The following is a 225,218-nucleotide window of genomic DNA, read 5'->3' on the forward strand; positions in this document are numbered from 1 at the left end:
CGGTCGATCCGCATCCTCTGCGCCAGGTCAGGACCTTCGGAAAACGCGGCCTCTGACGTCATATCCGGCCAAAAGGACGCCATATCAGGCTTTGCCACAATATTGCCGCAATAAATGCTGCGGAACGCCAGAATTCGGTCTCCAAGCCGTCCATTTCGAAGCCTCTTTTATCCTTTAAGAACAGGGACAAGAGGCGACAGCCATGTTTACCAACGATCGGACTTCCGTTGAAAGGTTAAGGGCGCAGAGAACGCTGTTTTCCCTCTGGATGGCCGTTGCGGCTTTTCTTGTCATCGTCACCATGGCCGCCGGCATCGCAACCTCGGCCAATGCGGCTGCTCAGGCGATCGACACCCTGCACACCTCCGCCATCCCTCAGGTAGCGGCAACCACGAAGGCCGGCCCTCACATCCTGCTCATCGTCCTGTCAGCCGCAGCCTTCATCGGCCTCGGCATTGGCGGCCTGACGCTCACCCGGCGCAGCCTGAAGGACGAGGCCCGCCGCTACAAATAAGCGGCCTCCCCCCCTCGACTTGCGGCCTCGGCATGTTGCTGCTAAAGCACCCGGGAACAGTCGTCCGCGTCGCCGGATCGACATTCCAGAAATCCCCTGTTTGCCACGGCCGTGACTGAATGATCTCTCGGCCCTGCTCTGCTGGTGCCAACAATGACGCGTATTCAGGCCAATATGCTGCTTCTGCTCGCCGCAGCAATCTGGGGAGGCGGCTTTGTCGCGCAATCCTCCGCCATGGCCTCGATCGGCCCGTTCTGGTTCGTCGGTCTGCGTTTCGCCATTGCCGCCATCGCCGTGCTGCCCTTCGCGCTCATGGAAACACGGTCGCTGAAATCGCCGCCGCGCCGGCGCGAAATCGGCAGTTTCATTCTCGTGGGCCTCGCCCTGTTCGGCGGCGCCACCACCCAGCAGGTCGGGCTCCTGACCACGACCGTCACCAATTCCAGCTTCCTGACCGGGCTCTACGTCATCTTCGTGCCCGTGATTGCCGTCGTGCTTTACCGGCGTCATCCCCACTGGATCGTCTGGCCATGCGCGCTGATGATGCTGGGCGGCATATTCCTGCTCTCCGGCGGCGCCTTCGAGACGCTGACAACGGGTGATATTCTCAGCATCATCTGCGCCTTCTTCTGGGCGATCCAGATCACGCTGGCCGGACGCTTCGTTTCCGAAAGCGGAAGGCCGCTGGCGCTTTCCTGCACCCAGTTCGCCGTTTGCTCCCTTCTTAGTTGCATGATCGGTGTCGTGTTCGAACCGATCAGCATGGCCTCCATCGAGGCTTCGCTCGCGGAAATCCTCTATGTCGGCCTCGTCTCCTCCGGCCTCGCCTTCGTGCTGCAGGTCATCGGCCAGCGTTACACCACGGCCCCGCAGGCTGCGATATTCCTGTCTTCGGAGGCGCTTTTCGGCGCTTTGCTGGCCTCGATTTTCCTCAAAGAAACCATTTCGGGCGCCGGCTACATCGGCTGCCTGATCATATTCGTCGCGATCCTGATCGTCGAACTGGTGCCGGAACTGACGCGCAAACGGCAAAAACCCATGGCCGGAGCGGCCTGACGCAAAAAGAACTTATTTTTCTTATTCCGCCATAAATGCGGGGTACGGCATTCAAATTTTGCCGTGAAATCCTGCGGCAAACGGCAATTATTTCATCAATTGTCGCCCCTGCAGAAAAAATATGCGATTGCGCGATGTTATTCTACCGCAGGTTTTTTATCTGACAAAAAGCCCGTGAAAACTTTTGCTTGCCAATTTTTGATAAACGCATCACTCTACCGCGGTTCGGGCAATTTGCGAGCATGGGAAGGCCTATAAATTTGCGCACTGGGGACGCTATAAACCTCGGGCGGTGGGACGAAAAACGTTGGATGAGAACGCCATTACTTCCTGCTGCGAAGGTCCATTTTCTCAATAGTCAAAAACTGCCTGCCAACGCCCACGCGGGGCAAAACTGTAATGCTGCCTGTAGCTGAACGCGGGCAGAGCGAAAAGGACCTGATGCATGGCCGAAACTGGCACCGTAAAATTCTTCAATACAGACAAAGGCTTCGGCTTCATCAAGCCAGACAATGGTGGCGCTGATATCTTTGTTCACATCTCTGCTGTACAGGCTTCCGGCCTGTCCGGACTTTCAGAAAATCAGAAAGTGAGCTTCGACACGGAACCGGATCGTCGCGGCAAGGGCCCGAAGGCAGTCAATCTGCAGATTGCTGGCTGACCCTAAAACGGCTTTCTTTTCTAGTTGAAGCCCGGCAGGAATGCCGGGTTTTTTTGTGCCGTCCATAGGCGTAAATCGCCGGGACCTCAGATACCCTTGAGATAGGGATTGTTACGCCGCTCGTCGCCCAGCCGCCCACCGGGGCCATGGCCGCAGATGAAGCCGACATCATCGCCGAGCGGCAGCAGCTTGTCGCGAATGGACGCCATCAATTGTTCGTGGTTTCCGCCCGGCAGGTCCGTGCGCCCAACCGATCCCGAAAACAAGACGTCGCCGACATGGGCGAATTGCTGGTCGCGGTTGTAGTAAATGACATGGCCGGGTGCGTGGCCCGGGCAATGATAGACCTCGAAGACGTGGTCTCCGAAGGATACCTTGTCGCCATCCTTCAGCCATTTGTCGGGCACGACATTCTTCAAACCGCTGATACCGTATTTTTCGGCCTGCACCTCGATCCTCTCCAGCAGCGGCCGGTCGTCCTCATGCGGCCCGATGACTGGCAAAGAGAGCTTCTCGCGCAGTTCGTCGGCACCGCCGGCGTGGTCGAGATGCCCGTGCGTCAGCCAGATTTCCTTGAGCGTGATGCCGTTTTCAGCAACGACCTGAAGAATGATGTCCACATCCCCGCCGGGATCAACGACGACGCCCTCCTTGGTGTCCTGATCGAACAGGATGGTGCAATTCTGCTCGAATGGCGTGACCGGAATAATGCCCGCCTGCAACTTTCCCATATCCTGCATCTCCTGTCTGAAAGGTTGCGCCTCCTATAGCCCGCGACCGCCTTCGGCACAATGGCAGCGGAAATGACACCCGCTTTCAGTGACCGCCCACTCTAAAAATAACCATGAAATACAGCAAGATAACAAGAAATCCTCCGCATATCTCGGGAATTGCCGGCGAAAAATGTGGAACGCCCTGATGGCTGCGACGTTCTAGCTACAGTCTTGAAAAGGAGTGAGACACATGGACAAGACGCTTAAAATGCTCATAGCTGGCGGCGCCTTCGCCCTGATGGCAGGTTACGCGAACGCCGCCATGGTCGCCACGACAGCATCGGATATTTCCGTTCGCTCGGGCCCCGGTGAAGACTATCCCGAAGTGGGGCTGGCCACCCGCGGCAGCAATGCGGTTCTGGATGGCTGCATGGAAGGCAGCAGCTGGTGCCGCATCGAAGTCAACGGTCTGCGCGGCTGGGCTCATGCGGATTATCTGAATGTCATGTATGAGGGCTCTCCCGTCATTCTCGAACAGCGCCGCTCGGACCTCAGCGTGCCGGTGGTCACCTATGAAAAGACCTCGAGCGTGCAGGCCGAACCCAATCCCGGCGATCCAAACCTCGGTCGCGTTGGCGAGGTGGACCCGCCGCAATCGGTGATGACCTATATTGACGAGCATCCAGCGGATACCGTCACTTATGACGGCGACATAGCTGTCGGTAGTGTATTGCCGTCAGATACACGTCTCGTCGAAATCCCCGACTACCAGTATCGTTATGTCCGGGTGAACGATGTGCCGGTTCTCGTCGAACCTTCGACGCGGCGGATCGTCTACGTTTATCAGTAGAGGTTTCTGCCGGGCAAATCGCCCATCGGGCGACATGAAACAAATGAAGAGCGCGGGCTTTCCGCGCTCTTTTCTATTTCCGGTAAAGGCCACTCAGGATTCCAGTTGCACCGGCACCCGCAGCATATTATCCACCGCAACAGAAAATGATCGCGGCATTCTCCCGAGCGGACGCATTTTCGGCTATGTTTACAGAATATTGGCGCATCGACGTATGTCAGCCGCAGAATATGAAGGAACCGCAGTGCCACCGCAATCGCTCAAAACCGCAGCCGCCAGACAGACACCGGCACTTCCGAAGGTGGATGACGGCAAGATCGACTTCGACACGATCGAGGCGCTGTTTTTCGCCTATCGCGATTTCGTCTCCGATCCCGATGTCATTCTGTCGAAGCTGGAATATGGCCGGGCGCATCATCGGGTGGTCTATTTCGTCAGCCGGCAGCCGGGCATGACGGTGGCGGATTTGCTCGACACGTTGCAGATCACCAAGCAGAGCCTTGCCCGCGTGCTCAAGCAACTGATCGACGACGGTTACATCCGTCAGATGGCAGGCCCGGAAGACCGTCGCCAGCGCAGGCTTTATCCGACGCTGACGGGCCGCGAACTGGCGCTGGCGCTGAGCGAGCCGCAATCGCGCCGCATCGACCGGGCGCTGGAAGGGCTCGGGCCTGACGCCCGCGCCTGCGTGCGCAAATTCCTGGCGCAGATGCGCAGCCCGACAACCGTGGAAGGCGAGTGACGATGGCGCAAGCTCCGACAAAACGACCGCCGGCGGATGACGATGCGGCCCATCTCCTGATCGTCGACGACGACGCCCGTATTCGCGATCTCCTGCAGCGCTTCCTTGGCGACAAGGGTTACCGCATCTCCGTGGCAGCCGATGCGGCCGAAGCACGGCGTAAAATGATAGGCATCCGCTTCGATCTGCTCATCCTCGACGTGATGATGCCGGGCGAAAACGGGCTTTCACTGACCCGCTCGCTGAACGAGGACAAATCCGTGCCGGTCATTCTTCTGACCGCCCGTTCGGAGGCGGATTCGCGCATTGCCGGGCTGGAAGCGGGCGCGGACGACTATCTCGCCAAGCCCTTCGATCCGCGCGAACTCGTCCTGCGCATCAACAACATCCTGCGGCGCAACACCTCGCCAGATACGCCCAAGATCGAACAGATCATGTTTGGTCCCTACAGCTTCTCCATTCCGAAGAAGGAATTGCGGCGCGGCCCAGAAACGATCCGCCTGACAGATCGCGAACAGGAGATCATGCTGCTTTTCGCACTGCGCGCCGGCGACACCATTCCACGCCACGAACTGGTGGAAGCGGAATCGGAAGTGGGCGAAAGAACCATCGACGTGCAGATCAACCGTCTTCGCCGCAAGATCGAGGACGACCCTGCCAATCCTGTCTATCTGCAAACGGTGCGCGGCATCGGTTACCGCCTGAGCGTGGACTGACGAGCACCAAAGGAAAGGCGAACGCACGGCCATGGCGAGCCTCGATTTTCTGAGCACGGTCAAAAAAAGCGGCGTGGCCAAGGCCTGGCGCCTTTCCGGCAGATGGTTGCGCCACTGGCTGCCCACCGGCCTTTACACCCGATCCCTGCTCATCATCATCCTGCCGATGATTTTGCTTCAGGGCGTGGTCGCGGCAGTCTTCATGGAACGCCATTGGCAATTGGTGACCGAACGCCTCTCCTCTGCCGTGACGCGCGATATCGCCGCAATCATCGAGCTTCTGCAGACGGACCCCGAGGAAGACGACTATCAGCGCGTCATCCGCATTGCGCGCGACAAGCTCGGTCTGAGCGTCTATATCGAACCAAAGGCGGATCTGCCTGCTCCGAGACCTGAGCCGCTGTTTTCGATCCTCGACAGAATTCTGGCGGATCAGTTGACGCAGCAGATCGGCAGGCCGTTCTGGATCGATACCTATGGCAACGGCTCGCTGGTCGAAATCCGCGTCCAGCTGGAAGACAAGACCCTGCGCGTCTTTACCAGCCGCAGCGCGGCCTATGCCTCCAACACTCATATCTTCCTTGTCTGGATGGTGGGTGCATCGCTGGTGCTGATCGCCATCTCCATTCTGTTCCTGCGCGGCCAGATCAAGCCCATCGAAGCGCTTGCCAAGGCTGCCGAGAACTTTGGCAGAGGCCAGAAGATCACCGCCTATTCCCCGCGCGGCGCGGACGAAGTGCGGCGTGCGGGCCTCGCCTTCATATTGATGCGCGAGCGTATCGAGCGGCAGATGGAGCAACGCACCGCGATGCTGAACGGCGTCAGCCATGACCTGCGCACCATCCTCACCCGCTTCAAGCTGCAACTGGCGCTCGCCGGCGACAATCCCGACCTTGAGGGGCTCGACAAGGATGTCGAGGACATGCAGTCAATGCTGGAGGCCTATCTGACCTTTGCCCGTACTGATGTCGAAGAGGATGTCGGCACGCTGGAGCTTCCAGCCCTTCTCGAAAAAATCGGCCATGATTTCGAGCTGCACGGCAAGAAATTCAGCTACGAACTCTATAATATCGAGCGGATCATCGCGCGGCCAAATGCGCTTTCACGGCTCGTCGCCAATCTCGCCGAAAATGCGCGGCGCTATGCCAGCAACCTCCACGTCGATATCCGCAAGGCGCCACGCTCCATCATCATGACCTTTGACGATGATGGCCCGGGCATTCCGGAAATCTCACGCGAGGATGTGTTCAAGCCGTTCTTCCGGCTGGACGAGGCGCGCAACCTCAATGCCTCGGGCACGGGCCTTGGCCTCTCCATCGTCCGCGACATCGCCCGCAGCCATGGCGGCGACGTATCGCTGGATGAAAGCCCGATGGGCGGATTGCGGGTAATCGTCAAAATTCCGGCTTAGCGGCATAGCGCCGGTCAGCACATCTTCTCGCCGTTCGGCACCGGCCGCTCAACCGCGGCAAGCACGATATCGCCATTGGCATCGGCAAAACCTAGCGTCAGCACTTCGGACCGGAAAGGGCCGATCTGGCGCGGCGGAAAATTCACTACGCCCAGAACCTGCCGCCCGACAAGACTTTCCGGCGTATAATGCACCGTGATCTGCGCCGAGGATTTCTTGATGCCGATGTCCGGCCCGAAATCGATCTTCACCTTGAAGGCCGGCTTGCGCGCTTCGGGAAAAGGTTCTGCTTCGACAATGGTGCCGACGCGGATATCGACCTTCTCGAAATCGGCATAGGAAATTTCACCGCTCATCGCTCGCCCCTTCAGCCCGCCAGCTCTTCGGCGCGCGTTTTCGCGGCAGCGACCGCCCTGTCGAACAGGGGCTGCATGCCGTCCTCAGCCATCAGCACGGACAGCGCCGCAGCTGTTGTGCCGCCCGGCGAGGTCACATTCTGGCGCAGGCGCGCCGCCTCGTCGGAAGACTGGTGCAGGAGTTCGCCAGCACCGGCCACGGTTTCACGCGCCAGACGCATGGCGACATCCGCCGGCAGGCCGGCCTTGCGCCCAGCCTCGGCCATGCATTCCACGAGATAAAAGACATAGGCAGGGCCACTACCCGAAACCGCAGTCACCGCGTCGATATCGCTTTCGGCATCCACCCATTCAACCGGACCGCTGACCTTCAGCAACCCGTCCACAACGGTTTTAAGCTCGGGCGTCACCAGGTCGTTGGCATAGGCCCCCGTCACGCCGCGGCCGACCATGGCCGGCGTGTTGGGCATGGCCCGCACAGCGGCAACCGAACCGAAATGCGAAACGAAGGTGGCAATGGTGGTGCCCGCCGCGATGGAGACCACAACCGTTTCCGGGCCCAGCAGAGGCTTCAGCGACGGCAGCACGGCTTCCATCATCTGCGGCTTCACCGCCACGAAAAGAATGCCGGCCTTCACGCCCCCAGGCACGCTTTCGGCGTGGGTGGCGCCGGCTTCCGCAATCGTCGTGCGCATGGCGTCGGAAGGGCGCGGGTCGATGACGATGACCTGCGATCCCGGCACACCCTTTTTCAGCCAGCCTGAAAGCATGGCGCCGCCCATATTGCCGGCGCCAACGAGGACGAGAGGCCCGGAAGCCTTGTACACCATGTTACGCTTCTCCCACGGTCTCAAACATGACCGCTTCGATTGCACTTTTCGCATCCAGCCCCGACCAGACGACGAACTGGAATGCCTGGTAATATTGCTCGCAGGCCTCAAGCGCGCTGGAAAGCAGCACTTCAACCTGCTGGTTGTTCGGTTCGGCGCCGCCGGCCAGAAGCAGGGACTGGCGGAAGATCACCACGTCTTCCTGCCGCCACAGATCGAAATGACCCATCAGCACCTGACCATTGACCTGCGAGAGCAGACGAATGACTTCGTTGACGCGCTGGTCCGGCACCTTGATATCGAAGGCGCAGGCCAGATGCAGCGCCTCGAATTCTTCCATCCATGAAAAGGAGACGTGATAGTCCGCCCAGTGACCAGCGACAGTCATGGCGATCTCGTCTTCACCGGAGCGCTCGAAAGACCAGTCGTTCGAGGCAGCGACAATCTCGATCATGTCCACGGGATTGGACTGACGCTCAATTTCAAATTCTATCAGACTCATGCGGCACCTTCTCAGCCGGTAGGGATGTCCTGTTTTGAACGCCGGGCACAAAACGCACATACAAACCGGGATAAACATTTGAGACGATTGCCCGACACCACCAGAATTACGCATTCACCCTGTCTGGAGCTTACCAGGTCTTTTCGAATCATCATTTAAAATCAGTGTATAATGGCCGAGTCCTGCTGCCACCCCTTCCCCGCCATTTTTGCTTTTTGAACAGTGGATATCTTCTCCCCCATCACCTCAGGCGAGATACATAAGCGACTCTGCCGACTGCGTTTTTTGGAAGTGTCCACAGGCCCAAAAAATTCGCGTCCGAGGCCCGTTTTTTAACAACCGGGAGTCATTTCGGGCGCTATGAGCCGCAAATAAAAAGTCCCGGAATCGCAAGCGATCCGGGACCCGTCAGAAAAGGCGCTAAAAAAATCAGTCCTTGGCGGCGGAAAGCTTCGCTTCCAGAGCCTCGATACGGGCGCGCAGCGCGTCGTTTTCATCACGCGCCTGAATGGCCATTTCGCGAACCGCATCGAATTCCTCGCGGCGGACAACGTCCAGACTGTTCAGCCAGCGATCCGCCTGGGCATGAAAAGCCGCTTCGGCTTCCTTGCGCACGCCCTGCGCCGCGCCGGCCGCGTCGGTCATCAGCTTGGCGAATTCATCCAGAAAACGATTGGTGCCTGTCGTGCTCATGGCGCTTGTCCTTCGTCGGTTCAGGGGCATCGTCTTGCCCGCTGTTGATAGTCTTCAGGTAGGCACTCCACCGCCGCCTTGCAAGCGAAATCGAAAAATCGCAAGAGCTTGCGTGGCCTTCGGTATCTTAAGCAGCAGCTTGAAGAATCACCTTGACCGCCGCCACCGCAATCGCCATTTTCCTTGGCGTCAGGGAGACCGGTGAGCATCATCGCCCGGCCCCTCTTGAGGCAATGGATCGTTCCGTTGTCCGCCCAGCAACGATGACGGAATATACGGATTGTTAGCCGCTCCCACCCAACTCGCCATCATGCCCTTCCCCAATATCGATCCGGTGGCGCTGTCCCTCGGCCCGCTCTCGATCCACTGGTACGGCATTGCCTATGTTGCCGGCATCATGCTCGGCTGGTTTTACGCCCGCCGCCTCGCCCGCACGGATCGCCTGTGGCCGAACGATGTGTCGCCCGTCTCGGCGCAGCATCTTGATGATTTCATCCTCTGGGCAGCCGGCGGCATCGTACTCGGCGGGCGCATCGGTTACATCCTGTTTTACGATATGGCAGCCGTGGCCGCCAACCCCATCAGGGCGATCGAGATCTGGAACGGCGGCATGTCGTTCCATGGCGGCCTGATCGGCACGACCATCGCCATGATCCTCTTCGCCCGCAAGAACGGCATTCCGGTCTGGAGCATGTTCGACGTCGTCGCCGCCGTCGCGCCCATCGGCCTGCTGTTCGGGCGCATCGCCAATTTCATCAATGGTGAATTGTGGGGCCGCATTGCCGACGTGCCATGGGCGGTCGTGTTCCCGACGGGCGGCCCCTTTGCGCGGCACCCGAGCCAGCTTTATGAAGCGGGCCTCGAAGGGCTCGTGCTCATCATCATCCTGGCAATCGCCATCTACGCCTTCAGGGCGCTGAAGACGCCCGGCACCGTCACCGGCATCTTCGTCTGCGGTTACGCGCTGTCACGCATCTTCGTGGAATTTTTCCGCGAGCCAGACGCCCAGATCGGTTATCTCGCCGGCAACTGGCTGACAATGGGCATGGTGCTCTCCACCCCGATGTTCGCTCTCGGCCTCTGGGCGGTCCTGCGGGCGCGCAGCGCGACAAAAAGCGCCTAAGCGGTATGATTGCCCATGACGACACCGCTTGCGCAACGTATCAAATCACTTATCCGGCTCAACGGTCCGCTCAGCGTTACCGACTACTTTTCACTCTGCCTCGCCGACCCTGAACACGGTTATTACAAGAGTCGCGACCCCTTCGGCCGTTCGGGTGATTTCATCACCGCGCCAGAGGTCAGCCAGCTTTTCGGCGAAATGCTCGGGGTCTTCGTGGTGCATGCCTGGCAACGGCATGGCGCGCCCGCACAAACGCAACTAGTGGAAATCGGCCCCGGTCGTGGCACCATGATGTCGGATATGCTGCGCGTCATCCGCCGCATCGCGCCGCCGCTTTATGAGACGATGCGGGTGCATCTGGTCGAAACCAGCCCCCGCCTTTCCACTATCCAGAAGGAAACGCTGGCCGAACATGCGGACAGGCTGACATGGCATGACAGTTTCGACGACGTGCCGGATGGTTTCCTGCTGCTTGTCGCCAACGAACTCTTTGATGCCATTCCGATCCGGCAATTCGTCAGGACGCCGCAGGGTTTCCGCGAGCGCGTGGTCAGCCTCGATGCCAATGACGAACTCGTCTTCTCGACGGGTCTTGCCAGCATAGACCCATCCCTGCTGCCGCCGCAGCCCGAACAGCAGCCGCTCGGCGCCATATTCGAGATTGCACCGGCCCGCGAAGCCGTGATGACCGCAATCTGCCAGCGCCTGTCCGCCCATGGCGGCACGGCGCTCGCCATTGATTACGGCCATCTGGTCGCCGGTTATGGCGACACGCTGCAGGCCATGCGCAACCACGCCTTCGACCCGGCGCTTGCGCATCCCGGCGAAGCCGATCTCACCAGCCATGTCGATTTCGAAAGCCTTGTGAAAACAGCCGAAGCGACCGGCGTGCATGTCAACGGCGCGCTGCGACAGGGCGATTTTCTGTATGGCCTCGGCCTCAAGGAAAGAGCAGGCGCGCTTGCGGCGAAGGCGACGCCCGACCAGACGCTTGAAATTGCCGAAGCGGTCAATCGCCTCGCCGGTGAAGGCGCCGGCAAGATGGGGGAACTTTTCAAGGTCATCGCCGTTTCAAGTCCCGCGCTTCATCTTCTGCCGTTTCGCGCGGTGGATTGACAGCGCAACAACCTCTGGGCCAACATCGCCGCGACACACGAAGCAGGCACACTGCATCACACGCGCCGCGCAACGCCGCGGCAACCGGAAACATCTCGCTTAACCGTAGCTCACTGGCCAACAGCGATATTCTCCAAGGAACTCCCGCACCATGCAGAACGCAACGCTGCCGCTCCCGCTCCAGTCCCCCCTGCTCGCCGCGTCAGGTGAAAACCGTGTCCGCCACGGTTTCTTCACACGGCAGGGCGGCGTCTCGGAAGGGCTCTATCAGGGCCTCAATGTCGGCCTCGGCTCCCAGGATGAACCCGAAAAGGTGCAGGAAAACCGCCGGCGCGTGACGCAATGGTTCGGCCTGCCCTCAGGCCGCCTCGCCACCGTGCATCAGGTCCATTCCCCCGATGTCCTCGTGGTCGATGACACCTATGACGGCAGCCGCCCGCAGGCGGACGCCATGGTGACGGCAACGCCGGGTTTCGTGCTGGGCGTGCTGAGCGCCGATTGCGGCCCGATCCTGTTTGCCGACGTGGAAGCGGGTGTCGTGGGTGCCGCCCATGCCGGCTGGAAGGGCGCGCTCTTCGGCGTGCTTGAAAATACCATCGAGACCATGACGAAGCTCGGCGCCAGCCGCGAGCGCATCGCTGCCTCGCTCGGGCCTTCCATCAGCCAGAGCAATTATGAGGTCGGGCCGGAATATGTGGCGCGCTTCACCGATATCGATCCGGCCTATGCGGATTATTTCGCCGAGACGGAGAAACAGGGCCACGCCCTGTTCGACCTCAAGCAATTCACCATAGACCGCCTGACCAACGCCGGCGTGAAGGCGGAAAATCTCGGCCTCTGCACTTATCCGGACGAAGAGCGGTTCTATTCCTATCGCCGCACGACCCACCGCGCCGAACCCGATTATGGCCGGCAGATTTCCGCAATCGCAATTCTGGAGGACTGATATGGCCCTGCATTTCGAGCTTTCGGAATTCGATGCCCGTCGCGAGCGGCTGCTCGCGAAAATGGCCGACGAGAAGCTGGACGCGCTGCTGCTTTTCGCGCAGGAAAGCATGTATTGGCTGACCGGCTATGACACTTTCGGCTACTGCTTCTTCCAGACGCTGGTGGTCAAGTCGGACGGCTCCATGACGCTGCTGACCCGTTCAGCGGATCTGCGGCAGGCCCGCAATACCTCCATCGTCGAAAATATCCTCATCTGGGTCGATCGGCCAAATGCCGACCCGACACTCGACCTGAAGAACCTGCTGAGCGATCTCGACCTGCTCGGCGCAAAGATCGGGGTGGAGTACGACACCCATGGCATGACCGGCCGTGTCGCCCGGCTGCTGGACAACCAGCTCGCCAGCTTCTGCCAGATGAGCGACGCCTCCTATCTCGTCAGCACGCTCAGGCTCGTCAAAAGCCCCGCCGAGATCGCCTATGCGCGCAAGGCAGGCCAACTGGCCGACGATGCGCTGGACGCGGCTTTACCGCTGATCAAGCCCGGCGCGGACGAAGCCGCGATCCTGGCGGCGATGCAGGGCGCGGTGCTGGCCGGCGGCGGCGATTATCCCGCCAATGAATTCATCATCGGCTCCGGCGCGGATGCGCTGCTGTGCCGTTACAAGGCAGGCCGTCGCAGGCTCGACGCCAAGGATCAGCTGACGCTCGAATGGGCTGGCGTCAGCGCCCACTACCATGCCGCCATGATGCGCACGGTGGTGATCGGCGAACAGGATTTCCGCCAGAAGGAGCTTTACAGCGCCTGCTTGCAAAACCTCACCGCCATCGAAGAAGTGCTCCACCCCGGCAAGACTTTTGGCGATGTCTTCGACGTCCATGCCCGCGTCATGGACGAACGCGGATTGACCCGCCACCGGCTGAACTCCTGCGGTTATTCGCTGGGTGCGCGTTTCTCGCCCTCCTGGATGGAGCATCAGATGTTCCACGCCGGCAATCCGCAGGAAATCACCGCCGACATGACGCTGTTCGTGCATATGATCGTGATGGATTCCGATTCCGGCACGGCCATGACACTTGGCCAGACCTATCTGACCACCGACGGCGCGCCGGAGCCACTCTCGCGACACAACCTCGATCTTCTCACAGCTTAAATCGCCACCGGGTTTGACAGAGCGGGAAAACCGCCCTTACATTGCGCCACCTTGGGCAAGAAGGAGCGGAACATGAGAGGGAAAATCGCATGAGCCGGACGGGGTACCCCCCCCTTTGTCTGGCCGTCATTGTTCCAGCGCTTGTCCTGGCCCTGTCAGGCTGCAACACGACGGAAGCGCTGACACCGCAGGTGGATGTCGGCCATAACGCTTCGCAATCGACGCCGGTAACGCAGGGCGATCTCGATCAGATGGCGGCCGCAGCCGACCGCGCCCCCACCGGCACCCCGGCAACCGCGACATCCGTTCCCGCCTATGCACCGCAAAACTCGTTGCAGGCGCAGGCACAGGCGCTGTCCAATGGCAGCCAGTATGGCGAACCGCTTCGCCAGAACCAGACCGCAGCCCAGCCCGCCGCAACCGCGCAATCCGCCCCCTCGCAGCAGACGGCGTCACTTGCGCCCGCCTCCTCGGCAAACTCGATCCGCTTCCTGCCCATCATCGGCGCACCCGTTCAGGCGGTGACGCCGCTATCGCGTCAGCTCGGGGCCGAAGCGCGGGCGAAGGGGTTGACCATCCGCGCCTCAAACGACAATTCGGCCGAAAATATCCTGAAGGGATATTTCTCCGCCTTTGCCGATGGCGGCAAGGTCAATATCGTGTACGTCTGGGACATTCTCGACGCCAATGGCGTGCGGCTGCATCGCCTGCAGGGACAGGAGGCGGTGGCGGCAAAAGGCAGCGATCCATGGGCCGCCGTGACCGACAGGGTCATGCAGGATATCGCTGCAAAAACACTCAACGATTATTCGTCATGGAAGCAATCTCAACGCGGATGAGGTGAATCGACGGGAGAAGTCACAGAGATTTCACGAAAATCATTGCGAAAGCGCGGAGTCCTCTTGCAATCGGAAGCAACAGCGCTATTAAGGCGCGCATGGCAACAAGGCGTATCCGGCAAAGGCTTTTCAGCCGGATGTTCCTCCCCTTGAACGACGCTTGGTTACGGTGGATTGAGCCCCGTGGCGCAAGGCGATGGCATGGAAACAGGCGGCCGCAATGAAGGTTTTCGCAGGCAATTCGAACCGGCACCTTGCCGAAGCGATCTGCAAGTATCTTAATGTTCCTCTCGGAAATGCCACTGTAAAGCGGTTTGCTGACCAGGAAATATTCGTAGAAATCAGCGAAAATGTGCGTGGTGAGGACGTTTTTATCGTCCAGTCCACCTCTTTCCCGGCAAATGATCACCTGATGGAACTTCTCATCATGATCGATGCCATGCGCCGCTCCTCGGCCAAGCGCATCACGGCGGTGCTACCCTATTTCGGTTACGCCCGCCAGGACCGCAAGGCCGGGCCCCGCACCCCGATTTCCGCCAAGCTCGTTGCCAATCTGATTACCGAAGCCGGCGCCGACCGCGTTCTCACCCTCGATCTTCATGCCGGCCAGATTCAGGGCTTCTTCGATATCCCCACCGACAATCTCTTCGCAGCACCAATTCTCGCCCGCGACGTGAAGGACCATTACGACACCAACAATGTCATGGTCGTTTCACCAGACGTCGGCGGCGTGGTCCGCGCCCGCGCACTCGCCAAACGTCTCGACTGTCTTCTGGCCATCGTCGACAAGCGCCGTGACCGTCCGGGCGAATCCGAAGTCATGAACGTCATCGGCGATGTCTCCAGCAAGGACTGCATCCTCATCGACGATATCGTCGATTCCGGCGGCACGCTCTGTAACGCCGCGGAAGCATTGCTGAAAAAGGGCGCGACCAGCGTCACCGCCTATATCACCCACGGTGTGCTTTCCGGCGGCGCGGTTGCGCGTGTGGCTTCCTCGAAGCTGCGCGAACTCGTCATCACCGACAGCATCCAGCCGACCACCGGTGTCCAGTCCGCGCATAATATCCGCGTGGTCAGCACCGCAGGCCTGCTCGGCGAGGCAATCAACCGCACCGCACAGGAACAGTCGGTTTCCGGCCTGTTCGACTAAAGAACTTCGCCAATCGCCCTTAGCGCTGCCAACTGCTGTCCGGTTTAATTTCCGGGCAGGCTGCCGATCGGGCTAACATTCTCTCGGCGTCATCCTCAGCCCTGTGCCGAGGTTTCAGTCACGTTGAATAAAATCATTAGGTCGCAAATCCTCGGGACAAGCCCGAGGGTGACGCAGGAGCGTCTGGCGTTCGTCGCCATTCATCGCATGGATGCAGCGCCCGACCTTCCGCTTAAGACGAGGCCGCACCCGCATCCGGCGGCCGCTGCAGACGGGAGGCGGCGGCCTTGATTTTCGGCCACCAGCGCCGAACCCGGGTCAGGACGGCATGGCGACCATTGCGCCAGATGCTGACCGTATCGGCCGAGACGGCATTACCCGTGAACAGGTGACGGTGGCGGTTTACCGCCAGCACCCGGTAGAGAAACAGGGTCGTCAGGGCGGAAAACAGGATGGACATCACCACATCGCTGAGGAAATGCCCACCGGCCGCGATGCGCAAGCCGGACATGAGGATGATCATGCCGGCGGCAGTGCTTCCCATCACGAACCGTCCGCGCCATTGCAGCCGGGGCCAGACGAGCACGCAGAGCGGCAGGAAGAAACTGGCGATCAGGGCGGTTTCACCTGAGGAAAACGAGCAGTTTGAATAACATTGCGTGCTGAACTGGAAAGGCGGCGTGAAAAGCTGCTGCCCGCCGAACTCGGTAATGCTGAACGGGCGGGCGCGACCGATGGTCGCCTTCAGCACGCCATTGACGAAAAGACCGGCACAGAGGATCACGGGCCCGCACAGGAAGGCCCAGACGCGCCATCCGGTTCTCTGTAGAGTACCCAGCCGCAGATTGCCGACAAGGATCACGAAAACCAGAAGAGTGGCAAGCTCCGTACCTTCACGCAGCGTATCCCGCAGCCATTCGGGAAACGGTTCACGGCCGGACCATGGCTGCTCGACGGGAGAGAAAAACAGCGCGGAGAACCTGAGATCGATGGAGGGAAAAGTCGCAAACAGGATGACGATCGCCAATGTGGCGAGTGTCAGCCAGATCGTGATCCGCATATGCGAAAGATCATTGTCCATTGCTGCCCTCCGGCATGCATTTCGGTAGCAGGCGCCAGAGGCCGATTTCCCTGCCCTCGAGGAAACCCGGCCCGGCGGTCCAGCGCGCAACCGGCGCTTCGCCGACAAGGCAGGCCGGCAGGCCATCCGCGCTTGCCAGGAACAGGGGATTTTTCGCCTCGCCAGCTTTCAGCGGATAAAGAAGAGCATAGTGACTGGAGGGCACGCCGGTTTCGGGCAATGCCCGCGTCAGCACCTGTTTTTCGTCCCGCAATTGATAAAAAAGCTCGGCCAGTATCGAACGATCATTGGCGACGATGGCATCCGCCCCCGCCTCACGCGCCCGTGACAGGCCGGTCGACACCAGCTCGGCGCGCCCGAGATACCGCGCCATCGCCAGTTCACCTTTCGGCAGGCGCAATTGCGTTCCGGCAATGGTCATCAGCGGCAGCACGACGGCCACGATGCCACCAAGCACGAGGGTGGACACGGTGAGCCAGCGCCGCGACGCCAGCACCGGCACCGCCAGAAGCACGCCGGCCGCATAGGCTCCGACCGCCCAGTTGGCGAGCGCCCGCGACATCAAACCCTGCGCGGTGATCAGCAGAACGATCGGCACCGAAAGCGCGACCAGCGCCCGGGCTTCACCGGTCCTGGCGCGGATTGTCGCGACGATCATGCCAGCGAAAACGAATGGTCCGACCACGCCCGCCTGCGAGAAGAAGAACTCCAGCGCGGAGCCGATCTTCAACTGGACGCCATGCCAGTTCGCATTGTCGGCCGTGTGGCGTGCGGTCATGAAATCATGCGCAGCGTTCCACCACAGATTGGGCGCGATGACGGCAACGCAGACCAGTGCCGCAATCGCCGCGTCACGCAGCCGGATGCGCCATGCCTCGCAAAGCCAGCCGGCGGCGATGAAGCAGGGCAGAAAATAGATCATCGCATATTTCGACATCAGCCCGAGGCCGAAAGAGAGACCGAGAGCGATGCTCCAGCCCAACGCCGGCCTGCCCTCGCCGCGGACGAGCGCAAGCTTGCGCACGGAGATCATCGACAACGCGATGAACAGCATCATCGGCGTATCGGTCGAGATCAGCAGGCTGCCGAGCGTCACGGCCGGCAAGGTCAGATAGATCACCGCAGCCAGCGAGCCCAGCCTGACATCGTAGATCATACGCCCCAGCACAAGGATCGCCGCCGCCGCCACGCCGTGCACCACGGGTGCGGCCAGCCGCACCTGAAAAGTGCCCTCGCCGCCGCCCAGAATGGTTGCCGCGCGAATGAGCCAGCCGATCAGCGGCGGCTTGGAATAGGCGCCGAGCGCCATCTCGCGGCCCCAGAGCCAATATTGCGCCTCATCGACAAAAAGGTCGGTGCGGTTGAAGGCCAGACCAAGGACGCGCAGGGCGGTTACGAGGACAATCGCTGAAAACGCAAATGTCAGCCATCGGCGCTCATCGCCTGCCTGCGCATAAGGCATCGTCGCCGCCTCATGCATGCTGGCGGCGTTCTGCATGAATCAACCAGAGATTTCGGGCATAGATGAAAAGGCCGGAGGCCTGCCCGATGATAAAGACCGGATCGCGCCGCCAGATGGCGTAGGACAAAAGCACCAGACCGCCAATAACGGAAAAATACCAGAACGCCACGGGAATGACCGAGCGGTTGGCCCGTTCCGAGGAAATCCATTGAACCAGAAAACGCATGGTAAACAGCATCTGGCCCATGAAGCCGGTGCAGACCCACAGAAATTCCTTCCAGCTGTTCACATGCAGCATGGACCATAAAGCCGGTGCATTCACGGCAATGTCTCCGTTTTGAAAGTTTCAGCCCAGCTTGACCGCTTGCGCCGGCGCAAAAGCCAGGCGACACCGATCAGATCGTGGATGCCGACAAGCGCGCGGCCGATATTGGTGTAATGGGAATTTCCATGTAGCCGCGCCCGGTGCGTGACGTCGACATGGGCAACCTGCCAGCCGTCGCGACTGAACAGCGCCGGAAAATAGCGGTGGTGATGATCGAAATAGGGCAAGGCGAGATAGGCGTCGCGGCGGAAGGCCTTGAGACCGCAGCCTGTATCGCGCGTGCCATCCTTCAATATCCGCGCCCGAAGCCCGTTGGCGAAGCGGGAGGAAAGGCGTTTTCCAAGCGTATCACGCCGGCCGACACGCTGGCCGGCGACGAGGCCGAGCCGGCTCGAGGCGCTGGCGGAGAGAAGCGGCGCAAGAAGTGCCGGCAGATTGTCCGGCGGGTTTTGCCCGTCTCCATCAAGCATGCAGATGACAGCCGCTCGCGCCGCCTGCACGCCGCTATGGATCGCCGCCGATTGCCCGCCCTGGCGGTCATGCCGGACGAGCCGCAACATCGGATAACGGTCACCGAGCGCAAGCACCGCCTGAACCGTGCCGTCGGCAGATGCGTCGTCCACCACCACGATCTCGAAGGCGCCAACCGGCTGGCAGGCAGCAACGATCTCAGCCACGAGCGTTTCGACGCTCGCTTCCTCATTGTGCATCGGCACGACAACGGCGAAATCCGGCCTCGGTCTCACGCTGGCTCCGTTATATCCGTCTGCATTCAGTCCGCAGACATCATTGATAGTGGCGAGAGAAGGAGCGCGAAAAGCTTGCATGAACATGAACAGCCGTTGAACTTCACCCGATATGCGCCCGTTCTATTGCAGTTTTATTACGGGAAACGCCTCAGTGGCGGCCGGTTATTTTTTCACGGTATGCGGGAAATAATCGTACAATTCGCAGTGCTTTTAACGCGGCCGTAAGCAATTTTTGTCACCGTGCGCTCACGTTTTTTTGGGGGAGGAAACAGGATGCCGGGTGGGAATCCGACTGCTGTAAAAGCTAAATCATTGTCGATAAAAGCTAAATTTGCTGCGCTCGTCACGGGTGCAACGCTGGTTTCATGCCTGTCCGTGGGGTTATTGTCCTACGAGATGGGCAAGTCGGGCCTGATCGACGCCAGCGAAATCAGGCTCGAAACGGTTGCAAGCAACCAGTCCAAACAGCTTGACGCCTATACTTTGCGTGTCGAACAGAGCATTTCCGAACTGTCGCAAAATGCCGCGGTCGCGCAGGCGCTGGAGACGATGACCACGGTCGTGCCGACGGAAAGGGATGCGATCCTTCAGGCGTTCCGTCGCGAGGGCGTCTCCGAGGAGGAGCGCGCCTCCTTCAACGGCGAAGGTCTGCGACTGCTTTACGCCATTCGCCATGCCACCATCAACTCCACCATCGCCAGCGTCTGGCGCAACACCCGCGTCAGCGACATCTATGTGATCGACAAGAGCGGTCTCATTATCTACACCGTGACCAAGGGGAAAAACTTCCTGACCAGCGTGACGGAACCGCAGAACGCCGCGATCAAGGAGCTGTTCGACCGCATCGAGGCCGGCAAGGACGGTGTCGTCAGCACCACCGGCTTCAGCGGCGGGGAAAATGATTCGGCCATGATCGGCATGCCGCTCGCCGTCTCCAACTGGGGCCAGCTGCAGCGCAAGGGCGCCGTCATCATGCGCATCGCCGCCGATCGCATCGGTGCGGTCGTGACGCCTGAGGAAACCGGCAAGACCATCGATGACGCCGTTCTTCTGAATGCCGACGGCAAACGACGGGCTGGCGTTCTTTCGGGCGGCGCGGATGCCGCCGTTTCCGAAAGCCTCGCGGCTCTTTCCAACGCAAACGACGCCGGAACGGTGATGGCGCAGACACCTGCGGGCAACATCTTCTATGCCTATCGCCCGGTCTCCGTCTTCGGACAGAAACATCTTCTGGCCATCGGTCAGCAGGAGAGCAAGGTTCTCGCCGCCGCCAACGATCTCGCCTTCTGGGCGACGCTTGCGACACTGGCCGTGCTTGCGATCATGACGCTGATCGGCATTTTCGTTTCCGCTGGTCTCACAAAACCGCTGACCGGCCTTGCCGGGCTGATGGAGCGCCTGAACGGCGGCGAGAACAATATCGAGATCAAGGCCGTTACGCGCGGCGATGAGATCGGCACCATGGCGCGCGCGCTGGAATCCTTCCGCCAGGGCATTCTGGACAAGCAGCGCATGGAAACGGAAGCCCATCGCAAAGGCGAGGAACTGGATGAGGAACGCGCCCAGCGGGAGATGGAAAAAGCAAGAAGCGCCAGGGAACTGGAAGAAGCCGTCGATGCCCTTGCCACCGGCCTTGCCAATCTTGCCGCCGGCAGGCTCGATCTTCGCATCGAGAAATCCTTTGTGCCGTCACTCGATCACCTGCGCGTCGACTTCAACAACTCCATGGCGGGCCTGGAAGCGACGATCTCCAATATTGGCGAAAGCGCAAACGCCATCCGCTCTGGCTCCGGCGAACTGAAAAGCGCATCGGAAGACCTGTCGCGGCGCACGGAACGCCAGGCCGCAGCCCTTGAGGAAGCGGCCGCCGCACTGGGAGACATGACGCAGGCTGTCAATGTGTCCTTGTCGCGCTGCAATGTCGCCGTCGAGGCGACGGCGGGCACGATGCAGGACGCCCATAAATCCACGGCTGTCGTGAAAGAAGCGATCGTCGCGATGGAACGCATCGAGACCTCGTCGGCAAAGATCCGCCAGATCATCGACGTCATCGACCAGATCGCCTTCCAGACCAATCTGCTGGCGCTGAATGCCGGCGTGGAAGCCGCCCGCGCCGGCGAAGCCGGAAAGGGCTTTGCCGTTGTGGCGCAGGAGGTTCGTGAGCTTGCCCAGAAATCGGCAGCCGCCGCCCGTGACATCACGACGCTGATCGCCACATCTGCGGGTGACGTGGAAAGCGGCGTGGCGCTGGTGCTGAAGACCGGTGAAAGCCTGGAGCAGATCCAGAAGCGCATCCAGTCGGTCAATGACCAGATCGGTGAAATCGCCACCGCATCACGCGAACAGTCCGGCCGCCTCAGCGAAATCAATGCTTCCGTCAACGAACTCGACCATGTGACGCAGCAGAATGCGGCCATGGTGGAAGAAACGACGGCCGCAGCCTTCTCGCTATCCAGCGAGGCGGACGGCCTGACGGAACAGGTGGGGCAATTCTCCGTCGCCGCCATACGGCAGCGGGACCAGCGTTACGCGGCATAAACCGCAACGAAAAAGGCCGGAGGCAAAACCTCCGGCCTTTTATTTTGCCTGACAACCCGATCCGGGCTCCCAGGGGCCGGAGCCCCTGGGAACACGCCGGCTTGATCGTGATGATCCGTCGCCGGCTTCCGGGGAGGAACTCAGAAGAAGCCGACCTTGTTCGGGCTATAGGACACGAGCAGGTTCTTGGTCTGCTGATAGTGATCGAGCATCATCTTGTGGGTCTCGCGACCGATGCCCGACTGCTTGTAACCGCCGAAGGCGGCACCTGCCGGATAGACGTGATAGCAGTTCGTCCACACACGGCCCGCCTCGATGCCCCGGCCGGCCCGGTAGGCAATGTTCGTATCGCGGCTCCACACGCCCGCGCCCAAACCGTAAACCGTGTCATTGGCGATTTCGAGCGCTTCTTCCACCGTCTTGAAGGTGGTGACGGAGACAACGGGACCGAAGATTTCCTCCTGGAAAATCCGCATCTTGTTGTTGCCTTCAAAGACGGTTGGCTGAATGTAATAGCCATCCTTCAGATCACCCGTGAGCGTCTTGCGGTCGCCGCCGGTCAGAACCTTGGCGCCTTCCTTCTTGCCGATCTCCAGATAGCTCATGATCTTGTCGAACTGTTCCTGCGACGCCTGCGCGCCCAGCATGGTCGACGGATTGAGCGGATCGTCCTGGCTGATGGCCTGAACTCGCTTGATCGCCTTTTCCATGAAGCGGTCATAAATCGATTCATGAACCAGCGCTCGTGAGGGGCATGTGCAGACCTCACCCTGGTTAAGCGCAAAGAAAGCGAAACCTTCGAGCGCCTTGTCGAGGAAGGCGTCGTCCTCGTTCATCACGTCGGCAAAGAAGATGTTCGGCGACTTGCCGCCAAGCTCCAGCGTGATGTTGGTGACGTTATCGGCTGCATAGCGCATGATTTCCTTACCGACCGAGGTGGAGCCGGTAAACGCGATCTTGGCGATGCGGTTGCTCTGCGCCAGCGGCTTTCCGGCTTCCAGGCCCGTGCCGTTGACGATGTTGAGGACGCCGGGCGGCAACAGATCTTCGATCAGTTCCATCACGACAAGAATGGAGGCCGGCGTCTGTTCGGCCGGCTTCAGCACCACGCAATTGCCGGCGGCAAGCGCCGGCGCAAGTTTCCACGCGGCCATCAGGATCGGGAAGTTCCACGGAATGATCTGGCCGACGACACCCAGCGGCTCATGGAAGTGATAGGCGACCGTGTCATTGTCGATTTCGCCGATCGTGCCTTCCTGTGCACGAATGCAGCCCGCGAAATAACGGAAATGGTCGATCGTCAGCGGAATATCCGCATTGGTCGTCTCGCGCAGCGGCTTGCCATTATCCCAGGTTTCGGCCCGTGCGATGAGATCGAGATTGTCCTCGATACGCTGGGCGATCCTGAGCAGGATGTTGGAGCGTTCGGTTACGCTGGTCTTGCCCCACTTCTCTCTTGCCTTGTGGGCGGCATCCAGTGCGAACTCGATATCAGCCGCATCCGAGCGGGGAACTTCGCAGATCTTGTGGCCGGTGACCGGCGAAAGATTATCCATGTAGCGGCCGGATTTCGGCTCCACCCATTTGCCGCCGATGTAATTGCCGTATTTCAGCTTGAAGGGCGCTTCGCCCGCTTTCTGCTGAACCTGAATATTCATGATTTCATCCTCCCTGATGAAAACGATCCGCGACGGACCGCATGGGAGAAAGGTGGGCCTAGATGGCGCTGTTCGGTAGAGGGGCGGCGCTGTTCCGCAGCGCACATTGTCTCACATCTGCGACAAAGGCGCTCCGATCCGGCATGATTGGCCGGATCGCAACCGCCTGGACCTCAATGCACGTCGAATTTCTTCATCTTGCGATGAAGCGTGGCGCGGCTGATGCCGAGCAGCGAGGCGGCCTGCGTGACGTTGCCGTTGGTGCGAGACAACACACGCCGAAGCGCCGAGCGTTCCGCTTCCGCAAGGTCGGAACCGCTGTCGTGGCGCTGCTCCTGCAGAATATCCGCAGCGGGCAGGCCCTGCGCGATCAGGGTATCATCGAGCTTCAGCGCAAGGCGTGCGGCGCGGGTTGCACCCAGCACAAGATCGTCCTGATCCACCGCAAGCAAAGAAAGCGCCGCGCCAAAACCACTCGGCACCACAACGATGCGCGCGCCCGGAAAGGCGCGACGGAAAAGATTGCCCTCGATGCGCTGCGCCGCATCCTTCACCGCCTGGGTGACGAAAGAGAAGGTCATCTCGTTGATGTCATCGCGGCAGGTGGAAATATCGAGTGCGCCCGTCACCCGGCCGGTATGGTCACGAATGGGCGCCGTGGTGCAGCAGAGTTCGGTATTCGACGTGAAGAAATGCTGGTCGCGATAAACCACCACCGAACGCTCATCGACGAGCGCCGTGCCGATGCCGTTGGTGCCCACGCTCGCCTCGCTCCAGACAGCGCCGGACCAGAGACCAAGCGCTCGGAACTCTCGGTCATCGCCGGCCGCACCGCGTCTTTCCAGGGCAACACCATGCGCATCGGTCAAAAGCAGGCAGCAGCCGGATTTGCCGACACTTTGGAAAATGCGGTCAAGTTCATCCGTGCTTTCGGCAATCAGGCCGGCCGCACTTTCACGGGCGCGGCGGAATTCATACTCGCTGAGAAAGATCGGCTTGCGGTTTTCCTCCGGTGCAAGATGATGTTTGACCATGCAGCGACGCCAGGAGGCGACAATCGGAGAACTTGCGGCGGCGGAACGGTGGCGCGCAGTTTCATACACGCGTTCCGCATGGGCGATGTCTGTCGGCATACGCTCCTCCCAAAGCTTTTCGGCGATGGTGCGCTGGAAGCGTTCACGTTTCAACAAAAAATTTCGCGACCACCATTGCCGGGCGCAACCGCGGGCTGCGCCAGACTATCGGACCGCCTTGAAATAACGCCGGCCGGCGCTCGCTTCCGTTTCATCCTCGGTCGAGAGAAACGTATCGTCCACGAGATTGGCGATGGAGGTCAGCGGTCCGGGCTTGCCGAAGAAGAAGCCCTGAACCTGCAGGCAGCCTTCGCGCCGCAGGAACTCGATATGGGCCTTCGTCTCTACCCCTTCCGCAAGCACCGGAATATTGAGGCTGTGCGCCAGAATGAGCGTCGAGCGAACGATCGCCTCCGACTGCACGTTGGTCGACAGGCCATCAATGAAGGCGCGGTCGATCTTGATCTTGTCGAAGGGGAAACTCTGCAGGGTCGAAAGCGAGGAATAACCCGTGCCGTAGTCGTCCATCGCGATCTTGACGCCGAGCGACTTGAGTTTGCGGATGGTAAGGAGCGCGTGGCGATGGTCGGCGATAATGCTGCCTTCGGTGATTTCCAGCTCGAGCCTTTCCGGCGCAAGCCCCGTCTCGACAATAATTTTCTCAACCTTGTCAGGGAAATCATTATCCGCAAGCTGCTGCGGCGCGACGTTTACGGCGATGGCAAGCGATTTTTTCCACTGAGCGGCCTGCACGCAGGCTTCTCGCAGAACCCATTCGCCCAGTTCGACGATAAAGCCGGTCTGTTCCGCGATCGGAATGAATTCGGTCGGGGAGACCATGCCGCGTTCCGGATGGTTCCAGCGCAAAAGCGCTTCGAAACCAACAATGCTGCCGCTTTTGGTGTCGTTCTGCTGCTGGTAATAAAGCTCGAACTCGTTATTGGCGAGGCCGCTGCGCATGGCGACGGCAAGCACGTTACGCTCACGCGCGGCCTCGTCCATGGATTTGTCGTAAAAGCAGATCGTATCGGAAGTACCGCTTTTTGCCCGGTACATGGCGACGTCAGCCTGGGCCATCAGCGTATCGGCATCGATGGAGCCGGTATTGCGAACCGATATGCCGACACTTGCGCCGACCGAAAATGTCTGCCCGTTCCATTCCACCGGCTTGCTGATCTGCTCGATCAATCGCTGGGCGAACTCCGCACCGTCGGCGCGGGTATAATAGGAATGGGTCATCGCCACGAATTCATCGCCGCCCATGCGGGCCAGGAACTCCCCGGCTTTCAGCACGGAACTCGCACGGTCGGCGATGGCGCGCAGCACCGCGTCGCCCGCCGCATGGCCATGCACGTCATTGATTTCCTTGAAACGGTCGAGATCGATGGACAGAAGCGCGGTATGCGCGCCCAGCGAGACATGGCGCGTGCGACGATTGAGATGCTCGATGAATGCCGCCCGGTTGGGAATGCCCGTCAGCGGATCGTGCAGCGAAAGATGACGATAGCGGGCAACCGCCTGCTGGGTGGACTGGGCGTCGATGACATAGGTGGAAAGCCCGAGCGCCAGAAGCAGCAGCGTCACCGCAATGGCGCCTCCGCCCATGATGGCCGGCGGCAGCAGATTTTCCGGAATGATGATGCGCGGGTCAAACGCGAAGGACATCGAGGCCATGCCGGTATAATGCATCGAGGCAATGGCGAGGATGAGAAACGCCACCGCGCTATATTGGCAGAAACGGTTGAGAGGCCGGGCAATGCGATTGACCGCAATGGCGCCGAACACCGCCCCTAGCACCAGCGAGGCGATGACATAGGCCTGATCCCAGAAAATCATGCCCTGAACATTATAGGCCGCCATGCCGGTGTAATGCATGGCCGCAATGCCGAGGCCGAGGATCATGCCGCCAGCTTCCACCAGCACGCTGCGCCCGCCATAGGCGGAAATGCCGAAGCCGGCAGTCGTTGTGGTAATGGCGATCAGAAGCGATAGCCCGGTCAAATAGGGATCGTATCCTACATCACCCGCGGCGACATAGCCCAGCATCGCCACGAAATGGGTGGTCCATATCGCCGCCCCGCCGTTGACGCCCGCCAGAAACAGCCAGTTGACCTTCTGCACCCCCGTTGCCAGACGTGCTTTCGAAAAAAGGCGCATCGAAACGAAACTACCCAGCATGCAGACGAAGACCGCTGCGACGGTGTATCGATAGTCGTGATCGATGGTGAGGCACTGGAGAACTTTGAGCATTGTCATCTACGCAATTGGAATTCTGCGCAGCCATATCATTCGCCAAGTTTTCACCCGGTTTATGTGGATGGATAAGCATATATTAAAAGTTGCAACACACGGATGAATTAGTGAATACTAATAAAATTATAAAGCGGCACCCGTGAAAACGGGGCCACTCTTGTCTTTGGCTTCCGTTTGTATTATAGCGCCCGCACCCGTGTAGACACCCTTGGAGGCAACGCGGGCGGGATGGCCCTTGGCCTCTCCGGTTCAGGCCGCTTCGTTCGGCATGAACTCTCCATATAACCTCGAAAGGAATTGCCATGAGCAAAGAATCGTATGAGCTCAAGGCCGAGGCGCGCGAACGAGTTGGTAAGGGGTCCTCTCGTGAACTTCGCCGCAACGGTTTGATTCCCGCTGTCATCTATGGTGACAAGCAGGCCCCCATTTCCATCGCCCTGTCGACCAACGAAGTCACCAAGCGTATCCATGCTGGCGGTTTCATGACGACGGTTGCGATCATCGACGTCGACGGCAAGAAGATCAAGGTTCTCCCGAAGGATTACCAGCTTGATCCGGTCCGCGACTTCACCATGCACGTCGACTTCCTGCGCGTTTCGGGCAACACGCTCGTCAACGTTGAAGTTCCGGTTCACTTCGTCAACGAAGAAAAGTCGGACATCAAGATCGGCGGCGTTCTGAACATCGTTCGTCACACGGTGGAATTCCACTGCCCGGCCAACGACATTCCGGAATTCATCACTGTTGATCTCGCTGGTCTGAAGATCGGCGACAACGTTCACATTTCGAATGTGAAGCTGCCGAAGAACATCACGCCGGTTATTGCCGACCGTGACTTCACGATCGCAACGATCGTTGCTCCGGCTGGCGGCGTCGCAGAAGAAACGACTGAAGAAGCTTCCGAGGAATAATCGGCGGCCGCAAGGCCCGATAGCTTTGAAGAATGAGGCCCGTTCCGTTTTCGGAACGGGCCTTTTAGTTTTTATGAACTTTAAAACCAGAAAGCTTGCCGCCCACGCATGATACGGAACCCGTTTCAGCGTCGATTAACACTTCCATGAAACGATACCCTTGCGCTGTCGTGGAACACCGGCCGGGCTGAGGAAATGGGATGGGAAAACAGGCTCTTGCCGAAAACCTTCGCAAAACCTCTCCGGACAGACGAAACGGGCGCAGCAAGTCTGGGGCAAAGGGTAGCTGCAATCGAACATGGCTCATTCCGTCGAAAGTCGCTTTATCGCGATTGTTTCCGGCGCACTTCTTACAGTGGTCGCCCCGCTCTTCACGCTTTTGCTGACGCTTTCCTACCACGAAGCCATTCGCAGCCAGCGTAACCACCTTGAAATTCTGCTGTCGACCAATGCACAGGCGCTTGCCCGCCCCCTGTGGGACCTTGATGACGACACCATAAACCAGATTACCGGCACCCTCGTTTCCGACCCCGTGATCCGCATGGTCGAGGTCAAGGACACATCCGGCCAGCTCGATATCGTCCAGACCGCCGGCAGCGACATCATTCAGGATGCCGCCTCGACGACGCGTGAGGTGACCTACAAGACCACGAAAGGCTCCGTCACGGTCGGGCAACTCACGGTCTATTATGACGATATCAGCCTTCTGACCTCTCTCAGCCGCAACGAACTGGCCTTCATCACGATTTTCATCCTCGCCGTCCTCGCCATCGTTCTTGCCGCCATCGCCGGCAACCGCTTCATGGTCATCCGCCCGCTGATGCGGCTGGCGGCCGCGATAGAGGCAACGCGGCGTCTCGGTTCGCGCCATCACGTCGACTGGCGCTCGAAGGACGAAATCGGCCGGCTGGCGAAAAGCTTCAACGAAATGCAGACACAGCTCGAAAAGGAAGAGCTGGAGATCAAGAACGCGCACGAGCGAAAGACGGAAATCTACAACCGTACACCCGCCATGCTGTTCTCACTCGACAGGCACGACCGCATCGCCGCCGTCAGTGACTATTGGGTACAGGCGACCGGCTACGACCGCACCCGGATACTCGGGCTGAATTTTGCCGATCTCATCCATCCCGATGACCGGCTTCTGTTTCAGCAGCGCAAGATGGCGCCCCCCTTGCCCGATACTTCGCATAGCGGCATCACCGTGCGTTTCCATTGCATGGATGGCAGCGTCATGGACGCACTCATCCTCGAAAAGGCCCTTGATTCCGGCGATGCGGCGCATCAGAGCACATGCCTCTGCGTCATGACCGACGTGACCGAACTGCGCCAGTCGGAAAAGCGCAATCGCCAGCAGGCCATTTCCGACCATCTGACCGGCCTCTTCAACCGTCAGGGCTTCGAGGCCATTCTCGATCTGCAGATCCGCGATGCGGACCGCAACGGCAGCGAACTCGCCTGCCTCTTCATCGACCTCGACCGGTTCAAGGCGATCAACGACAATCTTGGCCATGCCGCAGGCGACGCTGTTCTCAAACAATTCACGCTGAAGCTCGAGCCGCTGCTGACGCCGCTGGACAGCGCATCGCGTCTTGGCGGTGACGAATTTGCCATTCTTCTGGCCGGCGACAAGGTGGAAGAGCGCGCCCTGCAATTCTGCGAGCGTATCTGCACCATGCTGGATACGCCCTTCGAGATCGAGAACAACAGCATACGTCTCAGTGCCAGCATCGGCATGGCGGTCTATCCCCTGCACGCCTCCAGCGCGTCAGAGCTTTTGCAGAATGCCGACATGGCGATGTATACCCGCAAGCGGACGGGCAAGAACGGCTCGCAGGTCTTCGACAGCTCGATCATGGACCGGGCCCGGGAACATGCAGAACTGGAGCGGGATATCGCACAGGCGCTTTCCGAGGACTGGTTCGAGGCCTATTTCCAGCCGATTCAAGATCTTTCAACCGGCCAGACGGCTGGTTTCGAGGCGCTGCTGCGCCTCAACCACCCGGACAAGGGCCTGCTTTCTCCGGCCGCCATTGTCAGCCTCGCGGAAGAAAACGGCACCATCCAGCGCATCGGCAATGTCATTCTCGATCAGTCGATCGCCAATCTCGCCAGACTGTCGCGCCTGCCGGGCATGGAACAGACCTATGTAGCCGTGAATTTTTCGCCGCTGCAGTTCGAGCCGGGATTGCCGACGCGCATCGCCGGTGTTCTGCACCGCCACGGCATTCTTCCCAGACGACTGGTCATCGAGATCACCGAAGCCGTCATCATGAAAGACGATCCGCAAATCCGGGCGATCCTCAATGCCATCCATCAGCTCGGTTGCCGCATCGCGCTGGATGACTTCGGCACGGGTTATTCCTCGCTCAGCTATCTCAGCCGTTTCCCGGTCGATATCGTCAAGATCGACCAGTCCTTCACCCGCTCGATCTGTGATGACACGATGGAAATCAGGCAGCGAAACCGCATGCTGGTCGAAGGCATCGCGGCCATCTCGCACAAGATGAATTGTGTCGTCATTGCAGAGGGCGTCGAGACGGAAGAGCAGAAGGAACTTCTGACCGATATAGGCGCGGATTTCGGGCAGGGTTATTTCTTCGCACGCCCGCAGCCGGTCGAAAGGCTGATCACCTCCCTCGACATCGCGTCCGGGAAAAGCCGCATTGCGGCGCGGCAAGCGTGAACCGGCAGGGGGCCGCAATGGGATTGATCCGCTTTTGTCTGATCTTTCTTGCTCTCGCCGCTCCGGCCAGCGCGGCCAAGCTCTTCCTGACGACCGAGGTCTACCCACCCTATAATCTGCAGGCGAGCGACGGCAGCGTGCGCGGCGTCTATTTCGACCAGCTCAAGATCGTGCTCGAGGATACCGGCACCAGTTACGAGGTCGCCGTCATGCCCTGGGCGCGAGCCATTGCGTTGGCCAGCACACAGGCCATGCATTGCGTCTTTGCCGCTGCGAGAACACCGGAGCGGGAAAAGCAGTTCAAATGGGTCACGCCGATCCATATCGACCGCAATATCCTCGTGGCGCGCCGCAAGGCGAATGTCGAAGCCTCCAGTCTTGATGAGGCCAGGAAATATCGGGTGGGAACCCAGCGTGGCGACTACACTGAAGCGCTGCTGCAAAAGCTCGGTTTCCCGCAGGTGGATGTCGGTGCGGATTTCGAGATCACGCTTCACAAGCTGGAAGCCGGCCGCATCGACCTGATGCCCATGTCTGAAAGCACTTTCAAAAGCCTGCCCGCCGATACGTTCAGGGAGGTGATAACGTTTACGCGGCAACAGCTTGGGCTTGCCTGCAACAAAAGCGTGCCCGACGAGGTCATCGCAAAATTACAGGCCCGGCTGGATCGGCTGATCGCCGATGGAACGCAGCAGCGGATATTCGACCGCTACAATCTCGTCAGCCCCTGACCCATCCAAACTGCATAAAAAGCCCTAAATCCATAAAAAGATTGACAGCCGGCGGATTTCGGGGTGGTGACAACAGCATCATCTGGCAACATGCGGACATGCCCCATGAAGATCATCGCAGGACTCGGCAATCCCGGCGCGCAATATGCGGGAAACCGCCACAATATCGGCTTCATGGCCGTTGATGCGCTGCAGCGCTTGCCCTCCTTTGCGCCCTGGTCGAAGAAATTCAAGGCGGAGATTTCCGAAGGCGAGATCGGCGGCGAAAAGGTCCTGTTGATGAAGCCGCTGACCTACATGAACCTTTCGGGTGAATCCGTCGGCGAAGCCATGCGCTTTTTCAAGCTTGCACCCGCAGACATCATCGCCATTCATGACGAGCTGGATTTGCCGGCCGGCCGCGCCCGCATCAAGACCGGCGGCGGTCATGGCGGCCACAACGGCCTGAAATCGCTCGACGCCCATTGCGGCAAGGAATACCGCCGCCTGCGCCTCGGCGTCGGCCATCCCGGCGACAAGGAGCGGGTGCACGGTCACGTCCTCGGGGACTTCGCCAAGGCCGACCGCGTCTGGCTCGATCCGCTTCTGGACGCCATTACCGACAATGCCGCCATGCTGGTGAAAGCAGAGGATTCACAGCTGATGAACAAGCTGGCGCTGGCCACGGGCAGCAAGCCGGAAGCCGAGAAGCCGGCCAAGGCAGCCAAACCCGCCGCGCAATCCCATATCCATCAGGCACGCAACAGCGCCCAGCCGAAAAAACTGCCGGAAACCGGCCCGATGGCCGAAATGTTGAAGCGTATGTTCGGCAAGAAGGACTAGATCCCCAATGTCTTCGGAGACCATCGTCCTGCGCGAAGCCCAAGCCGGCGATCTGGCTGGACTGCTTGAACTTTACCGGGCGCTCAATCCGTCCGATCCGGAAATGACGACAGAAGAAGCAGATACCGCTTTCGCGACCATGCTCGCCCAGCCGGGCCTGACCGTGTTTCTTGCGACCGAAGGCGGAGAAGCGGTCGCCACCGCCACGCTGCAGATTGTTCCGAACCTGACGCGCGCCGCACGTCCCTATGCCCTTATCGAAAACGTGGTGACGCTGGAAACCCGTCGCGGCCTCGGATATGGCCGGGCGGTCGTGCGCCATGCCGTCGAGGTCGCTTTTGCGGCGAATTGCTACAAGGTGATGCTGCTGACCGGCCGGCAGCGCCCGGAGGTCCATGCATTTTACGAAAGCTGCGGCTTCGTGCAGAACAAGACGGGTTTCCAGATAAGGCAGGATTAACGCTCACTCCTCGGGCTCGGTGGTGAACATCAGCGGAAATCCCGCTTCCTTGCCGAGATCGGTCGCTTCCTTGGCCTTGGTCTCGGCAATATCGCGTTCGCAGACGACGACAACCGCGCTGCCGAAGCGATGCGCCGTCATCATCACCCGGTGGCCGGTCTCCTCGCTCATACGGAAGATGGCCTTCAGGACCACGGTTACGAAATCGCGCGGCGTATAGTCGTCATTCAGCAGAATGACCTTGTAGAGCTTCGGCCGCTCCAGCTTTGGTTTGACTTTCGGTTTTGGCTTGAGATCGACAGGACTGTCACTCATCACGGCCGCTCGTGCCTGTCGCTCATCGCGGTTGTTCATGGGAAACCCCGTTGATGACGAAAGATCGATCGCTTGACCCGCTTATATTGCGCCGCAACCACGCCATCGGCAAGCCTGCCCGAAATTCCTCACCATTAAAGGAGCTTTGCCCACCCAAATCGGCCCGCGGGCTTGACCTTGCCCTGCCCTTTCCGCAAAAGGCTCCTCAACGAATTCTTTCAAACGGACAGGTTTCAAGCCATGGGCTTCAAATGCGGTATCGTTGGATTGCCAAATGTCGGCAAGTCCACTCTCTTCAACGCGCTGACGAAAACGGCAGCGGCACAAGCCGCCAACTATCCCTTCTGCACCATCGAGCCGAATACCGGCGAAGTGGCGGTTCCGGATGCGCGCATGAAAATCCTCGCCGACATTGCCGGCTCGAAGGAAATCATCCCTACCCGCATCTCCTTCGTCGACATCGCCGGTCTGGTGCGTGGTGCATCGAAGGGCGAAGGCCTCGGCAACCAGTTCCTCGCCAATATCCGTGAAGTGGACGCCGTGGTTCACGTTCTGCGCTGCTTCGAGGATGATGACATCACCCACGTCGAAGGCCGCATCAACCCCGTGGCCGATGCCGAAACCATCGAGACCGAGCTGATGCTCTCCGATCTCGAAAGCCTTGAGCGCCGCACGGAACAGACCCGCAAGCGCGCCACCGGCAAGGACAAGGAATCGCTGGCGCAGCTGCCGCTGATGGAAGCTTCGCTGAAGCTTCTGAACGAAGGCAAGCCGGTCCGCACCCTGCTCTCCACGCTCGATGCCGAAGAACTGCGCATCCTTCAGGGCCTCAACCTCCTGACTGCGCACCCGGTTCTCTACGTCTGTAACGTCGCGGAAAGCGACGCCGTCGACGGCAACGAACACACCAAGGCCGTTGCCGAAATGGCGAAAGCCCAGGGCGCAGAATCCGTCGTCATCTCCGCGGCGATCGAATCCGAAGTCGCACAGCTTCCCGATGAAGAGTCGAAGGAATTCCTCTCCGCCCTCGGCCTCGAAGAAGCGGGCCTCGACCGCCTGATCCGCGCCGGCTACAAGCTGCTCGACCTCATTACCTATTTCACCGTTGGCCCGAAGGAATGCCGCGCCTGGACCATCGAGCGCGGCACCAAGGCCCCGCAGGCCGCCGGCGTCATCCACTCCGATTTCGAACGCGGCTTCATCCGCGCCAACACCATCGCTTACAACGACTATGTCGCCTTCAAGGGCGAAGTCGGCGCGAAGGAAGCCGGCAAGGCCCGCGATGAAGGCAAGGAATATGTGGTTCAGGATGGCGACGTCATCCACTTCCGCTTTAATACCTGATCTGGGTTGAAATGGGGGACGGTCGGGGCGTAGTCGCCCGGACATCGCGGCTTGTTTCTTCTTCCCGCCGGGGAGAAGGTGGCCCGGAGGGTCCGATGAGGGGGCTAGCTCTCCTGATTATCACGACCCTTGCCCCCTCATCCCGCTGCCGCGACCTTCTCCCCCTCGGGGAGAAGGCGAAAGGCGCACCCGCTCGCCCAAACGCCTCTTCACGAATATGACCGCACCCTAGATTTGACCTTTACGTAAAAGGAAAAATCATCTTAGATGCGCCGACCTTGACTGTGCGAAGGGAGGACGCCATGACGCCGGTCGCGACTTATGCCTATGAGGATTTTCCCGTAGGGCAGGAATTTCCCCTTGGACCGCAATCGATTTCCGCAGAGCAGATCGTTGCTTTCGCCAGTGAATTCGATCCCCAACCCATGCACCCGTCCGAAGAGGCCGGGCGCCAGAGCATTCTCGGCGGGCTCGCCGCTTCCGGCTGGCACACCTGCAGCCTGCTGATGCGGATGATGGCCGACAGCTATATCTCGGACTCGACCTCACAGGGCAGCCCCGGCATCGACTACGTCGACTGGAAGAAACCGGTTCTGGCTGGTGATACGCTTTCGGGAAAATCCATCGTGCTGGAGCAGCGCCCTTCCGCTTCGCGCCCCGGCATCGGCCTCGTGAAATTACGCCACGAGCTTTATAACCAGCGCGGCGTTCTGGTGTCGCACGGGGAAAACACCGTCATGTTCCTGATGCGCGGTAATGGAGGCGTTACGGCATGAAACTGGCAGAACTTTCCCCGATCGGCGAACGCGTCACCCTCGATACGCTGCATTTTTCCGCCGAAGACATTATTCGCTTCGCCCGCGATTTCGATCCGCAGCCTTTTCACCTCGATGCCGAAGCAGCCAAGAACAGCGTTTTCGGTGGGCTTTGTGCTTCCGGCTGGCACACCGGTGCAGGCTGGATGAAATGTTTTCTCTCTCACTGGATGAAAGAGGTAAAAAGGTTGAAGCAACAGGGCCTGGAGCCGCCAAAACTCGGCCCCTCCCCCGGCTTTCGCGAACTCAAATGGAAAAAACCGGTCTTCGCCGGAGACGATGTCACCTACTTCGTCACCCTGCTCGACACCCGCCCATTGGAATCAAGGGCCGGCATCTGGTTGAACACGACCTTCAATGAGGGCGTGAACCAGTCTGGAGACACGGTGCTGACCTTCCGCAGCGGCGTGCTGGAGTTCGAATAGGGGCTGGCCCATATCACCCCGCCGCGATAGCTTCAAAGCAGGCATCACGGCGGGCAGGTCAATATGGATGATATTCTCAAGGGTTATGCCGAGGCGGCAACGCCGGAGCTGATTTCCAGATTCGATAATCTCGACTGCCGGGAGATTTACACGCCCGTCATCGACCTGCTGCCGTCGACACCGTGCCGGATCGCAGATATCGGCAGCGGCACCGGCCGCGACGCCGCATGGTTCGCAGCGCAGGGTCACGATGTTCTGGCAGTCGAGCCGGTCAGCGAGCTTCGCGAACCCGGCATGCAATTACATCCATCGGATAAGATTACGTGGCTGGACGACAGTTTACCCGGCCTCGCGAAAGCCCGTCTGCACGGCGTCTTCGATCTGGTCGTCCTGTGCGGCGTCTGGCACCACGTCGACTACGAGGCAAGGCAAGCCGCGATGGAGAGCCTTGCGGAAATGACGGCGACGGGCGGCTCGCTGATCATGTCGCTGCGCCACGGCCCCGCCCCCGAAGGTCGCCGCGCCTTTGCCATTTCACCGGCGGAAACGACAGGCGAAGCCACCCGTCTCGGTTTCACGCTGATCCGCCAGGCAGAAGTCGCCTCCATTCAGGCAGGAAACCGCGCTCTGGGCGTCCGCTGGACTTGGATTGCCTTACGGAAGACGGGATGAAAAGAGCGGGCTGCCGCAGCAGCCCTGATCAGTCTTTCAGCCTTAATGGCCGGAAAATTCCACCAGCGTCCGGACCTCGACACCAAGGTCTTCCAGCTTCTTGCGGCCGCCGAGATCAGGCAGATCAATGACGAAGCAGGCGGAAACGATCTCCGCACCCATCTGCCGCAAAAGCTTGACCGCGCCTTCAGCGGTGCCGCCGGTGGCAATCAGGTCGTCAACCAGAATGACCTTTTCGCCCGGCTGTACCGCGTCCACATGCATTTCCATTTCGTCGACGCCGTATTCAAGGCTGTAGGCGACACGGACGGTGGTGTGCGGCAGCTTGCCCTTCTTGCGGATCGGCACGAAACCGGCCGACAGCTGATGCGCCACCGCCCCGCCCAGAATGAAGCCGCGTGCTTCCATGCCGGCAATCTTGTCGATCTTCGTTCCCGCATAGGGCTGCACGAGTTCGTCCACCGCGCGGCGGAAAGCCCGTGGATTACCGAGCAGTGTCGTGATGTCCCTGAAGATGATGCCCGGCTTCGGATAGTCGGGAATGGAACGGATGGCAGCGGAAAGCTCCGAAGCGATAACGGTCATGGTATTTCCAGTTAAGACAAGGGAAGTGGATCAGAAGGTTCGGACTACCCTATCAACTTGACGGCTGCGGACCAACTAAAAAGGACCGGCGCTCAATCCGCGGGTGACATTCCCTTGATCCGCGCCCAGGCCGGGCAGACATCCTCGAAGGAATGCGACAGGGGCCGCAACGCCTCATCATCCCTGTCATCGAAGCTTCCCGAGACCAGCGCGACGGTCGGTGCGTCATCAATGGCGCCGAGCGTGCTGCCGCAGACCGGACAGAAAGCCCGGCTGGAATAATCGGAGGATCGGAAAGTCGAGGGCGCGCCGCCCTCTCCCGTCCATGTCACCGCATCCCTCTCGAACTCCACCCAGGCAAGGCTGGGGGCGCCGGAATGCCGCTGGCAGATATCGCAGGAGCAGGTGTGTGGATTGCCGGGCTCGCCCGTCACTTCAAAACGGATGGAGCCACACAGGCAACCGCCGCTGCGAATTTTCGTCATTTCCACCATCTCCCCCTGAACACATGAAAAGGCCCCCGCGGAAGACCGTGGGGGCCGATGATTGGCAGGCATCTGAATGCCGATCAATGTTCCTTGTTGGCGTAGACCGATTTCTTGGTGAGATAGATCAGCGCCGTGAAGATGAACAGGAACACCATGACCATGAAACCGGTGCGCTTGCGCTGTTCCAGATGCGGCTCTGCGGCCCACATCAGGAAGGCGGAGACATCCTTGGAATATTGGTCCACGGTCTGCGGCGCGCCATCGTCATAGGTCACCTGATCGGCACTGATCGGCGGCGCCATCTTCAGCGACGCCGCGCTGACGAAATACGGGTTGAAATGCGTGCCTTCCGACACTTCAACACCGGCCGGCGGGTCCTGATATCCGGTCAGCAGCGCGTGGATATAGTCCGGGCCGCCTTCCTGATAACCACCGATGATCGGGATCATGTCGATGACGAATTGCGGGAAGCCGCGCTCCACGCCGCGCGCCTTGGCGAGCAGCGACATGTCGGGCGGCGCAGCGCCACCATTGGCGGCAGCGGCCGCCTCATGGTTCGGGAACGGCGAAGGGAAATGATCTGATGGCACGGCCTTGCGATTATACATTTCGCCGTCGGCGTTCGGACCGTCCTGGACTTCATATTCCGCGGCGAAAGCCTTCACCTGCTCGTCCGAATAACCGAGATCCCCCAGCGTGCGGAAGGAAACGAGGCTCATGGAATGGCAGGCGGAGCAGACTTCCTTATAGACCTTCAGGCCGCGCTGCAGCTGGCCCTTGTCATATTTGCCGAAGGGTCCGGCAAAGGACCAGCTCTGCTCTTCGGGCTTGATCACCGGGAAGTGGCCCCCGGCAATCGCATGTTCCGTCTTGGTGGCGAGATCATGGCTCTCCTCCGCCGCCGAGGCGACGGTGACGGAACAGCCGATGGCGGCGAAAAGCGCGATGCTTGTTACAAGCTTCTTCATTGTCGTCATCCTTCCTTCGCGCTCAGACTTCTGTGGCCGCAGGCGCGGCACCCGTCTTGGCGGCGTTCTTTGCAAGAACGGCCTCGGTAATCGAATTCGGAATACGCCGCGGCGTTTCGACCAGACCGAGGATCGGCATGATGACGAGGAAGAAACCGAAGTAATAAAGCGTGCCGATCTGCGACATGATGACGTAGATGCCTTCCGCCGGGCGCGAGCCCAGCCAGCCGAGCATGATGGCATTCACCACGAACAGCCAGAAGAACATCTTGTACCAGGGACGATAGACGGCGGAACGAACCTTCGACGTATCGAGCCAGGGCAGGAAGAACAGCACGATGATCGCGCCGAACATGACGAGAACGCCGCCGAGCTTGGAATCGATGATCCAGATGTTGAAGGTGATGGCGCGCAGCATGGCGTAGAACGGCAGATAATACCATTCCGGCACGATATGCGCCGGCGTCTTCAGCGGGTCCGCCATGATGTAGTTATCAGGGTGGCCGAGGAAGTTCGGCATATAGAAGATGAACCACGCATAAGCGATGAGGAACACCGAAACGCCGAGCGCATCCTTCAGCGTCGCATAGGGCGTGAAGGGAACCGTGTCGGTCTTGCTCTTCACTTCCACACCGGTCGGGTTGGTCTGGCCGGTCACATGCAGCGCCCAGATGTGCAGGACGACGACACCCGCGATCATGAAGGGCAGCAGGTAATGCAGCGCGAAGAAGCGGTTCAGCGTCGGATTATCCACGGCAAAGCCGCCGAGCAGGAACTGCTGGATCCATTCACCCACGAGCGGGAAAGCCGTGAAGAAGCCGGTGATGACGGTCGCGCCCCAGAAGGACATCTGACCCCAGGGCAGAACGTAGCCCATGAAGCCCGTCGCCATCATCAGGAGATAGATCACACAGCCGAGAATCCAGAGGATTTCGCGCGGCGCCTTGTAGGAGCCGTAATAAAGGCCGCGGGCAATGTGCAGGTAAACCGCGATGAAGAAGAACGACGCGCCATTGGCATGCATGTAGCGCAGCAGCCAGCCGTGGTTGACGTCACGCATGATCTTTTCGACGGAATTGAAGGCAACCGTCGTTTCGGCCGCATAATGCATGGCCAGCACGACACCGGTGAGGATCTGAACGATCAGCATCACGGAAAGCATCGCGCCGAAGGTGTAGGCGTAGTTCAGGTTACGCGGGACAGGATAGGCAACGAAGCTGTCATAGATCAAGCGCGGCAAGGGAAGCCGCGAATCGATCCACCTTTCGATGCCGGTGGACGGCTGATAACTGGAATGACCACTCATGAATAACTGTCCCCTTATCCGATCTTGATCACGGTATCGGATGTGAATGCAAATGTCGGGATGGCGAGGTTTTCCGGCGCCGGACCCTTACGTATGCGGCCCGCCGTATCGTAGTGCGAGCCATGGCAGGGACAGAACCACCCGCCGAAATCGCCGGCCTGGCCGAGCGGAACGCAACCGAGATGGGTGCAGGAACCGATCATGACGATCCAGTTTTCCTTACCCTCGCCGGCGGAACGGTCGATATCCGTCGCCTGCGCATCGGGGGCAACATTGGCATTGCGCGCCACGGGATCCTTCAGATCGCCGAGAGCGACGGCCTTGGCTTCCTCGATTTCCTTTTCCGTGCGGTTGCGGATGAAAATCGGCTTGCCGCGCCACTTGACGGTGAGCGACATGCCCGGCTCGACCGCCGTGACATCCACCTCGATGGAGGCGAGCGCCAGCGTCGATGCATCGGGACGCATCTGGTCAATAAAAGGCCATGCAACTGCGGCGGCACCGACGGCGCCCGCCATTCCCGTCACTAGGTAAAGAAAATCGCGACGGGTCGGTTCACCCGAAGCGTCGTGATTGGTTACGTGCTCGCTCACCGCTACACCATCCTCTGCGCTGTTTTTGCCGTAAATCGCATGAGTCCTCCCGCTATGATTTGATCCAGGACAAACTCCGTCCCATCGTCCTGGACACAACTGCGGCATTAAGAAACCGCGTCACTCTGTTTGATCGCAAAATATTGACCGACTTGGCAAGAGCAAAGCACACAAAGCCGCCGTAATTCTGCCGGAGGGGGCCGATTTGGCTCGCATTTTTTCGCCGCCCTTGGCAGGCGGGCAACATTGTGCGCATCCATGCCCCATGTTAGGAGACTTCAAGGGAGAGCTCGGAAAGCAGGGATTCGGATGACGGCGAAGCTCTCTTGCATGGTCTCCACGGCAGTGGCTGCCGTTCTGTTTATCGCCAGCCTGCGCTACGTCACCGATTTCTGGCTTCTCGCCTTCGTCACCAGCTTCCAGCTTCACATCGCGCTCGCCTGTATCCTGCTGTCATGCCTCGTCTTCTGGCTGACGCGCGATGCGGTTTCGGCTCTGCTTGTGGTCTGGTCGCTGGCGCTCGCCATCCATGCCGTGGCGATGCTGATGGAATTTTCCACATCCGCCACCGCTGCGCCTGATGCAAAGCCGTTTCGGCTGCTATCCTTCAACGTCTTGATGGACAATGCCGCCAATGCGGATGCGATTGCCGACAAAATTCTCGAATCGGGCGCGGATGCCGTCTATCTCTTCGAGGCGGCGGCATTGCAATCGGTTCTGCCCCGTCTGCAGCAAACCTACCCGCACAGGCTGGGCTGTTACACAGGCACATCCGGATGCGATCTGGTCATCCTGTCAAAAAGACCATTGCAGGAAGGCCGTTTCCACAGTCTCAGCGATCTGCGTCGCGACCGGTTTGCCATCGCCCATATCGACCTCGACGGCACGGAACTGACGCTTGCCGCCGGGCATATCACCAAGCCTTATTTCGACGATTATCATCGCGATGAACTGGATGAAGTCAGCGAAATCCTCTTTCGCGTCACCGGCCCGCTCATTCTCGCCGGAGATTTCAACTCGTCCAGCATAGCGCCCGATATGCGCGCCTTTCTCGCCGCCAACGACCTGAAGAAAGCCACCTTCGAACCCGCCACATGGCCGACGGAGGCCGGTCGTTTCGGCATCGCCATCGACCATATCTTCGCCCGCGAACCGGCAACGCTCATGAAAATCACCCGCCTGCCCGATAGCCTCGGTTCCAATCATTATGGCCTGATGGCGGATTTCATGATCGGGAAATAGTCGAAGGCCTTACTGCGCCGCCTCGTCCGCAGCGAGGAAGCCGCCCGACTGCCGCGCCCAGAGTTCCGAATAAAGACCGCCCTGCGCGACCAGATCGGAATGGCTGCCCTGTTCCACGATGCGCCCCTGATCCATCACGATCAGTCGGTCGAGAGCCGCGATGGTCGACAGGCGGTGGGCGATGGCCAGAACCGTCTTGCCCTGCATCAGCTCATCCAGATTGCTCTGGATCGCCGCTTCCACCTCCGAATCGAGGGCCGACGTCGCCTCATCGAGCACGAGGATCGGCGCGTCCTTCAGCATCACGCGGGCAATGGCGATGCGCTGGCGCTGGCCGCCGGAAAGTTTCACGCCGCGTTCGCCCACATGCGCGTCGAACCCTTTGCGCCCACGTTGATCCTCGAGCCTTGCGATGAAGTCGTCCGCCTTGGCGCGGCGCGTCGCCTCCTGCAATTGCGCTTCGGTCGCGTCGGTGCGGCCGAACATGATGTTGTCTCTGATAGAACGGTGCAGCAGCGACGTATCCTGCGTGACCATGCCGATATGGGCGCGCAGCGATTCCTGTGTCACCCCGGCGATATCCTGACCGTCGATCAGGATACGGCCTTTTTCGACATCGTAGAAACGCAGGATGAGATTGACGAGGGTGGATTTTCCAGCGCCGGAGCGCCCGACGATGCCCACCTTTTCACCCGCCCTGATATCGAGATTAAGATGGTCGATGACGCCGTTCGCCCGCCCGTAATGGAAACTGACATTTTCGAAACGGATGCTCGGCTTCTTGACCTCCAGCGCCTTCGCGTCAGGCCCATCGACGAGACCGATCGGCTGCGAAATCAGCTCGGCGGCATTCTGCACCGTGCCGAAATTGCGCATGATGCCGTTGAACTGCGTCATCAACCGTCCGAGCAGGAAGTTGAGGCGCAGCACCAGCGCCAGCGTGAAGGCGACCGCACCCGAACTGATCCTGCCGGAAAGCCACAGATCGATGCAGAGCGCCGCCATGGAAGTGATCATCACGCCAGACAGCAGCGCCATGGAAGCGCGCACGCCGGTGATGAAGCGCGTGAACGTCATGGTCGCATGCTGGAAAATATCGAAGCCCTGCCGCATGTAGCGGTCATTGGCATCATCGCGCCCGAACAGCCGGAGCGTCTGGATATTGCTATAGGCATCCACCATGCGACCGGAAAGCATGGAGGCGGCTTCCGCCGTTTCTTTGGAATGGTAGCGGATGCGTGGCACGAAATAACGCGCCAGCAGCGAGAAGATCGCCACCCAGACGAGGACGACGACCGCAAGCCGCCAGTCCAGCCCACCGATCAGGAACAGCATGGAGACCGAATAAATGCCGACGAACCAGACGCTTTCCATCAGCGAAGTGACGAGATCGCCCGCCGCCTGCCCGCCCGACCAGACCTTGGTGACGATGCGGCCTGAAAAATCATTCTGGAAGAAGGTCAGCGATTGCCGCGCCACGTGCATATAGGATTGCCAGCGCACCAGATTGTAAAAGCCGGGCGTGATGATCTGCTGGTCCACCAACGCCGTCACCATGGTGACGATAAAACGCACGATGCCGATCAGCACCAGCATGCCGACCAGCTCGCCGCCGTGGGCCGCAAGCAGCCCTGCCCAGCCCTCTTCCGGCTTCACGGTGGCGAGAATATCGACGAGACGTCCGACGAACCAGAAAAGCGCCGCCTCGATGGCCGCCGTCAGCCCGCCCAGCACCAGCATGGCGAAAAAGGGCGCCTTGGCCTGCGAGATATAGAACCAGATGAAGGCGAACGTGCTTTCAGGCGGCCGCAAATCGTCCTTGCGGGCGAAGGGCTTTATCCAGTTCTCGAAAAACTCGAAGATGCGGGTAATAACCATGATCCGGATATAGGAGGATTCCCGGAGCGGGAACAGCCGCCGAGGCTGCGGGAAGAGATTATATTTCGGTAACATTGCCCAAATGAAAAAGAGCGGGGAATGTTCCCCGCCCTTTCGCTTTTCCTCACTCAGCGGCCACTTCCGCCTCATGGTCGGCGATGAAGCCGCCGGACTGGCGCCGCCACAGGTCGGCATAAATGCCGCCCATTGCCGCCAGTTCCGCATGGCTGCCCGCTTCCACGATCCGGCCCTTGTCGAGAATGATGAGCCGGTCCATCTCGGTCAGCGTCGAAAGGCGGTGGGCGATCGCAATCACCGTCTTGCCTTCCATCAGCGAGAACAGGTTCTCCTGGATCGCCGCCTCGACTTCGGAGTCGAGCGCCGATGTCGCCTCGTCCAGCACCAGGATCGGGGCATTCTTGAGGAAGACGCGGGCGATCGCGATACGCTGGCGCTGACCGCCGGAGAGCTTGACACCACGTTCACCCACCTGGGCATCGAGGCCCTGACGACCGTGCATGTCGACAAGCGTCTCGATGAAGTCCCAGGCATTTGCCCGCTTCGCCGCCGCAATCACCTGTTCGTCGGTGGCCTCGGGGTGGCCGTAGGCGATGTTGTCGCGGATCGAGCGGTGCAGCAGCGAGGTATCCTGCGTCACCACCCCGATCAGCTCGCGCAGGCTGTCCTGCGACACCTTCGAGATGTCCTGGCCGTCGATGGTGATCCTGCCGCCTTCCAGATCGTAGAAGCGCAGAAGCAGGTTCATCAGCGTCGTCTTGCCCGCACCCGAGCGCCCGACCAGACCGACCTTCTCGCCCGGCTTGATATCGAGCGTCAGCCCGTCGATCACGCCCTTGTTCTTGCCGTAGTGGAAGCGGACGTTGTCGTAACGGATGGCGCCCTGCGGGGCGGCAAGCTCAGGCGCCTTGGGAACATCTACGATATCGTGCGGCTTCGTCATCATCGACATGCCGTCATAGACCGTGCCGATATTTTCGAACAGCGAGGTGACTTCCCACATGATCCATTGCGACATGCCGTTGACGCGCATGGCAAGGCTGATGGCGATGGCGACCGAACCGGCCGTGACCGAACCCTGCATCCAGAAATAAAGACCGAGCGTTGCAGTGGAAAACAGCACGACCGCATTGTTGAGGTCGATCAGGATGTTGAAGCCGGAAATCTTGCGCATCTGGCGGTGAACGGTCCCGAGAAACACGTTCATGCCCTCGCGCGCATATCTTTCCTCGCGGCCCGCATGGGAAAACAGCTTTATCGTCGAGATGTTGGTGTAGCTGTCGACGATCCGCCCCGTCATCATCGAGCGCGCATCGGCCTGTTCCTGCGCCAGCCGGCCGAGTTTCGGCACGAAATAAGCAAGAATTCCCATATAGATGCCGAGCCAGACCAGCAGCGGAATGACCAGCCGCCAGTCCGCCGCCGCAACCATGAACAGCATCGAAACGACGAAGCTGATCGCGTAGACGAACACGTCGATCACCTTCAGCGCCACTTCGCGGATCGCCAGCGCCGTCTGCATCACCTTGGTCGAAACCCGGCCGGCAAACTCGTTGGCGAAGAAGTTCATGGAGTGGCGTAGCAGGAAACGATGCATCTTCCAGCGCGCGATCATGCCGAAATTGCCGGCAAGCGTCTGGTGCATCGTCATGGTATGGATCGCGCCCATCAGCGGCAGCAGGAATAGCACCAGCCCGGCCATGACGATCAGATGCCACCCCTCGTCGGCAAAAAACGTCTCGCGATTGGCCGTGGAAAGCCAGTCGACGATATTGCCGAGGAATTTATAGAGCATGGCTTCGGCAATGGCGATGCCCATGGACATCAGGCCAAGCAGCAGCAGCCATGGCCATGCGGGCTTCACATAGTGCCACAGGAACGGCAAAAGCTTCTTTGGCGCCACGGAGGGCGCCGAAGCGGGAAAGGGATCGAGGCGTTTTTCAAACCAGCCAAACATAGGCCAAGCTCCGGCAATCAATCGCTCCATCGTGACATGGTGAGCGGACACAAATATGGCTCACGACGGAACGGAAAAGTCTTTGAACATGGCCGCAACAGCCACATGGTGAGTCGAAATATGGGAAACGCGGCCGGGCCGCAGAGTAACACCTAGGCCAGCAGCGGAACTACTGGGGCCGGGAGGCGAATACGAATGTCATTTGGCATGAGAACCTCCCTTGGCTGGTGTTGAAGACATGGCCTTGTAGCGCAAAAATTAAGCAATGACCAGCCGGAAAGACACCGAATACGCGAGAAAACACGCAAGTGCATCCTATATGGCGAACGGACGGAGATGACCCGCAAGGTCTCCGCCCGTTAAACGATGCCGACATCGCCTTATTCGGCTGCGTCCTGCGCTTCGCCGCTTTCATAGTCCGCAATCAACTCGGCCATTCCGGCCTGCGTATGACGCTTCAATTCCCGACGATCGCTGGGCTGGGGCGCAAAAGTCACGGTCAGGCCCGTATCCCTTATCGTGCCGATGGCGAAAGACGCGCCGGACACCATGCGCACGCCCTCATGCAGCCATAGCGGGTCAGTGGCGAAATGCTGGCCGATGCCGACCACGACGGGAATACCCTGCCAGTGCGACATGCGGTCGTAATGGATGTGGCCCGCCAGAATGCCGACGACATCATGCTCGAACAGCAGCTCGTCCAGAATCTCGGTATCGTCAAAGGAGAGGGATTCCCACTCCGCATCGGGACGGTCGAAATCAAGCGCCGGCGCATGGTGCATCACCAGCAGCTTCGGCAGTTCGGGGTGGTTTTCCAGCTCATCCTCGAGCCATTCGATCTGCCCGGGCTCGAAAGCCCCGCCGACCTTGCCGGGAATGCTTGTATCCATGACGATGATGTGGATGCCGGCAATGACTTCGGCATGATCATAGGGCTCATCCAGATCCTCATGGCGACCGAGCATCACCGGATAAAAACCATCGCGACGATCGTGATTGCCGAGCGCGAAGAGCACCGGCACATCCAGTTCGGCTTGCGCCATCAGGCGCTTGAGTTCTTCATAGCTGCCGGCATCGCCCCTATTGGTCAAATCGCCGCTGACGACGATGAATTCAGGCGGCGGCACGAGCGCCTTGATCTGCGCGAGCGTCGCGGAAAGCGTGGCCGAGGTCTCGGAATAAAGATCATCATCCTGCACCTGCGGATTGCCAATATGCAGATCGGTCAGATGGACGAAATTCACCCGTTCGGACATGGAATCCTCCTGTTGTCGCGTGCAGAAAATCCGACTCGAAATGGCCTGTCCCGACCATTCATGATCGTCCGGACAGACCTGACAATGTGTTGGTGAATGGGTAGCTGCGCTGTGTGTCACGCGAATGAATATCCGCTCGGGAACAACGCCTGGGAGGGACTTTTCCCAACGCACCTGTCGCTCGCCCCGCGCCCGTGATAATCGGACGGACGCTCCAACCGCAGTGAGAAGTCCATGCCCGACATCAGGATTGCCCTTTACCAGCCCGATATTCCCGGCAATACCGGCACCATCCTGCGGCTGGCCGCGTGTCTAGGCCTCGGCGTGGACATCATCGAGCCGGCCGGTTTCGATATTTCCGACCGCAATCTGAAACGGGCGGGCATGGATTATATTGCAGCGGCGGCGCTCACGCGCCATGTCAGCTGGGACCGTTTCGAGCAATGGCGGGCAACCACCGGCCGCCGGCTCGTTCTCGCCTCCACCAAGGCCGCCCTGCCCTATACTGACATCACTTACCGCACGGATGATATCCTGCTTTTCGGCCGTGAAAGTGCTGGCGTACCGGACCATGTGCATGAAAAGGCGGATGAGCGAATCATCATCCCGATGGTCGAGGGCCAGCGCTCCATCAACGTCGCCATGTCGGCGGCGATGATCACCGGCGAGGCTTTGCGCCAGACGGCATGGGCGTAAGCGCCATCTTTAACGCCAATTTTTCGGGCAAATACAAAATTTGACCGTTTTTACTTCAAAACTGTCGCAACCCGGCCTGTACCGGGGGCGTTGAGGCTCCTATACTCTTTAGCCGGACAATAAAAATCGCCCTCGCCGGAACCATGCCCCGGCGGGTGTGAGGAGACGTCGCATGCAATCCACCATTGTCATCGTCAACCTTCTCGGCGCAGTCGCACTGCTGCTGTTCGGTCTGTCCCAGGTCAAGGACGGCGTTACCCGCGCTTTCGGCATGAAACTGCGAAGCGTGCTGGCCACCGGCACCCAGAACGGTCCACGTTCCTTCTTTTCCGGATTTTTTGCGACGGTAGCGCTGCAAAGCTCGACGGCGACCGCGCTCACCGTCGCCTCCTTTGCCGAGCGTGACCTCATCAAGCCGCGCATGGCGCAGGTGGTGCTGCTCGGCGCCAATGTCGGCACCGCCGTTACCGCATGGATCGTGGCGGCCGGGGTGGAATGGCTGTCGCCGTTGCTGATCCTTGCCGGCATCGTACTGAAAAAGGGCAGTTCCAACGCCAGACAGGGCGGCGGGACAGCGCTGATCGGCATCGGCCTGATGCTTCTGTCGCTGCATCTTCTGAGCGGCGCGACCGAGCCGATGCGGGCCTCGCCGGCGCTCGGCGTCTTTATCGGGCTCCTTGATGGAGCATGGCCCGTCGCGCTGATCTTCTCCGCCGTGCTCGCCTTCGTCTCCTCTTCCAGCCTCGCGGTCGTGGTGCTCATCCTGTCGCTGGCCGCCACCGGCACGCTTTCCACCGGCCTCATCATCGTTCTCATTCTCGGCGCCAATCTCGGCGGCGCCATTCCGCCTGTTATCGCCACGCTTTCCGGCCCCGCCTCGGCGCGGCGCATCACCATCGGCAATCTTGTCGTGCGCACCATCGGCTGCCTCATTGCCATGCCGCTCGCCTCCTATGGCGCGGAACTCCTGCAGCAATTGCCGCTTTCGCCCACGAAATTGCCTGTTGATGCCCACCTCATCTTCAACGTCATTCTGGCGGCGCTGGCCTGGCCCTTCTCTGGCCTGATATCCGACCTGATGGCGAAACTGGTGCCGGGCGATCCCAAGGCTGAAGACGGCCCGAATTTCCTCGACCAGCAGGCGCTGGATATGCCGGTTGTCGCGCTTGCCAATGCTACCCGTGAGGTCCTGAGCGTCGGCGACAGCATCGAGCGGATGCTGATCCGCGCCGAAAACGCCTTCAAGCACAATGATCTGGCGCCGCTTCAGGAAGTCTCCCTGCTCGAAAAAAAGGTCGACCGCCGTCAGCAGGAGGTGAAGGTCTATCTGTCGCAACTGGGGCGCAAGGGGCTTTCCGACGAGGAAGCCCGCCGTTCGATCGCCATCATCGATTACGCGATCAATCTCGAACATATCGGCGATATCATCGAAAAGGGCATCTGCGAGCAGATCCGCAAGAAGGTGCTGAACAGCTTCAAATTTTCCGACGACGGTTATGAGGAGCTGAAGACGCTGTTCGACATGACCATCGAAAATCTGCGCGCTGCCCAGAGTATTCTGGTGACTGGTGATTTCGATCTCGCCCGCCGGCTGATGGAAAGCAAGGTGGATATACGCCGCCTCGAAAAGCTGTCCTCAAACCGCCATCTGGAGCGGCTGCGCGACGGACTGACGGAAAGCATGCAGACCAGTTCGCTGCATCTAGACATGCTGCGGGATTTGAAGCGCATCAACGCCCATATTGTTTCGGTGGCGCATCCCATTCTGGATGAAAGCGGCGTGCTGATCGAAAGCCGCCTGCGTTACGCCGAACCTCACTCCTGAAGGAAAATCTCAGTCAGCCGAGGGAAGCCGCCGCATGGTGAATTCTATGCGGTCGCCTTCCAGCTGCCGCCAGCTTTCCACTTCCGTCCAATAGGCCGCTTTGGGAAAGCTGTCGAACCATTCGCGCGCCTTGGCGCGGGCTTCCTCGCGGCCGAGACAGAAGGTCTGGCGCACGAACATGCCGTCACGCTTTTGTTCACCGCCGGCGCTTTCGCGTTCCTTGCGATGATTGGCGATCCTGCGCCTCAGCCCATCAAGGGGCGGCGGTCCGGCAAATTTCGTCATGATATTCACCTCTGGCACCTACATCGATAAAGATAGTGTCGGCGCGCCGCCTTGGCGAGTCGTATTTGTGCGCGGCGCAAACACCTGCTAGAGGCGGCGGGAGCAGACTTCACCGCAGGAGAAAGAAGATATGGAACGGCCAATCTTGCCGAAGGGCTTGCCCGAGGACATCGAAGACAAGAAGGCCACAGCCGAAGCCTGGTTCCAGCATCTGCGCGACACCATCGTCGCCTCCTTCGAGACCCTGGAAAACGATCTTACCGGCCCTCTTTCCGATCAGGAGCCCGGCCGTTTCGTGCAGAAAGACTGGCTGCGCGACAATGGCGAAGGCGGCGGCGGCAAGATGTCGATGATGGAAGGCCGCGTCTTCGAGAAGGTCGGCGTGCACACCTCCACCGTCCATGGCGAGTTTTCGCCCGAGTTCCGCAAGCAGATACCGGGTGCGGAAGAAGACCCGCGCTTCTGGGCCTCCGGCCTTTCGCTCATCGCCCATCCGGTCAATCCCAATGTGCCCGCGGTACATATGAATACCCGCATGGTCGTCACCACCAGCCACTGGTTCGGCGGCGGCGCGGACCTGACGCCGGTTCTCGGTCGTCGGCGGACGGAACAGGACCCGGACACCCAGCTTTTCCATCGCGCCTTCGAAATCACCTGCAACCGCCATCCGGTTGCCGATTACCCGCGATACAAGACGTGGTGCGACGAGTATTTCTTCCTGAAGCACCGCAATGAACCACGCGGCACCGGCGGCATCTTTTTCGACTGGCTGCACGCTGATGAGGAAAAAGGCGGCTGGGACGCCAATTTCACCTTCGTGCAGGATGTCGGCCGCGCCTTCAATCTCGTTTATCCGAAAATCGTCCGCGCCAATTTCAACCAGAACTGGACGGAAGAGGACCGCGACGAGCAGCTTATCCGCCGCGGTCGCTATGTGGAATTCAACCTGCTTTATGACCGCGGCACGATCTTCGGCCTGAAGACGGGCGGCAACGTTGAATCGATTCTGTCCTCGCTGCCGCCGGTGGTGCGCTGGCCTTAAAAAATCTCACGCAAATTTGACGCTCATCAGCCATTTTGTCGCAAATAGCGCAAATTAGGACTTATGGAAAAATCAAGGCAGTGGTAGTCTCCTCCCGCAGACGTACTGGAGGAGCTATCGTCATGATTACTTCGAACAGCATGCCTATCTCTGCTTCCGTCGAGGAAGCGCCGCAATCCATCGATACCCCTGATCTGATCGACCGTCTGGCAGCGGAAATGCGCGCCACGGGTGATCGTGAACTGCCGCATTCCTTTTATGTCGAACAGGTGAAACGCTCCCTTGCCGGACAAAAAACGGCACGGCGGGCAGCCAATGACGAAATGCCTCGTACAAAAATTCCGGCAGCTGGCACATCCTCTGTGTTCCAGTGCTGGGCAATGCCCGAATAGGGGGCCCGAATAGGGGCCCGAACAGGGTTGAAGGACGCCGCTCTGGAACATAAGCGGCGAACTTTCGTTTCATGACCGAAGGACAGCATGTCACTTCAATGCTGTCCTTCGCTGAAACAGGGAGGCAAGACCATGAGACTTTTTGAATGCGGAACGCTCGTGCCCGGCTGTGCCTGGCATACGCGCGCAGATGACGACGCTGAAGTCGTCCGCCGCACGGTGGAGCACATGCGCTCGGCCCACGGCGAAACCGTCATCCGCGAAAACATGATCGAGAACATCAAATCCCGCATCCGCGACGAAGCGAATGCGGCGTAAGCCGCAACGCCTTCGTTGCTGCGACTTCAATTCTCCAGCATATCCTTCAGCCGGGCGGTCAGCGCTGCCCGGTCAAGGGAGAAATTGACGTCGATCCACTTTTCCTCAAGGCTTTTCAGCACTTCGCCCACCTTCGGGCCAGCCTCGACGCCTGCCGCCATCACATCCACGCCGCTCAGGGGGAATCCGGGCTTGTGGAATTTTTCCGCCCGCGCCAGCAGGGTCGAAAGCCGCGCCACCTTCTGCATGGCCGTGTCGCCAGCCGAAACATCTGCACGGGCGGCGGCAAGCGCAAGCTTCAGCCGTGTCTTCACCCCTTCTACACCCTGACGGTAAAGCAGCCGGTCAAGCGCCGTCTCCTTCAGTTCGGGGTCAGCCGCCGGTGCCGAAGCCCAATGGGTAAGATAGGCAGCTTCGGCCTTTGACAGCCGGAGGCGCGCGGCAAGGGCGACCAGCCTGTCCCTATCGGGCGGCAGGATGGCGGAAAGCCGCAGCATCGGGTCCACCGCCCAGCCAAGAGCCTGTTCCGTCGCCACCAGCCCGTGAATGGCGTCGATACCCCATTTCTCGGTCTCGGGAAGAATTTCCGTCAGCACACCCGATTGCCGCATCCATAAAAGAGCGCGGGAGGGATCGCGCGCGGAAAGCAGCTTTTTCAGCTCGCTCCAGACCCGCTCGGCCGAAAGGGTGCCCAGCTTGTCCTTGGCCCGCGCGCTGGCCCGCAAGCCATCGGCATCAGGACGGCCGGAGCCGTAGTGGGCGAAAAAGCGGAAAAAGCGCAGAATCCGCAGGTAATCTTCCGAAATCCGCATCGCCGCATCGCCGATGAAGCGCACGGTTCCGGTTTCGATATCGGGTAGCCCATTGATAAGATCGATGATCTCGCCCTTTTCATCGGCATAAAGAGCATTGATGGTGAGATCGCGCCGCTCGGCGTCGGTCTGCCAGTCGGTGCCGAAAGCCACCTGTGCATGACGCCCATTGGTCTCGACATCACGGCGCAGCGTCGTTACCTCGAAACCTTCGCCATCGATCACCAGCGTTACCGTGCCGTGCTCTATGCCTGTTGGAACCGCCTTGATGCCCGCAGCCTTCGCCCGCGCCACCACCACATCGGGGGTGAGCGTCGTCGCCAGGTCGACATCGACGACCGGCAGGTCCATCAGCGCATTGCGCACCGCGCCGCCGACGATCCGCACCTCGCCGCCATCGGCATTCAGAAGCGCAAAGATGCGCTTCAGCGCCGGTTTTTCGAACCAGTCCCGCCCGGCAAGGCTGCTCATGAATAAAACCTCTCGTAAATCGTCCTGACGATGCCCGCCGTAATGCCCCAAATGTAGCGTTCGCCATAGGGCATTTCATAGAAAAACCGCTCCTTCCCCTGAAAGATGCGGCTGCCGCGCCCGTGATTGGCCGGGTCCATCAGGAAGGACAGCGGCACCTCGAAAACCTCATCCACTTCCGTTGGATTAAGCGTCAGGTCAAAACCGGGACGGACGACCGACAGTACCGGCTTGATGCGAAAACCCGTCCCGGAAATATAGTCCGGCAGGCGCCCCACCGTTTCCACGAAAGACCTGGAAAGGCCGATTTCCTCTTCCGTTTCGCGCAGGGCCGCCTCCTCCGGCGTGCGGTCTTCGGCATCGATGCCGCCGCCCGGAAAGGAAATCTGGCCGGAATGTTTGCGCAAAGTGGAGGTGCGCTGGGTGAAGATCACCCGCGCATCGTTGCCGTCATCGATAACGGGCACCAGCACGGCGGCATCCTTCAGCCTGATGCCGTTCCCAGAGAGAACCACGCCCGGATTGAGCACATGGTCGCCATTTTCGCGCTCGGCCACGCCCTCGCCTTCCTGCAACACCCGGCGGCGGAAATCGCTAGCGGTAAAAGCCTTGAGGCCCGTTGTCGTCATAGTCATTGCGAAAGCCGTTCCAATTCATTGGCGGGCATCACCGGAAAGACGACCCCGCCCGAGCGTACGGCGAACATGTCGATACCATCAACGTCGATCACTTCACCGAGCGCAACGAGATCATACATCACCGCCCGCGAGATCAGTGCCTCCAGCCGGCCGCGCACCAGAAGATAGGGTTTCAATTCGCGGTTCTCACCGAAAATTTCAAACCGCAGCGGATACTCCGGCCCCGCCTCCACCACATCACCGACATTGGTGCGGAAGGTGAGCAGCGGCTCGCCATCCTTCTCACCCGCGGTCACCTTCATTTCGACGGCGACGAAAGGCGCATCGACGACCCGGATGCCGACTTTTTCCACAGGAGTTACGAGATAGGTTTTGCCGTCCTCATCCTTGCGCAGAACGGTGGAAAACAGCCGCACCAGCGGCGCCCTACCAATGGGCGTGCCGAGGTAGAACCATGTGCCGTCGGCGCGGATTTCCATGTCGAGATCGCCGCAAAAGGGCGGATTCCAGCGTTCCACCGGGGCCGGCCCGCGTTTGGCATCGCCAGTCTGTTCGGCGGCGCGGGAAATCATCGCCGCCAGCCCCGCCGCATCACCTGCCGAATTTATCGTCTCCGCTGCCATATTCGAGTCTCGCTTTGCCGATAAGGAAATACTAAGTCACGACATAGTCATTCGAATGGCGCTTGTCAGCGGCCAAGAGAGCAATAAGCTATATGCAGCGCAAAATCCGTCCCGGCCAGCGGCCAGCAAAACCGGGATGCGACTGTGACAGCGGCGAAGGTATGAGGAGAGCGACATGGGCGTGATGAATACCGGCGAAACCCTCGATGAAAAGGCCATCGTCGCCTCGGCCGAAAAGGCGCTTTCCGACATTGCGGCCATCCGCACGGAAGTCTCCAAGGTCATTTTCGGCCAGGAAAAAGTGGTGCAGAACACGCTTCTCGCCATCCTCTCGGGCGGCCACGCATTGCTCGTCGGTGTTCCCGGCCTTGCCAAGACCAAGCTCGTCACCACGCTCGGCACCGTGCTCGGCCTCGATGCCAACCGCATCCAGTTCACGCCTGATCTCATGCCGTCGGATATTCTCGGCTCCGAAGTCATGGATCAGGACGAAAACGGCCGCCGTTCCTTCCGTTTCATCAAGGGCCCGGTTTTCGCGCAATTGCTGATGGCCGATGAAATCAACCGCGCCAGCCCGCGCACGCAGTCCGCTCTTCTGCAGGCCATGCAGGAATATCACATCACCATGGCCGGCCAGACCTATGAGCTGCCGAAGCCGTTCCACGTCCTGGCCACCCAGAACCCGCTGGAACAGGAAGGCACCTATCCGCTGCCCGAAGCCCAGCTCGACCGCTTCCTGCTTCAGGTGGATGTCGGTTATCCCGAACTTGCCGCGGAGCGCCAGATCCTGCTCGATACGACAGGCACCGCCTCTGGCGAAGCACGCGGCGTGATCGATGCCGAACGCCTGATGGAAGTTCAGGCCCTCATCCGCCAGATGCCGGTCAGCGACAAGGTCGTGGACGCGATCCTTTCGCTCGTCCGTTCCGCCCGCCCCGGCCATGGCAACAAATTGACCGACAAACACGTTGTCTGGGGCCCGGGCCCGCGCGCAGGACAGTCGCTGATGCTGACCGCCCGCGCCCGTGCGCTCTATGAAGGCAGGCTCGCACCGTCGCTGGACGATGTCTATGCGCTCGCCGAGCCGGTGCTGGAACACCGCATGGCGCTGACGTTTGCGGCCCGCGCCGAAGGCATGTCGGTGCGCGATGTCATCGCAGCCCTCGTGGAGCAGGCGAAGAACTGAACGCACGTTCGCGAAAGGACTGCATGTGGCATCCATCGGCCAGATCGTAGACAAGACGCCGGGTAGCGAAGTTCTGGCGCGTGCGCGCCAGCGCGCCGCACTGGTGCCGGACTGCATGGTCGAGGCAAAACGCATCGCCAACACCGTCACCGCCGGCTGGCACGGCCGCCGCAAGCGCGGCACCGGTGAGAATTTCTGGCAATTCCGCCCCTATGCCGAAGGCGAGAGCCTGTCGCGCATCGACTGGCGGCGCTCGGCCCGCGACGATCATACCTATGTGCGTGACCGGGAATGGGAAGCCGCCCACACCATCTGGCTCTGGGCCGACATGTCGCCGTCGATGATGTTCAAATCCACCCTCGGCTCCGTTTCCAAGGAAAGCCGGGCGCTGGTGCTGATGCTGGCGCTGGCGGAAATCCTTGCGCGCTCGGGCGAGCGCATCGGCTGCCCCGGCATCATGGAGCCGGTCTCGGCCAGAAATGCCGCCGAACGGCTGGCCACCGCCATCATGCATGCGCCGCTGACAACAGGCATGCCGGAAACGGGCATGATCCGCGGCGCGAGCGATATCGTCCTCATCGGCGATTTTCTCGATGATGCGAAAAATGTGATGGAGCGGATTTCGCCGCTCGCGCGGCGGGGCTTACGTGGCCATGTGGTGGAAATCGCCGATCCGGCCGAGGAAACCTTCCCTTATTCCGGCCGCACCGAATTCACTGATCCGGAAACCGGCGAAAAACTCGTGTCCGGCCGCGCCGAAACCATTCGCGAGGACTACACTCGCGCCTATCTCGCAAGGCGCGAGGCCTTGTCCTCATCGCTGCGCCGTCTCGGCTGGAACTTCGTGTTCCACCGCACCGATCACCTCGCTTCCGAGGCGCTCGTCGCTGTTCACATGTATCTTTCCGGCGCGCCCGCGCAAGGCGGTGGCCATCGATGAGCGCGTTGCCTTTCGTGTTTACCAGCCCCTACATCCTCTTCGGCCTTCTGGCGCTGCCCGCCATCTGGTGGCTGCTGCGGCTCACGCCGCCGCGCCCCAAGGCGGAAGTCTTTCCGCCGCTGAAGATTCTGGCGACGGTGCTGAAACGCGAGGAAACGCCGTCGAAAAGCCCGTGGTGGCTGACCCTTCTGCGCATGGCGCTCGCCGCCGCCGTGATTTTTGCCTTGGCGGACCCGGTCGTGAACCCGCGCAACAGCAGCATCGCCGGCAGCGGTCCGCTGGTGCTCGTGGTCGATAATAGCTGGGCCTCCGCGCCCGACTGGGAGCGGCGCGTGGCAACCGCGCAAGCTCTGATCGGAGATGCCGAACGGGCTGAACGCCCGGTTTCCATCGTTTTCACCGCCGACGCCGAACATGACGCCGTGCCGGGAACGACAGCCGTGGCGCTGGACAAGCTCGCCGCAGCAAAACCGAAGCCGCTGGTTCCCGATCGTATCCGCACGGCAGAGGCCATCACCGAAGCGCTGAACGGTACGCCCCCCGGCACGCTCGCCTATATCACCGATGGCGTGCAGAGTGCGCAGGATGAAAGCGCGATGAGAACGCTTGCCAGCCTCTCGCCCGCCGAATTCCGCATCGTGAAGGGCGATGGCAAGGCGATCACCGCCATATCAGGCGCCACCAACAATGCCGACGCCATGAGCGTCACGCTTTCACGGCTGGATACCGCCGAAGCCGCGCGGCTGACCGTGAATGCGCAGGACAGCCAGGGCCGCATCCTCGCCAATGGCACCGCCAGCTTCGCGCCCGGCGAGGCCGAGACGACGGCGACGGTGGAAGCGCCCTTCGAACTGCGCAACGATTTCGCCCGCCTTTCCCTCGAAGGTGTCTCGACGGCGGGTGCGGTGCATCTTCTCGATGACGGCTTCCGCCGCCGCCGCGTGGCGCTGCTGGCCGGCGAAACCGGCAATGATTTCCAGCCGCTGCTGCAGCCGCTTTATTATATCAGCCGCGCCCTGCAGCCTTTTGCCGATCTCATTCCGCAGCGGCAGGCCGATCTGGCGCAGGCGATCCCGGAAATCCTGCAATCCAACCCCTCCGTCATCGTCATGGCTGATATCGGCCGCCTGCCGCAGGAAACCTATGAGCCGATGCAACGGTGGCTGGCCGGCGGCGGCACGCTGATCCGTTTTGCCGGACCGCGCCTTGCCGCGGCCCCAGCCGACGATCCGCTGGTGCCGGTAACACTCAGGCAGGGCGAGCGTGCGCTCGGCGGCGCGCTCTCCTGGGCCGAGCCGCAGCCGCTTGCCGATTTCCCGAGTTTTGGCGCCTTCGCCGGCATGCCGAAGGCCGATGGCATTCTCGTCAAACGCCAGGTTCTGGCCGAACCGACACCGGATCTGGCTGAGCGCACCTGGGCCAGCCTTGCCGATGGCACGCCGCTCGTCACCACCCGTAACGTCGAGGCAGGCCGCATCGTGCTCTTCCATGTCAGCGCCGAAGCAAGCTGGTCCGACCTGCCGATCTCAGGCCATTTCGTCGATATGCTGCGCCGTATCGTGCAATTGTCGAAGGCGGGCGGCGCTTCCGCCAACGCCAATGCCCCGGCGGCCGCCCTGCCGCCCTTCCGGCTGCTCACGGCCGAAGGCGCACTGTCGGCCGAAATCGGCACTGCCCGGCCGCTCGAAATGCGCGCCGGCCAGCCGCCCCGCACCGGTTTCGACAATCCCCCCGGCCTTTACGGCACAGAGGATGGTTTCGTGGCTCTCAATCTCTTAGCCGCTGGTGCGACGCTGCGCCCCCTCGACACGTCGGCCGCCGGTATCAGCACGTCAAACGAAGCGCTGATCGGCGAAACGGCAAAATCCCTGCGCCCCGCCCTCTTCATCGCCGCCTTCCTGATGCTGATTGCCGATAGCCTGATCGTGCTCTTCATGAACGGCGCATTCGCCCGCCTGCCAAAAGCCCGCAGCGCCACCGCCGCCACCCTGCTTCTGGCGCTTGGCGCCTTTGCCACCATGTCGCCAACGGACGCGCGCGCCGACGATCCGAAACCCGGCGACGAGCAGATATTCGAGCGGCTGGACACTACGCATCTCGCCTATGTCCACACCGGTGAAGACGATGTCGACCGCATTTCCGAGCAGGGCCTGCAGGGTCTCAGCGAATTCCTGACCTGGCGCACGACGCTGGAGCCCGGCCAGCCGGTCGGTCTCGATATTTCCAAGGATGAATTGTCCTTCTATCCCATCATCTACTGGCCGGTTTCCGCCACGGCACCGATGCCGTCAAGCGCCGCCATCTCGCGTATCGACGCCTACATGCGCGCCGGCGGCACGGTACTGTTCGATACGCGCGACCAGTTCTCTTCGCTCGACACCGGCGCGACCAGCCCTAACGGCGAACGCCTGCAAGCGATCCTCGCCAATATCGACATTCCGCCCTTGGAGCCCGTGCCGGAAGACCATGTTCTGACGCGCTCTTTCTACCTGCTCACCAATTTCCCCGGTCGTTACAACGGCTCGCCGCTCTGGGTGGAATCGCGGCAGGGCGCGGCCAAGACCACGTCGGGCCTTTCCTCCTCCGGTGATGGCGTGACGCCGATCATGATCACGGGCAATGATTTTGCCGGTGCATGGGCCGTCGATGCGCAGGGCGCGCCGGTTCTGCCCACCGTGCCGCCGGACGAGATGCAGCGCGAACACGCCTTCCGCTCCGGCGTCAACATCATGATGTATATGCTGACCGGCAACTACAAGGCCGATCAGGTCCACGTTCCCGCACTTCTCGAACGGTTGGGGCAGTGACATGACATTGACCTTCGCCCCCTTCCTGCCGTGGATCGTAATCGCCGTTCTGGCAGTCGCAGCCCTCGCCCTTTCCTTCATCGGCCTGTGGCGCGGCGTGCGCGGTGCATGGCTGCGCGGGCTGGCGCTTGCCGCGCTGCTTGCCGCCATCGCCAATCCGCTCCTGACACAGGAGGAGCGCGAGCCGCTCTCCACCATCGTCCCCGTCATCGTCGACCGCTCGCAGAGCCAGGACGTGCAGGACCGGCCGCAGATGACCGATACGGCGCTGGAGACGCTGAAAGACCGGCTCTCGCGCTTCCCGCGCATCGAACCGCGCATTGTTGAAGTCCGCGACAATGGTGAGAGCGATTCCCCCTCGACACAGCTTTTCTCGGCGCTTTCCTCTGCCGTCTCGGATGTCTCACCATCCCGCGTCGGCGGCGCGATCTTCCTCAGCGACGGCCAGATTCACGATATTCCCAACGCCTTGCCCAATGCCGAACAGGCGCTGGGCTTCCGCGCGCCGGTCCATGGGCTGATCACCGGCAAGGCCGATGAATTCGACCGCCGTATCGAGATTGTCCGCGCCCCGCGCTTCGGCATCGTCAATGAAGAACAGCAGCTGACACTGCGCGTCTTCGATGACGGCCGCCCCGCCGGCGGCGGTTCCGCGGAAGTGACCGTGAAGATGAATGGCGAAGAAATCGCCACGCTGCAGGCCACGCCCGGCCAGCCGACGCCGTTCAGCTTCAAGGTTCCGCGTGGCGGCAACAATGTCATGGAGTTTTCCGTCGCCGAGCTTCCGGGCGAAGTGACGGCCGCCAATAACCGTGCCGTTCACCTCATCGAAGGCATACGACAGAACCTGCGCGTGCTGCTCGTTTCCGGCGAACCCCATGCCGGTGAACGCGCCTGGCGCAACCTCCTGAAATCCGACGCCTCGGTCGATCTGGTGCATTTCACCATTCTGCGCCCGCCCGAAAAACAGGACGGCACGCCCATCAACGAACTCTCGCTGATCGCCTTCCCGACCCGCGAACTGTTCGTTGAGAAGATCAATGATTTCGACCTCATCATCTTCGACCGCTACCAGCATCGCGGCGTGCTGCCGATCCTTTATTACGATTACATCGCCCAATATGTCGAAAAGGGCGGCGCGCTTTTGATCGCCGCCGGGCCGGAACATGCCGGTCAGGATTCGATCGCCATGACGCCTTTAGCCTCCGTGCTGCCGGCGCAGCCGACGGGTCAGGTGCATCAGGCCGCTTTTTACCCCCGTCTTTCGGAGGCGGGCAAGAAACACCCCGTCACTCGCGGGCTGGAAGGCTCCGGCAACGAGCCGCCGCAATGGGGCCGCTGGTTCCGCACCATCAGTGTCGACCCGCCGCAGGGCCAGACCGTGATGCTGGGCGACGGACAGGACCCGCTGCTGGTGCTGAACCGGCAGGGCGAAGGCCGTGTCGCCATGCTGCTGTCGGATCAGGGCTGGCTGTGGGCGCGCGGTTACGAAGGTGGTGGCCCGCATGTGGCGCTTTACCGCCGCATCGCCCACTGGCTGATGAAGGAGCCGGAGCTTGAAGAAGAGGCGCTGACGGCGCGCGCCAACGGCCGCACCCTGCAGATCACCCGCCAGACCATTGGCGACGATCCCGGTCAGGCGAGCGTGCGTTTCCCTTCCGGCAAAACGGAAAATATGGCCTTCACCAGCGCCGAGCCCGGTCTTTACAGGATCGAGCGCCGCATGGATGAAACCGGCCTGTTCGAAATCAAGAACGGCGATTTCACCACCCTCGTCCATGTCGGCGCGGTGGATGCACCGGAATTCAAGGCGATGATTTCGACGACCGAAACCCTGAAACCGCTGGCAGACGCCACCAAGGGCAGCGTGCACCGTGTCGCCGATAGTTCCGGCCGTATCGCGCTGCCCGATATATTGCCCGTCCGCGGCGATATCAGGGTTGCCGATGAGGATCGCATGCTGATACGCATGACCGACGAGACGGTGCTGAAAGGCGTCAACACCCTGCCGCTCTTTGCCGGTTTTGCCGGGCTTGCCGCCCTGCTGCTCGCCTTCTCCGCGCTCTGGTGGCGTGAGGGCCGGTAAGGGCGTTTCGGCCCGGCGGCAGCGCCGGGCTTTCCCGTCTCCGATTGGAAATCGAAAGCGGTCGCCACCCCGGCGTCTGGAGAGAAACCATGAATTTCATTTTGAGCGACGTCGCGGATCCAGAAGCCGAAAAGGCCATCCGCGATCCGCTGGTGGCCTATAATCTCGCCCGTTTCGGCGAAAGCGACAAACGCGAACTCATCATCACCATCCGTGACGACGAAAACATTGTTACCGGCGGTCTGGTTGGCCATACCGCCCGCGGCTGGCTTTACGTGCAGCTTCTTTTCATACCGGAAACCATGCGCGGTCGGGGCACGGCCCCCAAGCTGCTTGCAATGGCCGAGGAAGAAGCCAGAAAACGCGGCTGCATGGGCGCCTATATCGACACGATGAACCCGGATGCCCTGAGAACCTATGAACGCTACGGCTTCACCAAAATCGGCTCGCTTGGCCCCCTTTCCAGCGGCCAGTCGATCACCTGGCTGGAGAAGCGGTTCTAAATTGCATAAAGCTGCTAAGCCGCGATCCCCGATACCTCACCATCCACCGTCCGGCCCATAGCCTCGCGAATCTGCTGGCGAAGCCACACGGCCCCGGCATCCGCGTCGGTCTGCAGGGCCCAGACCATGGCGACGGGTGGGAAATTCAACGCCACCGGCACCGGGCTTATTTCCAGCCCCAGCAACGGCGCATAACGCAGCGCGATACGCGAGGACACGGTGGCCAGCACCGCCGAAGATCGCGCCGTTGCCAGTACCGAAAGAAAATCCGGCGCGGCGGCAACGACGTCGATCTCCAATCCGCTCAGCTCCAGCGCGTCCTTGATGCAGCCGTGCAGGCTGTCCGTCTGCGATATGACCGCATGTTTGGCCGCCACATAGGCGTCCAGTCCCACGGGATTGGGCAGATCAAGGAGAGCCGGGTTGAAACAGCAGAATACGCTGGAAGAATAGAGCGGTTCGCAATGGTGGCGCTGCTCTTTCGAATAGGTGCATCCGACAGCCATGTCGATCACACCCGTATCCAGCATCGCCGTGATTTCCTGCTCCTGCCCGTTGCGGGCGAGAATACGGATACCGGGCGCAATCTCCCGCAGCCGCGCCGTCAAATCCGGCAAAAGCAACAGTTCCACCTCGCTCGACATGCCCAGCCGGAATGTGCGGCGCTCCGTTGCCGGATCGAACACATCCGCCGTCAGCACCGCCGCCTGCGCCTGCCTGAGCGCCTGTCTCACCGGCCCGGCCAGATTGAGCGCCCGCGCCGTCGGCTTCATCTCCTGCCCCACGCGGATGAAAAGCTCGTCTTGAAACAGGGTCCGCAGGGTGGAGAGATTATGGCTCATGGCCGGCTGCTGGATTTTCAGCCGCCGCGCGGCGCGCGTGACATTCATTTCCTCCATCATCGCATCGAAGGCGATGAGAAGGTTGAGGTCGAAAGAACGAAGATTGAAATGATCGATAGTTTGCATAAGTCACATCGATTTGATTGCTGACCTCTCTACACTTAGCTGGAGTACGGAAAGTTTCAAGACGTTCCCCAACCCAGGAGCCCTCAATGCCGTCACGTCGCTCACTTCTCAAAGGCGCCGCCAGCGCCATCATCGCCGCCCCCTTCGTTGCACCCTCCCTCGCCTTCGCCAAGGCGCCGCTCGCCGCCACACAGGCACCCGGCTTTTACCGGCTGATGGTCGGCAAGGTGGAAGTCACCGCGCTTTCGGACGGCGTCATCGCGCTGCCGCTTGCCAAAATCTACACCAACACCACGCCGGAACATGCGACAAAGGTGCTGCAGGATGCCTTCCTGCCGGAAGAAACGCCCACCTCGGTCAACGCGTTTCTCGTCAACACCGGCGACAGGCTGGTGCTGATTGATGCCGGCACCGGCACCTATCTCGGCCCAAGCCTCGGCCGGCTCGTCGCCAATATCGAGGCCTCAGGCTACAAGGCGGGGGAGATAGACGATGTTATCCTCACCCATATCCATACCGACCACTCCGGCGGGCTGTCTGCGGATGGCAAACGCGTCTTTGCCAATGCGACCCTGCACGTCAACAAGCGCGAAGCCGCTTTCTGGCTTGATGAGGCAAAGGCCAAGGCGGCGCCCGAAGCGCTGAAGAAGGGTTATGCCGAAGCGAAGGAAAGCATCCAGCCCTATATCGATGCCGGCAAGTTCGAGACATTCGGTGATAGTGCCGCGCCGGTTCCCGGCCTCGGCTCTATCCTTTATGCCGGCCATACGCCGGGCCACAGCGGCATCGTTCTGGAAAGCGACGGCCAGAAAATCGTCTTCTGGGGCGATATCACCCATGGCGATATCCTCCAGTTCGATGAACCTGATGTCGCGATCGAATTCGACGTCGACCAAGAGGCTGCCGTCGCCGCCCGCGATCTGGCATTCCGGCAGGCGGTGGAAGGCAAATATCTGGTGGCAGGCGCCCATATCGCCTTCCCCGGCATAGGCCATGTGCGCACCGACAGCACCAATTACGATTGGCTTCCGGTCAATTACACGACGCTTTAACTGCAGAGCGGAATGGCCTGATCGTGGATCGGATCAGGCCATCACCCCTGAGCGGCAATCAGGTCAGCGCTACCTGCCGCGTTTCCGCATTGATCATCGTGGCCGCAATGGCGGCCAGCACCAGCAGCCCGGCAAATATGCCGATTGCGACACCAAAACCCTGCGCAATGGCATAACCAAGCAGAGACGGCGCAAGCAGGCCGCCAAGCCGCGCCATGGCGCCCGCGGCCCCCATGCCGGTCGCCCGGGATTCGGTTGGATAAAGCTCCGGCGTATAGGCATAAAGCGCTCCCCAGGTGCCGAGCAGCGCAAAGCTCATAATAAGCAGTGAGGCGGCAATCATTGCGCCGGCCGAAGCGAGCGTGAAGAGCAGGCATCCGAGCGCGGAGAGCAGGCAGAAGCCGATCAGTGTCGGCTTGCGGCCCCATTTTTCAACGCCATAGGCGGCAAGCGCATAACCGGGGATCTGCGCCAGCGCCACCAGCACTAGAAAACCATAACCACGCACGAAGCCGAAACCATCACCCGCCAGTTTCGCCGGCATCCAGGTGAAGACACCGTAATAGGAGACCGAAACGAGGAACCAGATGGCAAGGATCATGATGCTGCGCTGCCGGAGTGCGGGTGAAAATATCCCCTGCCCCTTGGCCACGTCAGGCTGGAAAAGCCCGGTTCCGGCATCGAGCGGCGCGCGGCCATTCGTCACCAGCATGCGGTTGACGACAGCCTTTGCTTCCTCTGACCGACCGCTGCGCAAGAGGTAAAGCGGCGATTCCGGCACCAGAAAGCGCAGGCCGAGACCGAGGACGGCCGGAAAGGCCGTCACGGCAAAAATATAACGCCATGCATCGGCGACACCGGCAAGGCTGGCGCCCCAGGCCGCAAGCGCCACGATCAGCGTTCCGACAGCCCAGAAGCCTTCCAGAAAGACCAGCCAGCGCCCGCGATTTTTGGCGGGCAGGAATTCCGCCATCATCGCATAATCCACCGGCAGCGTGCCGCCCACGGCAGCCCCGGTAAGAAAGCGCAGAACGAGCAGAATGGTGAAATCAGGCGAGAATATCGAAAGCACACCGAACAGCGCATCACAGGCCACGGTGACGATCAGCACCCGGCGACGCCCGTAACGATCCGCCAGCCGCCCGAAACCGGCAGCGCCGAGAAGCATGCCGAAAAAGAACGCCGTGCCGGTCTGCAGCGCCTGCGGCACCGTCAGGCCGAAGGTTGCGGCAATCGAGGCGGCGGTGAAGCCGACGGCCAGAACCTGCATGGCATCCGCCGCCCAGACGAGACCGAAAATGCCCATCAGCCTGCGCTGATAGGCGCCTGCGCCCGCGCGCTCCAGCGCCTCATTCATGGTGATTGCCGTCATGCCCCGCCCCTCTGCAGAAATCGACTTTCACTTGCTATCGCATGGGGGGAGGAAACGGAATTGAATTCTGTGGAGGGGTGCGCACGGTTGGAACGAAATGCTCGGCGCAACGATAGGCGAACCCCTGCGCCTCCGCCCTCATCCCTGTGCTTGTCACAGGGATCCCGCCAGCCCAAGTCCTTGGGCTGAAAAGAGTCCTCTCGCCGCGCAGATGCGCGTCGGCTGGATTCCTGTGACAAGCACAGGAATGAGGGAAGACAGAAGCGCTGGCGAGAAAAGGCAAAGCTGCCTTGCAGAAAGACCCTCAGCCGTAAACCCGAAGAGGCTCCTCAAAACCCTCATCTTCCGCAGCTGCGGCAGGCATCACGGCCTCGCAGTTGCGCCAGCCGATCTTGCCCTTCAACCGCTGATGAACGTCATTGCCAAGCGGCGCCACCAGCACCCGGTTCGGATCAACCGGTCCCGGAAAATCGAGCGCCGCATAAGCGACCTTCTCAAAACCGAGCGGCATGTAATAGGGCGGATCGCCGATCAGGATCACGGCCTCGGAGCCCTTCCGCCTTGCGGCCGCAATGGCGATCCGGACGAGTTCCCGGCCTATGCCCTTGTTTTTGTGCGAAGGCCGAACCGCAAGCGGGCCAAGCATATGGCCCTTCACCCCGCCGGCCAGGACGGGCGTCATGCGCACCGAAGCGATCGTCTCACCATCATCAGCGCAGACGAAGGACAGCGACCGGTCATGCGGACCCTGCTCACGGATGCGCGCCGCCGCACGGGTGTGCCGGCCGGGACCAAATGCTTCTTCGTTGATGACTTCGATGATGGCGTCGTGCGACGCGTCCTCGGTGAGGTAGACAAGATCGTGCTTGGACATAAAGAGACCGAAACTTCCAGAATGCGGATGCGACAATAGATGACGGCTGCGCCGGTAAGGGCGTTCAGGAGCGTCAGCGTCGTCGGAGCATCCGTGGTTCGATCATAGCCTGCAATTTCCTCAGATTTGTGAAAATCGCAATTATCAGGAAAATCACCCCCCGTCCAGAACAAATCTCGACGCTCCTCCTTTCAGCCTGTGCGGGACCGGAAACGCATTGTTCAATGCCTTGCGGGTTCGCGGGATTGAGCGAAACGGGTAGTATCGCCGTCAAGGAAACAATCAAGGAGATCATCATGGGCATGCTGGTGGAAGGTGTGTGGAAGGACGTCTGGTACGACACCAAGGAAACCAAGGGGCATTTCAAGCGCAGCGCCTCGCAATTCCGCAACTGGATCACAGTGGATGGCGCACCCGGCCCTTCCGGAGAAGGCGGTTTCGAGGCGGAGAAAGATCATTACCACCTCTATGTCTCCTTCGCCTGCCCCTGGGCGCACCGCACCCTGATCTTTCGCAAGCTGAAAAAGCTGGACGACCTGATCTCGGTCTCCGTCGTTGATCCGCTGATGCTGGAAAACGGCTGGGAATTCAAGCCGCCGGGCGAACGCACGCCGGGCGCGACCGAGGATCACCTGTTCGGCTCCTCCACGCTCTGGCAGGTCTATACCAAAGCGGACCCCAAATATTCCGGGCGCGTCACCGTGCCGGTGCTCTGGGACAAAAAGCGGGGCACCATCGTTTCCAATGAATCCGCGGAAATCATCCGCATGTTCAATACCGCCTTCAATGACCTCACCGGCTCGCAGGAGGATTATTATCCCGAAGCGTTGCGCGCCGAGATCGATGCGCTGAACGACGTGATCTATGACACCGTCAATAACGGCGTCTACAAGGCCGGCTTCGCCACGACACAGGACGCCTATCAGCAGAATGCCGTGAAGGTCTTCGAAACGCTCGATATGCTGGAAGATCGCCTGAAGGACCGCCGTTTCCTGTTCGGCGCGGAGCAGACGGAAGCGGACTGGCGTCTGTTCACCACTCTGGTGCGGTTCGATCCCGTTTATGTCGGCCATTTCAAGTGCAATATCCGCCGCATCCACGACTATCCGCACCTGACGGGTTACCTGCGCGATCTTTACCAGACACCGGGCGTGCCTGACACGGTCGACATGCGCCACATCAAGGAACATTATTACCGCAGCCACCGCACCATCAACCCGACCGGCATCGTGCCCGTCGGTCCGGAGCTGGACCTGACCATGGCGCATGGACGCGAGACGCTGGTCTGACGAAATACGCCGCTACCAGTAGTCGGCAATCGCCGCTTCGCCGGCAAGTTCGGCAAGGCGGCGGCGGGTTGCCGCCGTCACCCCTTCGGGCAGATTTGAAAGATCGAAAAAGCCGCTCTCGGCAATCTCATGATCCGGCTTTTTCGGTTTGGTCTGGGTGACATCAAGCCGATAAAGCGCGACATGGTCGCGATTGCTGCCTTCCAGATTAAGGTAAACGTGGAAAAGCTCCGGCTTTGAGGCAGCTTCGAGATTGCCTTCCTCGCGGATTTCCTTGTGCAGCGCCGCGAGCAGGGTTTCGCCGCGCTCCACCCCGCCGCCCGGCAGATACCAGCCCGGAAGATAGGTGTGCCGCACGAGAAAAATCCTGCCCTTTTCATCGAAGCAAGCCGCACGCACACCAAGAGTTGCGCCGCGCGTGAACAGAAAAACGAAATGCAGAAAGCGGATGAAGACACGCATATGGAACGGACGGGCCTGCCGCCCGGTTGTTTCGTCATTCACCCTGGTTTCTCCCCGCCTGCCGGCTTTTATTGGACGCGCGGCATATCATAGGTTATCTCTGCCGCCATGTTCAAACTTGCCCATATTTCAGACGTCCATTTAGGGCCACTGCCAAAACTCACTTTCCGGGAACTTGCATCGAAACGGATTACCGGTTTCGTCAACTGGCACCGCAACCGCCGCAAGCATCTCTTTACCGATACACTGGAAAAGCTGCTCGACGATCTCGAGGCAAAATCACCCGATCATCTGGCTATTACCGGCGATCTCGTCAATCTTGCGACGGGCATCGAAATCCGCGCCGCCGCCGACTGGCTTGAGGAAGTGGGCGACCCTGAGAGAACCTCGGTGGTCCCAGGCAATCACGACGCCTATGTTTCCGGCGCGCACGACAAGGCCATGCAGGCCTGGTATCCATACGTGCGTGGCGATGGCGACCCAGCGGAATGGGACGACGACCGCAAGATTTTCCCCTATATGCGCGTGCGCGGCCCCGTGGCGCTGATCGGCTGCTCCACCTCGATTGCGACACCACCCTTTTCGGCCACCGGCTATTTCGGCAACCGGCAGGCGCGTGCCACGGCGGAACTCTTAAAAAAAGCCGGTGAACAGGGGCTGTTCCGCGTGGTGATGATCCATCATCCGCCCATCCGGGGCGCTTCCCCCACCCACAAACGCATGATCGGCATTCGCCGTTTCGCGGCCGCACTCGGCGTCGGCGGTGCGGAACTCGTGCTGCACGGTCATACCCATCTCAACACGGTTTACTGGTTGAATACCCACCACGGGGAAGACCACATCCCGGTCGTCGGCATTTCCTCGGCCAGCCAGGGGCCGGGCGGTGAAAAACCGCGCGCGGCCTATAATCTCTTCCATATTTCCGGTGGGCCCGGCACATGGAATGTCGCCTGCGAACGCCATAGCCTCGATGAGACGGCGACGGGTGTGGCGCTGGAAGATGTGCGGGTGTTTTATGAAAACGGGCGACCGCTGGGGTTTTCTCTACCGAGGGAATAAAACCCGCGTGCGTGGAGCGGAGGAGGGCTTTACCCCCCTCTGCCCTGCCGGGCATCTCCCCCTCAAGGGGGGAGATCGACCTGAGGCTAGGTCTTGCCCATATCAAAGCCCGAGAATGAAGCTGCGGGAAAGCGTCTTGCCGATCTCCCCCCTTGAGGGGGAGATGTCCGGCAGGACAGAGGGGGGCCTCCCCCACCCTCAAAGCAAGCTTACTTAGCCCGCTCTTCCAGCACCCGGTTGGCCGCCGAAACAATCGCTTCCAGCGACGCACCGACGATATTCGTGTTAACCCCGGCGCCAAACAGCTTGCCGCCCGGATGCTCCATCTCGACATAGGCAATGGCCGAAGCATTCGAGCCATGCTGCAGCGAATGCTCGGAATAATCGTTCACCGACAGGTCGATGCCGAGATAGACCGACAACGCATTGATGAACCCGTCGATCGGACCGGTGCCCTTGCCCTCGATACGCTTCACCTCGCCATTATCGGTGATCTCGGCGGCAACGATGCGCACGCCCTTGAAATCGCCGGCCGGATAGGTGTGGTGATCGACGAACTTGATGCGCGCATTCGGCTGCGTCACATAACGCTCCATAAAGCGCTCATAGATGCGCTTGGCCGGCAGTTCGACGCCCTCTTCATCGGTAATGCGCTGGATGTCCTCGCGGAATTCCACCTGCAGGTTGCGCGGCAGGTTGATGCCGTAATCCTGCTGGAGAATATAGGCGATGCCGCCCTTGCCGGATTGCGAGTTGATGCGGATGATCGCCTCATAGGAGCGGCCGACATCCTTCGGGTCGATCGGCAGATAAGGCACTTCCCAGACGGGGTGATTGGCGACCTTGATCGCCTTCATGCCCTTGTTGATCGCATCCTGATGCGAGCCGGAAAACGCCGTGTAGACCAGTTCGCCGACATAAGGATGGCGCTCGGGGATCGTCATCTCGTTGGAATATTCATAGACCGCCTTGATGCGTTCGATATCGCGGCAATCCAGCTCGGGGTCGACGCCCTGCGTATACATGTTCAGCGCCAACGTCACGACGTCGACGTTGCCGGTGCGCTCGCCGTTGCCGAACAGCGTGCCTTCGACGCGGTCCGCACCGGCCATCAGAGCCAGCTCGGTCGCGGCAATGCCCGTGCCGCGGTCGTTATGCGGATGCAGCGAAATGATGACGTTTTCGCGGTTGTCGATATTGCGGCACATCCATTCGATCTGGTCGGCATAGATGTTCGGTGTCGCCATTTCCACCGTCGACGGCAGGTTCAGGATCAGCTTGTTGTCGGCCGTCGGCTTTACGACCTCGACCACGGCGTTGCAGATTTCCAGCGCCACTTCCAGCTCGGTGCCGGTAAAGCTCTCAGGCGAATATTCGAAGCGGAAACCTCCGCCGGCCTTGGCGGCCATGTCGGTGATCATCTTGGCGGCATCAACGGCAATCTGCTTGATGCCATGCACATCCTTGCCGAACACCACGCGGCGCTGCAATTCCGAGGTGGAATTGTAGAAATGGATGATCGGCTTGTTGGCGCCTTCCAGCGCTTCAAACGTGCGGGTAATCAGCTCCGGGCGGCACTGCACCAGCACCTGCAGGGAGACATCGTCAGGCACATTGCCTTCCTCCACGCACCAGCGGGCGAAATCGAAGTCCGTCTGCGAGGCGGAAGGAAAACCGATCTCGATTTCCTTGAAGCCCATTTCGAGCAGCAGCTTGAACATGCGGGCCTTGCGGTCGTGCCCCATGGGGTTGACCAGCGACTGGTTGCCGTCGCGCAGGTCCACCGAACACCAGATCGGCGCCTTGTCGATGGTCTTGCCCGGCCATGTACGGTCAGGAATATTGATGGTCGGGTAAGGGCGATACTTCACGCTCGCGTCCGACATGCCCTTGGAAATATTGGTGATCTTGCCGTCCATTTCGCTTCCTCCTTGCGCAGTCCGCGGGCTTCTCGAGCCATCGGCGGATGCGCGGCCCTCAAGGGCCTAAATCCAGTATAAAATGAGATTTCGAGATGAGGAGCGTTTGCGCCAGCGGGCTTTCGGCCGCCGGGCGCTCCTCACTGGACCCGGCAACCGCGTGTAAGGTCGAGGCTAAGAAGCGAGAGTGCACCGCGCGGAGAGGCGTTCGCAGAAATCTGCGCGCTCATGCCGGAAATGGTTGCGATGCTGTTGCTCATGGCGATGTGTATAAACAGCGGCTGGCGGTCTGACAAGTGATCTTGTGCCGTGCGCCGGTTATTTTCCCTGCCTGCCGCTCTCAAGCCTTTCTGCCTAACCGCGCTTCACCACCCGCTGCAACGCCATCATCAGCCCCCCGCCGATCAACCCCCAGAAGGCCCCGGAAACGCCGCCGAAGGAGAGGCCGGAGGCTGTGATGAGGAAAGTGATGGCCGCCGCCTCGCGGGTTTCCGGCTCCTTGAAGGCTGCCACTGCGGAGCCGGAAAAGGCGCCGACCAGCGCCAACCCCGCCACCGCCTGAATGAGGATGGGCGGCGCCAGCGCCACGAAGGCCGTGACCACGCCGGCCAGCAGGCCGAAGATGATATAGCCGACGCCTGCGATGATCGCCGCCCAGTAACGCCGTCTCGCATCAGGATGGGCATCCTCGCCCGCGCACATGGCCGCCGTGATGGCGGCAAGATTGACCGCATGGCCGCCAAAGGGCGCGGAAAGCAGGGAGAAAAAGCCGGTCGCCGCGAAAAGCGGGCCGGGCTGCGGGTCGTAGTGATTGACCTTCAGCACCGCGATACCGGGAATATTCTGCGAAGCCATGGTGACGATGAAGAGCGGCAGCGCGATGGAAACGACGGCGTGCAGGCTGAAGACGGGCGTTACCCACTCAATCGGCGGTGTCAGCGATTGCGCCACGCTATCGAGCGCGCCCTCGGGAATATCGACACCGAAGATCATGACAAGCACGAAGGCGGCAAGGGCCGCGGGCACGGCGAACAGCCGTTTAAAGGCACCAACAACGATCCAGGCGAGAATGATGGGTAATCCGAGCGCCGGGTTGAAGCCGATTGCCTTGATCGGCGCGAAACACAGGCCGATGATGACGCCTGACAGCATGGCATTGGCAAGCGGCGCGGGAATGGAGGCGACCGCCTTTCCAAGTGGCCTGAACAGGCCTGCGATGATGATCAAAATGGCGCAGATGACGAACCCGCCAACGGCTGCCGGGAAGCCACCCTCAATGACGCCGGTGGTGGCAAGCAGCGCGGCGCCCGGCGTCGACCACGCGATGCTGATGGGAAGCCGGGTTGTGACGGAAAGAGCTATGGCGCAAAGCCCCATCGCCACCGAAAGCGCCATCAGCGCCGACGCCGCTTCGAAATCCGTCGCACCGACGGCTTTCAGCCCCTGCAACACAACGGCGAAGGAGCTGGCGAAACCGACAAAGGCGGTAAGGCAGCCCATGAACAGGCTCTGGACGGAAAAATCTTTCAGCATGAAGCACTCTGCGGCCTGCGGCCTGTCGCAAACAACCGCAGCGGTCTGCATTGGCGACAGGCAGAAAAATTGAAGCGTGATGCGCGAATCCGGGGATGGCGACACGCCTTGGATGAAGCGTGGTTATATTCAGGATCAAAAAAGACGCGACTTGGCAAGATGGGCCACCAGACTTCAGGTACGGCGGCATGGAAAACGTCATCAAAGTTTAGCGGCGAGGCGCTAATCCTGCCCGCATCACAACAGGTCATCCGCCACGAGAGGGACCCTCGCCATGCTCCGCATCGTCACCATTGCCGCCTGCTGTTTTGCGGCTCTTCCCGCCACTGCCCAGACCCCGCCTGCGCCGGCCTTCCTCGGCCAGATCGTCATTCCCTCGGGCCTCTCCATCAATGGCGTTACCTTCGGCGGCATTTCCGATCTCGCCTTTGACAGCGAAACGGGCCGTTATTTCGCAATTTCCGATGATCGCGTGGAAAAAGGTCCGGCCCGCTATTACGAGCTGGAGCTGGCCGTAACGGAAGGCGCCGCCACGCTCAACATCGCCGCCATCCATGAATTGAAAGACGAGACCGGCGCGGCCTTTGCGCCGAAGAGCATCGATGCGGAAGGCATCGCGCTCGACCGCAAGGGCGGCAAGCTCTATTGGTCCTCCGAACGCGACCTGAAGAACCAGCCGGCGCTTTACGTCTCGGACATCGACGGCGGCAATGTGAAGCGGCTGGAACTGCCGGACGCCTATCTCGTCGACGACGCGAAGACCAAGGGCGTACAGAACAACCTCGCTTTTGAAGGCCTGGCCCTGATGCCCGGCCGGCTGATCGCCGCCACCGAAAACGCTCTCATCCAGGACGGCCCCAAGGCAACGCCGCAGGCGGGCAGCCCGGCCCGTATCCTCGTCATCGACACGGCGACGCTGAAACCGGTCGCCGAGCATGTCTATGTCACCGAGGCGATCTCCAAGACCCCAACCGCCGCCGAGCCGAAATATAACGACAACGGCCTTTCCGCCATTGCAGCCCTGCCGGATGGCCGTTTTGTCGCCGTCGAGCGCAATTTCGCCTCCGGCGTCGGCAACCACATCCGCTTCTTCATCGTCGACATGTCCCGCGCCGACAATATTCTCGGCAAGGACAAGATCGATCCGGCTTCCGTGGCTACCGTATCGAAATCACCCTGGTTTGAAATCAACGAAGGCGATTTCGGCCTCGATATCGACAATATCGAGAGCTTCGCCTTCGGCCCTGTGGTGGATGGCAAGCAGCTTTTTGTCATCGCCTCCGACGACAATTTCAACACAGGCAAGCAGTTCACCCAGTTTGCGGCATTCGCAATTCCCGCCAATCTGGGTCAGTGAAATCCACCGAAACAGAATGCCGGCTCTGGACAATGTCCGGGCCGGCATCGGCAACCGAGACGGATGCCTGCCTTACCAGCGGAGCAGACGTGAACCGGCGAAAGCGCCGATGATACCGGTCAAGAGAATGCCCAGGGAATACCAGATCAACACGAAAGCCATGCCGTTTTCGGTGCAGAACCACGAATAGACCCACGCCCCGGCCGCACCTGCGGCGATGCCAGCGGCAAAACCCGCAAGCGTGGGATCAGCGGGGGCCGACCGCCTGAGAACCGCGAAATTCGCCAGAAACAGCGGCAGCGCGAAAGCAACGATCAAAAACGGGCAATGCAGCGCCGACGATCCGAGAATGAGGGTGCTGTAGGTGCTGGGCACGGCAAATCCAAGCTGGACGAGCGCGATCAGCGCCATGGCGGCAAAAATCAGCGCAAGCCACACAAACAGGCAACCCCTCTCGCCTTCCGGCCGCGCAAGACGCATGACGGCAAAAAATGCAATGAGGGCCAGTAGGGCATTATAGGCGGATTTGACCCAGAAACCCGGCTCGGTCATGGCCTCGCTCATGTCGACGCGAAGCCCCAGAATGACGACCATCAGCACGAGCGAAAGGCCGAGCGCGGGCAATGCCGCGAATGCCAGCCTGCGCTCCAGCGCGAAAGCGGGGACAGGTTTCAGATCACCCGCCAGTTGTTCGATGATGTCTTCCGTTTTCCTCACCTGTCCCCCCGCAACTTCGCCGCCAGGACTTTCAGCGTTCTGTGAATGCCGACCCTTGCCGCAAGCTCGGTCTGGCCGGATTTTTCCGCCGCTTCGGCAATTGACTGGCCTTCGAGTTTCACTCTTCGAATGAGATCGCGTTGCCGCTCCGGCAGGTCGTCGAGCAGCCGCTCCACATCCATGCGGGCCATGACCGCATCGACGGAGGGTTCCGCCTCCAGCGTCTCATCGAGTTCGACTTCCGCCAGCATTCGGGCGCCCCTGCCCCGATAATGATCGATGAGCTTGTAGCGCGCTATCGAGAAGAACCACGCCGTGAAAGGTCTTGCACGGTCATAGGTCTCCCGCTTGGCGTGAAGCGACAACAGGGTTTCCTGCACAAGATCTTCGACATCGCCTCTGGAGGCGGCCGCCATGCGCCGGCTGAAATAGGCGATCAGCAGCCGCCTCAGGGCATGAAGCAAATGCCGGTAGGCGCCTTCGTCCCCATCGAGGGAACGCAGCATCAGCATTTTTAATGTCTCTTCCGAAAGGCTGCCTGTCATCGTCACTATCGGGTTATTCGCAGTCGGCAGGATATTGTTACATAGTGGCTTTAAAAAAATCTCGCCCGAACTTGTCGTCACAAGCGCGTGAAGATGTAACGGGCGGCGGGTCGCGCCCGAATGGACAATCGTGAGCCCCGGCACAATGCCGGCGGACATGCAACGACGTCCAGAGGAGACCCTTCATGACCCGCATTCTTACCGCCATTGCCGCCGCTTCCCTGTTCTCCGCTCTTTCCTTCGCAGGCATCGCCCATGCCGACAGCATGAAAACCGATACGATGAAGAAGGACACCATGCATAGCGACGCCATGAAGGCCGAGACCATGAAAAAGGATGGCATGTCCATGGCCAGCAAGAAGGACTGCATGGACAAGGCCGGTATGGAAATGGACAAGATGAAAAAGGCCGACATGATGAAGGCCTGCGACATGATGAAGTAAGGCCGGCCTGAACGAAAAAAGCCCGCACCGGTTTTGACCGATGCGGGCTTTCTCAAATGAAAATCGAAAACTCAGAGTTCCGACTGGCTTTCGACGATCTTGCCGACGAGGCCGTAATCCTTGGCCTCTTCCGCTCCGAGCCAGTAATCGCGATCGATGTCCTTGGCGATCTTTTCTTCGCTCTGGCCGGTGGCCTTGGAGAAGATCTTGATCAGGCGCTGGTTCATCTTGATGATTTCGCGGGCCTGGATTTCGATGTCGGATGCCATGCCGCGCGTGCCGCCGGAGGGTTGATGCAGCAGGAAGCGGGTGTTCGGCAGGCAAAGGCGGCGTTCCTTCGGTACCGAAACGTAAATCAGCGCACCGGCGGAGGCGACCCAGCCCGTGCCGATGATGTAGACCTTCGGCTTGATGAACTTGATCATGTCGTGGATGGAATCACCCGATTCGACATGGCCGCCCGGCGAATTGACGTAAACGCGAATGTCGTCGTCACTGGCGGCGGCAAGAGCCACGAGCTGCGTGCAGACCTTCTGCGCCAGTTCCTGCGTGATGCCGCCATAGATGAAGATCGAACGCGACTTGAAAAGATTCGCTTCCGTTTCCTTGCCGATCGGCAGTTCCTTGCTCTTGTCGTCTTCGTCTTCGTTCATCAACGGCTCTCCAGCGTAATTCATGCATGCCCTTCGGACATAGTGCGACTTGTTACGTAAGGCAATGAGCGAAAAAGGCAAGGTTTGCCCGCCAACAATAAACACCACCCCCGGCAGATGACGCATGGACAGCCTCTTGGCCTTCGCGATATCGTCAGCGCCTCATTGCAGCGCCGCCCGCCGCGGGAAGCCCAAGATCCCGCCGCTGACGGCAACAATTTCAAGAGGGAACCATGCTGAAAAGACTAAGCCTCGCCGCCGCCGCGCTCGGCCTCACCACCCTGCCCGCTTTCGCCCATCTGAACCCGGAAGAACACGGTTCCTTCATGGCCGGTGTCTCCCACCCCTTCTTCGGTGCGGACCATATTCTGGCGATGGTGGCCGTCGGCATCTGGGCCTCGCAGATCGCCTTTGCCCGAAACGACCGCAAGGCGCTGTGGATCGTGCCCGCCGCTTTCGTCGGCACCATGGCCGCAGGCTTCCTGATGGCGGTTTACGGCATTGACCTTCCCTTCGTCGAACCCGCCATTCTCGCCTCCGTCATCGGCCTTGGCCTGCTGGTTGCGATGGCGGCAAGGCTTCCCACGGCAGCGGCAGCGGCCGTTGTCGGCGCTTTCGCGCTTTTCCACGGCCATGCCCATGGCGGTGAACTCGGCAGCGCGGGCACACTTCAATTCGGCATCGGCTTCATGATCGCCACCGCCATCCTGCATGCGGCCGGCATCGCGCTCGGCCTCGGCATTGCCCGTTTCGGCTCGGCCGCAAGCCGCACCGTCGGCGCGCTGACGGCGATTGCGGGTCTCTCGCTCGCCTTTGGCGGCTGAGGATCATTACCGAAATTTAAAATTTGGACCGCTTTGAAAAGCCTGAATTCTGGCCTACCTCCTTATCGTGGATTTACGCTTCACGGTAAGGAGGCAGCATATGTCACCGGAAGAAAGCCAGCTTCTCAAGGCCCTGTTCGACAGGACCAAAACCGCATCCGCCACCCCGCGTGACCGCGAGGCGGAAACTTTGATCGCAGACGCCGTGCGCGATCAACCCGCAGCCCCCTATTATCTCGCCCAGGCGGTGATCGTTCAGGAAAAAGGTCTGGAAGCGGCAGCAGCCCATATCAAACAGCTCGAAGACCGCATCCACGCACTGGAAAGCGGTAATAGCGCCCCTCAGGCGGCGGCGCAGGGCGGTTTCCTCAGCTCCATCTTCGGCACCGGCCAGCCGCAACCACCCGCACCGGCACCAGCCCCTGCGGCCGCGCCGAGCTCATGGCGCAACGATACCGCCGGCCAGACGGCCGGCCCTTGGGGAGCGGCAGCCAATCAGCAGCAGCCCGGTGGCCCATGGAGCCAGGCCGCCGCAGGTGGACGTTCAGGCGGTGGTTTTCTGCAAGGCGCGCTCGGCACCGCTGCCGGTGTTGCGGGCGGCATGCTGCTGGCCAATTCGCTGAGCGGCATTTTCGGCAGCCACATGTCGTCGCTCGGCCTTGGCTCGCCCTTCAGCGGCGGCAATGCCGCTGGCAACGCACCCGTCGAGGAAACCGTCGTCAACAACTATTACGGCGACAGCGCAAGCCCGCAGAATAACGACGATGACGATATCCAGCAGGCCGATTACGACGACAGCGCCGATGATGCGGATGCTGATTCAGGCGACGACGGTTCGTTCGCCTGAACCTTGCATCACATAAACAGCCGGATCAGCCGCGGCCGCGATAGGTGGCAACGCCCTGATCCGGCAGCCACACGCCTTCAGGCGCCGGTCCGGTCTGCCAGAACACGTCAATCGGAATGCCGCCGCGCGGATACCAGTAAGCACCAATGCGCAGCCATTTCGGCTGCAGCAGTTCTACCAGCCGCTTGGCGATATAGACCGAGCAATCCTCGTGGAATGCGCCGTGGTTGCGGAAGGACTGCAAAAACAGCTTCAGCGACTTCGACTCCACCAGGAAATCGCCCGGAATGTAATCGATGACGATATGGGCGAAATCCGGCTGGCCGGTCATCGGGCAAAGCGAGGTGAATTCGGGCGCGGTGAAGCGCACGACATAATCGGTGCCGGCATTGCCGTTCGGCACTTTTTCGAGAACAGCCTTCTCCGGGCTCTCTGGCGTATCGACCTTCGTGCCCAGCTGCGACAGGCCGGAAACATCCGTCACGGACATGGAAAACTCCTGTTTATTTAAACAATCACTTTGACGCCATGCGCCTTTTCGCCTTCCGGCTCGACGTGAATGGCAAGGCTGGCGCCCGGTATGACGTCCCTTATGGCATCTTCAAGGCGGTCGCAAATATCATGCGCCTCCCGCACCGTCATGACGGCGGGAACGACGACGTGAAAATCGATGAAAGCGGCCGAACCGGCGCGGCGGGTTCTAAGATCATGCACGCCGATGACGCCGCCGGAATTTTCCGCGATCGCCTTCTTGATCGCCTCGTCCTCCTCCGGCTCCACCGCACGGTCCATCAAGCCGCCAAGCGAATGCAGAATGACTTTCGAGCCCTGGAAGAGGATGTTGACGGCCACCAGAATGGCGAGCAGCGGATCGAGAATGGCGTAACCCGTAAAAAGCGCCAGAACGAGGCCGACGAGAACGCCTGCCGAGGTCACGACGTCAGACATGATGTGATGGCCGTCAGCCGCGAGCGCCGGTGAGGCATATTTCTTGCCGACGCGAATGAGGATCGTAGCCCAGACAGCATTGATCGCACCCGCCGCCGCATTGATGACCAGACCGAGAACCGGCGCTTCCGGCAGCCTCGGATTGAAAAGAGCACCCCAGGCCTCCTGTACGATCAGGAGCGCGGCAACCACGATCAGCACACCCTCCACGACGGCAGAAATATACTCTGCCTTGTGGTGGCCGAACTGGTGGTCGTCATCGGCGGGCTTCTGCGCATAGCGAATGACGAAATAGGCGATGAAGGCCGCGACCACATTGACGGTCGATTCCAGACCGTCAGATAAAAGCGCGACCGAGCCCGTGACCCACCAGGCCACGAGTTTGAGGCCCAGCACACCGAAAGAAAGCGGAATGCTCCAGAATGCGAGCTTCCTTACCAGCGCATTGCCTTCACTGTTCATTTTTGCCCCCGTGCGGATGCGAACGAATTGCATGACCGACTGCCAAAACGCACGAACCGCGCGCACGGGGTCTCCGTGCGCGCGGTTCGCTATTTGAGCGTTCTATCGTTCAAACGGAGCACAAGGTCAAGGGCATTGCGCTCACGCCAAAAGCATCACTCTTCGCTCTTCTGCTCGCAGAAACGAATGCGGTTGCCGAATGGATCGGTCACTTCCATCACATCGCCCCAGGGCAGTTCTTCAACACCCGGTTTCAGGAAGCGATAATCCTTCGCCGCCAGTTCCTGTTGATAGGTGTGAACGCCGCGCATGGTAGCGAAAATGTTGGAGCCCGGCGTCGCATCACCGTGATGACCGCTGAGATGAAGGCCCATTCCGGCCCGTGAAACCTGCATGTAGAGCGGGAAATTATCGCCGAAGCGGTGTTCCCAATCGACCTCGAAACCGAGAAAATCGACATAGAACTCCCGCGCCTTGGCTTCGTCGAATATCCTGACGATCGGGAATATCCGCTCGAAGCTGATGTCTCCAGCGTTTTGTGTCCCGGCATCACCCATGCTGCCTCAACCTCTTTTCGGACCCATAAAATGAAACCGGCCGCAACAGGTGCGGCCGGTACAGTCAGCTTATTCGGCTGCGACGATCTTGCCGTCCTGCCACTTGAACAGCGAGAAGGCCTGCGACGTCAGGTCGCCGTTTTCGCCATAGGTGACCTTGCCGATTGCCGTCGGGAAAGCGTCGCCGCTCTTCAGGGCCGTGGCGACCGCTTCGGAATCCTTGGCGCTTCCGGCTTTCTCGATGCCGGCCTTCAGGACTTCAACGGCAGCGTAAGCGTTGAGCGTGAAGGCTTCCGCCGGAATGTTGGCGGCCTTCAGCGCTTCGGCAGCAGCCTTGGAGTCGTCGTTCTTCAGCGCGTCGGAAGCGTTGGTGAAGATCGTGCCTTCGCCAGCCTGCGAACCGATGTTCCAGAACTCGCTGTTGGACAGGCCGTCACCGCCGATAACGGCAGCCTTGGAACCAATGTCCTTCAGCTGGCGCACCAGAAGACCTGCTTCCGGGTGGTAACCGCCGAAATAGACGATGTCGGCATTGTCGGACTTCAGACGAGCCGTCAGCGCGCCGAGATCCTTTTCGCCTGGTGTCAGCGCATCATAGAGAACTTCGGTCACGCCACCGGCATTCAGCGTCGCCTTGAAGGAGTCTGCCAGACCTTTGCCGTAAGCGCCCTTGTCGTGAATGATGGCGATCTTCTTGTCCTTGAGGTTGGAAAGAACATATTTCGCCGCAACCTCGGCCTGCTGGTCGTCACGGCCGCAGGTGCGGAAGACGTTGGCAAGGCCGCGGTTGGTCAGGCCCGGCGCGGTCGCCGTCGGCGTCACCATCAGGACGCCATTTTCGGCAAAGACATCCGATGCCGGAATGGCGACGCCCGACGTCACCGGACCGACGACGAAGTGGATGCCTTCGGCAACAAGCTGGTTGGCAGCGGAAACGCCCTGCTTGGGCTCGCCGCCATCATCAGCGAGCTTCAGCACGACCTGTTCGCCGAGGATGCCGCCCTTTTTGTTGATTTCATTGACTGCCGTCTGGGCGCCGTTCTTGACCTGGTCGCCATAGGCGGCGACAGGACCGGTGAGCGGCGCAATCAGGCCGATGATGATTTCGGCATGAGCAAGGGGTGCGAATGCGAAGGACGCTGCGAGCGTCACGCTGGTCAATGTCTTCAGTTTCATCCTGGTGTCTCCTTAAAGGGGGTCGCGGACCCGGTGAGCGCCATGGGCGCCGACCGAATGAAACTATCGGACGCCTCCCGGCGAAAACTCGTTCCATTTTTGAATTCCGAGCCTTCCACTCAACTCATACGGAAGGTTTGATGATTTATGCAAGTCACTTTGCTGGATTAGGTCTATTAGCGGTAAATCATTCGCCGGATCGGCCGTGATTGCGCCGTCTGAACGGACAAATCGACCTTCCGTAAACGCTTGGCGTTTGGCCGCCGCTGGAGGATAATACGCCATGATCGCAGCAGATGAAGAATTTCTGGCGGGCCTTCCCGTCTTCCGGCATTTTGAAGACGTGGCCGACCCGGCGCTTTATCGCGCCCTGCCGCCGGGATGGGGGCTGGCCATCGCCGATATCGTTGATTCGACCGCGGCGATCGGTACTGGCCGATACAAGGCCGTCAACATGGCTGGTGCGGCGGTCATTTCAGGCGTTTCGAACAGTCTCGGACGTCACGACCTGCCCTTCGTTTTCGGCGGCGACGGCGCCGCCGTTGCCGTACCGCCCCAGGGGCTGCCTGTGGCGCGTGCAGCACTTTCGAATGTGCAGCGCTGGGTGAAGGATGACCTCGATCTTGCAATGCGCGTGGCCCTGGTCCCCGTCGAAGATATCCGCAAGAATGGTTTCGATATTCGCGTCGCCCGCTTTCAGGCAAGCGAGGATGTTTCCTACGCCATGTTTTCGGGCGGCGGTAACAGCTGGGCGGAAGCCCGGATGAAGGAGGGACAATATGCCCTGCCCGCAGCCGAAGCAGGCGAGCGCCCGGACCTGACGGGACTTTCCTGTCGCTGGAACCCCATTCCCGCCACCCGCGGCAAGGTGGTATCGATCATTGCCGTGCCGGGGCCGTCGCGGGACATGCCTGCATTCCGCCAGCTGGTCATCGATCTCGTCGATCTCGCCGAGCAGGACGCAAGACACGGCCATCCCGTGCCGGAGGATGGCCCAAAACTCGGTTTCGTGGGTGAGGGTCTCGGTCTGGAAGCCCGGGCCGGGGCTGCCTATCACGATGTCTGGGGCAAGATGCGCCGCTCGTTTCGCATTCTCGGCGAGTCCCTGCTCGTCAATCTTCTCAGCGTGACGGGGCTGTCGTTCGGACCGTTCAATGCGGTGCGCTATCGGCGCTCGGTCGCAAGCAATACTGATTTCAGAAAATTTGATGACGGACTGAAGATGACGGTGGATATCGACGCCTCACGGCTCGAAAAAATCCGCACGCGGCTCGAACAGGGTCGCCTATCGGGAAGCTGTTATTACGGCCTGCACGAACAGGATGCCGCCTTGATGACCTGTATCGTGCCGTCCCCGCTTTCCAGGGACCATATGCATTTCGTGGATGGCGCGGACGGCGGATATGCGGCTGCGGCAAGCCGCCTCAAGCAGCAGATACAATCTGCTGCGACGGGCTGAATACCACGCCGATACCAGCCCTCAATCTCTGTGCCTGGATGCACTACAGCGAAAGCCGACGAAAAGAAAAAACCGGCGTCGTGCGCCGGTTTCAATGGAGTGATGCTGCCGGACCTTAACACGGCCGTGGGATCAGGCTGCGGTCTTGCTGCTCTTCTGCGCCTGGCAGTAAATTTCCTCGAGGGAGGCGAGGATTTTTTTCACGGATTCGGAGTTGCTGGAATAGTAGATGGTCTGCGCATCGCGTCGTGTCTTCACTAGTCGCTGGGCACGCAACTTCGAAAGATGCTGCGAGAGAGCGGACTGGCTGAGACCAACCTGTGAAGCGAGAACACCAACCGGCACTTCCGTATCCACCAGCGTGCACAAGATCATCAGGCGCTTTGGATTCGCCATAGCTGAGAGCAAGTCTGCAGCGGCGATGCTATGTTCCGACAGAGATTGGTTATCCATACGCTCAAGTCTCCTGATGACAGTCGAAAAAGACGGTCATGGTGGCTATTATAGGTGTTCCAAAAGGTGTTTTTATAATTCAGTTGATACGTTGTATATACCTAAATCTTGCTTATATCGTGTCCCTTTCAAAGACTATTCTTCATCGGTTATTTACTTAAGATATTGTGATAAAATTATCAGCTTTTTGCTCGTTTTTTCACAGTCTAAGGATAAAAACATGTATTAGCAGCAGTATTTATAAGCAATAAACGATCAAAATTTGAGCGCTTCAATCTTAACACCCGGCGCCGGATTTTGGGGTGACAATCTATTACCACCTTAAATTTAGCAGCGAGCTAAAGAATCTAGATTAACTTTGCGCAATTTTCTCTAAGTTTGCAATATGATTTTTATTAGTAATTATTTTCATGCATAACTTGTGATATCAAAAATATTCTTTGCTACCGTGGGAAGGTATAACTTGCGCTGCAAAGATCTTGTAGAAACAGAAAAAGGGCCCTCCATGAAGGCCCTTTCTTTTTTCAGACGGGCGAATCACTATTTTTTGCGGTGACGCGTCAGCCCTGCCACGACTTCATCTGCGGAAATCGTGCCTATGATCGCGCCATTGTCGACGACGCCGATCGCTCCGGAGTTTTTTGACAGCGCATCGAGAATATCGATCAGCGGCGATGATGGACGGGCGGTGGCGGCGACGTTCATCTGGCCGTTGCGTTCGTCCACGCCCCGCTTCATCACATCGGCAGCAGTCAGCATGGAAATCGGGTTCATGTTCTGCACGAAATCCGCGACATATTGCGTGGCCGGCTGCTTGACGATCTGCTGCGGCGTTCCGCACTGGATGATGCGTCCGCCTTCCATCATGGCGATACGGTTGCCGATACGGAAGGCCTCGTCCAGATCGTGGCTGACGAAGAGGATAGTTTTCTTCAGCCTGCTCTGGAATTCCAGAAGCTCGTCCTGCAGGCGGCTTCTGATGAGGGGGTCAAGCGCCGAGAACGGCTCGTCCATCAACAGGATCGGCGCGCCGGTGGCAAACGCTCTCGCCAGCCCCACACGCTGCTGCATGCCGCCGGAAAGCTCTCCCACCTTGCGGTCGGCCCATGCGGAGAGATTGACCAGTTCCAGCTGCTCGGCCACCATGCGCTTGCGCTCGGCTTCCGGCACGCCGGAAAGCTCAAGCCCGAAGCCGACATTGTCGGCCACATTGCGCCAGGGCAGAAGACCGAACTGCTGGAAGACCATGGAAACCGTGTGCATGCGCAGATCGCGGAGCGATTTCGCCGGGCAGCGATAGGGATCGACATAGCCGGACTTGGTCTTCACGCCGACATTGCCGCGCACCACGGGCGCAAGCCCGTTGACGGCCCTGAGCAGGGTCGATTTGCCGGAGCCGGAAAGCCCCATCAGCACGAGTATCTCGCCTTCGCTGACCGAGAGCGAGGCATTGGCGACACCGAGAACCAGTCCGGTTTCGGTATTGATCTCGTCCCGCGTGCTGCCCTTGTCGATCAGCGGCAGCGCCGCATCGGGCCGGTCGCCGAAAACGATATCGACATTTCCGAAGATGATGGCGTCACTCATAGATCATCCTCCGCGCCGGGAAGGCGGAAAAGCCGGTCGAGAACGATCGCCAGGATGACGATGCACAGTCCCGCTTCGAAGCCCATGGCGATATTGACGGTGTTCAAGGCGCGCACGACAGGCACCCCGAGACCATTGGCGCCCACCAGCGCGGAAATGACCACCATCGACAGCGACAGCATGATCGTCTGGGTGAGGCCGGCCATGATCTGCGGTGCGGCGAAGGGAAGCTCCACCTTGCGCAATACTTGCGAAGGCGTCGCACCAAAGGCGACGGCCGCCTCGACCAGCGACGGCGGCGTCGAGACGATGCCGAGGCGGGTGAGGCGCACGGGAGCCGGAATGGCGAAGATGACGGTGGCGATGAGGCCCGGAACCATGCCGAGACCGAACAGCACCAGCGCCGGAATGAGATAGACGAAAGTGGGGATGGTCTGCATCAGATCCAGCGCCGGGCGCATGCCGGCATAGATCCACTTGCGTCGGGCCGCCAATATGCCGAGCGGTATACCGATGATCATGCACACGGCGCTGGCGGCGATGACCAGCGCCAGCGTTTCCGTCGTCGCTTTCCAGTAGCCGAGATTGATGATGAGCAGCAGCCCGAGCGCGGTAAAGATGGGCATGCCGACGGAGCGGCGCGTCCAGGCCGAAAGCGCCGTCAAGATCACGACGATGACCAGCGGATGCGGCGCCTGCAGCACATAAAGCAGGGCGTTGATGACGCTTTGGAAAATGAAGGAAAGCCAATCGAAGAAAAAAGCGAGATTGCCGGTCAGCCAGTCAATGGCCTCCTTGGCATATCGGCCGACGGGCAGGCGGTTTTCAGGAGCGCTGAGCCATTCCACGGTAAGAAAAGACCTTTCGTGAATTAAAACAATTCCAGCAAAAATGCGTAGCGGTTTTGCGTCCGGAATTGCGCAGACAACAAAGGAATGGAGCATCGTCATCCCGTTTTACCGGAATTGCTCCAATGCAGAAATGACGGCCGGCAATAAAACTGCCGGACGCGGTGCTGGCGCATGACCTTCAATGTCTGAAAATTCACAGGCAAGGTCATGCATGGGCATCGTTATTTCCCGCTGATCCGGCCTGCCATGCAGGCCGGATGCAGTCATGCATAGTCTTGCGGTTTAAAGGCCGAGAGCCTTCTTTACGGTGGGCAGGGCGTCGGCGCTGCCGTCCTTGGTCTTGACGTTGGCGAGCCAGGGTTCGATCGCCGCCGGGTTGGCCTTCAGCCAGGCGGTTGCAGCCGCCTCGCCCTCAAGGCCGTCATTCAGGATCTTGCCCATGATCTCGTTTTCCATGGGCAGGGAAAATTGCAGGTTCTTGAGGAAAGCGCCGACATTCGGGCATTCCTCGACGTAACCCTTGCGGACATTGGTATGGATCGTCGCGCCGCCGAGGTTGGGGCCGAAGACCTCGTCGCCGCCGGTCAGATAGGTCAGCTTGAAATTCGCATTCATCGGATGCGGTTCCCAGCCGAGAAAGACGATCGGCTCGCCGGATTTTTCCGCGCGGGCCACCTGGGAGAGCATGCCCTGCTCGGACGATTCGACCACCTCGAATGATTTCAGTCCGAAACTGTCCTTGGTCACCATGTCGAGAATCAGGCGGTTGCCGTCATTGCCGGGTTCGATGCCATAGATCTTACCGCCAAGATCAGCACTGTGGGCGGCGATATCCTTGAAATCCTTGATGCCGAGTTCGGCGCCCTTGGCGTTGGTCGCCAGCGTGTATTTGGCGCCGGTCAGGTTTTCCCGAAGCGTCTCGACAGACTTGTCTTCGCGATAAGGCGCAATATCGCCTTCCATGGTCGGCATCCAGTTGCCGAGGAAGACGTCAATGTCCTTGTTTTTGAGGGACGTGTAGGTAACGGGGACGGAGAGAAGCTTGACGTCCGTTTCATAGCCAAGGCTTTTCAGAAGGACGGTGGCTGTCGCCGTTGTGGCGGTGATGTCGGTCCAGCCCACATCGGAAAAACGCACCGTGCCGCAACTTGCCGGTTCGGCGGCGCTGGCCGCGCTGAACGTCATGGAGGAGATTGCTGCGGCCAAGACCAGACAGCGACTTCTATTTGCAAACATCGCTTGCTCCCTGTTTTTTCGTTCCCTTGCCATTATCAATATCTGCCGGACACAATCAACTCGCGTGCATTTGCGTGCTTTGGCCCACCGTTTGCGACAAAATGGTGAAAATGTCGGTATTCAGCGGTGCAATGTCGAAAAAGGGCAGGCCGTAGAAATCTGTGTTTTTCCCACGGCCATACTTTTCAATCCGCGTCTTCCTCGTCAAAAGACGCTGTATGCAACATCGGCTGGAGAACCGGAACCGGTTTGTGAGGCGCGGTGTGCCGATTGAAGAGGTTGGAGCATTCAAACGCGGGTGCTCCGGGAGTGGATAATGGCAAAACTCTATTTCAATTATTCGACGATGAATGCCGGCAAATCGACCATGCTGCTGCAAGCGTCCTATAATTATCACGAACGCGGCATGCGCACGCTGATCTTCACGGCGGCCTTTGACGACCGGGCGGGCGTCGGTCGCGTTGCCTCGCGCATCGGCCTCTCCTCCGACGCCCTGACCTTCGATGAAAATACCGACCTGTTCGCCGAGGTATCGGCCCACAATGCCGAAGGGCCGGTCGCCTGCGTTTTTGTCGATGAGGCCAATTTCCTCTCCGAACACCATGTCTGGCAGCTTGCCGAGATTGTCGACCAACTGAACATTCCGGTCATGACCTACGGCCTGCGCACGGATTTCCAGGGAAAGCTTTTTCCTGCCTCGAAAGAACTCCTCGCCATTGCCGACGAGCTTCGCGAAATCCGCACCATCTGCCATTGCGGCCGCAAGGCAACGATGGTGGCCCGCTTCGACAATGAAGGAAAGGTCGTGACCGAAGGCGCGCAGATCGATGTCGGCGGCAACGAGAAATATGTTTCCTTCTGCCGCCGCCACTGGGTGGAGACGTTCAAGGGCGAGTGAGCATCTGCGTCCGGTTGCCGCATTTGATTTTCCGCAAAGATGGCTGCCCTGCTCCCGGGCTAAGACGACAGCGACACATTCGCGTGGATGTGCTTTCTCTCAGGAGCAAAATTATGCAGAACAGAACTGCCAAATTCGCCGGCCTCGCCATTCTCGCAGGTCTTTTCGCCTTTCCCGCCCTTTCTGCCGAAATCGAAGTGAAGATGCTCAACAAGGGCAGCGACGGCCAGGCGATGGTTTTCGAACCCGCGACCGTCAAGGCCGCCATCGGCGACGTCATCACCTTCGTCCCGGTCGACAAGGGTCATGATGCGGCAGCCGTGAAGGACATGATCCCTGAGGGTGTCGCCGACTTCAAGGGCAAGATGAACGAGACGGTGAAGGTGACTGTCGAGAAGGAAGGCGCCTACGTCGTCAAATGCACACCGCATCTCGGCATGGGCATGATCGCGCTCGTCGTCGTTGGCGATGCGGCACCGGCCAATCTGGACGCCGTCAAGAACGGCAAACTGCCGAAAAAGGCGCGCGACCGGCTGAATGACGAGATCGCCAAGCTCGGCCTCTAACCGCATATCCCTTCGGTTCCGCGGCGGCCGTTGTTCCACAATCGGTGTGGAAAGCCATAACGGCCGGCGCGGACCGCAGGTTGAGAAAAGTTTCGCAATCATGTTGTATCCCGGTTGACCGGGACATATCTGGAAGACAGTAAATGACCGCGGTTTATACGAAGCGCCGAAGGGTGCGGCCGGACCGAGGTTCTTTCTTCCGGCGTCCAGCCCCACGGGCAGAGGAGACTATGACGACATGATCGACCGGATCACCGCCTGGATTCAGGCAGCCTTCAGCGCCATCGGCAGGGCCGCCGGTCTTCTCGTCGCCTGGCTTTTGTGGCCCTTCATGGCTGCCCATGGCTGGTATCAAGGCCGCAACTGGATCATCAAGGGCCCGATCGCTCTGGTTCTCATCCTGCTTGCCGGCTTTTACGGATATTTCGTCTGGCAAACGCAGGTCTGGAGCAATTTCGATCCGGATTACATTTCCCGCTACAAGCTTGCCGAACGTACCGTGCCGCCCGGACAGGAATTGCCGGCCGCCAGCCCGACTTCGCCCGCCGGCGCAACGGGTGCCGCCGCCAACACATCCGCGCCTGTTTGCCAGCGTTCGGCCATCGTCGACGCCGCCGCGGATCTCACCGATTTCAACGTCAACCAGAACGCCTGGATTTCCTCCATGCTGCTCTATCGTCTCGGCCTCTTCGGCATGGACTGGGACAGCACGCCGTTTCTGGACAACAAGGCCTCGTTCCAGCGCGGTGTAAACCAGGCCGTGCGCCGCACCTCTGTTGAACTGGTGGATACGCTCGGCCGCGTGCGCGGAACCTCCGGCATCAATAACAATCTCCAGGAAGCGCGCGGCAACATGCAGTTCAGCGAATATTCCTGGTATTTCGGTCTCGATCCCTTCGGCCCGAAGACGCCGACCCCCAGCTATTACCGCGCCGCCATCCGCAGCTTCCAGGCCTTCAACGGCGAACTCACGGCCTGCAAGGCGGTCTTCGATACCCGCGCCGACAACCTGATCCAGTTCATCGACCGTATCGCCGGCGACATCGGTTCGACATCGGCGATCCTGCGCGAGCGTTCGGAAAACTATAATGGCGGCTGGTTTGACACCCGCGCCGATGACCGTTTCTGGTTCGCTTATGGCCAGCTCTACGGCTATTATGGCGTGCTTTCCGCCGCTGGATCGGACTTCGCACAGGTCATCCGCGAGCGTAACCTGACCAACCTGTGGAACGACACGCTGTTGCAAACCCGCGCGGCGCTGCGCATCCAGCCGGCGATCATTTCCAATGGTGAGGAAAGCGGCTGGATCATGCCGTCGCACCTCGCCACCATGGGATTTTACGTTTTGCGGGTGCGCTCTAATCTCGTCGAGCTTCGCTCGGTTCTCGACCGGTAGGGCAGAGGCCTCCCCCGGACGACAGGATCGATCAGTCTATCAGGCCAAGGCGTATGGCCTTGGCCACGAGCTGGGTGCGGTTGACGCAGTCGAGCTTGCGGATGGCGTTGTTCATATAGGCATTGACGGTATGTTCCGAGATGGAGAGAAGCTCGGCGATCTCCACGGAGGTCTTTCCCTGCGCCGTCCAGCGCACGACGTCGAGTTCCCGTTTCGTCAGTGGCGAGGGACCCCTGGAATTGGCGCGACAAAGGCGGTCATAAACCTCCAGCGCATGCAGCACGATCATGCTCAGCTCGTTCAGCGAGGCTTGCGGCAGGACATCGCGATCGCCTGCGAAATTCATCAGATGCCGGTTGCCGTACATGCCGTGCACCGGCACCATGAGACCGGAGGTAATGCCCATGCTGCTTAGCGAGGCCGCCGCATGCAGCAGCGGTCCACCGGCAATATCCGGGTCCTGCAGCGACCAATATTGCGGCATCATCGATGACGCGCCGCGCTTGATGACGGGACAATCCCCAAGTGCGCCATCCTTGGTCATCGCATTCACAACCCAGATCGGCAGGCTGCTTTCAACGACCGTGGGCAAGGCATAAACATTTTGGCCGCCGGGTAACCGCAGCAGGGTCACATAGGCGTAACCGAAGGCGCGCATCACCTCCCGCAGCGCCTCCAGCCATTGGGATTTGTCGGCCGCAGCCGACAGATCGTCACAAAGTCTGGCCTGGCGCTCCGTCTTCGCCATTCACGCGCCCTCGCCGCGCCGGGACGCGCTGCCCGGAGCGAGAAACATGCAGCATGGCCAGGACGGGATTGCGACCTTCATATCGGCTGGACCATCCTGATCAAAGCACCGGCTTTTCGGATTTGTCCTTCGGCTTTGCCATCAGTTTTTCGAGGAAACCGAGCATGACCGCCGAGACGACAAAAGCCAGATGAATGATGGTGAACCACATCAGCTGGCTGTCCGTATACTGGCTGGCGTTGAGGAATATCTGCAGCAGGTGGATCGATGAAATCGCCACGATCGACGACGCGACCTTGATTTTGAGGCTGCCCGAGTCGAGCTTGCCCAGAAACGAAACCTCGGCATCCGACTCGTCGAAGCGGCTGACGAAGTTCTCGTAACCGGAGATCATCACCATGACGATCAGGCTGGCGACCAGCGCCGCATCGATCAGCCCGAGCATGGCAAGGATCATATCCGCTTCGTCGTAAGTGAAGACGTTTTTTGCAACCTTCAGAAACTTGAGCATGAAGGAAAATGCATAAACCGCGAGCGCCGCGACGAGCCCGAGATAAAAGACCACAAGCAGCCAGCGGCTGGAGAGAATGATCCGCTCGACGAGCAGTTCAAGAGACTTCATTTCCGTATCCGATTAATAATCTGTTTATTGTTTCGCCATGTAAACTGGCTGCGAATATCCTAGCAAGCGGCAATGTCGGGACTTTGACCGTATCGCGGCGTTTTCGCACCCATTCACCAGCCGGACTCCGCCGAGGATAGGCGTCGTATTTTTGCAACATACCGTTATGCTTTAAAACATGATGTAAAAAGTCATATATAATATGTTGACAGTTATCATCATGTTTTTTAGTCCTCGCTTATCGGCTCGCCCGTAACAATCAAAACAGTTTCAGCCGCGGCGGCAAACGCGGCGTGCTTTCGCACGCCGTGGCCCATTCGCGCGCCTACCTGGGGGTACTTCATGTCCATTTCGCGCACGCAGTCTGCGTTGCTTCTGTGCACTGCCATCTCTCTCCTGCCGCTTGCCGGCCCCGCACGGGCACAGGATGCCGCTTCGCAGGCGGACGGCACCACCACGCTTGAAAAGATCGTGGTCAAGGGCAAGCGTGTCAAAAGCGCCAATGCCGTCGCCGACACGCCGCTGGCAAGCCAGACCACAGCGGAAGACATCCGCAAGAAGGACATCGCCAGCATCAAGGACCTCGGCAACAGCACGGAACCGGGCGTCGATTACGTGGATGCCAAGCCCGGCAGGCCCGGCGGATTGTTCATTCGCGGCCTCGGCGGCGCGCGCGTCGTCACTTTGATCGATAATATTCCTGTTCCCTACTTCAACAATTTCGCCCGTCAGGGCCAGGCCACCACCACTCTCAGTGATACGAATTCGAGCTTCGATTTTTCCTCGCTTTCGACTGTTGATGTGGTGCGCGGCGCCGATTCCAGCCGCATCGGCTCCGGTGCTCTCGGCGGCGCGCTCGTGCTGCGCACGCTCGAGCCGGAAAACCTGATCGGCGAAGGCAGGGACTGGGGTGGTGTGGCCAAGACCACCTATGACAGCGAAGACAGAAGTGTCGGCGGATCGATCGCCGTCGCCAAGAAGATCGAGAACACCTCGGTCCTGTTCCAGGGTTCCTACAAGCGCGGCAACGAGACGGACAACAAGGGTACGGCCGACGTCTACGGAACGCGCCGCACCAAGCCCAACCCCGCCGATACCTATGAAAGCAACCTGATGTTCAAGATCCGCCAGGATCTTGAAGGCGGTCACCGCATCGGGCTGACGGCCGAGCGTTATTCGCTGAGAGACCGCAGCGACATGAGGACCCTGCAGGGCGTCAGCGTATCGGGATCGACCTACCGGATCGGCGACTACCGGGGCTACGAGGACACCGAGCGTGACCGCGTATCGCTCGATTATGAATACGAGGCGCCCTCGACCGACGGCGTGATCGACGCCGCCAATCTCTCGCTTTACTGGACGCGCCTTTCCAAGGAGTCCGGCGCGGGCGACCGCCTGACCAACAATTCGCTCTATATTCGCGAAGACAGCATGCGCAATAGCGCATTCGGCATCGTCGGCGGCCTCGAATCCGGTTTCGAGCTTGGCGGCGTGCAGCACACAGTCCGCTTCGGCGGCAACGCCATGACGACCGATTTCAGCCAGGAACTGTTCGCCAATACGGCCGGATCGACCTCGTCTTCGCAATCGGACATGCCTGACGTGAGCGGCAAGAGCCTCGGCCTTTATCTCGATGACGAAATCGCCTTCGGCAACGGCTTCCGTCTTACCCCTGGCCTGCGCTTCGATTCCTACGACTACGACCCTGACGGTTCGGTTTCCAGCAATGGCGGCTACAGAACCTTCGGCCTGCCGAGCGGCAACAGCGGCTCGCGCTTCTCGCCGAAGCTTCTTGCAACTTACGACGTCACCCCGGAACTGCAGCTCTTCGCACAATGGTCGATGGCCTATCGTGCCCCGACGATCAACGAACTGTACCTGAACTTCTCCAACATCAGCTCCGGTTACGCTGTTGTCGGCAATTCCGCCCTCAACCCCGAGACCAGCAATGGTTTCGAAATCGGCGCGAACTATGCCTCCGGCGACCTTACCGGAAGCCTGACGCTGTTCCACAACAAGTACAAGAACTTCATCGAGCAATACACGACCTCGACCACCCTGTTCCCCGGCTTCGGCGGCAGGGGCAACGGATCGCTCTTCACCTATCGCAACCGCAACAATGTCGAAATCTCCGGTGTCGAAGCCAAGGTCCGCAAGGATCTCGCAAACGGCTTCTTCGCCCATGCCTCGCTTGCCTACGCCTATGGCAAGGACACCGATACCAACGAGTTCATTCGCACGGTCGCGCCGTTCAAGTCCGTCCTCGGCGTCGGTTATGCGCAGGATGTCTGGGGTACGGAACTGACCGGCGTCTTCTCGTCCGGCGTGCGTGACGACAGGGTGGCCAACACCTTCGATGCCCCCGGCTACGGCGTCTTCAACCTGACCGGCTGGTGGGAGCCGGAACAGACCAAGGGCCTGCGCATCCAGGCCGGCATCTACAACCTGTTCGACAGGAAATACTGGAATGGGGTCGGCGTCCGCGACGTGAACCCGAATTCCGTCAGCACCGTCAACCAGCCGGTCGATTTCTATACGGAAGCAGGCCGCACCTTCAAAATCTCCCTGACCCAGAAATTCTAAATCCGGGCGGAAATATCATCTCCAGTCGGGGCGGCCTTCGGGTCGCCCCTTTTTTGTCAGCGGCAATAGAGATAGCTGCCCTTGCGTTCCAGCACGTCGAGATGCAGGTGATCCTGATGGGTCGCGTCGCTGCCGGGCGAAAGAACCGTGCGGAAGAACAGGCAGGCGGCGGCCGTAATCGTGCGCTGGAAAGCGCCTTCCGGCGTCCCGTCCTCGACCCGCGGCTTCATCACCAGCGGCTCGCCCTTGTCGAAGGAAATGGTGGAAATATCCACGGCATTGCCCTTGGCATGTTCGGAAATCTTGCCGTTTTCCGCGCTGTTGCGGTTGCGGCAGATATAGGTCGAGGCATTGGCGATGGCCGTCACCTTTTTCTCCGGCAAAGCGAGAGCCGCCGCCGGCAACATCATCTCCTTGGTCCAGCGGGAAAGCGCAAGCGCGGTTTCGCAACGCATGGTGCCCGATGGTTCCAGCTTGATACCGGGCAGAACCACGGAAAGCTCGACAGGCGCTTCGATGCCGCAGCCCTGCTCGGCATCGCGGATCGGCTCAAGCTGCTTGAACTCAGCGCCGATCTCCTTCAACGCGCCAAGGCATGCCTGAAGTGCGGCCGGATCTTCCGGTTTCACCGGCTCCGGTGGTTTCTCGTCGGGTTTGGCCGCCTCGTCACCGGGCTTCTTACGCTCCCCGTCGTCCTTGCCCTCGCCTTCCTTTCTGGCGTCATCGGAACCTTTATCAGCGGGTGTCTTTTCATCATCCGATTTCTGCTCCTCCGAAGCCTGCGGCTTCGCGTCCGGTTTCTGCTCTTCCGGGCGCTGCGGTTTAGGGGCCGGTTTCGGCGCTTCCGCCGGGCTTTGCGGCATCTCGTCCGATGGTTTTTCAGAGGGGGTGGAGGATTGCCCCTCGCCCGGTTTTGGCTGCGGCACCGGTACCTGCGCCGGCGGTTCAGAGGCGGAAATCAATGCGAGGGTGGCTACCAGAAGACACAGACGATGAAGCATTTTTCGGGGCACTCCTGACCGTTTCGGCAGGAGAGCAACGCAGCGGCGGCCGGTAAGGTTCACTCCCTTGCCGAAATCCGCTTGCCAAGGCGGATCGTGCACGCTAACAATTTTCCCATGAATATCGTGTCTAAGAACATTGCTAACTGGTGGTGGGGCAGCTTTTCGCGGCCTTGACCAGTCATGTCTTCAGACAAAGTCCAAGCCGCCCGAATTTTCAGGCGGCTTTTTTGTTATTTTGCCGCCTGTCATCGGGCCTGAACAACAGGAAGTACGAAAGAAATGGTAACGATCATTCAGGATGACGGAGCGGAAACCTACGAGACGAAAGGCGGCATCAAGGTCAGCCGAAAACGCCGGCCCGCCGACTATGCCAACGCCATCGATAATTATATCGAAAAGCTCGATTCCCATCGCGGCGCGGTATTCTCGTCCAACTATGAATATCCCGGCCGTTACACCCGCTGGGATACGGCCATCATCGATCCGCCGCTCGGTATCTCCTGTTTTGGCCGCAAGATGTGGATCGAGGCCTATAATGGCCGTGGCGAAGTGCTGCTTGGCTTCATCACCGAAAAGCTGAAGGCGACGCCCGATCTCACGCTTGGCGCTTCCACCACACGCCGCCTCGATCTCACCGTCAACGAGCCGGACCGCGTCTTCACCGAAGAAGAACGCTCGAAGATCCCGACCGTCTTCACCGCACTGCGCGCCATCGTCGACCTCTTCTATTCGAATGCGGATTCGGCCATCGGCCTGTTCGGCGCTTTCGGTTACGATCTCGCTTTCCAGTTCGACGCGATCAAGCTGTCGCTGGCGCGGCCGGAAGACCAGCGCGACATGGTGCTGTTCCTGCCCGATGAAATCCTCGTCGTTGACCACTATTCCGCCAAGGCCTGGATCGACCGCTACGATTTCGAAAAGGCCGGCGTGACGACGGACGGCAAGTCCTCCGAAATCACACCCGAGCCGTTCAAGACCACCGACACGATCCCGCCCAAGGGCGATCACCGTCCCGGCGAATATTCCGAACTTGTCGTGAAGGCCAAGGAAAGCTTCCGCCGCGGCGATCTGTTCGAGGTCGTTCCCGGCCAGAAGTTCATGGAACGCTGCGAAAGCAATCCATCAGCGATTTCGCGCCGCCTGAAGGCGATCAATCCCTCGCCCTATTCCTTCTTCATCAATCTCGGCCATCAGGAATACCTGGTCGGCGCGTCGCCGGAAATGTTCGTGCGCGTCTCCGGCCGCCGCATCGAGACCTGCCCGATCTCAGGCACCATCAAGCGCGGTGACGATCCGATTGCTGATAGCGAGCAGATCCTGAAACTGCTCAACTCGAAAAAGGACGAATCCGAGCTGACCATGTGCTCGGATGTGGACCGCAACGACAAGAGCCGCGTCTGCGAGCCAGGTTCGGTGAAGGTCATCGGCCGCCGCCAGATCGAGATGTATTCGCGCCTCATCCACACGGTCGACCACATCGAGGGTCGCCTGCGCGACGATATGGACGCCTTTGACGGCTTCCTCAGCCACGCATGGGCCGTCACCGTCACCGGTGCGCCCAAGCTGTGGGCCATGCGCTTCATCGAAGGCCATGAAAAGAGCCCGCGCGCCTGGTATGGCGGCGCGATCGGCATGGTCGGCTTCAACGGCGACATGAATACCGGCCTGACGCTGCGCACCATCCGCATCAAGGACGGCATCGCAGAAGTGCGCGCCGGTGCGACGCTGCTCAACGATTCCAACCCGCAGGAAGAAGAAGCCGAAACCGAACTGAAGGCATCCGCCATGATATCAGCCATTCGCGATGCAAAGGGCACCAACTCGGCCGCCACCAAGCGCGATGCGGCCAAGGTGGGCAACGGCGTCAAGATCCTGCTCGTCGATCACGAGGACAGTTTCGTGCACACGCTGGCGAATTATTTCCGCCAGACGGGTGCCACGGTTTCCACTGTCAGATCGCCGGTCGCAGCTGATGTGTTCGATCGCTTCCAGCCCGATCTGGTCGTGCTCTCGCCCGGACCGGGCAGCCCGACGGATTTCGACTGCAAGGCGACGATCAAGGCCGCCCGCGCCCGTGACCTGCCGATCTTCGGCGTCTGCCTCGGCCTTCAGGCGCTGGCGGAAGCCTATGGCGGCGAGCTTCGCCAGCTTGCGGTGCCGATGCACGGCAAGCCCTCGCGCATCCGCGTGCTGGAACCCGGCCTCGTCTTCTCCGGTCTCGGCAAGGAAGTGACCGTCGGCCGTTACCACTCGATCTTCGCCGACCCCGCCACCCTGCCGCGTGATTTCATCATCACAGCGGAAAGCGAGGACGGCACGATCATGGGCATCGAACACGCCAAGGAACCCGTTGCCGCCGTTCAGTTCCACCCGGAATCGATCATGACGCTCGGCCAGGACGCCGGCATGCGCATGATCGAGAATGTCGTGGTGCATCTGACCCGCAAGGCGAAAACCAAGGCGGCATGATGGTGGCTACCGACGCCATCAGCATCGAACCCATCCGGGCGGAGCACGTTGAAAGCTTTCACCGTGCTCTCGATGCGGTATCGCGCGAGCGGAAATATCTGAGCTTCCTGGAGGCGCCGCCGCTCGATTCGGTTCGCGCCTTCGTTCTCGACATGATCGAAAACGACCATCCGCAATTCGTGGCGATTGCGGATGGGGAGGTGGCCGGCTGGTGCGATATTCGCCGCCAGAGCAGAGCAACCCGCGCCCATTGCGGCACGCTCGGCATGGGCATCCTGCCCGCCTATCGTGACAAGGGACTTGGCGCGCGGCTGATGCGGCGGACACTCGATGCCGCCCGTCAATGCGGGCTGCATCGTGTCGAGCTAAGCGTACATGCGGACAATGCGAGAGCAATTGCGCTTTATGAAAAGATCGGTTTTGTGCATGAAGGCCGAGCGCGCGACGCCGTCCTGATCGACGGGCGTCACATCGACAGCCTCAACATGGCGATCATCTTCGGCAGCTAACCCCTCGGCAGCGAGGCCGAAATACACAGGGCAAACTTTTTCAGAAGCTGCATGTCGAAATGCCCCTCCCGGCGCAGCATCCATGTCAGCGCTTCATTCGCCGTCCACGGCTTCTTGTAGGGCCTGACCGAGGTCACGGCGTCATAGACGTCGCAGACCGCCGCGATACGGGCGTAAAGGCTGATCTCGCCACCCGCACGGCCACTCGGATAACCGCCGCCATCCATCCGCTCATGATGATTGAAGCAGACATCAAGCACCATTGATGGCATCTGCGCGTTGCGCGACAATATATCCCGGCCGAATGCCGGGTGAAGATTGATGATCTCCCGCTCGCTGGCGCTCAATCCTTCCGCCTTGTTGAGGATCGATGAGGGGATTTCCACCTTGCCGATATCATGCAGCAACCCGCTGATGCCGAGCAGATTGACTGTTCCCCTGTCGAGCCCGAGATAATTACCGAAAAGAATCATCAGGCCGCTGACGGAGACCGAGTGCACAAAGGTCGTTTCGTCTTTCGATTTCAGGCGGGTGACGCCGATGAAAATCGCCGGGTTCGACTGCACGGCATCGGAAATCTTGCCCGCCGCCGCAGCCATGCCCTTCAGCGAGACACTGCCGCCGGCTTCAGCGGAGGCAAAGGTTTCGGCAATGGTATCGGCGGCCGAGCGTACGGCATGAGTAACGGCAGCCACGGTTTCCGGGCAATTGCACAATGGCGGTGAAACGGCTGCAGAACGCTTGCTGCCTTCGGTGTCGTGCCCCTTGGCCGTGTTGATGACGATGCTTTCGGCGCCGCTCAATTTCAATTGACGCATTAATTCCTCATGCCGCAAAAGAAAGCGGTGCCGCTTTAAAAATCCCTGGTTCGAAAGCGTTCCTTCGACCGCTTCGATAAACATGCCAAGCGTCAGTTGCTGGGTGGAAATTCGTTTGAGCATCAGATGCTTTTATTTTCCTTCCCGGGAATGATAGCCTGAAACCGTAATTCGTAAAAATGCCGGCGTGTAACCGGTTAAACTACAAAGGTGAAGTCAAGCCTTCCCAATTTGCCTAAACTTGAACCTCGAAAGATTAGATAACACAAATATGAAAATTTTTTACTCCGGATATATTTAAAACCCAAAGAATCAATCCAAATAGACCAAGAAACAACCTTAGAATGTAAATAGTGAAAACTATCGCATACGACGCAAACCAGGAGCCGAAGAAACCCGCATGAATTCCAGACTTGAAACGCGCATCGACCAGGGTACGGGCCGTGAACCGGCGGACATGGTTCTCAAGGGCGGACGCTTCTTCGACCTCGTTACCGGAGAACTCGTCGCGTCGGATATCGCCATATGTGGCGACACCATCGTCGGCACCTGCGAGAACTACAAGGGCCGACAGGAAATCGACATTTCCGGAAAAATCGTCGTTCCGGGTTTCATCGATACGCATCTCCACATCGAATCGTCACTGGTGACACCGCACGAATTCGACCGCTGCGTTCTGCCCTATGGCGTTACCACCGCCATCTGCGACCCGCACGAGATCGCCAATGTTCTCGGTGTTGAGGGGCTTCAGTTCTTCCTCGACAGCGCCATGGAAACCATCATGGACATTCGCGTGCAGCTCTCCTCCTGCGTGCCCGCGACCCATCTGGAAACATCAGGCGCCGATCTGCCGATCGAAAAGCTGCTGCCGTTCCGCGATCATCCGAAGGTCATCGGCCTTGCCGAATTCATGAATTTTCCCGGCGTCATCCACAAGGACCCGGTGTGCATGGCAAAGCTCGAGGCCTTCCAGGGCCAGCATATCGACGGGCACGCGCCACTTCTGTCCGGAACGGCGCTGAACGGTTATCTCGCCGCCGGCATCCGCACCGAACATGAATGCACCAGCGCCCCGGAGGCGCTGGAGAAAATCCGCAAGGGCATGCATATTCTGGTGCGCGAAGGCTCGGTCTCGAAGGACCTGCACGCCCTGATGCCAATCATAACCGAGCGACTGTCGCCCTATCTGGCGCTCTGCACCGATGACCGCAACCCGCTCGATATCGCCGAACAGGGCCATCTCGACTATATGATCCGCACGGCGATCGCCAGCGGCGTCGAGCCGCTCGCCATCTACCGCGCCGCCTCGATTTCCGCCGCCAAGGCCTTCGGTCTACGCGATCGTGGTCTCGTTGCACCGGGCTGGCGCGCCGATCTCGTGGTCGTCGACAGCCTGCAGAACTGCAAGGCCAGCATGGTGCTTTCCGGCGGCCGGATCGTCGATGACGCCCTGTTTGCCACGCGCAAACCAGTTGCACCCGTCGGTCTCGACAGCGTCAAGGCAAGGCCGGTGCTGGCGGCCCATTTCGGCGTGCCGGTCACGGAGGGCGAAAGCCCGGTCATGGGCGTGCTTCCCGGCAAGATCATTACCGAGCACCGCCGCTACAAGCTGCCGACGGATGGCAACCAGACCACCGTCGATCTTGAGAACGACATCATCAAGGTTGCCGTCATCGAACGCCATGGCAGGAACGGCAACCACGCCAATGGTTTCGTTCAGGGCTTCGGCCTGAAGAAGGGCGCGATCGCCTCAACCGTCGGCCATGACAGCCACAATATCTGCGTCGTCGGTGTCAACGAGGACGACATGGCGCTGGCCGCCAACCGGCTCGGCGAAATCAAGGGCGGTTTCGTGGTGGTGGAAGACGGCAGGGTCACCGGCGAGATCGCTTTGCCCGTGGCCGGGCTGATGAGCCTCGAACCCTATGAGACCGTTCGCGATACGCTGCACACACTCAGAAAAGCAGCCTATGCGCTCGGCACGACGCTGGAAGAACCCTTCCTGCAAGTGGCCTTCCTGCCGCTACCCGTCATTCCGCATTTGAAGATTTCGGATATGGGCATGGTGGATGTGGATCGGTTTGCGCTGATCTGATTGGCGGAAAATGCCTCGGCGGAAGACGGGAAACACGCATGAAACGCCAGCCTCATTCCTGTGCTTGTCGCAGGAATCCAGTCGACGCGCGTCTGCGCGGCGAGAGAGTCTTTTCAGCCCAACGACTTGGGCTGGCTAGATTCCTGTGACAAGCACAGGAATGAGGGAAGCATCTGCTGTGCCTCTGCCCCTCAATCCGAAGGCAGAAGCTTGCGGAAATAAACCACCCGCTCCGTTTCCTCAAATCCCAGCGCCGCATGCATGCGATGGGAATCGACATTTGCAATATCGGCATCGGATGCGAGTTCGGTGACGCCCTGGCTGATGGCCCAGCGGGTTACTTCGACCACGAGCGCTGCGGCAACGCCCTGTCTGCGAAACGTCTCCTCGACATAAATTCCCTCGAGAAACGCCACGGGCGACGTGTCGCAGCCGTTGACGTAATCCCGCCGCAGACTGACCTCGGCAAAACCAATGGCCGCTCCCGCCGGATCGTGGACAATAAATCCAGCCCCGGCGTCGGAGACGTCCTGCAACTCCGCCCTATGTTCGTCAGGCGTGGTATCCGGCCACAGGCGGTGTCGCAAAAGACACCAGTCATCCCGATAGTCGGCAGCGTTTCCGATGACGAATGGACCGCTCATACAACTGTCCCGCAAAACACATCCAGCCCATCGAGCTTGACAATCCCCGCATCGAACAGCGGCGCGAAACCCGGCATCGGCAGGATATCCGTGACCCGCATGCCTTTCGGTATCGGAAATTCCAGGGCGTCGCGCGTCAGGTTGAAAACGAACAGCAGTTTTTCGTCGCCCTTCTGGCGCGTGAAGGCCAGCACATCGAGATTGGTCTTGATGAAGTGCATGTCCCCATCGCGCAGCGCGCCGTGACCTTTGCGGAAAGACAAAACCGCACGATAGTGGTTCAGAACCGAATCCGGCTTGCGCTCCTGCGCATCCACGGCCTGCATGGCATGGACATAGGGCACCGGCAACCAGGGCTTTTCAGCGCTTGAAAAGCCGGCATTCGGCTTGCCGGTCTCCCACACCATCGGCGTGCGGCACCCGTCACGGCCCTTAAAGGCGGGCCAGAAGCGGATGCCGTAGGGATCGCGCAAATCCTCGAAGGCAAGTTCGGCCTCGGTCAAACCCAGCTCCTCGCCCTGATAAAGGCAGATGGAGCCGCGCAGGCTGGCGAGGACACAGATGGCGAGCTTCGCAACCCGTGTCTGTTCTTCAGTACCTTCAGAAAACCGGCTGAGGTGTCGCACCACGTCATGGTTGGAAAAGGCCCAGCAGACCCAGCCATCCGTTACCACCTTGCCGAAGGTCTCGACCGAACCGCGTAAGTGTTTGGCGCTGAAATCCGGTCCCAGCAGATCGAAGGTGTAGCACATGTTAAGCTTGTCGTTGCCGGACGTATAGGCCGCAACCGTCTTCAGCGACCGAGCCCCGTCACCCACCTCGCCCACCGTGGCGCGGCCTTCATATTCATCGAGCAGCGCGCGGAAACGCTTCAGGAAAGCCACGTTTTCCGGCCGGGTCTTGTCGTAGAGATGATCCTGCATGCCATAGGGATTGACGTCGGACGCATCGAGACCAAAACTTTCCTCGTCGAAAAGCGGCGGGTTGTCGCGCAAAAGCTTGTCGTGGAAATAGTGGTTGACGGTATCGAGCCGGAAACCGTCCACGCCGCGATCCAGCCAGAAGCGCACGGTTTCGAGAAGAGCATCCTGAACCTCGGGATTGTGAAAATTCAGGTCCGGCTGCGAGGCGAGGAAGCTGTGCATGTAATATTGCTTGCGCACGCCGTCCCATTCCCAGGCCGGTCCGCCGAACACGGAAAGCCAGTTTGTCGGCGCCGTGCCATCCGGCTTGGGATTGGCCCAGACATACCAGTCGGCCTTGCTGTTGGTGCGGCTGGCACGGCTGTCCACGAACCAGGGATGCTGATCTGAGGTGTGCGAAATGACCTGATCGATGATGACCTTCAAGCCCAGCCGGTGCGCCTCGGCCATCAGGGCGTCGAAATCGGCAAGCGTGCCGAACATCGGATCGACATTGCAATAATCGGAAACGTCATAACCCATATCGGCCATGGGCGAGGTGAAGAAGGGCGAGAGCCAGATGGCATCGACACCGAGCGAGGCGATATAGGGCAGACGTTTCGTCACCCCGGCAAGATCGCCATATCCGTCACCGGTCGTATCCTGAAACGAGCGCGGATAAACCTGATAGATCACCGCTCCCTTCCACCAGTCCGATTGCGCTTGGGGTTTGTGGACCGGGGCATGGGTTAGCGGCATGGGCGATCTCCTGATGGTTTGAGCGGAGAATATAAAGCCGACGCGGCCGCGTAAACCGGAACTTCGCACATGCACAAACGGCCAAAACCGCCCTTGTCAGCGGCACGCACTCGTCGTAAGCCGCATGGCTGGAAAAAACGGGAGGATGACAGCGTGGGCGGACGGTTTCTGTCGATTGGCGAATGCATGGTGGAACTGTCGCAGGCCGGCGACGGGCTGCTGCGCAAGGGTTTTGCGGGCGATACGTTCAATACCGCCTGGTATGCCCGCGCCTGCCTGCCGGAAGACTGGTCGGTCGATTATTTCACCGCACTCGGCGACGATCCGCTTTCGGAAGACATGCTGGCCTTCATTGCCGATGCCGGCATCGGCACCGAAAAAATCCGCCGTATCAAGGGCGGCACACCCGGCCTTTACCTCATCAACCTGAAGGATGGCGAGCGCACCTTCAGCTACTGGCGCAACGCCGCCGCGGCAAGACAGCTGGCCGCGGACGCGGATCATCTGCGCAAAACGGTCGAAAGCGCCGATGTTGTCTATTTCTCCGGCATCACGCTCGCCATTCTCGCCTCCGCGCATGATGTCGATACGTTTCTGGCGGAACTGCGCCGCGCCAAGGCGGCGGGCAAGCTCGTGGTGTTCGACCCCAACATCCGCCCGCGCCTGTGGGCGGACAAGGACAACATGCTCGAGACCATTTCCAACGGTGCGCGCGCCGCCAAGCTTGTCATGCCGAGCTTCGATGACGAGGCGAGCCATTTCGGCGATGCTTCCGTTGAAGCGACCATCGACCGCTATCGTTCACTCGGCGTCGAAAACATCGTGGTCAAGGACGGCGCCAAGGGTGCGACGCTCGATTTCGGCGGCAGCCGCAGCCACGCCCCGGCGGAAAAGGCCGTGGACGTGGTGGATACGACAAGCGCCGGTGACAGCTTCAACGGCGCGTTCCTCGCCCGTTATGTGACCGGCAGTTCCCCGGAGGAAGCGGCCACCTTCGCCGCAAGGGCGGCGGCAACCGTCATCGGTCACCACGGCGCGCTGATCAGCCCCGAGCTGCTTCCGCTGGTGGGATAGCCCCCTATCTGCCCCTCATTCCTGTGCTTGTCACCGGAAACCGGCCGACGTGCGTCTACGCGGCGGAGAGCCTCCTCTCAGCCGCTTCCCCGCTGTCAAAAGCCCTGACATGATCCTGTAACACGCACGCCGCATATACGGACAGAAGCCGGGCAATGGGGATTCGCCCGCGCGCAGATGAGCAGGATCAGTGTTTCATGACGAGAATCACGATTGTCACAGATGCCTGGCACCCGCAGGTCAACGGCGTGGTTCGCTCGATAGAAAATACCAACACCGAACTGGCGCGGCTGGGTGTGGATGTGCGCATGGTCACGCCGCAGAGTTTTTACAGCATCCCCTGCCCCACCTATCCGGAAATTCGCCTCTCCGTCGCCGGCTATCGCCGTGTGGCGGCGGAGATCGAAAAAAGCCAGCCCTCCTTCGTGCATATCGCGACGGAAGGGCCGCTGGGCTTCATGGCGCGGCGCTGGTGCGTGAAGAACCGCATGCGTTTTTCCACCAGCTATCACACACGCTTTCCCGAATATGTGGCGGCGCGTTTCCCCGTCCCGGAAAGCTGGCTTTATGCCTTCGTGCGCTGGTTCCACAATGGCGGCAACACCTGCATGGTGGCCACCCCGAGCCTTGAGACCGAGCTGGAAGCGCGCGGCGTGCGCAACCTGAAGCGCTGGAGCCGCGGCATCGACGCCGAGCTTTTCCATCCCCGCCCGAAGGCAAAGCTGCCTTTCGACCTGCCGAGGCCGATCTTCATGACGGTGGGACGTGTGGCGGTGGAGAAGAACCTGCCGGAATTTCTCGACCTCGACCTGCCGGGCTCGAAGATCGTCATCGGTGACGGCCCGGCCCGCCATGAATTGCAGGAAAAATATCCTGATGTGCTGTTCACTGGCGTCAAGACCGGTGAGGACCTCGCCGATGCCTATGCGCAGGCCGATGTCTTCGTTTTCCCCTCGAAGACCGACACATTCGGCAACACCATTCTGGAAGCGCTGGCAAGCGGCGTGCCCGTGGCCGCCTTCCCCGTTACCGGACCGATCGACATTCTTGGCGGCAACCCCGCCGCCGGCGCGCTGGACGACAATCTTCGCGATGCCTGCCTGGCGGCGCTTCATTGTTCGCCACAGGCGGCGCTGGCGCTCTCCAAAAGCTACAGCTGGGAAAAGGCCTCAAGGCAATTTCTCGACAATGTCATCCACGCCGCCGGGAAATCGCTGCCGCTGTTATCCCGTTCCCAACTTGCATGAAGGCAATCCCCGAGATTTTCTTTGGGAACAGTGGACGAAACCGAGCGGGAATGTCACAAGGCGATCAGGACGCGACTGCCGTTATCTTTAGAACGGGGTCGGGCTGCTGATTGACGTCAGGCGGCTGCCGCGAGAACACGCTGGCCGTCCTTTTTGCGGATGATACCCCGCCACATCCCTCGAGATGCCGCTTCAGGATAAGGGCAGAAGCTCTTTTTGCTGGGCAGCGCACCAGTGATTGATCTTCTCGACAACATCCTTTGGCGCGATCGGCAAGGCACTGCTGGGTATCACGACCACCGTCCCATGGAAAACCAGCACCAGACTATCCGGTGGCGTGATTGCGAGATGATAGCGCGCCCAGCTCAGTTGCACGGTGTCCAGCCGTGTGACCTGCTTGTAGCCCTGAGGCCCGATCTCGATCTGCGTTTGAGGTGAATACATTCGCTCGTGGGCGATATTCCAGTGAGCGAGAACCTCATAATAGGATTTCGCCTCCCGTCTCGCGCCCTGCCAGATAATAAACCAGATGGCGAGAGCCACGATCGGTGCGGGGGCGAACACCCAATAACCGACCACCGGCCAGACGCCCGGAAACCACGGCAGGCTTATGGAATAGATGAAAGCCGCAGCCAGCCCCGCAAATATCGACAGCTTGACTCGCGCTGAGGAAAAATGGCGAGCCCAGGACTTGTCGAAAATCATGCTGTAATTTTCATAAGCCTGATTTTGATAGCCGTAGACATAGGAAGGGACATGTTTCGGGTCGGGCGTGAAGCTTATTGAAATGGTGTCATCGGCCATAGGAGCACGTCGATCCCGTTCCTGTTGCAGCTCAGTCTGCGTAGCACCGGCGCCCTTATAAATCAAAAGGCCTTTCCCTACCAAACCTTCGGGATCGACGCCGTACCGCGTAACCTGCCTTCACCATGCTCCGGCAAGCGTTTGGCCGGACAGCGGCACGGTCCGCGCCTTGCCATCCCGATCCGTTACCGAGAGCGACGCCGCCATCTGTTTGGGCGATTTGCGGAACCAGTTGGCGGCAACGCTCGCCATATCGCCGATCATCGCCTGTTTGTGCCAGTCGGCGAAGCGCTTGGCCGTGGCTTCCGGCTCGGAGCGGTAAAAGAAATCGCCGGATTGCCCGAGATCGTTGATGGAGGCCGCCATGGCCGAGAGCGGCCGCTGGAACATCTTTGCCGGTACCGCAAGCGTATCGGCCCCTTGCGAAAAAGCGGGCGCCATGAAATCGATCGCCCATCCATCCGCCTCCACCCAGCAGTGGAAATTCTCGCCCGCGCCAGTCACATAACCGTCTTCGCGATGATCGGCGAACAGCAAAACCGTTCCGCCGAGATTATAGGCCGCGAGCCCGCCCTTCGGCACCGCCTTCACCTTGTAATGCTGCTGCAGGATGAACGCGCCGAAGGTGCTGAAATACATGGAGGCCGAAGCAGGATCGGCATTCTGGCTGAGGAGCAGGCTGTTGATGACCCGGTAAATCCTGAAATAGTCGGTCTGCTTGATCAACATGGTTTTTACTCTTCAAAACCGGACAGTGAAATTGGAGCGAGCTGGTGCCCCTTGTTTCTTCTCCCCGCCGGGGAGAAGGTCGCCGCAGTGGGATGAGGGGGCGACGGTCGTGATATACGGAGAGGTTGCCCCCTCATCTGACCCTTCGGGCCATCTTCTCCCCACGGGGAGAAGAAATACGCCGCAGCGCCGAGCTTCAAAAGCGGCGGCCGATTACCGCCTCTTCTTCGCCTTGCTCTCAAACGGATTGTCCGACCCGCGATAATGCACCCGGATCGGCACGCCCGGCATGTCGAAATCCTTGCGCAGACCGTTGACGAGGTAACGCGTATAGCTCTCGGGAATGGCTTCCGGCCTCGTGCAGGAAATCATGAAGGCCGGCGGGCGGGCCTTTACCTGCGTCATATATTTCAGCTTCAGGCGGCGGCCGGAAACGGCCGGCGGCGGATGCTGCGTCGTCTGCGAATCCAGCCAGCGGTTCAGCTTGGCGGTCGAGATGCGGCGGTTCCAGATCTTGTCGGTATCGATGATATTCTGCATCAGCCGGTCGAGGCCATAGCCCGTCTGGCCGGAAATCGGCACGGCGCGGATGCCGCGCGCCTGCGGCAGAAGCCGCTCGGTCTTTTCGCGCAGATCGGCAAGATAGGCCTGCGGGTCTTCGACCAGATCCCACTTGTTGAAGGCGAGCACGGCGGCGCGGCCTTCGCGGATGACGAGGTCAACCAGCTGCAGATCCTGCTTTTCGAACGGGATGGTGCTGTCGAACACGATGACGACGGTTTCCGCAAAGCGGATGGAACGCAGCGAATCCGCGACCGAGAGCTTTTCCAGTTTCTCCGTCACCTTGGCCTTGCGGCGCATGCCCGCAGTATCGAACATCTTGATGGTGCGGCCGCGCCAGTCCCATTCGACCGAGATGCTGTCGCGGGTAATGCCGGCTTCCGGGCCGGTCAACAGGCGGTCTTCACCGAGGAAACGGTTGATGAGCGTCGACTTGCCTGCATTTGGCCGGCCAATGATGGCGACGCGCAGCGGCTTGGTCTCGTCATAAACCGGCTCTTCGTCTTCTTCGTCCTCGCTGCCCGGCTCGCCGCGTGGCAGAACGATATCCGTCTCCGCCTCATCCACCTCAGGCGGGAAAGCGGCGTCTTCGCCGATTGCCCCGACAATGGCGTCACGCAGGTCGATCATGCCCTGGCCATGTTCGGCCGAAATCGGGCAAGGGTCACCGAGACCCAGCGTGAAGGCATCGTAGAAACCGGCGTCGGAACCGCGCGCTTCCGACTTGTTGGCCACCAGCACCACCGGCTTGCCGCGACGGCGCAGCATTTCGGCCAGCGTCTCATCGGCCGGTGTCAGGCCCGCCTTGGCGTCCACGACAAACAGCGTCACATCGGCTTCGTCAATCGCCGCTTCGGTCTGTGCCCACATGCGGCCCTGAAGCGTTTCCGGCCCGGATTGCTCCAGACCGGCGGTATCGATGATGGTGAAACGCAGGTCGACCAGCTTCGCCTCGCCGGGGCGGCGGTCACGGGTGACACCCGGCGTGTCGTCCACCAACGCCAGTTTCTTTCCGACCAGACGGTTGAAAAGTGTGGACTTGCCGACATTGGGGCGCCCGACTATGGCGACGGTGAAGCTCATTGATCTTGGTTCCCTAGAGCAAGTCTGCCCAAAACGTTACCTGTTTTGGGCAAAAGACATGCGTAAAATAAAGAGTTGGATCGCTTTGGCAATGCGAAGAAATGCCGGAGCGATCTTACGTGGCGAAGCGGCTTTAAGCAGCCTTGCCCGAAGCGGTGATGTTGTCGAGCATGATCTGCGCGCGGTTCGTCACGTTGCGCGGCGCCTGCGTGTCGCTGATGATCTGCTCGAACCATTGTTTGGCCTTGGCGAAATCGCCAGCCTTATAGGCGGCAAGACCCAGAGCCTCACGGGCAGACGCCCGCATGGTCTGGCCGTCGGTGCTCAAGGGCTCCGCAAGGGCGACGACCTGGTCATAGGTGCCGTTGTCCACCAGCAGCCATGCCGCACGCACCTTGGCGGTATCGCGGAAGACCTGCGGTGCGGAGGTGTCGTTGCCGATGGCGGTGAAGGCGGCGATGGCGCCGGCCGCATCGCCCTTCTGCGAAAGCAGCGTGGCCGAGCGGAACTTCGCCAGAACAGGGTAATTGCCGTGACCGGAGGTTTCGAGATCGGCGAAGGCCTTCAGCGCCTCATCCGTCTTGTTTTCCGAGGCAAGTTTCAGCGCCACGAGGAACTGGTCGCCGGAGTTGGAAGCGCGGCTGGTGTTCCAGTATTCGTAGATACCGGCGCCGGCGGCGCCCACAACCACGAGAATGGCGGCGCCGACGACCACGATACCGTAACGGCCCCAGAAGCGCGACAGCTGCTCGGAACGGATCTGCTCGTTCACTTCGCGGATAAAGGTATCATTTTCGTTTGCCATCAAATTCTCCGTTACCCGCGCGGAGATCGTCGCCGATCCATCCGTTCGCGGACATACCAAGCCGCTTACCCGGGTCAACGAAAGTCAGGCCAACCGGGTCATGGTCGGCCTTCTAGCCTATTTTGCCTGATATGTAAGGGGGAAACGTTGATTTCCTACATGGCGATGGGCTGAACGCCGATCAACCATTCGTGCAGTTTCAGGATGAAAGCACCCCACAGAACGATGCCGCCGACAACGGCCACCAGATCATAGCGGCTTGAAACGAAGTCGCGGACCACTTTTTCACCCGCGCGTTCCCGGCGCTTCAGCGAAATCCGCATCACCACGCCCCAGGCGAGAAACGATGCGAAGAGGAGGATCGAAGACGTCTCGCCATTCGCCAGAAGATGGGCGAGCGCCCAGATCTTGACGGAAAGGACCATCGGATGCTTGGTCTTCGTCGCAATATGGCCAGCCGGTATGAGGCTGGCGATAAGACAGATCATCGCGGGCAGCATCAGGGTCACGGCGATATGGCTCATCCAGACCGGCGGATACCACAACATGCCCGTCTCCTGCCTTGCTTCGCCGAAGGCATAGATGACAAGCCCGAGCGTGACGAGGCTGACGACGGAATAAACGCCCTTGAAAGGGCCTTCGCCCATCGTCGCGATCATGCGGGCGCGAAATTGCGGCGCGACCACCTTCAAAAGATGCGTCAGCAAAAACAAGGCAAGACAGAGTGCGAGAAAAAGCATGGAACACGGTCCCCCGGTGGAACGAAGCGGCCCTATCACCGCAGTTGAGAACAGGAATTAGGCCGAAAGTCATGAAAACGCCAGACTATTCAAAGCTTCGCCTTATTCCACCCGCAAAAGGCCACGGTGTTTCATATGACGGATAACTGATGTTTCGCCCATTTACCGCTTTTTCCCTGTCGCTTCTCGCCGCCCTTCCCGCATTTGCCGAAGAGGCGCAGAAGCCGAAGCAGCTCGTCATCGTGTCCTTCGACGGTGCGGGCGACAATACGCTGTGGGAAAGAAGCCGGGCGACGGCGAAGGAGGTCGGCGCGCATTTCACCTATTTCCTCGCCTGCACGCTGGTGATGGACAGGAAGACCAGCGCCAAGACCTATCAGGGTCCCGGCCAGAAGGCCGGCCGTTCCAATGTCGGTTTCGGCCAGTCGCCGGAAGAGGTGGAGACAAGGCTTAGAAACATCTGGGCCGCCTATCGCGAAGGTCACGAGATCGGCAACCACACCTGCGGCCATTTCGATGGCGGCCAGTGGACCGCGGAACAATGGGATGGCGAATTCACCACCTTCACAAGCACGCTGGAAAACGCCTGGCAGATGATCGGCAAGAAGGGCGAAGAGCCCGAAGGCTGGCGCGAGATGGTCAAGAACATCAACGGTTTCCGTGCGCCCTATCTCTCACAGGGCCCGGCGCTGACCGCCGCGCAGAAAAAACACGGCTTCGTTTATGACGCCACCAGCATCACCAAGGGACCGGAATGGCCGGTGGAGCGCGAAGGCATCGAACATTTCGGCCTGCCCCTCGTTCCCGAAGGACCGGGCAACCGCCCGATCATCGCCATGGACTACAATCTCTTCATCCGCCACTCCATCGGCATCGAGACGCCGGATCGTTCGAAGGAATTCGAGGAACGCGCCTATGCCGCCTTCCGCACCGCTTTTGACAGGCAGTATAATGGCGAGCGCATTCCCCTGCAGATGGGCTTTCACTTCGTGAAGATGAATGGCGGCGCCTATTGGAATGCCTATGAGCGGCTGCTGCGCGAGGTCTGCCACAAGACCGATGTCGCCTGTGTGAGCTATGCCGAAGCCATGCCGATGATCGAGGCGCGCAAGAAGCAGAAGACCGAAGGTTAAACCCGACCGCGGATCATCCTCGGGCTTCTTCCTTGGACCGAAGCAACAGGTGCAAAAGGCGGCCGAGGGGCCGCCTTTTCTTACTCAGGGCTTGTTGGCCGCCAGTTCACCGGCTTCCGCTTCCCGCTTCAGATAACGCTCATCAATATCCGGCAGGGGCTTGTCGTCAATCGCAGCCTCAAAGGCCACAAGACGCTTGTGGATTGAAAGCAGCTCGATGATCGTCGTCCAGGAATTGACGAGATACTGGAACGAATTGCTGACCTGACCGAAGGCCGTGGCGATCTGCTGGTAGATACCATAGGTGATCTTGCCCGCCACGATGGTCGGAACGAGCATCAGAAGCAGGAACACCGCATCGGCCTGAATGTAGAAATATCGTGCGACGTTGAAATAGAGATAGTGCCAGTACATGCGGAAATAATTCTTCCGCACATTGGAGTAGAGTTCCTTGACTGTCGGCGGCTGAGCGCGGTCGGCGTGGTCCTCGCCATAGACGAGCTCCTTGCGGTAAGCCGCTTCCACACGCTGGTTGCGGAAGTTCAGGCCGGGCAGTTTGATGCCGACCGTCGCCAGAAGCACCGTACCGAACACCGACCAGACAATCGCCAGCCAGAACAGCGCATGCGGCACTTCGCCGAGGATCGGCAATTCAGAGACATAGGACGACAGCGCAAACAGGATCGGCAGGAACACAACGAGCGTCATCACCGAATTGATCAGCGTGATGCCCAACCCTTCGAGCGTCGAGGAGAACCGCATCGTATCTTCCTGAACGCGCTGGGACGCACCTTCGATGTGACGCAGCTTTTCCCATTTCGACATGTAGAAGTCGTTCATCGCGGTTCGCCAGCGGAAGATATAATGGCTGGTGAAGAAATCCGTCAGGATCGAAACGGCCATGCTGAGAAAGGCGATCTTGGCGAAGACGATTTGAAGACTGTAGAAATCCCAGACCTCGATACCCGGCTGTTTCGAAAGGGCATTTTGCAGAAGATCGCCGAAAGGCCGCCGGAAATTGTTGATCACGACGGAAATCTGAACGCCGAAATAGGTCACCGCGATAATCAGCAACGATCCCCAGATGGACCAGTATTTCCAGGGATGATCCTTGGCGATAACGGTCCACACGCCGCCGAACGCCGCCAGGCACAAGGCGAGATAGCCGTAAAAGAACAGATTCGCCGGGACCAGGAAGTAGCTGAGATCGTAGGGTTCCTGTTCAGGCATTACATAGCCCCAAGACCGACCTAACCCTTCAACGATGAAGTACCATCCAAGAATGGCGAAAAAAGCCCAGATAATGGCCGACGTGAAGAAGATTTTCGGTTTGGGAAAGAAGGAATGAAACACGTTTCGAACTCACGCGCGTTTGAAATCAGCCATTATTGGCGAAGCACTAGATGGCCCGAACCTAGGGCAGAAATTTGTGCACAGCAATGAAGAAGCGCTGACCTTAACAAGATGTAAGGCGTGCGCGGCGGACAATCCCCAAGGGAAACACCAGATTAAAGGCAGGAAAAGACGACCCGTGGCCTAGCTCCGCCGCTCCGTGGCGAGCACCGGCAGCATCAGGAGAATGCTGACGACGAGCACGGCCGAAGCGAGAATGCTGGGCGCGGTAAAACTTCCCGTCACCTCAGCAATCCAGCCGGCGGCAAGCGGCCCGACAATCTGGCCCGTGCCGAAAGCGGCCGTCATCAGCGCAAAGGCGCGGCGCGGGCTCGGCCCGGCAAATTCCCGGCCGAGCTGCAGGCCATAGGCGGTGATGACCATGAAGGTCAGTCCGAGAAGCAGGCCGCCGGCGAGAACACCCGGCACGGGCGGCAGCATCACCGAAGCGAAGACGCCGACGGCTTCCAGCGCCAGCACGATCACGAAAGCACGTTTCAGCCCCTGCGATTTCAGCACCGGTTTCCAGAGGAAAAGCGAAATGGCGGCGGCGCAACCGGTGATGAACCAGGCGAGAAACTCAACGAAAGCACCGGCGGCGGCCATGCGCGCTATCGCCACGATGAAAGTGGCGGTGATGACGTAACCGAAGCCGAAAAGCCCGTAGGCGAGCGTCGTCAGAACCAGCGGCCGTGTCCAGCGAAGCGGCGGCTCCGCCACCGCGGATGCATGTCGCGGCGGGCCAGCGGGAAGCACGCGAAAGACGAGAAGAAATGTGACGAAGGAAAAGACCGCGCCCGCAATCCATTCCTCTCTCCACGAGGAACCACCGCCGTCAAAAACGACGCCGATCAGATAGACCGCAAGCGAAGAAATCGCGATACCCGCGCCGACGCCGCCATAATGCAGCGCCTGGATCGTGTCCCTGCCCGCCTTCATGGCGTGGCCGATAACGATTTGCGAGGTGAAGATCATGGTCATTGCACTGGCGACACCGGCAAGAAACCGGATGACGGTGAAAGCCGCGACGGAACTGAAAGCGGCCATGGCAAGAAGCAGCGCAGCGGTGGAAAAGAGGCCGCAAAGGGCCACCAGCCGCTCCCGCCCCGACCCCCATGAATAGGCGGCCAGAACCGCACCCGCCAGATAACCGGCGAAGTTGCCAGCAGCCACGATCCCCGCATCCCCCGCCGAGAGCGGAACATCCGCCATCATGCCGGGCAGGATGGGCGTGAAGGAAAAACGGCCGAAACCCATGGCGGAGGCCATCATCAGCGCCCCGGAAAATCCGAGTGCGGTCAGATGTTTGGCGGAAAGTGGCTTGTCGATGCTCATGCATGGCTTATCGCAACGGGGCAGATAAGGGACAAGCGAGTTATTTTGATCGGCGTCATAAGCGGTCGTTATCGGTGCGAGACCTCAGGTGAAGGATACGGCACCGCGCCCTCCAACCCTCATTCCTGCGCTTGTCACAGGAATCCAGCCGACGCGCGTCGGCGCGACGAGAGGGCTCTTTTCAGCCCAAGGACTTGGGCTGGCTGGATCCCTGTGACAAGCACAGGGATGAGGAGATGGAAACCCGACAGCCCCACCCTCACTCGGCCAGCGTCAGCACCAGCGGCCCGTTCTTCGTCGCCACAACCGTGTGCTCATACTGCACCGTCGGCGCACTCGGATCGCTATAGAGCGTCCATGGATCGTCATCACCGTCCTCGGCCCAATAAGCTCCCGTCGACAGAAATGGCTCGACGGTGAACACCATGCCTTCCTGCATGATGCGGCGCTCGTCCTTGTCCGGCCAGGTCGCCAGCTCCTTCGGCTCCTCATGCAGCGAGCGGCCGATGCCGTGGCTCGCCAGATTGGTGATCAGCGTATAGCGGTTCTTTTTCGCGAAAGCGCCGATGGCATTGCCGATATCGGCAAACGGCCTGCCGGTCTTCACCTGCTGAAGACCCGTCCACATGGCGCGTTTGCCATCGCGGCAGAGGCGCTCGATTTCCTTCTTCACCGGCGGCACGGCAAAAGACGAACCGGTATCGCCGAAGAAACCGTTCTTCACGGCCGAGACATCGATATTGACGAGGTCACCCGCCTTGATGATACGCGGTCCCGGAATGCCGTGGGCCACTTCCTCGTTAACGCTGATGCAGGTTGCCCCGGGGAACTTGTAGCAGAACTCCGGCGCCGATTGCGCGCCATTATCCTCCAGCACCTTGCGGCCGATAGCATCCAGCTCGGCCGTGGTGATGCCGGGTTCCAGCGCGTCCGCCATGGTCTGCATGGCAACGGCGCAAAGGCGACCGATATCCTTGAGCAGAACCAGTTCTTCTTCGGTGGAAATGACCATGTCTCTGTCCGTCGTTCTGTCTGGCGGGTCTGAAAGCGCCCGCCTTGTAATAATCAGGCCGTGGCTTTCACCGGATCGGCGCTCCCCGTCAATTCTTTTCTGACGATCGGGGCGACTTTCGTACCATAAAGCTCGATGCCGCGCATGATCTGGTCGTGCGGCATCAGGCCGATGGCCATCTGCAGCAGGAAGCGATCATTCCTGAACACGCCATGCGCCTTGATGATCTTTTCCGCCACCAGCTCCGGTTCGCCGAGGAAGAGATTGCCCTCCGGTCCGCGCGCCGCATCGAAATGGGCACGGTTCGTCGGCCCCCAGCCGCGTTCGCGACCGATGCGGTTCATCACCTCCGCCTGCGGGCCGTAAAACTGGTCGGCCGCCTTGTCGGTGGTGTCGGCAATGAAACCATGCACGTTGATGCTGGTGCGCAGCTTGGTCTTTTCCTGACCCGCCCTGCGCGCAGCCTCATGGTAAAGATCGAACAGCGGCGCAAAGCGACGATATTCACCGCCGATGATGGCAAGCGCCACCGGCAGCCCCATCGCGCCAGCCCGCGCCACCGATTGCGGCGTGCCGCCGACGGCGATCCACACCGGCAGACGCTCCTGCAACGGACGCGGATAAACCCCACGCCCATTGATGGCCGGGTGCTTGGTGCCGGACCAGGTGATGATTTCCTGTTCGCGCAGCGCCAAGAGCAGATCGAGCTTTTCAGCGAAGAGCACGTCGTAATCTTCGAGATCGTAACCGAACAGCGGATAGGATTCGATGAAGGAACCACGCCCGGCCATAATCTCGGCCCGGCCGTTCGACAGGAGATCGACGGTTGAGAATTGTTGGAACACCCGCACCGGATCATCCGAACTCAGCACCGAAACGGCGCTCGTCAGGCGAATGTTCTTCGTCTTCACGGCGGCTGCCGCCAGCACAGTTGAGGGCGAGGACACGACATAATCCGGACGGTGATGCTCACCGAGGCCAAAAACATCGAGCCCGACCTGATCGGCAAGCTCGATTTCCTCCAGCAGATGTTTGAGACGGCGCGCGCCTTCCGGCCCGCGACCATCGGCGGGGTTGGGATTGACATCCGCGAATGTGTAAAGACCGAGTTCCATAAACGATACCTCTGTTTGCTTGCCTCAGAGATAGGGGCCGACGCCCCCGCAGGCAAATGCAAAATCTGGCGCAAAATCTGGATGCTTAGCTTCGAAAAAATGGATGGGCGTGGCCGGATTCACCCCTCTGTCACCCTCACCCGAAATCGCGATTGCCAGCCCGCCCCCTTTGGGCATACGCTGCTTAAACATGTGCGAAGTAATGCAAAAAGGGGAAAGCATGCATCGGACAGTTATCGTGACAGGCTCTACAAGCGGTATCGGTCTTGCCATCGCGCAGAGATTTGCGCGGGAGGGCGCCAATATCGTACTGAACGGCTTCGGCGACGAAGACGAGATCGAAAAACTGCGGCTGTTGCTGGAAGCCGAAAGCGGCGGGCGTGTGCTTTACCACCCCGCGGATATGACGAAACCGGACGAGATCGCCGACCTCATCCAGTCCTCGCACGAAAAACTCGGCTCGGTGGATGTGCTCGTCAACAATGCCGGCATCCAGCATATCGCGCCCATCGAGGAGTTTCCGACGGAAAAATGGGACTGGATCATCGCCATCAATCTGACCAGTTCCTTCCATACCATGCGCGCCGCGATACCGCTGATGAAGAAGGCCGGCAAGGGCCGCATCATCAACATTTCCTCGGCCCACGGTCTCGTCGCCTCACCGTTCAAATCGGCCTATGTGGCGGCCAAACACGGTATCATGGGCCTGACGAAGACGGCAGCGCTTGAGCTTGCCCAGACCGGGGTTACCGTCAACGCCATCTGTCCCGGTTATGTACTCACGCCGCTCGTCGAAAAGCAGATACCTGAGATGGCCAAGGTGCGCGGCATCAGCGAAGAAGCGGTGAAGAACGACGTGATGCTGGAGCTGCAGGCGACCAAGCAGTTCGTCACCGTCGATGACGTGGCCGCCGCCGCCATATTTCTGGCCAGCGACGCCGCAAGCAACATCACCGGCACCCATATTTCCGTGGATGGCGGCTGGACGGCGCAATAATTGCCAGATTTTCTTTCCGTTATGGAAACAATGAATTGCCAAAACGGAAATCGATATGCGCGCAAGAGCGTGCATAGATACGTCAAGATAATCACAAGAAACCGGCTCGGCAGCTGGTCAAAACAGCAGGGCATTGCATGAAGGACGCGATCAGCTTCATCCTCAACAACGAAACGGTTTCGTTGAAGGATTTCGGACCGACGGACACGCTTCTCGATTACCTCCGCATCAGCAAGCGGTTGACCGGGACCAAGGAAGGCTGCGCGGAAGGTGACTGCGGCGCCTGCACGGTGCTGGTCGGGCGGCTGCTTGATGGTTCTCTGCGTTATGAAAGCGTCAACGCCTGCATCCGCTTTCTGGGCTCGCTGCACGGCACCCATATCGTGACCGTTGAGCATCTGGCCGCCCGCGACGGCACGCTGCACCCCGTGCAGCAGGCCATGGTGGATTTTCACGGCTCGCAATGCGGTTTCTGCACGCCGGGTTTCATCATGTCGCTTTATGGCCTGTGGCTTACCAGCGAAAACCCCGGCCGCGCTGATATCGAAAAGGCGCTGCAAGGCAATCTCTGTCGATGCACGGGCTATGAGCCGATCGTGAAGGCCGCCGAAAAGATCGCCACTGCGCGCCCAAGCGCGCTGTTCGACCCGCTGCAGCGCGACCGCACCGACATCATGGCAAGGCTCTGGGCGATCCGCGAAAACGAGACGATCACCGTCGTCAGAGGCGAGGATCGCACCATCATTCCGGCAACGCTTTCCGATCTGACCGAGATTTACGCTGCCGAGCCGAAGGCGACCATCGTTGCCGGCTGCACCGATGTCGGCCTATGGGTGACGAAGCAGATGCGGGCGCTGAACCCTGTCATCTTCATCAACAATCTCGGGGATCTGCAGACCATCGCTGTGGATGAGAACGGCATCACGCTCGGTGCCGGCGTTACGTACAGCCAGGCCTTCAAGACCATTGCAGAACATTTTCCGCCGCTTGCCCGGCTGTTTGACCGGCTCGGCGGCGAGCAGGTGCGCAATATGGGCACGATCGGCGGCAATATCGCCAACGGTTCGCCCATTGGCGACACGCCCCCCGCCTTGATCGCACTCGGCACGACGCTCACCCTGCGCTCGTCTTCCGGCAACCGCAGCCTGCCGCTGGAAAGCTATTTCGTCGATTACGGCAAACAGGACCGGCTGAGCGGCGAATTCGTCGAAAAACTCTTCATTCCGTTCCGGAAGCCGGAAAGCCGTTACGCCGTCTACAAGATTTCCAAGCGGCGCGACGAGGATATTTCCGCGCTGTGCGCCGCCTTCAACCTGACGCTTGACGCCGATGGCGCGGTCGAAGATATCCGCATCGCCTTCGGCGGCATGGCCGGCACGCCGAAACGGGCCGCGCATCTGGAGGCAGCGCTTCTCGGCAAAGAGTGGTCGCAGGAAACGATCGATGCGGCGCGCGATGCGCTGGATGAGGATTTCACGCCACTGACGGACTGGCGTGCGACGGCCGAATATCGGCAACTGACGGCCAAGAACCTGCTGACGCGGTTTTTCCTTGAGACTTCAGGGGAGAAGCAGGAACTAACACGCTTCACTTTGGAGGAGGCTTGAACCATGGACACCACAAGCTTCGACAAGACGAAGACCGAAATCGACGGCCCGATGCATGCCTCGCTCCGGCACGATTCCGCGCATAAGCATGTGACCGGCAGCGCCGAATATATCGATGATATTCCCGAACCCGCCGGCCTCGTTCACGGCGCGCTCGGCCTTTCCGACCGCGCGCATGCCGAAATCGTCTCCATGGACCTGTCAGAGGTAGAAGCCACACCGGGCGTGCTCTGGGTGATGGTTGGCAAGGATGTGCCCGGCGAAAACGATATATCTTCCGGCGGCCGTCACGACGAACCGCTGCTGGCCGAAACAAAGGTGGAGTTCCACGGCCAGCCGATTTTCGCAGTCTTCGCCGAGACCCGCGATATCGCCAGAAAGGCGGCCCGCAAGGCGAAGATCACCTATAAGGACCTGCCGCATTTCACCGATATCGACACGGCGATTGAAAATGGCGGTGCGCTCGTCATCGATCCGATGACGCTGACACGCGGCGATGCCAAGCTGGAAATGGATGTGGCGCCCCGCCGCCTCACCGGCACGATGCGGATCGGCGGGCAGGAGCATTTTTATCTCGAAAGCCACATTGCCATGGCTGTGCCCGGTGAGGATGACGAGGTAACGCTGTGGAGCTCCACCCAGCATCCCAGCGAAATCCAGCACATCGTCAGCCATATGCTTCAGGTGCCGTCCAACGCCGTCACGGTGCAGGTGCGCCGCATGGGCGGTGGCTTCGGCGGCAAGGAAACGCAGGGCAACCAGTTTGCCGCCCTCTGCGCCATTGCCGCCAAGAGGCTGAACCGAGCCGTTAAAATCCGCCCCGATCGCGACGAGGACATGACGGCGACCGGCAAGCGCCATGATTTCCGCGTCGATTACGAGCTGGGCTTCGACGAGGAAGGCCGCATCCACGCCGTTGACGCCACCTATGCGGCGCGCTGCGGTTTTTCCTCCGATCTGTCAGGCCCGGTAACCGACCGCGCGCTCTTCCATGCCGACTCCAGCTATTTCTATCCGCATGTACACCTCACCTCCCGGCCGCTGAAAACCCATACGGTTTCCAACACCGCCTTTCGCGGTTTCGGCGGTCCGCAGGGCATGCTCGGGGCTGAACGTTTCATCGAGGAAATCGCCTATGCCGTCGGCAAGGACCCGCTTGATGTCCGCAAGCTGAATTTCTACGGAGAGACCGGCTCCGAGCGCACCACGACGCCCTATCATCAGGAGGTCGAAGACAACATCATCGCCCGCATCGTCGAGGAACTGGAAGCTTCCAGCGAATACCGTGCGCGCCGGCAGGCAATCGTCGAGTTCAACAGGACGAGCCCGATCATCCGCAAGGGCATCGCGCTCACCCCTGTCAAATTTGGCATCTCCTTCACCATGACCGCATTCAATCAGGCGGGTGCCTTGGTGCATATCTACAATGACGGCTCGATCCACCTGAACCATGGCGGCACAGAAATGGGCCAGGGCCTTTATACCAAGGTGGCGCAGGTGGTGGCCGATGCCTTCCAGGTGGATATCGGCCGGGTGAAAATAACGGCCACGACCACGGGCAAGGTGCCGAATACCTCGGCCACCGCCGCCTCCTCCGGCTCCGATCTCAACGGCATGGCGGCCTATGACGCCGCCCGCCAGATCCGCGAGCGGCTCGTCAAATTCGCCGCCGAGAACTGGAACGTGCCGGAAGAAGAAGTCGTCTTCCTGCCGAACCGGGTGCGGATCGGGCTTGAGGAAATCGCCTTCAACGACTTCATCAAAAAGGCCTACTTCGCCCGCGTGCAGCTTTCCGCCGCCGGTTTTTACAAGACCCCGAAAATCCACTGGGATCGCGCCGCCGGTCGCGGTACGCCGTTTTATTATTTCGCCTATGGCGCGGCATGCTCGGAAGTGTCGATCGATACGCTGACCGGCGAATATATGATGGAACGCGCCGATATTCTCCACGATGTCGGCAAGTCGCTGAACCCGGCCATTGATATCGGCCAGATAGAAGGCGCCTTCGTGCAGGGCATGGGCTGGCTGACGACCGAGGAATTATGGTGGGACGGCAAGGGGCGGCTGCGCACCCACGCTCCCTCGACCTACAAGATCCCGCTCGCCTCCGACCGGCCGAAGAGCTTTAACGTCAAGCTGGCGGAATGGTCGGAAAATGCCGAACCCACCATCGGCCGCTCCAAGGCCGTGGGCGAACCGCCCTTCATGCTGGCGATCTCGGTTCTCGAAGCGCTCTCCATGGCCGTCGCCTCCGTCGCCGATTACAAGGTCTGCCCACGGCTTGACGCGCCGGCAACGCCCGAACGGGTGCTGATGGCGGTGGAACGGCTGAAGAAGGTGTGAGGGGGCCAGCGCCAATGCCTGATATCCCCCTGTCCGCGTTCCTCGCCCGCCTTGTCCCCGCAATCCTCGTGGAAATCGAGGCTGTGAAAGGCTCATCGCCGCGTGAGGCTGGCACCTTCATGCTGGTCTCGCAAGACGGCATGTGGGAAACCATCGGCGGCGGGCAGTTTGAATATATGGCGATAGACCACGCCCGCGCGATGTTGAGGAGCGGTGCCGCCGAAGACCGCATGGATATTCCGCTCGGCCCGGAAATCGGCCAATGCTGCGGCGGGCGCACCCTGCTCCGGTTCCGGCGCGTAACAGCGGAACTCGCGGCAACGCTCGAGGCAAGGCTGAAGGGCGAAGCCGCACAACAGCCGGCCATCTTCATTTTCGGGGCGGGTCACGTCGGCAAGGCACTGGCGCAGGCTCTGTCGCTCCTGCCCTTGACCCTGACTGTTGTGGAAACCCGTGAAAACGAGTTGCACGGTCTTCCGCAGGAGGTCACATCCGTGCTGACCCCCATGCCGGAGGCGCTCGTTGCGAGAATTCCGGCAAACGGGGCTGCGATCATCGTCACCCACGATCACGCCCTTGATTTCCTCATCGCCAGGGAAGCGCTGGCCCGCGACGATCTCGCTTATGTCGGCATGATTGGCTCCAAGACCAAACGCGCCACCTTCGCCCATTGGCTGGAACGGGAGGGAGAACCCCCTTCCCGCCTTGAAAAACTCGTCCTGCCCATCGGTGGCAATGGCGTCAGGGACAAGCGGCCTGCAATCATAGCGGCCCTTGTGGCAGCCGAGTTACTGCAAGCATTTTCCGCTGCCGAAACCCGTCGCAACGAAAATCAACGCGGCCATCCTCAAGACCAAGATCACGCCTGAGCCCATCCGGCAGACTTTCATCCGCCAGATTGTCTGGCGCAAGGCTTTCAAGGGTAAACCGTTCCGCTGTCCGCAGACCCGCACGCAGGCGGGACCACGCGCGCAAAAGTGCTGTGCGCATGTTCGTCTCCATTCAAAAATGTCAGAAGCTCAGTTGATGAATTGAGCTAAAAATGCTCTGTTTTCCGAATAAAAACCAATGAAACCTTTGGCCGCTGACATAAAGAGAACTTATCCATGAAAATGTCCCGCCAGTTCCCCCTGAATGCCCTGCGCGTGTTCGAAGCCGCAGCGAGGCATCTGAGCTTCACCAAGGCCGGCGAGGAACTGGGCATGACGCAGACGGCGGTCAGCTATCAGGTGAAACTGCTGGAGGAGAATGTTGGCGAGCCGCTCTTCATCAGAAAGGCGCGGCAGGTTGTGCTGACCGAGGCCGGGCAGAAACTGGCGCCGAAGGTTGCGGAAGCCTTCAACACTTTGCGGGAGGCCGTCGATAATGTGCGCGACACCTCCGACACGACCCTGACAATCCATTCCACCGCGACTTTTGCGTCGCGCTGGCTTTCGCGGCATCTGGGCGCCTTCCAGCTGGAACACCCATCAATCGCCGTGCGGCTCGACACATCAAGCACATTGATCGATTTTTCCCAGTCAGACTGCGATGTCGCCATTCGCTGGAGCAAAGATAACGGCAAAGGGCTGATCTACCATCAACTGCTGCGCGGCGTTTATACGCCGATGCTGCATCCGAGCCTTGCCGAAAGCATCGGCGGATTGCACAAACCGGAAGACCTGCTGCGCCTGCGCATTATCGATCCCGGCGATGTCTGGTGGAGCCAGTGGTTTCAGGAAGTGGGCGTCGAAAATCCCGGCCTCGACCGTTATCCCCGCAGCCGCCTCAATGTGCAGGCCTTCGAAGCCGCCGCGGCAATCGCCAGCCAGGGCGTGGCCATGCTCACCCCTGAACTCTACGCCGATGAGATTGCCCTCGGTCGACTTTATCAACCCTTCGAGCACCTCAGCAGCGAAGGAAAGAACTATTGGCTGGTCTACCCTGAAAACCGTAGGAACATTCGCAAGATAAGGCTGTTTCGCGACTGGATACTGAAGCGGATCGAGGAAAGCCGGCAGCAACAACCGCCTCAAAACCCCATGTCCGGCGCATAGAAACAGCGCGGCGTATCCTCATCCGGAAACAGGCAGAGATGATATTCGCCATCTTCTGATCGTCTTGCCTCGCGCTGCGACCAGCTGAAAACGTGGCGTCGGGTGACCATGCGGTGATCGCCGGGTGCGAGCGAGACCTCATAACCGTCAGGCGTCACACGAACGCTTCGCGTGGGAATCATCTGGCAGTCGCCGGTTTCGGCGTCACCATTGCAGCAGTAGCTTTCATATTTGAACCCCTTGTGGGATTCATGCGCAAGCGCGGTGGCGCTGAATGCCAAAAGCAGGAAGAGGACCGTCAGAACAAGGCGCATCGGCATGGTCTCCGTTGAAACAACGGCGGCCGCCGGAAGATCATTGCGTCCCTTTATTCAAATTTCACATCAACACCCACCCGGACACAACGGCACCGGGAACTGCGATACCTGCCCCCTGATCTGCCCCACCCAGGGTTCGCAGCGCCCGCTTTCGGAAGAACCGCCAGCGAAACATGTCATTGAAACCCTGCGCATCGGCGTAAAACCGGAATGGATTTCCGACGAGGCGCGCCCGCGGGCTCCGCAGCCTTATATTTTAGCACATCAGCAGACTGCACAAAGGATAATAGCTGAGTCGCGTTAGCCAGCTAAGCACAAACTGCGACAGGAATGAGCGGCTGCAACTTTACCGGGCCAGCCCGCGTGCATGGGCGAACCGAAACGAGATTGCGGACACAAAGGCATCGGATTGTGAACAATCACGTTCCAACCTTTGCTTTTCACTTTCCTAACGGTCAAATTTCTCGCAAGGTGCGCTGCACAAGGATCAGGGGAACCGCATGTACGAATACGCCATTGCGTGGGAATGGATGGCTTTTGCCGTCCGCTGGCTCCACGTCATCACCGCCATCGCCTGGATCGGCTCATCCTTTTATTTCATCGCGCTCGATCTCGGGCTGGTCAAACGGCCGCATCTGCCGCCGGGGGCCTATGGCGAGGAATGGCAGGTACATGGCGGCGGTTTCTATCACATCCAGAAATATCTGGTCGCCCCCGCCCAGATGCCCGAGCACCTGACATGGTTCAAATGGGAAAGCTACGTCACCTGGCTTTCCGGCTTCGCCATGCTCTGCATCGTTTATTACGGCGGCGCGGATCTCTTCCTGATCGATCATTCGGTACTGGCGCTTACCCAGTTCCAGGCCATCTGTCTTTCGCTCGCTTCGCTTGCCATCGGCTGGCTGTTTTATGATTTCCTCTGCAAATCGCCGCTCGGCAACAATACCTGGGGCCTGATGATCGTGCTCTATGTCGCGCTGGTGGCGATGGCGTGGGGTTATACTCAGGTTTTCACGGGCCGCGCCGCCTTCCTGCATCTCGGTGCGTTTACCGCCACCATCATGTCGGCGAATGTGTTCTTCATCATCATTCCCAACCAGAAGATCGTGGTTGCCGATCTGATCGCCGGGCGCACGCCGGACCCGAAATACGGCCGCATCGCCAAGCAGCGCTCGCTGCACAACAACTACCTGACGCTGCCCGTCATCTTCTTCATGCTGTCGAACCATTATCCGCTGGCTTTTGCCACGCAGTTCAACTGGATCATCGCCGCACTCGTCTTCCTCATGGGCGTCACCATCCGCCACTGGTTCAACACCACCCACGCCCGCAAGGGCAAACCGACATGGACCTGGCTGCTGACTGCGCTGATCTTCATCGTCATCATGTGGCTTTCCACCGTGCCGAAAGTGCTGACCGGCGAAGAGGAACAGAAGGCCGCCACCCTCTCCCCCATGCAGCAGCAATTCGTCAGCGACGCCCATTTCGCCAAGGCGCGTGATGTGGTTCAGGGCCGCTGTTCCATGTGTCATGCGGCCGAGCCGGTGTGGGAAGGCGTGCCCTTCACACCCAAATCCCTGAAGCTCGAAACCGACGAACAGATCGCCGCCCACGCGCGTGAAATCTATTTGCAAGCCGGGCGCAGCCATGCCATGCCTCCCGGCAACATCACAGCCATCACCCCGGATGAGCGCAAGGTGCTGACCGCCTGGTATGAAAGCGCGGTGTCCGGGACAGGAAAAGCCGAAGGAAAGACTGAATGAGCATGGTTCTGCTGCGTGGCCGCCTGCTGAGCTTCCGCCGCGCGCCGCTCTCGATCGACGATACGCAAAGCTATCTCTATATCGAAGATGGCGGCCTGCTTCTCGAAAACGGCAAGATTGCCGCCATCGGCGATTATGCCGATATTCGCAGCCAAGCGCCTGATGACATCGAGGAAAAGGATCACCGGCCGCATCTCATCGTGCCCGGCCTTATCGACATGCACCTGCATTTTCCGCAAATGCAGGTCATCGGCTCATACGCTGCCAATCTGCTGGAATGGCTGAACACCTATACCTTCCCGGAAGAATGCCGTTTCGTTGAAACCGCGCATGCCCAGCGCATCGCCACGCATTTTTACGACGAACTCCTGCGCCACGGCACCACCACTGCCGCCGCCTATTGCTCCGTGCACAAAACCTCCGCCGACGCCTTTTTTGCCGAAGCCATGAAGCGCGACATGCTGATGGTTGGCGGCAAGGTGATGATGGACCGCAACGCCCCGCAGGGCCTGCTCGACACGCCGGAGACCTCCTACGACGAGACGCGGGCTGTCATCGCCGACTGGCACGGCAAGGGCCGCAACCACGTCGCCATCACGCCCCGCTTCGCCATCACCTCCACGCCGAAGCAGATGGAAGCAGCCCAGGCGCTGGCGCAGGAATTTCCCGATCTCTTCATCCAAACGCATCTCTCGGAAAATCTGGACGAGATCAAATATACCTGCGAGCTTTACCCCGAAGCGACTGATTATACCGATATCTACGTGCGTTACGGCCTGATGGGCAAAAAGACCCTGCTCGGCCACGCCATCCACCTCTCCGAGCGCGAAGCGGACGTGCTCTCGGAAACTGGCGCCGTGGCCGTGCATTGCCCCACCTCGAACCTGTTCATCGGCTCCGGCCTCTTCCCGATGAAAAAGCTGCAGCGTCGCGAAAAGCCGGTGCGGATCGCGGTTGCGACCGATATCGGTGGCGGATCGAGCTATTCCATGCTGCGCACCATGGATGAGGCCTACAAGATCCAGCAATTGCTGGGCGAACGCCTGAACCCGCTGGAAAGCTGGTATCTGATGACGCGCGGCAATGCCGAGGCGCTTTCCATGGTCGACCGCATCGGCACCCTGGAAGCCGGCACGGACGCCGACATCACGGTGCTCAACGCCTCTTCCACCCCCGCCATGGCGCTGAAGATGGAAGTAGTGAAAAGCCTGACGGAAGAACTGTTCCTGATGCTCACCATGGGCGACGACCGCACCGTCGTCGAAACCTACGTGGCCGGCAAGGCGATGAAAAGCACGCTTGCATAGTTCGGCTTGGGCCGAAGCACTTAGCCACAAACTCATTTACACAGTCACATATTGAATCGAGCGGGTGCCGCGTCTTTCTTCTCCCCGCCGGGGAGAAGTCCGCGGCAGCGGGATGAGGGGGCAAGGGTGGTGAGATACGGCAACGTCGCCCCCTCATCCGACCCTTCGGGCCACCTTCTCCCCGGCGGGGAGAAGAAACCGTGCCGCACCCGCTCGCTTTCTATGTCTGGCTGGCACCCCCGGCCAAAATGCGAATGACCTCTGGAGTGCGCCCGTGCCGGATTTAGACACAACCACCATGCTGATGGTTTTTGCCACCTTCACCGTCGCAGGCATCGTCAAGGGCGTCACCGGCATGGGGCTGCCCACCGTCGCCATGGGCGTGCTCGGCCTCTTCATGCCGCCGGTTGTTGCCGCAGGGCTGCTCATCCTCCCTTCCTTCATCACCAATATCTGGCAATTGCTGGCCGGCCCGGATTTCAGGGCTATCGTGGCGCGGCTCTGGCCGATGATGATCGCCATCGCCGCCGGCACGCTTCTCAGCGTCCGGCTGATGACGGCAGGCGCCGGCATCTGGACCACGTCGGCGCTCGGTTTGTGCCTTGCGGCGTACGCGGCCTACAGCCTCTTCGCAAAGCCCTTCGCCATTCCTGCGAGACTGGAACCGAAGCTCTCCCCGACCATTGGACTGGCGACCGGCCTGCTGACCGGCGGCACCGGCATTTTTGTTGTTCCCGCCGTGCCCTATATCCAGTCGCTCGGCTTCAGCCGCGACGATCTCGTGCAGGCGCTCGGCCTTTCCTTCACTGTTTCCACCGTCGCACTCGCCGCAGGCCTCGCCTCGCAGGGCGCCTTCCATGTCGAGCATCTGTCGCTGTCCGCGCTCGCCATCCTGCCGGCACTTCTCGGTATGTGGCTTGGCCAGAAGATCCGTAACATCGTCAGCCCTGCGACATTCCGGCGCTGGTTCCTCATCTGCCTGCTTTTATTGGGAGCCGAACTGTTTTTGCGGGCTTTCTGGTGATCAACCCCGTCGATTTTGATGTTGCAGCCATCCCATTCATGTTATGTGAAGCCATCATTCAAATGTGAAGGCTTTATCCATGGGCAAAATCCTGACCATAGCGGACCTGAAGCAACAGGCTCAGCGCCGTGTGCCAAAAATGTTTTTCGACTACGCCGATAGCGGCGCTTGGACGGAAGGCACCTACCGCGCCAATGAGGATGATTTTTCGAAGATAAAGCTGCGCCAGCGTGTGCTGGTTGACATGACCGACCGGTCGCTGGCGACCGAAATGGTCGGCCAGAAGGTCTCCATGCCGGTAGCGCTCTCCCCCACCGGCCTCACCGGCATGCAGCATGCCGATGGCGAAATGCTGGCCGCCAAGGCTGCGGAGGAGTTCGGCGTGCCCTTCACGCTCTCCACCATGAGCATCTGCTCCATCGAGGATGTCGCCTCCGTCACCTCGAAACCCTTCTGGTTCCAGCTTTACGTGATGAAGGACCGGGACTTCGTCAACAATCTGATCGACCGCGCCAAGGCCGCCGGATGCTCTGCGCTGGTGCTGACCCTCGACCTGCAGATTCTCGGCCAGCGCCATAAGGATCTGCGCAACGGCCTGTCCGCCCCGCCGAAATTCACCCCGAAACACATCTGGCAGATGGCCACGCGGCCGAAATGGTGCATGGACATGCTGCGCACCAAGCGCCGCAGCTTCGGCAACATCGTCGGCCACGCCAAGAATGTCTCCGACCTGTCATCGCTCTCCTCCTGGACGGCGGAACAGTTCGATCCGCGCCTGTCCTGGAAGGATGTCGAATGGATCAAGCAGCGCTGGGGCGGCAAACTGATCCTCAAGGGCATTCTTGACGAGGAAGATGCGCGCGCCTCTCTCGATACCGGCGCCGACGCCATCATCGTCTCCAACCATGGCGGCCGCCAGCTCGACGGCGCGCATTCCTCCATCGCGATGCTGCCGAAGATCGTCGACGCCGTCGGCGATAAGGTCGAGGTGCATATTGATGGCGGCATCCGCTCGGGTCAGGATGTGCTGAAAGCGGTCGCGCTCGGCGCCAGGGGCACCTATATCGGCCGGCCTTTCCTTTATGGCCTCGGTGCCGATGGCAAACAGGGCGTGACGACAGCGCTCGAGATCATCCGCAAGGAGATGGATGTCAGCATGGCGCTTTGCGGCAAGCGGCTGATTACGGATGTGGATCGCAGTATTCTGGCGTGATGGTGACAGAGGGCGGTAGTCTCTCTTCCGTCATGCCGGACTTGATCCGACATCCAGCCACAGCGCGTCTGCGCCGTGAGAAATCAGCCTTTCGCGATCAAGGACTTGACCGCACTGGACCCCGGATCAAGTCCGGGGTGACGGAGTGTGTATATCGCCCTCTGTCACCAATCCCACATGCAAATAACCACCCTCAATGCCCCACCGTCTTCGAAAACACATTCACAATCACCACGCCGGTGATGATGAAGCCGAGGCCGACCACGGCGGCGAGATCAAGCGTCTGCCGGAAAACAAAATACCCGATGCCGGAAATCAGCACGATGCCGAGCCCGCTCCAGATCGCATAGGCCACACCGACCGGCAGCGCCCGCAGCGTGAATGACAGCAGATAAAATGCCGCACCGTAAAACAGCGCCATCAGCACTGTCGGCAGCAACCGGGTGAATTGCTGCGACTGCTGCAGGAAAGAGGTGGCGATGACCTCGCAGACAATGGCCGCGACGAGCGCCCCATAGGTGAAGATTGCCGCGTTCATCGTTCCATTTCCTTCTTCGTCTGGGCGATCATCCGGGCCTTGAGAGCCGCCCTGTCGCCACCTGCCCTGCCGTCATCGGCCAGAAGATCGGCAAACCAGATGCCGTCAGCTGCAAGCCTTACGAGCTCCAATACCACCCCCTCATCCGTTTCCTTGTGACGGATGAGACGTCCTTCGTACCAGCTGGTCCACATGCGCCGAAGCGACGGTTCACCGACCATCGATACCGATAGCGCAGCCCACTGCCTGCCCGATTCCCGGTCGCGATCGGCAAAAACCGCGTTCACATAGGCCCGGGTGAAGCATCCATGGGCTTCACGATCCTGTGAGATGAGCACGTCGATTTCCGCATCCAGCGCCGAAAGAAGGTCCGCCATGACAGCTTCCAGCAACGCCTGCTTGGAGGCGAAATGGTGAAACAGCCCACCCTTCGTCACCCCCGCCGCGTCCGCCACCGCCTGCACGGAAAGCGCCGCAACACCTTGGTCAGCAGCAAGTTTCGCCGCGCAATCGAGAAGATTGCGGCGCACGATCTCAGGCTGCTTCTTGCGTTCATGTGCATTTGTCATGACAGTAAACATACCGGATGGTTGGTTTCTTTTCAAGAAAATTGTGAGGGCAGCCATCGGGTTGAAATTCATACTTAATTAAGCATGAAAACGATCTCTAAAGTTTTAGCGGTTTTGTTGCCGGAAAGTGTCAGTAAAACTTCGTCCATCGCGGCGATCGAACAAAAAGGGGTGGATTATGTCGGGAACGGTCAAACGGGGAATGGCGGGTGCATGGGTTTTCGCACTCACCTTCTTTTGCGCGATCCTCTCATTGCAGGCATCCCCTGCGCAGGCCGGCTATGCCCATTTCATCATGGATGCCAATACCGGCAAGGTTCTGGCCTCCCGAAATGCCGATGTGCTGAACCACCCGGCATCACTCACCAAGATGATGACGCTTTACATGACCTTCGAGGCGCTGCACGCCGGGCGGCTTCGCTGGGACCAGAAGATAACGATGTCCAAGAATGGTGCAGCCGTTATCCCCTCGAAGCTCTATGTGCGACAGGGCAAGACCTTCACCGTGCGCGAGGCTGTTTATGGCATGATCGTCAAATCCGCCAATGACATGGCCGAAGGCATGGGCGATCACCTCGGCGGCTCCGAAGCGCGGTTCGCCGACATGATGACCCGCAAGGCCCGCCAGCTCGGCATGACCAAGACGGTGTTCCGCAACGCCTCCGGCCTGCCCAGCAAATCGCAGGTGACGACCGCGCGCGACATGGCCAAGCTCGGCCTTGCGCTGCAGCGCGACTTTCCCAAGGAATATGGCCTCTTCGCCATGGAATCCTTCAGTTTCCGGGGAAAACGCATCCGTGGCCACAACAATCTGATGTATCGTTATCAGGGCATGGACGGCATCAAGACCGGTTATACCAATGCCTCCGGCTTCAACCTCGTCAGCGCCATCAATCACAATGGCCGCCGCGTCGTCGGCGTCGTGCTGGGCGGCAAGACCGCGCGCAGTCGCGATGCGCAGATGGCCGCCCTTCTCGACAAGGCCGTGCCGCAGGCATCGAGAAGCCGCAATACCGAACAGCTCGTCGCCAGCGCCAGTGTCAGCCGCACCTTCGATGTGCCGCCCGCAGCCGTGCCGCTCCCCATGTTCGCCGAACGCCGCTCCGACCCGGTCGCCATGCAGATCGCCACGGCCAACAACCAGATGGCCGACATGATCCAGGTCTCCGCCATTCCGAAACCCGCACCCGCCGCTGCCATTGGCCAGCCCACGGGCCAGAGAAGCCGCTGGGAAGTGCAGATTGCCGCAACCGACAGCGAAGCCGCCGCACGCTCGCTGCTCGCCAATGCCCGTTCCAACATCGGCAGCTATGCCGGGATCGCTCCCTATACCGAAGCAGTACAAAGCGGATCGGCGACGCTCTACCGCGCCCGGTTCACCGGCTTCGAAGATCAGTCTTCGGCCGTTTCCGCCTGCAAGGAACTGAAGGCGCAATCCTACGCCTGCGTGGTGATGACCAGCGAGGGGTGATGACTAGCGCTTCAGCCAGCCGTTCTCCAGTGCATCAGCCAGATAGGGAATGCCGTTGACCCGCGCCATTTCGGACATGGCCAGATTGTCGTAACGGATATTCCGGAAATAGACCTGCCAACCGCGCCCGGTCTCTTCCAGCACGGCATAGGTGGCGAGCGGATGGCCGGCCTCGACGTGATGGTCGAAAGGCGTGTCGTCCTTCCAGCCGGGGCAGCCGACGCTGCCGGGATTGACGATCAGCCGGCCATCGGAAAGCTGCACGGCACGGGGAATATGCGTGTGGCCGCACAGCATCAGCGGCTGGGTGATACCATCAGCCATGGCTTCGATTTCGGCGAGCGGCCGCAGTTTCAAAACGCCTTCCGGCGAAAGCGTCTCGAGCCAATATTCCAGATCGCCGCGCGGTGAGCCGTGGCAGCAATAGGCGACGTCCTTGAACACCATGCTGAACGGCAGCGTTTGCAGCCAGTCCATATGGGCTGGGCTCAGCTGCGCATGCGCGGGTCGTTCCCAGCTCCCCATCTCCTCCGGCGCGCGCTCGATCAGCTCGCGGTCATGATTGCCGCGAATGCTGGGTATCCAGTTGCCAACAAGCACATCGCCGGTAAATCCCGCTTCCAGCGGACCGCTGAAACAATCACCGAGATTGACGATGTCCTTGATGCCAAGCCTGGCGATATCCTCCAGCACGGCTTCGAGTGCGGCGCAGTTTCCGTGAATATCGGCAATGGCGGCAAAGATCATGGCGATCAGCTTCCTCGATAGGTGGAATAGCTATAGGGCGAAAGCAAAAGCGGCACATGGTAATGGCCGCTCTCATCAGCAATGCCGAAACGGATCGGGACAATGTCGAGAAAGGCCGGTTCCGGAAGCGCGATGCCCTTGCCGCGCAGATAATCACCGGCATGGAAAACCAGTTCATATTCGCCGGCCTTGAAACTGTCGCCGACAAGCAGCGGCCCGCCATCGACACGGCCGTCGCTATTGGTCTTAACCGTCTTCAGCTTCTCGCGGCGATCACCGGAGAGCCGGTAGAGCTCGATCGTCAGCCCTTCGGCGGGTGTGCCATGGGCGGCATCGAGGACATGGGTTGTCAAACCGGTCATAGGCTGGGCTCCGCGATCATATAGGGCTTATCGAAAAAATACTCTTCCAGATTGTCGCCCGGTCCCTCGCGGTCGGCAACCAGAAAATCCGAAACCGCCTGCAACGGCATCAGCGGATAATGCCAGACATTGCGGCGGTAATTCACACCCTGGTCCCCGCGCGCCAGAAATACCTGCGGCCGCGCCGGACGGCCTCCGTCATCTTCCGCAACGACGACGAGGAAAGGCCTGCTGGACAGCGGCGAAAAACTCTGGCTGCCGAGCGGATGCCGCTCCATCATCTCGATGTTATGCGGGAACACCCGCGGCTGCCCCCGGAAGATGTTGAGGATGATGCATGCGCCCTCGCCCGCAGCCTCGGGTGCGGCAAGCGCATGATGCCGTTCGGTCTGGCCGCCATTGATGTGCCGCATGGAGGAAGGCGTGATTTCGATCACATCGCCGAAGGATGCGAATGCCTCTTTGGTGAGGGGTTTTACGTCGAGAAAATCGGTCAAATGTCATTCACCTTGGGCATGCCAGTTTTGCAGAAGTAAGAGTCTGTCCAGAAGATCCGGTATCGCCGTCTGTGTCGTATCCCAAACGGTTTCCAGATTGATGCTCAGATATCCGTGCGCGATCCTGTTCCGCATGCCGCGCATCTTGACCCACGGGATATCCGGAAAATCCGCCACGAAAGCCGGAAACTCTTCCATTATCCGCGCCGTCGTTTCGCCGATAATCAGAAGGTTCATCGCCACCGCCCGTTGACGGACCAGGTCAGCCAGAAATTCGTCCTTTGTCTTCAATCGAACGAAGTCGATGGTTTCCGAAGCAATCTGTCTGATGTCCTGAAGATAAACATGCAGTCGCTCGGCGCTCATACGGGCTTCGCTTCCTGTAGAACCTTCACACGGACGCGCTCGGGAAAGTCCCCCGGCGTCAATAGATGAATTTCCGTGCCGCGCATGATGGCCGATAGCTCTTCCAACAGGCCGCCCAGATCGAACAAGGTTGCCCCCGGCAGCGCATCCACGAGAATATCGAGATCGCTGTCCGGCCGGTCCTCGCCACGGGCGACGGAGCCGAACACGCGCGGGTTTGCCGCGTTGAAGCGCTTTGTCGCTTCGCGGATCGCTTCCCTGTTCTTTTCCAGCACCTCGGAAGGTCTCATGATCTCCATCTCCAGTCAGCGCGATTCTAGCAGAACGACCCCAACTCGCCAATTCAGCCTTCCGGCAGCATCGCGGAAAGACGCAGCCAGGCGATCTTTTCCACCTGCGCCGTCGCAGTCTCAAATTCTTCGGCCGCATCATTGCCGATACGTGTCTCGAACGCCGAGAGAATATCGTGCCTGTTCAGCCCCTTGACCGCGATGATGAAGGGAAAGCCGAATTTTTCGGTATAGGCGCTGTTCAATTCGGTAAAACGGGCATGTTCTTCCGGGGTAAGACGGTCCAGCCCCGCACCGGCCTGTTCGTTGCGGCTGTCGGCTGTCAACTCGCCCGCGATCGCCAGCTTGCCGGCAAGATCGGGATGCGCCCGCAACACGCCGAGCCTTTCCGCCTCGGAAGCGACGCGAAACTGCCCGCTAAGCGCAGCGTGAACCGCCTTCGCCGTCAGTTCCAGGCCCGCTCCGCCGGCATCATAGGCCCGTTCTGCGATGAAGGGCGAATGTTCGAACACGCCGCCGAAGCGGGCGACAAAGTCCTCACGGGTCACCATCAGAGCGCCTCCGGCTTGTGATGCTCATGCCAGTGACGGGCGATCTCGATGCGCTGCGGGATCCACACTTTCTCGTGGCCGAGCACATATTCGATGAAACGGCGAAGCGCCGCCGCACGGCCGGGGCGGCCGACAAGACGGCAATGCAGGCCGACGCTCATCATCTTCGGCGCGCCTTCAATACCTTCCTGATAAAGCACGTCGAAAGCATCTTTCAGATAAGTGAAGAACTGGTCGCCGGAATTGAAACCCTGCGGCGTGGCGAAACGCATATCGTTGGTTTCAAGCGTATAGGGAATGATCAGGAAAGGCTCGTCCTTCACGCCCTTCACCCAATATGGCAGATCGTCGGCATAGGAGTCCGACGAATAGAGGAAACCGCCATCTTCCATGACAAGACGCAGCGTGTTGTCCGAGGGCTTGCCCTGATACATGCCATAGGGACGCTCGCCGGTAACCTCCGTGTGCAGACGCACGGCCTCGACTATATGCTTGCGCTCTTCCTCTTCGGAAAAATCCTTGTATTCCAGCCAGCGGTAACCGTGGCTGGCGATTTCCCATCCCGCTTCCTTCATCGCCGCAACGGCTTCGGGGTTGCGGGCCATGGCTGCCGTCACGCCATAAACGGTGGTGGTGACGCCGAGACCGGTGAACATGCGCCACAGCCGCCAGAAGCCGGCGCGCGAGCCATATTCATAGATCGATTCCATGTTCAGGTTGCGCTGGCCGGGCCAGGGCTGCGCACCGACGATTTCCGACAGCAGCGATTCCGACGCCTTGTCATTATCGAGAATGCAGCTCTCGCCGCCCTCCTCGTAATTGATGACGAACTGCACGGCGATGCGCGCACCGCCCGGCCATTTCGGATCGGGAACATTGCGGCCGTAGCCCACCAGATTACGGGAGTAATTTTCGGAAATCATGCAGCCACCCAGAACATCTCTCCCAAAGCGGAAACCGATTAGGGAGACATAAAACAGACCTCCAAAACGCGACGACCCGGAAAGGGCACAACAGACGCTTCAGATATGCGATATCCGAACGGTAGCATCCGCATCCGGAATGTCGAGATCAATCTTGCCGACATTCCGATGCTTTTTTGTATACGATTGCGGCGATGTGCTCTTCAGGCAATCTTGCGGGCGGAAACGCGACCCATGGGGTGAAGCGAGTGTACGCGGAAAGGCGCGCCCGGTTCATCCTCGATGAAAAGCGCAAGGCTGGAGAACTGCAGGGACCGGGTCAGCAACGGCTCGAAAACCTTGCGCACGGCCCGCTCGATCCTCTGGGTGCTGGAAGCTTCCACTCCGCCCGTCAGCGACATCTGGAACCGGAACTCGTCCATCACATGCGGGCTGCCCCAGCGATGCAGATTGGTGAGCTGCGAGGCCGAAAGCCGGTCGGGATCCGCCCGCTCGATTTCCGCCTCGGAAAGCGGCGCACGGTAGCGGTCGAATTCCTGCACCACGCGGGCGGCAAAAAAATGCAGCACTTCGCAGGGACGCTCGGGAACAAGACTGAAGACATTATCGTGCCTTGCCACCACCAGTTGTGGCAACATGAAAGGATCCTGCCTGCCGGAAAAATACATCAGGTCCCGCAAAAGCGCTGCTTCGGAATGGCCTTCGGCAAGGCGGAAGGGAGCCTTGATCGTGCCATGGAAACCATACCGGCGCGGCAGGGCCGTATGGTAGGAAATCTCCTGCATGCCGAGGTCGATCGTGCCGGGCGGCTCCACCGCCTGACCGGAATAGACATCGCGCCCCAACCACGCGGCGGCCGCCTGCGTCAGGGGGTCATTGGGGGAAGGCGTGAAATGAATGGCGTATCGCATGCGCTGTCACCTCGCCGCAAATGCGGACAAACCGGCCTCTTTGCAGGCCAGCAGATAAGTGATTTGCGTGACAGATTAACGACGTGGGCGGCCTGATCAGAACTTTCTAAAGTCCGCGACGGCAATACTCACGTGTTGTTGAAGGTGAAAGCCTGAGGGGATGACAGGCGTGTGACCACACACGGTCTGCAATGCCGCATCGGCAAGAAAATGCGCAAGACCGAAGCTGACCTTGAAGCCACCGGTCAGCGCAACGAGCTTCGGATGGCCGGGGATCGCGCCCACCATCGGGTCCCTCCCCACCGCCTTCGGCCGCAGCCCGGCCCAGCGTTCCAGCACCGGCGCGCCGGCAAGCGAGGGAACAACGGCAGACGCGTCGGCAAGCAGTTTTTCAAGCTTTTCATCGGTACTTAAGGGATCGGAAAAACAATCTTCGCTGGTACTGCCGATCGCAACGGTGCCGTCTTCATGCGGCACGATATAAAGTCCGTTCAGGAACACGACCGGCATCGCCGGGTCGACCGCCGCGTCGAGAAGCGCCGCCTGCCCCTTCACCGCCTGCCCGAGCGTAACGCCCGCCTCCAGACCGAGAGCATCGCGGATCAAGGGAAAAGAATCATGCCCGTTGGCAACAATGACATGGCCGAAAGCAACCTCGTCGCCTGACGACAGCACCGCCCGCCCGGCATCCGCGTCAAGCGAAAGGACGCGGCAACCCTGCGCCAGCCGCACATGCCGCGTCTTGCCAAGAAAAGCCGAAAGAAGGGCGATCATCGCACGCGGCGAGACCCGCGCCGCCAGCGTATCGAACACGAAACCTGCCTCACCCGCCGCATCATCCACCCAGCCCGCGACCGAAGGGCTGTCGCCGACATGCCAATGGAACCGGCGCTCACCCGACACCCAGTTCTCCAGCGCATCCCGTTCGTGTCGCCCGGCAATGGCGCGCAGATGCGGCTTCGGCAGTGGAATGATCCGGCCTGAGCGGCGGTAGCCCGCCGAAAGCCCGGTCTCCGCCTCCAGCCCGGCGATCTCTTTTTCCAGCGCAACGAGGGCATCGAACTGGAACTGCTTCTTGTCCGACCAGCGATCCGGCATATGCGGCATCAACGCGCCCAGCAGCCCGCCGCTGGCGCCGCCGCCGGGGCGATCCGCCTCCACCAGCAACGTCTCGATGCCGAGCCTTTCCGCCTTGACGGCGGCCCACAGCCCCATAATGCCGCCGCCGATGATGAGGAGCGGCATGGAAGCCGGCAATCTTGGCGATTGACCCTGTTCGAAACCGGGATTATCGGCTTTAGCCATGAAACATTCCAACGACACTTTCACAGATACTGGCCCAGAGACCGGCGCTGCGACCGGTTCACCGGCCGGAGAAAGCCACACCGCGCTCGACTGGCGTGACGGGGATATGCCCTATTCACTGGCCTTTGACGACCATTTTTATTGCCAGACGGACGGCAGGCTGGAATGCGGCCATGTCTTCCTGTCCGGAAACGGCCTGCCAGAGCGCTGGCTCGAACGGGAGGGTGTCTTCCGCATCGGCGAACTCGGCTTCGGCACCGGGCTTAACCTCTGCGAGACATGGCGCCAATGGAAAGAGGCCCGCAACGGCCGCTCCAGGCTGCATTTCATCTCCTTCGAACTCTACCCGATGAAGGCGGAGGAAATCGACCGGGCGCTTTCCCGATGGCCGGAAGTGGATGCCGAACGCAAGGCGCTCACCGCCCTCTGGCCTGCCGAGCCGAAAGGCCGGGTCGAGATCCAGCTCGATGACGAAACGCAGCTGACGGTGGTTTGCGGCGAGGCGCTCGCCGGCATTTCCGCAAGCGCGGAAAGTTTCGACGCCTGGTTTCTCGATGGCTTCGCACCCGCGCGCAATCCGGACATGTGGTCGCTGGAGATCATGCAGGCGCTTTTCGCAAAGACGATGCCGGGAGGCACATTCGCCACCTATGCCGCCGCCGGATTCGTTCGCCGCAACCTCATCGCCGCCAGTTTTGAGCTGGAGCGCCGGAAAGGATTTGCCGGGAAGCGCGAGATGCTCTGCGGCACCAAGCCCTTCGGCTGACGCCAGGCAGAAGCATATTCTAGTCGGAAACTCAGACGCCCGGCGCGTCGCGGCGCGGCATGTTTTCGCCCAGCCATTGCGCGATCTTGTCTTCAAGCGTTTCCGGGCTGATGGGCTTCGACAGATAATCATCCATGCCCGCCTCCAGGCATAGTTCCCGATCCGCCTCCTGCGTATGGGCGGTAACGCCGATGATCGGCACATGCCTGCCGTCGGCGGCGGTCTGTTCGGCCGCGCGGATGGCCTGCGTCGCCTGATGCCCGTTCATGACCGGCATCGAGACATCCATCAGGATGATGGCAGGATTTTTCTCCTGCCACGCCTGTACGGCTTTCTTGCCATTACCGACGATCAGAAAACGCAGACCCGCCTGCTGCAATATCTGGGTGAAAACAATCTGGTTGACGTCATTGTCCTCGGCCACCAGCACATCGACAAGGCTGGGCCGATGCCGCGCCGGCACCGCCGGTGATATATCAGCCCGCTGTTTCCTTTCGACGGCGCCGTTTTCCGGCCGGATGGCGCCCTCACCGCGGCCTGTCTCACGCGGGGACGGAGCCTGCCGGGCGCGCTTCAGCCGCACATCCCGCACCACATCGAACAGAGTGGAGCGCAGGAGCCGCGCCCGCGCCGGCTTCATCAGATGCGCCTGCACGTTGAGATCGGTAAAGAGCGTCTCGTCACCGACAACATCCATGGAGGTCAGGAAAACAATGGCGATGTCGTCAAAGCGCGCATCCGCCCGGATGCGCTCCACTACATCCAACCCGTTCATGACGGGCATATGATAATCGAGAATGATGGCGTCGAGGGAAAATCCGAGCGAAGCTGCCTCCTGCAGCACGGCGATGCCGGAAGGCCCGTCTTCCACCGCATGGCCGTCTACGCCCCAGCTTCTCAGCTGCTCCGTCAATATGCGGCGATTGACATCGTTATCGTCGATCACGAGCACACGGATATCGTCGATCGCCACGGAAAGAAGCGGAAGCTCGCGCTGTCTCTCGATCACCTGAAACGGAATATTGACCTCGAAGGTCGATCCCTTGCCGACGCCGCTGACGACATTGATCGCGCCATCAAACAGACCGACGAGGCCGACCGTGATCGCCAGGCCCAGCCCCGTTCCCTCGTGCCGGCGCGTCGCGGAGCCATCGACCTGGCTGAACTTGTCGAAGATGGTTTCGAGCTTGTCGGCCGGAATGCCAATGCCGCTGTCTTCGACGCGCAGCGACAGGATGGCCTCGGACGCTTCCGCCGACCGCGCCGAAAGCTCGACCAGCACATGCCCCGTTTCCGTAAACTTGACGGCGTTTCCAACGATATTGGTCACGATCTGCCGAAAGCGCCCGGCATCGCCGATGACCTTGCCGAAAACCGAAGCATCGATACGGACGATCAGCTCGATGTCCTTTTCCAGCGCCGCCGAGGACAGGAGGGACACCACATCCTCGACCGCCTCCGCCGGATCGAAAGGCACGCTGCGCAGCCTCATCTGCCCGGCCTCGATCTTCGAGAAATCGAGAATATCGTTGATGATCGTCAGAAGCGCGTTGCCTGACTTGACGATGATATCGGTAAAGGTCTTCTGCCGCGTATCGAGATTGGACTTGGCCAGAAGCTCCGCCATGCCGAGAACGCCATTCATCGGCGTGCGGATTTCATGGCTCATATTGGCCAGGAATTCCGATTTGGCCCGATCGGCCGCCTCCGCGCGCGACAGCAGCCGCTGCAACTCCTCTTCACGCAGCTTCATCTCGGTCACATCGGTGACGATGATGAGCCAGTAATTGCCGGAACTGTTGGTGGCTTCCAGATTGAGCCAGCTTTTGCCGGCGACATGGATCAGCCAGGAAAACGGCCGGTTGGCGGCGATATTCTCCCTCCAGGCGGCAAGCGTCCCGGCCGCTTCGTCAGTCGTGCCGAAATCCCCGCGCCCGGCGCAATGGGCGAAGAAGCCCGACCAGTTGCAGCCCTTTTCCAGGAGATGCGGCGGCACGTCGAACATGCGCGCCATCGCCTCGTTGGACATGATGATCGTGCCCTGCTCGACCAGCACCAGCCCCTGCGCCATGGCGCGCGTGGCGCCCTGCATATATTCGCCGACCCGCTCCAGTTCGGCCTTTGCCTTGCTGATCTCAACATCGCGCATGCGCACATCGGTGACATCGGCATAGGTGCTGAGGATTTTCCCGCCTTCGAGCCGGGTTTTCGAAATGACGGTAACCTTGCCGCTTTTGCTGCGCACCTCACGTGGCGCAAAAACCTCCTCCTGCAGAAGCCGCTGCACCCGCTCGCCATAGACCTCATCGAAAGGTCTGTCGCCATAGTCATAAAGGCCGCTGTCGAAATTCATCTCCATGAATTCGCGATAACTTTTGCCGACCAGCGACTTCTCGCCGCCGATCTCGCCCCAGACCTCATAGAAGAACGGATTGACATATTCGATGACGAGATCGGCGCTGAGCAGCAGCACGCCCACCGGCAGGGCATGGAGAACCGCTTCGAGCTGGCGGTGCAGCGCCTCAGCCTCGGCCTGTGCCGCGATCAGCGCCTTTTCCCGGTCCTGCAACAGGCTGGCATCGGTGACCGAGCCCACCAGATAATATTCATCGTCAGGCGTCGCCACCCGGCCGAGCCTTGTGATGACGGGAACGACCCTGCCATCCGAAAGCGGAACGCTTCCCGTCTTTTCAACGGCCTCTCCGGTTCGCAGAATATGCTCGTTTTCCCGCTGGAACTGCAGGCCTTCCTCCGGAAACATCTCGCATTCGGTCTTGCCGATATGGTCGGCGAGGCTGCCGCCCAGATATTTCTCATAGGCCGCATTGGCAAAGGTCAGCCGCCTGTCCTGATCCCTCAGGAACACGCCGACCGGCAATTGCTCCAGTGCGGCGCGCAGAAGCCAGGTCTCGCGGATCTGCGTGCTCAGAAGCGTCTCATGCGCCTTGAACTCGGTGACATCCACCCGCAGCCCGACAAGCATGCCGTTTTCCAGCCGCTTGTTGACCATGCGCACCCAGCGGCCATCGGCAAACTGCTCCACCCTTTCGAGATAGGGCAGGGAAAACTCCCGCAACTGCTCCTGCATCCACCCTTCGAATGCCGGATCGTCTTCTTTCGCATCGCGGTAGCCGCTCGAAAAATAAATGGCCCTCATCAGCGTCTCGAGCGGGACGCCGGCCTTCAGTTCGACACCGAGGGCGCTGTAGAACTCCCTGAACCGGGCGTTGCAGTAGACCAGCCGGTTTTCGCGGTCATAAATGACGATACCCGCATCAACGAGATCGATCACGCCGCTGTCAAACAGCAGGTCCGAAGCGCTGCCGGCGTCAGGAAAAATCTCCACGACGGCGGACGGCATGTCCTCGAACACTTCGAACAGGAACAGATTGCCATCGTCACCGGTGAAACGTTCGCAACGAAGCGTATATGGCCCGGACGAATCCGCGCCATGGCAGGCGATCATCTCATCCGTGGCGAAGACCAGCGAGCGGCGCTCCCTGTCCTCCCGCTCGGCATCGCGAATATCGGCGGAAAGGGAAAGGCTGGTGTATCCTTTGAACGCTCCGGACGGGCGTCCCATGACCCGGCCATAGGCGGCGTTGACCGCGACATAGCGCAGCTCGCTGTCCTTGATGCACGCGGGCAGGTCCAGGGCGGCCACAGCCCTGCAAGCCTTTTCCAGCAACCCGCAGCCTTCGGTCAATCGATACTCCACACCCTGCAGTCCATTCTTGTCGAATCAAATAGTTCTGGACGCCGTCGCAAAAACGTTATGTGAGAAAATCGATCTTTGCTATGTATCCGACGGTGCCGTTACCCTTTTTTAACCATAATTCTTCGCCTGCGCCTGTGCCGTCACGGTATTCGCCGGCCACCGAGATGCATGGCTGCCATGCGCCCTCCTGCGGCCGTGTTACAAAACTATTGCTTGACTTTGACGCACAAAACGCCCACATGCCCCTCAAGCTTTCACCTTTGGCAGCCGCGTGAGCTGCAGCGTATGACCAGAAAAACTTCCTTAAAAAAGGAATCTGGCCCGCATGAAGGAAAAGCGCAAAGAATACAGAAGACGGCATGTGCCGCACTGATGCGCAGAAAGTTATTCCAACCCACAAGTTCCCAATTCACGCGGGGTTCTTGACGCCGAGACCACCGGACAGCAGCCCTGCTCCGGATGAGTTTGTTTTGGCGCCCCGAAAGGCATTATATTGACCAGTTTTAGCGAACTCGGCCTCTCCGAAAAGATCGTGGCCAGCGTTACCCAGCTTGGCTATACGACCCCTACTCCCATTCAGGCAAAGGCCATTCCGCTGCTGCTCGAAGGCCGCGACCTGATCGGCCTCGCACAGACCGGCACCGGCAAGACCGCCGCTTTCGGCCTGCCCATCATCGAAATGCTGATGAAGCAGGCGGACCGCCCGGCAAACCGCACCTGCCGCACCCTTATCCTCGCCCCGACGCGCGAGCTGGTGAACCAGATCGGTGAAAACCTGCGCTCCTTCGTGAAGAAGACGCCGCTGCGCATCAACCAGGTGGTCGGCGGCGCATCGATCAACAAGCAGCAGCTCCAGCTCGAAAAGGGCACGGACATTCTGGTGGCGACCCCCGGCCGCCTGCTTGATCTCATCGCCCGCAACGCCATCTCGCTCTCCAAGGTCACCTATCTGGTGCTTGATGAAGCGGACCAGATGCTCGATCTCGGCTTCATCCACGACCTCCGCAAGATTTCCAAGATGGTCCCGGCCAAGCGCCAGACGCTTCTGTTCTCGGCCACCATGCCGAAGGCGATCGCCGATCTGTCGCATAACTACCTGACCGATCCGGTCAAGGTCGAAGTGACGCCTCCGGGCAAGGCTGCCGACAAGGTCGAGCAGTACGTGCATTTCGTGGCCGGCAAGAACGACAAGACCGATCTCCTGAAGAAGTCGCTCAACGAGAACCCTGATGGCCGCGCCATCGTGTTCCTGCGCACCAAGCACGGTGCCGAGAAGCTCTACAAGCATCTCGAACATATCGGCTTCAAGGTCGCCTCCATCCACGGCAACAAGAGCCAGGGCCAGCGCGAGCGGGCACTGAAGGGCTTCAAGGATGGTGAGATCAAGGTACTGGTCGCAACCGACGTCGCTGCCCGCGGCATCGACATTCCGGCCGTAACGCATGTCTTCAACTATGACCTGCCGGAAGTGCCTGACGCCTATGTCCACCGCATCGGCCGTACCGCCCGCGCCGGCCGCGACGGCATCGCCATCGCATTTTGCGCACCGGACGAAACCCGTCTGCTGCATGACATCGAAAAGCTGATGAAGATCGATATTCCGGTCGCATCCGGCGAACGTCCGGCCGGTCTCGCCAGCCCGACGCGCCCCAACAACAACCGCGGCGGCCGCAACAACAATGGTGGCCAGCAGCGCGGCCCGCGTGAAGGCGGACGTCACAATGGCGAGTCCCGCCCGTCCCGCCACCATGCACCGCGCGATGCCGACAACGATCTGGAAGTCACCTCCGACTTCAAGCGCGTCAAGACGGCGGAAGGCGATGCAGGCCGCCCGGCCGGCCCGCGCAAGCAACGCCGCCCGGCCCGCAAGCCCGGCGGCAGCGGCGCCAACCGCCACGCCCCTGCCGGCGGCAACGGCCAGGAAAAGCGCGCTTCCGGCAACGGCCATCGCGGCCGCAACCGCTAAGTTGCACGGAGTGGATTGAGGACGCGCGGCATTGCCGGGCGTCCTTCTCCCCGACGGGGAGAAGAAACAAGCGGCACGCACTCGCCAATAATCTAGCCCCGCAGCCACAGCCGACCAGCGGATCTTTGCTTTACCCTCACCCACCCTGCACGACCCGACGACGCCTTGACGGCAGGGTCATGGCCAGCACACCGGCAATGACGCAGACAAGACCGACCCACATGGCAGGCGTCGGCATCTCCCCCAGAAACGCCATGCCGATGGCGACGCCGACCGGCACCCTGAGATAGGCCTGCGAGGTGGTGCCGACCGAACCAAGCGTCTGCATCAGCCGGAAATAGATCATGAAGGCGAGCGCGGTCGAAAAGACGCTGAGGCACACCAGTGCGGTCAGTGACGCCGCCGAAGGCGACAACGTCCAGGGTCGGTCAACGATCAGGCTCACGGGCAATAGCAGGACAGCACCGCAGATGAGTGAACCGGCGGCCGGCATGACCGGATCAAGCCCTTTGAAATTTTTACTGAAAATGGCCGCGCAGGCATAGGAAAAAGCTGCCGTCAGCACGGCGAGCTGGCTCCATATCGCCTCCCCCGCACCGCTTAAGGCTTCGACACCGATGATGAGGCACACGCCCGTCATGCCGGCGATGGTGCCAAACAGCTTGCGCCCGCTGACCGGCTCGTGCCGGATCACAAGCGCTGTGAGAAGAAAGGTGAAGATCGGCGTCGTCGCATTGAGAATGACGGCGAGACCGGCATCGATGCTCTGTTCCGCCCAGGCAATCAGCGTGAAGGGCAGAACGCTGTTGATACAGGCTTGAATGAAGAACAGCCGCCACGTCGCAAAATCCGTGGGCAGGCGCAGCCCGCGCAGCCGGATCACCACGTAGAGCAGCAGACCGGCAATCAGCGTGCGCAATGCGATGAAGGTGATGGGCGGTATCGTCTCCACCCCGATCTTGATGAAAGTGTAGGATGCAGCCCACAGCGTGGACAGCAGGGCGAGAAGCAGCAATTCGCGGGTGATAGTGTTCTGAGGGGTCACGGATCAATTTTCCTACTGCGTTCAGGATGGCGCGTTCTAACCTGAAAACAAGCTTCTATGCTTCGGCCGCGGCCGAAGTTTCAATCCTTTTCAAAAAAAGAAGCTCCGCATGGCGTGACCATGCGGAGCTTCGGCAAAAGAGATCGATGACAGTTCGGGCAGATCAGGCCCGGCGCTCATCCACCGAGAAGGCGCCCGGACCGGCAACGAACAGATAGAGGAAGATGAAGCAGAACAGGATGGCGGCATCACCACCGTTCAGGGCCGGGAAGAAGTTGCTCGGCGCGTGCGCCATGAAATAGGCGACCGCCATCTGGCCGGACAGGATGAAGGCGACCGGGCGCGTGAACAGGCCGATCAGCACGAGAATGCCGCCGATGAGTTCCAGAAGCGCCGCCACCAGCAGCATCGTCGGCAGGGAGCCATCCATCTGCGATGCCGGAAAACCGAACAGCTTCTGCGTTCCATGCGCAATGAAAAGCAGCGCCGTCATGATGCGCAGCGCTCCGAGTGCCTGCGGGCGATAGCGGGAGAGAGAGTCGAAAGTTGCCATGGTCATGTGTCCCCGTTGAAGTGATGCCGCGCTCGATACAGCGCATTTAAGCCTTTATGGATACACGTCTCGAACACCGGAAATCACGTTTCCGATATAGCAGAACTCCCTTAAATACCTAAAGGGAGGCATTCTACACATGGTTGATTCTTCAGCATAAAATTGGCCTTCCGCCGAAAAAATCAACCCAAGGGTACAGGCATTTTCTTGCGTGGAAAAGGCGGAAAAATCCGCCTTTACGTCACGCCTGCAAGACGACGACCTTCGAACCCACCGGCACGCGGCTGTAGAGATCGATGATATCGTGGTTCAGCATGCGGATGCAGCCGCTCGACATGGCGTGGCCGATGGATTGCGGCTGGTTGGTGCCATGCAGGCGGAACATGGTGTCGTTGCCGCCGCGATAGAGGTACAGCGCGCGCGCGCCGAGCGGATTGCTGGGGCCACCGGGCATGCCGGCTGCGAATTTCAGATTGCGCGGATCACGGCGCATCATATTGGCGGTCGGCGTCCAGGACGGCCATTCCGCCTTGCGGCCGATATAGGCATCGCCCTTCAGCGCAAGGCCCTGACGACCGACACCGACGCCGTAGCGCATGGCGCGACCATCGCCCAGAACGTAATAGAGCCGCCGCGCCGGCGTATCCACCACAACCGTTCCGGCCGGGTGTCTGGTGTCGTAAGTGACTTCCTGCCGGCGGAGCTCCGGCTTGACCTTATCGAGATGCATGGCGGGAAGCGGGAATTTCTCTTCCGGCTTTGCCCCATAATTCAGCCTTTGCTGGCCAATACCCGTATTGGCGCAGCCGGCCAGAAACAGCGGCAATCCGAACAGAACACCACGACGTGAAATAGACATGTAACCCCCGCCAAATCTTTGGATTAACGAGAGGTATAATTTTATGGTTAACAAACCCCTAATATGCGGTTGTAGTAATTAACGTACAACAACCGTTGCGGCAGGTTTGCGGTTGGCGAGATAGACCCCCGTCACCGCCAAAACAGTGCCGGCAATCATGGCCGGTGTCAGTGTTTCGCCGAAAAGCAGCGCAGCTTCCACGGCCGCAAGCGGCGGCACGAGATAGATCAGCGAAGCGGCCCGCGAGACCTGCCCGCGCCGGATCAGATAAAGAAGCAGCGCCACGGCGCCAATGGAGATCGCACCCACGGACCAGGCGAGCGTGGCAGCAAGGCCGAGGCTCCAGTCCACATGTCCATCCTCCAGCAAAAGCGCGAAGGGAACCGTCACCAGCAGCGCACCGACATATTGCAGCGTTGCCACCGCCATGATGTTTCCGCCATGGACATATTTCTTCTGGTAGAGGGTGCCATAGGTAACCGACGTCATGCCCAGCACATTCACCGCCACGGCGTAAAGCGGCACGGAGAGGCCAAATGCGCCCGTCGCCATGACCTTCGGCAGCACGGCAATGGCGATGCCCACAAATCCAAGCAATAGGCCCGCGCGCTGCAAGGGCGAGATTTTCTCGCCGATCATGTAGCGGGCAGCCACCGCCGTCATCAGCGGCTGCAGACCGGCGATGATGCCGCCGATCGCCGCCGGCACGCCCTGCCCGATCGCCCACCAGATCATGCCAAGATAAAGACCGTGCAGGAAGACGCCGGACAGGATCGCCCGGAAAAGGTCGACGCGCCGCTGCGGCCACTGGATGGAGGAAAAGCGGCAGATCGCCCACAGCAGCGCTCCCGCCAGAAGATAGCGCAGACAGAGAAAGGTCAGCGGCCCGGTATAATAGACCGCATATTTGGCGGTGACCCAGCCGGTCGACCAGAGAAAGACGAAGATGGCCGGAGCCAGACGGTCGAGTGACATGGGAACATCCACTGTGCCGCATGATGCCGTAACCGGGACAGGCGGCGAATTGATATTTCTGCGGCTTCACGCAAACCGGCGAATGATCGAACCGGGTATCAGCATGGCGGTATCCGCATCCCGACCCAAGGTCAAAGGCGTTTTCGTGATCGCATCTTTCAGATTTTCTGATGCGACGCCGGATATTCATCAACCGAAAGCGAACGAACAAAATTTATGCATTCGCCCACGGCGCACACAGCGACACCACCCCATTACACCCCTCGTCACCGCGCAACCAATTTGCCGATGCCGCATTTATAGGCTGAAACCGAAAAAACGCTTCTTTTTTAAAACTCTAGGGCGGTAAAAAATCTTCTCGGGGAGGCCTGCATAGTTCTTGCATTGCATTTGGCGTTGTATTCATATGGCAAAAAAGGGGACATCGAAGTTGGCATTTGACGAAATGATAAATGCGGACGACACGCCGCGAAGCCCATATGAAAACTATAACGAGTGGTACAGCCGACAGGACAGGGCTCACCTGATCCAGAAATCAAAAGACGCGGAAAACATCTTTCGGAAAACCGGTATTACTTTCGCAGTCTATGGCCATGCCGATAGTTCAGAAAAACTGATCCCCTTCGATATCATCCCGCGCATCATCTCCGGCCGCGAGTGGCGCAAACTGGCCCAGGGCATCGAACAGCGCGTTCTCGCCCTCAATGCTTTCCTCGACGATATCTACCACAAGCAGGAAATCATCCGCGCCGGGCGCATTCCCCGCGAAATCATCGAGAAAAACGAAGCCTTCCTGCCGGAAATGATCGGCTTCACTCCGCCCGGCGGCGTTTATACCCATATTGTCGGCACTGACATTGTCCGCACCGGCGAAGACCAGTTCTACGTTCTGGAAGACAATGCCCGCACCCCCTCAGGTGTCAGCTACATGCTGGAAAACCGCGAGACGATGATGCAGATGTTCCCGGAACTCTTCCACGAAAACCGCGTGCGCCGGGTGGAGGATTACCCCTATCTGCTGCGCCAGTCGCTCGCTTCGCTCGCACCGCCCGGCTGTTCCGGCAAGCCGCGCGTCGCGGTGCTGACGCCCGGCATCTATAATTCCGCCTATTACGAGCACTCCTTCCTCGCCGACATGATGGGCGTGGAACTGGTGGAAGGCTCCGACCTGCGCGTCATGGACGGCAAGGTCAAGATGCGCACCACGCGCGGCTACGAAGCGATCGACGTGCTCTACCGCCGCGTCGATGATGATTTCCTCGATCCGCTGACCTTCCGGCCGGATTCGGCGCTCGGCGTGCCCGGCATCATGGATGTCTATCGCGCCGGCAACATCACCATCGCCAATGCGCCCGGCACCGGCATTTCCGATGACAAGGCTATCTATTCCTACATGCCCGAGATCGTCGAGTTCTATACCGGCCGCAAGCCGCTTCTCGAAAACGTGCCGACCTGGCGCTGTTCGGAGCCGGACAGCCTGAAATACGTACTCGACAACCTCGCCGATCTCGTTGTCAAGGAAGTCCACGGTTCGGGCGGTTACGGCATGCTGGTTGGCCCAACCGCGACGAAACGCGAGCGCGCTTTGTTTGCAGAAAAACTGAGGGCCCGCCCCTCCAACTATATTGCGCAGCCGACGCTGTCGCTGTCCACCGTGCCGATCATGGTGAAAAACGGCATTGCGCCGCGCCATGTCGATCTGCGTCCCTATGTGCTTGTCTCGGACAAGGTGCAGATCATTCCCGGCGGCCTGACCCGTGTTGCCCTCAAGCAGGGCTCGCTCGTGGTCAATTCCAGCCAGGGCGGCGGCACCAAGGATACATGGGTACTGGAGGATTAAGCCATGCTGGGCAGAACGGCAAACGGGCTCTACTGGATGTTCCGGTATATCGAGCGCGCTGAAAACATCGCCCGGCTGATCGATGCGGGCCTGCGCGTTTCACTGACACGCAGCGGCAGCGGCGATGAGGATTGGGACGGCGTGTTGCAAAGCGCCGGCGTGCACGACGAATTTCTCGAAACGCGCGAGAAGGTGACGGCGGCGAATGCGATCGATTATCTGTTGCGGGACAAGGCCAACCCTTCCAGCGTCATGTCCTGCATCGAGGCGGGCCGTAACAATGCCCGCATGGTGCGCACGGCGCTGACGCGCGAGACATGGGAAGCCACCAACGAATTCTGGATCGAGCTGAAGAACATCCTCGGCCGCAAGCTCAGCCACGCCGAGCTGCCGCAGACCATCGATGTCATCAAACATCGCGCCGGTCTGGTGCGCGGCGCTTTCCACGGTTCAATGCTGCGCAACGATCTCTATAATTTCTCCCGTATCGGCACCTTCATCGAGCGCGCCGACAACACCGCCCGCATTCTCGATGTCAAATATTACGTGCTGCTGCCGGCGGTGGCGCATGTGGGGTCGTCGCTCGACAATGCGCAGTGGGAATCCATCCTGCGCTCGGTCTCGGCCCACCGCTCCTATGGCTGGGTCTATGATGCGGAATACAAGCCGTCCAATATTGCCGACTTCCTCATTCTCAACGGCCGCATGCCGCGCTCGCTTGCCTATTGTTATGAAAAGATCGCCAGCAACCTCAACTACATCGCCGAGGACTACAGCGAGAGGCACAAGGCGCATGACACGGCCGAGAGCATTCGTGACAGCCTGCGCACGACCACCATCGGCCGGGTGATGGATGAGGGCTTGCACGAATTTCTGGAGAGATTTGTCAACCGCAACGGACAATTGGGACAGGAAATCACGGAAGGCTACCGCTTCTATCAATAAGCGCGTGGACGGGGACAGCTTATGCGTCTGAAAATCACCCATACGACGGAATATGTCTATGACGAGCCGATGCCCTATGCTTTGCAGCGGCTGCGCCTGACACCGCAGACCGGCCCAAGCCAGACGGTCGAAGACTGGGATGTCTCGGTCGATGGCGCCACCGTCGAAGTGAGCTATGACGACCATTTCGGCAACCGCGTCGCGCTGGTGGAAACCGAAGGCCCGCAAAAGCGGGTGAAGGTCGTGGCAAGCGGCACGGTGAGCACGCAGGACAAGGCCGGCGTTGTCGGGCACCACATCGGCAATGCACCGCTCTGGCTGTTCCTGCGGGAAACACCGCGCACGAAACCGGGAAAGCTTGTGCGCGAACTGGTGAAGGTGAGCGTGGGCGAAACCGAGCTTGCCCGCCTGCATAACCTCATGGAGAATATTCACGACAAGGTGGACTATGTTCCCGGCTCGACCGACATCGAAACCACGGCGGAAACGGCGCTGGAAGCGGGCAAGGGCGTCTGCCAGGACCATGCCCATATCCTGATTTCCGCCGCCCGGCTGATGGGCCTGCCCGCGCGTTATATTTCCGGTTATCTGATGATGGAAGAGGTGGAGGAACAGACCGCCACCCACGCCTGGGCCGAGGTGCATCTTCAGGGGCTGGGCTGGGTGGGCTTCGACGCCGCCAACAATATCTGCCCCGACGACCGTTATGTGCGCATCGCATCCGGTCTCTGCTACCGCGACTGCGCGCCGATATCAGGAATGCGCATCGGCCCGGCGGGTGAGACGCTGAGCGTTTCGGTCACCGTGCAGCAGTCGCAGAGCCAGTCACAGAGCTGAGATGATGGCCGGCAAGGACGACGATACAATCGGCTTTTATACTGATAACGCCGCAGCCTATACATCACGGGGACAGGCGGCGGACCGCCCGTATCTGGAGACATTTCTGGCGCGCTTGCCAGAGGGCGCAAGCATTCTCGAACTGGGATGCGGCGGTGGTCAGGACAGCGAATTCATGCTGGCCGCCGGTTTCGACGTTCATCCCACCGATGGAACGCCTGACATCGCGAAAGCGGCGGAAATCCGGCTCGGCATTCCCGTCAGGACATTGCTGTTCGAGAATATCGATGAGCGTGAGCGATATGACGGTGTCTGGGCCAATGCCTGCCTGCTGCATGTGCCCCGTCCCGCCCTGCCGGGCATTATCGGCCGCATCCACACGGCGCTGAAACAGGGCGGCGTTTTTTATGCCAGCTTCAAGGCGGGAGAGACGGAAGGACGCGACATGTTCGGCCGTTACTACAATTATCCTTCGAAGCCTTGGCTGAAAGACGTTTACGGACAGTTTGACTGGACGGCGGTGGAGATTGAGGCGCGGCAGGGCAGCGGTTACGACAATCTCCCGACCGCATGGCTGCATGTGACGGCAACGAAATCCTGATCCGGCGCGACAAGTTGGCGGTTGCGAAACCCCTTCCTACCCGGTTTAATCTCCGCATCGATTTGAAAGCATGATCCGGCTTCCGCCCGCGGGAGGAAAGCCGGCCAGGAGACGGCCTTGTACAGCATTTCCGACTATCGCGACTGCCAGTCGCATGGACCCGTCATCGCCGAGCGGGTCTGGACGGCATGGTGGCAGGATAGCGGTCTTCAGGTGGGCGACGTCGCCGAGCACCTGAAAGACATGACCAACCCCCATACGCTGCCCACCGGTTTCGTTGCCCATGACGGCGACGACTATGTCGGCTCCGCCTTCCTCATCCATTGCGATCTGGAAGAGCGGCCGCAATATCTTCCCTGGGTCGCCGCCCTTTGGGTGGAGGAAGATCGCCGGCGCTCAGGCGTGGCCCGGGCGCTCATGCAGGCGGCAACACAAAGGGTCGCCGAACTCGGCCACGAGACCAGCTATCTCTGCTGCCAGCGCGGTCTGGAAACTTATTACACCGGTTGCGGCTGGACCGTTCTGGAACGTGGTGTCGGCAAACACGATCTGACGGTGCTCACCTACAGCGCGAAAATTTAAAGCCGTCTGTCCCCGCACCGGACAGCCCATGGACTACCGGAGGAAACCATGCGCCCACCAGCCGCCCTTATGGAAACCGCGATTTACGCCGATGATCTCGATGCCGCCGAGGCCTTTTATCGGGATGTCTTCGGGCTGGAGGTGGTGCGCAGGCTGCCCGGGCAATTCATCTTCTTCAGATGCGGGCAGCAGATGCTGCTGATCTTCGACCCGCAGCAATCCCGCCGGGCCGACCCCGACAATCCGATCCCGCGCCACGGTGCGGTGGGGCAAGGCCATTTCTGTTTTTACGCGAAGGACAAGTCGGAAGTGGACGGCTGGAAGACTCGTTTCGAAAAGCTTGGAATTCCCATCGAACATTACCACCGTTGGCCTAATGACAGCTATTCCGTCTATATCCGCGATCCGGCGGGTAATTCGGTGGAGGTTGGGGAAGGCAAACTGTGGGGGTTCGGATGAGGCAAGCGCCTGAAAGTTACCCGACGCGAAAGGGACAATGAATGGGATGAAAGAGCTATCATCTTGCGTCATCCTCGGGCTTGTCCCGAGGATCTATCCACGTCGCGTAAAATCAATCGGTCGCAGATCCTCGGGACAAGCCCGAGGATGACGTCGAGGGAGGGATGACCCACCCCCGACCATTTTTCACGCGCAGTCCGCAGATCAGATCTGGCGAACGGTGATCTCTTCTTCCGCATCAACCGCAAGCGGGTTCTTCAGCGGCAGGCCGAAACCGGCGGCCTCGATCTCGAAGACATCGCCCGCTTCCGGCTTGATGCCTTCTGCGAAGGAGAGCGTCGCCGTTCCGAACATGTGCACATGCACATCGCCCGGTGCACGGAACAGGCCGTATTTGAAGTGGTGATATTCAAGGTTCGCGAAGGTGTGGGACATGTTGTCCTCACCCGAAACGAACGGCTTTTCGAAAATCACCTTGTCGCCGCGGCGGATGCGCGAGGTGCCGCGAATATCGGACGGCGGAGCACCGACGCGGATTTCCGGGCCGAAGCTTGCCGGGCGCAGCTTGGAATGGGCGAGGTAGAGATAGTTGATCCGCTCGGTGACGTGATCGGAAAACTCGTTCGAGACGGCAAAGCCGATGCGCACCGCCTCACCCTTGTCCGAGATCACGTAGATGCCGGCCATTTCCGGCTCTTCGCCGCCATCGAGCGCAAAGGACGGAGAGGTGAGAGCCGCGCCGGGCGCCGCCGCCACATGGCCGTTGCCCTTGTAGAACCATTCGGGCTGAACGCCCTTTTCGCCGGCCTTGGGCTTGCCGTTTTCGAGACCCATGCGGAACATCTTCATGGAATCCGTCAGGCTTTCCTCGGCGGCTTCCGTGGTCTTCTTGTGCATGCTGTCACGGGTCGCAGCCGAACCGAGATGGGTAAGGCCAGTACCGGTCAGATGCAGGTGCGCCGGATCGGGATGGGTGATCGGCGGCAGGAAGCGACCTTCGGCGTAGGCCTTTTCAAGATCGACAGCATCGCCCAGACCATGGGCGGAAATGACATCGGCAAGGCTCTTGCCGCCATTGGCGGCTTCCATGGCGAGTGCGTAAACCGACTCCGCACCTTTGACGGCGTGCGCCTGCCCGCCCTCTTCGCGAACCGCTACGGTGATTTTGCCACTGGCATCTTTGATCTGTGAAATGAGCACGGGATTTCCTTCCTCCGGCGCAAAGCGCCTTGTCTCTTCTACGCGGCGCATAACGCCTGCATCTTATGAAAGTGGCCGGAAACCGGCCACTTTTTTGACTGCGATAGGGTTGGGGCCGATCAGCCCTTGTTCTTGTTGTAGACGTCGAAGAACACGGCGGCGAGCAGCACGAGGCCCTTGACCATCTGCTGGAAATCGATGCCGAGGCCGACAATCGACATGCCGTTGTTCATGACGCCCATAATGAAAGCGCCGATAACCGCGCCGGTAATCTTGCCAACGCCGCCGGAAGCCGAAGCACCGCCGATGAAGCAGGCCGCGATCACATCGAGCTCGAAGCCCACGCCAGCCTTCGGCGTTGCCGAATTGAGGCGTGTCGCGATGATCATGCCGGCAAGACCGGCCAGCACGCCCATGTTGACGAAGGTCAGGAAGCTCAGGCGTTCGGTGTTGATACCGGAAAGCTTGGTCGCCTTCTCGTTGCCGCCCATGGCGTAAACGCGGCGGCCGATGGTCGTGCGGCGCGTCACGAAGCTGTAGAGCGCAATCAGAACCAGCATCACGATCAGAACGTTCGGCAGGCCGCGATAGGTGGACAGCTGGTAACCGAGGAACAGAATAGCACCTGAGATCAGCAGATTCTGCACAATGAAGAAACCGAACGGCTCGACGTCGATGCCATGCTTCACGTTCACCACGCGACGGCGCCAGGCCAGATAGAACAGCACGACCGTAATCAGCAATGTCAGGATCATCGAGGTGGTGTTCAGACCTTCGATACCACCGATATCAGGCAGGAAGCCGGTGCTGATGATCTGGAAATCGGTGGGGAACGGGCCAATGTTCTTGCCACCCAGCACGAACAGCGTCAGGCCGCGGAACACCAGCATGCCCGCCAGCGTCACGATGAAGGACGGAATGCGGTGATAGGCGATCCAGTAACCCTGGGCAGCACCGATAATGCCGCCGATGACGAGACAAATCAGCGCCGCAAGAAACGGGTTCATGCCCCATTGCACGGTCAATATGGCCGCGATCGCACCGACGAAGGCGACGATGGAGCCGACCGAAAGGTCGATATGCCCGGCCACGATGACGAGCAGCATGCCCAGCGCCATGATGACGATGAACGAGTTCTGCAGGATGAGGTTGGTCAGGTTCACAGGGCGGAACAGGATGCCGCCGGTGTAGAACTGGAAGAAAACCATGATAGCGACGAGCGCGATCAGCATGCCGTATTCGCGGATATTGGAGCGAATATACGACCCGACCGAGATGACGTTGCTTTCTTCGTTTGTGGTGTTTGCCGAACTCATGAGTTCTTCTCCCCTGAGCGCATGATAGCGCGCATGATGCTTTCCTGGCTCGCCTCTCCCTTCGGCAATTCAGCGACGATGCGGCCTTCGTTCATGACGTAGATGCGGTCGCAATTGCCGAGCAGTTCGGGCATTTCCGATGAGATCATCAGAACGCCTTTGCCGTCGGCAGCGAGCTGGTTGATGATGGTGTAGATTTCGTATTTCGCGCCGACATCGATACCGCGGGTCGGTTCATCGAGGATCAGCACGTCAGGATTGGAGAACAGCCACTTGGAGAGCACAACCTTCTGCTGGTTGCCGCCCGAAAGATTGACCGTTTCCTGGAAGATGCCCGACGAGCGGATGCGCAGGCGCGTGCGGAAATCGCTCGCCACCGTCATTTCCTTGATGTCGTCGATGATGCTGGCATTCGACACGCCGGCCAGATTGGCGAGCGTGGTATTGTGCAGGATGTTGTCGTTGAGCACGAGACCGAGATGCTTGCGGTCTTCCGTCACATAGGCGAGACCGGCATCGATCGCCTTGCGCACGGTGCTGACGTCAACGGGCTTGCCGTCGATCAGCACTTCGCCGCTGATCTTGTGGCCATAGGACTTGCCGAAAACGCTCATCGCAAATTCGGTTCGCCCTGCCCCCATCAGACCGGCAATGCCAACCACTTCGCCCTTGCGCACGGTGACATTGATATCATGCAGAACCTGACGGTCGCGATGCTGCTGGTGATAGGCGTTCCAGTTCTTGACTTCGAGAATGGTCTCGCCGATCGGCACATCGCGCGGCGGATAACGATCTTCGAGATCGCGCCCCACCATGTTGCGGATGATGACATCCTCGCTGATTTCTTCCTCGTGACAGTCGAGCGTCTTCACCGTCATGCCGTCGCGCAGCACGGTGATCTGGTCGGCCACCTTGCGCACTTCGTTGAGCTTGTGGGTGATGATGATCGAGGTCATGCCCTGCTTGCGGAATTCCATCAACAGGTTCAGCAGCGCCTCGGAATCGCTTTCGTTGAGCGAAGCCGTCGGCTCATCGAGGATGAGCAGCTTCACGCTCTTTGACAGCGCCTTGGCGATTTCGACCAGCTGCTGCTTGCCAACGCCGATATCGGTGATCAGCGTCTCCGGCGATTCCTTCAGACCCACCTTCTTCAGAAGTTCGCGGGTACGGTTGAAGGTCTGCTGCCAGCTGATGACGCCGTTCGAGGCGACCTCGTTACCAAGGAAGATGTTTTCCGCAATCGACAGAAGCGGCACGAGCGCCAGCTCCTGGTGAATGATGATGATACCAATATCTTCACTGTCGTTGATGGCGCGAAAATTCCGCACTGCGCCTTCATAGTGGATTTCGCCCTCATAGGTGCCGGCGGGGTAAACACCGGAAAGGACCTTCATCAAGGTCGACTTCCCCGCGCCGTTCTCACCGACGAGTGCGTGGATCTCACCCTCCTTAACCTTGAGGTTGACGTTCTCAAGCGCTTTCACGCCCGGAAACGTCTTGGTGATGTTCCGCATTTCGAGAATGGTATTGGCCATATCGCAATCCAGCGCCCGATTAATTCCGGCGTTTTTATTTTTATGGAAAAACGGGGATGACGCCAAGTCATCCCCGCATGTGTCTTCAGCTTATTTCAGCTGGTCTTCCTTGTAGTAACCGCCATCGACGAGAACCTGCTTGTAGTTCTCCTTGGTAACGGCAACCGGCTTCAGGAGGTAGGACGGAACGACCTTGACGCCATTTTCATAGGTCTTGGTGTCGTTCACTTCCGGCTCCTTGCCCTGCAGAACAGCGTTGACCATGTTCACGGTCACCTTGGCGAGTTCGCGGGTGTCCTTGAAGATGGTGGAATACTGTTCGCCTGCAATGATCGACTTGACGGAGGGAACTTCAGCGTCCTGACCGGAAACGACTGGCAGCGGCTGGTCCTTCGTGCCATAACCAACGCCCTTCAGCGAGGAGATGATGCCGATGGAGAGACCGTCGTAAGGCGACAGAACGGCGTCAACCTTGGCGTCGGTGTAATAAGCGGACAGAAGGTTGTCCATGCGGGCCTGGGCCGTTGCCGGATCCCAACGCAGCGTGCCGACCTTGTCCATGCCGGTCTGGCCGGACTTCACGACGAGCTTGCCGCTGTCGATGTAAGGCTGGAGAACCGACATTGCGCCGTCATAGAAGAAGAACGCATTGTTGTCGTCAGGAGAGCCGCCGAACAGCTCGATGTTGAACGGGCCCTTGCCGTCCTTCACGCCAAGCTTGTCGACAATCGAAGTCGCCTGCAGAACGCCAACCTGGAAGTTGTCAAAGGTTGCGTAGTAGCTGACATCGCCGCTGTTGCGGATCAGGCGGTCATAAGCGATGACCTTGATGCCCTGCTCGCCAGCCTGCTTCAGGACGTCCGACAGCGTCGTGCCGTCGATCGATGCGATCACGAGGACCTTGACGCCCTTGGTGACCATGTTTTCGATCTGGGAAAGCTGGTTCGGAATATCGTCATCGGCATACTGCAGGTCGGTCGTGTAACCGGCTTCCTGAAGCTGCTTCACGATGTTGTTGCCGTCGTCGATCCAGCGTGCGGACGACTTGGTCGGCATGGCGATACCAACGGAACCCTTGTCCTGTGCAAAAGCCGGCACTGCGAAAGAAGCAGCACCGATGGCACAAGCCGCCATCAGCGAAATAATGGACTTCATTAACTCTCTCCCTTGAGCCCTTCTCTGGAGCCCGCATGTTGCGGTGCACCATGAAATTCATGCCGTCAGAGGAAGAAGCCGCGTTGCGCTCACCCCGATTTCGCAATTGCGAAATGGAACAGCTGCCGCTCCTCCCCGGCATTCCGCAAATTGTTCTGAATCCATATAACTGTCAAATAGAATAAATCAGTTTCCATATATCAATTATGATATATTAAATCGATACAAAAACCGATGAGGGGTATAAAACCACGAATGAACAACCAAAAAGTGTATGAGCAGGCGCAAACAACAGAGGCCCTTTTCGTCTTTGAGGACAACCCTTTGCTGCGGGCCGGATTGAAGATGAGCCACCTGCGCATGCTGGTCATGATCGAGGAGCACGGGCAGGTCAGCGCAGCGGCGGCCGCCATGAACATGACGCAGCCAGCAGCCTCGCGCATGCTCGCGGAAATGGAGGCGATCGTCAAATCACCCCTTTGTCAGCGGGCCTCGCGCGGGGTGGTGCTGACGAAATTCGGCGAGGCGCTGGCGCGCCGCGCACGCACCATCCTGCTGGAACTGCGCGAGGCGAGCCGCGAGCTCAACCAGATGAAGTCAGGCAGCGGCGGCTCGGTCTATATCGGCGCCGTCACCGCGCCTGCCATCAGCCTCGTGGTTCCCGCCATAAGGCGCGCCATGGACACCTATCCCGGCATTGAAATCAACGTGCAGGTGGAAAGCAGCAACGTGCTGGCGCGCGAACTGCTGGCCGCGCGCCACGATTTCATCATCGGCCGCATTCCCGATGATTTCGACCCCGGCCTCTTCTCCATCCATGAAATCGGCATCGAGCGCGCCTGTCTTGTCGTGCGCGAAGGCCACCCCCTGCTGCGCGGCGAGCCCGTGACCCTGCAGGATCTCTCCGGTTACGACTGGGTTTTCCAGCCGCCCGGCGCGCTTTTGCGCAGAACCATGGAGGATGTCTTTCTGACCCACGGCGTCACCATGCCGCGCAACATCATCAACACGCCCTCCATGCTTTTGACGCTCGCCCTCATCTGCAACACCGATGCGATTGCGCCGATCGCCCAGGACATGGCCGAATTCGTTGCCGGCCAGCAGGCCGATATCGGCCGAACCCGCATATTGCCGACAGATTTCGAACTGGTTGTGAAGCCCTACAGCATCATCACCACCAAGGGCCGGGTTTTGCCGCCCAGCGCCCGCCTGCTCTACGATCTGGTTCTGGATGAGAGCCGCAAGCTGACCGGCCCGTAACGGCGGCAAGCCAGACACCACCTTCACAGTGCATAAAGGCCGGATAGTCAGACCGGCGAGGGAACAGCCGCATGCTCTTCGGACAATCCGTTTTCCAATCGGTCGTCGAAAGGCTGAAACAGGAAAAAGAAGAGGAAGGCGTGGAACCGCCACCGCCCGCCGGTCACCGCATTGCCGGTTTCAGCTCGGGTTTCGTCCTCGACACGCATATCGAAGCGCCGCTGCCCTCGAACGGCAATCTCGATGCCTATCTCGCCTTCATGGCTGAGCCCGCGCCACCGCCGGAACCTCAACCGGAGCCCGAGCCGGAAGCAATGCCGGCTCATCTCGAAAAGACCTCGCTTGCCGATGTCTCCGCGGAACTGGCGATCCACGAAACCGACACGGCCGCAACGCTTGCGGAAAAGCGGCGCGCTTTTGCCCGCCTCAATCATCCCGACCGGGTGAAGCCGCAATTCCGGCACAATGCGACGCTGCGCATGACGGCGGCCAATCTCCTGATCGACCAGGCGATCCGGATGTTGCGAACGCGCGAGCATTTCCGCTGAAAATGCCGGGTCGCCTTATCTCGGAAAATATATAAAACGGAAGATGAGCGGCGCTTCAGCCCGCATCGTTCTTATCGGTGGGCGTGCTTTCGGCGGCGGGCTCATCCGTGCCATTCCCGCCCTTGTCGGCATCGCTTGCGGGTTTGAACTTCAGCAGCAATTCATAGGCCGCATAAGCCCCGACGCCGGCAACGATAGTTCCCCAGAAAAACTCGCGATTGACGAATTCGATGACGGCCCATGCGGCGCAAAAGCCGACAATGAGCAACCGGACCCACAGGGGGCGATAAAGCGGATGACTCGTATCGATATTCAGCATGGCGTTCCCGTCCCGGGCCTTTCCAGTCGATCGCATGATTGCGCCTTCACGCCACAAGACGTGAAGATGCTTATGCGTCTTGGCGGTTTCGCGGGAGAATTGCAACGCAATTCGGCCCGCTGCCGATCAGGCTGACGTGAAAGACCAGCGCGGGAAGATGGTTGCCGATATCGCAAACCATGGAAAGACGGGAACATCAGGCCGCACCCTGCAGCCGCCCAGCACCCGGACTGCCCAAGGCTCTCTTCGACGGTCAGTCGCGCAGGCGTCCGAGCAGAGCCAGAAGCTGATCGCGCGCCTTCTTGCCGCCGATCCGGTCGATGAGCTTTTCCTCACGGTCCCGCCAGGTATTGGAAAGCCGGTCGAGAAGGCTGCTGCCTTCCTCCGTCATGTCGAGGAAATGAACGCGCCTGTCCTCTTCCGATTTGCGGCGGACAAGCAGCCCCTTCTCTTCCATGCTGTCGACGATCGCGACGAAATTGGCCCGCTGTATGCCGAGCGCTTCAGCCACATCGCTCTGTTTGAGGCCCGGATTACCGCCGACGATGACGAGCACGGAAAAATCGGCGGGCCGCAATCCCTGCTCGGCCAGCACATCGGCAAAGCCATTTGCCACGGCAAGTTGCGAGTGCCGCAAGTGATAGCTGATCGCAGTCGTCAGCAACCCATAGTCGATCGCCGTGAGGTGCGCCGCTTCCGCGCTGCCGCTTTCGGCCTTTTCCGTCCGCGGCCCGTTGCTGTGTGCCAATCGCAAAGCCATCCGATCCCCCGCCTGATTCGTTCCTTTACCTTGCCGAAATCATAACCGACAACGTTGCGAAACTGTATCCCAAATAAATGTAGATGATACTAATATTGTATAATAATTTGACAGTTAATCGCCGGCGAAGCAACCACGGACTCCGGATCGCGGTTGGCAAAACAGAAAAAGTATGACTATTTACCCACCAATTTTGAGGGGCTAAAATCGACTCCCGCGCCGTGTTTGAAAGGCATTGCAGCAATCCGGCCGCCACTTCGATAATAGGGCAGGACAACGGTCTGGCTCGGCGATAACATACTACTTATAAGGGAAAATCTATTCCGGTAAAAACACAATACGTCAAACGACGTAACGCCCCGCCGCCACGGAAAAGCGTGCGATGACCTCACAACACGCCCTCACGCCCGGCCCCGCCCGAAAACAGGCTAACTTTCGCAAATCTTTGATTTTTAGACGTTGATGCGGAAACAAAGCTGAGGTATGAACCAACCGCTGCACGCGATTCAAGCGTGACTGCTGCACCCGTAGCTCAGCTGGATAGAGTGTTGGATTCCGATTCCAAAGGTCACAGGTTCGAATCCTGTCGGGTGCGCCATTTATCTTACCCTGACATCGTTTATGGCAATCCTCCACTTAGAAGGCTGCATAGAGCTTTATGCCTGTCTTCCAAAGCGACTAACCCCTTCGGCGCGGGTTCTGTGAACATATTCCTGTAATCACCCGGATGTATTTGCCGCAATATGGCTACAATACTCCTGATCGACGGGTCTGGTTGGGTTGCTCCAGCATGAGCCATCTGGCGGGGTAAAAGGGAAAGTTAATCCATGAAAATCAAGGCAATTATTGCTGTATCCGTATCAGTTCTCATCCTTTCAGGGTGCCAGACGAACCCCAGTTTCGAAAGGGATCAGGAAGTCATAGGAGGAAGTCCCGCCGTCAAACGCAGGGCGGTTCAAAATTGCTATGAAACAACCAAGAAAAAGTCCAAGAGTTCCAAGATTGCCGTGGCTGAAGCCATGAATGTCAGCCCGAACAGCAACGTCGACATGATCTTCTGCACGCGATTAATCGACGCCATCGCAAGCAAGCGAATTACATACAACGATTTGGATAGCGGAAGCCCAGCCTTTATTCGCGCCATGCAGGCCAGATAATTTCCGATCCGGCAAATCTTTCGGATAGGAACGGCGGTCTGCGGAAAAGTAAATAATTCCGACATGCAGCGCTCAAAAAATGCCGCGCGGGAGATCAGGCCCGTGCGGCATTTTTCGTTCTCAGGCGGGCGGGCGATATCAGGCCCGCCAACCCCAGTCATACACAACCCGGCGCCAGGACCATGGAAGCGCCCTGAAATAGCGATCAGAACTCCTGCCAGTCGCCCTTTGTATCGACAGCGGCGTTGCCCGAAAACGCCGAGGCGATCTTGCGACCCAGCGCGCGGACGGGGGATGCCACATATTTGTCGTTGCCGGCGGCGCTGCGAACCGGAGCAGGCTGGCTTTTTTGCTGATAAGCGCCATCGGCGAGCCTGAACTGGGAGAGCAGCTGGTTGAGCGACGCCACTTCCTTGGCCAGGCTGTGGCTCGCGGCATTGGTTTCTTCCACCATCGCCGCGTTCTTCTGCGTGTCCTGGTCCATCTGGTTCACGGCCGTATTGATCTGCTGCAGGCCGGAGGATTGTTCCTGCGCAGCCTCCACGATGGAGACGACGTGCCGGTTGATTTCCTGCACTTCAGAAACGATGGTCTCCAGCGCCTTTCCGGTGTCACCGACCAGCTGCACGCCCTGCTGCACCTGGTCGTTCGATGTGGTGATCAGGGCCTTGATCTCCTTCGCCGCGTTGGCGGAGCGCTGGGCAAGCTCACGCACCTCCTGCGCCACCACGGCAAAGCCCTTGCCGGCCTCGCCCGCACGGGCGGCTTCCACACCGGCATTCAGCGCAAGCAGGTTGGTCTGGAAGGCGATCTCGTCGATCACGCCGATGATGTTGCTGATCTCATTGGCCGATTTGGCGATCTGCTCCATGGCGACCACGGCGCGGCGCACCACCTGGCCGGATTGTTCGGCGCCCGCCTTGGCGCGGCTGACGATCTGGCCCGCCTCCTGCGCGCGTTTGGTGGAATCCCTGACCGTCGTGGTGATTTCTTCAAGCGCAGCGGCTGTTTCCTCCACGGCTGCGGCCTGCTGCTCGGTGCGCTTGGCCAGATCGTCGGCGGCAGACTTGATCTCGTCCGCGCCCGCACCGATGCCGCTGGCGTTCTGCGCCACCTTGGTCAATGCCGCCTGCAGCTTTTCGGCGGACGTGTTGAAATCGTTGCGAACGCCATCCAGCGTCGCGGTAAAAGGCTGGCCGATGCGATAGGAAACATCGCCTTCCGAAAGCTTCGAGAGGCCGGCTGCGAGATTGTCGACGGCGAATTTGACATCGGCCGCCTCCGTTGCCTTCTGCTGCTCCCGCTCGATCCGGTCTTTCTCCGAGAGGCTGCGATTGGCTTCGGTTTCCTGCTCGAGACGAATGCGCTCGACGGCGTTTTCGCGGAACACCTGAACGGCTTTCGCCATCTGGCCCACTTCATCCCGGCGCGCCGTGCCGTCAATCTCCGAGGCCGTTTCACCGCCGGCAAGCGACACCATGCGCTCGCGCAGACGGGCAATCGGCGTTGTGATACCACGAGACGCCACGAACAGCGCCAGAATGATGCCGATCGCAAAAGCAATGCCGACAACCACCAGGGAAGTGAAGATGGTCGAATTGGTCTTGTCGGTCAGATCGTCGCTTCCCTTGACAACACCCTTGGCAAGCTTGTCCAGAAGGGCAGAGATTTCATTCCCGGTCGAGCGGATCAAAGCGTCGGCCTTCATAAGTTCAGCGGCAGATTCCTTGTTGCGATCGGTCGAACCGAATTCCACGGCTTTGTCGGTCGAGGTGATTATGCCCTGAGCCTGGCCCAACAGCTTGTCCAGCCCCGCAGCTTCCTCCGGAAAAATGGTTTTGACATGGTTGAGGCGCGATATCAAAGCCACCTTGTCTGTCTCGTATTCGTGCTTGACGATCTTGAAGTCAGGAATGTTGGTGTCGTAAGCCATGACCTGATAGGCGCCATAAGCCATGGCCTGCAGGTTGCGGTTTGCCCGCGAAAGCTCCACCAGAGCGGCGTTGTCGTTGGCAATAAAATACGAATAGGCCGTGTCCGTCCGCTTGTAGTGCATGGACATGAAGGCTGTGGCGCCAAGGCCGACAATGCAGAGCGGGAGAATGAGCGACAGGATTTTGATGCGGATACTGGCGTTTTGAAGAAAAGACACGGGAACCTCAGGTCATTGAAAAACCGCTCCTTCCCCGTGCCGGAGGTGTTCGGCGAGACTGACATTGCACGTCAAGCGCCTCGATCATCGAAGCTCCGCTAGCCGTATCATCGGCTCTCAACGCATCTGCTTCATGCATGCGCCGGGAAAGCCGCCTGTCCCTTCAAATACGGACAGGCCGCGCCGCCCTAGATGGCATGGCGGCTCCGCAAGCAAAGCGGAAACGCCACGCCGAATTTCGAGGAAGGGAATGAAATCAACCGGTTCTTCAGCCGGTGCACCTTCCGTTTGTTTTCCAGAAAAATGATTATAGTCAAAAACTTTATAATTCCTTCACGACCACCGGTGTCAGCGGCTAGAGGCAAAAGAACGCGATCTTCGTGCGTCGCTCCGTCGCTGGAAGATCAGGGCGACAAGGGCAAGCCCGGCCATGGCGGCGAATATCAATGCTATGTCGCGATAGGCGCCTGCAAAACCGACCCGGGCAATCCATGGCTGGCTTGCCAGCGGCGAGATGAAATGCCCGAGAAACATCGAAGCGGTGACGATGCCGGCGATACGCCCGCGCAGTCTGAGCGGCGCCAGCATGATGGTGGTGGACATGATGCCCGGCATCACCACGCCAAGGCCAAACCCCACCACCGCAAGCGATGACAGCATGGCAACCAGCCCTTCGGCCATGGCAAGCAGCGCAAAACCCGTCGCCATCGACACCAGCCCGGCGGCAATGATGGCGGTCACGCTGACCCTTGCCCGCAATCGCCCGAAATTGAGCGCCGCCAGCGCCCCGGCCAGATTGAAAATGCCGATGGCGTATCCCGCAATGCTGCCGGAAAACACTCCGAGCTCCCGCAGGAAGAACGGCAATTGCGAGGGAATGGTGTAAAACAGGGCATTGACGAGAAACACCGCCAGCGCCAGCACACCCACCAGTAGCCAGTTGACCGCAAAGTCCTGTTCGCCGCCGGCTTTTATACGGCTGTCGCTCCTCACCGGTTCCGACAGAAAGAACAGGGCCGCCGGCAGAATGAACAAGGCGACGGCATAGACCGCGAAGGGCGCACGCCAGTGCAGATCCGCCAGCAAACCGCCCGCCACCACAAAAACCACGCCGCCGATCTGGGTGAAGGCCTGTTGCAGGCCGAGATAACGCTCCCGCGCCGGGCCTTCGAAATAATCGCCCACCAGCGCCGTGCCGATCGTCATGATGGCGCCGATCGCCAACCCCAGAAAAGCGCGCCCGACGAGCAGGCCGACAAGGCTATCGGCAAAAAGGCCGGACATGCCGGAAAGGCTGTAAAGCAGGATCGCGCCGAGCAGCAGCCGCTTGCGGCCGAAGCGATCCGCCAGCACACCGGCAATGGGCGCGCAGAAAGCCACGAAGACCGAGGGCAATGTCAGCACCATGCGGCTCATGATATCCACATGCGGCGTCGACAGGAAAGTCTGCTCGATGGCCGGCAGCGAAGGTGCGACCGTGGTTCCGGCCATGATGGTGAGCGTGGCGACGAACAGGAGCGTCACTTTCAACGCGAAGGATTTTTCGGTCATTCTCACGCCCCCTTGTAAGGTGTTGCGGACCGCGCCTGTTTCAGCGCCCGCGCCCACCAGCCAAGCTTGTTCATCATCGTCTCCAGCGCGCCTGCCGCCGCCGCGCCGGCATCGAGCTGGCCGGCGGCATCGACACGATCCCAGGGATTGGCGAAGCTGACGACATCGCGGATCGTTACCGCATGCAGTTCCGCAAAGACGGGGCGAAGCTGCTCGGTGGCGCGCAGGCCGCCGGAAATCCCGCCATAGGACACGAAGGCCACCGGCTTGGCGCCCCATTCGTCATAGGCGGAATCGATCAGCACCTTCAGCGCGCCGGGGTAACTGCGGTTATATTCCGGGGTGACGACGATGAAGGCATCGGCGCCATCGAGGCTTTGCCGAAGCTGCCGCACCGAGGCGCGCTCGGGCGCGTGGTCCTGCGGCAGATCGAGTTCGCGCGGGTCGATGACCGCCAGCTCCAGTCCCGGCAGAGCCCTCAGCTGGTCAAGCAGCCATTGGCCGACAACATCGCAGAAGCGCGGGTTGCGGGCGCTGCCAAATATGATCCGTATGGAAAGTGTATCATCGCTCATGGAACGTCCTTCAACAGTGTTCCATGTCCTGATAATTCCTCAACTATAGTTGAGGTCAATAGCCGCGTACAAAAAAAGCGGCAGGTTTTGAAACTGCCGCTTTGATTTATGATGGTGGCGTTGAAAAGCGACGCCGGGCTTCAGGCCGCCGCGCGCCGCAACGCTGTGGCAACCTTGTGGATATGCGCCGCACCAATGCCGCAGCAGCCGCCGATCATGGTCGCGCCCGCATCCGCCCAGGAGCAGGCAAAACGGGAATAAACATCGTCTGTCAGATCGGCGCGCGTGTCATGCAGCCCTTCATTGGCGGCGGAATCACCCTGCTCGCCTTCAAAGGCATTGGCATAAACGCCGATTTCCAGTGACACACCCTTTTCCGCGAAGACGGCGGCGGCCGTCTCAACCGCGGCTTTCATGACTTCCGGCTTGCTGCAATTGAACAGAAGGGCGGCCGCGCCCGATTGCGCCGCCCATTCGGCGGCCGCCTTGACCGTTTCACCGGAGCGAAGCGCAGGCTCGCCGCCGGTCGCAGCCGCATCATCATTGAGCGTGAAGGAAATCCAGAACGGTTTGCCAGTCGCGGCAACGGCTTCACGCACCGCCTCGCCCTCGGCGATCAGGCTGAGCGTCTCGCCGAGCCAGACGTCGACATGAGGCGCGAGATTATCGACCAGCACCTTCAGATAGGCCTGCACCCGGCCCGCATCGAAATTCTGCGGCTCATAGGAACCGAAGATCGGCGGCAGCGAACCCGCCACCAGCACCTTGCGGCCGGAGGCATCCACCGCTTCGCGCGCCAGCTTACCCGAAAGGGCGATCAGCGATGCGCCGTCCTTCTGGAAACGCTCTTCGCCGATGTGGAAGGGCACCAGCGCATAGGAATTGGTGGTGACGACATCGGCGCCGGCTTCGATGAATTCCTGGTGCACCTGCCGCACGATCTCAGGCGCGTCGATAAGCGCCAGCGCAGACCATTCCGGCTGTTTCAGCACGGCGCCGAGCCGCTGCAATTCGCGGCTCATGCCGCCGTCGAGGATACGGATTGTGCTCATGGTCATAACTCCCTGAATATTTATCGCCGGACGGGCACCTGCTGTTCGATAAGGCCGAAACAGCGGGCGATGATGGCGGTGAGAATGAGATAAAAGACGGTGACGACGATCAGCGGCTCATAGACGAGCAGCGTGTCCTGCCGCACCTTGTAGGCGACGGCGTAGAGATCCATGACAGTCACGGTGAAAGCAAGCGGCGTCGCCTTCAGCTGCATCACCACCTCGCCGGCAATGGTCGGCAGCGCGATGCGGATGGCGCGCGGCAGCCAGATGCGGCGAATGAGGGTGAAGCGGCCCATGCCGAAAGCCCTGCCCGCCTCCAGCTCGCCTTTCGGCACGGCCAGCAGCGCGCCGCGCAGAACTTCCGCCTCATAAGCCGCATAATTCAGCGTGAAGCTGACGGCCGCGAAGAAGAATCCTTCACGCAGCACCGGCCACATGAAGCTTTGCCTGATGCCGGGGATCATCGGCAGAAGCGAGCCGACGCCGTAATAAAGCAGCCAGAGCTGGATGAGCAGCGGCGTGCCCCGGAAGAAGGTGCAATAAGCCCGCGCCAGGATTTTCGTCGTCCGCCCGCCGCTCACCTGTGCGAAGGCGAGCCCGATGGCCAGAAGAAACCCGATGCTGACGGAGATGACAAGCAGCGCCACCGTCTGCCATGCACCCGAAAGAAGAAGCGGCCAATATTTCGCGACCCATGAAAAATCCATGCCGTCCCCTCCTCAGGCCAGGGCCGGCTGGCCGCGCCGCACGCGGCGTTCGACCAGCGAAAAAACGAGGTTCGAAACAAGCGTGATGGCAAGGTAAAGCAGGGCGGCGGCAAGGAAGAACAGGAAATATTGCTTGGTGCTGGCCCCGGCCAGCCGCGTCGCGAGCGCCAGTTCCTGATAACCGACGACCGCCACCAAGGCGCTGTCCTTGGTCACCGCAAGCCAGAGATTGCCAAGCCCCGGCAAGGCGTTGGGCAAAAGCGCCGGCAAGACCACCCGGCGGAACCGTAGGGCGGGTGACATGCCGAAGGCGCGCGCCGCCTCGATCTGCCCGCTCGGAATGGCAAGGATCGCACCGCGCAGCACCTCGGTCATATAGGCGCCCTGCACGAAGCCCAGAACCGCAACGGCGGCAACGAAACCGTTGACCTCCAGCGGCGGCATACCAGCCAGCAGCAGCAGCCGGTTGAGACCGTCAGTACCGGCATAATAAAGCCCGACGATGAGGATCAGCTCGGGAACTGCGCGGATCGCGGTGGTGTAGAGGCTGAGCAGCAGGCCAAGCGGCCTGTTGCCCGAAAGCTTGCCGAGCGCCCCCGCCATGCCGATGGCAAGGCCGATCAGATAGGCGCCGGCGGAAATGGCAAGCGTCGACGCCGCACCCTTCAACAGGGTGCCGCCCCATCCCGGAGGATAGGGAGACAGAAGTTGCAACGTGGTTTCAAGGCTTGCCATATGCGTGACCGATCAGATCGAATTACTGCCCGTAAATATTGAAGCTGAAGTACTTCTTGCTGATCTCGTCATATTTGCCGCTGGCGCGTACGGCGGCGATTGCCGCATTCAGCTTGGCCTTGAGTTCGGTGTCTTCCTTGCGCAGGCCACCCGAAACGCCGAGACCGAGGATTTCCTTGTCGTCGGCGACATCGCCCATGTCGGCGCAGCAATCCTTGCCCGCATCGCTCTTCACGAAAGCGTCGAGGACGATGGAATCGCCGAAGACATAGTCGATACGGCCAGCCGCGAGATCCTGAAACGCCTCGTCCAGCGTCTGGTAGGTCTTCTCATCGGCGACACCGGCGAAGTACTTCTTGTAATATTCAGACTGGATCGTGGCCACCTGAATGCCGATGGTCTTGCCCTTGACGTCCTCGGCCGTCGCACCCGCCTTTTCGCCCTTGGCGCCGATCAGCTTGCTCGGCGTGTTGTAATATTTATCGGTGAAATCGATGATCTTCTGACGCTCTTCCGTGTTCGACATGGAGGACCAGATGACGTCGAATTTCTTCGTCTGCAGCGCCGGGATGAGACCATCCCAGGACAGTTCCACGATCGAGCATTTTTCCTTCATTTCGGCGCAGACGGCGTCCATGAGGTCGATTTCCCAGCCCTGCCACTTGCCGCTGGCGTCCTTGGCGAAGAAGGGCGGATAGGCCTCGTTCATGATGCCGAAGCGCACATCGGCGCTGGCGGTGAAGGCGGAAAACGCAAATGCCGTTCCGGCAAGCAGCGTGGCGAAGAATTTCATTCAAGTCTCTCCTGTTAAAACGGACTGTCAGGCAAAAGGGTCAATTGGCCAGCGCGCCGGTGAATTCCCGGCAGCGGGCGCTCGTGGGGTTGCCGAACACCTGCGCCGGCGGCCCCACCTCCTCCACCCGGCCCTGATGCAGAAACACGACCTGGGAGGACACATCGCGCGCAAAGCGCATCTCGTGGGTGACGAGCAACATGGTGCGGCCTTCCTCGGCCAGATCGCGGATGACCTTCAGAACCTCTCCCACCAGTTCCGGATCAAGCGCCGAGGTGGGTTCGTCGAACAGCATCACCGCCGGTTCCATGCAGAGAGCACGCGCAATGGCGGCGCGCTGCTGCTGTCCGCCGGACAGGAATGCCGGATAGGCGTTTTTCTTGTCGTAGAGCCCGACCTTGTTCAGCAGGGCTTCGGCCTTTTCAACCGCCTCCTGCCGCTTGACGCCGAGAACATGAACGGGCGCCTCGATGACGTTTTCCAGAACGGTGCGATGGGCCCAGAGATTGAAATTCTGGAACACCATGCCGAGACCGGTGCGCAATTTTTCCACCTGCCGCCAGCTTTTCGGCACGGCCTTGCCGTCGCGGCCGGTTTTTGTGGCGATTTCCTCGCCATTGATGATGACACGGCCGCGATCCGGCGTTTCGAGAAAATTCATGCAGCGCAGAAAGGTGCTTTTGCCGGAACCGGAAGACCCGATGATCGAGATGACATCGCCCTTATGGGCCTGCAACGAAACGCCCTTCAAAACTTCATGCGTGCCGAAGCTCTTGTGGATGTCATCCGCTTCGAGCGCGCAGGCGCCTGTATCTGCCATCGATTGACCTAGCCGATCCGTTTTTTAGTGCCGCCGCGTCGATACCCCCCGGGGGTTGCGATGCGACTTGCACAATAACAAAGACTTGAGCCGCGCATGTTTAGCGAAAATAGCTGCAGACGCGCGCAACAATCGGCTCTTTTACATATTCGCAACGAAAAATCATTTCAAAATATCACCTGGAACGAACAACCGGGGAAACCTGCCGCCGTTGGGGTATCGGGGCCGCCCCAGTTCTGTCCGGTTCCCCCTCCGCCTCGTCCTCCACGAGGCTGGCATTGGCCTGCAGATGCAGGCCCATCACCGCCACGATGAGGAAGAACCAGACGAACCCGGTGCTGAGGAAAAACAGCGTTTCCAGAAAGCCGTAGAGCAGCACGTAAAGCCATACACCGACATAAAGCCGCGTCAGCGGACTGTTGCGCGTGGCGTCATTCATTTTGCCGAGATACTGCAGCGGCAGGAGATAGATCCACACCATCACCAGCATCAGACCCGGCACGCCGCCGGCCAGCAGAAGGTCGAAATAACCATTGTGCGAATCCGGCGCGGTCGTCGCCCAGGTATTGTTCTCGGTAAAACTCGACATCAGGGCGTCGCTGCGCCAAAAGGCCTGATAGCCATATCCGAGGAGCGGGCTTTGCCTGATATAGTCGATGGCGACGGTCCAGATATCCCTTCTGCCGGTAAAGCTGGCATCAAGCCCCAGCTTCGTCAGCATCTGCGAAAAGACAGGATCGACGGTGGTACCGACGGTCACCAGCGCGAAGACCGCCAGAAACAGGGTTACGACCGGGTAGCGCCAGCGAGGCCAGCGCAGGATGAACCAGCCTGTCGCAATGATGATCGGCATCAGCCCAAGCGCGGTCTTGCCGCCGGACTTGACCAGAAAGACCAGCGACAGCAACAGCACCGACAGCCCGCCGATGAAAGACCAGCGCTTGCTGAGATAAATGCCGACGATGATCAACACCGCCATGACCGAGGCGGCCTCGTTCTTGTGGCGGAAAACCCCGCGCCAGTCTCCCGCCAGAAGCGGTTCCAGCGCATCGCTTGCCTGGTGGATCGAGCGCGAGGGCAACACGGTGATTCCGAAATAGCACAGGAACAATATGATCAGCGCGCATGTGGCGAGCAGCGTCGTGAAATGCCGCTCCGTGCGCGGCAATTGCAGGAAACCGCCGGCAAGCACACAGATAATGGCGCACATGACAAGCCGCCTGAGCGAAAACAGCGGCGCTTCGCCCGCCACCGAAGTCAGGACAAACCAGCCGAAAATCGCCGCCATCAGCAGGCGCGGCATGAAGAGGATGGAAAACGACCGCTCCTTCGCCATGAAGGCCAGGAAACTGAAAAACAGGATGATCGCCGTCAACTGGTTGAGCAGGTTGGACCCGGCCGCCATGGCGGAGCCCTGATAGGTCGATGAGAGCGAGATATAGGGCGAAAAGCCGACCGTGAAATACAGGAAAGTCACGTAAAACAACGCGTCCCGCCAATAGCCCCGCCGCTGTTCTTCATGCGCTGCATCCATAAGGGGTTTTTCTCTCCCTCTTTCCTGAAGCCACCCGCATTAAAACTCGTGCTTCTCATATTCGATAATACGAATATCCCCCGCAAATCCTATTTTTTAGTTATCCGTGATGCACGGGCAAATAGCACCGCGATCGTCCGCTTTTTTCTCAGGAAACCGAAAGCGGGAGGCAAAGGACGAGACAGTCATTTCCAAAAGTTAAACTTCAAAACCCAAAAAAGCGTCCGCGAAAATTGGTCCATATTTCATCCTTCGGTTGCTTAACTAAGTATATTTTGTTAACCTCAAATGAGGCAGGGCCAGTAAAGTAACAAGCTGATATAATAACATTTTATCTTAATACGAACATTTCCGGACCTAGTGGATTGCCGGTTTTATATCTATATTAATACATTCAAATATACGCTTCCTATGGTTGATTTCATCAATGCGCGAAAGCTGGAGGCCGAGGGTGGACGTTCCGATACACACCAATATGGGCGATGGCGATAGTGGGCAGTCGCCACAACGCCCGGTTCAGCCAGGTGTCTCCGGTGTTCGCCCCATGCGCAGGGACGACGTTCCCGCAGTCGAGGCCGTGCTCAACAGCGCTTTCAAGAAGAACGGGCAAGAACGGAACTTCAATTTCCGCTCCTATATCGAGAAACTGTTTTTCGGCAGTCCCGCCTTCAGCCCGGAGAACGGCAGCGTTGTCTACGACGCCGGGGAGAACAGGGTCACAAGCGTCATCCTCGCCGTGCCCATGCGTTTCGTCGCGAACGGGAAAACCATTACCGCAAGGCTGCTCTGCGCCTTCGCATCTGATGGGAAACAGGGTGCGCTCGGCGCGGCGCGCCTGTCTCGGGGCATGCGGGCATCCAAACACGACATGCTGTTCTCGGACACGGCTTCACCCGTTAGCGCCGATCACTGGGTGGCGACCGGGGGCAACATGTTGCCGATTGAAAGCCTGCAATGGCACAAGGCGCTCAAGCCCTTCTGCACCATTGCCCTGCGCATGCCGCGCCGTTCCAAACTGGCCAAAACCACACTTGCCCTGACCACGCTCGGTTTCGTGGATGGAATCCTCAGACGCTGGAAAAAGGGTCTGAGACCGCAGGAGGCGGCCGGCGCCACGGTAAAAACCGTTGACTACGAAACCTTCCGCCGCAGGGCGCTCACGATGATCGAGCGTTTTTCCATTCGCCCGGAATGGTCTCACGAGGAATTCCACTGGCTGATAGAGATGAGCAGGGCCAATGAAAGCCTCGGTGAACTGAAGGGCGTGATGATCGAGAATGCCGAAGGCCATGCCATGGGTGCTGCGCTGTTTTTCGGCCAGCGGGGACGAACGGCCTATGTGCTCAATCTCGTCTGCGATGCCGGCTGCGAAAACGATGTGCTCAACACCCTGTTCCGCCATTTCGATGACGAGAACTATGCCCATGTCACCGGCATGTCGCAGCCGTTTCTCATCAACGCGCTTTACCGCCAGAACCACATGAGCTTCCGCCATGACGGTTATTTCTGCATGGCGACCCGGGATGACGAGCTGAGGGAAAAGGCGCTGGCCGGCGATATCTATATTGGCGGGCTGTGCTCGGAAAGCTGGAGCAAGCTCATAACAGACTACTGAGGCCTCCACCCGGCAACGGGACGGAGCGCCGACTGGGCACCCTCAAGCCTAGCTGAACCGCCCGACGTTGGCCGAGATGAGATGGCGCAGCGCTTTCGCATAACGTTTGGAGCGCGTCTTGGCAGCCAGCGCGCTGGTCCAGTCCACCATCGACCCGTTGATATCGAAATCGCCGAGCTGTCCCTCGGGAATATCGCCCTTTTCGATGCGCTCGACGATGGACGCGAGTGCCGCATAAAATTCCGGCGAGCGATAGGGCGGATGCAGCGAATACATGCCCTTGCCCGTGCCGAGAAAATCGAGCCGGTGGACGCCGCTGCGCATCATGTTGGTGCTCAGCACTTCCTCGGCGGGCATGGAGACCGGCTGCTGGTTATAGGCATAGGAGCGGATGCGCCGTTTGACATCGGGCCGCAGCAACTCCAGCGAACCGATCCGCTTCGCAAAACGATCCATGTCGATCAAGAAAAGGCGGGTGGACACCGTGGCGAAACGCCAGGTGGGAATGCGTGACGGCAACTTGCGCGGCTCAGGGATGTTCTTCACGCCGGGCATGCCGACATGGCGGGAAATATCGAGATCGCCGCGCACCGTCGGCGGCCCCGAAAAGGGCGTGATGCACAGCGCATCCGGATTGGCCTTCTGCAGCGCGATCGCCTCGGCGAACCAGCTCTGGCTGCCGCCGCCGAACATCATGTCGCTGTCCATATGCAGCACATAACGGGCATTGGCGCGTTTGATACCATGGAAATAGACATGGAAAGGCCCGCCGTCGAAAGCCTTGGCGGGATAGGGAATGGGTGAGCGGGAAAAGAAGGTCTGCGTCACCGCGCTGCGCGCCGCATCGCTGTAATCGACGATATCCACATGCAGATGCGGATAGTTGGTCTGCATTTCCTCCAGCATGTCGAAGAGACGCTGGCGCGCCGCATCAAAACCGTTGCCCTTGTAGCGGCCTGCCCCCACCTGGCCCGTATCGACGGTCAGGAGAATGCGATCCACCTGTCCGCCCCAGACCCTGAGCTGATGCGGCAGGGTCAGGGCCGCATGCGGAGCATCGAAGGGATGGAGGTTGATTTGCAGCGCCTTTTGCACGGGAGGAAGCGGCATTTCAGCATTCATAGTCATGCACCACGGTTCCGGAATTCATTGATGACGGCCATCATGGGTTTTTCGTTGAAACTCCAGTCGAGCGGCAGCGGCCGGTTGGCGGTGCCGTCGCGACGCGGATAGGCCCAGCGGATCCAGCTATATTGATCCGAAATGCCCCATGTGGTGATGGAGGAAAGCGGGCCGCCTGCAGAAGCTGCTTCCAGAAACTCGCGGACCTGGCCGGTGATCAGCATGTCGCGCTCGGCCTCCGGCGCCGGCAGCGTCTGGTCCATCACGTCAAGTTCCGTCACCAGAACGGCAAGACCGTAACTGCGCATTTCCGTCGTGAAGGCGGCAAGCTCGTCCTTGGCGATCGGCCAGCCGCCGCGCAAATGCCCCTGGAGGCCGATCGCGTTGATCGGCGCGCCCTTTTCGAGCAGTTCGAGGATGAGATTGCGGAAAGCGGCGCGTTTGGCCGGCGATTTCTCGACGGCAAATTCGACGTCATATTCGTTGAGCACGAGCTGCGCCTTCGGATCGACCGCATGGGCGATCTCGAAAGCCTTCTTGATGGCATCAGGCCCCGCGCCATAATACCAGGCATCACGCCGCGCACGCACATTGCCCGGCACGTCGGGGATCGGTTCGTTGACCACGTCCCAGCTGTGGATCACGTCCTTGTATCGCTCCATCACGGTAACGATATGGGTCTCCATCAGCTTTTCGACCTTCATGCCGCCGCCGATGCTCGCAAGCCAGGGCGCGTTGGAGGCATACCAGATCAGCGGATGGCCATGCATGGAAAGCTTGTGCTGACGCGCGAAGTTGGCGATTGCATCCGCAGCGGTGAAATCGAACGCTTCAGCCGAAGGCCGCAGAACCTCCCATTTCATTTCGGTGACGGGGGTGATGCGCGAGCAATATTTCACCACCGCCTCGCCGATGCGGCTATCGGCGGTGAGGTCAGGCAGGTAGACGGCCGCGCCATAGGGGGCGGTTTTGATCGTGGCTTTCTTCTGCGCGGCAAAGGCCGGGCCGGCCACGGCATGCAGCAGGCCAGCGCTTGCCGCACCACCCAGAAAATTCCGCCGCCCGATCCGCATCAACCCGCCTCCGCAACCCCGGCGCATCGGCGTCCGGAAGGACGCACCGCGCTTTCATTCTCAAAACATAACATTCCAATCATGCCAAAAGGATATTAAAGATTTGCAAGGTTAACCGACGCTATACCACGTCATAATTGGTGAGCTCCGCTTAATGCGGTAGTAACTTCACTGTGAGAATGCTTGGGCCGCCCCTCATGGAGTTGAAAAGCTTGGTCTCCGTTTCGATTGTCATTCCCGTTCGCAATGGCGAGCGTTACATCGTGGAAGCGATCGAAAGCGTGTTGCTGCAGGGCGAGACCATCCGCGAAGTGCTTGTTGTCGATGACGGCTCCACCGACACCACCGCGCAAAAGGTGGAAGGTTTTTCCGATCCGCGCGTGAAACTTCTGGCCCGGCCGCAGGGAAGACAGGGCGTTTCCGCCGTGCGCAATTTCGGCCTGTCGCAGGCGCGCGGCGAATGGACGATGTTTCTCGATGCCGACGACCGTCTGAAACCGGGCGCCATCGCAGCGCTTTGCGCCGGCATTTCCGGCCCTGAAGTCGTCGCCGTCTATGGCGATTACGAGCGCATCGATGAAAACGGCGTCAAGATCGGCCGGCGCAATCTCATTCGCCGCCGGGAAAAGCCTGACGGTTTTATTCTCCAGCCGCTGCTCGGCGGAAACTTCATCGTCAACGGCGGCATCATGCTGGTCAGGACCCGCATCTTTCAGGACTTTGGCGGTTTCGACGAGACCTTGCGTTATGCGGAAGACTGGTACGGCTGGTGCAGGCTCGCCGCCGCCGGCCGTTTTGCCTATCTGCCCGGCCGCCATGTGCTCGACTACCGGGTGCACAGGACGAGCGTGATGATGAACAGGCTTTTGACCTTCCGGGATTGTGAACCGGCCATCGAAGCCGTGTTTTCCGATCCCGCCATCATCGCAGCCGTCTCCCCGCAGGAACTGCGACGGCTTCGCCGCAAGTCCGAAAACCACATGAATGCCTATACCGTGGCGCAGGCCTTTCGCGCCCGCCGCTACCGCGAGGCCTTTTCGGCGCTTGCCGATACCTTCCTCAACCGCCCGCGCCAGAGCCTCAGGGCCGTCGTTTTTTCCGCCGCCGCACTTGCCGGAATTTAGGAGTTTCCATGTCCGAGATCATGCCGGAAGCGGTGGTGTGCATTCCAAGTTTCCGCCGGCCGGAAGGCCTGAAAAAGACGCTCGCATCGCTCGCAGCCCAGAAGGTCGATTTTCCCTTCGCCGTCGTCGTTGTCGATAATGATGGCGCAGGCCAGCAGGGTCTCGCCGTCGCGCGCGCCTTTTTCGCCGAGAGCGGCATGGCCGGTCAGGCGCTGGTGGAACCGACGCAGGGCAATTGTTACGCCATCAACACGGCCTTCCGTACCGCCCGGCAGACTTATCCTTCGGCTGAGTGGTTGCTGATGATCGATGACGACGAGGCCGCCTCCCCCCAATGGCTTGCCGAAATGGTTTCGGCTGCAAAGTCCTTCGGCGTCGATATCGTCGGCGGACCGGTCAACCGCGAATTCGACGCCCCGGCTTCGAAGGCGGTTTTATCGCATCCACTGTTCGGCTCCATCGAAGCGCCGACCGGCCGGGTCGAGCAAATCCACGGATCGGGCAATTGCCTGATCTCCCGGCGGGTGTTCGAAACCCTGCCGAAACCGGAATTCGACGTGCAGTTCAACTTCCTCGGCGGCGGCGACATGGACTTCTTTACCCGCTGCCGCAAGGCCGGTTTTAAATTCGCCTGGAATGCGCAAGCCGTCATTATCGAATATGTGCCGGAAAGCCGCATGGCGCCGCGCTGGATCATGGAGCGCTCGCTCCGCACCGGCATCATCAATTACAGCATCGACCGCGCCCGCCGCCCCGGCCTGAAAGGCGGACTGCAGCTTGCCGCCAAAAACGCCGTCAGCCTGTGCCTGTCGCTGGTGCGCGCCGTTTCCGCCGGGTTGAAAACCGGCGCACTGCTGCCCGCCACCCATCCGCCGCTGATGTCCATCGGCCGGGTGATGGCAAGCCTCGGCATCACGCTGACGCCTTACAAGGCGCCGGCGAAGAAGACCTGAAGTCTCCAATCACTCCAGCCGTGGTTAGCTCAGGGTCTTTTCCCTGCCGAGCGAGATTGTATTTATAAGCCGTTTCTGCAAACCGAACGACGAAAAGGCCGTCGCAAGGACGAGCAGCGGCACGAGCACCGGCCAGAAGAAACAAAGGACAATGCCGGTTACCCGATAAAAATCCCAGCTCTTATCGCGGCGGGCGCCTTCGATATAGGTCATGGCGAGAGAGGTAACGGTGCCAATTCCATATATGAAAAGAGAAATGGACGTAATCACCATTGGTGGCCTCGAAATATCTCTGATTCGAATAAATTTATAATATTTGTGCAGTGTAGCGCACCCGTTCGCAGTTGCAACGGGTTTCGGCGGCGAAGCGCATCGATTCAATATGTTAGAGAAATCTCAAATTATCGGGCGGGAGAGGCGCAATGCTCTAGCGATTTTGCCCCGACGCCCCGAAGCGGTACTTCAGCAGCGAATATATGGCGATCGGATTGGTCAGCAGGTAACGTTTTCCAAGACGCTTCGGCTCAAGCATCGCCCGGTAGAGCCATTCCAGCCCCATATCCTGCATCCATTGCGGCGCCCGGCTGTTCTTGCCGGCGAGAAAATCGAAAAGGCCGCCGCAGGTCTTGATGACAGCGATGCCGGAAAGCCTGTCCAGATTGCGCGAAACGAAACGCTGCTCCAGCGGTATGCCGAAACCAACCCAGAGAATATCTGTCCCGGATGCGGCGATATCGGCGAGGATCGCCTCTTCCTCGGCCCGGCTGAAATAGCCGTTGCGCCGCCCGGAAAAGACGAGGCGCGGATAAAGTCTCTGCATTTCCTCGACCGCCGCACGGTTCACCTCTTCGGAGCCGCCGAGGAAATAAAACCGGCTGCCCGTCTCTTCGGCGCGCTTCGCCACCGCATGGACGAGATCAGTCGTCGCGACTCGTTCCCTCAATGCCCTGGGGCAGAATTTGCGGGAGAAGATCACCAGCGACATGCCATCGGCGTGGATCTGGTCCGCCTGCCGCAGCATGGCGTCGAATTCCCGATCGTGATGGCAGAGCGCAATGACCTGGCCGTTTGCCGACGTCGAATAAAACGGTCTTGCACCGGCGGCGCGCGCCGTCGTCGCACGCAGGATGAAATCCCGCGCCGTTTCATCGATGGTCGCGTCAGTGATGGGTAACGCCGCAAGCGGAATAACCGGCCAGACCTGACCAGTCCCCTCCGCATCCGGCATCTCTCTCCCTGTCATGATCTGTCCGGTGTCCAATATAGGCATCGTTTCATTGTTATATTCACGCTTATGCATAGGGTATAAGGCTTCAAACACTACGAAGAACTATCATTAATATTTTTATAAATCCCCGTATGCCGCAGGCATTTTACACGCCTGAAGGTTGTGCGCCACATTTTCTGCCTATTCCGGTTTTCCAGCCGATGGGTTAAGGGACGCGGAAATCAAACCACGGAAGGGCTCCGGCCATGGAAACAATCTCGATCGACAATCGCGGCGATTTCGGCCTCTGGGCGATAGAACGGGCAAAAGAAATCGTGGCCAACGAGGCCTCCGATCTTGCGATTTCGGTTCGCGACGGTGACGAGGCCGGCATTCGCGATGCCGGCAATGCGCTGGGTGCTGCCATCGCCGCCGCCCTGCTCGAAGTTTATGACGGTCTTATCTCGGAAGAATAACTCGGCACGAGCCGCCTTACGGCTTAACGCGCCACGGCTTCCGCATGATCGTCCCGGCGCAGATAACCCCAGAGGCCGAGAGCCACGGCAATTCCGAGACCGAGGAACAGGCCCCCGACGCCACCGGCAATCAGGAAGGTCAGCTTGCCGGGCGGCCAGCTTCTGGAATTGGGTGCGACCGGCTGCGAAATCACCCGCACATTGGTGGAATCGATCGACTGCTGTTCGGCCAGCTGGCGCGAGCGGGTCAGATAGGTCTCGTAGATCGCCGCCGCCGAGCGGGCGTCGCGATCAAGATCACGCAGCCGCACCTGGGCGTCATTGTCGGTAAAGACATTGGCGCGTTCCGCCACGGCCTTCAGCCTCAGCGCATCCAGCGAGGAGCGCGCTTCGGCGACATTGATCTTGGCCGCCTGCAGGATGCGCCGCGCCTCGTCCGCCATGCCGCGTTCCAGCATCGCCCGCTCCGCACCCGCGGTTGCAAGACGCGGATGGCGGGCGCCATAGGTCAGCGTCATCGCGCCGATCTGCTGCTGCAGGGTACTATATTGGGCGCGGATGGTGTTCATGGTCTGGCTGTCGAAGATGGCGTCGCTCTGGGTGCGGTTCTGGGCAATCGCCGCCTCCATCTGCTTGAGACGCGATTCTTCCTGAATGAGGCGCTGCTGGGTCGCAAGCACCTGCGCATTCAGCTCGCCGGATGCGAGATTGCTGACGAGCTGGCCATTATTTTCCTGCAGGCCGTTCTCGCGACGGAAATCGGCCACGCGCTTTTCGGCGATGGTGACATTCTCGCGCATTTCCTCGAGCCGCTTCTTGAGATCGTCGACGACGCGCTGGCTGCTATCCGAGGTCGTCTGGAACAACTCGCTTTCGAAGGCCTTCACGATGGCCTTGGAAACCGTCACGGATTTTTCCGCATCATTGGTCCAGACCGAAAGCGTCACGACAAAGGAACGCGGATCGCGTTCCGCCGCCACCCTGTCGCCAAGCGAGCGAAGCGCACCGACCCGGTTGTCGCCATCGTCAGGCGCGGAAGAGAACATCGCCTTCAACCGGGCAAGCAGTGGTGGCGTTATGAATTCACGGTCCTGATCGAGCTTCAACTCGTCCACCACCCGCGCCAGCACGTTGCGTGAGGTGATGGTGCGCAGCTTGCTTTCCACCTCGAGGATCTGCGTGTCGCGCTGCTGGTTGGGTGAAAACACCCCGTCATTGACGACATTCAGATTGGAGGGATTAACGACGATATCCGTATAGGCCTTGTAGCGCGGCGGCGTCATATAGGCGTAGGTAAGTGCGCCGGCGACGCAGAGAATGATCGCCAGCACGACCCAGATGATGCCTTTGCGAAGCCAGAGGATGACGTCATCCACACCGATCCTGTCGATATATTTCAGACCGGGCAGCGCAGCCGCCAGACTGCCGCTCGGCGAAGTCGTCTTCACCGGCGTCTCGGCCGGAGCCGGCTCGGCAGCAGTCGCCGCCGGTTTCGGCTCAAGATGCTCCTTCAGCACCGTGCGCTCGAAAACCTCGTCCTCATCCACCAGATCGTCCAGCAGGGAACCATGGGGTTTCGCGGCGGGCGCCGTTTTTTCATCGAGCGGACGTGCCTGCTTATGTCCCGCCTTTTGAAGCCTGTACATCAGCCAATCCAACTCGAACGAACCACAAAAAAGGCCGGCAACACATGGTTCTCATCGTCGCCAGAGCCGCTATCGACAGACAAGTTTAAATATGACGGGTGAATTTTAGGTTACCCGCATTTGTTTGCACCATCATCGCCTATTCGCGGCCGCCATGAAAGGGATGATTGACTTGAATGGATCGATACGGTTCTTTCAACCGTTATATTTTTGCATTATCCATTTGACCCTCAAAAGATTTTATCGAAACGGAGTTTGGCATGAGCCTGAAATTTGGAACGAGCGGCCTTCGCGGCCTCTCTGTCGATCTGAAAGGAAAAGCCTCGGCCGTCTATGCCACGGCATTTGCAAGGCACCTTCTCACATCGGGTCAGGCAAAGGCGGGTGATCCCATTCTCGTCGGCCGCGATTTCCGCGATTCGAGCCCGGATGTTTCCGCCACCTGCATCGCTGCGCTGAAAAAAGCCGGCCTGACCCCGTTCGATTGCGGTGCGGTGCCGACACCAGCGCTGGCGCTTTATGGTCTTTCGCTGAAGGCGGCAGCGCTGATGATAACAGGCTCGCATATCCCGGCCGACCGCAACGGCATCAAGTTCTACCGCCCGGACGGCGAAATCGACAAGCAGGACGAGACGGCGATTGCCGCTCTCGCTGCTGAAATCGAGGCGGAGGGCGTAAGCGCCGAGGCGGCGACGGCGGAGGACCATTCCGCCATCGCAGCCGAACTATTCTACGAGCGCAACATCGCGCTGCTGCCTGAAAAAGTGCTCGCCGGCCTCAAGATCGGCGTTTATCAACACAGTACCGTGGCGCGCGATCTCTTTGTCGATGTGCTTGCCCACTATGGTGCGGATGTCGTTCCGCTCGGCCGCTCCGAAACCTTCATCCCCGTCGATACCGAAGCGGTTTCGCCGGAAACGCTGGCGCTTCTCAAAAAATGGTCGCCGGAGCACGGTCTCGACGCCATCGTTTCCGCAGACGGCGACGGCGACCGCCCGCTGCTGACCGATGAAAACGGCGTGCCGCTGCGCGGCGACCTCATCGGCCTGATCACCGCCAATTTCCTCGATGCCGGCGTGGTCGTCACCCCCGTGACCTCCAATTCGGGCATCGAGGCAAGCGGCTCCTTCGAGGTCATCCGCACCAAAGTCGGCTCGCCTTTCGTCATCGCCGGCATGACTGAGGCGCTCGCCGCCGGCAGGAACGGCGTCATGGGTTTTGAAGCCAATGGCGGCCTGCTGACGGCCTCGGCCTTCACACTCAACGGCAGGCCGCTTTCACCATTACCGACGCGGGACAGCTTCCTGCCGATCCTCGCCGTGCTGCTTCTCTCGGCCGAACAGAAAAAGCCGCTGTCGCAGATCGCCGCCGCCTATAATCTGCCGGTGGCCGCCGCCGACCGTCTTGAAAATTTCGCCCAGGAAAAAAGCGCCGCCCTGATGACGCATCTGCGCGCCTCGCGGACCAATCTCGACGCCTTCCTCGCCCCGGTCGGCTCCGTCAAAGCGCTGAGCGACATTGACGGCCTGCGCGTGGCGCTCACCGACGGCAGCACCATCCACTTCCGCCCTTCCGGAAATGCTCCGGAAATGCGCTGCTACGTCGAGGCCGCCAATCAGGATGAGGCCGAAACGCTTCTGAACAAGGGGCTCGATCTCATCCGTAATTTCGGATGATGTTTTGCATGATGCCGGGCTTGCCCGGCATCTGTCCTCTTTGACCTGTCGCAAATGTCGCACCCCGCCAGTGCCCTGTTGCTCTTCCGGCTCTGCGGAGCGATAAGGACCGGAGGGCCACAAGAGGCGGATTATGAGCGGCGAGACCATTACCCTTTATGAAGCGATCGGTGGCGATGCGACCGTCAGGGCGCTCACCCGGCGCTTCTACGAATTGATGGATACCCTGCCGGAGGCAGCGCGCTGCCGCGCCATCCACCCTGCCGATCTCTCCGGCAGCGAGGCGAAGTTCTACGATTATCTGACGGGATATCTTGGCGGACCGCCCGTCTATGTCGAGAAACACGGCCATCCGATGTTGCGGCGACGCCATTTCGTCGCCCCCATCGGCCCCGCCGAGCGGGATGAATGGTTGCTCTGCTTCCGCCGCGCCATGGACGAAACCATCGAGAACGTGAAGCTGCGCGAGATCATCTGGACGCCGGTGGAACGGCTGGCCTTTCACATGCAGAACCAGGAGGCAGACAGCCAATGACCACGCAGAGCGCGACCATCGCAAGCGTTCCCCGTGAAAGATTGCGGGCCTTCATTCTGTTGCTGGGCGGCCTGCTGGGCGCGGCCGGGGTCATGCTTGCAGCCGCAGCCACCCATACCGGCGAAACCTATATGCTCGGCAATGCCTCGGCGATGGCGCTGGCCCATGCGCCGGTTCTGGTGGCGCTGCATATCGGTGCGGGTCGCATCAGAACCGCCATTCCGGCGGGCCTGATCCTCGGCCTCGGCACGGCGATCTTTGTCGGCGATCTCGTTGTCAGGCATTTTTCCGGCCACAGCCTGTTTCCCTACGCTGCACCAACGGGCGGCCTCGGCATGATCGTCGGGTGGCTGGTACTCTGCGCGGGAGCGTTTCTGAAGCCGAAGGGCTAGCTTTCAGCCCTAACGCCGCTTCCAGCGAAACGATAGAATATTGCGGCCCTCTTCAGCCGCCGCGCCTATTTCGAAAGCCGGTGTTTCACCCGGCTGGCGGGTAAGCAGATGGGGAAAAATCACAACATTGCCGCCGCTTCTGGCAACGCGGTTGCGTCTCTCCCGTTCACCGACGATTTCATAGATGTCCGTCAGGACGGGGTCGCCGGCCTGCTCGGCCATCTTGTGCAGTTCCACACGGCAGGCTTCTGCTACCGCGGGATCTTCATCGTGGAAATTACTGCGCTCGTCGCTCATCGCTGGAGGTCCGTTCATTCATCGTCTGCAGCGCCCGCTCCAGACTGGATTTGCTGCCATTGCGCAGCGGAATGAACGTCTTGCCGAATTTCTTGCAACCCGACTTCACCCGCAGACACGCATCGTGGCTGATACAGTCGATCGGGCAGAAAACGCAGTCGACGGAGGGAAGGACGGTATCGATGCGGGAGACGGCCTCGCGCAGGCCGCCATCATGATGAATGAGTTCCGCACCGAAATTGCTGGCGATCTGGCGAAGATGCGCAACCTGACAGTCACGGCCGCCGACATAAAGAAAGCTTTTCGGCCCGGAAAGCTGCTGTTCGGCCACGTCCTTTTCGGTCTGTGGCGCGCCCTTGCCCTGCTTGCCGCCGCGTTCGGCCTTCTTCTTTTCCTTGCGTGCCATTCCCTCACCTGCCGGTTGATTTTTCAATGCCCCGGACGTTCGGGATGCCGGCACCATAATAAAGATGAGTTTTGGAGTAAAGTATAAAGGTGATAATTTTCCTCATGTTTTGACATAAAGAATCGATCACATATTCGCGAGAACGGTCCCGTTCAGCCGTTTATCCGCAATCCGCCCATGAAAAGCTGCTCCAGATGCCGGGCCGCATCTTCGAAACGGCCTTCGCCACCATTCTTGTCACCCAGCACCGCCCGCACCTGCACGTCGAAATCCGCATAATGCTGGGTGGTCGACCAGATCGAGAAAATCAGGTGGTAGGGATCACATTTGGCCATCCGTCCGGCCTTCACCCAGGCGCGGATGACCTCGGCCTTCTCATCCACCAGTTGTTTCAGCGGTCCTTTCAGCTCGTCCTCAATATGCGGCGCGCCCTGCAGGATCTCATTGGCGAACAGGCGGCTCTCACGCGGAAAATCGCGCGACATTTCCAGTTTGCGGCGAATATAGGAGCGGATCTCGCTTTCGGGATTGCCCTTGGCGTCGAAAGCCCTGAGCGGGTCAAGCCATGTATCCAGCACCCGCTCGATCAGCGCGCGATGCATCGCCTCCTTGGTGCGGAAATAATAAAGCACGTTCGGTTTCGACATGCCGGCGGCCTCGGCAATCTGGTCGATGGTGGAGCCGCGAAACCCGTTCGTGGAAAAAACACTGAGCGCGGCTTCAAGAATCGCTTCCTGCTTTTCTTCCTGAATGCGGGTCCGCTTCTGTGTTTTCGCTGCTCGCGGTATGGCCATTCTCAGCTCTCTGTTTCTTTTCAATGCAATTGCCGCTACAGTATGATTAAAAAATAATCGCCGCGTACAGTTTAGGCAAAATTAGTGCGATTCGTCACGAAAATCCCTTGCTGACGCCATGGCGAATTTGCAATGTTTACCAGCCGGTCAATTTATCCCCCATCGCCATCACAAGGCAATGGCTGTTATCTTAACCGGCAAAAAAGGGAACGGCACAAGCTTTGCTTCGATAAAAAACAAAACAGGTGAGGACGACACTGCATGACGGCGGGTAAAAACTTGACGGTCAATGGCGACCGTCTGTGGGACAGTCTGATGGACATGGCGAAAATCGGCCCCGGCATCGCCGGCGGCAATAATCGCCGCACGCTGACGGATGAGGATGCGGAAGGCCGCCGCCTGTTCCAGCGCTGGTGCGAGGCGGCGGGCCTGACGATGGGCGTCGACCGCATGGGAACCATGTTCGCCACGCGCCCCGGTGAGGACCCGGAGGCTTTGCCGGTCTATATCGGCAGCCATCTCGACACCCAGCCGACCGGCGGCAAGTTCGACGGCGTGCTCGGCGTGCTGGCCGGGCTGGAAGTGGTGCGCAGCCTGAACGATCTGAACATCAAGACCAAACACCCGATCGTCGTCACCAACTGGTCCAATGAGGAAGGCGCGCGCTTCGCGCCCGCCATGCTGGCCTCCGGCGTCTTTGCCGGCATTCACGATCTCGATTACGCCTATAGCCGCACCGATACCGACGGCAAGACCTATGGCAACGAACTGAAACGCATCGGCTGGCTGGGCGAAGAAGAGGTGGGCGCACGCAGGATGCACGCCTATTTCGAATATCATATTGAACAGGGGCCTATCCTCGAAGCGGAAGGCAAACAGATCGGTGTCGTCACCCATGGTCAGGGCCTGTGGTGGCTGGAAGTTACGTTGACCGGCAAGGAGGCGCATACCGGCTCGACGCCGATGGCGATGCGCGTCAATGCCGGCCTAGCTGCCGCCCGCATCCTCGAAAAGGTGCAGGAAGTGGCGATGGCCCACCAGCCGGGCGCTGTCGCCGGCGTCGGCCAGATGATCTTCACGCCCAATTCCCGCAACGTGCTGCCCGGCAAGGTGGTCTTCACCATCGACCTCAGAACGCCCTCACAGACGAAACTCGACAGCATGCGCGCCATCTTCGAACGCGAGGTGCCCGCAATCGCCGAAGAACTCGGCGTCGGCTGCTCGATCGAAGCCATCGGCCATTTCGATCCCGTCACTTTCGACGCCGTTCTGGTCGGCCGCGTGCGCGCCGCCGCCGAAAGACTGGGCTACAGCCACATGGATATCATCTCCGGCGCCGGCCACGATGCCTGCTGGACGGCAAGGGTCGCCCCCTCCACCATGATCTTCTGCCCCTGCGTGGACGGGCTTTCCCACAATGAGGCCGAGGAAATTTCACCGGAATGGGCAGCCGCCGGCTGCGATGTGCTGCTGCATGCGGTGCTGGAGACTGCGGAGATCGTGCAATGATCGTACCCACGATGGCAAGCCCCCTCATCCGGCCCTTCGGGCCACCTTCTCCCCGGCGGGGAGAAGAAACGCGCGGCAATGTTTTCGCCACCACCACCGACGTCATAAAAACCTGCAACGGTGTCTCCCATTTCTTCTCCCCGCCGGGGAGAAGGTGGCCCGAAGGGTCGGATGAGGGGGCAAGCATCATGGCCGATCACACCGGCAAAAAAGCATCGAAACGCCATTCCGGCAAAACCCCGCAAGCCCGTAAACTCCGCCGCGAGGAAACCGATGCGGAATACCGCCTCTGGTACGAACTGAAAAATCGAGGACTCAACGGCTTCAAATTCAGCCGGCAAGTTCCTCTTGGCCATTACATCGCGGATTTCGTCTGCCGCGAGAAAATGCTGATCGTCGAGCTGGACGGATCGCAACACGCCTCTTCCACACATGATCGGCAGCGGACGCTATGGCTGAATAAACAGGGCTATTCGGTGCTGCGGTTCTGGAACCATGAGGTTTTTGAAGAGCGTTCCTCTATGCTCAATACCATCCTGGCCGTCCTGAACGCCGAGACTTTCCTGCCCGATCATCCCGACCGTTATTCGCCAGTCCTCGTTACCGGGAACATCCACCAATGACCGCCACCATCATCAAGAACGGCATCATCGTCACCGCCGACCTCACCTACAAGGCCGATGTGAAGATCGAAGGCGGCAGGATCACCGAGATCGGGCCCGATCTGACCGGCGGCACGGTGCTCGATGCCACGGGATGTTACGTCATGCCCGGCGGCATCGATCCGCATGTGCATCTGGAAATGCCCTTCATGGGCACCTATTCCGCCGATGATTTCGAGAGCGGCACGCGGGCGGCCCTTGCCGGCGGCACAACCATGGTGGTGGATTTCTGCCTGCCCGAGCCCGGCCAGTCGCTTCTGGACGCGCTGGCGCGATGGGACAACAAGGCGACCCGCGCCAATTGCGATTACTCCTTCCACATGGCCGTCACCTGGTGGGGCGAACAGGTCTTCGACGAAATGAAGACGGTGGTCCGGGAAAAGGGCATAAACTCCTTCAAACACTTCATGGCCTATAAAGGCGCGCTGATGGTGAATGACGACGAGATGTTCGCCTCGTTCTCGCGCTGCGCCGAGCTTGGCGCCATTCCTTTCGTGCATGCGGAGAACGGCGATATCGTCGCACAGATGCAGGAAAAGCTGATGGCGGAAGGCAATGTCGGACCGGAGGCGCATGCCTATTCCCGCCCGCCCTCGGTGGAGGGCGAGGCCACCAACCGCGCCATCATCATTGCCGATATGGCCGGTGCGCCGCTTTATGTCGTCCACACATCCTGTGAGCAGGCGCATGAAGCGATCCGCCGCGCCCGCCAGAACGGCATGCGGGTCTATGGCGAACCGCTGATCCAGCATCTGATCCTCGATGAAAGCGAATATGCCAACCCCGACTGGGATCACGCCGCCCGCCGCGTGATGTCGCCGCCCTTCCGCAACCGGCAGCATCAGGACAGCCTCTGGGCGGGTCTTGCTTCCGGTTCGCTGCAATGCGTGGCGACCGACCATTGCGCCTTCACCACCGAGCAGAAACGCTTCGGCCTCGGCGATTTCCGCAAGATACCGAACGGCACCGGCGGGCTGGAAGATCGCATGCCGCTGCTCTGGACCCATGGCGTAACCACCGGCCGCCTGACGATGAACGAATTCGTCGCCGTCACCTCCACCAACATCGCCAAGATCCTCAACATCTATCCGAAAAAGGGCGCTATCCTCGTCGGCAGCGATGCGGATATAGTCGTCTGGGATCCGCAGCTGGAAAAGACCATCAGCGCGGCAAGCCAGCAATCGGCCATCGATTACAACGTATTCGAAGGGCGGAAGGTCAAAGGCCTGCCGCGCTACACCCTGTCGCGCGGCCTCGTCAGCATCGAGGAGGCCACCATCGAAACACAGCCGGGCCACGGCCAGTTCATTGCCCGCGACGCTTATCCAGCCGTCAGCCGGGCGCTTTCCACCTGGAAGGAACTCGTTTCGCCGCGCAAGGTGGAACGCGCAGGCATTCCGGCATCGGGTGTATGACCGTGAACACTGAGCCGAAACGCGAAATCGTCATCGCCGCAGCCGTTCTCCTCAACGAGCGGCGGCAGATGCTTGTCGTGCGCAAGCGCGGCACCACGCAGTTCATGCAGCCGGGCGGCAAGATCGATCCTGGCGAAACGCCGGAACAGGCGCTTCACCGCGAACTTGCCGAGGAAATCGGCCTGATGCTTCCCGAAAATGCCGTGCGTTACGAGGGCGTCTTTCGCGAGGAAGCCGCCAATGAAACCGGCGCCGATGTCGTCGCCCATACCTTCATCGCAAGGCTCTATACCGATGTCACGCCACAGGCGGAGATAGAGGAAGTGCGCTGGCTCGATCTCGACCGCCACCCCGGCGTGACGATCGCCAGGCTTACGGAAACCCAAATGCTGCCGCTGGCGCGCGCGGCGCTCACGGAAAGCGACAATCAGCCAAGATGAACCAGGCCTCTCCCTATTCCGTCGTTTCCGCCAGAAAACTGGGCCTCACCTTCGAAACGGGGGATGGCCCGGTCCATGCATTGTCCGATGTCGATCTGGATGTGGGAAAGGGCGATTTCGTCTCCTTCATCGGCCCTTCCGGCTGCGGCAAGACCACTTTCCTGCGGGTCATCGCCGATCTTGAAAAACACACGTCAGGAGAAATCACCGTCAACGGCACGACACCGGAAAACGCCCGCAAGGACCGCTCCTATGGCTATGTCTTTCAGGCCGCCGCGCTTTATCCCTGGCGCAGCATCGAAAAAAACATCGCCCTGCCGCTTGAAATCATGGGTTACAGCAAGGCGGAACAGCGCGAGCGCATCGACCGCACGCTCGATCTCGTCAACCTCAGCGGTTTCGGCAAGAAATACCCCTGGCAGCTCTCGGGCGGCATGCAGCAGCGCGCCTCCATCGCCCGCGCGCTCGCCTTCGATGCCGACCTGCTGCTGATGGACGAGCCTTTCGGGGCGCTGGATGAGATCGTCCGCGATCACCTGAACGAACAGCTGCTGAAGCTGTGGGACAGGACCGGCAAGACCATCTGTTTCGTCACCCACTCCATTCCCGAAGCGGTCTATCTCTCGACGAAAATCGTCGTCATGTCGCCTCGGCCGGGGAGAGTGACTGACGTGATCGAATCCACCCTGCCGCGGGAAAGGCCGCTGGAGATCAGGGAGACGCCGGAGTTTCTGGCGATTGCGCACCGCGTGCGTGAAGGGTTGAAGGCGGGGCATGGCTATGAGGGGTGAGGTCAGCGCCAGCATTACCCCCCTCTGCCCTGCCGGGCATCTCCCCCTCAAGGGGGGAGATCGGCAGGAGGCGCGATCACCGCTTCATTCGCAAACATTGAGATGGTTGAGACCCAACCGCGAGTCGATCTCCCCCCTTGAGGGGGAGATGCCCGGCAGGGCAGAGGGGGGTAAGCCGCACCCACGGAGTAAGCGTAAATCCCACCCACAGAGGGCTCCCCAATGACCCTCCTCCGCCACCGCATCCTCCCCATCCTCACCGTCCTCCTCGCCATCCTCATCCTCTGGCACCTCGCCGTCATCTACCTCAACATGCCCTTCGCCCGCGACCAGGCCACCCGCGCCGGTCAAACGCCAAGCTTCTCCGAACTCCTGCCGCAAACCTTCGCGCAGGAGCGTCCGGTCCTTCCCGCCCCGCACCAGATCGTCGCGGAACTCTGGGACACCACCGTCAACAAGGCCATCACCTCCAAGCGCAGCCTGATCTACCACGCCGGCGTCACGCTCTCCGCCACCCTGCTGGGTTTCGCCATCGGCGCTGTCCTCGGCATCCTCTTGGCCGTCGCGATCATTCATAACCGCGCCATGGACCGCTCCGTCATGCCGTGGATCATCGCCAGCCAGACCATCCCGATCCTCGCCATCGCGCCGATGATCATCGTCGTCCTGAATTCCATCGGCATTTCCGGGCTTTTGCCCAAGGCGCTGATCTCCACCTACCTTTCCTTCTTCCCCATCGTCGTCGGCATGGTGAAGGGCCTCCGAAGCCCGGAAACCCTCCAGCTGGACCTGATGCACACCTATAATGCCTCACCGGCGCAGATCTTCTGGAAGCTGCGCTGGCCCTCGGCGCTGCCCTATCTCTTCACCTCGCTGAAGATCGCCATCGCCATTGCGCTGGTCGGCGCCATCGTCGGCGAATTACCGACCGGGGCTGTCGCCGGGCTCGGCGCGCGCCTGCTTTCCGGCTCCTATTACGGCCAGACGGTGCAGATATGGGCGGCGCTGTTCATGGCAGCCGGCGTCGCGGCCCTGCTGGTGTCGATCATCGGCATCGCCCACGCAGCCGTCCTCAAGAGAATGGGAGCCCGGCCATGACGAATCCCTTCTGGTTTTTTGGCGCGATCCTGTTCTGGCTTGCCGCCTGGGCCTTCAACGAATGGCTGGTGCGCCACAGCTTCTCGTCACCGGCGGCAAAGCGCATGAGCCGCATGGCAGTGCCACTCCTCTTCGGGCTGGCCATTCTCGCCTTGTGGGAAGGCGTGGTGCGCGGTTTTGCCGTGCCGCCAATCCTCTTGCCGGCACCGAGCGCCATTCTTGCCCGCCTTCTCACATCCCTGCCGATCCTCTGGGCCGATTTCCGCCAGACCTTCCTCAAATCGGTGCTGACAGGCTATGTGCTCGGCTGCGGTCTTGGCTTCATCGTCGCCATCCTCATCGACCGGTCTCCCTTCCTCCAGCGTGGGCTGCTGCCGATCGGCAATTTCGTCTCCGCTCTGCCTGTTGTCGGCATCGCGCCGATCATGGTCATGTGGTTCGGTTTCGACTGGCAGTCGAAAGTGGCCGTCGTCGTCATCATGACTTTCTTCCCGATGCTGGTGAACACGGTTCAGGGACTTGCCGCTTCCAGCCACATGGAACGCGACCTGATGCGCACCTATGCCGCCGGCTGGGGGCAGACGTTGATAAAACTGCGCCTGCCCGCCGCCTGGCCTTTCATCTTCAACGCGCTGAAGATCAATTCCACGCTGGCGCTGATCGGCGCCATCGTCGCGGAATTTTTCGGCACGCCGATCGTCGGCATGGGTTTCCGCATCTCGGCGGAAATGGGCCGCAGCAATGTCGATATGGTCTGGGCCGAAATCGCCGTCGCGGCGCTTGCTGGTTCAGGCTTTTACGGTCTGGTGGCGCTCGCGGAGCGGGCCGTCACCTTCTGGCATCCGTCCGTCCGTGGGGGACGAACGTAAATAACGAAAAAGGGAACAGCGATGAAAATGAAACTTGCATCCATGCTTCTTGCCGGCGCGTCACTTCTGACGGCGGTGAGCGCCGAGGCCGCCGACAAGATCACCCTGCAGCTGAAATGGGTGACCCAGGCGCAATTTGCCGGTTATTACGTCGCCAAGGACAAGGGTTTCTATGAAGCAGAGGGCCTCGATGTCGATATCAAGCCCGGCGGCCCTGATATTGCGCCGGCGCAGGTTCTGGCCGGCGGCGGCGCGGATGTCATCGTTGACTGGATGCCCTCGGCACTTGCCACCCGCGAAAAGGGTGTTCCGCTCGTCAACATCGCCCAGCCGTTCAAATCGTCAGGCATGATGCTGACCTGCCTGAAAGAAACCGGCATTACCAAGCCGGAAGATTTCAAGGGCAAGACGCTCGGCGTCTGGTTCTTCGGCAACGAATACCCGTTCCTGTCGTGGATGGCGCACCTGAAAATCCCGACCACCGGCAGTGCGGATGGCGTCACGGTTTTGAAGCAGGGCTTCAACGTCGATCCGCTGCTGCAAAAGCAGGCCGCCTGCATTTCCACCATGACCTATAATGAATATTGGCAGGTCATCGATGCCGGCATCAAGCCGGAGGAACTCGTCACCTTCAAATACGAGGCGGAAGGCGTGGCAACGCTGGAGGACGGGCTTTACGTTCTCGAAGACAAGCTCAAGGACGCCAAGTTCAAGGAAGACATGGTCAAATTTGTCCGCGCTTCCATGAAGGGCTGGAAATGGGCGGAAGAAAACCCTGACGATGCCGCCGATATCGTTCTCGAAAACGACGCCTCCGGCGCCCAGACCGAAAAGCACCAGAAGCGCATGATGGGCGAAGTCGCCAAGCTGACGGCCGGCTCGAAAGGCGCGCTGGACAAGGCGGATTACGAGCGCACCGTCAAGACGCTGCTCGGCGGCGGCTCCGATCCTGTCATCACCAAGGAGCCGACAGGCGCCTACACCACCGAAATCACCGATGCGGCGCTGAAGTAGTCGAATTTACCCTGGATGCATGGAACGCGCGGCACCGTCCGCGCGTTTTTTTCACTGGTAACCCTTTTGATGAATTGCAATATCCCGACCTATACAAAAATGTATACCAACCATCGCGGCTATGCGGATTGATTTGTACGACAACAAGAATTACAGTCCCGCCCACAAGACTGCCAAATTTGATCTTGTAAAGAAAGCACTCGGCAAAGGTGCTTGAGATTCGCGTTGAGGGGCGTTTGAATCGGGAGGATCGAAAAGGAAGTATTGTGATCCCTTGTTTCACATTCGCTATCGCATGACCTTCTAATATACGCCGCAAGGCTGCAGGACATGCGATCGAATATTGCGCGAGCCAAGACACATGCAGCATAAATTCACGTTTAACCGCTTTGTATTCCTTCTTCTTTCCGCAACGGCGCTCCCCCTTTCCGCAGCAGCCGAGGGAGAGGCGCAGGCACCGGTCAAACAGCAGAACCTGCCTTCCATCGTCGTCGCACATGCCGCAAAACGCGATCTCGTGGACCGTATCATCGCGACAGGCACGATCCGCCCCGTGGACGAAATCTACGTCCAGCCGCTGGTCGATGGCCTGTCGATCGACACGCTGAACGTTGATATCGGCGACAGGGTGGAAGCGAATGCGGTTCTGGCCGTGCTTTCTTCCGACAGCCTCATCCTGCAGAAAAGCCAGCTGGAAGCCAACAAGGCAAAGGCAGAAGCTGCCGTCGCCCAGGCCAAGGCGCAGGTGCTGGAAGCCGAAGCGAGCGCGAGCGACGCGAACCGCCAGCGCGACCGCGCCGCAAAGCTCGGCCAGAGCGGCTCCGGTTCGGTTTCGCAGGTGGAACAGACCCAGGCACAGGCCGAAGTGGCCGCCGCCAAGCTCAACGCCGCCCGCCAGGCCGTCTCCGCCGGCGAAGCCGACATCAAGGTGGTTGACGCCCAGATCGCCGACATTGATCTGAAGCTGACGCGCACCGGTGTAAAAACCCCGGTCACCGGTATCGTCTCGGCCAAGAACGCCAAGGTCGGCGCGATTGCCAGCGGCGCCGGAAACCCGCTTTTCACCGTCATCAAGGACGGCGCGATCGAACTCGTCGCCGATCTGTCCGAGACCGATATCCAGAAGGTGAAGGTCGGCCAGAAAGCTTATTTGACGGTTGCCGGCGGAGCTGAGAAAATAGAGGGCAAGGTGCGCCTCGTTTCGCCCACCGTCGATCCGACGACGCGCCTCGGTTCCGTGCATGTCGTTCTGCCCGAAAACAGCCCGGCGCGCTCGGGCATGTATGCCAGCGCGGCGATCATCGTCGAGGAGACGAATGCGCTCGCTTTGCCGCTGTCGGCCGTCACCTCCGGGCGCGAAGGCTCGACCACCCGCAAGGTGGAAGGCGATATCGTCAAGCAGGTGAAGATCGAGACCGGCATTGAAGACGGCGGTTTTATCGAGATTGTCAGCGGTCTTGCTGCTGGAGACAAGGTTGTCGAGAAAGCTGGAGCATTCGTGCGTGATGGTGACCGGATAAGACCGGTGGAAGCCCCTGCGGCTGTGTCCAACTGACTGAGGGAATGAAATGAACTTCTCCGCATGGTCAATCCGTAACCCGATTGCGCCGCTGCTTGGCTTCGCGCTTTTGATGATCCTCGGCATGCAGGCGTTCAACACCCTGCCGATCACCCGTTTTCCGAACATCGACGTTCCCGTCGTGGCCGTCACCGTGACCCAGAGCGGCGCTTCGCCCTCCGAGCTGGAAATGCAGGTGACGAAGGAGATCGAGGATGCCGTCGCCGCCATCAGCGGCGTCGACGAAATCCAGTCCACCGTGGTCGACGGCCAGTCGACGACGACAGTTGTCTTCCGCATCGAAAAGCCGACGGAAGAAGCGGTTCAGGACACCAAGGACGCCATCGACAAGATCCGCAGCGATCTGCCTTCCGATATCGAAGTGCCCGTCGTCAGCAAGATCGACGTCGAGGGACAGGCGATCCAGACCTTTGCCGTCTCCTCACCGAACATGACGCTGGAAGAACTGTCCTGGTTTGTGGATGACACGATCAAACGCTCGCTGCAGGGCCAGTCCGGCATCGGCAAGGTCGACCGCTATGGCGGCGCCGACCGCGAGGTGCGCGTTTCGCTGAGCCCCGAAAAGCTCGACGCCTATGGCATCACCGCAACCGAGGTGAACAGCCAGCTGCGCGGCACCAATATCGACCTCGGCTCCGGCCGCGGCCAGGTCGGTGGCAACGAGCAGACCATCCGCACGCTCGGCGACACACGCGATGTGAGCCAGCTTGCCAACACCACGATTGCGCTTTCCAACGGCCGTTTCGTCAAGCTTTCCGAGCTCGGCACGGTCACAGACACCTATGAGGAGCAGAAGTCCTTCTCGCGGTTCAACGGCAACCCCGCCGTCACCTTCGCGGTGTTCCGCTCCAAGGGCGCCAGCGAGGTCTCGGTCGCCGAAACCGTGGCGGCAAGCCTCGATCAGGTGCGCAAGAACCATCCTGATGTCTCGATCGAAATGGTCGATGACGCCGTCTATTTCACCTATGGCAACTACAAGGCGGCGCTCGACACGCTGATCGAAGGCGCTATCCTCGCCGTCATCGTGGTCCTGCTCTTCCTCCGCAACTGGCGCGCAACCCTGATTGCCGCCGTGGCGCTGCCGCTCTCCGCGATCCCGACCTTCTGGATCATGGATATCATGGGCTTCTCGCTCAACCTCGTCAGCTTCCTCGCGCTCACGCTCGCCACGGGTATTCTCGTGGACGACGCCATCGTGGAAATCGAGAACATTGCCCGCCACATCAAGATGGGCAAGACGCCCTATCGCGCGGCACTGGAAGCGGCGGACGAAATCGGCCTCGCCGTCATCGCCACCAGCTTCACCATCATCGCCGTCTTCGTGCCTGTCTCGTTCATGCCCGGCATTCCCGGCCAGTACTTCATCCAGTTCGGTCTGACGGTCGCCTTCTCGGTATTCTTCTCGCTCGCGGTCGCCCGTCTCATCACGCCGCTGATGGCGGCCTATCTGATGCGCGCCGAAGACGCGATGGACGATCACCACGATAATGACAGCCGGCTGATGAAGGCCTATACGCGCATGGTGACCGCCACCACCCGCAAATGGTGGGCGCGGTATCTGACGCTGCTCGGCGCGATCGCGTTTCTCGTCGCCTCCGTCATGCTGTTGAGCCAGGTACCCGGCAGCTTCCTGCCGCCGGACGACGCCTCACGCGTGACACTTTCGGTGGAACTGCCGCCCAATGCGACGCTTGACGAGACAGATCGGACGACGACGCAGATCTATCACGCGCTGCGGGACATCAACGGCGTGGAAAGCGTCTTCATCCTTGGCGGCGCGTCGCCCAAGGGGGACCTGGAGCTTCGCCGCGCCACCGTTAACGTCATTCTGCAGCATATCGACCATTCGCTGCTCAAGCTGGTGGTCAACAAGGGGCTCGGCTCCATTCCGCTCATCGGCCAATATCTGCCGAAGGTGGAGGAAAAGGGCCGCGTACGTCCGCAATGGGATGTGGAACGGGATATTTTCGCGCAGGTTCGCGGCATTCCGGATGTCCGCATCATCAAGCTGAACGACCGTGCGGAACGCGAACTCTCCTTCAACTTCCTCTCCACCAATGAGAAGGACCTGAACGACGCCGTCGGCATTCTCGAAAGCCGCCTGCGCGCCTCGCCCATCCTTGCCAATGTCAGCTCGGAAGGTGCATTGCCCCGCCCCGAACTGCAGATCCGCCCGCGCAAGGACGAAATCGCCCGCCTCGGCATCACGCCGCAGCAGATTTCGCAGACGGTGCGTGTCGCCACCATCGGTGACATCGACGCCCAGCTGACGAAGATTTCGCTTGATGACCGGCAGATCCCGATCCGCGTGCAGGCCTCGCTCGATACACGTCGCGATCTCGCCACCATCCGCGCGCTGAAGATCAAGACCGCCTCCGGGTCGCTGGTGCCGCTCTACAGCGTTGCCGATATCGACTATTCGGAAGGTCCAAGCTCGATCAAGCGCAACGACCGCAACCGCGTGGTCTCCATCGGCTCCGACGTCCCGTTCGGCACGGCGCTGGATACCTCGACGGCTGAGTTCAAGCGCATCGTCTCGGAAACCGACCTGCCGGCAAGTGTTCGCCTTGCCGAAAGCGGCGACGCCAAGGTGCAGGGCGAAATGCAGCAGGGCTTCGTAAACGCCATGCTGCTTGGCCTGATGCTGGTGCTGGTCGTGCTCATCCTGCTGTTCAAGGATGTCATCCAGCCCTTCACCATCCTGTTCTCGCTGCCGCTTGCCATCGGCGGCGTGGCCGTCGCACTCATCATCACGCAGAACGCGCTCTCCATGCCCGTTCTCATCGGCATCCTGATGCTGATGGGCATCGTGACGAAGAACGCCATCCTGCTGGTGGATTTCGCCATCGAAATGCGCCGACACGGCATGGAACGGGTGCATGCCATGGTGGAGGCCGGCCGCAAGCGCGCCCGCCCGATCATCATGACCTCCATCGCCATGTCCGCGGGCATGTTGCCCTCGGCGCTCGGCGTCGGCGAAGGCGGTTCGTTCCGCGCGCCGATGGCGATTGCGGTGATCGGCGGCATCATCGTTTCGACGGTGCTGTCCCTGATCGTGGTCCCGGCCTTCTTCCTGATCATGGACGACCTGTCGCGCCTGCTCGCCCACCTCTTCGGCCGCTTCGTCGGCAAGAAGGAAGAGGAGGAAGAAGCGCTCTCTAACGAGAAACTCTCGGAGATCGCCCGCGAAAACAGCCTCGCTCTCTCTTCGCTGGAGGCACGGGTGGCCGGCATGGAAAAGGGCAGCGGCGACAAGGCCGGTGACAAGGGCAGCAATATATTGCGGTTGCCGCCGCTTGCTGCGGAGTGAAGTTTGCAGCGTAACGATTGAGACGCCGGGCCATGTGCCCGGCGTTTCTTTTTGGGTGGACGTTTAAGGACAAAGCGCCGCCTCTTGTTTCTTCTCGCCGAGGGGGAGAAGGTGGCCCGAAGGGTCGGATGAGTGGGCAAGCTCTCCGGACATCGCTACCCTTGCCCCCTCATCCCGCTGCCGCGGACTTCTCCCGGCGGGGAGAAGAAATATGTGGCACTCGCCCGCTCCATATTCCTCCTCACATTCTTGAGCAGGAATGGTCTCGCAGCATTCCCGCTGTCCCAAATGACAACTCAAATCCTGTTTGATCGAAATCAATTCGCTTTCCAGGTGAACTGCTAATCTCCCTCGCATCGGGAATTGCCGGTCGAGGGATAATGCGATGAGTTCTGTGCAGATAGGCGTGAGGGAGAAGGAACTTCCCCGGTTTCGTATCGCTTCGGACAGCCCGGCAAAAGGTTTGAGCGGGAGCCGAATGGACGTGAACAAGACCGTGAAGCTGAGCAACAGGGACAGGAACATTCTGCTGCGCGCGCCCTTGATCGGGATAGCGGATGATGCAGCGGCGCTGAAGCTGATGGAAGCGGCGACCATCACCAATGTGAATGCCCGCCATGTGCTCTTCAAGGAAGGCGAAGCCGCGCAGCATTTCTACTGCGTGCTGTCGGGTTACATCAGGCTTTACCGGCTGGACAGGCACGGGCGCGAGGCGGATGTGCGCGTCAGCGGCCCCGGCGATACCTTCAACGAATGCCTGATTTTCGGCAGCGATACCTATCGTTACAGCGCGCAGGCGGCGGAAAGCTGCACCGTGGCGCGGTTCGAACTCACAAGAATCCGCAGCCTGATCGATCAGGAACCGGCAATCGCCAAGGCCGTCATGCGCTGCCTGTCCAACAGCCTGCTGGCCAGCATGGACTGCATCGCCAATGACCGGTTGCAGACAGCGCCGCAGCGTGTCGCCCATTACCTCATCAATCAGGGACCGCGCGACGCCACATCCTTTTCGCTGCGGCTGCCGTTCCAGAAAAGCCTGCTTGCCGGCAAGCTTGGCCTTGCACCGGAAGCACTCTCACGCGCCTTCTCGGCACTGAAGAAAGCTGGCGTCACCGTGCGCGGCCGCATCGTGCAGGTCAATGATGTTGCGGCGCTGAAGCAGATCTGAAGACACCGGGAGAGGACGAAGGGCGGGATGCCTTAGGGTATTCCGCCCTTCTGCATGTCCGAAATCGAAAAATCAGTCCGGCTGCGACACAAAGCGGAAGCTGTCACCCTGCCGCTCGACACGGAAAAATCCACCGAGATGACCGCCGGAAACCAGCCAGCCGTGATCGGCGGCCTCGGCCAGCGCCTCAAGGCGTGTTTGGTAAGCAAGCGCAGAATCGATATCGTAGACGAAACCGACACCGGGATCCTTCACCTGCAAGTCGCTCACATGCAGAACATCGCCCCATAATAACAGCCGCTCATCACCATTGCCGATCAGGTACCCGGCATGTCCCGGTGTATGGCCGGGCATGGCGATGGCTTCCACGTCCTCGGCAATCCTGCCTGTCGGGATCGGCCGCAACATCGGGCCACAAATGTCGAGCAGCCGCGCGGCAAGATCGAAGCCGCCCTGCCGGGCCGGCGGCAGGGTCTTGCGCGCCTCCGCACTGCTGAAAAATCCGAGATCGGCCTCGGGCACCCAGATATCGGCATTGGGAAAATAAGGCCGGTCGCCATCGATGAGGCCAAGCGCATGATCGCCATGAATATGGGTGAGGATGACACGCCCTACATCGGCCGGCTGAATACCGGCGGCTACCATCGCCGCGCGGGCATGGCCATAGGCAGCACCCCAGGCGGTGCCGCAACCGGCATCGATCAGCCAGATGCCGTCAGGCCCGGACAATGCGAAGCAGTTGACGTCCATATCCACCGTTTCGCCCTGATGGCCGGCAAGGGCAGCGGCCAGCGCTTCGGCACCCTGACGGTGGATGAGATGGCCGACCGGCGCCTTGTAGACACCGTCGACAAAACGGGAAACCTCGTAAGCGCCGAAACGGCGGGATATTGCCATATTTCAGAGACCGCCCTGCTCTTTCAGGAAACCGACGATGCGCTCCACGCCATCGCCGCGTTTCATATCGGTGAAGACGAAAGGCATGGCGTTGCGCATGCGGGTCGCATCGCTGTCCATGACGGTCAGATCGGCCCCGACATAGGGCGCTAGGTCCTTCTTGTTGATGACCAGCAGGTCCGAGCGGGTGATGCCCGGCCCGCCCTTGCGCGGAATTTCCTCGCCCTGACAGACGGAGATGACATAGATGGTGATATCGGCAAGGTCGGGCGAAAAGGTCGCGGCGAGATTGTCGCCGCCGGATTCGATGAAGACCACGTCGAGATCGGGAAAGCGCGCATTAAGCCCGGCAATCGCCTGCAGATTGATCGTCGCATCCTCGCGGATGGCCGTATGCGGGCAACCGCCCGTTTCAACGCCGACGATACGCTCGGAAGGCAGCGCCTGCATGCGCACCAGCGCCTCCGCATCTTCCTTGGTATAGATATCGTTGGTGACGACGGCGACGGAATAATCGGCGCTCATCGCCTTGCAGAGCTTTTCCGTCAGCGCCGTCTTGCCCGAACCGACTGGCCCGCCAATACCGACGCGCAGCGGGCCATTGCCCGATTTCATGCCCGATTTCACCGCTCTGTTCCCTTCGATATGCTTTGGTATTATTTCACCATAGTCCGCCAGCCGGACGCTTCAAGATATGCAAGGATCGTGCCGCTTGTTTCTTCTCCCCGCCTGGGAGAAGAAACTCGTGGCACCCGCTCGCTCGTCAGGACCGGAAAAGCCGGGTGCCCTGCGTTTCATGCCGCATGGCCGCCGTGTCAGCGATGATCGTCGCACTGCCGAGATCGTCGAGCGTGGACTGCATCGCCCGCGCCGCCATCTCCGCGATGATCGCTTCACTTGCAGCCAGAATGGCGACGCCATCCTTCTGTCCCGCGACCCCGAGGCGGATGCCCGCCGACACGATCTGCGAGACGCCGGCATGCAAAAAGGCGGCAATCGTGTCCCTGAGCGGCACCGCATGACCGGCGGCGACTGCCCCGACAGCGATGGGATAGGGAACGTCTTTGGGCAACACGTCCAGAACCGCATGCGGCCAGGCACCGGCGGCGGCAACGAAGGCATCGCCCAGAAGCACCGTCTCGCGGTATCGCTCCGCCGAACCGGCCAGCGCCCGCGCCAGATCGGCCGTTTCGCTCAAGACGGCGGCGTCCTCGGCATTGCGCCAGGCATGTGCCAGAAACACCGCATCGTTCCAAAGGCTGCCGCAGCGCAGAAGCGTTTCGAGCCAGTCGCGCAGAGCCGCTGCATCCCCGACGCGCCGATCCTCCACCGCCTTTTCAAGTCCACCGGAATAGGAAAAACCGCCAACCGGAAAGGCAGGCGACATCCAGGCCATGAGCCGCAGCAGCGCGGCAACGCCGCGATCTTCGCTCACGGCTCAGCCGTGATCGTGATGGTGGTGGCCGTGATCATGGCCGTGGGAATGCCCGCCATGGGCATGATAAGCGCCACGGGCCGGCTGGAAAGGCTCTTCGACATCACGCACGGTAGCGCCAAGACCTTCCAGCATGGCGCGGATGACGTGGTCACGCAGGATGAGAATACGCTCCTCCTCGATCTGCGCGGAAAGATGCCGGTTGCCCAGATGCCAGGCAAGCTCGATCAGGTGAAGGCGATCCTTCGCCTTGATTTCGAAGAGCTTTTCGTCAGCCGCGCGGACCTCGATCAGGTCGCCGTTTTCCACCACGAGAAGATCGCCATGGGCAAAAAGCACCGCTTCCTTCAGGTCCAGCATCACCATCTCGTCATTCTGCAGATGCAGCAGCTTGCGGCGAAGATGCCGCTGGTCATGCGCCAGAGTGACATAACCGGAAGGTTCGTCGGCAGGGGTTCCGGCCGGATGATAGGAGGTGACGCGCAGCATGGGATGATCCGTTTCAGAAACAGTCTTGGGGTCTGATTTTTGACGGATAGACGGGGGGATTTCAAGGCACGATTTAGGGACACATGGCCGCCAGAACGACAAAGCCCGGCATTGCTGCCGGGCCAAGCGTAAACCTTTCTCCGCCTTCGACGTCATCCTCGGGCTTGACCCGAGGATCCACGCCTCGGGCGCTTATGGATCCTCGCCTCAACGGCGAGGATGACGGAGGAGAGATTTTCGCCTCCTGCCGATAGCCCGAAGACACGACATCGCTGCCGGGCCTGCGCAAACCCACAATCAGGCCGCAGCGCGGCTCTTGAGGTTTTCCAGAATGTTCTGCGGCGCGGAAACGCCATAGGGGTCGGATTCGCAATTGTCCTGATAGCCCTCTTCCTCGAACCACTGCTCGACGACGCCATCATTGACGACGGCGGCGTAACGCCAGGAGCGCATGCCGAAACCGAGATTGTCCTTGGCGACCAGCATGCCCATCTTGCGGGTGAACTCGCCCGAGCCGTCAGGGATGACCTTGACGTTTTCGAGGTTCTGGCCCTTGGCCCAGGCATTCATGACGAAGGCGTCGTTGACCGACAGGCAATAGATTTCATCAACGCCGAGCGCCCGGAATTCCGGCGCCAGCTTTTCGAAATCGGGGAGCTGGTAGGTCGAGCATGTCGGCGTGAAAGCGCCGGGCAGCGAAAACAGAACGACCTTCTTGCCCTTGAAATAATCGTCGGAGGTCATGTCCTGCCAACGGAAGGGGTTCGGGCCACCAACGGCCTCATCACGAACGCGCGTGCGGAAGGTAACGGCGGGCACTTTTTTGCCGAGCATGTCTTGTCTCCTGTTCTGGCGTTTTACAGGGATCACTTGGGATCGATCCCTGCATAATTCTTTTGCCGTTTCCATAACGCAAGACGCGCTGCGGTGCAGCATAAAAATAGGCTTTGTCAGAGGAAAACCACGGCTTGCGAGGATCAATCATGCAGCGCCACCGACCAGCGCAGAAACGGCGGCAATGGTGTCCACCAGCCGGTGCGAATGCCGGCCTCACGCAACATGGCAGCCGACCATGTATTGCAGCCGACAAGGGCGTTGAACCGGCCATTCGCCTCGAAAAACGCATCCGTCAGGCCATAAGCGACGCCCGGTATCAGCCGCACCTTGCCATTGTCGCGCGAAAAGCTGGCGCGAATGGCCGCCACGAGGCGCTGATATCCGGCTTCGGAAATGCGAAGGCGCTTTACCCCGGCAAGATCGGCGGGAAAATCTCCCGTCACATCCACATGCATCACCGACTGGTCAAGCGTCAGCGAGCGCAAGACCGGCATGGGCTTCAGATCGGCCCAGGTGGGTGTCTCGGTATAAAACGACCGGCCGCCCCAGCCGAACACCAGATAAGCGGCCGCCGGGTGGTTGACGGCAATGCCGTCCTCCTGCAATTCGGAAAAGACCCGCCGCAGATCGTCATCGATCGGCAACGCAATATCGGTGTGGATCGGGTTGGATAACAGCAGGATTTCGCGGTCTTTCACGCCCCCGCTCACCTCATCGGCGAAAAACGGGCGCGGCAGGACAGTACCGAGCAGAAGGAGCAGGAGGAGCAGCAGCATGCCGCCGCCGATCCACCTTGTGATAAATCTCACCATGAAATGCCGTTAAAACAGGAAATAACGCTGCGCCATTGGCAGCACCGTGGCCGGCTCGCAGGTCAAAAGCTCGCCATCCGCCCTCACCTCATAGGTTTCCGGATCGACCTCGATATGCGGCGTCAGCGAATTATGGATCATCGACGCCTTGGAAATGCCGCCGCGTACATTCTTCACCGGCAGCAGCTTTTTCGCCACGCCGAGGCGTTGGGCAAGGCCGGCATCCAGCGACGCCTGCGAAACGAATGTGACCGAGGAATTGGTGCGCAGCTTGCCATAGGCGGCAAACATCGGCCGGTAATGCATCGGCTGCGGTGTGGGAATGGAGGCGTTCGGATCGCCCATCGGGGCCGCGGCAATGGAGCCGCCGAGCAGCACCATCTCCGGCTTCACGCCGAAAAAGGCCGGGTTCCACAATACCAGATCGGCGCGCTTGCCGACTTCGATCGAGCCGATCTCATGGCTGACGCCCTGGGCGATGGCCGGGTTGATGGTATATTTGGCGATGTAACGGCGGACACGGAAATTGTCGTTTTCGCCGGTCTCTTCCTTCAGGCGGCCGCGCTGGCGCTTCATCTTGTCGGCTGTCTGCCAGGTACGGATCGCCACCTCGCCGACACGGCCCATGGCCTGACTGTCGGACGAAATGATCGAAAACGCGCCGATATCGTGGAGAATATCCTCCGCCGCAATGGTTTCCTTGCGGATGCGGCTTTCGGCAAAGGCAATGTCTTCAGGGATTGACGGCGACAGGTGGTGGCACACCATCAGCATGTCGAGATGTTCGGCCAGCGTATTGACGGTATAGGGCCGCGTCGGATTGGTGGAGGACGGAATGACGTTCGGGTTGCCGCAGACCTTGATGATATCAGGCGCATGGCCGCCGCCCGCACCTTCTGTATGGAAGGCATGGATGGTGCGACCTCTGATGGCGGCGACAGTGTCTTCCACGAAACCGCTTTCGTTCAGCGTATCGGTGTGGATCATCACCTGCACGTCGTATTCATCGGCCACCGTCAGGCAATTGTCGATGGCGGCAGGCGTCGTGCCCCAGTCCTCATGCAATTTCAGCGAGGAAGCGCCGGCAAGGATCATCTCTTCCAGAGGCGCTGGCAGCGAGGCATTGCCCTTGCCGGCGAGCGCGAGATTCATCGGGAAGGCATCGAAGCTCTCGATCATGCGCTCGATATGCCATGCGCCGGTGCAGGTGGTGGCGAGCGTGCCGTGCGCCGGGCCGGAACCGCCACCGAGCATGCAGGTGACGCCGCTCATCAGCGCCTCTTCGATCTGCTGCGGGCAGATGAAGTGAATATGCGCATCCATGCCGCCGGCGGTCAGGATCTTGCCTTCACCGGCAATCGCCTCCGTCGAGGGACCGACGATGATCGTCACGCCCGGCTGCGTATCGGGGTTTCCCGCCTTGCCGATGGCGTGAATGCGGCCGTTCTTCAGGCCCACATCCGCCTTGTAGATGCCGCTATGGTCGACGATCACCACATTGGTGATGACGGTATCGACCGCCCCTTCGGCCCGCGTCGCCTGACTCTGGCCCATGCCGTCGCGAATGACCTTGCCGCCGCCGAATTTCACTTCCTCGCCATAGGTCGTGTGGTCCTTCTCGATCTCGATGAAGAGTTCGGTATCGGCAAGGCGCACCTTGTCGCCCACGGTCGGGCCAAACATGCCGGCATAGGCGGCGCGGGAAATCTTGTAAGGCATGGGCTCAGGCTCCTTCGGACGCGGAGAAAATCGATGTGGGAGAAATTCGTGTGAGCTGGCCCTCGCCCGCAAGGGCTTCTACCAGCTGTTGTTCGGCAGCAAATGGATGGCCGCTCCAGCCCTGATGGCCGAAGCCGGCAATCGCCACTTCGTCACCATCGCCGCTCACGTTCTCAAGAACATGGGCGATGGTGACAAGGCCTGTGCTGGGGCAGACATAGGGCGCGGGCGCATAGGCTTCGAGCGCAACATCGAGCCTTTCATGCACACCGCGCGGAATGACGATGTGGCTCTTGCCGGTCTCGCGGGCGATGGCGGCAAAGCTTTCGGTGTAATCGGCGCAGAAATCGGTCAGTTCGGGCCAGCGTGCGCGTATGTCCGGTTCCATTTCGGAAAATTTTGCGGGATCCCGCACGGACCAGATGGCAGCGGCCTGTCGCACACCGTCACTCTCGCGCCATTCGGTTCCCTCGGTCATTTCGAGGCCCGGCCGCCCGGTGTTGCACACGGCCACCACATCGGTGCGCGTGCCACCCAGCCCCAGCGACCGGCAATCATTGAAGCGGATGACGATGTCGGAACGGTCGATGAAATCAGCCACGCCCGGCGGCAGTTCCCCGTTTCCGACGATCGTGATCCGCCGCCCCATGCGTTCAGAAGCCTTCCGACAGCTGACGCAGTTCTTCCGCCCGCTTGCCGCTCATATCGGCCATGCAGGAAGAAATCAGCATCGGTTCCATCGAGCCGCCGCGCGCCTGAAAGCCTGAAAGAGCACAATTGGCGTCACGAAACGCCACCCAGGCGCGCTGGGCAGCCACCAGAGCGTCGGTCGCACCCTTGCCGTCCGCATCGGCTGTCTTGTCGCGCTCCGCGAGCAGCTTGCGCAGCTTCTGATATTCGGCGTTCAACTGCTTGTCGGCCTTTTCGTAATCCTTGCCGGCGCAGATGGTCATGTCCGCCTGCGTCTGCGGCGCCTTGCAGTCCGGCTCGCTCTGCGCTGCGGCCGGCATGGAAAATCCGGTGGTCGCGCTGAGAAGCACGGCCGCCATGAAGACGTTGTTTCGGCTCATCTCCATCGCTCAGGCCGCCGCGCCATCGAAAGCCTGTGGCTTCAGCGCCCGGGGATCAACACCATCGAGACAATTGGCGTTCACTGCCACCATCGGCGTTCCATCCGGCCCGTCGGCATAAGCAAAACTCTCGATGCCGCAGGTGGAGCAGAAAAGATGATGGATCTTGTGTTTGTTGAAGAGATATTCCGCCAGCTTGTCCTCGCCGGAAAGCAGCGTGAACTTGTCACGCGGCGCGAAAGCGAGCGTGGAGCCAAGACGCTTGCAGCGCGAGCAATTGCAGACAACAGTGTGATCGAGATCGGCATCGACCTCGAAGCTGACGCTGCCGCACTGGCAGCTTCCATGATAATGCGCCGTCGCCATTTCATAACCTCCCCATGACCTGTTGACGGAAACCATAAACCTCACGCTTGCCGGAAAGCGGCACCAGCGTCACTTCCCGCTTCTGGCCGGGTTCGAAACGAACCGCCGTGCCCGCGGGAATATCGAGACGCATGCCGCGCGCCCTGTCGCGGTCGAAGATGAGACCCGCATTGGTCTCGAAGAAATGATAATGGCTGCCCACCTGCACCGGCCGGTCGCCCGAATTGGCCACCTCGATCGTCACGGTCGGCTGGCCGGCATTGAGTTCGATGGTGCCTTCTGCGGCAATGATTTCGCCTGGTTTCATGGTGCTCCCCTTGTCTTTCTCACGCGGCCGTGGCTGCCGCGCAGCCTTCCGCTTTCAGCACCCGCTTCGTCGATGCCGGGTTGTTGATGAGCCTGGCCGCCGGACGAACGGGCCTGCGAACCAGCTCGCCGCCGCAATTCGGACAGGCGCCATCAAGCACGCCGGTCACGCAGTCGACGCAGAAAGTGCATTCGAACGAGCAGATCATCGCATCCCTGTTATCGGGCGCAAGATCGCGGTCGCAGCATTCGCAATTGGGCCGAAGTTCCAGCGCCATATCAACCCCTCAACGGATCGGTTCGTGAACGGTCACCAGCTTGGTGCCGTCAGGAAAGGTCGCTTCCACCTGCACATCATGGATCATCTCGGCGATACCATCCATCACCTGATCGCGGGTAATGACATGCGCGCCGGCTTCCATCAGGTCGGCCACAGCGCGACCATCGCGGGCGCCCTCGACCACGAAATCGCTAATCAGCGCAATCGCTTCGGGATAGTTGAGCTTCACGCCGCGTTCCAGCCGGCGGCGCGCCACCATGGCGGCCATGGAAATCAGCAGCTTGTCTTTTTCTCTTGGGCTAAGGTTCATCGTGGTCCCGCAGCTTGGCGCCTGCCCCGCAAACAGCGCGATTGCGGCAGGCAGATCCGACGTATTGACAGACCCCGAAGGACGCCTGTCGCGGGGCAACCTTAAGGGTTTACAGATTCCAGACTTTCGGCACTGGCGCGCCGTTTCGCAAGAGCGAAATGATCGGAAAAAGCAATTTTCTCAAGGAGAAACCATCTTCGGCAGAGACGCGAACGACAAGCTTGCCCTGCCATTCGCTGGCGCCGCCGCTTTCACCGGCAATAGCCCGGATTTTAGGCAGAAGCGCCTCAGCCAGCGGCCCGATATAAAGAAGCGTGGCAAAGGCGACCTGACCAGCCAGAACCGCCGGTTTCGCCGTCAGCGCCGCCACCTCGCCCTGAAGCACAAGTTCTTCCGCATGCACCAGCCTGCCTCCATGGCGAATACGCCAGCGGTCACGAAAGAGACCATGCGTCATCGCCTCGCCCATGGCCTTACGGCCGAGCAGCACGGCTTCGACAGCGATGAATTCGGAGGATTGGTCGAGATCGGCTTCCAGCCGGCGGGTCAAGGAAGCACGGTCGAAGAGGATGGTTTCCTGCGGCAGCCAATGCAGCTTCGCACCCGGCCCGGCGGAAACGCGGGCGGTCACGGTGGCGGTGCCTGATGATGCCTTGTAGACCTTTTCGCAGGCCTGCGTGGTCACAACAAGCGAGGTGCCGGCGCCGGCCGTGGCCTGCCATTCGATTTCGTCTCCGCCGGTCAGGCCGCCGGAGGAATTGATGAGGATGGCTTCCGCTTCGTTTGAGAAGGTTTCCGGCAGGCGGATTTTCGCGCAGCCTTCCTGGAACAGTTCGTCCAGCCGGCTGCGGCCCTCAACAGCCTTTGTTACAACGCGTCCTCTGCCACGGGCGCGTTGCTGCCGGACAGGTTGAGCGTCTTGGCGACCGGAAGGGCCGATGGCTTGCTGTTGCTGCTGCACGCGGTCTCCGAAACAGTTGCGGAAGCGGACGAGGTCTTGACGCCACAATCCTTCTTGACGACGGCATCCACGACAAGCTGCCCTTCCGTATTGCGGAAGAAATCCCACATTCTTTCGGCCGCATCAACCGTGCGCGTCACTTCGCCTGTGGGCATCTTGCGCTCCACGGCCGGTTCCGCCTTCGGTGTCTGCTCGCCGCCCGGCTTGCGGGTGACAACGGCGTTAGCGGCCAGAACCTCGGCCTTCATGGTGGCGCGCGGCCAGGCGTGGTCCCAGTCGTTGATGACATAGGACTGGATGCGTGCGCCAGCCTTGCAGACATCATAGGAATTGACGGTGAAGCTCTCTCCCACCTTGCTTTTGGCAGCGCCCTTGCACCCATCCATTTCGGCCCAGCGCTTCAACGCCGTTTCGCCGCCATATTGCCAATAGGACTTGCCGCCGCCCTGATAGGGATTGGCGGGGTCTTTCAGCCCGGCAAAGGCGATGATCGACATTGGCCGCACAGGCTGGCAGCTTGCCGCATCCGGTCCCCATTTGCCTTCCGTCTCCAGCGGATAACCGGCGCGCAGCGAAGCAACGAAGCCGGCAGCGTTAAAGTCCGCGTTGCCGCTGCAGATGAATTGCGACAGCATGCGCCCGCCGCCGGAATAACCGGAGCCATAAAAACGCTCCTCATCCACGCAGAACTTGCCCTTCACCATGGTGATGGCATCGCGGATGAAACCGACTTCATCGAGCCCGCCCGGCCGCTTGGTGACGCCGGGAACATTCCAGGCACGGGTGCCCGGCAATTCGCCGCTCAGGCTGCCGGCCAGCGCCACGACCATGAGACCGTCACGCTCGGCAAGCTTGTCCCAGCCGCTGCGGTTCAGCTGACCATGCGGATTGCTGTTGGAACCATGGAAATCGAACACGACCGGCAGCGGCTTATTTCCATCATAGGCCGATGGAACAAAATAGACGCCGTCGCGTTTTTCACCGTTGGAGAGAATGGAAAAGTCGTGCCGACCCGGTTCCATGCCGGGGCCAATACCCTGACCGCAGGTCGATGCCGACGCTGCGGCCCCTGCGCTTGCGCTGATCACCAGCCCGAGGAACAGGCTGCGTGCGGAACGCACCAACCGGGAAGCCCGGCCCACTGCAAAGTCTTGAATCATTGACACGCCTTTATTGGCACAGTTTCCCGACGATACGTCGAGCGTGCAGGAAATGTAAGGGATCAACAGTCGCGGCGTGCGAATAGACTTCTTCTGTGTCTCGCATGCAGCATTTCATGCGCCCAATACCATAGGCTTTTACTTAATGAAACGCTAAAATTACGCATGAAAGCCATGCACAGGCGCATAGACTTTCAAAATATTAATCGGCCGTTTTTATGCCGTGATCGGCGTGCTCAACGTTACACTGTCAGATGCCGCCGCGCTTCCGGCGTATCCAGCGTTTCGGCCAGCCCCTCATGCACGATTTCACCGCGGTCCATGATGTAGACGTAATCGGCAAGCTCGCGGCAGAAATCCAGATATTGCTCGACCAGCAGGATCGCCATGCCGGTGGAGTCGCGCAGATATTTGATCGCCCGGCCGATATCCTTGATGATCGACGGCTGAATGCCCTCGGTCGGTTCGTCGAGAACAAGGATTTTCGGCCGCGTCACCAGCGCCCGGCCAATCGCAAGCTGCTGCTGCTGGCCGCCCGAGAGATCGCCGCCGCGCCGCGACAGCATGGTTTGCAACACTGGAAACAGGCTGAAAATATCGTCCGGGATGAAACGCTCCCTACGCGGCAGCGGCGCATAACCGCTCTCCAGATTTTCCTGCACGCTGAGCAGCGGAAAGATTTCCCGTCCCTGCGGCACGTAACCCACCCCGCGCTTAGCCCGCTGGTAAGGTGCGAGCCCGTCGAGCGCCGCATCGCCGAAACGGATGGTGCCGGCGCTGGTGGCCTGCTGGCCGGTGACGGCACGGAGCAACGAGCTTTTGCCGACGCCGTTGCGGCCGAGAACACAGGTGATCTTGCCCATCTCCGCTTTCAGCGACACGCCGCGCAGGGCCTGCGCCGCGCCATAGTGGAGGTTGATGTTTTCGACTGTCAGCATGATAAAACTCCATTGGCGGTATGGTGGGCGGCGTTACCCCCCTCTGCCCTGCCGGGCATCTCCCCCTCAAGGGGGGAGATCAGATGCCGTTCCCGCTCGTCCCATCGCCTACTGGTCATGAGGCAGGGTGTTAGCCGCTTGCCGATCTCCCCCCTTGAGGGGGAGATGCCCGGCAGGGCAGAGGGGGGTAACGCCGCAAACACCACCATCACCGCCCCAGATAATTCTCGATCACCTTCGGATCGCTGGACACAAAATCGATCGACCCTTCGGCCAGCACCGAGCCTTCGGCAAGACACGTCACCTTCACGCCCAGCTCGCGGATGAAGCCCATATCGTGCTCCACCACGACAACCGAACGGGTCTTCGCGATCTCCTTCAAAAGCACGGCGGTTTCCGCCGTTTCCGCATCCGTCATGCCGGCGACAGGCTCGTCCACCAGCAGCAGTTTCGGTTCCTGCGCCAGCAGCATGCCGATCTCAAGCCACTGTTTCTGGCCATGCGAAAGGTTGGCGGCGAGATCGCCGCGGCGGTGGCCGAGACGCACGGTGGCGAGGATTTCCTCGATGCGCGCCTTGTCCTCCTGCGTCAGCCGGTAGAACAGCGTGGCGAAAACGCCGCGCTTGCGGTTCAGCGCCAGTTCCAGATTGTCCCAGACGGTATGGCTTTCAAACACCGTTGGCTTCTGGAATTTACGCCCGATGCCGAGCTGGGCAATATCCGCCTCATCCTTTTTCGTGAGGTCGATGCTGTCTTCGAACAGCACCGTGCCGGTATCCGGCCGGGTCTTGCCGGTGATGATATCCATCATCGTCGTCTTGCCGGCGCCATTCGGGCCGATGATGGCCCGCAGCTCGCCCGGCTCCACCACGAAGGAGAGCGAATTGAGCGCCCTGAACCCGTCGAAGGAAACGGAAACACCGTCGAGATAAAGCAGGCTTTTGGTTCTGTTTTCGGAAACCGTGTTCATGTCAGCCTCACTCCGCCGCCTGTTGCGCCGCTGTTGCAGCACTGTCATTACCCGGTTGTCCGGCTGCACTTGCCGCCCGCGCGACCCGCTTTTCACGACGCCCGACGAGATAATGCTGCACGGTGCCGACAATGCCCTTCGGGAAGAACAGCGTTACCGCGATAAAGAGACCGCCCAGCGCAAACAGCCAGAATTCGGGGAAAGCACCGGTGAAATAGCTCTTGCCGCCATTGACCAGAACCGCGCCGATGATCGGCCCGATCAGCGTGCCGCGCCCGCCCACCGCCGTCCACACCACCACCTCGATGGAGTTGGCGGGGGAAAATTCGCCGGGGTTGATGATGCCCACCTGCGGCACGAACAGCGCACCGGCAATGCCCGCCATCATGGCTGACACAACAAAGGTGAAGAGCTTGATGTTTTCCACCCTAAACCCAAGGAAGCGCACCCGGCTTTCGGCATCACGCACGCCCACCAGCACCTTGCCGAATTTGGAATTGACGATGCCGGAGGCAATCAGCAGCGAAAGCGCCAGCATCACCGCCGTCATGGCGAACAGCACGGCGCGCGTGCCATCCGCCTGCACGGAAAAGCCGAGGATATCCTTGAAATCGGTAAGGCCATTATTGCCGCCGAAACCCATATCGTTGCGGAAGAAGGCAAGCAGCAGGGCATAGGTCATGGCCTGGGTGATAATCGAGAGATAAACGCCGTTGACGCGCGAGCGGAAGGCGAACCAGCCGAACACGAAGGCGAGCAGGCCCGGTACGACAAGCACCATCAACGCCGCAAACCAGAACATGTCGAAGCCGTGCCAGAACCACGGCAGTTCCTTCCAGTTGAGGAAGACCATGAAGTCAGGCAGCACGGGATGGCCATAGACCCCGCGCGTACCGATCTGCCGCATCAGATACATGCCCATGGCATAACCGCCGAGCGCGAAGAAGGCGGCGTGGCCGAGCGAGAGAATGCCGCAATAACCCCAGACAAGATCAAGCGCCAGCGCAAGCAGCGCATAGGAGAGATATTTGCCGAGCATCGACATGATGTAAGTCGGGATGCGGAATGCGCTGTCTACTGGCAAAAGCAGGTTGGAGGCGGGCACCAGCACGGCGATGGCCAGGATGATGCCGATGGCGATGGAAATGCGGCGATCGAGCGCGCGCAGGAGGAAGCCGGTAATCATGCTTCGATCGCCCTTCCCTTGAGTGCGAAGAGACCACGCGGCCGCTTCTGGATGAACAGGATGATGAGGACAAGCACGAGGATCTTGCCGAGCACGGCGCCCACCGTCGGCTCAAGGAACTTGTTAAGCACGCCGAGCGACAGCGCACCCACCAGCGTTCCCCAGAGATTGCCGACACCGCCGAACACCACCACCATGAAACTGTCGATGATGTAGCTCTGACCAAGATTGGGCGAGACATTGTCGATCTGCGACAGCGCCACGCCGGCAAGACCTGCAACACCCGAACCGAGCGCGAAAGTGAAGGCATCGACCCAGGGTGTGCGGATGCCCATGGAAGAGGCCATGCGGCGGTTCTGGGTCACGGCACGAATCTGCAACCCGAAGGAGGAGCGCTTCAAAAGCACCAGCAGCGCGAAGAAGACCGAGAGCGAGAAACAGACAATCCACACCCGGTTCCAGGTGAAATTGAGATAACCGACGCTGAAGGAGCCGGACATCCAGCCGGGGCTGCCAACTTCCCGGTTGGTCGGGCCGAAGATGGAGCGCACGCCCTGTTGCAGGATGAGTGAAATGCCCCAGGTGGCCAGCAGCGTTTCCAGCGGCCGCCCGTAAAGGAAGCGGATGACGCCACGCTCCATGATGAGACCGACGAAGGCCGTCACCAGAAAAGCAGCTGGCAGTGCGATGGCGAGCGACCAGTCGAACAGGCCGGGGAAATGGCTGCGGATCACCTCCTGCACCATGAAGGTGGAGTAAGCGCCGATCATCACCATCTCGCCATGGGCCATGTTGATGATGCCCATCACGCCGAAGGTGATGGCAAGGCCGATGGCGGCCAGCAGCAGCACGGAACCGAGCGACAGGCCGTACCATACATTCTGCGCGTAATCCCAGAAGGCGAGCGCGCTTTCGATGCTGGAAATGGCCTCGTCTATATCGGGTTTCAGGCTTTGATCGACGGAAGCGGAGGCCGCCATCAGAATGCCGATGGCGTCGCGCCCTCCCAGCTTCTTGATGGTCGCGATCGCATCCTTCTTCTCAGCGAGCGACCGGTCGGAGGAGAGCAGCGAGACAGCCCGCGCCTCCTCCATCCGGGTCCGCACCTCACTGTCGGTTTCCTTGGCGATGGCCGCTTCCAGCAATTCGAGATTTTCGGCGCTCGGCGCTTTCAAGACGGCATCCGCCGCCGAAAGCCGCACGGATTTTTCCGGGCTGAGCAGGGTCAGACCGCCGAGAGCGGCACGGATGACGCGGCGAAGATTGTTGTTGATCTTGATCTTAGAGACGGCGGCCTTGGGCGCTTCGCCGGCGCTTTCTCCCGAAAGCGGATCGATCAGTGTGAAACTCGACCCTGCCGGCTTCGTCATGAACACCAGATTATCGGTCTTGCGCACGTAAAGATCACCCGCCGCGAAAGCCTCGAGCGCCGGCACGACCCGCGCATCGCCGGTGGCGGCGATCTGCCCGATCAGCGTTTCGGCCTGTTTGAAGTCCGCCGTGCCGAGTTGGTCGATCAGCGCCTTCGGATCGCTTTGCGCGAAGGATTGCGCCGCGATCCCGAGGGTGAGCCAGAGAAAGATGGCTCCGAGAAAAGATCGGATCGTCATGTCGGGTTCCTTGGAGCGTTTCCGATAAAAGCGCCGTCTGTGGGTGCCGCCACCCCCCTCTGCCCTGCCGGGCATCTCCCCCACAGGTGGGGAGATCGGCAAGGGGCGCCTGCATCGCTCTATCTCAACCGATGAGGAGGGCGGGGCGCCTTGCCGCGAGTCGATCTCCCCACCTGTGGGGGAGATGCCCGGCAGGGCAGAGGGGGGCATGCTTGTTCAGTTCGGGCGATAGGAGTGCAAAGTCACCGCCCCCGACAAGGGGGCGGCAACCAACCGTCGCTATCAGCTACCCTTGCCGCCGCACTTGCCACTGGCCACATTGAAGTTGCCGCAAGACATCGGCTTCCTCCAGTCCGAGATCAGATCCTTCGAGTCCGGCAGGTAATCCGACCATTCATCACCCACCACCTGCGGCGTCTGCTGCACGATCTCAAACTGCCCATCGGCCTGGATTTCGCCGATCAGCACCGGCTTGGTGATGTGGTGGTTCGGCATGACGGTGGAGTAACCGCCCGAAAGGTTCGGCACCGAAACGCCGATGATCGAGTCCAGAACCTTGTCCGTATCGGTCGTGCCGGCGGATTCGACGGCCTTTACCCAGGCGTTGAAACCGATATAGGCCGCTTCCATCGGGTCGTTGGTCACGCGCTTGTCGTTTTTCGTAAACGCGTGCCAGGTCTTGATGAACTCGGCATTGACCGGAGCATCGACAGACTGGAAGTAGTTCCAGGCGGCAAGGTGGCCGACGAGCGGTGCGGTATCGAGACCGGCAAGCTCTTCTTCGCCAACAGAGAAGGCGACGACCGGAATGTCTTCCGCCTTGATGCCCTGGTTCGCCAGTTCTTTGTAGAAGGGCACGTTTGCGTCGCCGTTGATGGTGGAGACCACGGCGGTCTTCTTGCCGGCCGAGCCGAACTTCTTGATGTCGGAGACGATCGTCTGCCAGTCGGAATGACCGAACGGCGTGTAGTTGATCATGATGTCCTCTTCCTTGACGCCCTTCGACATCAGGTAGGCCTTCAGGATCTTGTTGGTGGTCTGCGGGTAGACATAGTCCGTACCGGCCAGAACCCAGCGCTCCACACCTTCGGTGCTGGCGAGATAATCGACGGCCGGAATGGCCTGCTGGTTCGGTGCCGCACCCGTATAGAAGATGTTGCGCGAGGATTCTTCACCCTCGTACTGAACCGGGTAGAACAGGATCGAATTCAGTTCCTCGAAAACCGGCAGCACGGATTTGCGCGAGGAAGACGTCCAGCAGCCGAAAACGGCGGCGACCTTGTCCTGCGAAATCAGCTGGCGGGCCTTTTCGGCAAACAGCGGCCAATCGGAGGCCGGATCGACCACGACGGCTTCGAGCTTCTTGCCGAGAACGCCGCCCTTCTTGTTCTGCTCGTCGATGAGCATCAACATGGCGTCCTTCAGCGTCGTCTCTGAAATCGCCATGGTACCGGAAAGCGAATGCAGCACGCCGACCTTGATCGTGTCATCAGCTGCAAACGCGCCGTGGAAGGCGGTGGTGGACAGGATCGCGCCAAGCAGCGCGGCACTAAGCGTCTTGCGGAACATCATCGGAAGAACCCCTCTCCTTGTTGGCCTCTCATCGAGGCTCAGCGGCATCTGCGGCCGCTGCTGGGAGGGACTATCGATCTCGCGGACGCGAAACCGTATACGTCAATTGACGTAGGCGGGGTGGCGAAAGATGCAGGGAAGGAGATTTGGGAGAAAGCTCGGTCTAAACATCCGCCGGCTTTTATGTTCGACCGTCCCGCCTATTCGACGTCATCCTCGCCCTTGAGGCGAGGATCCATAGGCGCTCCCATCGTGGATCCTCGGGTCAAGCCCGAGGATGACGCAGAGTGGGCCTGAAGAGTTGAAGACGCAAACGTGGCTAGGCCCACCGCAATCGGTAAAACTTCACAAGAAGCCAGATCAGGAATGCGGCTTGTCGTTCCGTTCTTCGTCGCGGATCGCATCATCGTGATACCAGGAACCGAAGTCGATATGCGGTTCCTGCGCCTGGCGCTCGAGGTCGTTCAGGCCGCTGCTGCGGAACTTCGAAAGACCCGCGCGCCCGCCGACCGGGAATTGATAGATCGTTGCCGTCTCGCGATGAATGCCAGTTGCCATTTCGATCATCTCACTTTGTTTGCATCGAAGCACTTTTTGTATGGAGCAAACCCGCAAGCGCCGGATTCGCTCCGTTTGATTAAAAAAAAATCACGTTGCGAAAAATATAGGCATTAATCGTCTCATATACAAGAAAAACCATTCCGAAAGCGCCGGTTTTTGGGGCAAATGCCGATCCCTCGCGCGCAATTGAAATCATTGCACCGCAGCAGGGCATTTCCCCGCCAGACGTCGGCTATCTATCAGGATTCAATGATGAAACATGAGGGGTGAATTTGCCTGCCGCAGTGCAGCAGAAGCGGACCGAGGTGATACCGCAGCCCCTGCATGACAGGGCCCCTGAAAGATTTTTCGAAGAATTCGCCCGATATCGCCAATCTGGCACGCGGCATGCATCTAACCCGTCAGCCCTTGAACGCGAATGCGCTTCCGGTGGTCAAAGCCACGGGAGGCCTCAAGGCTTCGCATTGTTACCTATGAGAGGTTCGTAATGACTAAGTTCAAACTCGAGTACATCTGGCTGGACGGATACAAGCCGGTCCCCAACCTGCGCGGCAAGACACAGGTCAAGGAATTCGACGAATTCCCGACGCTCGAGCAGCTGCCGCTTTGGGGTTTTGATGGCTCGTCCACCCAGCAGGCCGAAGGCCACTCGTCGGATTGCGTGCTGAAGCCCGTTGCGATCTATCCCGATCCGGCCCGCACCAACGGCGTACTCGTCATGTGCGAAGTCATGATGCCTGACGGCGTCACCCCGCATGCATCGAACAGCCGCGCGACCATCCTCGATGATGAAGACGCATGGTTCGGTTTCGAGCAGGAATATTTCTTCTACCAGGACGGCCGTCCGCTTGGCTTCCCCGAGCAGGGCTACCCGGCTCCGCAGGGTCCGTATTACACCGGCGTCGGCTTCAAGAACGTCGGCTCGGTTGCCCGCGAAATCGTTGAAGAACATCTCGACCTCTGCCTCGAAGCCGGCATCAACCACGAAGGCATCAATGCCGAAGTGGCCAAGGGCCAGTGGGAATTCCAGGTATTCGGCAAGGGCTCCAAGCGCGCCGCCGACCAGATCTGGATCGCCCGTTACCTGCTGCTGCGTCTTTGCGAACAGTACGGCATCGACGTCGAATTCCATTGCAAGCCGCTCGGCGATACCGACTGGAACGGTTCGGGCATGCATTGCAACTTCTCCACCAAGTTCATGCGTGAAGTTGGCGGCAAGGAGTATTTCGAAGCCCTCATGGCCGCTTTCGCCAAGAACTGGCAGGAGCATATCGACGTTTACGGTCCGGACAACCACCTGCGCCTGACCGGCAAGCACGAAACCGCTCCGTGGAACAAGTTCTCCTACGGCGTTGCCGACCGTGGCGCCTCGATCCGCGTTCCGCACTCCTTCGTCAACAACGGTTACCGTGGTTACCTCGAAGACCGTCGTCCGAACTCGCAGGGCTGCCCTTACCAGATCGCTTCCGTTGTTCTGAAGACGATTGCAGAAGTGCCGCTCGCAAAGTCGGCTGCTGCCTGATAACCCAAGACATGGCGTCGCCCGCAACCGGGCGACGCCATTTTTATGTCCACCGAACGGCCGGACCGGACAGGCGACCTTTCGCCCTCTGCCCTGCGTGGAATATTCTTGCCTATGCGCAAACTCGAAGACGTTGCGTGGCTTTGACCAACCGCATCGGCTTTTCCGAAACCGCGACACGGTTTTCGGTCCGATGCTCTAAAGCAAGAAGGTGAGCGATGGGCATTCTCAAAAAATTCTCTCTCGAAAACCGCATCGCCATCATCACAGGCAGCGGCCGCGGCCTCGGTTTCGAAATCGCCAGGGCCTTTGCCGAGGCTGGCGCCCATGTGTGGCTGACCGGCCGTAACGCCGAGGCGCTGGAACAGGCAGCAGGCACACTTCGGCAAGCCGGCGGAAAAGCCGATTATGCCGCTTTCGACATTGCCGATACCGCCGCCGGAACTGCCCTCGTCCACCGCATCATGGACGAATTCGGCCATCTCGATATCCTCGTCAACAATGTCGGCGCACGCGACCGCCGCCCGCTTTCCGAATTCAGCGACGAGGACGTGCTGGAGCTTATCCGCACCGACCTCACCTCCTCCGTCTCGCTGTCGCGAGACGCCGCGCAAGCCATGAATTCCAACGGTTACGGCCGCATCATCACCATCACCTCCATTCTCGGCCACATCGTCAGGCCGGGCGATGCGATCTATCCCGTTGCCAAGCAGGGGCTGACCGGGCTGATGCGCGCAATAGCTGTCGAATATGGTGCGCGCGGCATCACCAGCAACGCCATTGCACCCGGCATGTTCGCCACGGAAACCAATGCGGCCCTTGCCGAAAACCCTGACATGGTCGCATTCGCCAAACTGCGCGTGCCGCTGGAACGCTGGGGCAGGCCGGATGAAATCGCCGGTGCAGCCCTGTTTCTGGCCAGCGACGCCTCCTCCTTCGTCAACGGCCATGTGCTGACGGTGGATGGCGGCATGTCGGTGCGGCTGTGAGAATGGCAAAACACCTTTTGCGGAAAGGGGCTGGATCCTAGGCATGGCCGCACGGCAACGCATCATCCCCGTCAGGCGCGAATATAACCGCTGGGTCGCCAACCAGACGCTGGAAGATTATGCGCTGCGCTTCACCGCTAAAAGCGCCCGGCAATTTTCGTCCAACCGCATCTCCCACACCGCCATCGGCGCTATTTCCTTTCTGGCACTCGAAGCCATCGGCGGCGCGATCACGCTGTCATACGGCACCACCAACGCCTTTTACGCCATCATCGTCGCGGCCATTGCCATGCTTGCCGTCGGCCTGCCGATCAGCCGTTACGCCATCCGTCACGGCGTCGATATCGATCTCCTGACACGCGGCGCGAGCTTCGGTTACATCGGCTCCACCATCACCTCGCTGATCTACGCCGCCTTCACCTTCATGCTCTTCGCCATAGAGGCGTCGATCATGTCCGGCGCGCTGGAGCTGGCGCTCGGCATTCCGCTCTGGATCGGCTACATCATCTCCGCCGTCATGGTCATTCCGCTCGTCACCCACGGCGTGCGCCTCATCAGCCGTTTCCAGATCATCACCCAGCCCTTCTGGATCGTGCTGAACGTATTGCCCTTCATCTTCATCGCTTTGATGGACTGGGAAAAATACGATCTGTGGCGGGCCTTTTCCGGCATTCATCACGCCTCCGGTCCGCCGGGCACCGTGGCCCATTTCAATCTGGTGGAATTCGGCGCGGCGTCTGCCGTCATCCTCGCGCTGATGTCGCAGATCGGCGAACAGGTGGATTTCCTGCGCTTCCTGCCCGCCGAGGGACAGAGCCGCCTGCGCCATCGCATCGCGGTCTTTCTGGCGGGTGCCGGCTGGGTCGTCGTCGGCGTGCCGAAGCTGCTGGCCGGTTCCTTCCTCGTGGTCTTGACCTTCAGTTCCGGCGTCTCGGTGGACCGCGCCGCCGATCCGGCCCAGATGTACCTGACCGCCTTCGGCTACATGATCCCCAACCATACGGCGGCTATGCTGCTGATGGTCGCCTTCGTGGTGGTCTCGCAGCTGAAGATCAACGTCATGAACGCCTATGCGGGCTCGCTCGCCTGGTCCAACTTCTTTTCCCGCCTCACCCACAGCCACCCCGGCCGCGTGGTCTGGCTGGTCTTCAACGTAGTGATCGCGCTGCTGTTGATGGAACTCGGCATCTATCGCCTGCTGGAAGAAACGCTCGGCATTTTTTCCATCGTCGCCATGGCCTGGCTCTGCACCATCTCGGCCGATCTGTTCATCAACAAGCCGCTCGGCCTTGCCCCACCGGGCATCGAGTTCAAGCGCGCCCATCTCTACGATATCAATCCCGTCGGCGTCGGCTCCATGGCGCTTTCGGCCACCATTGCGCTGATGGCGCATTTCGGCACCTTCGGCGCACTCGCTGCCTCGCTTGCGCCCTATCTCACCCTCATCGTCGCCTTCATAGCCTCGCCGCTGATCGCCTGGGGCACGAAGGGCAAATTCTATCTGGCCCGCAAGCCGCGCCAGAAATGGCGCGAGCTGAGCGCCATCACCTGCTCCATCTGCGAACACCCGTTCGAGCCGGAAGACATGGCATGGTGTCCAGCCTATGCGGCGCCGATCTGTTCGCTCTGCTGCTCGCTGGACAGCCGCTGCCATGACATGTGCAAGCCGAAGGCCAAGCTCAACTATCAAGTCGCGACGGTCGCAAAATCTTTCCTGCCCCACCAATTGGTTGCAAAACTCGCCACAAGGCTCGGACGTTATGGCATGGCGGCGGCCATCGCCGTCACCGCCATTGGCGGCATATTGGCGCTCATCGCCCATCAGGTCGGCACCGCCTCGCCGGCAACGGCTGACGTGGTCAACCGCACCATCCTCATCGTGTTTTTCGTCTTTGCCGTCATTGCCGGCATCGTCTGCTGGTTTCTGGTTCTTGCCCATGACAGCCGGGTGGTTGCGGAAGAGGAATCCTCACGCCAGAACACGCTGCTGTTGAAGGAAATCGCCGCCCACAAGAAGACCGACGCCGCCCTTCAGGACGCCAAGGAAACGGCTGAGGCCGCCAACCGCGCCAAGAGCCGCTACGTGGTCGGCCTCAGCCACGAATTGCGCACGCCGCTCAACGCTGTTTTGGGCTACGCCCAAATCCTCGAACGCGATGAGACCATTCCCGCGCCGCGGCAATCGGCCATCAAGGTCATTCGCCGTTCCGCCGACCATCTCTCCGGCCTGATCGACGGGCTTCTGGATATTTCCAAGATCGAGGCTGGCCGCCTGCAGGTCTATTCCAACGAGATCAATATTCAGGATTTCCTCGACCAGATCGTCGACATGTTCCGCCCGCAGGCGCAGGCCAAGGGGCTGGAATTCCGGCACGAACGCGCCCATTCCCTGCCGCAATATGTCCGCACGGATGAAAAGCGTCTGCGCCAGATTCTCGTCAACCTGCTCTCCAACGCCATCAAGTTCACCGATGAGGGCAGCGTCACCTTCGATGTCGCCTATCGCAGCCAGGTGGCAAGCTTCACGGTGTCGGATACCGGGCGCGGCATTGCCGAAAAAGACCTCGCCCGCATCTACGAGCCTTTCCAGCGCGGCGAGGCCGAAAGCGTGCGCCCCATGCCGGGCCTCGGCCTTGGGCTGACAATCACAAGGCTTCTGACCAACACGCTGGGCGGCGAGATTTCCGTCTCCAGCGAGAAGGACAGCGGCTCCACCTTTCGCGTCCGCCTCATGCTGTCTGCCGTGCATCGGCCAAGCACCGCGCCTGCGGCAGAAAAGACCATCCGCTCCTATTCCGGCCCGCGCCGCACCATCGTGGTGGTTGATGACAATGAGGATCACCGCGAGCTGATGCGGCAGGTGCTTTCGCCGCTCGATTTCGTGGTGCTGACCGCCCAGAGCGGACCGGAATGCCTGACACTCATCGAAGGCGTGCAGCCCGACCTCTTTCTCATCGATATCTCCATGCCCGGAATGTCCGGCTGGCAGCTTGTGACGAAGTTGCGTGAAGCAGGGCAGACGGCTCCGCTCATCATGCTCTCGGCCAATATCGGTGACGGCACCGTAGCGGGTGCCGGAGAAGACAATCACAACGACGCCATCGCCAAGCCGGTCGATATCCGCCACCTGTGCGACAGGCTTGCGGTGCATCTCGGCCTGAAGTGGATTTACGATACCGACCTTCCCCCGGCACCCATCCCCCAGCCGCCGGCGCAGATCGTTCATCCCGGCGTAATTCATATCAAGGATTTGCAGAGGCTCGGCGAAATAGGCTACATACGCGGCATAGAGGCAAAACTCGCAGATCTCGCCCGCAACACCAACAACCTGCCCTTCACGCAAGAGCTTGGCACCTATGTGCAGGCCTTCGATCTGGCCGGTTACGCCCATTTTCTAAAGCGGTTTGAAGAGAACGACAGGGGAGACGGCAAGGCATGAGCGGGCAAGGCGCAGCACTGCCGAGAGACATTGTATTGCTGGTGGATGACAGTCCCGAAGCGCTGGGGTTCCTCACCGATGCGCTGGAACAGTCAGGCTTTTCGGCGCTGATCGCCACATCCGGTCAGGCCGCGCTCAACATTGCCGAACGCATCACGCCCGATATCATCCTGCTCGATGCGGTCATGCCGGCCATGGACGGTTTCGAAACCTGCCGCCGCCTGAAGGCCAACGCCGCCGTGGCCCAGGTGCCTGTCATCTTCATGACCGGGCTGACGGAGACCGAACATGTGGTGCGGGCGCTCGAATCCGGCGGTGTCGACTATCTGACCAAGCCGATCAACATCGATGAGCTGCGCGCCCGCATCCGTGTGCATCTCTCCAATGCCCGCTCGGCGCAGAGCGCCCGCGTGGCGCTGGATGCCGCCGGTCGGCACCTGCTCGCCGTGCGCGCCAACGGCGCGATCCACTGGTCCACACCACAGGCAACCCGGCTGGTCAACGCCGCCACCGGCCGCGATGATGGGCTGGAGATTGTCGTTGCCCATATTTCCGGCTGGCTGGCCGACAGGACAACGGTGGATTCCGCCCGCGATGCACCGCTGACGATCACCGAGGCCGGGCGGCCCGCTTTGCAGCTATCCTTCCTCGGCGCAATGGGACCGGACGAATATCTCTTCCGTCTGACAGCCGCCAATGAGAAATCCGACGACCACCTGCTGAAGGACCACTTTGCCCTGACAACGCGGGAATCGGAAGTTCTGCTGTGGATTGCCAAAGGCAAATCCAACCGCGATATCGGCGATATTCTCGGCCTTTCCGCCAGAACCGTGAACAAACATCTGGAACAGATCTATGTGAAGCTCGGCGTCGAAAACCGCGCTTCGGCGGCCGTCAAGGCGGCGCATATTTTGCATCAGGGCTGACGAGCACAATTAGTGCGGTAAGGTTCAGCAAACATATATTTTCTGCTTGAATGCAGAGTATCCGCTTCCGGCCGAGCGGATGCCCCTTGTTTCTTCTCCCCACCGGGGAGAAGTCCGCGGCAGCGGGATGAGGGGGCAAGCGTCGAGATATTCGGAGAGCTTGCCCCCTCATCCGACCCTTCGGGCCACCTTCTCCCCGACGGGGAGAAGAAACCTGCCTCACCCCTGCCTGCCGAAAAATCACCACCCGATCCACCTGATCCCCAACACAGGAGAAACGCCCATGAACCGTTTCATCATCCTTTCCGGCTGCTCCGGCGGCGGAAAATCCACCCTCCTCGCAGAACTTGCCCGGCGCGGTTTCGTAACCGTCGAGGAGCCCGGTCGGCGCATCGTCATCGAAGAAACCCGCAATAACGGCACCGCCCTGCCCTGGATCGACATCGAGGCCTTCGCCCGCCGGGCGATCACCATGGCCCTGGAAGACCGGCAAAAGGCGCCAGCGGATGGCCTCGTCTTTTTCGATCGCGGCCTGATCGACGCCGCCTCTGCGCTACGCCATGTCGGCGGCGATGGCTTCATCGATACGCTGAAAAACACGCACCGCTATAACCGTCTGGTTTTCCTCACCCCGCCCTGGCCTGAAATCTATCGGGGCGACGATGAACGCCGGCATGATTTCGACGCGGCGGTCGAGGAGTATGAACGTCTTGTCCGGGACTATGAAGCGCTTGGCTACGATAGCGTCGTGCTTCCAAAATCAGGCATCGAGGAACGTGCCGACTTTATTCTGGCGCGGATCGGCTGAACAGCCACAGGTTCGGCAGCGATATCAGAGCAATTGCGCGACGGTAACAAACTCGAACCCGCGTTGACGAAGGCCATCTATGATCAGGGGCAGCGCCTGCCGGGACACCTCGCGGCTTCGATACATGACATGCATGATGATGATCGAGCCGTTTCTCGTTTGCTCGATGACGTGACTGGCGAGGGCGGCCGCATCGTCGGCGACATCGGGAAACGATTCCGGTTCGACATCCCACATGATGGTTTTCCGGTCATGCCGTGAAAGATACCAGGGCAAGGTGAGCAGCTTCTTGCCATAGGGCGGCCGGAACATGATCTCGCCTTCGTAGCCCGCAGCGCGAATAGCCGCATCGGTGCGCTCGATCTCCTCCCTGATCCGCGCCGGCCCCATGAACATCATGTTGGAATGCGTATAGCTATGGTTGCCGAGCTGATGCCCCTCGCTCACGATCATGCGCGCCTGCGGCAGGTTTTCTTCGGTCTCCTTACCGGTCAAAAAGAAAGTCGCTTTTACCCCGCGCTCCCTCAGGATCGTCAGGACATCAGGCGTAAAACGCACCGACGGCCCATCGTCGAAGGTCAGCGCCACCACCGGCCTTTCCGTTTCGACCCTTGCGATGATGCCACCAAATAATTGCGTCGTTCGGGATTTGCTGAAGAAATGCACGCCTATCAGCACCGCCGCCAGCCCAGCAAGAACAAGGAATAGAGACACGGTTCGCTTTATCGTCATTGCTACCCCTCATTGCAGTTTTCCCGAGAGGCTTTGTTTCCCGCCTTGTTGTCTCCAGTATGGCAAGCCGGACCACAAAAAGAAAAAGCCCGGCATCGCTGCCGGGCTTCGATAGGAAGTCACAGAAGAGCTTAGCTGCCCTGCTGGATGTAGGTGAACTTGCCGTCCGGACCCTTCTTCCATTCGTACATGACGTAGCCGGGAAGCTTCGGGTCGCCCTTCTCGTCGAAGGAGATGTCGCCAAGCGCGGTCGGGAAGGTGCCGGACTTCAGGGCCTCGGCAACCTTTTCCGGCTCCACGGAACCGGCAGCCTTCGCCGCACCGGCAATCGCCTGCATCGCGGCGTAGGAGTAGAGCGTGTAGGCTTCCGGGTTGAAGCCGGCGGCCTTGAACTTCTCTACCAGCTCCTTGTTTTCCGGGCGCAGCGTCGGATCGGGGCCGAAGGTGTTGAGCGTGCCTTCAACGGCGTCGCCGGCGATGGAAGCAAGTTCGTTCGAGACGATACCGTCTCCCGAAACGAGCTTCGCCTTCAGGCCCTGGTCAGCCGCCTGGCGGATGATGAGACCGGCTTCGGTGTGCAGGCCGCCCCAGTAGATGATGGAAACGCCGGCTTCCTTCATCTTGGAGATCAGCGCGGAGAAATCCTTGTCGCCGACGTTGACGCCTTCATACATGACCTCAGTCACGCCGGCGGCATTGGCAGCCTTCTTGGTTTCATCGGCAAGGCCCTGACCATAAGGTGTCTTGTCGTGAATGATGGCGACCTTGGCGTCCTTGAAATGATCGGCCAGGTACTTGCCGGCGATGCCGCCCTGCTGGTCGTCACGGCCGCAGGTGCGGAAAGTGTTCCACAGGCCGCGTTCGGTGAAAACAGGGTTGGTTGCGGCAGGCGTGATTTCGAGAATACCGTTTTCGGCGTAAACTTCAGAGGCCGGAATGGAAACGCCGGAGTTGAAGTGACCGACAACGAATTTCACGCCGTCAGCAACGAATTTGTTGGCAACCGAAATACCCTGCTTGGGGTCGGATACGTCGTCGCCCAGCACGATCTTGATCTGCTCGCCATTGATGCCGCCGGCGGCATTGATGTCTTTCGCAGCCTGTTCGGCACCCTTCTGGATCTGAGCGCCAAAAGCAGCATTCGGGCCGGTCAGCGGTGCGCCGACAGCGATCACGACATCGGCCCAGGCCGAACCGCCAAACGCGACCATGGCGGTCAGCGCAACAGCGGAAAGAAGAGACTTCTTCATTACTTTACTCCCAGTTCCTTTGGATGGGTTGATTGCAAGGACCTGTTCAGTACCCACCTTCACTGAACAGGAAACCGTTCCACTCTGACGAGCATTGTGCAGCCGGAAAAATCCGCCTGTCAATCTTTCTTCTTGTAGGAAAATGCCGACGTCCGGTCGTAGAGCCAATAGTAATTATTGACCATCTGGCTCGTCCTGCGCATGCGGAAACCGATGCTGGAAAAGACCAGAAGAAGAACGACGTCAAACACGTAATAGAAGCCGTTGATGAACGGCCCGTTGAAGAGCGCGTAATGCAGAAACCGCATGACGAGCCCCAGTGCGAGCGTATAGATCACCACCCGCGTATAACCGCCCCAGCCATCGGCCACCGATCTGCCCGTGCGCCACGCCGTCCAGAAACCCAAGAGAACAACCAGTGCGCGCAGAACATAACGCACGCCGTTATCGGTTTCGAAAAAAAGGCCCTGCATCTCTTTCCCCATCAGTGCCGGGCGGAAACGCCCTGGCCCTGCCTTGTCTGTCGTCCCGTCGTTTCCCGCCGGGCATTTTATTGTTTACGCCCCGCCAGGGATCCTTAAGGTTTGGCCGAAAGGACGGCAGGCCGCCGTTTGCAGTCTTGCGCCGCAAGATTTCCGGCGCAAGTAAAATCTTTCAGTGCCGTCCGCCTTCGAGATAGGCGGCGCGCACCTGCGGATCGGCGAGCAGTTCCCTGCCCGAACCACTCATCGTCACCTTGCCGTTGACCATCACATAAGCGCGGTCGGAAAGCTTCAGCGCGGCAAAGGCGTTCTGCTCCACGAGGAAGACGGTCAGCCCCTCTTCCTGGTTGAGTTTCTTGATCGCCTCGAAAATGCCCTTGACGATCAGCGGTGCAAGACCGAGTGACGGTTCATCAAGCAGCAGGAGCTTCGGACGCGCCATCAGCGCGCGGCCGATGGAGAGCATCTGCTGCTCGCCGCCGGAAAGCGTGCCGCCGCGCTGGCTCTGGCGCTCTTTCAGACGCGGGAACATCGTGAAGATCTTCTCGACGTCCTCTTTGAAATGCTTGAGATTATCGAGATTGGCGCCCATCTGCAGGTTTTCCAGCACTGTCATGCGCGGGAAAATCCGGCGGCCTTCGGGAGACTGGGCGATGCGCTTGCGGGCGAT

Annotated in this window: 219 protein-coding genes, 1 tRNA gene and 1 pseudogene (2 of these 221 running past the window's edge); 99 read left to right on the top strand and 122 right to left on the bottom strand. The window is 60.1% G+C overall.

What is annotated here, in order from left to right:
• From AC5I5B_RS03520 to AC5I5B_RS03535, 4 genes are all read left to right on the top strand, one after another.
• On the top strand, positions 1–56 hold the end of the coding sequence (locus tag AC5I5B_RS03520) for an EAL domain-containing protein (RefSeq protein ID WP_087744662.1). 871 nt of this gene lie to the left of the window's left edge; only the last 56 of its 927 coding nucleotides appear in the window; its start codon lies off the left edge, out of view; it ends in the stop codon at positions 54–56.
• A gap of 146 nt (positions 57–202) precedes the next feature.
• Positions 203–514, top strand: a complete 312-nt coding sequence (locus AC5I5B_RS03525; protein ID WP_080868451.1) for a hypothetical protein — start codon at positions 203–205, stop codon at positions 512–514.
• 153 nt (positions 515–667) lie between these two features.
• Positions 668–1,570, top strand: coding sequence for a DMT family transporter (locus AC5I5B_RS03530; RefSeq protein WP_060725141.1), 903 nt, complete (start codon positions 668–670; stop codon positions 1,568–1,570).
• 445 nt (positions 1,571–2,015) lie between these two features.
• On the top strand, positions 2,016–2,231 hold the full coding sequence (locus tag AC5I5B_RS03535; protein ID WP_003494703.1) for a cold-shock protein: 216 nt from the start codon (positions 2,016–2,018) through the stop codon (positions 2,229–2,231).
• Between the two features lie 86 nt (positions 2,232–2,317).
• Here AC5I5B_RS03535 and AC5I5B_RS03540 read toward each other — a convergent pair whose 3' ends face one another.
• Positions 2,318–2,962 carry an MBL fold metallo-hydrolase gene (locus tag AC5I5B_RS03540; RefSeq protein ID WP_111834711.1) on the bottom strand — a complete coding sequence of 215 codons (645 nt, stop codon included), beginning with the start codon at positions 2,960–2,962 and terminating at the stop codon, positions 2,318–2,320.
• Positions 2,963–3,194: 232 nt separating this feature from the next.
• Here AC5I5B_RS03540 and AC5I5B_RS03545 point away from each other — a divergent pair, with 232 nt between their 5' ends.
• The 4 genes from AC5I5B_RS03545 to AC5I5B_RS03560 all read left to right on the top strand — a co-directional run bounded on the left by AC5I5B_RS03545 (position 3,195) and on the right by AC5I5B_RS03560 (position 6,663).
• Complete coding sequence (locus tag AC5I5B_RS03545) at positions 3,195–3,794, top strand: DUF1236 domain-containing protein (protein ID WP_111834710.1); 600 nt, start codon at positions 3,195–3,197, stop codon at positions 3,792–3,794.
• A gap of 214 nt (positions 3,795–4,008) precedes the next feature.
• The gene (locus AC5I5B_RS03550) at positions 4,009–4,536 is read left to right on the top strand and encodes a MarR family winged helix-turn-helix transcriptional regulator (RefSeq protein WP_020011340.1); all 528 of its coding nucleotides are present in this window, start codon (positions 4,009–4,011) and stop codon (positions 4,534–4,536) included.
• A gap of 2 nt (positions 4,537–4,538) precedes the next feature.
• Positions 4,539–5,252 carry a response regulator gene (locus AC5I5B_RS03555; RefSeq protein ID WP_020011341.1) on the top strand — a complete coding sequence of 238 codons (714 nt, stop codon included), beginning with the start codon at positions 4,539–4,541 and terminating at the stop codon, positions 5,250–5,252.
• A 31-nt stretch (positions 5,253–5,283) separates the two neighbouring features.
• Positions 5,284–6,663: an ATP-binding protein gene (locus AC5I5B_RS03560; RefSeq protein ID WP_004430353.1), complete on the top strand. Its 1,380-nt coding sequence runs from the start codon at positions 5,284–5,286 to the stop codon at positions 6,661–6,663.
• A gap of 14 nt (positions 6,664–6,677) precedes the next feature.
• On the opposite strand, the gene AC5I5B_RS03565 is transcribed toward AC5I5B_RS03560, so the two are convergent.
• From AC5I5B_RS03565 to AC5I5B_RS03580, 4 genes are all read right to left on the bottom strand, one after another.
• A complete protein-coding gene (locus AC5I5B_RS03565; RefSeq protein ID WP_060725144.1) occupies positions 6,678–7,019 on the bottom strand; it encodes a tRNA-binding protein in 342 nt (113 codons plus the stop codon).
• A gap of 11 nt (positions 7,020–7,030) precedes the next feature.
• The gene (gene proC, locus AC5I5B_RS03570) at positions 7,031–7,849 is read right to left on the bottom strand and encodes a pyrroline-5-carboxylate reductase (protein ID WP_060727431.1); all 819 of its coding nucleotides are present in this window, start codon (positions 7,847–7,849) and stop codon (positions 7,031–7,033) included.
• A 1-nt stretch (position 7,850) separates the two neighbouring features.
• Positions 7,851–8,351 carry a type III secretion system chaperone family protein gene (locus tag AC5I5B_RS03575; protein ID WP_003522870.1) on the bottom strand — a complete coding sequence of 167 codons (501 nt, stop codon included), beginning with the start codon at positions 8,349–8,351 and terminating at the stop codon, positions 7,851–7,853.
• 429 nt (positions 8,352–8,780) lie between these two features.
• On the bottom strand, positions 8,781–9,044 hold the full coding sequence (locus tag AC5I5B_RS03580) for an accessory factor UbiK family protein (protein ID WP_003522871.1): 264 nt from the start codon (positions 9,042–9,044) through the stop codon (positions 8,781–8,783).
• 310 nt (positions 9,045–9,354) lie between these two features.
• Here AC5I5B_RS03580 and lgt point away from each other — a divergent pair, with 310 nt between their 5' ends.
• The 6 genes from lgt to AC5I5B_RS03610 all read left to right on the top strand — a co-directional run bounded on the left by lgt (position 9,355) and on the right by AC5I5B_RS03610 (position 15,374).
• Entirely contained in the window at positions 9,355–10,167 is an 813-nt protein-coding gene (lgt, locus tag AC5I5B_RS03585) for a prolipoprotein diacylglyceryl transferase (RefSeq protein ID WP_162695566.1), read from the top strand.
• Between the two features lie 15 nt (positions 10,168–10,182).
• Positions 10,183–11,283 (top strand): class I SAM-dependent methyltransferase, encoded by a 1,101-nt coding sequence (locus AC5I5B_RS03590; RefSeq protein ID WP_060727432.1) that lies wholly within the window; start codon positions 10,183–10,185, stop codon positions 11,281–11,283.
• 151 nt (positions 11,284–11,434) lie between these two features.
• The gene (gene pgeF, locus AC5I5B_RS03595; RefSeq protein ID WP_004430337.1) at positions 11,435–12,229 is read left to right on the top strand and encodes a peptidoglycan editing factor PgeF; all 795 of its coding nucleotides are present in this window, start codon (positions 11,435–11,437) and stop codon (positions 12,227–12,229) included.
• Position 12,230: 1 nt separating this feature from the next.
• Positions 12,231–13,382, top strand: coding sequence for a M24 family metallopeptidase (locus AC5I5B_RS03600; protein WP_065695263.1), 1,152 nt, complete (start codon positions 12,231–12,233; stop codon positions 13,380–13,382).
• 89 nt (positions 13,383–13,471) lie between these two features.
• On the top strand, positions 13,472–14,221 hold the full coding sequence (locus AC5I5B_RS03605) for a hypothetical protein (RefSeq protein WP_111834708.1): 750 nt from the start codon (positions 13,472–13,474) through the stop codon (positions 14,219–14,221).
• Between the two features lie 220 nt (positions 14,222–14,441).
• Complete coding sequence (locus AC5I5B_RS03610; RefSeq protein ID WP_111834772.1) at positions 14,442–15,374, top strand: ribose-phosphate pyrophosphokinase; 933 nt, start codon at positions 14,442–14,444, stop codon at positions 15,372–15,374.
• Positions 15,375–15,606: 232 nt separating this feature from the next.
• On the opposite strand, the gene AC5I5B_RS03615 is transcribed toward AC5I5B_RS03610, so the two are convergent.
• Genes AC5I5B_RS03615 through AC5I5B_RS03630 form a run of 4 tightly spaced genes read right to left on the bottom strand, consistent with a single transcriptional unit; the run spans position 15,607 to position 19,075 of the window.
• The gene (locus AC5I5B_RS03615; protein ID WP_111834707.1) at positions 15,607–16,455 is read right to left on the bottom strand and encodes a phosphatase PAP2 family protein; all 849 of its coding nucleotides are present in this window, start codon (positions 16,453–16,455) and stop codon (positions 15,607–15,609) included.
• On the bottom strand, positions 16,445–17,953 hold the full coding sequence (locus AC5I5B_RS03620) for an ArnT family glycosyltransferase (protein ID WP_162695561.1): 1,509 nt from the start codon (positions 17,951–17,953) through the stop codon (positions 16,445–16,447). The genes AC5I5B_RS03615 and AC5I5B_RS03620 overlap by 11 nt, the downstream gene beginning before the upstream one ends.
• On the bottom strand, positions 17,928–18,215 hold the full coding sequence (locus tag AC5I5B_RS03625; RefSeq protein WP_020011353.1) for a lipid-A-disaccharide synthase N-terminal domain-containing protein: 288 nt from the start codon (positions 18,213–18,215) through the stop codon (positions 17,928–17,930). Before AC5I5B_RS03625 ends, AC5I5B_RS03620 begins: the two co-directional genes overlap by 26 nt.
• A gap of 20 nt (positions 18,216–18,235) precedes the next feature.
• On the bottom strand, positions 18,236–19,075 hold the full coding sequence (locus tag AC5I5B_RS03630) for a glycosyltransferase family 2 protein (RefSeq protein ID WP_035212672.1): 840 nt from the start codon (positions 19,073–19,075) through the stop codon (positions 18,236–18,238).
• A gap of 189 nt (positions 19,076–19,264) precedes the next feature.
• Here AC5I5B_RS03630 and AC5I5B_RS03635 point away from each other — a divergent pair, with 189 nt between their 5' ends.
• Positions 19,265–21,529: a methyl-accepting chemotaxis protein gene (locus tag AC5I5B_RS03635; RefSeq protein WP_111834706.1), complete on the top strand. Its 2,265-nt coding sequence runs from the start codon at positions 19,265–19,267 to the stop codon at positions 21,527–21,529.
• A gap of 140 nt (positions 21,530–21,669) precedes the next feature.
• Here the strand turns inward: AC5I5B_RS03635 and adh are convergent, their stop codons facing one another.
• The 3 genes from adh to AC5I5B_RS03650 form a co-directional block, all read right to left on the bottom strand.
• Positions 21,670–23,187 carry an aldehyde dehydrogenase gene (gene adh, locus AC5I5B_RS03640; protein ID WP_004430297.1) on the bottom strand — a complete coding sequence of 506 codons (1,518 nt, stop codon included), beginning with the start codon at positions 23,185–23,187 and terminating at the stop codon, positions 21,670–21,672.
• Between the two features lie 173 nt (positions 23,188–23,360).
• Positions 23,361–24,320, bottom strand: coding sequence for a helix-turn-helix domain-containing protein (locus AC5I5B_RS03645; protein ID WP_111834770.1), 960 nt, complete (start codon positions 24,318–24,320; stop codon positions 23,361–23,363).
• A 105-nt stretch (positions 24,321–24,425) separates the two neighbouring features.
• Positions 24,426–26,510 (bottom strand): putative bifunctional diguanylate cyclase/phosphodiesterase, encoded by a 2,085-nt coding sequence (locus AC5I5B_RS03650; RefSeq protein ID WP_111834705.1) that lies wholly within the window; start codon positions 26,508–26,510, stop codon positions 24,426–24,428.
• Positions 26,511–26,815: 305 nt separating this feature from the next.
• Between AC5I5B_RS03650 and AC5I5B_RS03655 the strand changes: the two genes are divergently transcribed.
• The 5 genes from AC5I5B_RS03655 to AC5I5B_RS03675 all read left to right on the top strand — a co-directional run bounded on the left by AC5I5B_RS03655 (position 26,816) and on the right by AC5I5B_RS03675 (position 32,123).
• Positions 26,816–27,424: a 50S ribosomal protein L25/general stress protein Ctc gene (locus AC5I5B_RS03655; protein ID WP_004430287.1), complete on the top strand. Its 609-nt coding sequence runs from the start codon at positions 26,816–26,818 to the stop codon at positions 27,422–27,424.
• A gap of 298 nt (positions 27,425–27,722) precedes the next feature.
• On the top strand, positions 27,723–30,110 hold the full coding sequence (locus AC5I5B_RS03660; protein ID WP_495752369.1) for an EAL domain-containing protein: 2,388 nt from the start codon (positions 27,723–27,725) through the stop codon (positions 30,108–30,110).
• A 17-nt stretch (positions 30,111–30,127) separates the two neighbouring features.
• On the top strand, positions 30,128–30,841 hold the full coding sequence (locus AC5I5B_RS03665) for a substrate-binding periplasmic protein (protein WP_004430279.1): 714 nt from the start codon (positions 30,128–30,130) through the stop codon (positions 30,839–30,841).
• A gap of 105 nt (positions 30,842–30,946) precedes the next feature.
• Positions 30,947–31,663: an aminoacyl-tRNA hydrolase gene (gene pth, locus AC5I5B_RS03670; protein WP_111792208.1), complete on the top strand. Its 717-nt coding sequence runs from the start codon at positions 30,947–30,949 to the stop codon at positions 31,661–31,663.
• 7 nt (positions 31,664–31,670) lie between these two features.
• On the top strand, positions 31,671–32,123 hold the full coding sequence (locus AC5I5B_RS03675; RefSeq protein WP_111792207.1) for a GNAT family N-acetyltransferase: 453 nt from the start codon (positions 31,671–31,673) through the stop codon (positions 32,121–32,123).
• Between the two features lie 3 nt (positions 32,124–32,126).
• Here the strand turns inward: AC5I5B_RS03675 and clpS are convergent, their stop codons facing one another.
• Positions 32,127–32,438, bottom strand: coding sequence for an ATP-dependent Clp protease adapter ClpS (clpS, locus tag AC5I5B_RS03680; RefSeq protein ID WP_026363868.1), 312 nt, complete (start codon positions 32,436–32,438; stop codon positions 32,127–32,129).
• 240 nt (positions 32,439–32,678) lie between these two features.
• On the opposite strand from clpS, the gene ychF reads away from it, so the two are divergent.
• From ychF to AC5I5B_RS03700, 4 genes are all read left to right on the top strand, one after another.
• A complete protein-coding gene (gene ychF, locus AC5I5B_RS03685) occupies positions 32,679–33,782 on the top strand; it encodes a redox-regulated ATPase YchF (RefSeq protein WP_004430264.1) in 1,104 nt (367 codons plus the stop codon).
• Between the two features lie 302 nt (positions 33,783–34,084).
• On the top strand, positions 34,085–34,558 hold the full coding sequence (locus AC5I5B_RS03690; protein WP_495752370.1) for a MaoC family dehydratase: 474 nt from the start codon (positions 34,085–34,087) through the stop codon (positions 34,556–34,558).
• Complete coding sequence (locus tag AC5I5B_RS03695) at positions 34,555–35,022, top strand: MaoC family dehydratase (protein WP_004430258.1); 468 nt, start codon at positions 34,555–34,557, stop codon at positions 35,020–35,022. Before AC5I5B_RS03690 ends, AC5I5B_RS03695 begins: the two co-directional genes overlap by 4 nt.
• Before the next feature lie 63 nt (positions 35,023–35,085).
• Positions 35,086–35,694, top strand: coding sequence for a class I SAM-dependent methyltransferase (locus tag AC5I5B_RS03700; RefSeq protein ID WP_129564918.1), 609 nt, complete (start codon positions 35,086–35,088; stop codon positions 35,692–35,694).
• Positions 35,695–35,736: 42 nt separating this feature from the next.
• On the opposite strand, the gene AC5I5B_RS03705 is transcribed toward AC5I5B_RS03700, so the two are convergent.
• The 5 genes from AC5I5B_RS03705 to petA all read right to left on the bottom strand — a co-directional run bounded on the left by AC5I5B_RS03705 (position 35,737) and on the right by petA (position 39,634).
• Positions 35,737–36,279 (bottom strand): adenine phosphoribosyltransferase, encoded by a 543-nt coding sequence (locus AC5I5B_RS03705; protein WP_003494623.1) that lies wholly within the window; start codon positions 36,277–36,279, stop codon positions 35,737–35,739.
• A 92-nt stretch (positions 36,280–36,371) separates the two neighbouring features.
• Positions 36,372–36,764, bottom strand: a complete 393-nt coding sequence (locus tag AC5I5B_RS03710) for a GFA family protein (protein ID WP_099086220.1) — start codon at positions 36,762–36,764, stop codon at positions 36,372–36,374.
• Between the two features lie 83 nt (positions 36,765–36,847).
• Positions 36,848–37,735 carry a cytochrome c1 gene (locus AC5I5B_RS03715; protein WP_004430247.1) on the bottom strand — a complete coding sequence of 296 codons (888 nt, stop codon included), beginning with the start codon at positions 37,733–37,735 and terminating at the stop codon, positions 36,848–36,850.
• A gap of 22 nt (positions 37,736–37,757) precedes the next feature.
• Positions 37,758–39,041 carry a cytochrome b gene (locus AC5I5B_RS03720; protein WP_004430245.1) on the bottom strand — a complete coding sequence of 428 codons (1,284 nt, stop codon included), beginning with the start codon at positions 39,039–39,041 and terminating at the stop codon, positions 37,758–37,760.
• A gap of 14 nt (positions 39,042–39,055) precedes the next feature.
• The gene (petA, locus tag AC5I5B_RS03725) at positions 39,056–39,634 is read right to left on the bottom strand and encodes a ubiquinol-cytochrome c reductase iron-sulfur subunit (RefSeq protein ID WP_035212667.1); all 579 of its coding nucleotides are present in this window, start codon (positions 39,632–39,634) and stop codon (positions 39,056–39,058) included.
• 309 nt (positions 39,635–39,943) lie between these two features.
• Here petA and AC5I5B_RS03730 point away from each other — a divergent pair, with 309 nt between their 5' ends.
• The gene (locus AC5I5B_RS03730; RefSeq protein WP_111834701.1) at positions 39,944–40,876 is read left to right on the top strand and encodes an endonuclease/exonuclease/phosphatase family protein; all 933 of its coding nucleotides are present in this window, start codon (positions 39,944–39,946) and stop codon (positions 40,874–40,876) included.
• Between the two features lie 9 nt (positions 40,877–40,885).
• Here the strand turns inward: AC5I5B_RS03730 and AC5I5B_RS03735 are convergent, their stop codons facing one another.
• The 3 genes from AC5I5B_RS03735 to AC5I5B_RS03745 all read right to left on the bottom strand — a co-directional run bounded on the left by AC5I5B_RS03735 (position 40,886) and on the right by AC5I5B_RS03745 (position 45,985).
• Positions 40,886–42,754 (bottom strand): ABC transporter ATP-binding protein, encoded by a 1,869-nt coding sequence (locus AC5I5B_RS03735; RefSeq protein ID WP_111793509.1) that lies wholly within the window; start codon positions 42,752–42,754, stop codon positions 40,886–40,888.
• Between the two features lie 124 nt (positions 42,755–42,878).
• Positions 42,879–44,729, bottom strand: coding sequence for an ABC transporter ATP-binding protein (locus AC5I5B_RS03740; RefSeq protein ID WP_111834700.1), 1,851 nt, complete (start codon positions 44,727–44,729; stop codon positions 42,879–42,881).
• A 380-nt stretch (positions 44,730–45,109) separates the two neighbouring features.
• Positions 45,110–45,985, bottom strand: coding sequence for a phosphodiesterase (locus AC5I5B_RS03745; RefSeq protein WP_111834699.1), 876 nt, complete (start codon positions 45,983–45,985; stop codon positions 45,110–45,112).
• A gap of 234 nt (positions 45,986–46,219) precedes the next feature.
• Here AC5I5B_RS03745 and AC5I5B_RS03750 point away from each other — a divergent pair, with 234 nt between their 5' ends.
• On the top strand, positions 46,220–46,681 hold the full coding sequence (locus AC5I5B_RS03750) for a tRNA (cytidine(34)-2'-O)-methyltransferase (protein WP_020808686.1): 462 nt from the start codon (positions 46,220–46,222) through the stop codon (positions 46,679–46,681).
• A gap of 172 nt (positions 46,682–46,853) precedes the next feature.
• Positions 46,854–48,506 carry a Na/Pi cotransporter family protein gene (locus AC5I5B_RS03755; protein ID WP_111834698.1) on the top strand — a complete coding sequence of 551 codons (1,653 nt, stop codon included), beginning with the start codon at positions 46,854–46,856 and terminating at the stop codon, positions 48,504–48,506.
• 9 nt (positions 48,507–48,515) lie between these two features.
• Here AC5I5B_RS03755 and AC5I5B_RS03760 read toward each other — a convergent pair whose 3' ends face one another.
• Positions 48,516–48,791, bottom strand: coding sequence for a hypothetical protein (locus tag AC5I5B_RS03760; protein ID WP_087744717.1), 276 nt, complete (start codon positions 48,789–48,791; stop codon positions 48,516–48,518).
• 130 nt (positions 48,792–48,921) lie between these two features.
• Here AC5I5B_RS03760 and hemF point away from each other — a divergent pair, with 130 nt between their 5' ends.
• From hemF to AC5I5B_RS03775, 3 genes are all read left to right on the top strand, one after another.
• Positions 48,922–49,833, top strand: coding sequence for an oxygen-dependent coproporphyrinogen oxidase (hemF, locus tag AC5I5B_RS03765; RefSeq protein WP_111834697.1), 912 nt, complete (start codon positions 48,922–48,924; stop codon positions 49,831–49,833).
• Between the two features lie 122 nt (positions 49,834–49,955).
• Entirely contained in the window at positions 49,956–50,225 is a 270-nt protein-coding gene (locus AC5I5B_RS03770) for a hypothetical protein (RefSeq protein WP_020011380.1), read from the top strand.
• Positions 50,226–50,357: 132 nt separating this feature from the next.
• Positions 50,358–50,543, top strand: coding sequence for a DUF1059 domain-containing protein (locus AC5I5B_RS03775; RefSeq protein WP_003523091.1), 186 nt, complete (start codon positions 50,358–50,360; stop codon positions 50,541–50,543).
• Positions 50,544–50,569: 26 nt separating this feature from the next.
• Here the strand turns inward: AC5I5B_RS03775 and AC5I5B_RS03780 are convergent, their stop codons facing one another.
• The 3 genes from AC5I5B_RS03780 to AC5I5B_RS03790 are packed head-to-tail and all read right to left on the bottom strand — an operon-like array spanning position 50,570 to position 53,087.
• On the bottom strand, positions 50,570–51,826 hold the full coding sequence (locus AC5I5B_RS03780; protein ID WP_111834696.1) for a CCA tRNA nucleotidyltransferase: 1,257 nt from the start codon (positions 51,824–51,826) through the stop codon (positions 50,570–50,572).
• Positions 51,823–52,461: an NUDIX hydrolase gene (locus tag AC5I5B_RS03785; RefSeq protein ID WP_004430201.1), complete on the bottom strand. Its 639-nt coding sequence runs from the start codon at positions 52,459–52,461 to the stop codon at positions 51,823–51,825. Before AC5I5B_RS03785 ends, AC5I5B_RS03780 begins: the two co-directional genes overlap by 4 nt.
• On the bottom strand, positions 52,458–53,087 hold the full coding sequence (locus tag AC5I5B_RS03790) for a DUF1285 domain-containing protein (protein ID WP_060725159.1): 630 nt from the start codon (positions 53,085–53,087) through the stop codon (positions 52,458–52,460). Before AC5I5B_RS03790 ends, AC5I5B_RS03785 begins: the two co-directional genes overlap by 4 nt.
• Positions 53,088–53,262: 175 nt before the next feature.
• On the opposite strand from AC5I5B_RS03790, the gene AC5I5B_RS03795 reads away from it, so the two are divergent.
• The 5 genes from AC5I5B_RS03795 to AC5I5B_RS03815 all read left to right on the top strand — a co-directional run bounded on the left by AC5I5B_RS03795 (position 53,263) and on the right by AC5I5B_RS03815 (position 60,609).
• A complete protein-coding gene (locus AC5I5B_RS03795) occupies positions 53,263–54,273 on the top strand; it encodes an AAA family ATPase (RefSeq protein ID WP_004430195.1) in 1,011 nt (336 codons plus the stop codon).
• Positions 54,274–54,298: 25 nt separating this feature from the next.
• Positions 54,299–55,213 carry a DUF58 domain-containing protein gene (locus AC5I5B_RS03800; RefSeq protein ID WP_111834695.1) on the top strand — a complete coding sequence of 305 codons (915 nt, stop codon included), beginning with the start codon at positions 54,299–54,301 and terminating at the stop codon, positions 55,211–55,213.
• A complete protein-coding gene (locus AC5I5B_RS03805) occupies positions 55,210–58,020 on the top strand; it encodes a DUF4159 domain-containing protein (protein WP_111834694.1) in 2,811 nt (936 codons plus the stop codon). The genes AC5I5B_RS03800 and AC5I5B_RS03805 overlap by 4 nt, the downstream gene beginning before the upstream one ends.
• A gap of 1 nt (position 58,021) precedes the next feature.
• Positions 58,022–60,106 carry a hypothetical protein gene (locus AC5I5B_RS03810; RefSeq protein ID WP_111834693.1) on the top strand — a complete coding sequence of 695 codons (2,085 nt, stop codon included), beginning with the start codon at positions 58,022–58,024 and terminating at the stop codon, positions 60,104–60,106.
• An 89-nt stretch (positions 60,107–60,195) separates the two neighbouring features.
• On the top strand, positions 60,196–60,609 hold the full coding sequence (locus AC5I5B_RS03815) for a GNAT family N-acetyltransferase (RefSeq protein ID WP_087744731.1): 414 nt from the start codon (positions 60,196–60,198) through the stop codon (positions 60,607–60,609).
• A 14-nt stretch (positions 60,610–60,623) separates the two neighbouring features.
• Here AC5I5B_RS03815 and AC5I5B_RS03820 read toward each other — a convergent pair whose 3' ends face one another.
• Positions 60,624–61,577: a LysR family transcriptional regulator gene (locus tag AC5I5B_RS03820; protein WP_020808569.1), complete on the bottom strand. Its 954-nt coding sequence runs from the start codon at positions 61,575–61,577 to the stop codon at positions 60,624–60,626.
• 86 nt (positions 61,578–61,663) lie between these two features.
• On the opposite strand from AC5I5B_RS03820, the gene AC5I5B_RS03825 reads away from it, so the two are divergent.
• A complete protein-coding gene (locus tag AC5I5B_RS03825; protein ID WP_111834692.1) occupies positions 61,664–62,629 on the top strand; it encodes an MBL fold metallo-hydrolase in 966 nt (321 codons plus the stop codon).
• Between the two features lie 58 nt (positions 62,630–62,687).
• Here the strand turns inward: AC5I5B_RS03825 and AC5I5B_RS03830 are convergent, their stop codons facing one another.
• Positions 62,688–64,001, bottom strand: a complete 1,314-nt coding sequence (locus AC5I5B_RS03830; RefSeq protein WP_020808571.1) for an MFS transporter — start codon at positions 63,999–64,001, stop codon at positions 62,688–62,690.
• A 304-nt stretch (positions 64,002–64,305) separates the two neighbouring features.
• Complete coding sequence (locus AC5I5B_RS03835) at positions 64,306–64,875, bottom strand: GNAT family N-acetyltransferase (RefSeq protein WP_004430175.1); 570 nt, start codon at positions 64,873–64,875, stop codon at positions 64,306–64,308.
• A gap of 296 nt (positions 64,876–65,171) precedes the next feature.
• Here AC5I5B_RS03835 and AC5I5B_RS03840 point away from each other — a divergent pair, with 296 nt between their 5' ends.
• Positions 65,172–66,164, top strand: coding sequence for a glutathione S-transferase family protein (locus AC5I5B_RS03840; protein WP_111834769.1), 993 nt, complete (start codon positions 65,172–65,174; stop codon positions 66,162–66,164).
• Between the two features lie 12 nt (positions 66,165–66,176).
• On the opposite strand, the gene AC5I5B_RS03845 is transcribed toward AC5I5B_RS03840, so the two are convergent.
• A complete protein-coding gene (locus AC5I5B_RS03845) occupies positions 66,177–66,668 on the bottom strand; it encodes an NUDIX domain-containing protein (RefSeq protein WP_111834691.1) in 492 nt (163 codons plus the stop codon).
• Positions 66,669–66,734: 66 nt separating this feature from the next.
• Between AC5I5B_RS03845 and AC5I5B_RS03850 the strand changes: the two genes are divergently transcribed.
• Positions 66,735–67,685, top strand: a complete 951-nt coding sequence (locus AC5I5B_RS03850; RefSeq protein ID WP_004430171.1) for a metallophosphoesterase family protein — start codon at positions 66,735–66,737, stop codon at positions 67,683–67,685.
• A 209-nt stretch (positions 67,686–67,894) separates the two neighbouring features.
• Here the strand turns inward: AC5I5B_RS03850 and leuA are convergent, their stop codons facing one another.
• Both leuA and AC5I5B_RS03860 read right to left on the bottom strand, forming a co-directional pair.
• On the bottom strand, positions 67,895–69,604 hold the full coding sequence (gene leuA / locus AC5I5B_RS03855; protein ID WP_111834690.1) for a 2-isopropylmalate synthase: 1,710 nt from the start codon (positions 69,602–69,604) through the stop codon (positions 67,895–67,897).
• A gap of 354 nt (positions 69,605–69,958) precedes the next feature.
• Positions 69,959–71,137 carry a benzoate/H(+) symporter BenE family transporter gene (locus tag AC5I5B_RS03860; RefSeq protein WP_111834768.1) on the bottom strand — a complete coding sequence of 393 codons (1,179 nt, stop codon included), beginning with the start codon at positions 71,135–71,137 and terminating at the stop codon, positions 69,959–69,961.
• Between the two features lie 274 nt (positions 71,138–71,411).
• Here AC5I5B_RS03860 and AC5I5B_RS03865 point away from each other — a divergent pair, with 274 nt between their 5' ends.
• Complete coding sequence (locus tag AC5I5B_RS03865) at positions 71,412–72,494, top strand: esterase-like activity of phytase family protein (RefSeq protein WP_020808577.1); 1,083 nt, start codon at positions 71,412–71,414, stop codon at positions 72,492–72,494.
• A gap of 72 nt (positions 72,495–72,566) precedes the next feature.
• On the opposite strand, the gene AC5I5B_RS03870 is transcribed toward AC5I5B_RS03865, so the two are convergent.
• Entirely contained in the window at positions 72,567–73,211 is a 645-nt protein-coding gene (locus AC5I5B_RS03870; protein WP_004430161.1) for an NrsF family protein, read from the bottom strand.
• Positions 73,208–73,723 (bottom strand): sigma-70 family RNA polymerase sigma factor, encoded by a 516-nt coding sequence (locus AC5I5B_RS03875; RefSeq protein WP_031233355.1) that lies wholly within the window; start codon positions 73,721–73,723, stop codon positions 73,208–73,210. The genes AC5I5B_RS03870 and AC5I5B_RS03875 overlap by 4 nt, the downstream gene beginning before the upstream one ends.
• A gap of 218 nt (positions 73,724–73,941) precedes the next feature.
• On the opposite strand from AC5I5B_RS03875, the gene AC5I5B_RS03880 reads away from it, so the two are divergent.
• Positions 73,942–74,199, top strand: a complete 258-nt coding sequence (locus AC5I5B_RS03880; protein ID WP_087744748.1) for a pentapeptide MXKDX repeat protein — start codon at positions 73,942–73,944, stop codon at positions 74,197–74,199.
• 71 nt (positions 74,200–74,270) lie between these two features.
• On the opposite strand, the gene AC5I5B_RS03885 is transcribed toward AC5I5B_RS03880, so the two are convergent.
• Positions 74,271–74,852, bottom strand: a complete 582-nt coding sequence (locus AC5I5B_RS03885; protein ID WP_003523060.1) for an ATP-dependent Clp protease proteolytic subunit — start codon at positions 74,850–74,852, stop codon at positions 74,271–74,273.
• A gap of 233 nt (positions 74,853–75,085) precedes the next feature.
• Here AC5I5B_RS03885 and AC5I5B_RS03890 point away from each other — a divergent pair, with 233 nt between their 5' ends.
• Positions 75,086–75,676, top strand: a complete 591-nt coding sequence (locus tag AC5I5B_RS03890; protein WP_087744751.1) for a HupE/UreJ family protein — start codon at positions 75,086–75,088, stop codon at positions 75,674–75,676.
• Between the two features lie 100 nt (positions 75,677–75,776).
• A complete protein-coding gene (locus AC5I5B_RS03895; RefSeq protein WP_004430152.1) occupies positions 75,777–76,523 on the top strand; it encodes a DUF2076 domain-containing protein in 747 nt (248 codons plus the stop codon).
• 25 nt (positions 76,524–76,548) lie between these two features.
• On the opposite strand, the gene queF is transcribed toward AC5I5B_RS03895, so the two are convergent.
• The 4 genes from queF to AC5I5B_RS03915 all read right to left on the bottom strand — a co-directional run bounded on the left by queF (position 76,549) and on the right by AC5I5B_RS03915 (position 79,666).
• Complete coding sequence (gene queF, locus AC5I5B_RS03900) at positions 76,549–77,013, bottom strand: preQ(1) synthase (protein WP_004430149.1); 465 nt, start codon at positions 77,011–77,013, stop codon at positions 76,549–76,551.
• Between the two features lie 17 nt (positions 77,014–77,030).
• A complete protein-coding gene (locus AC5I5B_RS03905) occupies positions 77,031–77,933 on the bottom strand; it encodes a cation diffusion facilitator family transporter (protein ID WP_035212697.1) in 903 nt (300 codons plus the stop codon).
• 155 nt (positions 77,934–78,088) lie between these two features.
• Entirely contained in the window at positions 78,089–78,490 is a 402-nt protein-coding gene (locus tag AC5I5B_RS03910) for a glyoxalase superfamily protein (protein ID WP_004430143.1), read from the bottom strand.
• A 69-nt stretch (positions 78,491–78,559) separates the two neighbouring features.
• On the bottom strand, positions 78,560–79,666 hold the full coding sequence (locus AC5I5B_RS03915) for a branched-chain amino acid ABC transporter substrate-binding protein (protein WP_004430140.1): 1,107 nt from the start codon (positions 79,664–79,666) through the stop codon (positions 78,560–78,562).
• Positions 79,667–79,949: 283 nt separating this feature from the next.
• On the opposite strand from AC5I5B_RS03915, the gene AC5I5B_RS03920 reads away from it, so the two are divergent.
• Positions 79,950–81,125: a DUF3095 domain-containing protein gene (locus tag AC5I5B_RS03920; protein ID WP_004430138.1), complete on the top strand. Its 1,176-nt coding sequence runs from the start codon at positions 79,950–79,952 to the stop codon at positions 81,123–81,125.
• A gap of 132 nt (positions 81,126–81,257) precedes the next feature.
• Here AC5I5B_RS03920 and AC5I5B_RS03925 read toward each other — a convergent pair whose 3' ends face one another.
• From AC5I5B_RS03925 to AC5I5B_RS03940, 4 genes are all read right to left on the bottom strand, one after another.
• On the bottom strand, positions 81,258–81,578 hold the full coding sequence (locus AC5I5B_RS03925) for an ArsR/SmtB family transcription factor (RefSeq protein ID WP_003524068.1): 321 nt from the start codon (positions 81,576–81,578) through the stop codon (positions 81,258–81,260).
• 540 nt (positions 81,579–82,118) lie between these two features.
• Positions 82,119–83,165 (bottom strand): choline ABC transporter ATP-binding protein, encoded by a 1,047-nt coding sequence (gene choV / locus AC5I5B_RS03930; RefSeq protein WP_004430131.1) that lies wholly within the window; start codon positions 83,163–83,165, stop codon positions 82,119–82,121.
• On the bottom strand, positions 83,162–84,013 hold the full coding sequence (gene choW, locus AC5I5B_RS03935; RefSeq protein ID WP_035212696.1) for a choline ABC transporter permease subunit: 852 nt from the start codon (positions 84,011–84,013) through the stop codon (positions 83,162–83,164). Before choW ends, choV begins: the two co-directional genes overlap by 4 nt.
• A gap of 285 nt (positions 84,014–84,298) precedes the next feature.
• Entirely contained in the window at positions 84,299–85,252 is a 954-nt protein-coding gene (locus AC5I5B_RS03940; RefSeq protein ID WP_060725174.1) for a choline ABC transporter substrate-binding protein, read from the bottom strand.
• On the opposite strand from AC5I5B_RS03940, the gene AC5I5B_RS03945 reads away from it, so the two are divergent.
• The 4 genes from AC5I5B_RS03945 (at position 85,155) to AC5I5B_RS03960 (ending at position 88,112) form a co-directional block, all read left to right on the top strand.
• On the top strand, positions 85,155–85,526 hold the full coding sequence (locus AC5I5B_RS03945) for a hypothetical protein (RefSeq protein WP_162686907.1): 372 nt from the start codon (positions 85,155–85,157) through the stop codon (positions 85,524–85,526). The genes AC5I5B_RS03940 and AC5I5B_RS03945 overlap by 98 nt on opposite strands.
• 42 nt (positions 85,527–85,568) lie before the next feature.
• A complete protein-coding gene (locus tag AC5I5B_RS03950) occupies positions 85,569–86,150 on the top strand; it encodes a thymidine kinase (protein WP_004430120.1) in 582 nt (193 codons plus the stop codon).
• A 113-nt stretch (positions 86,151–86,263) separates the two neighbouring features.
• Complete coding sequence (locus AC5I5B_RS03955; protein ID WP_060727445.1) at positions 86,264–86,716, top strand: pseudoazurin; 453 nt, start codon at positions 86,264–86,266, stop codon at positions 86,714–86,716.
• Between the two features lie 238 nt (positions 86,717–86,954).
• Positions 86,955–88,112 carry a DUF2333 family protein gene (locus AC5I5B_RS03960; protein ID WP_004430117.1) on the top strand — a complete coding sequence of 386 codons (1,158 nt, stop codon included), beginning with the start codon at positions 86,955–86,957 and terminating at the stop codon, positions 88,110–88,112.
• A 31-nt stretch (positions 88,113–88,143) separates the two neighbouring features.
• Here the strand turns inward: AC5I5B_RS03960 and AC5I5B_RS03965 are convergent, their stop codons facing one another.
• Both AC5I5B_RS03965 and AC5I5B_RS03970 read right to left on the bottom strand, forming a co-directional pair.
• Complete coding sequence (locus AC5I5B_RS03965; protein WP_004430116.1) at positions 88,144–88,860, bottom strand: helix-turn-helix transcriptional regulator; 717 nt, start codon at positions 88,858–88,860, stop codon at positions 88,144–88,146.
• A 100-nt stretch (positions 88,861–88,960) separates the two neighbouring features.
• Positions 88,961–89,482, bottom strand: a complete 522-nt coding sequence (locus AC5I5B_RS03970; protein WP_004430114.1) for a TIGR00645 family protein — start codon at positions 89,480–89,482, stop codon at positions 88,961–88,963.
• A 342-nt stretch (positions 89,483–89,824) separates the two neighbouring features.
• Between AC5I5B_RS03970 and AC5I5B_RS03975 the strand changes: the two genes are divergently transcribed.
• On the top strand, positions 89,825–92,065 hold the full coding sequence (locus tag AC5I5B_RS03975) for a TonB-dependent hemoglobin/transferrin/lactoferrin family receptor (protein WP_174054490.1): 2,241 nt from the start codon (positions 89,825–89,827) through the stop codon (positions 92,063–92,065).
• Between the two features lie 56 nt (positions 92,066–92,121).
• Here AC5I5B_RS03975 and AC5I5B_RS03980 read toward each other — a convergent pair whose 3' ends face one another.
• A complete protein-coding gene (locus tag AC5I5B_RS03980; RefSeq protein ID WP_111781823.1) occupies positions 92,122–93,066 on the bottom strand; it encodes an extensin-like domain-containing protein in 945 nt (314 codons plus the stop codon).
• A gap of 282 nt (positions 93,067–93,348) precedes the next feature.
• On the opposite strand from AC5I5B_RS03980, the gene AC5I5B_RS03985 reads away from it, so the two are divergent.
• A complete protein-coding gene (locus AC5I5B_RS03985) occupies positions 93,349–95,538 on the top strand; it encodes an anthranilate synthase (protein ID WP_065695268.1) in 2,190 nt (729 codons plus the stop codon).
• On the top strand, positions 95,535–96,047 hold the full coding sequence (locus AC5I5B_RS03990) for a GNAT family N-acetyltransferase (protein ID WP_162695560.1): 513 nt from the start codon (positions 95,535–95,537) through the stop codon (positions 96,045–96,047). Before AC5I5B_RS03985 ends, AC5I5B_RS03990 begins: the two co-directional genes overlap by 4 nt.
• Here the strand turns inward: AC5I5B_RS03990 and AC5I5B_RS03995 are convergent.
• Positions 96,044–96,988, bottom strand: coding sequence for an HD-GYP domain-containing protein (locus tag AC5I5B_RS03995; protein WP_080866346.1), 945 nt, complete (start codon positions 96,986–96,988; stop codon positions 96,044–96,046). The two genes, AC5I5B_RS03990 and AC5I5B_RS03995, sit on opposite strands and share 4 nt — an antisense overlap.
• Before the next feature lie 277 nt (positions 96,989–97,265).
• Here AC5I5B_RS03995 and ade point away from each other — a divergent pair, with 277 nt between their 5' ends.
• Entirely contained in the window at positions 97,266–98,960 is a 1,695-nt protein-coding gene (ade, locus tag AC5I5B_RS04000; protein ID WP_004430092.1) for an adenine deaminase, read from the top strand.
• A 191-nt stretch (positions 98,961–99,151) separates the two neighbouring features.
• Here the strand turns inward: ade and aac(6') are convergent, their stop codons facing one another.
• Together aac(6') and bglA are read right to left on the bottom strand one after the other, a co-directional pair.
• A complete protein-coding gene (gene aac(6'), locus AC5I5B_RS04005; RefSeq protein WP_111784868.1) occupies positions 99,152–99,604 on the bottom strand; it encodes an aminoglycoside 6'-N-acetyltransferase in 453 nt (150 codons plus the stop codon).
• Positions 99,601–101,265 carry a beta-galactosidase BglA gene (gene bglA, locus AC5I5B_RS04010; protein WP_111792264.1) on the bottom strand — a complete coding sequence of 555 codons (1,665 nt, stop codon included), beginning with the start codon at positions 101,263–101,265 and terminating at the stop codon, positions 99,601–99,603. The genes aac(6') and bglA overlap by 4 nt, the downstream gene beginning before the upstream one ends.
• 153 nt (positions 101,266–101,418) lie before the next feature.
• Between bglA and AC5I5B_RS04015 the strand changes: the two genes are divergently transcribed.
• Positions 101,419–102,339: a sugar kinase gene (locus AC5I5B_RS04015; RefSeq protein ID WP_004430082.1), complete on the top strand. Its 921-nt coding sequence runs from the start codon at positions 101,419–101,421 to the stop codon at positions 102,337–102,339.
• A gap of 197 nt (positions 102,340–102,536) precedes the next feature.
• Positions 102,537–103,586 (top strand): bifunctional monoglucosyl/glucuronosyl diacylglycerol synthase, encoded by a 1,050-nt coding sequence (locus AC5I5B_RS04020; RefSeq protein WP_004430079.1) that lies wholly within the window; start codon positions 102,537–102,539, stop codon positions 103,584–103,586.
• A 192-nt stretch (positions 103,587–103,778) separates the two neighbouring features.
• Here AC5I5B_RS04020 and AC5I5B_RS04025 read toward each other — a convergent pair whose 3' ends face one another.
• The 5 genes from AC5I5B_RS04025 to AC5I5B_RS04045 form a co-directional block, all read right to left on the bottom strand.
• Positions 103,779–104,390 (bottom strand): hypothetical protein, encoded by a 612-nt coding sequence (locus AC5I5B_RS04025; RefSeq protein WP_004430076.1) that lies wholly within the window; start codon positions 104,388–104,390, stop codon positions 103,779–103,781.
• Positions 104,391–104,510: 120 nt separating this feature from the next.
• A complete protein-coding gene (locus tag AC5I5B_RS04030) occupies positions 104,511–105,119 on the bottom strand; it encodes a DUF2026 family protein (protein WP_111834688.1) in 609 nt (202 codons plus the stop codon).
• Positions 105,120–105,332: 213 nt separating this feature from the next.
• Positions 105,333–106,763: a ribosome biogenesis GTPase Der gene (gene der / locus AC5I5B_RS04035; protein WP_107675857.1), complete on the bottom strand. Its 1,431-nt coding sequence runs from the start codon at positions 106,761–106,763 to the stop codon at positions 105,333–105,335.
• 133 nt (positions 106,764–106,896) lie between these two features.
• Complete coding sequence (locus tag AC5I5B_RS04040; RefSeq protein ID WP_003510369.1) at positions 106,897–107,568, bottom strand: tetratricopeptide repeat protein; 672 nt, start codon at positions 107,566–107,568, stop codon at positions 106,897–106,899.
• 155 nt (positions 107,569–107,723) lie between these two features.
• Positions 107,724–108,308, bottom strand: coding sequence for an NnrU family protein (locus AC5I5B_RS04045; protein ID WP_060725187.1), 585 nt, complete (start codon positions 108,306–108,308; stop codon positions 107,724–107,726).
• A 149-nt stretch (positions 108,309–108,457) separates the two neighbouring features.
• On the opposite strand from AC5I5B_RS04045, the gene AC5I5B_RS04050 reads away from it, so the two are divergent.
• The gene (locus AC5I5B_RS04050; RefSeq protein ID WP_111834687.1) at positions 108,458–109,441 is read left to right on the top strand and encodes a polysaccharide deacetylase family protein; all 984 of its coding nucleotides are present in this window, start codon (positions 108,458–108,460) and stop codon (positions 109,439–109,441) included.
• 84 nt (positions 109,442–109,525) lie between these two features.
• Here AC5I5B_RS04050 and sbmA read toward each other — a convergent pair whose 3' ends face one another.
• The 4 genes from sbmA to AC5I5B_RS04070 all read right to left on the bottom strand — a co-directional run bounded on the left by sbmA (position 109,526) and on the right by AC5I5B_RS04070 (position 114,295).
• The gene (gene sbmA / locus AC5I5B_RS04055) at positions 109,526–110,794 is read right to left on the bottom strand and encodes a peptide antibiotic transporter SbmA (protein ID WP_060727457.1); all 1,269 of its coding nucleotides are present in this window, start codon (positions 110,792–110,794) and stop codon (positions 109,526–109,528) included.
• A gap of 183 nt (positions 110,795–110,977) precedes the next feature.
• Positions 110,978–112,168, bottom strand: a complete 1,191-nt coding sequence (locus tag AC5I5B_RS04060; protein ID WP_111834686.1) for an MFS transporter — start codon at positions 112,166–112,168, stop codon at positions 110,978–110,980.
• A gap of 259 nt (positions 112,169–112,427) precedes the next feature.
• Complete coding sequence (gene map, locus AC5I5B_RS04065; RefSeq protein WP_003510360.1) at positions 112,428–113,180, bottom strand: type I methionyl aminopeptidase; 753 nt, start codon at positions 113,178–113,180, stop codon at positions 112,428–112,430.
• Positions 113,181–113,233: 53 nt separating this feature from the next.
• Positions 113,234–114,295: an LLM class flavin-dependent oxidoreductase gene (locus AC5I5B_RS04070; RefSeq protein ID WP_003510358.1), complete on the bottom strand. Its 1,062-nt coding sequence runs from the start codon at positions 114,293–114,295 to the stop codon at positions 113,234–113,236.
• A gap of 220 nt (positions 114,296–114,515) precedes the next feature.
• On the opposite strand from AC5I5B_RS04070, the gene AC5I5B_RS04075 reads away from it, so the two are divergent.
• From AC5I5B_RS04075 to AC5I5B_RS04095, 5 genes are all read left to right on the top strand, one after another.
• Positions 114,516–115,292, top strand: coding sequence for a 3-hydroxybutyrate dehydrogenase (locus tag AC5I5B_RS04075; RefSeq protein WP_003510356.1), 777 nt, complete (start codon positions 114,516–114,518; stop codon positions 115,290–115,292).
• A gap of 137 nt (positions 115,293–115,429) precedes the next feature.
• Positions 115,430–116,899, top strand: a complete 1,470-nt coding sequence (gene xdhA, locus AC5I5B_RS04080; RefSeq protein WP_111834685.1) for a xanthine dehydrogenase small subunit — start codon at positions 115,430–115,432, stop codon at positions 116,897–116,899.
• A gap of 3 nt (positions 116,900–116,902) precedes the next feature.
• Positions 116,903–119,242 carry a xanthine dehydrogenase molybdopterin binding subunit gene (gene xdhB, locus AC5I5B_RS04085; protein WP_162695558.1) on the top strand — a complete coding sequence of 780 codons (2,340 nt, stop codon included), beginning with the start codon at positions 116,903–116,905 and terminating at the stop codon, positions 119,240–119,242.
• A gap of 14 nt (positions 119,243–119,256) precedes the next feature.
• The gene (xdhC, locus tag AC5I5B_RS04090) at positions 119,257–120,111 is read left to right on the top strand and encodes a xanthine dehydrogenase accessory protein XdhC (RefSeq protein WP_162695557.1); all 855 of its coding nucleotides are present in this window, start codon (positions 119,257–119,259) and stop codon (positions 120,109–120,111) included.
• Positions 120,112–120,348: 237 nt separating this feature from the next.
• Positions 120,349–121,278, top strand: a complete 930-nt coding sequence (locus AC5I5B_RS04095) for a LysR substrate-binding domain-containing protein (protein ID WP_060725195.1) — start codon at positions 120,349–120,351, stop codon at positions 121,276–121,278.
• On the opposite strand, the gene AC5I5B_RS04100 is transcribed toward AC5I5B_RS04095, so the two are convergent.
• On the bottom strand, positions 121,254–121,592 hold the full coding sequence (locus tag AC5I5B_RS04100; RefSeq protein ID WP_003510346.1) for a hypothetical protein: 339 nt from the start codon (positions 121,590–121,592) through the stop codon (positions 121,254–121,256). The genes AC5I5B_RS04095 and AC5I5B_RS04100 overlap by 25 nt on opposite strands.
• Positions 121,593–122,095: 503 nt before the next feature.
• On the opposite strand from AC5I5B_RS04100, the gene puuD reads away from it, so the two are divergent.
• The 4 genes from puuD (at position 122,096) to AC5I5B_RS04120 (ending at position 126,902) form a co-directional block, all read left to right on the top strand.
• A complete protein-coding gene (gene puuD, locus AC5I5B_RS04105) occupies positions 122,096–123,358 on the top strand; it encodes a urate hydroxylase PuuD (protein ID WP_111834683.1) in 1,263 nt (420 codons plus the stop codon).
• On the top strand, positions 123,355–124,665 hold the full coding sequence (gene guaD / locus AC5I5B_RS04110; protein ID WP_111834682.1) for a guanine deaminase: 1,311 nt from the start codon (positions 123,355–123,357) through the stop codon (positions 124,663–124,665). The genes puuD and guaD overlap by 4 nt, the downstream gene beginning before the upstream one ends.
• A 304-nt stretch (positions 124,666–124,969) precedes the next feature.
• On the top strand, positions 124,970–125,689 hold the full coding sequence (locus AC5I5B_RS04115) for a sulfite exporter TauE/SafE family protein (protein ID WP_111834855.1): 720 nt from the start codon (positions 124,970–124,972) through the stop codon (positions 125,687–125,689).
• A gap of 79 nt (positions 125,690–125,768) precedes the next feature.
• The gene (locus AC5I5B_RS04120) at positions 125,769–126,902 is read left to right on the top strand and encodes an alpha-hydroxy acid oxidase (protein WP_162695579.1); all 1,134 of its coding nucleotides are present in this window, start codon (positions 125,769–125,771) and stop codon (positions 126,900–126,902) included.
• A 193-nt stretch (positions 126,903–127,095) separates the two neighbouring features.
• Here the strand turns inward: AC5I5B_RS04120 and AC5I5B_RS04125 are convergent, their stop codons facing one another.
• Both AC5I5B_RS04125 and AC5I5B_RS04130 read right to left on the bottom strand, forming a co-directional pair.
• Positions 127,096–127,440, bottom strand: coding sequence for a DMT family transporter (locus AC5I5B_RS04125; RefSeq protein ID WP_003509523.1), 345 nt, complete (start codon positions 127,438–127,440; stop codon positions 127,096–127,098).
• Entirely contained in the window at positions 127,437–128,021 is a 585-nt protein-coding gene (locus AC5I5B_RS04130; protein ID WP_111834852.1) for a TetR/AcrR family transcriptional regulator, read from the bottom strand. Before AC5I5B_RS04130 ends, AC5I5B_RS04125 begins: the two co-directional genes overlap by 4 nt.
• Positions 128,022–128,211: 190 nt before the next feature.
• Between AC5I5B_RS04130 and AC5I5B_RS04135 the strand changes: the two genes are divergently transcribed.
• On the top strand, positions 128,212–129,480 hold the full coding sequence (locus AC5I5B_RS04135; RefSeq protein WP_031233541.1) for a D-alanyl-D-alanine carboxypeptidase: 1,269 nt from the start codon (positions 128,212–128,214) through the stop codon (positions 129,478–129,480).
• A gap of 3 nt (positions 129,481–129,483) precedes the next feature.
• Here AC5I5B_RS04135 and AC5I5B_RS04140 read toward each other — a convergent pair whose 3' ends face one another.
• The 9 genes from AC5I5B_RS04140 to AC5I5B_RS04180 all read right to left on the bottom strand — a co-directional run bounded on the left by AC5I5B_RS04140 (position 129,484) and on the right by AC5I5B_RS04180 (position 135,432).
• Positions 129,484–130,227 carry a metallophosphoesterase family protein gene (locus tag AC5I5B_RS04140; RefSeq protein ID WP_060725201.1) on the bottom strand — a complete coding sequence of 248 codons (744 nt, stop codon included), beginning with the start codon at positions 130,225–130,227 and terminating at the stop codon, positions 129,484–129,486.
• 5 nt (positions 130,228–130,232) lie between these two features.
• On the bottom strand, positions 130,233–130,589 hold the full coding sequence (gene uraH / locus AC5I5B_RS04145) for a hydroxyisourate hydrolase (RefSeq protein ID WP_111834850.1): 357 nt from the start codon (positions 130,587–130,589) through the stop codon (positions 130,233–130,235).
• On the bottom strand, positions 130,586–131,086 hold the full coding sequence (locus AC5I5B_RS04150) for an ureidoglycolate lyase (RefSeq protein WP_111834849.1): 501 nt from the start codon (positions 131,084–131,086) through the stop codon (positions 130,586–130,588). Before AC5I5B_RS04150 ends, uraH begins: the two co-directional genes overlap by 4 nt.
• A 3-nt stretch (positions 131,087–131,089) precedes the next feature.
• On the bottom strand, positions 131,090–131,452 hold the full coding sequence (locus AC5I5B_RS04155) for a HepT-like ribonuclease domain-containing protein (protein ID WP_111792579.1): 363 nt from the start codon (positions 131,450–131,452) through the stop codon (positions 131,090–131,092).
• The gene (locus AC5I5B_RS04160; RefSeq protein WP_003509513.1) at positions 131,449–131,742 is read right to left on the bottom strand and encodes a nucleotidyltransferase family protein; all 294 of its coding nucleotides are present in this window, start codon (positions 131,740–131,742) and stop codon (positions 131,449–131,451) included. Before AC5I5B_RS04160 ends, AC5I5B_RS04155 begins: the two co-directional genes overlap by 4 nt.
• Positions 131,743–131,795: 53 nt before the next feature.
• Positions 131,796–132,293 (bottom strand): 2-oxo-4-hydroxy-4-carboxy-5-ureidoimidazoline decarboxylase, encoded by a 498-nt coding sequence (gene uraD / locus AC5I5B_RS04165; RefSeq protein WP_060725203.1) that lies wholly within the window; start codon positions 132,291–132,293, stop codon positions 131,796–131,798.
• Positions 132,293–133,216 (bottom strand): allantoinase PuuE, encoded by a 924-nt coding sequence (puuE, locus tag AC5I5B_RS04170; RefSeq protein WP_111834848.1) that lies wholly within the window; start codon positions 133,214–133,216, stop codon positions 132,293–132,295. The genes uraD and puuE overlap by 1 nt, the downstream gene beginning before the upstream one ends.
• A gap of 203 nt (positions 133,217–133,419) precedes the next feature.
• On the bottom strand, positions 133,420–134,127 hold the full coding sequence (locus AC5I5B_RS04175; RefSeq protein ID WP_020011455.1) for a DUF1045 domain-containing protein: 708 nt from the start codon (positions 134,125–134,127) through the stop codon (positions 133,420–133,422).
• Between the two features lie 96 nt (positions 134,128–134,223).
• Positions 134,224–135,432, bottom strand: coding sequence for an NAD(P)/FAD-dependent oxidoreductase (locus AC5I5B_RS04180; protein ID WP_162695578.1), 1,209 nt, complete (start codon positions 135,430–135,432; stop codon positions 134,224–134,226).
• Between AC5I5B_RS04180 and mnmC2 the strand changes: the two genes are divergently transcribed.
• Positions 135,431–136,198, top strand: coding sequence for a tRNA (5-methylaminomethyl-2-thiouridine)(34)-methyltransferase MnmC2 (gene mnmC2 / locus AC5I5B_RS04185; protein ID WP_111834847.1), 768 nt, complete (start codon positions 135,431–135,433; stop codon positions 136,196–136,198). The two genes, AC5I5B_RS04180 and mnmC2, sit on opposite strands and share 2 nt — an antisense overlap.
• Before the next feature lie 31 nt (positions 136,199–136,229).
• On the opposite strand, the gene AC5I5B_RS04190 is transcribed toward mnmC2, so the two are convergent.
• Positions 136,230–139,904: a PAS domain-containing hybrid sensor histidine kinase/response regulator gene (locus tag AC5I5B_RS04190; protein WP_162695577.1), complete on the bottom strand. Its 3,675-nt coding sequence runs from the start codon at positions 139,902–139,904 to the stop codon at positions 136,230–136,232.
• Positions 139,905–140,409: 505 nt separating this feature from the next.
• On the opposite strand from AC5I5B_RS04190, the gene AC5I5B_RS04195 reads away from it, so the two are divergent.
• Positions 140,410–141,882 (top strand): DEAD/DEAH box helicase, encoded by a 1,473-nt coding sequence (locus tag AC5I5B_RS04195; RefSeq protein WP_080866364.1) that lies wholly within the window; start codon positions 140,410–140,412, stop codon positions 141,880–141,882.
• A 136-nt stretch (positions 141,883–142,018) separates the two neighbouring features.
• Here AC5I5B_RS04195 and AC5I5B_RS04200 read toward each other — a convergent pair whose 3' ends face one another.
• From AC5I5B_RS04200 to AC5I5B_RS04215, 4 genes are all read right to left on the bottom strand, one after another.
• Positions 142,019–142,927, bottom strand: coding sequence for a DMT family transporter (locus tag AC5I5B_RS04200; RefSeq protein ID WP_020809410.1), 909 nt, complete (start codon positions 142,925–142,927; stop codon positions 142,019–142,021).
• Positions 142,928–143,090: 163 nt separating this feature from the next.
• Positions 143,091–143,480: a DoxX family protein gene (locus tag AC5I5B_RS04205; RefSeq protein ID WP_031233598.1), complete on the bottom strand. Its 390-nt coding sequence runs from the start codon at positions 143,478–143,480 to the stop codon at positions 143,091–143,093.
• A 241-nt stretch (positions 143,481–143,721) separates the two neighbouring features.
• The gene (locus AC5I5B_RS04210; RefSeq protein WP_003509494.1) at positions 143,722–144,339 is read right to left on the bottom strand and encodes a L,D-transpeptidase; all 618 of its coding nucleotides are present in this window, start codon (positions 144,337–144,339) and stop codon (positions 143,722–143,724) included.
• Between the two features lie 78 nt (positions 144,340–144,417).
• Positions 144,418–145,314, bottom strand: a complete 897-nt coding sequence (locus AC5I5B_RS04215; RefSeq protein ID WP_003509492.1) for a DMT family transporter — start codon at positions 145,312–145,314, stop codon at positions 144,418–144,420.
• Between the two features lie 430 nt (positions 145,315–145,744).
• Here AC5I5B_RS04215 and AC5I5B_RS04220 point away from each other — a divergent pair, with 430 nt between their 5' ends.
• From AC5I5B_RS04220 to AC5I5B_RS04245, 6 genes are all read left to right on the top strand, one after another.
• Positions 145,745–147,154, top strand: a complete 1,410-nt coding sequence (locus AC5I5B_RS04220) for a circularly permuted type 2 ATP-grasp protein (RefSeq protein ID WP_003509490.1) — start codon at positions 145,745–145,747, stop codon at positions 147,152–147,154.
• 3 nt (positions 147,155–147,157) lie between these two features.
• Complete coding sequence (locus tag AC5I5B_RS04225) at positions 147,158–148,099, top strand: alpha-E domain-containing protein (RefSeq protein WP_003509488.1); 942 nt, start codon at positions 147,158–147,160, stop codon at positions 148,097–148,099.
• A 21-nt stretch (positions 148,100–148,120) separates the two neighbouring features.
• The gene (locus tag AC5I5B_RS04230; protein WP_003509486.1) at positions 148,121–148,936 is read left to right on the top strand and encodes a transglutaminase family protein; all 816 of its coding nucleotides are present in this window, start codon (positions 148,121–148,123) and stop codon (positions 148,934–148,936) included.
• A 4-nt stretch (positions 148,937–148,940) separates the two neighbouring features.
• Positions 148,941–149,537: a class I SAM-dependent methyltransferase gene (locus tag AC5I5B_RS04235; RefSeq protein WP_020809406.1), complete on the top strand. Its 597-nt coding sequence runs from the start codon at positions 148,941–148,943 to the stop codon at positions 149,535–149,537.
• A 117-nt stretch (positions 149,538–149,654) separates the two neighbouring features.
• A complete protein-coding gene (locus tag AC5I5B_RS04240) occupies positions 149,655–150,119 on the top strand; it encodes a GNAT family N-acetyltransferase (RefSeq protein WP_111834147.1) in 465 nt (154 codons plus the stop codon).
• 48 nt (positions 150,120–150,167) lie between these two features.
• Positions 150,168–150,578, top strand: a complete 411-nt coding sequence (locus tag AC5I5B_RS04245; protein WP_111834148.1) for a VOC family protein — start codon at positions 150,168–150,170, stop codon at positions 150,576–150,578.
• 204 nt (positions 150,579–150,782) lie between these two features.
• Here the strand turns inward: AC5I5B_RS04245 and araD1 are convergent, their stop codons facing one another.
• The 4 genes from araD1 to chvE form a co-directional block, all read right to left on the bottom strand.
• Positions 150,783–151,778, bottom strand: a complete 996-nt coding sequence (gene araD1, locus AC5I5B_RS04250; RefSeq protein WP_162691836.1) for a 2-keto-3-deoxy-L-arabinonate dehydratase AraD1 — start codon at positions 151,776–151,778, stop codon at positions 150,783–150,785.
• Between the two features lie 119 nt (positions 151,779–151,897).
• Positions 151,898–153,094: a sugar ABC transporter permease GguB gene (gguB, locus tag AC5I5B_RS04255; protein ID WP_020809403.1), complete on the bottom strand. Its 1,197-nt coding sequence runs from the start codon at positions 153,092–153,094 to the stop codon at positions 151,898–151,900.
• Complete coding sequence (gene gguA, locus AC5I5B_RS04260; RefSeq protein WP_111834150.1) at positions 153,091–154,629, bottom strand: sugar ABC transporter ATP-binding protein GguA; 1,539 nt, start codon at positions 154,627–154,629, stop codon at positions 153,091–153,093. The genes gguB and gguA overlap by 4 nt, the downstream gene beginning before the upstream one ends.
• A 90-nt stretch (positions 154,630–154,719) precedes the next feature.
• Positions 154,720–155,784 carry a sugar ABC transporter substrate-binding protein ChvE gene (gene chvE / locus AC5I5B_RS04265; RefSeq protein ID WP_060725212.1) on the bottom strand — a complete coding sequence of 355 codons (1,065 nt, stop codon included), beginning with the start codon at positions 155,782–155,784 and terminating at the stop codon, positions 154,720–154,722.
• A 255-nt stretch (positions 155,785–156,039) separates the two neighbouring features.
• Between chvE and AC5I5B_RS04270 the strand changes: the two genes are divergently transcribed.
• The gene (locus tag AC5I5B_RS04270; protein WP_003509470.1) at positions 156,040–157,044 is read left to right on the top strand and encodes a LysR family transcriptional regulator; all 1,005 of its coding nucleotides are present in this window, start codon (positions 156,040–156,042) and stop codon (positions 157,042–157,044) included.
• A 71-nt stretch (positions 157,045–157,115) separates the two neighbouring features.
• On the top strand, positions 157,116–157,592 hold the full coding sequence (locus tag AC5I5B_RS04275) for a hypothetical protein (RefSeq protein ID WP_111834151.1): 477 nt from the start codon (positions 157,116–157,118) through the stop codon (positions 157,590–157,592).
• 55 nt (positions 157,593–157,647) lie between these two features.
• On the opposite strand, the gene AC5I5B_RS04280 is transcribed toward AC5I5B_RS04275, so the two are convergent.
• Both AC5I5B_RS04280 and AC5I5B_RS04285 read right to left on the bottom strand, forming a co-directional pair.
• Positions 157,648–157,911, bottom strand: coding sequence for a hypothetical protein (locus tag AC5I5B_RS04280; RefSeq protein WP_107675885.1), 264 nt, complete (start codon positions 157,909–157,911; stop codon positions 157,648–157,650).
• A gap of 253 nt (positions 157,912–158,164) precedes the next feature.
• Positions 158,165–158,671, bottom strand: a complete 507-nt coding sequence (locus AC5I5B_RS04285) for a MarR family winged helix-turn-helix transcriptional regulator (RefSeq protein ID WP_020809385.1) — start codon at positions 158,669–158,671, stop codon at positions 158,165–158,167.
• A 521-nt stretch (positions 158,672–159,192) separates the two neighbouring features.
• Here AC5I5B_RS04285 and AC5I5B_RS04290 point away from each other — a divergent pair.
• A tRNA-Arg gene (locus AC5I5B_RS04290) sits at positions 159,193–159,269 on the top strand.
• Between the two features lie 229 nt (positions 159,270–159,498).
• Complete coding sequence (locus tag AC5I5B_RS04295) at positions 159,499–159,828, top strand: hypothetical protein (RefSeq protein WP_060725215.1); 330 nt, start codon at positions 159,499–159,501, stop codon at positions 159,826–159,828.
• Positions 159,829–160,033: 205 nt separating this feature from the next.
• Here AC5I5B_RS04295 and AC5I5B_RS04300 read toward each other — a convergent pair whose 3' ends face one another.
• The 9 genes from AC5I5B_RS04300 to uppW all read right to left on the bottom strand — a co-directional run bounded on the left by AC5I5B_RS04300 (position 160,034) and on the right by uppW (position 169,750).
• On the bottom strand, positions 160,034–161,980 hold the full coding sequence (locus AC5I5B_RS04300; protein ID WP_060725216.1) for a methyl-accepting chemotaxis protein: 1,947 nt from the start codon (positions 161,978–161,980) through the stop codon (positions 160,034–160,036).
• A gap of 348 nt (positions 161,981–162,328) precedes the next feature.
• Positions 162,329–163,531 (bottom strand): MFS transporter, encoded by a 1,203-nt coding sequence (locus AC5I5B_RS04305; protein ID WP_111834152.1) that lies wholly within the window; start codon positions 163,529–163,531, stop codon positions 162,329–162,331.
• A gap of 2 nt (positions 163,532–163,533) precedes the next feature.
• A complete protein-coding gene (locus tag AC5I5B_RS04310; protein WP_003509456.1) occupies positions 163,534–164,106 on the bottom strand; it encodes an NADPH-dependent FMN reductase in 573 nt (190 codons plus the stop codon).
• Between the two features lie 140 nt (positions 164,107–164,246).
• Positions 164,247–165,158 (bottom strand): homocysteine S-methyltransferase family protein, encoded by a 912-nt coding sequence (locus tag AC5I5B_RS04315; RefSeq protein WP_111834155.1) that lies wholly within the window; start codon positions 165,156–165,158, stop codon positions 164,247–164,249.
• Positions 165,159–165,178: 20 nt separating this feature from the next.
• Positions 165,179–165,868: an ABC transporter permease gene (locus tag AC5I5B_RS04320; RefSeq protein WP_020809379.1), complete on the bottom strand. Its 690-nt coding sequence runs from the start codon at positions 165,866–165,868 to the stop codon at positions 165,179–165,181.
• 12 nt (positions 165,869–165,880) lie between these two features.
• A complete protein-coding gene (locus AC5I5B_RS04325; RefSeq protein ID WP_035213481.1) occupies positions 165,881–166,603 on the bottom strand; it encodes an ABC transporter permease in 723 nt (240 codons plus the stop codon).
• Between the two features lie 22 nt (positions 166,604–166,625).
• Positions 166,626–167,396: a transporter substrate-binding domain-containing protein gene (locus AC5I5B_RS04330; protein ID WP_003509438.1), complete on the bottom strand. Its 771-nt coding sequence runs from the start codon at positions 167,394–167,396 to the stop codon at positions 166,626–166,628.
• A 40-nt stretch (positions 167,397–167,436) separates the two neighbouring features.
• Positions 167,437–168,216, bottom strand: a complete 780-nt coding sequence (locus AC5I5B_RS04335) for an ABC transporter ATP-binding protein (RefSeq protein WP_111834153.1) — start codon at positions 168,214–168,216, stop codon at positions 167,437–167,439.
• Positions 168,217–168,391: 175 nt separating this feature from the next.
• Positions 168,392–169,750: a Wzy-type polysaccharide biosynthesis protein UppW gene (gene uppW / locus AC5I5B_RS04340; protein WP_020809376.1), complete on the bottom strand. Its 1,359-nt coding sequence runs from the start codon at positions 169,748–169,750 to the stop codon at positions 168,392–168,394.
• A gap of 544 nt (positions 169,751–170,294) precedes the next feature.
• On the opposite strand from uppW, the gene AC5I5B_RS04345 reads away from it, so the two are divergent.
• Positions 170,295–171,365 carry a hypothetical protein gene (locus tag AC5I5B_RS04345; protein ID WP_060725220.1) on the top strand — a complete coding sequence of 357 codons (1,071 nt, stop codon included), beginning with the start codon at positions 170,295–170,297 and terminating at the stop codon, positions 171,363–171,365.
• Positions 171,366–171,413: 48 nt separating this feature from the next.
• On the opposite strand, the gene uppG is transcribed toward AC5I5B_RS04345, so the two are convergent.
• Positions 171,414–172,487: a polysaccharide biosynthesis glycosyltransferase UppG gene (gene uppG / locus AC5I5B_RS04350; protein WP_060725221.1), complete on the bottom strand. Its 1,074-nt coding sequence runs from the start codon at positions 172,485–172,487 to the stop codon at positions 171,414–171,416.
• A 2-nt stretch (positions 172,488–172,489) separates the two neighbouring features.
• Positions 172,490–173,560 carry a polysaccharide biosynthesis UDP-hexose transferase UppI gene (gene uppI, locus AC5I5B_RS04355; RefSeq protein WP_495752371.1) on the bottom strand — a complete coding sequence of 357 codons (1,071 nt, stop codon included), beginning with the start codon at positions 173,558–173,560 and terminating at the stop codon, positions 172,490–172,492.
• A gap of 212 nt (positions 173,561–173,772) precedes the next feature.
• Here uppI and uppH point away from each other — a divergent pair, with 212 nt between their 5' ends.
• Entirely contained in the window at positions 173,773–174,684 is a 912-nt protein-coding gene (gene uppH / locus AC5I5B_RS04360) for a polysaccharide biosynthesis endo-1,4-beta-xylanase UppH (protein ID WP_236762497.1), read from the top strand.
• Between the two features lie 8 nt (positions 174,685–174,692).
• A complete protein-coding gene (uppJ, locus tag AC5I5B_RS04365) occupies positions 174,693–175,637 on the top strand; it encodes a polysaccharide biosynthesis UDP-hexose transferase UppJ (protein WP_065695276.1) in 945 nt (314 codons plus the stop codon).
• Positions 175,638–175,661: 24 nt separating this feature from the next.
• Here uppJ and AC5I5B_RS04370 read toward each other — a convergent pair whose 3' ends face one another.
• Together AC5I5B_RS04370 and uppL are read right to left on the bottom strand one after the other, a co-directional pair.
• Positions 175,662–175,910 carry a hypothetical protein gene (locus tag AC5I5B_RS04370; protein WP_060725224.1) on the bottom strand — a complete coding sequence of 83 codons (249 nt, stop codon included), beginning with the start codon at positions 175,908–175,910 and terminating at the stop codon, positions 175,662–175,664.
• 154 nt (positions 175,911–176,064) lie between these two features.
• Entirely contained in the window at positions 176,065–176,865 is an 801-nt protein-coding gene (gene uppL / locus AC5I5B_RS04375) for a polysaccharide biosynthesis UDP-hexose transferase UppL (RefSeq protein WP_111834154.1), read from the bottom strand.
• 245 nt (positions 176,866–177,110) lie between these two features.
• On the opposite strand from uppL, the gene AC5I5B_RS04380 reads away from it, so the two are divergent.
• A complete protein-coding gene (locus AC5I5B_RS04380) occupies positions 177,111–177,320 on the top strand; it encodes a hypothetical protein (protein ID WP_003509414.1) in 210 nt (69 codons plus the stop codon).
• Positions 177,321–177,343: 23 nt separating this feature from the next.
• On the opposite strand, the gene uppM is transcribed toward AC5I5B_RS04380, so the two are convergent.
• Entirely contained in the window at positions 177,344–178,966 is a 1,623-nt protein-coding gene (gene uppM, locus AC5I5B_RS04385) for a polysaccharide biosynthesis protein UppM (protein ID WP_162695499.1), read from the bottom strand.
• Between the two features lie 260 nt (positions 178,967–179,226).
• Between uppM and uppO the strand changes: the two genes are divergently transcribed.
• From uppO to AC5I5B_RS04400, 3 genes are all read left to right on the top strand, one after another.
• Positions 179,227–180,642, top strand: a complete 1,416-nt coding sequence (gene uppO / locus AC5I5B_RS04390; RefSeq protein WP_174054492.1) for a polysaccharide biosynthesis phosphomannomutase UppO — start codon at positions 179,227–179,229, stop codon at positions 180,640–180,642.
• Positions 180,643–180,775: 133 nt separating this feature from the next.
• A complete protein-coding gene (locus AC5I5B_RS04395; protein WP_060725227.1) occupies positions 180,776–181,177 on the top strand; it encodes a globin domain-containing protein in 402 nt (133 codons plus the stop codon).
• Positions 181,174–181,569, top strand: a complete 396-nt coding sequence (locus AC5I5B_RS04400; RefSeq protein WP_060725228.1) for a DUF423 domain-containing protein — start codon at positions 181,174–181,176, stop codon at positions 181,567–181,569. The genes AC5I5B_RS04395 and AC5I5B_RS04400 overlap by 4 nt, the downstream gene beginning before the upstream one ends.
• Before the next feature lie 9 nt (positions 181,570–181,578).
• Here the strand turns inward: AC5I5B_RS04400 and AC5I5B_RS04405 are convergent, their stop codons facing one another.
• The 3 genes and pseudogenes from AC5I5B_RS04405 to rutR all read right to left on the bottom strand — a co-directional run bounded on the left by AC5I5B_RS04405 (position 181,579) and on the right by rutR (position 183,066).
• On the bottom strand, positions 181,579–181,866 hold the full coding sequence (locus AC5I5B_RS04405; protein ID WP_111834101.1) for a hypothetical protein: 288 nt from the start codon (positions 181,864–181,866) through the stop codon (positions 181,579–181,581).
• Positions 181,847–182,170 (bottom strand): annotated as a pseudogene (locus tag AC5I5B_RS04410) (DUF2325 domain-containing protein); the annotation flags it as partial. The pseudogene AC5I5B_RS04410 and the gene AC5I5B_RS04405, both read right to left, overlap by 20 nt.
• Before the next feature lie 254 nt (positions 182,171–182,424).
• The gene (gene rutR / locus AC5I5B_RS04415) at positions 182,425–183,066 is read right to left on the bottom strand and encodes an HTH-type transcriptional regulator RutR (RefSeq protein WP_003509395.1); all 642 of its coding nucleotides are present in this window, start codon (positions 183,064–183,066) and stop codon (positions 182,425–182,427) included.
• 261 nt (positions 183,067–183,327) lie between these two features.
• Between rutR and AC5I5B_RS04420 the strand changes: the two genes are divergently transcribed.
• The 11 genes from AC5I5B_RS04420 to AC5I5B_RS04470 all read left to right on the top strand — a co-directional run bounded on the left by AC5I5B_RS04420 (position 183,328) and on the right by AC5I5B_RS04470 (position 196,921).
• Entirely contained in the window at positions 183,328–184,575 is a 1,248-nt protein-coding gene (locus AC5I5B_RS04420) for a Zn-dependent hydrolase (RefSeq protein ID WP_495752372.1), read from the top strand.
• A complete protein-coding gene (locus AC5I5B_RS04425; RefSeq protein WP_245364689.1) occupies positions 184,572–185,198 on the top strand; it encodes an endonuclease domain-containing protein in 627 nt (208 codons plus the stop codon). Before AC5I5B_RS04420 ends, AC5I5B_RS04425 begins: the two co-directional genes overlap by 4 nt.
• Positions 185,195–186,652 (top strand): dihydropyrimidinase, encoded by a 1,458-nt coding sequence (hydA, locus tag AC5I5B_RS04430; RefSeq protein ID WP_060726797.1) that lies wholly within the window; start codon positions 185,195–185,197, stop codon positions 186,650–186,652. The genes AC5I5B_RS04425 and hydA overlap by 4 nt, the downstream gene beginning before the upstream one ends.
• On the top strand, positions 186,649–187,092 hold the full coding sequence (locus AC5I5B_RS04435) for an NUDIX hydrolase (RefSeq protein ID WP_162695495.1): 444 nt from the start codon (positions 186,649–186,651) through the stop codon (positions 187,090–187,092). The genes hydA and AC5I5B_RS04435 overlap by 4 nt, the downstream gene beginning before the upstream one ends.
• Entirely contained in the window at positions 187,089–187,883 is a 795-nt protein-coding gene (locus AC5I5B_RS04440) for an ABC transporter ATP-binding protein (RefSeq protein WP_112958708.1), read from the top strand. The genes AC5I5B_RS04435 and AC5I5B_RS04440 overlap by 4 nt, the downstream gene beginning before the upstream one ends.
• Positions 187,884–188,105: 222 nt before the next feature.
• A complete protein-coding gene (locus AC5I5B_RS04445; RefSeq protein WP_003510111.1) occupies positions 188,106–188,981 on the top strand; it encodes an ABC transporter permease in 876 nt (291 codons plus the stop codon).
• Positions 188,978–189,850 (top strand): ABC transporter permease, encoded by an 873-nt coding sequence (locus tag AC5I5B_RS04450; RefSeq protein ID WP_107675894.1) that lies wholly within the window; start codon positions 188,978–188,980, stop codon positions 189,848–189,850. Before AC5I5B_RS04445 ends, AC5I5B_RS04450 begins: the two co-directional genes overlap by 4 nt.
• Before the next feature lie 21 nt (positions 189,851–189,871).
• Entirely contained in the window at positions 189,872–190,864 is a 993-nt protein-coding gene (locus tag AC5I5B_RS04455; protein ID WP_060725234.1) for an ABC transporter substrate-binding protein, read from the top strand.
• A gap of 361 nt (positions 190,865–191,225) precedes the next feature.
• The gene (locus AC5I5B_RS04460) at positions 191,226–192,419 is read left to right on the top strand and encodes an efflux RND transporter periplasmic adaptor subunit (RefSeq protein WP_111784205.1); all 1,194 of its coding nucleotides are present in this window, start codon (positions 191,226–191,228) and stop codon (positions 192,417–192,419) included.
• A 13-nt stretch (positions 192,420–192,432) separates the two neighbouring features.
• Positions 192,433–195,753, top strand: coding sequence for an efflux RND transporter permease subunit (locus tag AC5I5B_RS04465; protein ID WP_060725235.1), 3,321 nt, complete (start codon positions 192,433–192,435; stop codon positions 195,751–195,753).
• A gap of 478 nt (positions 195,754–196,231) precedes the next feature.
• Positions 196,232–196,921 (top strand): Crp/Fnr family transcriptional regulator, encoded by a 690-nt coding sequence (locus AC5I5B_RS04470; RefSeq protein WP_111834098.1) that lies wholly within the window; start codon positions 196,232–196,234, stop codon positions 196,919–196,921.
• A 72-nt stretch (positions 196,922–196,993) separates the two neighbouring features.
• On the opposite strand, the gene aidB is transcribed toward AC5I5B_RS04470, so the two are convergent.
• From aidB to AC5I5B_RS04575, 21 genes are all read right to left on the bottom strand, one after another.
• Positions 196,994–197,818, bottom strand: a complete 825-nt coding sequence (gene aidB, locus AC5I5B_RS04475) for an AidB family quorum-quenching N-acyl homoserine lactonase (protein ID WP_111794464.1) — start codon at positions 197,816–197,818, stop codon at positions 196,994–196,996.
• Between the two features lie 3 nt (positions 197,819–197,821).
• Complete coding sequence (gene ureG / locus AC5I5B_RS04480) at positions 197,822–198,433, bottom strand: urease accessory protein UreG (protein WP_020813394.1); 612 nt, start codon at positions 198,431–198,433, stop codon at positions 197,822–197,824.
• 148 nt (positions 198,434–198,581) lie between these two features.
• Positions 198,582–199,253, bottom strand: a complete 672-nt coding sequence (locus AC5I5B_RS04485; RefSeq protein WP_020813393.1) for an urease accessory protein UreF — start codon at positions 199,251–199,253, stop codon at positions 198,582–198,584.
• A 3-nt stretch (positions 199,254–199,256) separates the two neighbouring features.
• Positions 199,257–199,742 carry an urease accessory protein UreE gene (ureE, locus tag AC5I5B_RS04490; RefSeq protein ID WP_020011584.1) on the bottom strand — a complete coding sequence of 162 codons (486 nt, stop codon included), beginning with the start codon at positions 199,740–199,742 and terminating at the stop codon, positions 199,257–199,259.
• A 297-nt stretch (positions 199,743–200,039) separates the two neighbouring features.
• Positions 200,040–200,576 (bottom strand): peroxiredoxin, encoded by a 537-nt coding sequence (locus AC5I5B_RS04495; RefSeq protein WP_003510133.1) that lies wholly within the window; start codon positions 200,574–200,576, stop codon positions 200,040–200,042.
• A 143-nt stretch (positions 200,577–200,719) separates the two neighbouring features.
• Positions 200,720–201,391 (bottom strand): TIGR02117 family protein, encoded by a 672-nt coding sequence (locus AC5I5B_RS04500; RefSeq protein WP_162695494.1) that lies wholly within the window; start codon positions 201,389–201,391, stop codon positions 200,720–200,722.
• 9 nt (positions 201,392–201,400) lie between these two features.
• Positions 201,401–203,110 (bottom strand): urease subunit alpha, encoded by a 1,710-nt coding sequence (gene ureC, locus AC5I5B_RS04505; protein ID WP_020813390.1) that lies wholly within the window; start codon positions 203,108–203,110, stop codon positions 201,401–201,403.
• Positions 203,111–203,114: 4 nt separating this feature from the next.
• Complete coding sequence (locus AC5I5B_RS04510) at positions 203,115–203,759, bottom strand: Urease operon accessory protein (protein WP_111781863.1); 645 nt, start codon at positions 203,757–203,759, stop codon at positions 203,115–203,117.
• A gap of 4 nt (positions 203,760–203,763) precedes the next feature.
• A complete protein-coding gene (locus tag AC5I5B_RS04515) occupies positions 203,764–204,186 on the bottom strand; it encodes a lysozyme inhibitor LprI family protein (protein ID WP_111834097.1) in 423 nt (140 codons plus the stop codon).
• A gap of 3 nt (positions 204,187–204,189) precedes the next feature.
• Positions 204,190–204,546 carry a GFA family protein gene (locus tag AC5I5B_RS04520; RefSeq protein WP_003510140.1) on the bottom strand — a complete coding sequence of 119 codons (357 nt, stop codon included), beginning with the start codon at positions 204,544–204,546 and terminating at the stop codon, positions 204,190–204,192.
• Between the two features lies 1 nt (position 204,547).
• Positions 204,548–204,853, bottom strand: a complete 306-nt coding sequence (locus tag AC5I5B_RS04525; RefSeq protein ID WP_003510142.1) for an urease subunit beta — start codon at positions 204,851–204,853, stop codon at positions 204,548–204,550.
• Between the two features lie 19 nt (positions 204,854–204,872).
• Complete coding sequence (locus tag AC5I5B_RS04530; RefSeq protein ID WP_003510145.1) at positions 204,873–205,130, bottom strand: DUF1272 domain-containing protein; 258 nt, start codon at positions 205,128–205,130, stop codon at positions 204,873–204,875.
• A gap of 9 nt (positions 205,131–205,139) precedes the next feature.
• Positions 205,140–205,442, bottom strand: coding sequence for an urease subunit gamma (locus tag AC5I5B_RS04535; protein WP_111834096.1), 303 nt, complete (start codon positions 205,440–205,442; stop codon positions 205,140–205,142).
• A gap of 109 nt (positions 205,443–205,551) precedes the next feature.
• Positions 205,552–206,403: an urease accessory protein UreD gene (locus tag AC5I5B_RS04540; protein ID WP_162695493.1), complete on the bottom strand. Its 852-nt coding sequence runs from the start codon at positions 206,401–206,403 to the stop codon at positions 205,552–205,554.
• Positions 206,310–207,563, bottom strand: a complete 1,254-nt coding sequence (locus AC5I5B_RS04545; RefSeq protein WP_111834095.1) for a CE1 family esterase — start codon at positions 207,561–207,563, stop codon at positions 206,310–206,312. Before AC5I5B_RS04545 ends, AC5I5B_RS04540 begins: the two co-directional genes overlap by 94 nt.
• A gap of 242 nt (positions 207,564–207,805) precedes the next feature.
• Positions 207,806–208,501 carry an urea ABC transporter ATP-binding subunit UrtE gene (gene urtE, locus AC5I5B_RS04550; protein ID WP_003510152.1) on the bottom strand — a complete coding sequence of 232 codons (696 nt, stop codon included), beginning with the start codon at positions 208,499–208,501 and terminating at the stop codon, positions 207,806–207,808.
• A gap of 208 nt (positions 208,502–208,709) precedes the next feature.
• Positions 208,710–209,471 carry an urea ABC transporter ATP-binding protein UrtD gene (gene urtD, locus AC5I5B_RS04555; RefSeq protein ID WP_006314997.1) on the bottom strand — a complete coding sequence of 254 codons (762 nt, stop codon included), beginning with the start codon at positions 209,469–209,471 and terminating at the stop codon, positions 208,710–208,712.
• A gap of 7 nt (positions 209,472–209,478) precedes the next feature.
• Positions 209,479–210,657 (bottom strand): urea ABC transporter permease subunit UrtC, encoded by a 1,179-nt coding sequence (gene urtC / locus AC5I5B_RS04560; RefSeq protein ID WP_111834783.1) that lies wholly within the window; start codon positions 210,655–210,657, stop codon positions 209,479–209,481.
• The gene (gene urtB / locus AC5I5B_RS04565; RefSeq protein WP_495752373.1) at positions 210,654–212,267 is read right to left on the bottom strand and encodes an urea ABC transporter permease subunit UrtB; all 1,614 of its coding nucleotides are present in this window, start codon (positions 212,265–212,267) and stop codon (positions 210,654–210,656) included. The genes urtC and urtB overlap by 4 nt, the downstream gene beginning before the upstream one ends.
• Positions 212,268–212,549: 282 nt before the next feature.
• Entirely contained in the window at positions 212,550–213,839 is a 1,290-nt protein-coding gene (urtA, locus tag AC5I5B_RS04570) for an urea ABC transporter substrate-binding protein (protein ID WP_003510158.1), read from the bottom strand.
• Positions 213,840–214,199: 360 nt separating this feature from the next.
• Positions 214,200–214,406, bottom strand: coding sequence for a DUF2735 domain-containing protein (locus AC5I5B_RS04575; protein ID WP_003510163.1), 207 nt, complete (start codon positions 214,404–214,406; stop codon positions 214,200–214,202).
• A 481-nt stretch (positions 214,407–214,887) separates the two neighbouring features.
• Between AC5I5B_RS04575 and AC5I5B_RS04580 the strand changes: the two genes are divergently transcribed.
• The 5 genes from AC5I5B_RS04580 to AC5I5B_RS04600 all read left to right on the top strand — a co-directional run bounded on the left by AC5I5B_RS04580 (position 214,888) and on the right by AC5I5B_RS04600 (position 222,084).
• The gene (locus AC5I5B_RS04580) at positions 214,888–215,922 is read left to right on the top strand and encodes a glutamine synthetase beta-grasp domain-containing protein (RefSeq protein ID WP_003510168.1); all 1,035 of its coding nucleotides are present in this window, start codon (positions 214,888–214,890) and stop codon (positions 215,920–215,922) included.
• 218 nt (positions 215,923–216,140) lie between these two features.
• Positions 216,141–216,911 carry an SDR family oxidoreductase gene (locus AC5I5B_RS04585; protein WP_065687522.1) on the top strand — a complete coding sequence of 257 codons (771 nt, stop codon included), beginning with the start codon at positions 216,141–216,143 and terminating at the stop codon, positions 216,909–216,911.
• A gap of 43 nt (positions 216,912–216,954) precedes the next feature.
• Positions 216,955–220,350 carry an ATP-binding protein gene (locus tag AC5I5B_RS04590; protein WP_111834781.1) on the top strand — a complete coding sequence of 1,132 codons (3,396 nt, stop codon included), beginning with the start codon at positions 216,955–216,957 and terminating at the stop codon, positions 220,348–220,350.
• Positions 220,347–221,276: a response regulator gene (locus AC5I5B_RS04595; protein ID WP_013636721.1), complete on the top strand. Its 930-nt coding sequence runs from the start codon at positions 220,347–220,349 to the stop codon at positions 221,274–221,276. Before AC5I5B_RS04590 ends, AC5I5B_RS04595 begins: the two co-directional genes overlap by 4 nt.
• Before the next feature lie 283 nt (positions 221,277–221,559).
• Positions 221,560–222,084, top strand: coding sequence for an AAA family ATPase (locus tag AC5I5B_RS04600; protein WP_111834780.1), 525 nt, complete (start codon positions 221,560–221,562; stop codon positions 222,082–222,084).
• A 24-nt stretch (positions 222,085–222,108) separates the two neighbouring features.
• On the opposite strand, the gene AC5I5B_RS04605 is transcribed toward AC5I5B_RS04600, so the two are convergent.
• From AC5I5B_RS04605 to AC5I5B_RS04620, 4 genes are all read right to left on the bottom strand, one after another.
• A complete protein-coding gene (locus tag AC5I5B_RS04605) occupies positions 222,109–222,816 on the bottom strand; it encodes a polysaccharide deacetylase family protein (protein ID WP_004430067.1) in 708 nt (235 codons plus the stop codon).
• A 131-nt stretch (positions 222,817–222,947) separates the two neighbouring features.
• Complete coding sequence (locus tag AC5I5B_RS04610) at positions 222,948–224,066, bottom strand: branched-chain amino acid ABC transporter substrate-binding protein (protein WP_004430064.1); 1,119 nt, start codon at positions 224,064–224,066, stop codon at positions 222,948–222,950.
• A gap of 119 nt (positions 224,067–224,185) precedes the next feature.
• Positions 224,186–224,539 carry a DUF6867 family protein gene (locus AC5I5B_RS04615; protein ID WP_004430061.1) on the bottom strand — a complete coding sequence of 118 codons (354 nt, stop codon included), beginning with the start codon at positions 224,537–224,539 and terminating at the stop codon, positions 224,186–224,188.
• Positions 224,540–224,720: 181 nt separating this feature from the next.
• On the bottom strand, positions 224,721–225,218 hold the 3' portion of the coding sequence (locus AC5I5B_RS04620) for an ABC transporter ATP-binding protein (RefSeq protein WP_004430059.1). The gene runs 231 nt beyond the window's last position; 498 of the gene's 729 nt are visible here — the last part of the coding sequence; its start codon lies beyond the right edge, outside the window — the gene reads right to left on this strand; the stop codon is at positions 224,721–224,723.

The organism is Agrobacterium sp. (genome assembly GCF_059499945.1).

Bases quoted from the DNA above. Each gene is read 5' to 3' on its own strand.
- AC5I5B_RS03525 (WP_080868451.1), top strand. From the start codon at position 203: ATGTTTACCAACGATCGGACTTCCGTTGAAAGGTTAAGGGCGCAGAGA.
- AC5I5B_RS03530 (WP_060725141.1), top strand. From the start codon at position 668: ATGACGCGTATTCAGGCCAATATGCTGCTTCTGCTCGCCGCAGCAATC.
- AC5I5B_RS03535 (WP_003494703.1), top strand. From the start codon at position 2,016: ATGGCCGAAACTGGCACCGTAAAATTCTTCAATACAGACAAAGGCTTC.
- AC5I5B_RS03540 (WP_111834711.1), bottom strand. From the start codon at position 2,962: ATGGGAAAGTTGCAGGCGGGCATTATTCCGGTCACGCCATTCGAGCAG.
- AC5I5B_RS03545 (WP_111834710.1), top strand. From the start codon at position 3,195: ATGGACAAGACGCTTAAAATGCTCATAGCTGGCGGCGCCTTCGCCCTG.
- AC5I5B_RS03550 (WP_020011340.1), top strand. From the start codon at position 4,009: ATGTCAGCCGCAGAATATGAAGGAACCGCAGTGCCACCGCAATCGCTC.
- AC5I5B_RS03555 (WP_020011341.1), top strand. From the start codon at position 4,539: ATGGCGCAAGCTCCGACAAAACGACCGCCGGCGGATGACGATGCGGCC.
- AC5I5B_RS03560 (WP_004430353.1), top strand. From the start codon at position 5,284: ATGGCGAGCCTCGATTTTCTGAGCACGGTCAAAAAAAGCGGCGTGGCC.
- AC5I5B_RS03565 (WP_060725144.1), bottom strand. From the start codon at position 7,019: ATGAGCGGTGAAATTTCCTATGCCGATTTCGAGAAGGTCGATATCCGC.
- proC (WP_060727431.1), bottom strand. From the start codon at position 7,849: ATGGTGTACAAGGCTTCCGGGCCTCTCGTCCTCGTTGGCGCCGGCAAT.
- AC5I5B_RS03575 (WP_003522870.1), bottom strand. From the start codon at position 8,351: ATGAGTCTGATAGAATTTGAAATTGAGCGTCAGTCCAATCCCGTGGAC.
- AC5I5B_RS03580 (WP_003522871.1), bottom strand. From the start codon at position 9,044: ATGAGCACGACAGGCACCAATCGTTTTCTGGATGAATTCGCCAAGCTG.
- lgt (WP_162695566.1), top strand. From the start codon at position 9,355: ATGCCCTTCCCCAATATCGATCCGGTGGCGCTGTCCCTCGGCCCGCTC.
- AC5I5B_RS03590 (WP_060727432.1), top strand. From the start codon at position 10,183: ATGACGACACCGCTTGCGCAACGTATCAAATCACTTATCCGGCTCAAC.
- pgeF (WP_004430337.1), top strand. From the start codon at position 11,435: ATGCAGAACGCAACGCTGCCGCTCCCGCTCCAGTCCCCCCTGCTCGCC.
- AC5I5B_RS03600 (WP_065695263.1), top strand. From the start codon at position 12,231: ATGGCCCTGCATTTCGAGCTTTCGGAATTCGATGCCCGTCGCGAGCGG.
- AC5I5B_RS03605 (WP_111834708.1), top strand. From the start codon at position 13,472: ATGAGCCGGACGGGGTACCCCCCCCTTTGTCTGGCCGTCATTGTTCCA.
- AC5I5B_RS03610 (WP_111834772.1), top strand. From the start codon at position 14,442: ATGAAGGTTTTCGCAGGCAATTCGAACCGGCACCTTGCCGAAGCGATC.
- AC5I5B_RS03615 (WP_111834707.1), bottom strand. From the start codon at position 16,455: ATGGACAATGATCTTTCGCATATGCGGATCACGATCTGGCTGACACTC.
- AC5I5B_RS03620 (WP_162695561.1), bottom strand. From the start codon at position 17,953: ATGCAGAACGCCGCCAGCATGCATGAGGCGGCGACGATGCCTTATGCG.
- AC5I5B_RS03625 (WP_020011353.1), bottom strand. From the start codon at position 18,215: ATGCTGCATGTGAACAGCTGGAAGGAATTTCTGTGGGTCTGCACCGGC.
- AC5I5B_RS03630 (WP_035212672.1), bottom strand. From the start codon at position 19,075: ATGTTCATGCAAGCTTTTCGCGCTCCTTCTCTCGCCACTATCAATGAT.
- AC5I5B_RS03635 (WP_111834706.1), top strand. From the start codon at position 19,265: ATGCCGGGTGGGAATCCGACTGCTGTAAAAGCTAAATCATTGTCGATA.
- adh (WP_004430297.1), bottom strand. From the start codon at position 23,187: ATGAATATTCAGGTTCAGCAGAAAGCGGGCGAAGCGCCCTTCAAGCTG.
- AC5I5B_RS03645 (WP_111834770.1), bottom strand. From the start codon at position 24,320: ATGCCGACAGACATCGCCCATGCGGAACGCGTGTATGAAACTGCGCGC.
- AC5I5B_RS03650 (WP_111834705.1), bottom strand. From the start codon at position 26,510: ATGCTCAAAGTTCTCCAGTGCCTCACCATCGATCACGACTATCGATAC.
- AC5I5B_RS03655 (WP_004430287.1), top strand. From the start codon at position 26,816: ATGAGCAAAGAATCGTATGAGCTCAAGGCCGAGGCGCGCGAACGAGTT.
- AC5I5B_RS03660 (WP_495752369.1), top strand. From the start codon at position 27,723: ATGGCTCATTCCGTCGAAAGTCGCTTTATCGCGATTGTTTCCGGCGCA.
- AC5I5B_RS03665 (WP_004430279.1), top strand. From the start codon at position 30,128: ATGGGATTGATCCGCTTTTGTCTGATCTTTCTTGCTCTCGCCGCTCCG.
- pth (WP_111792208.1), top strand. From the start codon at position 30,947: ATGAAGATCATCGCAGGACTCGGCAATCCCGGCGCGCAATATGCGGGA.
- AC5I5B_RS03675 (WP_111792207.1), top strand. From the start codon at position 31,671: ATGTCTTCGGAGACCATCGTCCTGCGCGAAGCCCAAGCCGGCGATCTG.
- clpS (WP_026363868.1), bottom strand. From the start codon at position 32,438: ATGAGTGACAGTCCTGTCGATCTCAAGCCAAAACCGAAAGTCAAACCA.
- ychF (WP_004430264.1), top strand. From the start codon at position 32,679: ATGGGCTTCAAATGCGGTATCGTTGGATTGCCAAATGTCGGCAAGTCC.
- AC5I5B_RS03690 (WP_495752370.1), top strand. From the start codon at position 34,085: ATGACGCCGGTCGCGACTTATGCCTATGAGGATTTTCCCGTAGGGCAG.
- AC5I5B_RS03695 (WP_004430258.1), top strand. From the start codon at position 34,555: ATGAAACTGGCAGAACTTTCCCCGATCGGCGAACGCGTCACCCTCGAT.
- AC5I5B_RS03700 (WP_129564918.1), top strand. From the start codon at position 35,086: ATGGATGATATTCTCAAGGGTTATGCCGAGGCGGCAACGCCGGAGCTG.
- AC5I5B_RS03705 (WP_003494623.1), bottom strand. From the start codon at position 36,279: ATGACCGTTATCGCTTCGGAGCTTTCCGCTGCCATCCGTTCCATTCCC.
- AC5I5B_RS03710 (WP_099086220.1), bottom strand. From the start codon at position 36,764: ATGACGAAAATTCGCAGCGGCGGTTGCCTGTGTGGCTCCATCCGTTTT.
- AC5I5B_RS03715 (WP_004430247.1), bottom strand. From the start codon at position 37,735: ATGAAGAAGCTTGTAACAAGCATCGCGCTTTTCGCCGCCATCGGCTGT.
- AC5I5B_RS03720 (WP_004430245.1), bottom strand. From the start codon at position 39,041: ATGAGTGGTCATTCCAGTTATCAGCCGTCCACCGGCATCGAAAGGTGG.
- AC5I5B_RS03730 (WP_111834701.1), top strand. From the start codon at position 39,944: ATGACGGCGAAGCTCTCTTGCATGGTCTCCACGGCAGTGGCTGCCGTT.
- AC5I5B_RS03735 (WP_111793509.1), bottom strand. From the start codon at position 42,754: ATGGTTATTACCCGCATCTTCGAGTTTTTCGAGAACTGGATAAAGCCC.
- AC5I5B_RS03740 (WP_111834700.1), bottom strand. From the start codon at position 44,729: ATGTTTGGCTGGTTTGAAAAACGCCTCGATCCCTTTCCCGCTTCGGCG.
- AC5I5B_RS03745 (WP_111834699.1), bottom strand. From the start codon at position 45,985: ATGTCCGAACGGGTGAATTTCGTCCATCTGACCGATCTGCATATTGGC.
- AC5I5B_RS03750 (WP_020808686.1), top strand. From the start codon at position 46,220: ATGCCCGACATCAGGATTGCCCTTTACCAGCCCGATATTCCCGGCAAT.
- AC5I5B_RS03755 (WP_111834698.1), top strand. From the start codon at position 46,854: ATGCAATCCACCATTGTCATCGTCAACCTTCTCGGCGCAGTCGCACTG.
- AC5I5B_RS03760 (WP_087744717.1), bottom strand. From the start codon at position 48,791: ATGACGAAATTTGCCGGACCGCCGCCCCTTGATGGGCTGAGGCGCAGG.
- hemF (WP_111834697.1), top strand. From the start codon at position 48,922: ATGGAACGGCCAATCTTGCCGAAGGGCTTGCCCGAGGACATCGAAGAC.
- AC5I5B_RS03770 (WP_020011380.1), top strand. From the start codon at position 49,956: ATGATTACTTCGAACAGCATGCCTATCTCTGCTTCCGTCGAGGAAGCG.
- AC5I5B_RS03775 (WP_003523091.1), top strand. From the start codon at position 50,358: ATGAGACTTTTTGAATGCGGAACGCTCGTGCCCGGCTGTGCCTGGCAT.
- AC5I5B_RS03780 (WP_111834696.1), bottom strand. From the start codon at position 51,826: ATGAGCAGCCTTGCCGGGCGGGACTGGTTCGAAAAACCGGCGCTGAAG.
- AC5I5B_RS03785 (WP_004430201.1), bottom strand. From the start codon at position 52,461: ATGACTATGACGACAACGGGCCTCAAGGCTTTTACCGCTAGCGATTTC.
- AC5I5B_RS03790 (WP_060725159.1), bottom strand. From the start codon at position 53,087: ATGGCAGCGGAGACGATAAATTCGGCAGGTGATGCGGCGGGGCTGGCG.
- AC5I5B_RS03795 (WP_004430195.1), top strand. From the start codon at position 53,263: ATGGGCGTGATGAATACCGGCGAAACCCTCGATGAAAAGGCCATCGTC.
- AC5I5B_RS03805 (WP_111834694.1), top strand. From the start codon at position 55,210: ATGAGCGCGTTGCCTTTCGTGTTTACCAGCCCCTACATCCTCTTCGGC.
- AC5I5B_RS03810 (WP_111834693.1), top strand. From the start codon at position 58,022: ATGACATTGACCTTCGCCCCCTTCCTGCCGTGGATCGTAATCGCCGTT.
- AC5I5B_RS03815 (WP_087744731.1), top strand. From the start codon at position 60,196: ATGAATTTCATTTTGAGCGACGTCGCGGATCCAGAAGCCGAAAAGGCC.
- AC5I5B_RS03820 (WP_020808569.1), bottom strand. From the start codon at position 61,577: ATGCAAACTATCGATCATTTCAATCTTCGTTCTTTCGACCTCAACCTT.
- AC5I5B_RS03825 (WP_111834692.1), top strand. From the start codon at position 61,664: ATGCCGTCACGTCGCTCACTTCTCAAAGGCGCCGCCAGCGCCATCATC.
- AC5I5B_RS03830 (WP_020808571.1), bottom strand. From the start codon at position 64,001: ATGACGGCAATCACCATGAATGAGGCGCTGGAGCGCGCGGGCGCAGGC.
- AC5I5B_RS03835 (WP_004430175.1), bottom strand. From the start codon at position 64,875: ATGTCCAAGCACGATCTTGTCTACCTCACCGAGGACGCGTCGCACGAC.
- AC5I5B_RS03840 (WP_111834769.1), top strand. From the start codon at position 65,172: ATGGGCATGCTGGTGGAAGGTGTGTGGAAGGACGTCTGGTACGACACC.
- AC5I5B_RS03850 (WP_004430171.1), top strand. From the start codon at position 66,735: ATGTTCAAACTTGCCCATATTTCAGACGTCCATTTAGGGCCACTGCCA.
- leuA (WP_111834690.1), bottom strand. From the start codon at position 69,604: ATGGACGGCAAGATCACCAATATTTCCAAGGGCATGTCGGACGCGAGC.
- AC5I5B_RS03860 (WP_111834768.1), bottom strand. From the start codon at position 71,137: ATGCTGAAAGATTTTTCCGTCCAGAGCCTGTTCATGGGCTGCCTTACC.
- AC5I5B_RS03865 (WP_020808577.1), top strand. From the start codon at position 71,412: ATGCTCCGCATCGTCACCATTGCCGCCTGCTGTTTTGCGGCTCTTCCC.
- AC5I5B_RS03875 (WP_031233355.1), bottom strand. From the start codon at position 73,723: ATGCTGATGCTGCGTTCCCTCGATGGGGACGAAGGCGCCTACCGGCAT.
- AC5I5B_RS03880 (WP_087744748.1), top strand. From the start codon at position 73,942: ATGACCCGCATTCTTACCGCCATTGCCGCCGCTTCCCTGTTCTCCGCT.
- AC5I5B_RS03885 (WP_003523060.1), bottom strand. From the start codon at position 74,852: ATGAACGAAGACGAAGACGACAAGAGCAAGGAACTGCCGATCGGCAAG.
- AC5I5B_RS03890 (WP_087744751.1), top strand. From the start codon at position 75,086: ATGCTGAAAAGACTAAGCCTCGCCGCCGCCGCGCTCGGCCTCACCACC.
- AC5I5B_RS03895 (WP_004430152.1), top strand. From the start codon at position 75,777: ATGTCACCGGAAGAAAGCCAGCTTCTCAAGGCCCTGTTCGACAGGACC.
- queF (WP_004430149.1), bottom strand. From the start codon at position 77,013: ATGTCCGTGACGGATGTTTCCGGCCTGTCGCAGCTGGGCACGAAGGTC.
- AC5I5B_RS03905 (WP_035212697.1), bottom strand. From the start codon at position 77,933: ATGAACAGTGAAGGCAATGCGCTGGTAAGGAAGCTCGCATTCTGGAGC.
- AC5I5B_RS03910 (WP_004430143.1), bottom strand. From the start codon at position 78,490: ATGGGTGATGCCGGGACACAAAACGCTGGAGACATCAGCTTCGAGCGG.
- AC5I5B_RS03915 (WP_004430140.1), bottom strand. From the start codon at position 79,666: ATGAAACTGAAGACATTGACCAGCGTGACGCTCGCAGCGTCCTTCGCA.
- AC5I5B_RS03920 (WP_004430138.1), top strand. From the start codon at position 79,950: ATGATCGCAGCAGATGAAGAATTTCTGGCGGGCCTTCCCGTCTTCCGG.
- AC5I5B_RS03925 (WP_003524068.1), bottom strand. From the start codon at position 81,578: ATGGATAACCAATCTCTGTCGGAACATAGCATCGCCGCTGCAGACTTG.
- choV (WP_004430131.1), bottom strand. From the start codon at position 83,165: ATGAGTGACGCCATCATCTTCGGAAATGTCGATATCGTTTTCGGCGAC.
- AC5I5B_RS03940 (WP_060725174.1), bottom strand. From the start codon at position 85,252: ATGTTTGCAAATAGAAGTCGCTGTCTGGTCTTGGCCGCAGCAATCTCC.
- AC5I5B_RS03950 (WP_004430120.1), top strand. From the start codon at position 85,569: ATGGCAAAACTCTATTTCAATTATTCGACGATGAATGCCGGCAAATCG.
- AC5I5B_RS03955 (WP_060727445.1), top strand. From the start codon at position 86,264: ATGCAGAACAGAACTGCCAAATTCGCCGGCCTCGCCATTCTCGCAGGT.
- AC5I5B_RS03960 (WP_004430117.1), top strand. From the start codon at position 86,955: ATGATCGACCGGATCACCGCCTGGATTCAGGCAGCCTTCAGCGCCATC.
- AC5I5B_RS03965 (WP_004430116.1), bottom strand. From the start codon at position 88,860: ATGGCGAAGACGGAGCGCCAGGCCAGACTTTGTGACGATCTGTCGGCT.
- AC5I5B_RS03970 (WP_004430114.1), bottom strand. From the start codon at position 89,482: ATGAAGTCTCTTGAACTGCTCGTCGAGCGGATCATTCTCTCCAGCCGC.
- AC5I5B_RS03975 (WP_174054490.1), top strand. From the start codon at position 89,825: ATGTCCATTTCGCGCACGCAGTCTGCGTTGCTTCTGTGCACTGCCATC.
- AC5I5B_RS03980 (WP_111781823.1), bottom strand. From the start codon at position 93,066: ATGCTTCATCGTCTGTGTCTTCTGGTAGCCACCCTCGCATTGATTTCC.
- AC5I5B_RS03985 (WP_065695268.1), top strand. From the start codon at position 93,349: ATGGTAACGATCATTCAGGATGACGGAGCGGAAACCTACGAGACGAAA.
- AC5I5B_RS03990 (WP_162695560.1), top strand. From the start codon at position 95,535: ATGATGGTGGCTACCGACGCCATCAGCATCGAACCCATCCGGGCGGAG.
- AC5I5B_RS03995 (WP_080866346.1), bottom strand. From the start codon at position 96,988: ATGCTCAAACGAATTTCCACCCAGCAACTGACGCTTGGCATGTTTATC.
- ade (WP_004430092.1), top strand. From the start codon at position 97,266: ATGAATTCCAGACTTGAAACGCGCATCGACCAGGGTACGGGCCGTGAA.
- bglA (WP_111792264.1), bottom strand. From the start codon at position 101,265: ATGCCGCTAACCCATGCCCCGGTCCACAAACCCCAAGCGCAATCGGAC.
- AC5I5B_RS04020 (WP_004430079.1), top strand. From the start codon at position 102,537: ATGACGAGAATCACGATTGTCACAGATGCCTGGCACCCGCAGGTCAAC.
- AC5I5B_RS04025 (WP_004430076.1), bottom strand. From the start codon at position 104,390: ATGGCCGATGACACCATTTCAATAAGCTTCACGCCCGACCCGAAACAT.
- AC5I5B_RS04030 (WP_111834688.1), bottom strand. From the start codon at position 105,119: ATGTTGATCAAGCAGACCGACTATTTCAGGATTTACCGGGTCATCAAC.
- der (WP_107675857.1), bottom strand. From the start codon at position 106,763: ATGAGCTTCACCGTCGCCATAGTCGGGCGCCCCAATGTCGGCAAGTCC.
- AC5I5B_RS04040 (WP_003510369.1), bottom strand. From the start codon at position 107,568: ATGGCAAACGAAAATGATACCTTTATCCGCGAAGTGAACGAGCAGATC.
- AC5I5B_RS04045 (WP_060725187.1), bottom strand. From the start codon at position 108,308: ATGCTTTTTCTCGCACTCTGTCTTGCCTTGTTTTTGCTGACGCATCTT.
- AC5I5B_RS04050 (WP_111834687.1), top strand. From the start codon at position 108,458: ATGTTTCGCCCATTTACCGCTTTTTCCCTGTCGCTTCTCGCCGCCCTT.
- AC5I5B_RS04060 (WP_111834686.1), bottom strand. From the start codon at position 112,168: ATGAGCATCGACAAGCCACTTTCCGCCAAACATCTGACCGCACTCGGA.
- map (WP_003510360.1), bottom strand. From the start codon at position 113,180: ATGGTCATTTCCACCGAAGAAGAACTGGTTCTGCTCAAGGATATCGGT.
- AC5I5B_RS04070 (WP_003510358.1), bottom strand. From the start codon at position 114,295: ATGGAACTCGGTCTTTACACATTCGCGGATGTCAATCCCAACCCCGCC.
- AC5I5B_RS04075 (WP_003510356.1), top strand. From the start codon at position 114,516: ATGCATCGGACAGTTATCGTGACAGGCTCTACAAGCGGTATCGGTCTT.
- xdhA (WP_111834685.1), top strand. From the start codon at position 115,430: ATGAAGGACGCGATCAGCTTCATCCTCAACAACGAAACGGTTTCGTTG.
- xdhB (WP_162695558.1), top strand. From the start codon at position 116,903: ATGGACACCACAAGCTTCGACAAGACGAAGACCGAAATCGACGGCCCG.
- xdhC (WP_162695557.1), top strand. From the start codon at position 119,257: ATGCCTGATATCCCCCTGTCCGCGTTCCTCGCCCGCCTTGTCCCCGCA.
- AC5I5B_RS04095 (WP_060725195.1), top strand. From the start codon at position 120,349: ATGAAAATGTCCCGCCAGTTCCCCCTGAATGCCCTGCGCGTGTTCGAA.
- AC5I5B_RS04100 (WP_003510346.1), bottom strand. From the start codon at position 121,592: ATGCGCCTTGTTCTGACGGTCCTCTTCCTGCTTTTGGCATTCAGCGCC.
- puuD (WP_111834683.1), top strand. From the start codon at position 122,096: ATGTACGAATACGCCATTGCGTGGGAATGGATGGCTTTTGCCGTCCGC.
- guaD (WP_111834682.1), top strand. From the start codon at position 123,355: ATGAGCATGGTTCTGCTGCGTGGCCGCCTGCTGAGCTTCCGCCGCGCG.
- AC5I5B_RS04115 (WP_111834855.1), top strand. From the start codon at position 124,970: ATGGTTTTTGCCACCTTCACCGTCGCAGGCATCGTCAAGGGCGTCACC.
- AC5I5B_RS04120 (WP_162695579.1), top strand. From the start codon at position 125,769: ATGGGCAAAATCCTGACCATAGCGGACCTGAAGCAACAGGCTCAGCGC.
- AC5I5B_RS04125 (WP_003509523.1), bottom strand. From the start codon at position 127,440: ATGAACGCGGCAATCTTCACCTATGGGGCGCTCGTCGCGGCCATTGTC.
- AC5I5B_RS04130 (WP_111834852.1), bottom strand. From the start codon at position 128,021: ATGTTTACTGTCATGACAAATGCACATGAACGCAAGAAGCAGCCTGAG.
- AC5I5B_RS04135 (WP_031233541.1), top strand. From the start codon at position 128,212: ATGGCGGGTGCATGGGTTTTCGCACTCACCTTCTTTTGCGCGATCCTC.
- AC5I5B_RS04140 (WP_060725201.1), bottom strand. From the start codon at position 130,227: ATGATCTTTGCCGCCATTGCCGATATTCACGGAAACTGCGCCGCACTC.
- uraH (WP_111834850.1), bottom strand. From the start codon at position 130,589: ATGACCGGTTTGACAACCCATGTCCTCGATGCCGCCCATGGCACACCC.
- AC5I5B_RS04155 (WP_111792579.1), bottom strand. From the start codon at position 131,452: ATGAGCGCCGAGCGACTGCATGTTTATCTTCAGGACATCAGACAGATT.
- AC5I5B_RS04160 (WP_003509513.1), bottom strand. From the start codon at position 131,742: ATGAGACCTTCCGAGGTGCTGGAAAAGAACAGGGAAGCGATCCGCGAA.
- uraD (WP_060725203.1), bottom strand. From the start codon at position 132,293: ATGGTGACCCGTGAGGACTTTGTCGCCCGCTTCGGCGGCGTGTTCGAA.
- puuE (WP_111834848.1), bottom strand. From the start codon at position 133,216: ATGATTTCCGAAAATTACTCCCGTAATCTGGTGGGCTACGGCCGCAAT.
- AC5I5B_RS04175 (WP_020011455.1), bottom strand. From the start codon at position 134,127: ATGCGATACGCCATTCATTTCACGCCTTCCCCCAATGACCCCCTGACG.
- mnmC2 (WP_111834847.1), top strand. From the start codon at position 135,431: ATGAAACATTCCAACGACACTTTCACAGATACTGGCCCAGAGACCGGC.
- AC5I5B_RS04180 (WP_162695578.1), bottom strand. From the start codon at position 135,432: ATGGCTAAAGCCGATAATCCCGGTTTCGAACAGGGTCAATCGCCAAGA.
- AC5I5B_RS04205 (WP_031233598.1), bottom strand. From the start codon at position 143,480: ATGGCAACTTTCGACTCTCTCTCCCGCTATCGCCCGCAGGCACTCGGA.
- AC5I5B_RS04210 (WP_003509494.1), bottom strand. From the start codon at position 144,339: ATGTCTATTTCACGTCGTGGTGTTCTGTTCGGATTGCCGCTGTTTCTG.
- AC5I5B_RS04215 (WP_003509492.1), bottom strand. From the start codon at position 145,314: ATGTCACTCGACCGTCTGGCTCCGGCCATCTTCGTCTTTCTCTGGTCG.
- AC5I5B_RS04225 (WP_003509488.1), top strand. From the start codon at position 147,158: ATGCTGGGCAGAACGGCAAACGGGCTCTACTGGATGTTCCGGTATATC.
- AC5I5B_RS04230 (WP_003509486.1), top strand. From the start codon at position 148,121: ATGCGTCTGAAAATCACCCATACGACGGAATATGTCTATGACGAGCCG.
- AC5I5B_RS04235 (WP_020809406.1), top strand. From the start codon at position 148,941: ATGGCCGGCAAGGACGACGATACAATCGGCTTTTATACTGATAACGCC.
- AC5I5B_RS04245 (WP_111834148.1), top strand. From the start codon at position 150,168: ATGCGCCCACCAGCCGCCCTTATGGAAACCGCGATTTACGCCGATGAT.
- gguB (WP_020809403.1), bottom strand. From the start codon at position 153,094: ATGAGTTCGGCAAACACCACAAACGAAGAAAGCAACGTCATCTCGGTC.
- gguA (WP_111834150.1), bottom strand. From the start codon at position 154,629: ATGGCCAATACCATTCTCGAAATGCGGAACATCACCAAGACGTTTCCG.
- chvE (WP_060725212.1), bottom strand. From the start codon at position 155,784: ATGAAGTCCATTATTTCGCTGATGGCGGCTTGTGCCATCGGTGCTGCT.
- AC5I5B_RS04270 (WP_003509470.1), top strand. From the start codon at position 156,040: ATGAACAACCAAAAAGTGTATGAGCAGGCGCAAACAACAGAGGCCCTT.
- AC5I5B_RS04275 (WP_111834151.1), top strand. From the start codon at position 157,116: ATGCTCTTCGGACAATCCGTTTTCCAATCGGTCGTCGAAAGGCTGAAA.
- AC5I5B_RS04280 (WP_107675885.1), bottom strand. From the start codon at position 157,911: ATGCTGAATATCGATACGAGTCATCCGCTTTATCGCCCCCTGTGGGTC.
- AC5I5B_RS04285 (WP_020809385.1), bottom strand. From the start codon at position 158,671: ATGGCTTTGCGATTGGCACACAGCAACGGGCCGCGGACGGAAAAGGCC.
- AC5I5B_RS04295 (WP_060725215.1), top strand. From the start codon at position 159,499: ATGAAAATCAAGGCAATTATTGCTGTATCCGTATCAGTTCTCATCCTT.
- AC5I5B_RS04305 (WP_111834152.1), bottom strand. From the start codon at position 163,531: ATGACCGAAAAATCCTTCGCGTTGAAAGTGACGCTCCTGTTCGTCGCC.
- AC5I5B_RS04310 (WP_003509456.1), bottom strand. From the start codon at position 164,106: ATGAGCGATGATACACTTTCCATACGGATCATATTTGGCAGCGCCCGC.
- AC5I5B_RS04315 (WP_111834155.1), bottom strand. From the start codon at position 165,158: ATGAGCACAATCCGTATCCTCGACGGCGGCATGAGCCGCGAATTGCAG.
- AC5I5B_RS04320 (WP_020809379.1), bottom strand. From the start codon at position 165,868: ATGGATTTTTCATGGGTCGCGAAATATTGGCCGCTTCTTCTTTCGGGT.
- AC5I5B_RS04325 (WP_035213481.1), bottom strand. From the start codon at position 166,603: ATGGCAAGCCTTGAAACCACGTTGCAACTTCTGTCTCCCTATCCTCCG.
- AC5I5B_RS04330 (WP_003509438.1), bottom strand. From the start codon at position 167,396: ATGAAATTCTTCGCCACGCTGCTTGCCGGAACGGCATTTGCGTTTTCC.
- AC5I5B_RS04335 (WP_111834153.1), bottom strand. From the start codon at position 168,216: ATGGCAGATACAGGCGCCTGCGCGCTCGAAGCGGATGACATCCACAAG.
- uppW (WP_020809376.1), bottom strand. From the start codon at position 169,750: ATGGATGCAGCGCATGAAGAACAGCGGCGGGGCTATTGGCGGGACGCG.
- AC5I5B_RS04345 (WP_060725220.1), top strand. From the start codon at position 170,295: ATGCGCAGGGACGACGTTCCCGCAGTCGAGGCCGTGCTCAACAGCGCT.
- uppG (WP_060725221.1), bottom strand. From the start codon at position 172,487: ATGAATGCTGAAATGCCGCTTCCTCCCGTGCAAAAGGCGCTGCAAATC.
- uppI (WP_495752371.1), bottom strand. From the start codon at position 173,560: ATGCGGATCGGGCGGCGGAATTTTCTGGGTGGTGCGGCAAGCGCTGGC.
- uppJ (WP_065695276.1), top strand. From the start codon at position 174,693: ATGTCCGAGATCATGCCGGAAGCGGTGGTGTGCATTCCAAGTTTCCGC.
- AC5I5B_RS04370 (WP_060725224.1), bottom strand. From the start codon at position 175,910: ATGGTGATTACGTCCATTTCTCTTTTCATATATGGAATTGGCACCGTT.
- uppL (WP_111834154.1), bottom strand. From the start codon at position 176,865: ATGCCGGATGCGGAGGGGACTGGTCAGGTCTGGCCGGTTATTCCGCTT.
- AC5I5B_RS04380 (WP_003509414.1), top strand. From the start codon at position 177,111: ATGGAAACAATCTCGATCGACAATCGCGGCGATTTCGGCCTCTGGGCG.
- uppM (WP_162695499.1), bottom strand. From the start codon at position 178,966: ATGTACAGGCTTCAAAAGGCGGGACATAAGCAGGCACGTCCGCTCGAT.
- uppO (WP_174054492.1), top strand. From the start codon at position 179,227: ATGAGCCTGAAATTTGGAACGAGCGGCCTTCGCGGCCTCTCTGTCGAT.
- AC5I5B_RS04395 (WP_060725227.1), top strand. From the start codon at position 180,776: ATGAGCGGCGAGACCATTACCCTTTATGAAGCGATCGGTGGCGATGCG.
- AC5I5B_RS04400 (WP_060725228.1), top strand. From the start codon at position 181,174: ATGACCACGCAGAGCGCGACCATCGCAAGCGTTCCCCGTGAAAGATTG.
- AC5I5B_RS04405 (WP_111834101.1), bottom strand. From the start codon at position 181,866: ATGAGCGACGAGCGCAGTAATTTCCACGATGAAGATCCCGCGGTAGCA.
- rutR (WP_003509395.1), bottom strand. From the start codon at position 183,066: ATGGCCATACCGCGAGCAGCGAAAACACAGAAGCGGACCCGCATTCAG.
- AC5I5B_RS04420 (WP_495752372.1), top strand. From the start codon at position 183,328: ATGACGGCGGGTAAAAACTTGACGGTCAATGGCGACCGTCTGTGGGAC.
- AC5I5B_RS04425 (WP_245364689.1), top strand. From the start codon at position 184,572: ATGATCGTACCCACGATGGCAAGCCCCCTCATCCGGCCCTTCGGGCCA.
- hydA (WP_060726797.1), top strand. From the start codon at position 185,195: ATGACCGCCACCATCATCAAGAACGGCATCATCGTCACCGCCGACCTC.
- AC5I5B_RS04435 (WP_162695495.1), top strand. From the start codon at position 186,649: ATGACCGTGAACACTGAGCCGAAACGCGAAATCGTCATCGCCGCAGCC.
- AC5I5B_RS04440 (WP_112958708.1), top strand. From the start codon at position 187,089: ATGAACCAGGCCTCTCCCTATTCCGTCGTTTCCGCCAGAAAACTGGGC.
- AC5I5B_RS04445 (WP_003510111.1), top strand. From the start codon at position 188,106: ATGACCCTCCTCCGCCACCGCATCCTCCCCATCCTCACCGTCCTCCTC.
- AC5I5B_RS04450 (WP_107675894.1), top strand. From the start codon at position 188,978: ATGACGAATCCCTTCTGGTTTTTTGGCGCGATCCTGTTCTGGCTTGCC.
- AC5I5B_RS04455 (WP_060725234.1), top strand. From the start codon at position 189,872: ATGAAAATGAAACTTGCATCCATGCTTCTTGCCGGCGCGTCACTTCTG.
- AC5I5B_RS04460 (WP_111784205.1), top strand. From the start codon at position 191,226: ATGCAGCATAAATTCACGTTTAACCGCTTTGTATTCCTTCTTCTTTCC.
- AC5I5B_RS04465 (WP_060725235.1), top strand. From the start codon at position 192,433: ATGAACTTCTCCGCATGGTCAATCCGTAACCCGATTGCGCCGCTGCTT.
- AC5I5B_RS04470 (WP_111834098.1), top strand. From the start codon at position 196,232: ATGGACGTGAACAAGACCGTGAAGCTGAGCAACAGGGACAGGAACATT.
- aidB (WP_111794464.1), bottom strand. From the start codon at position 197,818: ATGGCAATATCCCGCCGTTTCGGCGCTTACGAGGTTTCCCGTTTTGTC.
- ureG (WP_020813394.1), bottom strand. From the start codon at position 198,433: ATGAAATCGGGCAATGGCCCGCTGCGCGTCGGTATTGGCGGGCCAGTC.
- ureE (WP_020011584.1), bottom strand. From the start codon at position 199,742: ATGCTGCGCGTCACCTCCTATCATCCGGCCGGAACCCCTGCCGACGAA.
- AC5I5B_RS04495 (WP_003510133.1), bottom strand. From the start codon at position 200,576: ATGCTCGGCAAAAAAGTGCCCGCCGTTACCTTCCGCACGCGCGTTCGT.
- AC5I5B_RS04500 (WP_162695494.1), bottom strand. From the start codon at position 201,391: ATGGTGAGATTTATCACAAGGTGGATCGGCGGCGGCATGCTGCTGCTC.
- ureC (WP_020813390.1), bottom strand. From the start codon at position 203,110: ATGCCTTACAAGATTTCCCGCGCCGCCTATGCCGGCATGTTTGGCCCG.
- AC5I5B_RS04510 (WP_111781863.1), bottom strand. From the start codon at position 203,759: ATGGGGCGGCGGATCACGATCGTCGGAAACGGGGAACTGCCGCCGGGC.
- AC5I5B_RS04515 (WP_111834097.1), bottom strand. From the start codon at position 204,186: ATGGAGATGAGCCGAAACAACGTCTTCATGGCGGCCGTGCTTCTCAGC.
- AC5I5B_RS04520 (WP_003510140.1), bottom strand. From the start codon at position 204,546: ATGGCGACGGCGCATTATCATGGAAGCTGCCAGTGCGGCAGCGTCAGC.
- AC5I5B_RS04525 (WP_003510142.1), bottom strand. From the start codon at position 204,853: ATGAAACCAGGCGAAATCATTGCCGCAGAAGGCACCATCGAACTCAAT.
- AC5I5B_RS04530 (WP_003510145.1), bottom strand. From the start codon at position 205,130: ATGGCGCTGGAACTTCGGCCCAATTGCGAATGCTGCGACCGCGATCTT.
- AC5I5B_RS04535 (WP_111834096.1), bottom strand. From the start codon at position 205,442: ATGAACCTTAGCCCAAGAGAAAAAGACAAGCTGCTGATTTCCATGGCC.
- AC5I5B_RS04545 (WP_111834095.1), bottom strand. From the start codon at position 207,563: ATGATTCAAGACTTTGCAGTGGGCCGGGCTTCCCGGTTGGTGCGTTCC.
- urtE (WP_003510152.1), bottom strand. From the start codon at position 208,501: ATGCTGACAGTCGAAAACATCAACCTCCACTATGGCGCGGCGCAGGCC.
- urtD (WP_006314997.1), bottom strand. From the start codon at position 209,471: ATGAACACGGTTTCCGAAAACAGAACCAAAAGCCTGCTTTATCTCGAC.
- urtC (WP_111834783.1), bottom strand. From the start codon at position 210,657: ATGATTACCGGCTTCCTCCTGCGCGCGCTCGATCGCCGCATTTCCATC.
- urtB (WP_495752373.1), bottom strand. From the start codon at position 212,267: ATGACGATCCGATCTTTTCTCGGAGCCATCTTTCTCTGGCTCACCCTC.
- urtA (WP_003510158.1), bottom strand. From the start codon at position 213,839: ATGATGTTCCGCAAGACGCTTAGTGCCGCGCTGCTTGGCGCGATCCTG.
- AC5I5B_RS04575 (WP_003510163.1), bottom strand. From the start codon at position 214,406: ATGATCGAAATGGCAACTGGCATTCATCGCGAGACGGCAACGATCTAT.
- AC5I5B_RS04580 (WP_003510168.1), top strand. From the start codon at position 214,888: ATGACTAAGTTCAAACTCGAGTACATCTGGCTGGACGGATACAAGCCG.
- AC5I5B_RS04585 (WP_065687522.1), top strand. From the start codon at position 216,141: ATGGGCATTCTCAAAAAATTCTCTCTCGAAAACCGCATCGCCATCATC.
- AC5I5B_RS04590 (WP_111834781.1), top strand. From the start codon at position 216,955: ATGGCCGCACGGCAACGCATCATCCCCGTCAGGCGCGAATATAACCGC.
- AC5I5B_RS04595 (WP_013636721.1), top strand. From the start codon at position 220,347: ATGAGCGGGCAAGGCGCAGCACTGCCGAGAGACATTGTATTGCTGGTG.
- AC5I5B_RS04600 (WP_111834780.1), top strand. From the start codon at position 221,560: ATGAACCGTTTCATCATCCTTTCCGGCTGCTCCGGCGGCGGAAAATCC.
- AC5I5B_RS04605 (WP_004430067.1), bottom strand. From the start codon at position 222,816: ATGACGATAAAGCGAACCGTGTCTCTATTCCTTGTTCTTGCTGGGCTG.
- AC5I5B_RS04610 (WP_004430064.1), bottom strand. From the start codon at position 224,066: ATGAAGAAGTCTCTTCTTTCCGCTGTTGCGCTGACCGCCATGGTCGCG.
- AC5I5B_RS04615 (WP_004430061.1), bottom strand. From the start codon at position 224,539: ATGCAGGGCCTTTTTTTCGAAACCGATAACGGCGTGCGTTATGTTCTG.